Annotated in this window: 208 protein-coding genes and 3 pseudogenes (2 of these 211 cut by a window edge); 116 read left to right on the forward strand and 95 right to left on the reverse strand. The window is 68.2% G+C overall.

Annotated elements, in window-relative coordinates:
• Positions 1-370, forward strand: the 3' portion of a protein-coding gene (locus HWX08_RS25245; RefSeq protein WP_069261016.1) for a LacI family DNA-binding transcriptional regulator. It extends 665 nt beyond the left edge of the window; the window shows 370 of its 1,035 coding nt (coding positions 666-1,035); the start codon falls outside the window, past its left edge; the stop codon is at positions 368-370.
• A gap of 135 nt (positions 371-505) precedes the next feature.
• Here the strand turns inward: HWX08_RS25245 and HWX08_RS25250 are convergent, their stop codons facing one another.
• Complete coding sequence (locus HWX08_RS25250) at positions 506-2,611, reverse strand: TonB-dependent siderophore receptor (protein ID WP_174921011.1); 2,106 nt, start codon at positions 2,609-2,611, stop codon at positions 506-508.
• Between the two features lie 374 nt (positions 2,612-2,985).
• Here HWX08_RS25250 and HWX08_RS25255 point away from each other — a divergent pair, with 374 nt between their 5' ends.
• Complete coding sequence (locus tag HWX08_RS25255; protein ID WP_174921010.1) at positions 2,986-3,462, forward strand: OsmC family protein; 477 nt, start codon at positions 2,986-2,988, stop codon at positions 3,460-3,462.
• 28 nt (positions 3,463-3,490) lie between these two features.
• Complete coding sequence (locus tag HWX08_RS25260) at positions 3,491-4,135, forward strand: glutathione S-transferase family protein (protein ID WP_069261013.1); 645 nt, start codon at positions 3,491-3,493, stop codon at positions 4,133-4,135.
• A 135-nt stretch (positions 4,136-4,270) separates the two neighbouring features.
• On the opposite strand, the gene HWX08_RS25265 is transcribed toward HWX08_RS25260, so the two are convergent.
• Positions 4,271-5,221, reverse strand: a complete 951-nt coding sequence (locus HWX08_RS25265) for a LysR substrate-binding domain-containing protein (protein WP_069261012.1) — start codon at positions 5,219-5,221, stop codon at positions 4,271-4,273.
• A 114-nt stretch (positions 5,222-5,335) separates the two neighbouring features.
• Here HWX08_RS25265 and HWX08_RS25270 point away from each other — a divergent pair, with 114 nt between their 5' ends.
• From HWX08_RS25270 to HWX08_RS25335, 14 genes are all read left to right on the forward strand, one after another.
• On the forward strand, positions 5,336-7,087 hold the full coding sequence (locus tag HWX08_RS25270) for an IlvD/Edd family dehydratase (RefSeq protein WP_174921009.1): 1,752 nt from the start codon (positions 5,336-5,338) through the stop codon (positions 7,085-7,087).
• A 112-nt stretch (positions 7,088-7,199) separates the two neighbouring features.
• The gene (locus tag HWX08_RS25275) at positions 7,200-8,129 is read left to right on the forward strand and encodes a dihydrodipicolinate synthase family protein (RefSeq protein ID WP_174921008.1); all 930 of its coding nucleotides are present in this window, start codon (positions 7,200-7,202) and stop codon (positions 8,127-8,129) included.
• 36 nt (positions 8,130-8,165) lie between these two features.
• Positions 8,166-9,095, forward strand: a complete 930-nt coding sequence (locus HWX08_RS25280; RefSeq protein WP_069261009.1) for a Gfo/Idh/MocA family protein — start codon at positions 8,166-8,168, stop codon at positions 9,093-9,095.
• Between the two features lie 80 nt (positions 9,096-9,175).
• On the forward strand, positions 9,176-10,180 hold the full coding sequence (locus HWX08_RS25285; protein WP_069261008.1) for an arabinose ABC transporter substrate-binding protein: 1,005 nt from the start codon (positions 9,176-9,178) through the stop codon (positions 10,178-10,180).
• Positions 10,181-10,201: 21 nt separating this feature from the next.
• Positions 10,202-11,764 carry an L-arabinose ABC transporter ATP-binding protein AraG gene (gene araG, locus HWX08_RS25290; RefSeq protein WP_174921007.1) on the forward strand — a complete coding sequence of 521 codons (1,563 nt, stop codon included), beginning with the start codon at positions 10,202-10,204 and terminating at the stop codon, positions 11,762-11,764.
• 32 nt (positions 11,765-11,796) lie between these two features.
• Positions 11,797-12,816: an L-arabinose ABC transporter permease AraH gene (gene araH, locus HWX08_RS25295; RefSeq protein WP_069261006.1), complete on the forward strand. Its 1,020-nt coding sequence runs from the start codon at positions 11,797-11,799 to the stop codon at positions 12,814-12,816.
• A 50-nt stretch (positions 12,817-12,866) separates the two neighbouring features.
• Positions 12,867-13,766 carry an SMP-30/gluconolactonase/LRE family protein gene (locus HWX08_RS25300; protein ID WP_174921006.1) on the forward strand — a complete coding sequence of 300 codons (900 nt, stop codon included), beginning with the start codon at positions 12,867-12,869 and terminating at the stop codon, positions 13,764-13,766.
• A 171-nt stretch (positions 13,767-13,937) separates the two neighbouring features.
• Positions 13,938-14,477 carry a MarR family winged helix-turn-helix transcriptional regulator gene (locus tag HWX08_RS25305; protein WP_174921005.1) on the forward strand — a complete coding sequence of 180 codons (540 nt, stop codon included), beginning with the start codon at positions 13,938-13,940 and terminating at the stop codon, positions 14,475-14,477.
• Positions 14,478-14,696: 219 nt separating this feature from the next.
• Positions 14,697-15,527 (forward strand): p-hydroxycinnamoyl CoA hydratase/lyase, encoded by an 831-nt coding sequence (locus HWX08_RS25310; protein ID WP_069261003.1) that lies wholly within the window; start codon positions 14,697-14,699, stop codon positions 15,525-15,527.
• 36 nt (positions 15,528-15,563) lie between these two features.
• Positions 15,564-17,012 carry an aldehyde dehydrogenase gene (locus HWX08_RS25315; protein WP_174921004.1) on the forward strand — a complete coding sequence of 483 codons (1,449 nt, stop codon included), beginning with the start codon at positions 15,564-15,566 and terminating at the stop codon, positions 17,010-17,012.
• The gene (locus HWX08_RS25320) at positions 17,009-18,910 is read left to right on the forward strand and encodes a feruloyl-CoA synthase (RefSeq protein WP_174921003.1); all 1,902 of its coding nucleotides are present in this window, start codon (positions 17,009-17,011) and stop codon (positions 18,908-18,910) included. The genes HWX08_RS25315 and HWX08_RS25320 overlap by 4 nt, the downstream gene beginning before the upstream one ends.
• 188 nt (positions 18,911-19,098) lie before the next feature.
• Positions 19,099-20,304 carry a 3-(3-hydroxy-phenyl)propionate transporter MhpT gene (gene mhpT, locus HWX08_RS25325; protein WP_069261000.1) on the forward strand — a complete coding sequence of 402 codons (1,206 nt, stop codon included), beginning with the start codon at positions 19,099-19,101 and terminating at the stop codon, positions 20,302-20,304.
• 66 nt (positions 20,305-20,370) lie between these two features.
• A complete protein-coding gene (locus HWX08_RS25330) occupies positions 20,371-21,519 on the forward strand; it encodes a porin (RefSeq protein WP_107311091.1) in 1,149 nt (382 codons plus the stop codon).
• Positions 21,520-21,552: 33 nt separating this feature from the next.
• Positions 21,553-23,277: a tannase/feruloyl esterase family alpha/beta hydrolase gene (locus HWX08_RS25335; protein WP_174921002.1), complete on the forward strand. Its 1,725-nt coding sequence runs from the start codon at positions 21,553-21,555 to the stop codon at positions 23,275-23,277.
• A gap of 70 nt (positions 23,278-23,347) precedes the next feature.
• Here HWX08_RS25335 and HWX08_RS25340 read toward each other — a convergent pair whose 3' ends face one another.
• On the reverse strand, positions 23,348-23,824 hold the full coding sequence (locus HWX08_RS25340; RefSeq protein ID WP_174921001.1) for an Lrp/AsnC family transcriptional regulator: 477 nt from the start codon (positions 23,822-23,824) through the stop codon (positions 23,348-23,350).
• A 177-nt stretch (positions 23,825-24,001) separates the two neighbouring features.
• Here HWX08_RS25340 and HWX08_RS25345 point away from each other — a divergent pair, with 177 nt between their 5' ends.
• Together HWX08_RS25345 and HWX08_RS25350 are read left to right on the forward strand one after the other, a co-directional pair.
• Positions 24,002-25,234, forward strand: coding sequence for a diaminopropionate ammonia-lyase (locus tag HWX08_RS25345; protein WP_174921000.1), 1,233 nt, complete (start codon positions 24,002-24,004; stop codon positions 25,232-25,234).
• 29 nt (positions 25,235-25,263) lie between these two features.
• Positions 25,264-26,448, forward strand: a complete 1,185-nt coding sequence (locus tag HWX08_RS25350; protein ID WP_174921027.1) for a M20 aminoacylase family protein — start codon at positions 25,264-25,266, stop codon at positions 26,446-26,448.
• Positions 26,449-26,566: 118 nt separating this feature from the next.
• Here HWX08_RS25350 and HWX08_RS25355 read toward each other — a convergent pair whose 3' ends face one another.
• The 3 genes from HWX08_RS25355 to HWX08_RS25365 all read right to left on the reverse strand — a co-directional run bounded on the left by HWX08_RS25355 (position 26,567) and on the right by HWX08_RS25365 (position 29,837).
• Positions 26,567-27,925, reverse strand: coding sequence for an aspartate aminotransferase family protein (locus tag HWX08_RS25355; RefSeq protein WP_174920999.1), 1,359 nt, complete (start codon positions 27,923-27,925; stop codon positions 26,567-26,569).
• A 297-nt stretch (positions 27,926-28,222) separates the two neighbouring features.
• Positions 28,223-28,732, reverse strand: a complete 510-nt coding sequence (locus tag HWX08_RS25360) for a GNAT family N-acetyltransferase (protein WP_174920998.1) — start codon at positions 28,730-28,732, stop codon at positions 28,223-28,225.
• A 445-nt stretch (positions 28,733-29,177) separates the two neighbouring features.
• A complete protein-coding gene (locus HWX08_RS25365; protein ID WP_174920997.1) occupies positions 29,178-29,837 on the reverse strand; it encodes an outer membrane lipoprotein in 660 nt (219 codons plus the stop codon).
• Between the two features lie 440 nt (positions 29,838-30,277).
• Here HWX08_RS25365 and HWX08_RS25370 point away from each other — a divergent pair, with 440 nt between their 5' ends.
• The 3 genes from HWX08_RS25370 to HWX08_RS25380 all read left to right on the forward strand — a co-directional run bounded on the left by HWX08_RS25370 (position 30,278) and on the right by HWX08_RS25380 (position 33,305).
• Entirely contained in the window at positions 30,278-31,477 is a 1,200-nt protein-coding gene (locus HWX08_RS25370) for an amidohydrolase family protein (protein ID WP_174920996.1), read from the forward strand.
• A gap of 90 nt (positions 31,478-31,567) precedes the next feature.
• Complete coding sequence (locus HWX08_RS25375; protein WP_174920995.1) at positions 31,568-32,752, forward strand: amidohydrolase family protein; 1,185 nt, start codon at positions 31,568-31,570, stop codon at positions 32,750-32,752.
• Positions 32,753-32,831: 79 nt separating this feature from the next.
• Positions 32,832-33,305: a nuclear transport factor 2 family protein gene (locus HWX08_RS25380; protein ID WP_174920994.1), complete on the forward strand. Its 474-nt coding sequence runs from the start codon at positions 32,832-32,834 to the stop codon at positions 33,303-33,305.
• 57 nt (positions 33,306-33,362) lie between these two features.
• On the opposite strand, the gene HWX08_RS25385 is transcribed toward HWX08_RS25380, so the two are convergent.
• Positions 33,363-34,226: a LysR family transcriptional regulator gene (locus tag HWX08_RS25385; protein ID WP_174920993.1), complete on the reverse strand. Its 864-nt coding sequence runs from the start codon at positions 34,224-34,226 to the stop codon at positions 33,363-33,365.
• Between the two features lie 531 nt (positions 34,227-34,757).
• Between HWX08_RS25385 and HWX08_RS25390 the strand changes: the two genes are divergently transcribed.
• Positions 34,758-35,561 carry an ABC transporter substrate-binding protein gene (locus tag HWX08_RS25390; protein ID WP_174920992.1) on the forward strand — a complete coding sequence of 268 codons (804 nt, stop codon included), beginning with the start codon at positions 34,758-34,760 and terminating at the stop codon, positions 35,559-35,561.
• Between the two features lie 31 nt (positions 35,562-35,592).
• Positions 35,593-36,441: a phytanoyl-CoA dioxygenase family protein gene (locus HWX08_RS25395; RefSeq protein ID WP_069260987.1), complete on the forward strand. Its 849-nt coding sequence runs from the start codon at positions 35,593-35,595 to the stop codon at positions 36,439-36,441.
• A 76-nt stretch (positions 36,442-36,517) separates the two neighbouring features.
• Here HWX08_RS25395 and hutC read toward each other — a convergent pair whose 3' ends face one another.
• A complete protein-coding gene (hutC, locus tag HWX08_RS25400) occupies positions 36,518-37,255 on the reverse strand; it encodes a histidine utilization repressor (RefSeq protein ID WP_174920991.1) in 738 nt (245 codons plus the stop codon).
• Positions 37,256-37,286: 31 nt separating this feature from the next.
• Complete coding sequence (locus tag HWX08_RS25405; protein WP_069260985.1) at positions 37,287-37,829, reverse strand: helix-turn-helix domain-containing protein; 543 nt, start codon at positions 37,827-37,829, stop codon at positions 37,287-37,289.
• A 134-nt stretch (positions 37,830-37,963) separates the two neighbouring features.
• On the opposite strand from HWX08_RS25405, the gene HWX08_RS25410 reads away from it, so the two are divergent.
• Genes HWX08_RS25410 through HWX08_RS25420 form a run of 3 tightly spaced genes read left to right on the forward strand, consistent with a single transcriptional unit; the run spans position 37,964 to position 40,397 of the window.
• The gene (locus tag HWX08_RS25410; RefSeq protein WP_174920990.1) at positions 37,964-38,746 is read left to right on the forward strand and encodes an aldolase; all 783 of its coding nucleotides are present in this window, start codon (positions 37,964-37,966) and stop codon (positions 38,744-38,746) included.
• 50 nt (positions 38,747-38,796) lie between these two features.
• Complete coding sequence (locus HWX08_RS25415; RefSeq protein WP_174920989.1) at positions 38,797-39,693, forward strand: dihydrodipicolinate synthase family protein; 897 nt, start codon at positions 38,797-38,799, stop codon at positions 39,691-39,693.
• Positions 39,690-40,397 (forward strand): MOSC domain-containing protein, encoded by a 708-nt coding sequence (locus HWX08_RS25420; RefSeq protein WP_174920988.1) that lies wholly within the window; start codon positions 39,690-39,692, stop codon positions 40,395-40,397. Before HWX08_RS25415 ends, HWX08_RS25420 begins: the two co-directional genes overlap by 4 nt.
• A 29-nt stretch (positions 40,398-40,426) precedes the next feature.
• On the opposite strand, the gene HWX08_RS25425 is transcribed toward HWX08_RS25420, so the two are convergent.
• Positions 40,427-41,191 (reverse strand): SDR family oxidoreductase, encoded by a 765-nt coding sequence (locus HWX08_RS25425; protein WP_174920987.1) that lies wholly within the window; start codon positions 41,189-41,191, stop codon positions 40,427-40,429.
• A 399-nt stretch (positions 41,192-41,590) separates the two neighbouring features.
• Here HWX08_RS25425 and HWX08_RS25430 point away from each other — a divergent pair, with 399 nt between their 5' ends.
• Positions 41,591-42,298 (forward strand): YceH family protein, encoded by a 708-nt coding sequence (locus HWX08_RS25430; protein ID WP_174920986.1) that lies wholly within the window; start codon positions 41,591-41,593, stop codon positions 42,296-42,298.
• 90 nt (positions 42,299-42,388) lie between these two features.
• Here HWX08_RS25430 and HWX08_RS25435 read toward each other — a convergent pair whose 3' ends face one another.
• A complete protein-coding gene (locus HWX08_RS25435; protein WP_244122727.1) occupies positions 42,389-42,913 on the reverse strand; it encodes a hypothetical protein in 525 nt (174 codons plus the stop codon).
• 169 nt (positions 42,914-43,082) lie between these two features.
• Between HWX08_RS25435 and HWX08_RS25440 the strand changes: the two genes are divergently transcribed.
• The 3 genes from HWX08_RS25440 (at position 43,083) to HWX08_RS25450 (ending at position 46,512) form a co-directional block, all read left to right on the forward strand.
• Positions 43,083-44,399 (forward strand): lipase family protein, encoded by a 1,317-nt coding sequence (locus tag HWX08_RS25440; protein ID WP_069260978.1) that lies wholly within the window; start codon positions 43,083-43,085, stop codon positions 44,397-44,399.
• Between the two features lie 180 nt (positions 44,400-44,579).
• Positions 44,580-45,704 (forward strand): 3-deoxy-7-phosphoheptulonate synthase, encoded by a 1,125-nt coding sequence (locus tag HWX08_RS25445; RefSeq protein WP_107311071.1) that lies wholly within the window; start codon positions 44,580-44,582, stop codon positions 45,702-45,704.
• A gap of 379 nt (positions 45,705-46,083) precedes the next feature.
• Positions 46,084-46,512, forward strand: a complete 429-nt coding sequence (locus HWX08_RS25450) for a PRC-barrel domain-containing protein (protein ID WP_069260976.1) — start codon at positions 46,084-46,086, stop codon at positions 46,510-46,512.
• A gap of 67 nt (positions 46,513-46,579) precedes the next feature.
• Here the strand turns inward: HWX08_RS25450 and HWX08_RS25455 are convergent, their stop codons facing one another.
• The 7 genes from HWX08_RS25455 to dapF all read right to left on the reverse strand — a co-directional run bounded on the left by HWX08_RS25455 (position 46,580) and on the right by dapF (position 52,038).
• Positions 46,580-47,095 carry an Ohr family peroxiredoxin gene (locus tag HWX08_RS25455; protein WP_069260975.1) on the reverse strand — a complete coding sequence of 172 codons (516 nt, stop codon included), beginning with the start codon at positions 47,093-47,095 and terminating at the stop codon, positions 46,580-46,582.
• Between the two features lie 25 nt (positions 47,096-47,120).
• Complete coding sequence (locus HWX08_RS25460) at positions 47,121-47,876, reverse strand: SDR family oxidoreductase (RefSeq protein ID WP_069260974.1); 756 nt, start codon at positions 47,874-47,876, stop codon at positions 47,121-47,123.
• A 202-nt stretch (positions 47,877-48,078) separates the two neighbouring features.
• The gene (locus HWX08_RS25465) at positions 48,079-49,083 is read right to left on the reverse strand and encodes a LysR family transcriptional regulator (RefSeq protein WP_069260973.1); all 1,005 of its coding nucleotides are present in this window, start codon (positions 49,081-49,083) and stop codon (positions 48,079-48,081) included.
• Between the two features lie 109 nt (positions 49,084-49,192).
• Positions 49,193-49,597 (reverse strand): cupin domain-containing protein, encoded by a 405-nt coding sequence (locus tag HWX08_RS25470; protein ID WP_069260972.1) that lies wholly within the window; start codon positions 49,595-49,597, stop codon positions 49,193-49,195.
• A 64-nt stretch (positions 49,598-49,661) separates the two neighbouring features.
• A complete protein-coding gene (locus tag HWX08_RS25475; protein WP_069260971.1) occupies positions 49,662-50,141 on the reverse strand; it encodes a carboxymuconolactone decarboxylase family protein in 480 nt (159 codons plus the stop codon).
• Between the two features lie 203 nt (positions 50,142-50,344).
• Positions 50,345-51,232, reverse strand: coding sequence for an RNA polymerase sigma-70 factor (locus tag HWX08_RS25480; RefSeq protein WP_069260970.1), 888 nt, complete (start codon positions 51,230-51,232; stop codon positions 50,345-50,347).
• Positions 51,229-52,038, reverse strand: a complete 810-nt coding sequence (gene dapF, locus HWX08_RS25485; RefSeq protein ID WP_174920985.1) for a diaminopimelate epimerase — start codon at positions 52,036-52,038, stop codon at positions 51,229-51,231. Before dapF ends, HWX08_RS25480 begins: the two co-directional genes overlap by 4 nt.
• Positions 52,039-52,362: 324 nt before the next feature.
• Here dapF and HWX08_RS25490 point away from each other — a divergent pair, with 324 nt between their 5' ends.
• From HWX08_RS25490 to trhA, 4 genes are all read left to right on the forward strand, one after another.
• On the forward strand, positions 52,363-53,853 hold the full coding sequence (locus tag HWX08_RS25490) for an alanine/glycine:cation symporter family protein (protein WP_174920984.1): 1,491 nt from the start codon (positions 52,363-52,365) through the stop codon (positions 53,851-53,853).
• A gap of 349 nt (positions 53,854-54,202) precedes the next feature.
• A complete protein-coding gene (locus tag HWX08_RS25495) occupies positions 54,203-56,281 on the forward strand; it encodes a carbon starvation CstA family protein (protein ID WP_107310129.1) in 2,079 nt (692 codons plus the stop codon).
• A 12-nt stretch (positions 56,282-56,293) separates the two neighbouring features.
• Positions 56,294-56,500 carry a YbdD/YjiX family protein gene (locus HWX08_RS25500; RefSeq protein WP_014900797.1) on the forward strand — a complete coding sequence of 69 codons (207 nt, stop codon included), beginning with the start codon at positions 56,294-56,296 and terminating at the stop codon, positions 56,498-56,500.
• A 197-nt stretch (positions 56,501-56,697) separates the two neighbouring features.
• A complete protein-coding gene (gene trhA / locus HWX08_RS25505; RefSeq protein ID WP_107310131.1) occupies positions 56,698-57,318 on the forward strand; it encodes a PAQR family membrane homeostasis protein TrhA in 621 nt (206 codons plus the stop codon).
• Positions 57,319-57,427: 109 nt separating this feature from the next.
• Here trhA and HWX08_RS25510 read toward each other — a convergent pair whose 3' ends face one another.
• Positions 57,428-57,859 (reverse strand): nuclear transport factor 2 family protein, encoded by a 432-nt coding sequence (locus HWX08_RS25510; RefSeq protein WP_174920983.1) that lies wholly within the window; start codon positions 57,857-57,859, stop codon positions 57,428-57,430.
• 118 nt (positions 57,860-57,977) lie between these two features.
• Positions 57,978-58,331: a DOPA 4,5-dioxygenase family protein gene (locus tag HWX08_RS25515; RefSeq protein ID WP_174920982.1), complete on the reverse strand. Its 354-nt coding sequence runs from the start codon at positions 58,329-58,331 to the stop codon at positions 57,978-57,980.
• A 490-nt stretch (positions 58,332-58,821) separates the two neighbouring features.
• On the opposite strand from HWX08_RS25515, the gene HWX08_RS25520 reads away from it, so the two are divergent.
• Positions 58,822-59,199: a hypothetical protein gene (locus HWX08_RS25520; RefSeq protein WP_174920981.1), complete on the forward strand. Its 378-nt coding sequence runs from the start codon at positions 58,822-58,824 to the stop codon at positions 59,197-59,199.
• Between the two features lie 223 nt (positions 59,200-59,422).
• Positions 59,423-59,911, forward strand: coding sequence for a hypothetical protein (locus tag HWX08_RS25525; protein ID WP_174920980.1), 489 nt, complete (start codon positions 59,423-59,425; stop codon positions 59,909-59,911).
• Positions 59,912-60,128: 217 nt separating this feature from the next.
• Here the strand turns inward: HWX08_RS25525 and hpnH are convergent, their stop codons facing one another.
• Together hpnH and ispH are read right to left on the reverse strand one after the other, a co-directional pair.
• Entirely contained in the window at positions 60,129-61,289 is a 1,161-nt protein-coding gene (gene hpnH, locus HWX08_RS25530) for an adenosyl-hopene transferase HpnH (protein WP_107310137.1), read from the reverse strand.
• 12 nt (positions 61,290-61,301) lie between these two features.
• The gene (gene ispH / locus HWX08_RS25535) at positions 61,302-62,243 is read right to left on the reverse strand and encodes a 4-hydroxy-3-methylbut-2-enyl diphosphate reductase (protein ID WP_107310138.1); all 942 of its coding nucleotides are present in this window, start codon (positions 62,241-62,243) and stop codon (positions 61,302-61,304) included.
• A gap of 401 nt (positions 62,244-62,644) precedes the next feature.
• On the opposite strand from ispH, the gene HWX08_RS25540 reads away from it, so the two are divergent.
• The gene (locus tag HWX08_RS25540) at positions 62,645-63,832 is read left to right on the forward strand and encodes a glycosyltransferase (RefSeq protein WP_174920979.1); all 1,188 of its coding nucleotides are present in this window, start codon (positions 62,645-62,647) and stop codon (positions 63,830-63,832) included.
• Positions 63,833-63,933: 101 nt separating this feature from the next.
• Here HWX08_RS25540 and HWX08_RS25545 read toward each other — a convergent pair whose 3' ends face one another.
• Positions 63,934-65,358 (reverse strand): phage tail protein, encoded by a 1,425-nt coding sequence (locus tag HWX08_RS25545; protein ID WP_174920978.1) that lies wholly within the window; start codon positions 65,356-65,358, stop codon positions 63,934-63,936.
• A gap of 108 nt (positions 65,359-65,466) precedes the next feature.
• Entirely contained in the window at positions 65,467-66,474 is a 1,008-nt protein-coding gene (hpnA, locus tag HWX08_RS25550; protein ID WP_174920977.1) for a hopanoid-associated sugar epimerase, read from the reverse strand.
• A gap of 174 nt (positions 66,475-66,648) precedes the next feature.
• Between hpnA and HWX08_RS25555 the strand changes: the two genes are divergently transcribed.
• The 3 genes from HWX08_RS25555 (at position 66,649) to HWX08_RS25565 (ending at position 69,396) form a co-directional block, all read left to right on the forward strand.
• Positions 66,649-66,945, forward strand: a complete 297-nt coding sequence (locus HWX08_RS25555; RefSeq protein ID WP_027781702.1) for an acylphosphatase — start codon at positions 66,649-66,651, stop codon at positions 66,943-66,945.
• A gap of 16 nt (positions 66,946-66,961) precedes the next feature.
• Entirely contained in the window at positions 66,962-67,861 is a 900-nt protein-coding gene (rarD, locus tag HWX08_RS25560; protein WP_069260947.1) for an EamA family transporter RarD, read from the forward strand.
• 413 nt (positions 67,862-68,274) lie between these two features.
• Positions 68,275-69,396, forward strand: coding sequence for an OpgC domain-containing protein (locus HWX08_RS25565; protein ID WP_107313394.1), 1,122 nt, complete (start codon positions 68,275-68,277; stop codon positions 69,394-69,396).
• A gap of 46 nt (positions 69,397-69,442) precedes the next feature.
• Here the strand turns inward: HWX08_RS25565 and HWX08_RS25570 are convergent, their stop codons facing one another.
• Together HWX08_RS25570 and HWX08_RS25575 are read right to left on the reverse strand one after the other, a co-directional pair.
• Positions 69,443-69,649 (reverse strand): hypothetical protein, encoded by a 207-nt coding sequence (locus HWX08_RS25570; protein WP_069260945.1) that lies wholly within the window; start codon positions 69,647-69,649, stop codon positions 69,443-69,445.
• A 120-nt stretch (positions 69,650-69,769) separates the two neighbouring features.
• The gene (locus tag HWX08_RS25575; protein ID WP_069260944.1) at positions 69,770-71,290 is read right to left on the reverse strand and encodes a peptide MFS transporter; all 1,521 of its coding nucleotides are present in this window, start codon (positions 71,288-71,290) and stop codon (positions 69,770-69,772) included.
• A 499-nt stretch (positions 71,291-71,789) separates the two neighbouring features.
• Between HWX08_RS25575 and HWX08_RS25580 the strand changes: the two genes are divergently transcribed.
• The 7 genes from HWX08_RS25580 (at position 71,790) to HWX08_RS25610 (ending at position 79,664) form a co-directional block, all read left to right on the forward strand.
• Positions 71,790-72,371 (forward strand): cupin domain-containing protein, encoded by a 582-nt coding sequence (locus HWX08_RS25580; RefSeq protein WP_021162455.1) that lies wholly within the window; start codon positions 71,790-71,792, stop codon positions 72,369-72,371.
• A gap of 179 nt (positions 72,372-72,550) precedes the next feature.
• Positions 72,551-74,161, forward strand: a complete 1,611-nt coding sequence (locus tag HWX08_RS25585) for a peptide ABC transporter substrate-binding protein (protein WP_174920976.1) — start codon at positions 72,551-72,553, stop codon at positions 74,159-74,161.
• A gap of 11 nt (positions 74,162-74,172) precedes the next feature.
• Positions 74,173-75,111: an ABC transporter permease subunit gene (locus tag HWX08_RS25590; protein ID WP_107313385.1), complete on the forward strand. Its 939-nt coding sequence runs from the start codon at positions 74,173-74,175 to the stop codon at positions 75,109-75,111.
• A 13-nt stretch (positions 75,112-75,124) separates the two neighbouring features.
• The gene (locus HWX08_RS25595) at positions 75,125-76,027 is read left to right on the forward strand and encodes an ABC transporter permease (protein ID WP_069260941.1); all 903 of its coding nucleotides are present in this window, start codon (positions 75,125-75,127) and stop codon (positions 76,025-76,027) included.
• Positions 76,028-76,029: 2 nt separating this feature from the next.
• Positions 76,030-77,022, forward strand: coding sequence for an ABC transporter ATP-binding protein (locus HWX08_RS25600; RefSeq protein WP_069260940.1), 993 nt, complete (start codon positions 76,030-76,032; stop codon positions 77,020-77,022).
• Positions 77,019-78,038: an ABC transporter ATP-binding protein gene (locus tag HWX08_RS25605; RefSeq protein WP_069260939.1), complete on the forward strand. Its 1,020-nt coding sequence runs from the start codon at positions 77,019-77,021 to the stop codon at positions 78,036-78,038. The genes HWX08_RS25600 and HWX08_RS25605 overlap by 4 nt, the downstream gene beginning before the upstream one ends.
• A 165-nt stretch (positions 78,039-78,203) precedes the next feature.
• A complete protein-coding gene (locus HWX08_RS25610; RefSeq protein ID WP_069261256.1) occupies positions 78,204-79,664 on the forward strand; it encodes an OprD family porin in 1,461 nt (486 codons plus the stop codon).
• 54 nt (positions 79,665-79,718) lie between these two features.
• On the opposite strand, the gene HWX08_RS25615 is transcribed toward HWX08_RS25610, so the two are convergent.
• From HWX08_RS25615 to HWX08_RS25625, 3 genes are all read right to left on the reverse strand, one after another.
• Positions 79,719-80,714: a DedA family protein/thiosulfate sulfurtransferase GlpE gene (locus HWX08_RS25615; protein ID WP_069260938.1), complete on the reverse strand. Its 996-nt coding sequence runs from the start codon at positions 80,712-80,714 to the stop codon at positions 79,719-79,721.
• 154 nt (positions 80,715-80,868) lie between these two features.
• Positions 80,869-81,138 (reverse strand): hypothetical protein, encoded by a 270-nt coding sequence (locus HWX08_RS25620; protein ID WP_011353737.1) that lies wholly within the window; start codon positions 81,136-81,138, stop codon positions 80,869-80,871.
• Positions 81,139-81,449: 311 nt separating this feature from the next.
• Entirely contained in the window at positions 81,450-83,798 is a 2,349-nt protein-coding gene (locus HWX08_RS25625; RefSeq protein WP_174920975.1) for a phosphocholine-specific phospholipase C, read from the reverse strand.
• A gap of 578 nt (positions 83,799-84,376) precedes the next feature.
• Between HWX08_RS25625 and HWX08_RS25630 the strand changes: the two genes are divergently transcribed.
• Both HWX08_RS25630 and HWX08_RS25635 read left to right on the forward strand, forming a co-directional pair.
• Positions 84,377-84,877, forward strand: coding sequence for a GNAT family N-acetyltransferase (locus tag HWX08_RS25630; RefSeq protein WP_174920974.1), 501 nt, complete (start codon positions 84,377-84,379; stop codon positions 84,875-84,877).
• A 271-nt stretch (positions 84,878-85,148) separates the two neighbouring features.
• Positions 85,149-86,744, forward strand: coding sequence for a thioredoxin family protein (locus HWX08_RS25635; RefSeq protein ID WP_174920973.1), 1,596 nt, complete (start codon positions 85,149-85,151; stop codon positions 86,742-86,744).
• Positions 86,745-86,783: 39 nt separating this feature from the next.
• Here HWX08_RS25635 and HWX08_RS25640 read toward each other — a convergent pair whose 3' ends face one another.
• Entirely contained in the window at positions 86,784-87,035 is a 252-nt protein-coding gene (locus HWX08_RS25640) for a DUF4148 domain-containing protein (RefSeq protein ID WP_069261255.1), read from the reverse strand.
• A 98-nt stretch (positions 87,036-87,133) separates the two neighbouring features.
• On the opposite strand from HWX08_RS25640, the gene HWX08_RS34790 reads away from it, so the two are divergent.
• A complete protein-coding gene (locus tag HWX08_RS34790; protein WP_174920972.1) occupies positions 87,134-87,388 on the forward strand; it encodes a 3D domain-containing protein in 255 nt (84 codons plus the stop codon).
• 169 nt (positions 87,389-87,557) lie between these two features.
• Here HWX08_RS34790 and HWX08_RS25650 read toward each other — a convergent pair whose 3' ends face one another.
• Complete coding sequence (locus tag HWX08_RS25650; protein ID WP_174920971.1) at positions 87,558-88,961, reverse strand: GntP family permease; 1,404 nt, start codon at positions 88,959-88,961, stop codon at positions 87,558-87,560.
• Positions 88,962-89,277: 316 nt separating this feature from the next.
• Here HWX08_RS25650 and HWX08_RS25655 point away from each other — a divergent pair, with 316 nt between their 5' ends.
• The 5 genes from HWX08_RS25655 (at position 89,278) to HWX08_RS25675 (ending at position 95,035) form a co-directional block, all read left to right on the forward strand.
• On the forward strand, positions 89,278-90,756 hold the full coding sequence (locus HWX08_RS25655) for a sigma-54 interaction domain-containing protein (RefSeq protein WP_069260933.1): 1,479 nt from the start codon (positions 89,278-89,280) through the stop codon (positions 90,754-90,756).
• A 54-nt stretch (positions 90,757-90,810) separates the two neighbouring features.
• Complete coding sequence (locus tag HWX08_RS25660; protein WP_174920970.1) at positions 90,811-91,338, forward strand: BON domain-containing protein; 528 nt, start codon at positions 90,811-90,813, stop codon at positions 91,336-91,338.
• A 61-nt stretch (positions 91,339-91,399) separates the two neighbouring features.
• Positions 91,400-91,672: a hypothetical protein gene (locus HWX08_RS25665; protein WP_076606039.1), complete on the forward strand. Its 273-nt coding sequence runs from the start codon at positions 91,400-91,402 to the stop codon at positions 91,670-91,672.
• A 102-nt stretch (positions 91,673-91,774) separates the two neighbouring features.
• Positions 91,775-92,074 carry an H-NS histone family protein gene (locus HWX08_RS25670; RefSeq protein WP_069260931.1) on the forward strand — a complete coding sequence of 100 codons (300 nt, stop codon included), beginning with the start codon at positions 91,775-91,777 and terminating at the stop codon, positions 92,072-92,074.
• Positions 92,075-92,677: 603 nt separating this feature from the next.
• Positions 92,678-95,035: a GNAT family N-acetyltransferase gene (locus HWX08_RS25675; protein WP_174920969.1), complete on the forward strand. Its 2,358-nt coding sequence runs from the start codon at positions 92,678-92,680 to the stop codon at positions 95,033-95,035.
• Positions 95,036-95,689: 654 nt separating this feature from the next.
• Here HWX08_RS25675 and HWX08_RS25680 read toward each other — a convergent pair.
• A complete protein-coding gene (locus HWX08_RS25680) occupies positions 95,690-96,241 on the reverse strand; it encodes a hypothetical protein (protein ID WP_069260929.1) in 552 nt (183 codons plus the stop codon).
• A gap of 173 nt (positions 96,242-96,414) precedes the next feature.
• A complete protein-coding gene (locus HWX08_RS25685) occupies positions 96,415-97,236 on the reverse strand; it encodes an IclR family transcriptional regulator (protein ID WP_069260928.1) in 822 nt (273 codons plus the stop codon).
• A gap of 663 nt (positions 97,237-97,899) precedes the next feature.
• On the opposite strand from HWX08_RS25685, the gene HWX08_RS25690 reads away from it, so the two are divergent.
• On the forward strand, positions 97,900-98,748 hold the full coding sequence (locus HWX08_RS25690; RefSeq protein ID WP_107313390.1) for an ureidoglycolate lyase: 849 nt from the start codon (positions 97,900-97,902) through the stop codon (positions 98,746-98,748).
• A gap of 111 nt (positions 98,749-98,859) precedes the next feature.
• On the opposite strand, the gene HWX08_RS25695 is transcribed toward HWX08_RS25690, so the two are convergent.
• Positions 98,860-99,243 (reverse strand): VOC family protein, encoded by a 384-nt coding sequence (locus HWX08_RS25695; protein ID WP_069260926.1) that lies wholly within the window; start codon positions 99,241-99,243, stop codon positions 98,860-98,862.
• Positions 99,244-99,343: 100 nt separating this feature from the next.
• Here HWX08_RS25695 and HWX08_RS25700 point away from each other — a divergent pair, with 100 nt between their 5' ends.
• Complete coding sequence (locus HWX08_RS25700) at positions 99,344-99,988, forward strand: CGNR zinc finger domain-containing protein (RefSeq protein WP_069260925.1); 645 nt, start codon at positions 99,344-99,346, stop codon at positions 99,986-99,988.
• 46 nt (positions 99,989-100,034) lie between these two features.
• Here HWX08_RS25700 and prpR read toward each other — a convergent pair whose 3' ends face one another.
• Positions 100,035-102,017 carry a propionate catabolism operon regulatory protein PrpR gene (gene prpR, locus HWX08_RS25705; RefSeq protein WP_174920968.1) on the reverse strand — a complete coding sequence of 661 codons (1,983 nt, stop codon included), beginning with the start codon at positions 102,015-102,017 and terminating at the stop codon, positions 100,035-100,037.
• Between the two features lie 171 nt (positions 102,018-102,188).
• Between prpR and prpB the strand changes: the two genes are divergently transcribed.
• The 4 genes from prpB (at position 102,189) to prpF (ending at position 108,235) form a co-directional block, all read left to right on the forward strand.
• Positions 102,189-103,082: a methylisocitrate lyase gene (prpB, locus tag HWX08_RS25710; protein WP_069260923.1), complete on the forward strand. Its 894-nt coding sequence runs from the start codon at positions 102,189-102,191 to the stop codon at positions 103,080-103,082.
• Between the two features lie 86 nt (positions 103,083-103,168).
• Entirely contained in the window at positions 103,169-104,341 is a 1,173-nt protein-coding gene (prpC, locus tag HWX08_RS25715) for a bifunctional 2-methylcitrate synthase/citrate synthase (RefSeq protein ID WP_027790338.1), read from the forward strand.
• 82 nt (positions 104,342-104,423) lie between these two features.
• The gene (gene acnD / locus HWX08_RS25720) at positions 104,424-107,018 is read left to right on the forward strand and encodes a Fe/S-dependent 2-methylisocitrate dehydratase AcnD (RefSeq protein ID WP_174920967.1); all 2,595 of its coding nucleotides are present in this window, start codon (positions 104,424-104,426) and stop codon (positions 107,016-107,018) included.
• Positions 107,019-107,044: 26 nt separating this feature from the next.
• On the forward strand, positions 107,045-108,235 hold the full coding sequence (gene prpF, locus HWX08_RS25725; RefSeq protein WP_069260921.1) for a 2-methylaconitate cis-trans isomerase PrpF: 1,191 nt from the start codon (positions 107,045-107,047) through the stop codon (positions 108,233-108,235).
• A 58-nt stretch (positions 108,236-108,293) separates the two neighbouring features.
• On the opposite strand, the gene HWX08_RS25730 is transcribed toward prpF, so the two are convergent.
• The 7 genes from HWX08_RS25730 to HWX08_RS25760 form a co-directional block, all read right to left on the reverse strand.
• Positions 108,294-109,232: an alpha/beta hydrolase gene (locus tag HWX08_RS25730; protein ID WP_174920966.1), complete on the reverse strand. Its 939-nt coding sequence runs from the start codon at positions 109,230-109,232 to the stop codon at positions 108,294-108,296.
• 33 nt (positions 109,233-109,265) lie between these two features.
• Positions 109,266-110,420 (reverse strand): acyl-CoA dehydrogenase family protein, encoded by a 1,155-nt coding sequence (locus HWX08_RS25735; RefSeq protein WP_059680269.1) that lies wholly within the window; start codon positions 110,418-110,420, stop codon positions 109,266-109,268.
• A gap of 38 nt (positions 110,421-110,458) precedes the next feature.
• Positions 110,459-111,781, reverse strand: a complete 1,323-nt coding sequence (locus HWX08_RS25740; protein WP_174920965.1) for an MFS transporter — start codon at positions 111,779-111,781, stop codon at positions 110,459-110,461.
• A gap of 10 nt (positions 111,782-111,791) precedes the next feature.
• The gene (locus HWX08_RS25745) at positions 111,792-112,847 is read right to left on the reverse strand and encodes a porin (protein WP_174920964.1); all 1,056 of its coding nucleotides are present in this window, start codon (positions 112,845-112,847) and stop codon (positions 111,792-111,794) included.
• A gap of 83 nt (positions 112,848-112,930) precedes the next feature.
• A complete protein-coding gene (locus HWX08_RS25750) occupies positions 112,931-113,731 on the reverse strand; it encodes an enoyl-CoA hydratase/isomerase family protein (RefSeq protein ID WP_174920962.1) in 801 nt (266 codons plus the stop codon).
• Positions 113,728-114,948 carry a CaiB/BaiF CoA transferase family protein gene (locus HWX08_RS25755; protein ID WP_059680272.1) on the reverse strand — a complete coding sequence of 407 codons (1,221 nt, stop codon included), beginning with the start codon at positions 114,946-114,948 and terminating at the stop codon, positions 113,728-113,730. The genes HWX08_RS25750 and HWX08_RS25755 overlap by 4 nt, the downstream gene beginning before the upstream one ends.
• Positions 114,949-115,012: 64 nt before the next feature.
• Positions 115,013-115,795, reverse strand: a complete 783-nt coding sequence (locus tag HWX08_RS25760) for a crotonase/enoyl-CoA hydratase family protein (protein WP_174920960.1) — start codon at positions 115,793-115,795, stop codon at positions 115,013-115,015.
• Positions 115,796-115,930: 135 nt separating this feature from the next.
• Here HWX08_RS25760 and HWX08_RS25765 point away from each other — a divergent pair, with 135 nt between their 5' ends.
• The 3 genes from HWX08_RS25765 to HWX08_RS25775 all read left to right on the forward strand — a co-directional run bounded on the left by HWX08_RS25765 (position 115,931) and on the right by HWX08_RS25775 (position 118,184).
• Positions 115,931-116,695, forward strand: a complete 765-nt coding sequence (locus HWX08_RS25765; protein WP_059680274.1) for an IclR family transcriptional regulator — start codon at positions 115,931-115,933, stop codon at positions 116,693-116,695.
• Positions 116,696-116,787: 92 nt separating this feature from the next.
• Positions 116,788-117,840 (forward strand): CaiB/BaiF CoA transferase family protein, encoded by a 1,053-nt coding sequence (locus HWX08_RS25770; protein ID WP_069260915.1) that lies wholly within the window; start codon positions 116,788-116,790, stop codon positions 117,838-117,840.
• A 146-nt stretch (positions 117,841-117,986) separates the two neighbouring features.
• Positions 117,987-118,184, forward strand: a complete 198-nt coding sequence (locus HWX08_RS25775; protein WP_174920959.1) for a type II toxin-antitoxin system Phd/YefM family antitoxin — start codon at positions 117,987-117,989, stop codon at positions 118,182-118,184.
• A gap of 63 nt (positions 118,185-118,247) precedes the next feature.
• Here HWX08_RS25775 and HWX08_RS25780 read toward each other — a convergent pair whose 3' ends face one another.
• Positions 118,248-118,691 (reverse strand): PaaI family thioesterase, encoded by a 444-nt coding sequence (locus tag HWX08_RS25780; protein ID WP_047902232.1) that lies wholly within the window; start codon positions 118,689-118,691, stop codon positions 118,248-118,250.
• Between the two features lie 283 nt (positions 118,692-118,974).
• Here HWX08_RS25780 and HWX08_RS25785 point away from each other — a divergent pair, with 283 nt between their 5' ends.
• Entirely contained in the window at positions 118,975-120,594 is a 1,620-nt protein-coding gene (locus tag HWX08_RS25785; protein WP_069260914.1) for a methyl-accepting chemotaxis protein, read from the forward strand.
• Here HWX08_RS25785 and HWX08_RS25790 read toward each other — a convergent pair.
• A complete protein-coding gene (locus HWX08_RS25790; RefSeq protein ID WP_174920958.1) occupies positions 120,567-121,676 on the reverse strand; it encodes an AGE family epimerase/isomerase in 1,110 nt (369 codons plus the stop codon). The two genes, HWX08_RS25785 and HWX08_RS25790, sit on opposite strands and share 28 nt — an antisense overlap.
• A gap of 114 nt (positions 121,677-121,790) precedes the next feature.
• Between HWX08_RS25790 and HWX08_RS25795 the strand changes: the two genes are divergently transcribed.
• From HWX08_RS25795 to HWX08_RS25810, 4 genes are all read left to right on the forward strand, one after another.
• On the forward strand, positions 121,791-122,489 hold the full coding sequence (locus HWX08_RS25795) for an MgtC/SapB family protein (RefSeq protein WP_174920957.1): 699 nt from the start codon (positions 121,791-121,793) through the stop codon (positions 122,487-122,489).
• Between the two features lie 92 nt (positions 122,490-122,581).
• Positions 122,582-123,985: a flagellar hook-length control protein FliK gene (locus HWX08_RS34795; protein WP_175869756.1), complete on the forward strand. Its 1,404-nt coding sequence runs from the start codon at positions 122,582-122,584 to the stop codon at positions 123,983-123,985.
• Positions 123,986-124,160: 175 nt separating this feature from the next.
• Positions 124,161-124,316 (forward strand): hypothetical protein, encoded by a 156-nt coding sequence (locus HWX08_RS25805; protein ID WP_006481665.1) that lies wholly within the window; start codon positions 124,161-124,163, stop codon positions 124,314-124,316.
• Positions 124,317-124,489: 173 nt separating this feature from the next.
• On the forward strand, positions 124,490-124,969 hold the full coding sequence (locus HWX08_RS25810; RefSeq protein ID WP_174920955.1) for a GNAT family N-acetyltransferase: 480 nt from the start codon (positions 124,490-124,492) through the stop codon (positions 124,967-124,969).
• 140 nt (positions 124,970-125,109) lie between these two features.
• Here HWX08_RS25810 and HWX08_RS25815 read toward each other — a convergent pair whose 3' ends face one another.
• Positions 125,110-127,941, reverse strand: a complete 2,832-nt coding sequence (locus tag HWX08_RS25815; RefSeq protein WP_174920954.1) for a heavy metal translocating P-type ATPase — start codon at positions 127,939-127,941, stop codon at positions 125,110-125,112.
• 214 nt (positions 127,942-128,155) lie between these two features.
• Positions 128,156-128,479 (reverse strand): type II toxin-antitoxin system HicB family antitoxin, encoded by a 324-nt coding sequence (locus HWX08_RS25820; RefSeq protein WP_174920953.1) that lies wholly within the window; start codon positions 128,477-128,479, stop codon positions 128,156-128,158.
• A gap of 354 nt (positions 128,480-128,833) precedes the next feature.
• Here HWX08_RS25820 and HWX08_RS25825 point away from each other — a divergent pair, with 354 nt between their 5' ends.
• Complete coding sequence (locus HWX08_RS25825; RefSeq protein ID WP_174920952.1) at positions 128,834-130,270, forward strand: DUF1254 domain-containing protein; 1,437 nt, start codon at positions 128,834-128,836, stop codon at positions 130,268-130,270.
• 148 nt (positions 130,271-130,418) lie between these two features.
• Positions 130,419-134,222, forward strand: a complete 3,804-nt coding sequence (locus HWX08_RS25830) for a DUF748 domain-containing protein (RefSeq protein ID WP_174920951.1) — start codon at positions 130,419-130,421, stop codon at positions 134,220-134,222.
• Positions 134,223-134,278: 56 nt separating this feature from the next.
• On the opposite strand, the gene HWX08_RS25835 is transcribed toward HWX08_RS25830, so the two are convergent.
• Positions 134,279-134,503, reverse strand: a complete 225-nt coding sequence (locus tag HWX08_RS25835; protein WP_027790361.1) for a hypothetical protein — start codon at positions 134,501-134,503, stop codon at positions 134,279-134,281.
• Positions 134,504-134,796: 293 nt separating this feature from the next.
• Here HWX08_RS25835 and HWX08_RS25840 point away from each other — a divergent pair, with 293 nt between their 5' ends.
• Positions 134,797-136,470 carry an alkaline phosphatase family protein gene (locus HWX08_RS25840; protein ID WP_418219868.1) on the forward strand — a complete coding sequence of 558 codons (1,674 nt, stop codon included), beginning with the start codon at positions 134,797-134,799 and terminating at the stop codon, positions 136,468-136,470.
• 89 nt (positions 136,471-136,559) lie between these two features.
• Here the strand turns inward: HWX08_RS25840 and HWX08_RS25845 are convergent, their stop codons facing one another.
• A complete protein-coding gene (locus HWX08_RS25845) occupies positions 136,560-137,708 on the reverse strand; it encodes a hypothetical protein (RefSeq protein WP_174920950.1) in 1,149 nt (382 codons plus the stop codon).
• A 155-nt stretch (positions 137,709-137,863) separates the two neighbouring features.
• Here HWX08_RS25845 and HWX08_RS25850 point away from each other — a divergent pair, with 155 nt between their 5' ends.
• Positions 137,864-138,058: a YqaE/Pmp3 family membrane protein gene (locus HWX08_RS25850; protein ID WP_069260904.1), complete on the forward strand. Its 195-nt coding sequence runs from the start codon at positions 137,864-137,866 to the stop codon at positions 138,056-138,058.
• An 87-nt stretch (positions 138,059-138,145) separates the two neighbouring features.
• Here the strand turns inward: HWX08_RS25850 and HWX08_RS25855 are convergent, their stop codons facing one another.
• Genes HWX08_RS25855 through HWX08_RS25865 form a run of 3 tightly spaced genes read right to left on the reverse strand, consistent with a single transcriptional unit; the run spans position 138,146 to position 140,756 of the window.
• Positions 138,146-138,325, reverse strand: a complete 180-nt coding sequence (locus tag HWX08_RS25855) for a hypothetical protein (RefSeq protein WP_069260903.1) — start codon at positions 138,323-138,325, stop codon at positions 138,146-138,148.
• A complete protein-coding gene (gene cydB, locus HWX08_RS25860) occupies positions 138,297-139,304 on the reverse strand; it encodes a cytochrome d ubiquinol oxidase subunit II (RefSeq protein WP_069260902.1) in 1,008 nt (335 codons plus the stop codon). Before cydB ends, HWX08_RS25855 begins: the two co-directional genes overlap by 29 nt.
• Before the next feature lie 30 nt (positions 139,305-139,334).
• Positions 139,335-140,756, reverse strand: coding sequence for a cytochrome ubiquinol oxidase subunit I (locus HWX08_RS25865; RefSeq protein ID WP_174920949.1), 1,422 nt, complete (start codon positions 140,754-140,756; stop codon positions 139,335-139,337).
• A 499-nt stretch (positions 140,757-141,255) separates the two neighbouring features.
• Between HWX08_RS25865 and HWX08_RS25870 the strand changes: the two genes are divergently transcribed.
• The 3 genes from HWX08_RS25870 to ltaE all read left to right on the forward strand — a co-directional run bounded on the left by HWX08_RS25870 (position 141,256) and on the right by ltaE (position 143,361).
• Positions 141,256-141,582 carry a hypothetical protein gene (locus HWX08_RS25870; RefSeq protein WP_107314283.1) on the forward strand — a complete coding sequence of 109 codons (327 nt, stop codon included), beginning with the start codon at positions 141,256-141,258 and terminating at the stop codon, positions 141,580-141,582.
• Positions 141,583-141,595: 13 nt separating this feature from the next.
• A complete protein-coding gene (locus HWX08_RS25875) occupies positions 141,596-142,180 on the forward strand; it encodes a YMGG-like glycine zipper-containing protein (protein WP_175807026.1) in 585 nt (194 codons plus the stop codon).
• A gap of 167 nt (positions 142,181-142,347) precedes the next feature.
• A complete protein-coding gene (ltaE, locus tag HWX08_RS25880; RefSeq protein ID WP_174922986.1) occupies positions 142,348-143,361 on the forward strand; it encodes a low-specificity L-threonine aldolase in 1,014 nt (337 codons plus the stop codon).
• Positions 143,362-143,475: 114 nt separating this feature from the next.
• Here ltaE and HWX08_RS25885 read toward each other — a convergent pair whose 3' ends face one another.
• On the reverse strand, positions 143,476-143,688 hold the full coding sequence (locus HWX08_RS25885; protein ID WP_174922987.1) for a DUF1059 domain-containing protein: 213 nt from the start codon (positions 143,686-143,688) through the stop codon (positions 143,476-143,478).
• 180 nt (positions 143,689-143,868) lie between these two features.
• Entirely contained in the window at positions 143,869-144,774 is a 906-nt protein-coding gene (locus HWX08_RS25890) for an HTH-type transcriptional regulator ArgP (protein ID WP_174922988.1), read from the reverse strand.
• Between the two features lie 279 nt (positions 144,775-145,053).
• On the opposite strand from HWX08_RS25890, the gene HWX08_RS25895 reads away from it, so the two are divergent.
• The 3 genes from HWX08_RS25895 to HWX08_RS25905 all read left to right on the forward strand — a co-directional run bounded on the left by HWX08_RS25895 (position 145,054) and on the right by HWX08_RS25905 (position 147,727).
• The gene (locus HWX08_RS25895) at positions 145,054-145,707 is read left to right on the forward strand and encodes a peroxiredoxin (RefSeq protein ID WP_069261251.1); all 654 of its coding nucleotides are present in this window, start codon (positions 145,054-145,056) and stop codon (positions 145,705-145,707) included.
• Between the two features lie 158 nt (positions 145,708-145,865).
• A complete protein-coding gene (locus tag HWX08_RS25900; protein ID WP_174922989.1) occupies positions 145,866-146,936 on the forward strand; it encodes a rhodanese-like domain-containing protein in 1,071 nt (356 codons plus the stop codon).
• Positions 146,937-147,067: 131 nt separating this feature from the next.
• Entirely contained in the window at positions 147,068-147,727 is a 660-nt protein-coding gene (locus HWX08_RS25905) for a glutathione S-transferase family protein (protein WP_069260894.1), read from the forward strand.
• Between the two features lie 99 nt (positions 147,728-147,826).
• Here HWX08_RS25905 and HWX08_RS25910 read toward each other — a convergent pair whose 3' ends face one another.
• Positions 147,827-148,519, reverse strand: coding sequence for a phosphatase PAP2 family protein (locus HWX08_RS25910; RefSeq protein ID WP_174922990.1), 693 nt, complete (start codon positions 148,517-148,519; stop codon positions 147,827-147,829).
• A 424-nt stretch (positions 148,520-148,943) separates the two neighbouring features.
• Positions 148,944-150,176: an MFS transporter gene (locus HWX08_RS25915; protein ID WP_174922991.1), complete on the reverse strand. Its 1,233-nt coding sequence runs from the start codon at positions 150,174-150,176 to the stop codon at positions 148,944-148,946.
• 101 nt (positions 150,177-150,277) lie between these two features.
• On the opposite strand from HWX08_RS25915, the gene HWX08_RS25920 reads away from it, so the two are divergent.
• Positions 150,278-151,261, forward strand: coding sequence for a LysR family transcriptional regulator (locus tag HWX08_RS25920; protein ID WP_174922992.1), 984 nt, complete (start codon positions 150,278-150,280; stop codon positions 151,259-151,261).
• 63 nt (positions 151,262-151,324) lie between these two features.
• Here the strand turns inward: HWX08_RS25920 and HWX08_RS25925 are convergent, their stop codons facing one another.
• The gene (locus tag HWX08_RS25925) at positions 151,325-151,963 is read right to left on the reverse strand and encodes a 2-hydroxychromene-2-carboxylate isomerase (protein WP_069260891.1); all 639 of its coding nucleotides are present in this window, start codon (positions 151,961-151,963) and stop codon (positions 151,325-151,327) included.
• Positions 151,964-152,059: 96 nt separating this feature from the next.
• Here HWX08_RS25925 and HWX08_RS25930 point away from each other — a divergent pair.
• Positions 152,060-152,293, forward strand: a pseudogene (locus HWX08_RS25930) (amidohydrolase family protein); the annotation flags it as partial.
• A gap of 15 nt (positions 152,294-152,308) precedes the next feature.
• Here HWX08_RS25930 and HWX08_RS25935 read toward each other — a convergent pair.
• From HWX08_RS25935 to HWX08_RS25945, 3 genes are all read right to left on the reverse strand, one after another.
• Positions 152,309-152,785: an SRPBCC family protein gene (locus tag HWX08_RS25935; protein WP_174922993.1), complete on the reverse strand. Its 477-nt coding sequence runs from the start codon at positions 152,783-152,785 to the stop codon at positions 152,309-152,311.
• Between the two features lie 119 nt (positions 152,786-152,904).
• A complete protein-coding gene (locus HWX08_RS25940) occupies positions 152,905-153,390 on the reverse strand; it encodes an SRPBCC family protein (RefSeq protein ID WP_069260889.1) in 486 nt (161 codons plus the stop codon).
• Positions 153,362-153,727 carry an ArsR/SmtB family transcription factor gene (locus tag HWX08_RS25945; protein WP_174922994.1) on the reverse strand — a complete coding sequence of 122 codons (366 nt, stop codon included), beginning with the start codon at positions 153,725-153,727 and terminating at the stop codon, positions 153,362-153,364. Before HWX08_RS25945 ends, HWX08_RS25940 begins: the two co-directional genes overlap by 29 nt.
• 210 nt (positions 153,728-153,937) lie before the next feature.
• Between HWX08_RS25945 and HWX08_RS25950 the strand changes: the two genes are divergently transcribed.
• The 3 genes from HWX08_RS25950 to HWX08_RS25960 all read left to right on the forward strand — a co-directional run bounded on the left by HWX08_RS25950 (position 153,938) and on the right by HWX08_RS25960 (position 156,148).
• On the forward strand, positions 153,938-154,468 hold the full coding sequence (locus tag HWX08_RS25950) for a GNAT family N-acetyltransferase (protein ID WP_174922995.1): 531 nt from the start codon (positions 153,938-153,940) through the stop codon (positions 154,466-154,468).
• Between the two features lie 11 nt (positions 154,469-154,479).
• The gene (locus HWX08_RS25955; protein ID WP_174922996.1) at positions 154,480-155,265 is read left to right on the forward strand and encodes a YhfC family intramembrane metalloprotease; all 786 of its coding nucleotides are present in this window, start codon (positions 154,480-154,482) and stop codon (positions 155,263-155,265) included.
• Between the two features lie 304 nt (positions 155,266-155,569).
• Positions 155,570-156,148 (forward strand): hypothetical protein, encoded by a 579-nt coding sequence (locus HWX08_RS25960; protein ID WP_174922997.1) that lies wholly within the window; start codon positions 155,570-155,572, stop codon positions 156,146-156,148.
• Positions 156,149-156,224: 76 nt separating this feature from the next.
• Here the strand turns inward: HWX08_RS25960 and HWX08_RS25965 are convergent, their stop codons facing one another.
• On the reverse strand, positions 156,225-156,809 hold the full coding sequence (locus HWX08_RS25965; RefSeq protein WP_174922998.1) for a TetR/AcrR family transcriptional regulator: 585 nt from the start codon (positions 156,807-156,809) through the stop codon (positions 156,225-156,227).
• 342 nt (positions 156,810-157,151) lie between these two features.
• Here HWX08_RS25965 and HWX08_RS25970 point away from each other — a divergent pair, with 342 nt between their 5' ends.
• The gene (locus tag HWX08_RS25970) at positions 157,152-157,856 is read left to right on the forward strand and encodes an SDR family oxidoreductase (RefSeq protein ID WP_174922999.1); all 705 of its coding nucleotides are present in this window, start codon (positions 157,152-157,154) and stop codon (positions 157,854-157,856) included.
• Between the two features lie 64 nt (positions 157,857-157,920).
• On the opposite strand, the gene fabV is transcribed toward HWX08_RS25970, so the two are convergent.
• Entirely contained in the window at positions 157,921-159,126 is a 1,206-nt protein-coding gene (gene fabV / locus HWX08_RS25975) for an enoyl-ACP reductase FabV (RefSeq protein WP_069260883.1), read from the reverse strand.
• 148 nt (positions 159,127-159,274) lie between these two features.
• Between fabV and HWX08_RS25980 the strand changes: the two genes are divergently transcribed.
• From HWX08_RS25980 to HWX08_RS26005, 6 genes are all read left to right on the forward strand, one after another.
• Positions 159,275-159,808 carry a GbsR/MarR family transcriptional regulator gene (locus tag HWX08_RS25980; RefSeq protein WP_011548968.1) on the forward strand — a complete coding sequence of 178 codons (534 nt, stop codon included), beginning with the start codon at positions 159,275-159,277 and terminating at the stop codon, positions 159,806-159,808.
• Positions 159,809-159,896: 88 nt separating this feature from the next.
• Entirely contained in the window at positions 159,897-161,204 is a 1,308-nt protein-coding gene (locus tag HWX08_RS25985; protein ID WP_174923000.1) for an SDR family oxidoreductase, read from the forward strand.
• Positions 161,201-161,671: a DUF2269 family protein gene (locus HWX08_RS25990; RefSeq protein ID WP_069260882.1), complete on the forward strand. Its 471-nt coding sequence runs from the start codon at positions 161,201-161,203 to the stop codon at positions 161,669-161,671. The genes HWX08_RS25985 and HWX08_RS25990 overlap by 4 nt, the downstream gene beginning before the upstream one ends.
• A 101-nt stretch (positions 161,672-161,772) precedes the next feature.
• Positions 161,773-162,639, forward strand: a complete 867-nt coding sequence (locus HWX08_RS25995; protein ID WP_174923001.1) for a thiol-disulfide oxidoreductase DCC family protein — start codon at positions 161,773-161,775, stop codon at positions 162,637-162,639.
• The gene (locus HWX08_RS26000; protein WP_174923002.1) at positions 162,636-164,135 is read left to right on the forward strand and encodes a TIGR01777 family oxidoreductase; all 1,500 of its coding nucleotides are present in this window, start codon (positions 162,636-162,638) and stop codon (positions 164,133-164,135) included. The genes HWX08_RS25995 and HWX08_RS26000 overlap by 4 nt, the downstream gene beginning before the upstream one ends.
• Positions 164,136-164,207: 72 nt before the next feature.
• Positions 164,208-164,831, forward strand: a complete 624-nt coding sequence (locus HWX08_RS26005; RefSeq protein WP_069260879.1) for a glutathione S-transferase family protein — start codon at positions 164,208-164,210, stop codon at positions 164,829-164,831.
• Positions 164,832-164,920: 89 nt separating this feature from the next.
• Here the strand turns inward: HWX08_RS26005 and HWX08_RS26010 are convergent, their stop codons facing one another.
• Positions 164,921-166,351, reverse strand: a complete 1,431-nt coding sequence (locus tag HWX08_RS26010; protein WP_174923003.1) for a serine hydrolase domain-containing protein — start codon at positions 166,349-166,351, stop codon at positions 164,921-164,923.
• Between the two features lie 262 nt (positions 166,352-166,613).
• Here HWX08_RS26010 and HWX08_RS26015 point away from each other — a divergent pair, with 262 nt between their 5' ends.
• The 6 genes from HWX08_RS26015 (at position 166,614) to HWX08_RS26040 (ending at position 170,807) form a co-directional block, all read left to right on the forward strand.
• Positions 166,614-167,033, forward strand: a complete 420-nt coding sequence (locus HWX08_RS26015; RefSeq protein WP_059238668.1) for an HIT family protein — start codon at positions 166,614-166,616, stop codon at positions 167,031-167,033.
• A 259-nt stretch (positions 167,034-167,292) separates the two neighbouring features.
• Complete coding sequence (locus tag HWX08_RS26020; RefSeq protein ID WP_162836114.1) at positions 167,293-167,457, forward strand: hypothetical protein; 165 nt, start codon at positions 167,293-167,295, stop codon at positions 167,455-167,457.
• Between the two features lie 165 nt (positions 167,458-167,622).
• The gene (locus HWX08_RS26025; RefSeq protein ID WP_174923004.1) at positions 167,623-168,282 is read left to right on the forward strand and encodes a methyltransferase family protein; all 660 of its coding nucleotides are present in this window, start codon (positions 167,623-167,625) and stop codon (positions 168,280-168,282) included.
• Positions 168,283-168,661: 379 nt separating this feature from the next.
• Positions 168,662-169,096, forward strand: coding sequence for a hypothetical protein (locus tag HWX08_RS26030; protein ID WP_069260876.1), 435 nt, complete (start codon positions 168,662-168,664; stop codon positions 169,094-169,096).
• A 313-nt stretch (positions 169,097-169,409) separates the two neighbouring features.
• Positions 169,410-169,805 (forward strand): hypothetical protein, encoded by a 396-nt coding sequence (locus HWX08_RS26035; RefSeq protein ID WP_174921644.1) that lies wholly within the window; start codon positions 169,410-169,412, stop codon positions 169,803-169,805.
• A gap of 165 nt (positions 169,806-169,970) precedes the next feature.
• Positions 169,971-170,807, forward strand: a complete 837-nt coding sequence (locus HWX08_RS26040; protein ID WP_039349877.1) for a bifunctional allantoicase/(S)-ureidoglycine aminohydrolase — start codon at positions 169,971-169,973, stop codon at positions 170,805-170,807.
• A gap of 385 nt (positions 170,808-171,192) precedes the next feature.
• On the opposite strand, the gene HWX08_RS26045 is transcribed toward HWX08_RS26040, so the two are convergent.
• Complete coding sequence (locus HWX08_RS26045; protein WP_174921643.1) at positions 171,193-171,690, reverse strand: hypothetical protein; 498 nt, start codon at positions 171,688-171,690, stop codon at positions 171,193-171,195.
• 73 nt (positions 171,691-171,763) lie between these two features.
• Here HWX08_RS26045 and HWX08_RS26050 point away from each other — a divergent pair, with 73 nt between their 5' ends.
• On the forward strand, positions 171,764-172,660 hold the full coding sequence (locus HWX08_RS26050; RefSeq protein WP_069260874.1) for a helix-turn-helix transcriptional regulator: 897 nt from the start codon (positions 171,764-171,766) through the stop codon (positions 172,658-172,660).
• Between the two features lie 317 nt (positions 172,661-172,977).
• Here HWX08_RS26050 and HWX08_RS26055 read toward each other — a convergent pair whose 3' ends face one another.
• Positions 172,978-173,781, reverse strand: coding sequence for an aminoglycoside phosphotransferase family protein (locus HWX08_RS26055; protein WP_174921642.1), 804 nt, complete (start codon positions 173,779-173,781; stop codon positions 172,978-172,980).
• A 238-nt stretch (positions 173,782-174,019) separates the two neighbouring features.
• Here HWX08_RS26055 and HWX08_RS26060 point away from each other — a divergent pair, with 238 nt between their 5' ends.
• Together HWX08_RS26060 and HWX08_RS26065 are read left to right on the forward strand one after the other, a co-directional pair.
• Positions 174,020-176,143: a penicillin-binding protein 1A gene (locus tag HWX08_RS26060; RefSeq protein ID WP_174921641.1), complete on the forward strand. Its 2,124-nt coding sequence runs from the start codon at positions 174,020-174,022 to the stop codon at positions 176,141-176,143.
• An 8-nt stretch (positions 176,144-176,151) separates the two neighbouring features.
• Positions 176,152-176,763, forward strand: a complete 612-nt coding sequence (locus HWX08_RS26065) for a trimeric intracellular cation channel family protein (protein ID WP_107314479.1) — start codon at positions 176,152-176,154, stop codon at positions 176,761-176,763.
• Positions 176,764-176,784: 21 nt separating this feature from the next.
• Here HWX08_RS26065 and HWX08_RS26070 read toward each other — a convergent pair whose 3' ends face one another.
• The 10 genes from HWX08_RS26070 to HWX08_RS26115 all read right to left on the reverse strand — a co-directional run bounded on the left by HWX08_RS26070 (position 176,785) and on the right by HWX08_RS26115 (position 186,369).
• Entirely contained in the window at positions 176,785-177,168 is a 384-nt protein-coding gene (locus HWX08_RS26070; protein WP_174921640.1) for a VOC family protein, read from the reverse strand.
• 122 nt (positions 177,169-177,290) lie between these two features.
• The gene (locus HWX08_RS26075) at positions 177,291-178,121 is read right to left on the reverse strand and encodes a heme ABC transporter ATP-binding protein (protein ID WP_069260869.1); all 831 of its coding nucleotides are present in this window, start codon (positions 178,119-178,121) and stop codon (positions 177,291-177,293) included.
• A gap of 19 nt (positions 178,122-178,140) precedes the next feature.
• Positions 178,141-179,229, reverse strand: a complete 1,089-nt coding sequence (locus tag HWX08_RS26080; protein WP_174921639.1) for a FecCD family ABC transporter permease — start codon at positions 179,227-179,229, stop codon at positions 178,141-178,143.
• Positions 179,230-179,244: 15 nt separating this feature from the next.
• A complete protein-coding gene (locus HWX08_RS26085; RefSeq protein ID WP_174921647.1) occupies positions 179,245-180,117 on the reverse strand; it encodes a heme/hemin ABC transporter substrate-binding protein in 873 nt (290 codons plus the stop codon).
• Between the two features lie 32 nt (positions 180,118-180,149).
• Positions 180,150-181,241 carry a hemin-degrading factor gene (locus HWX08_RS26090; RefSeq protein WP_174921638.1) on the reverse strand — a complete coding sequence of 364 codons (1,092 nt, stop codon included), beginning with the start codon at positions 181,239-181,241 and terminating at the stop codon, positions 180,150-180,152.
• 49 nt (positions 181,242-181,290) lie between these two features.
• The gene (locus HWX08_RS26095) at positions 181,291-183,558 is read right to left on the reverse strand and encodes a TonB-dependent hemoglobin/transferrin/lactoferrin family receptor (RefSeq protein WP_174921637.1); all 2,268 of its coding nucleotides are present in this window, start codon (positions 183,556-183,558) and stop codon (positions 181,291-181,293) included.
• 237 nt (positions 183,559-183,795) lie between these two features.
• A complete protein-coding gene (locus tag HWX08_RS26100) occupies positions 183,796-184,023 on the reverse strand; it encodes a hypothetical protein (protein WP_174921636.1) in 228 nt (75 codons plus the stop codon).
• A gap of 213 nt (positions 184,024-184,236) precedes the next feature.
• Positions 184,237-184,620, reverse strand: a complete 384-nt coding sequence (locus HWX08_RS26105) for a DUF6232 family protein (RefSeq protein ID WP_069261247.1) — start codon at positions 184,618-184,620, stop codon at positions 184,237-184,239.
• Between the two features lie 124 nt (positions 184,621-184,744).
• Positions 184,745-185,005 carry a DUF2866 domain-containing protein gene (locus tag HWX08_RS26110; protein ID WP_011353838.1) on the reverse strand — a complete coding sequence of 87 codons (261 nt, stop codon included), beginning with the start codon at positions 185,003-185,005 and terminating at the stop codon, positions 184,745-184,747.
• A gap of 206 nt (positions 185,006-185,211) precedes the next feature.
• On the reverse strand, positions 185,212-186,369 hold the full coding sequence (locus HWX08_RS26115; protein WP_069260863.1) for a porin: 1,158 nt from the start codon (positions 186,367-186,369) through the stop codon (positions 185,212-185,214).
• 363 nt (positions 186,370-186,732) lie between these two features.
• Between HWX08_RS26115 and HWX08_RS26120 the strand changes: the two genes are divergently transcribed.
• A complete protein-coding gene (locus HWX08_RS26120; protein ID WP_174921635.1) occupies positions 186,733-187,539 on the forward strand; it encodes a MetQ/NlpA family ABC transporter substrate-binding protein in 807 nt (268 codons plus the stop codon).
• A 141-nt stretch (positions 187,540-187,680) separates the two neighbouring features.
• Here HWX08_RS26120 and HWX08_RS26125 read toward each other — a convergent pair whose 3' ends face one another.
• The 4 genes from HWX08_RS26125 to HWX08_RS26140 all read right to left on the reverse strand — a co-directional run bounded on the left by HWX08_RS26125 (position 187,681) and on the right by HWX08_RS26140 (position 192,048).
• Positions 187,681-188,796: a succinylglutamate desuccinylase/aspartoacylase family protein gene (locus HWX08_RS26125; protein WP_174921634.1), complete on the reverse strand. Its 1,116-nt coding sequence runs from the start codon at positions 188,794-188,796 to the stop codon at positions 187,681-187,683.
• Positions 188,797-189,022: 226 nt separating this feature from the next.
• Positions 189,023-189,805, reverse strand: coding sequence for an ABC transporter substrate-binding protein (locus HWX08_RS26130; RefSeq protein WP_069260860.1), 783 nt, complete (start codon positions 189,803-189,805; stop codon positions 189,023-189,025).
• Between the two features lie 226 nt (positions 189,806-190,031).
• Positions 190,032-190,952, reverse strand: a complete 921-nt coding sequence (locus HWX08_RS26135; RefSeq protein ID WP_174921633.1) for a LysR family transcriptional regulator — start codon at positions 190,950-190,952, stop codon at positions 190,032-190,034.
• Between the two features lie 148 nt (positions 190,953-191,100).
• Positions 191,101-192,048, reverse strand: coding sequence for a GlxA family transcriptional regulator (locus HWX08_RS26140; RefSeq protein ID WP_069260858.1), 948 nt, complete (start codon positions 192,046-192,048; stop codon positions 191,101-191,103).
• Between the two features lie 106 nt (positions 192,049-192,154).
• On the opposite strand from HWX08_RS26140, the gene HWX08_RS26145 reads away from it, so the two are divergent.
• Positions 192,155-192,463 carry a DUF3817 domain-containing protein gene (locus HWX08_RS26145; RefSeq protein WP_069260857.1) on the forward strand — a complete coding sequence of 103 codons (309 nt, stop codon included), beginning with the start codon at positions 192,155-192,157 and terminating at the stop codon, positions 192,461-192,463.
• Complete coding sequence (locus tag HWX08_RS26150) at positions 192,460-192,861, forward strand: CopD family protein (protein WP_174921646.1); 402 nt, start codon at positions 192,460-192,462, stop codon at positions 192,859-192,861. The genes HWX08_RS26145 and HWX08_RS26150 overlap by 4 nt, the downstream gene beginning before the upstream one ends.
• A gap of 26 nt (positions 192,862-192,887) precedes the next feature.
• On the opposite strand, the gene HWX08_RS26155 is transcribed toward HWX08_RS26150, so the two are convergent.
• From HWX08_RS26155 to HWX08_RS26180, 5 genes are all read right to left on the reverse strand, one after another.
• Positions 192,888-193,481 carry a hypothetical protein gene (locus HWX08_RS26155; RefSeq protein ID WP_174921632.1) on the reverse strand — a complete coding sequence of 198 codons (594 nt, stop codon included), beginning with the start codon at positions 193,479-193,481 and terminating at the stop codon, positions 192,888-192,890.
• 203 nt (positions 193,482-193,684) lie between these two features.
• Positions 193,685-195,073, reverse strand: coding sequence for an NCS2 family permease (locus tag HWX08_RS26160; RefSeq protein WP_069260855.1), 1,389 nt, complete (start codon positions 195,071-195,073; stop codon positions 193,685-193,687).
• Between the two features lie 842 nt (positions 195,074-195,915).
• Positions 195,916-197,031 (reverse strand): alkene reductase, encoded by a 1,116-nt coding sequence (locus tag HWX08_RS26170; protein ID WP_174921631.1) that lies wholly within the window; start codon positions 197,029-197,031, stop codon positions 195,916-195,918.
• Between the two features lie 69 nt (positions 197,032-197,100).
• Positions 197,101-197,907, reverse strand: a complete 807-nt coding sequence (dkgB, locus tag HWX08_RS26175) for a 2,5-didehydrogluconate reductase DkgB (RefSeq protein ID WP_174921630.1) — start codon at positions 197,905-197,907, stop codon at positions 197,101-197,103.
• A gap of 133 nt (positions 197,908-198,040) precedes the next feature.
• Entirely contained in the window at positions 198,041-199,000 is a 960-nt protein-coding gene (locus HWX08_RS26180) for a TIGR03571 family LLM class oxidoreductase (protein WP_174921629.1), read from the reverse strand.
• A gap of 222 nt (positions 199,001-199,222) precedes the next feature.
• Here HWX08_RS26180 and HWX08_RS26185 point away from each other — a divergent pair, with 222 nt between their 5' ends.
• Complete coding sequence (locus HWX08_RS26185; RefSeq protein WP_069260851.1) at positions 199,223-200,167, forward strand: LysR family transcriptional regulator; 945 nt, start codon at positions 199,223-199,225, stop codon at positions 200,165-200,167.
• A gap of 88 nt (positions 200,168-200,255) precedes the next feature.
• Here the strand turns inward: HWX08_RS26185 and zwf are convergent, their stop codons facing one another.
• Complete coding sequence (zwf, locus tag HWX08_RS26190) at positions 200,256-201,731, reverse strand: glucose-6-phosphate dehydrogenase (protein WP_069260850.1); 1,476 nt, start codon at positions 201,729-201,731, stop codon at positions 200,256-200,258.
• Positions 201,732-201,931: 200 nt separating this feature from the next.
• On the opposite strand from zwf, the gene HWX08_RS26195 reads away from it, so the two are divergent.
• Both HWX08_RS26195 and HWX08_RS26200 read left to right on the forward strand, forming a co-directional pair.
• Positions 201,932-202,510 (forward strand): TetR family transcriptional regulator, encoded by a 579-nt coding sequence (locus tag HWX08_RS26195; RefSeq protein WP_174921628.1) that lies wholly within the window; start codon positions 201,932-201,934, stop codon positions 202,508-202,510.
• 174 nt (positions 202,511-202,684) lie between these two features.
• Positions 202,685-203,560: an SDR family NAD(P)-dependent oxidoreductase gene (locus tag HWX08_RS26200; RefSeq protein ID WP_069260848.1), complete on the forward strand. Its 876-nt coding sequence runs from the start codon at positions 202,685-202,687 to the stop codon at positions 203,558-203,560.
• Positions 203,561-203,740: 180 nt separating this feature from the next.
• Here HWX08_RS26200 and HWX08_RS26205 read toward each other — a convergent pair whose 3' ends face one another.
• The 3 genes from HWX08_RS26205 to acuR all read right to left on the reverse strand — a co-directional run bounded on the left by HWX08_RS26205 (position 203,741) and on the right by acuR (position 206,072).
• Positions 203,741-204,319, reverse strand: coding sequence for a peroxidase-related enzyme (locus HWX08_RS26205; RefSeq protein WP_174921627.1), 579 nt, complete (start codon positions 204,317-204,319; stop codon positions 203,741-203,743).
• Positions 204,320-204,404: 85 nt separating this feature from the next.
• Positions 204,405-205,388, reverse strand: a complete 984-nt coding sequence (gene acuI, locus HWX08_RS26210; protein WP_174921626.1) for an acrylyl-CoA reductase (NADPH) — start codon at positions 205,386-205,388, stop codon at positions 204,405-204,407.
• A gap of 45 nt (positions 205,389-205,433) precedes the next feature.
• Positions 205,434-206,072: an acrylate utilization transcriptional regulator AcuR gene (acuR, locus tag HWX08_RS26215; RefSeq protein WP_174921625.1), complete on the reverse strand. Its 639-nt coding sequence runs from the start codon at positions 206,070-206,072 to the stop codon at positions 205,434-205,436.
• 219 nt (positions 206,073-206,291) lie between these two features.
• Between acuR and HWX08_RS26220 the strand changes: the two genes are divergently transcribed.
• The gene (locus HWX08_RS26220) at positions 206,292-207,482 is read left to right on the forward strand and encodes a M20 aminoacylase family protein (RefSeq protein WP_174921624.1); all 1,191 of its coding nucleotides are present in this window, start codon (positions 206,292-206,294) and stop codon (positions 207,480-207,482) included.
• 58 nt (positions 207,483-207,540) lie between these two features.
• The gene (locus HWX08_RS26225) at positions 207,541-208,872 is read left to right on the forward strand and encodes an MFS transporter (protein ID WP_069260844.1); all 1,332 of its coding nucleotides are present in this window, start codon (positions 207,541-207,543) and stop codon (positions 208,870-208,872) included.
• A gap of 57 nt (positions 208,873-208,929) precedes the next feature.
• On the opposite strand, the gene HWX08_RS26230 is transcribed toward HWX08_RS26225, so the two are convergent.
• Positions 208,930-209,850, reverse strand: a complete 921-nt coding sequence (locus tag HWX08_RS26230) for a LysR family transcriptional regulator (protein ID WP_069260843.1) — start codon at positions 209,848-209,850, stop codon at positions 208,930-208,932.
• A 135-nt stretch (positions 209,851-209,985) separates the two neighbouring features.
• Here HWX08_RS26230 and HWX08_RS26235 point away from each other — a divergent pair, with 135 nt between their 5' ends.
• The 4 genes and pseudogenes from HWX08_RS26235 (at position 209,986) to HWX08_RS26250 (ending at position 214,200) form a co-directional block, all read left to right on the forward strand.
• On the forward strand, positions 209,986-210,759 hold the full coding sequence (locus HWX08_RS26235) for a transporter substrate-binding domain-containing protein (RefSeq protein WP_069260842.1): 774 nt from the start codon (positions 209,986-209,988) through the stop codon (positions 210,757-210,759).
• Positions 210,760-210,823: 64 nt separating this feature from the next.
• A complete protein-coding gene (locus HWX08_RS26240) occupies positions 210,824-211,939 on the forward strand; it encodes a succinylglutamate desuccinylase/aspartoacylase family protein (protein WP_069260841.1) in 1,116 nt (371 codons plus the stop codon).
• Positions 211,940-212,341: 402 nt separating this feature from the next.
• Positions 212,342-213,094: pseudogene (locus HWX08_RS26245) on the forward strand (PDDEXK nuclease domain-containing protein); the annotation flags it as partial.
• Between the two features lie 35 nt (positions 213,095-213,129).
• On the forward strand, positions 213,130-214,200 hold the full coding sequence (locus HWX08_RS26250; RefSeq protein ID WP_174921623.1) for a PDDEXK nuclease domain-containing protein: 1,071 nt from the start codon (positions 213,130-213,132) through the stop codon (positions 214,198-214,200).
• Positions 214,201-214,220: 20 nt separating this feature from the next.
• Here HWX08_RS26250 and HWX08_RS26255 read toward each other — a convergent pair whose 3' ends face one another.
• Positions 214,221-215,006, reverse strand: coding sequence for an IclR family transcriptional regulator (locus HWX08_RS26255; protein WP_174921622.1), 786 nt, complete (start codon positions 215,004-215,006; stop codon positions 214,221-214,223).
• 226 nt (positions 215,007-215,232) lie between these two features.
• Here HWX08_RS26255 and pcaF point away from each other — a divergent pair, with 226 nt between their 5' ends.
• On the forward strand, positions 215,233-216,435 hold the full coding sequence (gene pcaF / locus HWX08_RS26260) for a 3-oxoadipyl-CoA thiolase (RefSeq protein ID WP_069260839.1): 1,203 nt from the start codon (positions 215,233-215,235) through the stop codon (positions 216,433-216,435).
• A gap of 127 nt (positions 216,436-216,562) precedes the next feature.
• On the opposite strand, the gene HWX08_RS26265 is transcribed toward pcaF, so the two are convergent.
• From HWX08_RS26265 to HWX08_RS26275, 3 genes and pseudogenes are all read right to left on the reverse strand, one after another.
• The gene (locus HWX08_RS26265) at positions 216,563-217,042 is read right to left on the reverse strand and encodes a 2-thiouracil desulfurase family protein (RefSeq protein WP_157126900.1); all 480 of its coding nucleotides are present in this window, start codon (positions 217,040-217,042) and stop codon (positions 216,563-216,565) included.
• Between the two features lie 139 nt (positions 217,043-217,181).
• The gene (locus HWX08_RS26270; RefSeq protein WP_069260837.1) at positions 217,182-217,742 is read right to left on the reverse strand and encodes a GNAT family N-acetyltransferase; all 561 of its coding nucleotides are present in this window, start codon (positions 217,740-217,742) and stop codon (positions 217,182-217,184) included.
• Positions 217,743-217,786: 44 nt separating this feature from the next.
• Positions 217,787-217,897 (reverse strand): annotated as a pseudogene (locus HWX08_RS26275) (SAM-dependent methyltransferase); the annotation flags it as partial.
• Between the two features lie 324 nt (positions 217,898-218,221).
• Between HWX08_RS26275 and HWX08_RS26280 the strand changes: the two are divergent.
• On the forward strand, positions 218,222-219,766 hold the full coding sequence (locus HWX08_RS26280; protein WP_069260836.1) for a methyl-accepting chemotaxis protein: 1,545 nt from the start codon (positions 218,222-218,224) through the stop codon (positions 219,764-219,766).
• Positions 219,767-219,835: 69 nt separating this feature from the next.
• On the opposite strand, the gene HWX08_RS26285 is transcribed toward HWX08_RS26280, so the two are convergent.
• From HWX08_RS26285 to HWX08_RS26295, 3 genes are all read right to left on the reverse strand, one after another.
• The gene (locus tag HWX08_RS26285; RefSeq protein ID WP_174921621.1) at positions 219,836-220,783 is read right to left on the reverse strand and encodes an LAPAL motif-containing putative phage structural protein; all 948 of its coding nucleotides are present in this window, start codon (positions 220,781-220,783) and stop codon (positions 219,836-219,838) included.
• A 400-nt stretch (positions 220,784-221,183) separates the two neighbouring features.
• Positions 221,184-222,653, reverse strand: a complete 1,470-nt coding sequence (gene gabD / locus HWX08_RS26290; protein ID WP_059665218.1) for an NADP-dependent succinate-semialdehyde dehydrogenase — start codon at positions 222,651-222,653, stop codon at positions 221,184-221,186.
• Between the two features lie 93 nt (positions 222,654-222,746).
• A complete protein-coding gene (locus HWX08_RS26295) occupies positions 222,747-224,036 on the reverse strand; it encodes a 4-aminobutyrate--2-oxoglutarate transaminase (protein ID WP_174921620.1) in 1,290 nt (429 codons plus the stop codon).
• Between the two features lie 120 nt (positions 224,037-224,156).
• On the opposite strand from HWX08_RS26295, the gene pdxR reads away from it, so the two are divergent.
• Positions 224,157-225,552 carry the 5' portion of a MocR-like pyridoxine biosynthesis transcription factor PdxR gene (pdxR, locus tag HWX08_RS26300; protein WP_174921619.1) on the forward strand. It continues 116 nt past the right edge of the window, so 1,396 of the gene's 1,512 nt are visible here — the first part of the coding sequence; it begins with the start codon at positions 224,157-224,159; its stop codon lies beyond the right edge, outside the window.

Consider the following 225,552-nt stretch of genomic DNA (forward strand, 5'->3'; position numbering starts at 1 on the left):
CGAAGGCGGCGGGCGCGCGGCGGGGCAGCTGCTCGATGCGCACCCGCGGTTGACCGCGCTCGTCGCGACCAACGACCTGCCGGCGATCGGCGCGATGCATGCGGCGGCCGATCGCGGCCGGCGTGTGCCGGACGATCTGTCGATCGTCGGGATTACCGACATTCATCTGGCGAGCGACACGCGGCCCACGCTGACAACGGTTGCGATCCCGACCGCCGAGGCCGCCGGCCTCGCGGTCGAACTGCTCAATACGTTGCGCGAGGCGGGTGGCCGGATCGACGATGCGTCGCGCGTGCGGATCGCGTCGTTGCCGCGACTGGTGGTGCGCGGTACGACGGCGGCGGTGTCCGGGCGACGCTCCGCCCTCTAGCGAGGGTCGACGTGCGCGGCATTGGCACGTTGCGGGCAATCGGTGGACATGCCCGTGACGTCTGCGGCGTGACTGCTTTTCGCGCACCGCACGCATGGTTTGCGTCCGGCGCGCGATGCACGTCGGCCTGCCGTTCTAGAACGAGTACGCGACGGATGCGAACAGGCTGCGCGGCGCGCCCGGCGTGACCCACAGGTTGTTGTACGAGCTGACGTAGGTCGTGCGATTGAACAGGTTGTTCAGCACGACCGATGCGCGCAGATGCTTGTTGACCTGCACGTAGCCGTTGAGCTGCACGGTCGCGTAAGCGGGCAGGTCGAAGCCGTCCTGCGTGTTCGCGGTGTTGCCCGCGCGGCGTCCGACGTAGATCACGCCCGCGCCCGCGCCGGCCTTGTCGACGAGCGGCAGCGCGGTTTCGTACATCAGCAGCGCGCTGCCGCTCAGCCGCGGAATGTCGACGAGGCGTGCGCCGGGCGTCAGCACGCTGTCGTGCGTGACCTGGGCATCGACGTACGCAAGATTGACGATGCCGCGCAACCCATGGCCCAGTTCGCCGTTCCATTCGAATTCGACGCCGCGGCTGCGTACTTCGCCGGCCGCACGCGAGAACCCGGCATTCGCCGGATCGGCGGTCAGCACGTTGCGCTTGTTCACGTAGAACGCGGCAACGGTCGCGAGCGAGCGCGTGCCGGCCCATTTCACGCCGGCCTCGTAGCCGTGCCCCTTCTCCGGATCGAACGCTTGGCCGTTCACGTCGGCGCCGTTGTTCGGCCGGAACGAATACGCGGTGTTCGCGTAGAGCGACAGCGCGGGGCTGGCTTCGTACACGATGCCGAGCCGCGGGCTCAGCGCCGTTTGCAGCTGGGTCGTCGTTACACCCTTCAGGCGATTTTCGACCGACTGGTGAAAGCGGTCCCAGCGCAGCCCGGCGAGCACTTTCCAGTGCGGCCCGAACGCGAGCGTGTCCTGCGCGTACAGGCCCTGGCCGTCGTTGCGCTCGAGCAGGTTCGTCGCGGTGCGCGGCACGGGCGCCGGCTGGCCATAAACCGGATCGAAGATGTCGATCGCATACGGCGCGGCGGCCGTCGGCGTCGAGCGCGCGACGAACTGGTCGTAGTTGAAGCGATAGGCGTCGACGCCCATCACGAACGTGTGGCCGATGCCAGCGGTGCGGGCCTTGCCGGCCACCTCGACGCGCCCTTGCACGTCGTTCGAATGAAACGCGACCTGCCGGTAGCGGCGCCAGAGCGTGCGCCCGTCCGGCTGCAGCGCGAACGCTTCGGACGAGCGGCCGGACAGGTCGGTGTCGCGCTGCGCAAAGCCGGCGTTGACCGACCAGTCGGCATTGAAGCGATGTTCGAGCGTGAACTGGTGGCCCGAGTTGCGCACGTCGTAGTCGCCGTCGCGCGGCTCGCCGAGGAAGCGCGATGCCGGAATCGCGCCGAGCTGCCCGTTCACCGCGACCACGCCGCGATCGAGCGGCGCGCGCTGGCGGACGGTCTCGAATTCATAGTGCAGCGTCGTGTCCGCGCCGATGTCCCACGTGAACGACGGCGCGAACAGGTAGCGCTTGCTCGACACCGTGTCGCGGAAGCTGCCGTTGTCCTCGTTCATCGCGATGACGCGGTACGCGAGCGACTTCGTGACGGGGCCGGTCGAATCGAGCGTCTGGCGCCATGCGCCGTAGCTGCCGGCCGACACACCGACGGTGGTCGCGCGTGCGAACTGCGGCTGCTTCGTCGTGTAGCTGATGAGTCCGCCGGGATCGCCGCGGCCGTACAGCGCGGACGCCGGCCCCTTGAGCACTTCCATGCGCTCGAGCGTGGCGGTGTCGCGCGGCACGCTGATGCCGCGATTCCACGAGAAACCGTTGACGAGGTAGTCGGTGCCGGACGTGTTGCCGTCGCCGGCGAAGCCGCGCACCGCGTAGTTGTCCCACAGCCCGCCGAAGTTGTTTTGCCGCGCGACGCCGGCGACCCAGTCGTACAGGTCTGCGCCGCGTGTGGCGGCCACGGTCTGGATCAGTTTCCTGTCGACGCTGCTGACCGCGAACGGAATCTCCATCACGTCCGTCTCGGTGCGCGTCGCGCTCGTCGATTCCGGCGCGCGAAACGGCGCCGTCGTGCGCTGCCCGGAGACTTCGATCGCGGGCAGCGACGGTTCCTGAGCCTCGGCGGCGCTCAGGCCGGTCGTGCCGACGACGATGGCCATCGGTGCGGCCGCCCAGTTCTTCCTGCTCATACCCCGTCCTTTGAAGTGATCTGCGTACGGGCAGGGCCGATGACCGCGTGCCGACGTCTATGTTCCAAACAGTTCATTTGCGCGCCGAAATCTAATGCAAATGAGATTTATTTGCAATCGTAAGTTAACCGTGTTGCGGGGAGCGGGGAAGGGGCCGGCCGATCCGGTGGCTTGCCGCGTGATGGCGGCCGGCAATGCGCGAGCGCGCTCGGCTGCCGGCCGGCCTCGGTTGCGTTCGACGACCCGCATCACGATGCGTCGGGCCGGATCGGGATGCGCGACCGTCATCGCGTGGACGCCGCGGACATTGCGTTCGCGCCGGGCATTCCGGTGACACAATGGCGGCCTCATATCCGATTGCAGAGGGGAGCGAGATGGCGCATGGCGAACACAAGTACCGCGTGGCAGTCGAGTGGACCGGCAACCGCGGCACCGGCACGTCGGGGTATCGCGAGTACGATCGCGATCACGTGATCCGCGCCGGTTCGAAGCCGGACATTCCGGGTTCGTCGGACGCGGCGTTTCGCGGCGACGCGGCGCGCTGGAATCCGGAAGACCTGCTGCTCGCGTCGGCAGCCGCGTGTCACAAGCTCTGGTATCTGCATCTGTGTTCCGATGCGGGCATCCGCGTGCTCGCCTATGTCGACAATGCGGAAGGCACGATGGTCGACAGCGCCGAGCCGGGCCGCTTCACCGAAATCGTGCTGCGCCCGCACGTGACGATCCAGGCCGGCGACGATCGCGAGCGGGCGGAGCATCTGCATCACGACGCACACGCGAAGTGCTACATCGCGAACTCGGTCAACTTTCCGATTCGCTGCGAACCCGTGATCGCGTTCGCCGCGGCCTGAGACCGACGACAGCGAAACGGAGACGACGATGAAGCTCTTCTACTACCCCGGCAATGCCAGCATGGCGCCGCACTTCGTGCTCGAAGAAATCGGCAAGCCGTTCGAACTCGAATTCGTCGATCGCACGCACGATCGGCACAAGTCGCCCGACTACCTCGCGCTCAATCCGAACGGCCTCATCCCGGTTTTGGTGGACGGCGACCTCGTGCTGTACGAAGCCGCCGCGATCTGCCTGCATCTCGCCGATACGCATCCCGGGCAGCGGCTTGCGCCCGAGCCCGGCACGCCGGAACGCGCGCAGCTCTACAAATGGCTGATGTGGCTCACCAACACGCTGCAGGCGACGCTGATCGCGTATTTCTATCCGGAGCGCTGGGTCGACGTGGGCAACGCGGCGGGCGCCGCCCAAGTGAAGGCGCACGCGGAGGCGAAGATCGCCGCGCTGCTGGATCAGCTCGAACGCCAGCTCGAAACGAGCGGCGGCCCGTGGCTGCTCGGCGCGCATTACACGGTGCTCGATCCGTATGCGCTGATGCTGTGCCGCTGGACGCGCGGCTTTGCCGAGCCGGCGCGGCAACGTCCGGTACTCGGCGGCTATCTGCAGCGGGTGCTCGCGCGAGCGGCGATCCAGCGGGCGTTGCAGACCGAGGGGATCGCGCCGCCCTGGGTGTAATGCGTGACGACGGCGGGCAGTACGTCACGCATCACGCATCATGCGTCACGTGGTGCGCGGTGCGGTGCGCAGCCTGCCGGGCCACGCGGAAACGGCCGCGGCCATGACGTCGCGTATTCGAGGCCGGCGTCAGCCTCACAGCGCGACGCCGTACACCTGCCGCGCAGCCGCCCGAATCGCATCGGCCATCACCGCGACGGCCGGCGAATGCAGCCGGTCGGTGCGCGTGATGAGCCCGAAATCGTCCATCCGGCAATCCATCTCCAGCGGCAGCACCGACACGATGCCATGGCGCGCGTAGTACCGCGCGACGTCCTCCGCGAGCACCGCGACCATGTCGCTCTGCTCGATCAGCTGCGTGATGAACAGTAGCGCGGCCGTCTCCACGAGGTTCGCGGGCGGTGCGAGGCTCGCGCGCTGGAACACGAGTTCGAAGCGATGCCGCAGCACGCTGCCGGCCGGCGGCACGACCCACGCGGCGCGTTGCACGTCGGCGAGCGACAGCGGCGCCTGCGCGAGCAGCGGGTGGCCGGGTCGCACGACGGCGGCCACCGATTCGCCGGTCAGCGGCTCGTAGCGCAGGCGCAGCTTGTCGTGTTCGGCGGAGAGCCGGCCGAGCACGATGTCGATCTTGTCCTGCGCCAGATGTTCGAGCAGCACGTTGCTGGTGTCGATCTCGACCGACACGTGCAGCCCCGCATGCGTGCCCTTCACCGCCGCGACGGCCGGCGGCACGAGCCGCAGCCCCGGCGACGTGATCGCGCCCACCGCCACGTGGCCGAGATGACCGGCCTTCAGCGCGGCCAGTTCCTCGTGCGCCTGGTCGAGACTGCCGAGCGCCGCGCGCGCATGGCGGATCAGCGCGTCGCCGTACAGCGTCGGCCGCATCCCGCGCGGCAGGCGCTCGAACAGCACCGCGCCGATCGATTCCTCGAGTTCGCGCAGCAGCTTCGACGCGGCCGGCTGCGTCATGTTCAGCGCGGCCGCCGCGCGATGAATGCTGCCTTCGTCGGCGAGCGCGACGATCAGCAGGAGCTGGCGCGTCTTCAGGCGGCCGCGATTTCCCCACGGGCTGGCTTCGGGCATCGTACGGGTTTATATCGATATCGGAATCGATATCGTAATCGCCAAAAACGTCATTAGCCAGTTATCAAAATTCTGCCTAGACTGCGCCGGTATCCCGTCACCACAGGACTGACGATGTCGGCAACAAAACCCAGGCTGCGCTCCGCCCAATGGTTCGGCACGAACGACAAGAACGGCTTCATGTACCGGAGCTGGATGAAGAACCAGGGCATCCCCGATCACGAATTCGACGGCCGGCCGATCATCGGCATCTGCAATACGTGGTCCGAACTGACGCCGTGCAACGCGCACTTCCGCAAGCTCGCCGAGCACGTGAAGCGCGGGATCTTCGAAGCGGGCGGCTTCCCGGTCGAGTTCCCGGTGTTCTCGAACGGCGAATCGAACCTGCGGCCGTCGGCGATGCTCACGCGCAACCTCGCGTCGATGGACGTGGAGGAAGCGATCCGCGGCAATCCGATCGACGCGGTCGTGCTGCTCGCCGGCTGCGACAAGACGACGCCCGCGCTGCTGATGGGCGCGGCGAGCTGCGACGTGCCGGCGATCGTCGTGTCGGGCGGCCCGATGCTGAACGGCAAGCTGGAGGGCAAGAACATCGGCTCCGGCACGGCCGTGTGGCAGCTGCACGAAGCGCTGAAGGCCGGCGAGATCGACCTGCATCACTTCCTGTCGGCCGAAGCCGGGATGTCGCGCTCGGCCGGCACCTGCAACACGATGGGCACCGCGTCGACGATGGCGTGCATGGCCGAGGCGCTCGGCGTCGCGCTGCCGCACAACGCGGCGATCCCGGCCGTCGATTCGCGGCGCTACGTGCTCGCGCACATGTCGGGCATCCGCATCGTCGAGATGGCGCTCGAAGGGCTCGTGCTGTCGAAGGTCCTGACGCGCGCGGCGTTCGAGAACGCGATCCGCACGAATGCTGCGATCGGCGGCTCGACGAACGCTGTGATTCATCTGAAGGCGATCGCCGGCCGCATCGGCGTGCCGCTCGAACTGGAAGACTGGATGCGGATCGGCCGCGACACGCCGACGATCGTCGACCTGATGCCGTCGGGGCGTTTCCTGATGGAAGAGTTCTATTACGCGGGCGGGCTGCCGGCCGTGCTGCGCCGGCTCGGCGAGGGCGGGCTGCTGCCGCATCCGGATGCGCTGACGGTGAACGGCAAGTCGCTGTGGGACAACGTGCGCGAAGCGCCGAACTACGACGACGAGGTGATCCGCCCGCTCGACCGGCCGCTGATCGCGGACGGCGGCATCTGCATCCTGCGCGGCAATCTCGCGCCGCGCGGCGCGGTGCTGAAGCCGTCGGCGGCGAGCCCCGAGCTGCTCAAGCATCGCGGCCGCGCGGTCGTGTTCGAGAACCTCGAGCACTACAAGGCGACGATCAACGACGAAGCGCTCGACGTCGACGCCAGCTCGGTGCTCGTGCTGAAGAACTGCGGGCCGCGCGGCTATCCGGGCATGGCCGAGGTCGGCAACATGGGGTTGCCGCCGAAGCTGCTGCGCCAGGGCGTGAAGGACATGGTGCGGATTTCGGATGCGCGGATGAGCGGCACCGCGTACGGCACGGTCGTGCTGCACGTCGCGCCGGAAGCGGCTGCCGGCGGCCCGCTCGCGGCCGTGCGCAACGGCGACTGGATCGAACTCGACTGCGAGGCCGGGACGCTGCATCTCGACATCACGGATGAAGAATTGCAGCGCCGCCTGCTGGACGTCGATCCGGCCGCGGCGCCGGGCGTGGCCGGCCAGCTCGGCAAGGGCGGCTATGCGCGGCTGTACATCGATCACGTGCTGCAGGCCGACGAGGGGTGCGACCTCGACTTCCTGGTCGGCACCCGCGGCGCGGACGTGCCGAGCCATTCGCATTGAGCGGCGCGCGGCGCGACGCGCGCCGCCGGTCGCGGGCTGCCGGCCCGCGCAACGCCTAAACCGTAACCGCATGACGGCCGGCCGTCGCCGAGGCCGAAGCAGGACGCGAAACATGACATCGAGCAGCGCGCCGCGCCATCGCGGCATCTTCCCCGTCGTCCCGACGACGTTTACCGACACCGGCGAGCTCGACCTCGCGAGCCAGAAACGCGCGGTCGATTTCATGATCGACGCGGGTTCCGACGGGCTGTGCATCCTCGCGAATTTCTCCGAGCAGTTCGCGATCGCCGACGACGAACGCGACGTGCTCACGCGCACGATCCTCGAACACGTCGCGGGCCGCGTGCCGGTGATCGTCACGACGTCGCACTACAGCACGCAGGTGTGCGCGGCGCGCAGCCTGCGCGCGCAACAGCTCGGCGCGGCCATGGTGATGGCGATGCCGCCGTATCACGGCGCGACGTTCCGCGTGCCGGAAGCGCAGATCTACGAGTTCTATGCGCGGGTGTCCGACGCGATCGCGATCCCGATCATGATCCAGGATGCGCCGGCGAGCGGCACCGCGCTGTCTGCCGCGTTCCTCGCGCGGATGGCGCGCGAGATCGAACAGGTCGCGTACTTCAAGATCGAGACGCCGGGCGCGGCGAACAAGCTGCGCGAGCTGATCCGGCTCGGCGGCGATGCGATCGAGGGGCCGTGGGACGGCGAAGAGGCGATCACGCTGCTCGCCGACCTGCATGCGGGCGCGACCGGCGCGATGACGGGCGGCGGGTTTCCGGACGGCATCCGCCCGATCCTCGACGCGTGGCGCGAAGGGCGCCACGACGACGCGTACGCGCGCTATCAGGCGTGGCTGCCGCTGATCAACCACGAGAACCGCCAGTCCGGGATCCTCACCGCGAAGGCGCTGATGCGCGCAGGCGGCGTGATCGCGTGCGAGCGGCCGCGGCATCCGATGCCGGAACTGCACCCGGACACGCGCGCGGAACTGCTCGCGATCGCGCGCCGGCTCGATCCGCTCGTGCTGCGCTGGGCGCACTGAGCGATCACCGAATGCTACGCGAAGGAGACAGGCACGATGAGTGATCCGATTTCGCTGGGGGTCGTCGGGATCGGCAAGATCGCGCGCGACCAGCATCTGCCGGCGATTGCCGCCGAACCGGGCTTCGCGCTGACCGCGTGCGCGAGCCGGCACGCGGAAGTCAACGGCGTGCGCAACTATCCGGACCTGCGCGCGCTGCTGGCCGCCGAGCCCGAACTCGACGCCGTGTCGCTGTGCGCGCCGCCGCAGGTGCGCTATGCGCAGGCGCGCGCCGCGCTCGAAGCCGGCAAGCACGTGATGCTCGAGAAGCCGCCGGGCGCGACGCTCGGCGAGGTGGCCGCGCTGGAGGCGCTGGCGCGCGAGCGCGGCCTCACGCTGTTCGCGACCTGGCATTCACGCTGCGCGAGCGCGGTCGAACCCGCGCGCGCGTGGCTCGCGACCCGCACGATCCGCGCGGTGCAGGTGCGCTGGAAGGAGGACGTGCGGCGCTGGCATCCGGGGCAGCAGTGGATCTGGGAGCCGGGCGGCCTCGGCGTGTTCGATCCGGGCATCAACGCGCTGTCGATCGTCACGCGGATCCTGCCGCGCGAACTGGTATTGCGGGAGGCGACGCTCTACGTGCCGAGCGACGCGCAGATGCCGATCGCGGCCGACCTCGATTGTGCCGATACGGATGGCGTGCCGGTGCGCGCGGAATTCGACTGGCGGCACGGCCCCGTCGAGCAGTGGGAGATCGCGGTCGACACGGCCGACGGCGTGCTCGCGATCAGCCGCGGCGGCGCGCAACTGGCGATCGCGGGCGAGCCGGTCGAGATCGGGCCCGAACGCGAGTATCCGGCGCTGTATGCGCATTTCCACGCGTTGATCGCGCGTGGCGAAAGCGACGTCGACGTACGGCCGTTGCGGCTCGTCGCCGACGCGTTCCTGTTCGGGCGGCGCGTCGGGACCGACGCGTTCGGCCGCTGAAAACGCGCCGGCGCGCGCCACCGCGAGCGCGACCCGGCACGACGCAAGTTGAAGACCCAAGCCAATACAAGGAGACACCCATGAACCGCACGATTCGCCGACACACCCTGCGCGCGCTGCTGGCCGCGCTTTGCATCGCACCGCTCGGCATGCAGGGCGCCGCGCGCGCCGACGCGCCGCTGAAGATCGGCTTCCTGGTGAAGATGCCCGAGCAGGCATGGTTCATCAACGAGCAGAACGCGGCGTCCGCGCTCGGCCAGAAGGAGAATTTCTCGGTCGTGAAGATCGGCACGCCCGACGGCGAGAAGGTGCTGGCCGCGATCGACAACCTCGGCTCGCAGGGCGCGCAGGGCTTCGTGATCTGCGCGCCGGACGTGCGCCTCGGCCCGGCGATCGCCGCACGCGCGAAGCGCTACAACATGAAGTTCGTGACGGTCGACGACCAGCTCGTCGATTCGACCGGCAAGCCGCTGCCGAACGTGCCGCACCTCGGGATGTCGGCGACCAAGATCGGCAACCAGGTCGGGCAGGCGATCGCTGACGAGATGAAGCGGCGCGGCTGGAAGCCTGAAGAAGTCGGCGCGCTGCGGATCACGAACTACGAACTGCCGACCGCGAAGCTGCGCACCGACGGCGCGACGCAGGCGCTGCTCGCGAACGGCTTCCGCAAGGAGAACATCTTCGACGCGCCGCAGAAGACGACCGACGACGAAGGCGGCTTCAGCGCGGCCGCGCCCGTGCTCGCGCGCCATCCGAACGTGAAGAAGTGGGTGGTCTACGCGCTGAACGAGGAAACCGTGCTCGGCGCGGTACGCGCGACCGAGCAGCTGCACATTCCGGCGGCCGACGTGATCGGCGTCGGCATCAACGGCGCGGGCGAAGCGTTCGCCGAATTCCAGAAGAAGGAGCCGACCGGCTTCTACGGGACGATCGCGGTCAGCTCGACGAACCACGGCAAGGACAGCACGCAGAATCTCGTCGACTGGATCCGCAACGGCAAGACGCCGCCGGCCGACACGCAGACGAGCGGCAAGCTGATGACGCGCGCGAACTGGCAGGCCGTGCGCGCCGAACTCGGCATCTGAGCGGCGCGAGGCGAGAACGCGATGACGATGCAGACGACGATGGCCGCGCCGGGCAACGACCACGCGGCGCAAGCCGGCGCCGCGGCGGCGCCGCCCGGCGGCCCGCTGCTCGCGCTCGACGGCATCACGGTGACGTTCCCGGGCGTGCGCGCGCTCGACGCCGTGTCGCTGTCGGTGCGCGCGGGCGAAGTGCATGGCCTGATGGGCGAGAACGGCGCGGGCAAATCGACGCTGCTGAAGGTGCTGTCCGGCGTGAACCAGCCGCAGGCCGGCACGCTGACGCTGAACGGCACCGTGCAGCGCTTCGCGTCGACGCGCGCGGCGCTCGAGGCCGGCATCGCGATCATCTACCAGGAGCTGCATCTGGTGCCCGAGCTGACGGTCGCGGAAAACCTGATGCTCGGGCAACTGCCGAGCCGGCTCGGCGTGGTCGACGAACGCGCGCTCGCCGCGCGCGCGCTCGATGCGCTGGAGCGGCTCGGCGAGCACATCGATCCGGGCATTCCGGTGAAGTATCTGTCGATCGGCCAGCGCCAGATGATCGAGATCGGCAAGGCGCTGATGCGCGACGCGCGCGTGATCGCGTTCGACGAGCCGACGAGTTCGCTGTCGGCGCGCGAGACCACGCAGCTGTTCCGGATTATCCGCGCGCTGCGCGCGGAAGGCCGCGCGATCATCTACGTCACGCACCGGATGGAAGAAGTGTACGAATTGTGCGACCGCGTGACCGTGTTCCGCGACGGCCGTCGCATCGACACGTTCGACGCCGTCGCCGATCTCGACCGCGACCGGCTGATCGGCTGCATGGTCGGCCGCTCGATCGAGGACGTGTACGGCTACCGGCCGCGCACGCCCGGTGACGTGCTGATCGAGGCGAAAGGGCTGGCGGGGCCCGGGTTGTCCGAGCCCGTGTCGTTCAATGCGCGGCGCGGCGAAATCGTCGGCTTCTTCGGGCTCGTCGGCGCGGGCCGCTCGGAACTGATGAAGCTGCTGTACGGCGCCGAGCGCCCGAGCGCGGGGCACGTCGAGCTGAACGGCACGCGGGTGGCATTCGGCAGCCCGCGCGACGCGGTGCGCGCGGGCCTCGCGCTGTGCCCGGAGGACCGCAAACAGGAAGGCATCGTCGCGATCGCGTCGGTGGCCGACAACCTGAACATCAGCGCGCGCCGCCATTTCAGCCCGGCGCGCATGCTGCTCGACGGGCGGCGCGAGCGCGAACTCGCGCAGCGCTACATCGAACGGCTCGCGATCAAGACCCGCGACGGCGACACGCCGATCGGCGCGCTGTCCGGCGGCAACCAGCAGAAGGTCGTGCTCGCGCGCTGGCTGGCCGAGCGCATCGACGTGTTCCTGATGGACGAGCCCACGCGCGGCATCGACGTCGGCGCGCGCGCGGAAATCTACAACCTGTTCTACGAACTCGCGGAAGCGGGCCGAACGGTGATCCTCGTGTCGAGCGATCTCGCCGAAGTGATCGGCGTGTCGGACCGGATCATCGTGATGAAGGAAGGGCGGATCGCGGGCGAGGTCGCGAAGGCGCACGCGACGCCCGACGCGCTGATCAAACTCGCGCTGCCGCGCTAGCGCCCCGCAACGATCAACCGGATGCAAACGAAATGAGCCAGGCAATGCAACCCCAACGCACTTCCCCGTCCCCCGATGCCGCCGCCGTGCCCGCACGCGCGCGCGGCGGCGTGTGGCAGCTGATCAACCGCTCCGGCATCGTGATGGTGTTTCTCGTGCTGTTCGCGACGCTGTCGCTGACGGTGCCGGACTTCCTCACGTCGCGCAACATCCAGGGCCTGCTGCTGTCGGTCACGCTGATCGGTTCGATCGCGGTGACGATGATGTTCGTGCTCGCGCTCGGTGAAGTCGACCTGTCGGTCGCGTCGATCGTCGCGTTCTCGGGCGTGGTGGCGTCGACGCTGATCACCGCGACGCACAGCGTCGTGCTCGGCATCGCGGGCGGCGTGCTCGCCGGCGGCGCGGTCGGGCTCGTCAACGGCGTGCTGATCGCGCGCTGGCGGATCAATTCGCTGATCGTCACGCTCGCGATGATGGAAGTCGTGCGCGGGCTCGCGTTCATCACGTCGAACGGCGACGCGGTGATGATCTCCGAGGAACGCTTCTTCGATCTCGGCGGCGGGTCGTTCCTCGGCATCTCGTATCCGATCTGGAGCAACATCGTCGGCTTCGTCGTGTTCGGCTTCCTGCTGCGCAAGACGGTGTTCGGCAAGAACGTGCTGGCCGTCGGCGGCAACGGCGAGGCCGCGCTGCTCGCGGGGCTGCCGGTGATGCGCATCAAGATCACCGTGTTCGTGCTGCAGGGGCTCGTGACGGGTTTTGCCGGCGTGATGCTCGCGTCGCGGATGAGCCTCGGCGATCCGAAGACGTCGGTCGGCCTCGAACTCGGCGTGATCTCCGCGTGCGTGCTCGGCGGCGTGTCGCTGACGGGTGGCGTCGCGACGATCTCCGGCGTGCTGGTCGGCGTGCTGATCATGGGCTCCGTCCAGGACGCGATGAGCCTGCTGAACGTGCCGACCTTTTACCAATATCTGATACGCGGCGGAATTCTGTTGCTCGCGGTGCTGTTCGACCAGTATCGTCGCAACCAGCGGCGCGCGATGAAGATCTGACGAACGCGCGGCTGCCCGCGAACGCGACAGATCAGATATCGGGAGACGGCATGCAACAGACTCATCCGGCCGCCGCGGCGACGCTGCTGGCCGACAGCCGCAACACGCTCGGCGAAGGCGCGACGTGGTGCGACAGGACGCACGCGCTGTACTGGGTGGACATCGAAGGCGCGCAACTGTGGCGCTGCCGCGCGGACGGCTCCGACCTGACGCCGTGGACGATGCCCGAACGGCTCGCGTGCTTCGCGCTGACCGGCGATCCGGACGTGCTGCTCGTCGGGCTCGCGACGCATCTTGCGTTCTTCGACCTGCGCAGCGGTGCGTTCACGCGGATCGTCGACGTCGAGCCCGAGCGGCCGACGCGGCTGAACGACGGGCGCTGCGATCCGTTCGGCGCATTCGTGTTCGGGATGAAGGATGAGGGCAGCGAGCCGCCGCAAGCGGTCGGCGGCTTCTACCGGCTCGATGCCGACCTCACGCTGGAGCGGCTCGCGTTGCCGCCGGCGGCGATCGCGAACAGCATCGCGTTTTCGCCGGACGGCGCGAAGATGACTTTCTGCGACTCGCTCGTGCGCGAAATCTTCGTGTGCGATTACAGCCGCGCCGGTGTCGCCAACATACGGTCGTTCGCACGGCTGACCGATGCGGACGGCGACCCGGACGGCTCGACGATGGATCGCGACGGCGGGCTGTGGAACGCGCAGTGGGGTGGACGGCGGGTCGTGCGCTACGGCCCGGACGGCGTCGAGACGGAACGCATTGCGGTGCCCACCGCGCAGCCGAGCTGCACGGCGCTCGACGGCGAAGGCCGGCTGTACGTGACGAGTGCCCGCGTGGGGTTGAGCGACGATGCGCTCGCCGGCGACCCGCATGCGGGCGGCGTGTTCGTCGCGCAGACGCGGCACGCGGGGCTGCCGACCGCGCGGTTCGCGGGTAAGCCGCGTGGCTGATCGCGCACGGGATGCCGTTCATGGGAAGCCGCTGACGCAGCGGGCGTCGCGGCCGGGCCGGCAATCCGTCGCGCGTGCGTGAGCGCGCAGCGGCGCGTTTGCGTTCCGGGAACCCCCGTTCGCCGCCTGACGTGCTGGTAAGATGGCCCGCAATTCCATCCCGCCCGCACCATGAGTTCCGCACCGACCAAATCCGCGAGTCCGAAGGCACCCGCGAAGACCCCGGCGAAGCCCTCCGCGAAGCCCACCACGAAGCCCGCGCCCCGCGCCGCAGGCGAAAAGCCGAAGGCGCGCGTGCAGCAGCGCCTGACCTACGTGATCGGCGGTCTGGACCGCCTGCTGCGCCGCCACATGACCGACGCGCTCGCTCCGCTCGGCATCACGCTCGCGCAATACACGGCGCTGTCGGTGCTCGAGGCGCGCGGCGCGTCGTCGAACGCGCAACTGGCCGAGCGCTCGTGGATCACGCCGCAATCGGCGAACGAAGTGATGAGCGTGATGGCCGCCCGCGGTTTCGTCACGCGCGAAGCCGACCCGTCGCACGGCCGCATCATCCTGCTGACGCTGACCGACGAGGGCGCCGCGATGCTGCGTGAATGCGAAGCCGTCCTGCGCCCGCTCGAGACGCGCATGCTCGGCGACATCTCCGCCGACGCCGTCGCGGACGTGCAGCGCGCGCTCGAACTGTTCTCGCGCAACCTGCGCGGCTGACCCGTTCCGGACCTTTCATCGCGCGGGCCCGCGCGGCCCGCGTTCGCGTGGCCGGTCGCCTGACCGTTCCCCGATTCCCTTGTTTCCGCCGCTTTCCGATCCGGGTTTACACCGGCGCTCATGCCGCTTGCAATATCAGGTAGCCTGATATTAAATGAAGCCGTCCGCAGCAGGAATGCTGCGCACCGAATCGCACAGGAACGAACGACAGGAAACGATATGAGCAAGTACGACAACCGCTGGCAGACCGTTGAACTGAAGGTGGAGGCCGGCATCGCGTGGGTCACGCTGAACCGCCCGGACAAGCGCAATGCGATGAGCCCGACGCTCAACCAGGAGATGCTGCAGGTCCTCGACGCGGTCGAGTTCGACGACGAGGCGAAGGTGCTCGTCCTCACCGGCGCGGGCGCCGCGTGGACGGCCGGCATGGATCTGAAGGAATACTTCCGCGAGATCGACGGCGGCTCCGACGCGCTGCAGGAAAAAGTGCGCCGCGACGCATCGGAATGGCAGTGGCGCCGCCTGCGGATGTACAACAAGCCGACGATCGCGATGGTGAACGGCTGGTGCTTCGGCGGCGGGTTCTCGCCGCTCGTCGCGTGCGATCTCGCGATCGCGGCCGACGAAGCGGTGTTCGGGCTGTCGGAGATCAACTGGGGCATCCCGCCGGGCAACCTCGTCAGCAAGGCGATGGCGGACACGGTCGGGCACCGCCGCGCGCTGCACTACATCATGACCGGCGACACGTTCACCGGCGTGGAAGCCGCCGAGATGGGCCTCGTGAACAGCAGCGTGCCGCTCGCCGGGCTGCGCGACGCGACGATCGCGCTCGCCGCGCGGCTGATGGACAAGAACCCGGTCGTGCTGCGCGCGGCGAAGCACGGCTTCAAGCGCTCGCGCGAACTCACGTGGGAGCAGTGCGAGGATTACCTGTACGCAAAGCTCGACCAGGCGCAACTGCGCGATCCGGAGCGGGGCCGCGAGCAGGGGCTGAAGCAGTTCCTCGACGACAAGACGATCAAGCCGGGCCTGCAAGCCTACAAGCGCTGACGCAACCGGACGAGATATCGCATGGCAGGAGACAACATGACCGACAGACGGATGCTGATCGCCGGCGAGTGGTGCGCGGCCCGCGACGGGCGCACCTTCGACCGGCTCAACCCGGCGACCGGCGCGCTCGCGTCGCGCGCGCCGGCCGCCGGCCCCGACGACGCCGACGCGGCGATCGACGCCGCGCACCGCGCGTTTCCCGCATGGTCGGCGCTCGCGCCGACCGAGCGCCGCCGGCTGCTGCTGAAGGCGGCCGACCTGATGGACGCGCGCATCGAGGCGTTCATCGCGGCCGGCGTGGCCGAAACCGGCGCGACGCCCGGCTGGATCGGCTTCAACGTGACGCTCGCGGCGAACATGCTGCGCGAGGCCGCATCGATGACGACGCAGATCGCCGGCGACGTGATCCCGTCCGACGTGCCCGGCAATCTCGCGCTCGCGATGCGCGTGCCGTGTGGCGTCGTGCTCGGCATCGCGCCGTGGAACGCGCCGGTGATCCTCGGCACGCGTGCGCTGGCCATGCCGCTCGCGTGCGGCAACACGGTCGTGCTGAAGGCGTCCGAGGCGTGCCCCGGCGTGCATGCGCTGATCGGCGCGGTGCTGGACGAAGCGGGGCTCGGCGCGGGCGTGGTCAACGTGATCACGCACGCGGCGGCCGACGCGCCCGCACTCGTCGAGCGGCTGATCGCCCATCCGCACGTGAAGCGCATCAACTTCACCGGGTCGACGCACGTCGGGCGCATCATCGCGCGCCACGCGGCGGCTCACCTGAAACCGGTGCTGCTCGAACTCGGCGGCAAGGCGCCCGTGCTCGTGCTGGACGATGCCGATCTCGACGCTGCCGTCGACGCGATCGCGTTCGGCGCGTTCTTCAACCAGGGGCAGATCTGCATGTCGACCGAGCGCGTGATCGCCGCGCGGCCGATTGCCGATGCGCTCGTCGAACGCGTCGCCGCGAAGGCGCGCACGCTGGTCGCGGGCGATCCGCTGGCCGGCCATCCGCTCGGCACGATGGTCGATGCGGCGGCAGCCGCGCGCGCGGCGTCGCTCGTCGAGGACGCGCGTGCGCATGGCGCGCAACTGCCGCTCGGCTGTCGCGTCGAAGGCGCGACGATGCAGCCGGCGATCGTCGATGGCGTAACGCGCGACATGCGGCTGTATCGCGAGGAATCGTTCGCGCCGGTCGTCGCGATCCTGCGCGCGGACAGCGACGACGAAGCGGTCGCGCTCGCGAACGACAGCGAGTTCGGGCTGTCGGCGAGCGTGTTCAGCCGCGACATTGCGCGGGCGATGGCGGTCGCGCGCCGGATCGAATCGGGGATCTGCCACATCAACGGGCCGACCGTGCACGACGAAGCGCAGATGCCGTTCGGCGGCACGAAGGCGAGCGGCTACGGCCGCTTCGGCAGCCGTGCGTCGATCGCCGAATTCACCGAGCTGCGCTGGATCACCGTGCAGACCACGCCGCGGCACTACCCGATATGAGCGAACCGACGATGAACGATGCGACGCTCACAGGCGGGCCGGCGAACGACACGGGCGGCGTGCGCTATCGCGCGGCGGCCGTCGCCGTAGGCGCGGCCGAGATTCGTCGCGCGGAAAACGGCGCGTGGTACCTGCGCTCGCGCGAACCGCTCGGCGACTACCCGACGCGCGTGACCGACTGCCTCGTGCGCGGGGCGCAAGCGCATCCCGATCGCGTGCTGGCCGCGCGGCGCGGCGCCGACGGCCGCTGGATCGAGATCACGTACGCGCAGATGCTCGAACGCGCGCGCGCGCTCGGCCAGGGTCTCGTCGATCTCGGGCTGTCGGCCGAGCGTCCGCTCGCGGTGCTGTCCGGCAACGATCTCGAGCATCTGCAACTGATGTTCGCGGCGATGCTGGCCGGCGTGCCGTACTCGCCGATCTCGCCCGCGTATTCGCTCGTGTCGACCGACTACGGCAAGCTGCGTCACACGCTCGGCGTGCTGCGGCCGGGTGCCGTGTTCGTCGCCGAACGCGCGCCGTTTGCGCGTGCGCTCGACGCGACGCTGCCGGCCGACGCGGCGTTGATCGTCGCAAGCGATGCCGATGCTGATGCCGACGGCCGCGCGGTGCCGCTGTCGCGTCTGCTCGCCACCGTCCCGCGCACGATCGACGCGATCCACGCGGCGGTCGGCCCCGATCATCTCGCGAAGATCCTGTTCACGTCCGGCTCGACGAAGCAGCCGAAGGCCGTGCCGACCACGCACCGGATGCTGTGCAGCAACCAGCAGATGCTGCGCCAGACGATGCCGGAGCTCACGCGCGAACCGCCGGTGCTGGTCGACTGGCTGCCGTGGAATCACACGTTCGGCGGCAGTCACAACCTCGGCATCGCGCTGTACAACGGCGGCACGCTGTATATCGACGATGGCCGTCCGATGCCCGGCCGCTTCGACGAAACCGTGCGCAACCTGCGCGAGATCGCGCCGACGATCTACTTCAACGTACCGAAAGGCTGGGAAGAACTGACGGCCGCGCTCGAACGCGATGCCGTGCTGCGCGACACGTTCTTCTCGCGCGTGAAGCTGTATTTCTTCGGCGGCGCGGGGCTGTCGCAAGCCGCGTGGGACCGGCTCGACCGCGTGACCGAAGCGCATTGCGGCGAGCGTATCCGGATCATGGCCGGCCTCGGGATGACGGAGGCGTCGCCGTCGTGCCTGTTCACGACCGGGCCGCTGATGCGCGCCGGCTATATCGGGCTGCCCGCGCCCGGCTGCGACGCGAAGCTCGTGCCGTGCGGCGGCAAGCACGAACTGCGCTTCAAGGGGCCGAACGTGATGCGCGGCTACTGGCACGCGGACGTCGATCCGCGCGACGTGTTCGACGACGAAGGGTATTACCGCAGCGGCGACGCGGGCGTCTTTGCCGACCCGGAGCGGCCGGAGCTCGGGCTGCTGTTCGACGGGCGGCTGACCGAGGATTTCAAGCTGAGCAGCGGCACGTTCGTCAGCGTCGGGCCGTTGCGCGCGAACGCGGTGTCGAGCGGCGCACCGTACGTGCAGGACGTGGTCGTCACCGGGATCAATCGCGACGACATCGGGCTGCTGGTGTTTCCGCGCATCGACGCGTGCCGCGCGTTGGCGGGGCTTGCCGCCGATGCGTCGGTGACCGACGTGCTGCGCGCGCCGGCCGTGCGCGCGGCGTTCGCGGGCTGGCTTGCCGCGCTGAACCGCCACGCGAGCGGCGGTTCAACGTTCGTCGCGCGCATCCGGCTGATCGACACGCCGCCGTCGCTCGACCTCGGCGAAGTGACCGACAAGGGTTCGCTGAACCAGGCGGCCGTGCAGCGGCATCGCGCGGCGACGATCGACGCGATGTACGACCCGGCGCGGCGCGATCCCGACGTGATTTACGCGTAACGCACGCATAACGACCGGCCGGCCATGCGACCGGCCGGCATTTTTGCGGCCAATGAATCAGGCTGCCTGATAACGGCGGCCGTTCATGAGACTGCTCGCGCGCTCGTCCGCTACTGACCGGCGGCGGCGCGCGGCGGTCGTTGCAAGGCCGACCGACTACAAGACAAGACATCGGATCTGGAGACAGCATGAACACTTACGTTGCGGAAAAACCCACGGTCGCGACCACGCTCGCGCTGTGTTTCGCGATCGCACTTCTCGAAGGGCTCGACCTGCAGTCGGTCGGCGTCGCCGCGCCGCGGATGGCGCGCGAATTCGGGCTGTCCGTGTCGCAGATGGGCATCGCGTTCAGCGCGGGCACCTTCGGGCTGCTGCCGGGCGCGATGCTCGGCGGCTGGCTCGCCGACCGGGTCGGCCGCAAGCGGGTGCTGATCGCGTCGGTCTGCCTGTTCGGGCTGCTGTCGATTGCGACCGCGCAGGTGTCGAGCTTCGCGATGCTGGTCGTGGTGCGCGCGCTGACCGGCCTCGGGCTCGGCGGTGCGATGCCGAACCTGATCGCGCTGTCGTCCGAATCCGTCGACGCACGCTCGCGCGGCAGCGCGGTGGCGGTGATGTACTGCGGCATTCCGTTCGGCGGGATGATCGCGGCGCTGATCGGCGTGCTGCTGGCCGGCGATACCGAATGGCGGCACATCTTCTACGTCGGCGGCGTCGGGCCGCTGCTGCTCGCGCCGCTGCTGCTCGCCCTGCTGCCGGAATCGCGCGCGTTCCTCGACGTCAGCGCGTCGGGCTCCGCACGTCCGGGCGTCGTCCACACGCTGTTCGGCGGCGCACGCACGGGCACCACGCTCGCGCTGTGGCTCAGCTACTTCTGCACGCTGATCGTGCTGTATTTCCTGCTCAACTGGCTGCCGTCGCTGATGGCGGCGAAGGGGCTCGCGCGCAGCCAGGCCGGGATCGTGCAGATCTTCTTCAACATCGGCAGCGGCCTCGGCGTGCTCGGCATCGGCATGGCGATGGACCGGATGAAGACGTCGCGGGTCGTCGTCGGGATGTATGCGGGGATCGTGCTGTCGCTTGCCGCGCTGGCGGTCGCGCCGGGGCTCGTCTGGCTGTCCGTCGCGGCATTCGCGGCGGGGATGTTCGTCGTCGGCGGCCAGTCGGTGCTGTATGCGCTTGCCGCGATGTACTACCCGACCGCGATGCGCGGTACCGGCGTCGGCTCCGCGGTGGCCGTCGGCCGGCTCGGCTCCGTCGTCGGGCCGCTCGCGGCCGCGACGCTGCTGGCCGCCGGGCGCAGCGCGCCGATGGTGATCGGCGCGAGCATTCCCGTCACGCTGGTCGCGGCCGTCGCCGCGCTGCTGCTGATTCGCCGCCCGCAGGCCGGCGACTGAGGTTTCGTTTTTTTCAATGCGCGCCGTCAGAGCGCGCCACTCACCAAGGTCTGGAGACGCAACGCAATGAAAACGAAGACAAGGAACGGCCTGCTGGCCGCCGGCGCGTGCTGCGCGCTCGCCGCCCCGGGCGCGCACGCGCAGTCGAGCGTGACGCTGTACGGGATCATCGACACGGGCGTCGAATTCGTGTCGCACGCGAATGCGGCGGGCGACCACGTGGTGCGCATGCCGGGCGTGACGGGCGAACTGCCGTCGCGCTGGGGGCTGCGCGGCACCGAGGATCTCGGCGGCGGCTACCAGGCGGTGTTCACGCTCGAAAGCGGCTTCAACGTGCGCGGCGGCGATCTCGGCCAGGGCGGCCGGCTGTTCGGGCGGCAGGCGTTCGTCGGGCTGAAGGGCGGCTTCGGCACGCTCGCGTTCGGCCGCCAGTACACGATGACCTATCTCGCGCTGCAGGGCGCGGACATCATCGGCCCCGACATCTACGGGCTCGGCTCGTTCGACGCATACGTGCCGAACGGTCGCGCGGACAACGCGGTGACCTACCTCGGCACGTATCGCGGCGTGACGCTCGGCGCCGCGTATTCGTTCGGCCGCGACGGTGCGGGCACCGGCAATTCGCCGGGGCAGGGCACGTGCGCGGGGCAGGTGCCCGGCGACGCGGTGCAATGCCGCAACTGGTCGGTGATGCTCAAGTACGACAGCGCGTATTTCGGTGCGGCGGCGTCGTACGAGGAGCAGCGCGGCGGCACCGGCGCGGCCGCGAATTTCTTCGATGGCGTGGCGCCCGTCCCGTTCACGAGCAGCGGCGGCAAGGACGCGCGCACGCACGTGAGCGCGTATGCGCAGGCGGCCGGCGCGAAGATCGGCGCGGGCTGGATCGGCCGGCGCGTGTCGACCGGTTCGCCGGCCGCGGCCGGTGCGCATTCGGACCTGTTCTTCGTCGGCGCGTCGTATGCGGTGAAGCCGGACTTCATCGTCGACGGCGAAGGCTACCGGATCGTCAACAGCGCGCACGACACGCGCGCGACGATGGCCACGCTGCGCGCGACCTATCTGCTGACCAAGCGCACGGCCGTCTATGCGCAGTCGTCGTATCTGTGGAATAGCGCGCATGCGCGTTACGCGGTCAGCGGCGGCGGGCCCGGCACGACGCCCGGCGAAGGGATGGGGCAGCTCGGCGCGATGGTCGGCGTGCGGCACATGTTCTGATTCACCGGCGTGACGAACCGAACGGGAGTTAACTTGAACAGGAAATCTGCATTCCTCTGTATCGCGCCGCTGTCCGCCGCCGCGATGCTCGCCGGTTGCGGCGGCGACGATTCCGTGAATTCCGCGCCGACGCACCTGAGCGCCGCGACACCGGCCGCGATGGCGCAGACGTGCGACGCGCTTGCCGCGAAGCTCGCGTATGCGAACACGTCGTTCACGTCGGTGACGACCGCGGCCGCCGGCGCGCTCACGGTGGCCGGCAAACCGATCGCCGAGCATTGCGTGATCGACGGGAAGATGAACGAGCGCGTGAGCGCGGTGGACGGCAAGACCTACGCGATCGGCTTCGAAATGCGCTTGCCGAAAGCGTGGAACGGCCGCTTCTTCTACCAGGCGAACGGCGGGCTCGACGGCAACGTCGTGACCGCGACCGGCGAGATCGGCGGCGGCGGGCCGCTGACCGATGCGCTGAACCAGGGCTTCGCGGTGATCAGCTCGGATTCGGGGCACAGCGCCGCGCAGAACCCGCTGTTCGGCCTCGATCCGCAGGCTCGGATCGACTACGGCTACGGCGCGGTCGACGCGCTCACGCCGATGGCCAAGCAGGTGATCCGGCTCGCGTACGGCAAGGCGCCCGACCGCAGCTATTTCGGCGGCTGCTCGAACGGCGGCCGTCACGCGATGGTCACGGCGGTGCGCAACCCGGCCGACTACGACGGGATCATCGCGGGCGATCCGGGCTTTCATCTGCCGAAGGCGGCGGTCGGCGAGATGTACGGCGCGCAGCAGTTCGCGAAGATCGCGTCGGCGACCGGATCGAACGGGCTGCCGGATATCCGCAGCGGCTTCACCGATGCGGAGCGGCAGTTCGTCGGCGCGAAGATCCTCGAGAAATGCGATGCGCTCGACGGCGCGGCCGACGGGATGGTGCAGGACGTCGCAGCGTGCCAGGCGCACTTCAGCGTCGATGCCGACATCCCGACCTGCGCGAACGGCGCGCGCACGGGCGCGTGCCTGACGCCAGCGCAGAAGAGCGCACTGGAAAACGTGTTCACGGGCGCACGCAACAGCGCGGGCACGGCGCTCTACGCGGGCTTTCCGTACGATCCGGGCATCGCCGGCAGCGGCTGGGCCGCGTGGAAGCAGTCGAATTCGATCACGCTCGATCCGGTCGCGATGGCGTTCACGTTCATGTCGCCGCCGAAAACCGCGGCGGTGCTCGCGAACGTGCCCGGCTTCGCGCTCGGTTTCGACATGGACAACGATGCGCCGGCCATTTTCGCGACGAGCGGCGTGTACACGCAATCCGCGTGGTCGTTCATGACGCCGCCCGACGAGACGAACCTGTCCGCGCTGAAGTCGCGCGGCGCGAAGCTGCTCGTCTATCACGGCACGGGCGACCCGGTGTTCTCGTTCGACGACACGCGCGACTGGTATGCGCGGGTCGCGCAGGCGAACGGCGGCGATGCGTCGGATTTCGCGCGCTTCTATCCGGTACCGGGGATGAACCACTGCGCGGGCGGGCCGGCGGCCGACCAGTTCGACCTGCTGACGCCGCTCGTCGCGTGGGTCGAGCAGGGGCAGGCGCCGGGGGCGGTGGTGGCCGCCGCGCGCGATGCGACGAATGCGGTGCCGAATGCGGACGTGCCCGCGTCGTGGGGCGCCGGGCGTACGCGGCCGCTGTGCCCGTATCCGCAGGTGGCCCGCTACAACGGCTCCGGCGACGTGAATTCGGCGGCGAGCTTCAGTTGCCGCTGACGTAGCCGTCGATGGGAGGCGGCCGGCGTGCGTCCTGCATGCCGGCTGCCCCATGTGTGCAACCGCTCACTTACTCGCCCGGTTCGACCGGCACCTCGAGCCCGACCTTCACGCGGCTCATGCTCACCAGCGTCTTGAACCGCTTCACGTTGTTGTTCGCGAAGAACAGCTCGCGCGTGAGCGCGTTGTACTGATCCATGTTGCGCACGGCGAGGATCAGCACGAAATCCCATTCCCCCGTCACGTAGTAGCACTGCTGGATCTGCGGGCAGCGCTCGAAGCTGCGCTTCATCGCGTCGAGCTGGTCGATCTGCTCGCTTTCGACCTCGACGTTGACGACGATCGTCAGCGGATGGTCGACCTTGTCCGGCGCGATGACGGCCGTGTAACGCTCGATCACGCCTTCGTCCGCGAGACGCTTCAGGCGCCGGTTCACGGCCGCGGTCGACAGGTTGACGCGCGCGCCGAGTTCGCTTTGCGGCGTCTGCGCGTCGCGCTGGATGGCCATCAGCAGCTTGCGATCGTACGCATCGAGAGGGATCGTCATGATGGTGCGTGAAGCCTGGAAAGAATGAGAAATTTTTGCGTCTGAGCGGCCGATTTGGCGATTTTGTTGACCGGCGTGCGCAATATTATTTCTCAACCGACGGCGAGCGCAACTCGCGCATGCCCGATCCCCATCCACCCGACGGCCCCTGGGCCGTCCCGATCCGGAGCTTTCCGCGTGCTGATTGCCAACCCGCGTGCGTCGCGCACCGCCTACCCGAACGCGCTGCGCCGCGTCATGAACATCGCGTCCGCCGAAGAAAGCGGCGCATGGCTGTCGCACTGGCCGCTCGTCGGCCACGCGCGCACGCCGCTGCGCGCGCTGCCCGATCTCGCCGCACGGCTCGGCGTCGCGAGCGTGAGCGTAAAGGACGAGTCGTGCCGCTCGCCGCTCGGCAGCTTCAAGGCGCTCGGCGCGCCGATCGCGCTGGTGCGGCTCGTGAAGCGGTTGCGCCGCACACAGGATCTCGATCCGCAAGGGCTCGTCACCGGCCGCTACGCGGCGGAGCTGGCCGACCTGACGGTGATCAGCGCGACCGACGGCAACCACGGCCGCGCACTGGCGGCCGCCGCGCGGGCGATCGGCTGCGGGTGCGTAATCGTGCTGCACGCGAACGTCGACGCCGAGCGCGAACGCGCGATCTCGGCGTACGGCGCGCGGATCGTGCGCATCGCGGGCAATTACGACGAGTCGGTCGTCTGCGCGGCGCAGCTTGCGCAGGCGAACGGCTGGTACGTCGTGTCGGATACGTCGTACGACGGCTACGAAGCGATTCCGCGCGACGTGATGCAGGGTTACGGCGTGATCGCTGCCGAAGCGGTCGCGCAGGCGGCGCGGGACGACGGGCGGCCGTTCACGCACGTGCTGCTGCAGGGCGGGGTGGGCGGCCTCGCCGCGGGCGTCGCGAGCCATCTGTGGGAGCGCGACGGCGTGCAGCGGCCGCGCTTCATCGTCGTCGAGCCGCGCCAGGCCGATTGCCTGTACCAGAGCGCACTGGCGGGGCGCGCGACGAAGGCGAGCGGCAGCGTCGATTCGGTGATGGCCGGGCTGGCGTGCGGCGAGGCGTCGCCGCTCGCGTGGGATTTCCTCGAGATGTGCGTCGACGACTTCATGCTGATCGACGACGCAGACGCGGTGCGCGCGATGCGCGGCCTCGCGGCCGGCAGCGAACGCGACGTGCCGATTGTCGCCGGCGAATCGGGCGCGGCCGGCATCGCGGGGCTCGATGTGCTGATGCGCGATCCGGCGCTGGCGCGACAGGTCGGGCTCGATGCGCATGCGCGCGTGCTGGCGATCAACACCGAAGGGGCGACGGCGCCGTCCGTCTACCGCGACTGCGTTGGCGAAACGGCCGACGCGGTGCTCGCACGGCAGTGCGCATGGCTGGACCGCGTGGCGGTCGCGGCCTGAACGACATGATGATCGACGAGGCGAACGCAATGGACGCAATGGACGCAACCGAAGAAAGCACGCTGCAGGGGCAACTTAAGGCCTGGCGTCGCCATCTGCACCAGTATCCGGAGACGGGTTTCGAAGAGGTGAACACGTCGGACTACGTCGCGCACATCCTGACGACGCTCGGGCTCGACGTGCATCGCGGGATCGGCGGCACGGGGCTCGTCGCGAACCTGACGGCCGGCACCGGCAAGCGCGCAATCGGCATCCGCGCGGACATGGATGCGCTGAACATCGCCGAGCACGCGCCGGGCCGCGAACACGCGTCGCGCACGCCCGGCAAGATGCATGCGTGCGGGCACGACGGCCACATGTCGATGGTGCTCGGCGCCGCGCGGCTGCTGGCCGAGCGCAAGGATTTCGACGGCACGGTGCGCTTCATTTTCCAGCCGGCGGAAGAGCATGGTCGCGGCGCGAAGGCGATGATGGCCGACGGGTTGTTCGAGCGCTTTCCGGTGGACGCGATCTTCGGCGCGCACAACATGCCGGGCATGCTCGCGGGGACGTTCACGACGCGCGCGGGCGGCATCATGGCGAGCGAGGACAACTTCGTGATCCGAATCGATGGACGCGGCACGCATGCGGCACGTCCGCACATGGGCATCGATCCGATCGTGATCGGCGCGCAGGTCGTGCTCGCGCTGCAGACGATCGTGTCGCGCAATCTCGATCCGGGCCAGCAGGCGGTGATCTCGTGCACGGAGTTCATCACCGACGGGTTGCGCAACGTGCTGCCGTCGACCGTGACGATCAAGGGCGACACGCGCAGCTATTCGCGCGACGTGCAGGCGCTGCTGGCCACGCGGATGCGCGAGATCAGCGAAGGGATCTGCCGCGCGCACGGCGCGAGCTGCGCGTTCGAGTACACGCACGAGTTCGCGCCGACGGTGAATTCGCCGGAATGGGTCGACACGGCCGTGCAGGCGGCCGCGCAGGTCGCGGGCGCGGACGCGGTGAACGCCGACGTGCAGCCGATGATGATCTCGGAGGATTTCGGCGCGTTCCTGCAGGCGGTGCCCGGCAATTTCATGTTCATCGGCAACGGTGAAGCGGCCGGCCGCGGCGGCGTGCCGCTCCACAACGCGGGCTACGATTTCAACGACGAGATCCTGCAGGTCGGCGCGCGGTATTTCGCGGAAGTGGCGCGGCGGGCGTTGAAGGCGGCGTAGCGCGGCGCCGCACGATACGCATGTGACGGGAAACGGCTCGCCGTGCGGCGGGCCGTTTCATCGTCAGGCGGCACGCGCGATGCCAAAGGTCGCGCATCGCGCCGCGAAGGTCACCGCATCACATCAGCTCGCCGAGACACGCGCCGAACTGCGCGACGAGCCGGTCGACATCGTCGGCCGTCGTCTGCGGGCACACGAGCATCATGTTGTGGAACGGCGTGATGAGCACGCCGCGATTCAGCAGGTACAGGTGCACGACGTGTTCGAGTTCGCTGTCGAGCTGCGCGCCGGCGAGCGTTCCGTTGCGCGGCGGCACCGGCGCGAACTGAAATTCGGTGCGCGCGCCGATGCGCGTCACGCACCACGGCAGCCGGTGTTGCGCGATCGCCTGTTCGAGCCCCGACGCCAGCCGCGCGGCGAGTTCGAACATGTGCGCATAGGCCGCGTCGGTCGCGACTTCGGCGAGCGTCGCGCGCATCGCATGCATCGCGAGCATGTTCGCGGTGAGCGTCGTGCCGATCCCCGAATGGCCGGGCGGCGCGTTCAGCTTCGCCTGCTTCGCGCGTTCCGCGAATTCGGCGCTGAACCCGTACACCGCGCACGGCACGCCGCCCGCGATCGGCTTGCCGACCACCAGCATGTCCGGTTCGAGACCGTGCGCGACTGCATAGCCGCCCGGGCCGCTGCTGATCGTGTGCGTCTCGTCGATCACGAGCAGCGTGCCGTAGCGGCGCGTCAGTTCGCGCGCGGCGTCCCAGAAGCCCGGATCGGGCAGCACCATCCCGATGTTCGTCATCGCGGGCTCGGCGAGCACGCACGCGACGTCGCCGGCTTGCAGCGCCGCTTCGAGCGCGGGCAGGTCGTTGAATTCGACGACGCGCGTATTCGCGAGCAGGTCGTACGACTGCCCGAGCAGGCTGTCGCGCTGCACCGGGCGACCGTCGACGAGATCGACGAACACGTCGTCGACCGTGCCGTGATAGCAGCCGTTGAACACGACGATCGTGTTGCGGCCGGTGGCCGCGCGCGCCCAGCGCAGCACGAAGCGGTTCGCGTCGCTCGCGCTCAGCGCGAACTGCCAGACCGGCAGCCTGAAGCGGCGTGCGAGTTCGCGCGACACCCACGCGGCATCTTCGCTCGGCAGCATCGTCGTGTAGCCGCGCGTGGCCTGTTCGACGAGCGCACGCGCGACGGGCTCGGGCGCATGGCCGAACATCGCGCCGGTGTCGCCGAGGCAGAAGTCCACGTAGCGGTGGCCGTCGACGTCGGTGAACGTCGCGCCGCGCGCTTCCTTCACGACCAGCGAGAACGGCGTCGACCAGTCCTGCATCCAGTGCAACGGCACGCCGAACAGCAAGTGCTCGGACGCTTCCGCGGACAGCGCGCGGGAGACCGGCATGGCTTCGATGAATGCGTGGCGCTCGCGATCGAACAGCGCGCGGGCGCGGGTGAGGTCGACTCCGTGACGGGAAGGCAAAGGCAGCTCCTGGGCTGTGAAGGTACGGAAACGATAGCGCGGGCGCCGGGGGGATGAACAGGGGGCGGAATTACGGAGGCAGGTTGACGGTGGCGCGGCCGCTTGGCGCGAGGCCGAGGCGTCGGTATTTTTTCTAAAAGTTTCTGCGCATAAACCGGCGAGGGTGGGCCACGCCGGTTTTATTGCATGGAAAGTTGGTGGGCGCTCACATCCATGGCGTCGGATCCGGTGCGGACGAAGCGGGCCCGGGGGCACGCCCGGCTGCGTGTCACGATGCCCGTTCGCCGCCGTCTCGCGTTACGCCAGCGTCTTGACCATGTGGTGCTCGTCGTAGAAGCGGCCGTTGACGAACATCGAGCACGGTTCCGTGCCGAACCGCACGAACCCCTGCGACGCATACAGCCGCTCCGCGGTGGCGTTGACCTCGTTCACGCACAGCATCAGCTGCTTGCAGCCCCACGCCTGCGCCGCGTGCGCGGTCGCGTTTTCCAGCAGCGTTTGCGCGATGCCCTGCCCGCGATACGCGGGATCGACGAACACGCCCCAGATCGTCGCCTTGTGCGCGATCTTCACGCGCGCATCGCGGCGCACGCCGGTGATGCCGACGAGCGTATCGCCGTCGAACGCGCCGAACACCGCGCGCTCGTGGTTCGGCGTGATGCGCGTCGCGAATTCGTCGACGGGCACCTGCGATTCTTCTTCGAGCGTCGGCAGGAAAGAGGTGGGTGCGGTGTCGACCGCACGCAGGCGAACGGTCTGGAAGCGGGCGGCGTCGGCCGCATCGAGCAGGCGGGTCGTGATCGTCATCGGGGGCGTTCAGGTTGGAGGTCGTGCATGCCGGCGCGGGCCGTTGCGGCCGCGGGATGCATCGTCCTTATCGTAATAGGAATCCGGATGTCGCGTGGCGTCGTGTGGCGCGGGCACGGGCGGCCTTTCAGATCGCGTCGCGCGGGCACCGCGCATCGCCGTCGACGTAGCGGCGTTCGCGGCGTCTGCAGATGGCTGCGGGGTCGACGCGCGTCGGGCTCGGTGTCGAGCGCATGTGACGCCGATGCGTTGTGACGCGGTTATCGGGGCGGGCGGTGGAGGGGGGGCCGTGCGAGGGAGCGCCGGAGGCGGCGCGTCATGTGCGCCGGGCCGGCACGCCGGATGAAGATGACATGAAGCAGGCGCGCGGTCGCGTCGAACCCGTGCTCGACGTCAAGCGGCGCGCAACGATGCGCCCGATCAGGTCAGGCGCACCGCATCGAACTCAATACCGCGACAGCTGATTGCCGTTGATCTGCACGCGATCGCCCGGCCGCAGGTTGCCCGGCGACTGCACGTCGAACGAGCGCATTGTGCCGTCGCTGACCTGCACGTCGATCCGGTAGCTGCTCGGGCCTTGCGCGGCGCCCATCTGCTGACCGATCTGGTTGCCGGCCACCGCGCCGCCGAGCGCGCCGATCACGGTCGCCGCGTCGCGGCCGTGGCCGCGGCCGAACTGGTTGCCCACCAGGCCGCCGACCAGCGCGCCGACGACGGTGCCGGCCACGCCCGACGGGCCGACCGAGCCGTTGACCGGCTGGATGTTCGAGACCGTGCCGTACTGCGTGCCGTAGCCGTTGCCGTACTGGTTGCCGTATTGCTGCTGATTCCCGTACTGGTCATACGGCTGCTGCGAGCCGTACGGCTGCGGGTTGCCGTACTGGTCGTACGGCGGCTGCGTCTGGTTCGGATACGGCTGTTGCTGCTGCACGTAGCCCGGTTGCGAATACGCGGGCTGCGCGTAGCCGGGCGTCGCGTATTGCTGCTGCGGATAACCCGGCTGCGCGCCGTAGTAACCCGGCGCGACGCAGGCGGTCAGCGGCAGCGCCGCGACGGCGACGAGCGAGGCGAACAGAACGGTCTTCGTGGAAGGCATGCGCATCATGGTGTTTCCTGCATCGGCAACGGGTTCGCCGACGAATGCCGGGACGGGTGGCGAACTCGGCGTGAGTATAAGGAATGGCCGCAAGCGCGTCCGGTGCGGCCGGGTAACAACGTGTAAAGTCTGTTGCCGCGTAAATCGCCGTCCGGCGGGGCGTGGAAGCGGCGCTCGGCGAAGGTGCGAGACGGCCTTTGGGCGTGCCCGTTGCGGTGATCCCGATGCCGTTTGGCCATCCGCTTTTCCGCGGCCTTCATCGCGATCCAGCCCCGTCGTCATGCCGCGCATCGCGAAATCGAATGCGCGGCATCGCGACATTTAATTGGCCTCGGGCAGCGGCGTCCGATATCGTGGCCGCAGTCCCTTCCAACGGTCGCGCCGTGCCGGCCGCGGTGCCTTCCTCTGTCCGCGCCGGCGTCGCGCAGCGACCGCCCCCATTCCGAGCCATGACCGAACGTATCTTCATCAATGCCGTCGACGCCGGCGGCCAGCCAATCAACCTCGTCGTTCGCGACGGCCGCTTTGCCGCGATCGGCGCTGATTGCACCGCTACGCCCGGCGCGGAAACGATCGACCTCGACGGCCGCGTCGTGCTGCCCGGCTTCGTCGACGGTCACATCCACCTCGACAAGAGCTTCGTCGGCGATCGCTGGGTGCCGCACGAACCGGTCGGCACGCTGCGCGAGCGGCTCGCGGTCGAGAAGCGCCAGCTCGCGGCCGCGCCGCCGATCGTCGAGCGCGCGAATGCGCTGATCGCGCAGGCCGCCGCGTTCGGCACGGTCGCGATGCGCAGCCACGTCGACGTCGATGCGACGACCGGCCTGTCGAACCTGCAGGCCGTGATGGCCGCGCGCGAGCAATGGCGCGGGATCGTCGATATCGAACTCGTCGCGTTCCCGCAGGCGGGCGTCGTGTCGTGCCCCGGCACCGCCGAAGTCCTCGATGCGGCCGTGCGCGAAGGCGCGGATGTGGTGGGCGGGATCGACCCGACGACGCTCGACGGCGATGCGCACGGCCAGCTCGACATCGTGTTCGGCATCGCGGAAAAGCGCGGCGCGAAGATCGACATCCACCTGCACGAGCCGGGCGAAACGGGCATCGCGCAGTTGCTGCGGATCGCGGCGCGCACGCGCGCGGCCGGGCTCGGCGGCCGCGTGAACGTGAGCCATGCGTACGCGCTCGGCCAGGTCGGCGAGGCCGACGTGCAGCGCACCGCGGCGGCACTGGCCGAAGCCGGCGTGTCGATCCTGACGAATGCGCCGGGCGACTGCGCGTTTCCGCCGGTGCAGGCGCTGCGCGACGCGGGCGTGCACGTGTTCGCGGGCAACGACAACATCCGCGACGCGTGGTGGCCGTACGGCAACGGCGACATGCTGCAACGCGCGATGATGGTCGGCTACCGGTCGGGCTTCTACACCGACGAAGCGCTCGGTATCGCGCTGGACATGGCGACGTATGCCGGTGCGCGCGTAATCGGCAAGGACAACTATGGAATCGCGGTCGGCTGCGACGCGACGTTCGTCGCGGTGCGTGCGCCGAATGCGGCGGCGGCCGTCGCGGGCGTGCCGGCCGAGCGCTGGGTGTTCCGCTGCGGCGAAAGCGATACGGGCGCGCCGTTCGCGCCCGCGCTGCGCTTCACGCGCTGACCGCGCCGGGGCGCGGCACCTGCGCCGCGCCTCTTCGACCGGACCGCACCAATTGCACTAGCCGCACTGACCGACCCCACCGGAACCGACATGACGAACCTGCTGATCCGCAACGTCCGCCCGAGCGCCGACGCCGCGCTCGACATCCTGATCGAAGGCGATCGCATCGCGCGCATCGGCCCGTCGCTCGATGCGCCTGCCGGCTGCGCGATCGAGGACGGCGCGCTCGCGCTCGCGCTGCCCGGTCTCGTCGAAGGCCATACGCACCTCGACAAGACGCACTGGGGCATGCCGTGGTATCGCAACCAGGTCGGGCCGCGCCTCGTCGACCGGATCGAGAACGAACGCCACTATCGCGCGACGAGCGGGCACGACGCCGGCGTCGCGTCGCTCGCGCTGGCGCGCGCTTTCCTCGCGGCCGGCACCACACGCATCCGCACGCACGTCGACATCGATACCGAAGCCGGGCTGCGGCATCTGCACGGCGTGCTCGCGACGCGCGAGACGCTGCGCGGGCAGGTCGAGATCCAGATCGTCGCGTTTCCGCAGTCGGGCATGCTCAAGCGCCCCGGCACGGATGCGCTGCTGTCCGACGCGCTGGCTGCCGGCGCCGATCTGCTCGGCGGGCTCGACCCGTGCGCGATCGAAGGCGATCCGGTCGAGGCGGTGGACGTGCTGTTCGCGATCGCCGCGCGCCACGGCCGTGGGCTCGACCTGCATCTGCACGAGCGCGGCTCGATGGGCGCGTACTCGCTCGACCTGATCCTGCAGCGTACGGCCACGCACGCGATGCAGGGCAAGGTGACGATCAGCCACGGCTTCTGTCTCGGCGATATCGCCGAACGCGAGCGCGATGCGCTGCTCGCGCGGATGGCCGAGCTCGGCGTCGGGCTCGTCACGACCGCGCCGGCCGCGGTGCCGGTGCCGTCGGTGGCCGCATGCCGCGCGGCGGGCGTGACGGTCATCGGCGGCAACGACGGCGTGCGCGACACGTGGACGCCGTACGGGTCGCCCGACATGCTCGAACGCGCGATGCTGATCGGCATGCGCAACGATTTCCGCCGCGACGATGCGCTCGAAGTCGCGCTCGACTGCGTGACGCACGGCGCGGCGCGCGGGTGCGGCTTCGACGGCTACGGGCTGCAGCCCGGTTGCCGCGCGGACGTCGTACTCGTCGATGCGTTGACATTCGCCGAGGCCGTCGTCGCGCGGCCGGTGCGGCGGCTCGTCGTGTCGTCCGGAAAGATCGTCGCGCGCAACGGTGCGCTGGTCTGAGTGAAGCCGCGAGTGCGGCCCGAGCGCCGTGCCGCGCCGGTATGATCCGGTTTTAAGCCGGACTTCCCGGGAGACGACGATGCGACGCACGACAGCGGCACGGGCCGCACGATGGATGGCGGCGGCCCTGTTCGCCGTGAGCGCCGCGCAGGCGGTGGCGGCCGGGCCGACGGGCGCGCGGCAGGAAGCGAACCGGCGCACGGTGCTCGCGTTCTACGAAAAAGGGTTGAACGACAAGGATGCTGACGCCGCGCTCGCGTATGTCGGCGACCGCTACGTGCAGCACAACCCGAACGCGGCCGACGGCCGCGACGGCTTCCGCAAGTTCGTCGCGTTCCTGCGCGACAAATATCCGCAGTCGCACAGCGAGATCAAACGCGCGTTCGTCGACGGCGACTACGTGATCCTGCACGTGCACGCGGTGCGCGAACCCGGCACGCGCGGCAGCGCGATCATCGACATCTTCAAGCTCGAGAACGGCAAGATCGTCGAGCACTGGGACGTCAATCAGCCGGTGCCCGAGCAGGCCGCGAACGCAAACACGATGTTCTGACGGGGTCGGGCGCGCGAGCGCGTCGCGGCGGCCTTCGCGTTGCCGCTGCCGGCCTGCTTACCGCTCCTCGTGCTCGAGCATCGTCGCGAGCACCTTCGTCAGTTCGCTGACCATCGGGTCGGCCGTCGGACGGTGCAGTATCGCGATGTCCATGTGCTCGATCGGCGCGAAACCCTGCTTCGCGGTCAGCACGACGTGCTCGTCCGTCACCACGCGCGCCGGCAGCACGCTGATGCCGAGCCCGTCCGCGACCGCGGCCTGGATGCCGCTCAGGCTCGACGTCGTGAAGCTGATCCGCCAGCGGCGGCCGCGCTCCTCGATCGCCTTGATCATGTCGTCGCGATAGAGCCCGCGCGGCGGGAAGACGACGATCGGCACCGGGTCGAGATCGATCGACGGATGCTTCGCGCTGTCGATCCAGCGCAGCTGCTCGGGCCAGCGCACCACGGCCTCACGGCTGTCGCGCCGCTGCTTGATCAGCACGAGGTCGAGTTCGCCGCGGTCGTACGCGGCGCTGATGTCGCGGCTCAGCCCGCACGTCACTTCGAGCTTCACCTGCGGATGCGCGCGCTTGAATGCCGCGAGCGCATGCGTCGTACGGCCCGCCGCGAAATCGTCGGGCACGCCGAGCCGGATCGTCAGCGCGACCGTCGCTCCCGACAGCGCTTCGAGCATCTCGTCGTTTAGCGCGATCATGCGCCGCGCATAGCTGAGCACCGTCACGCCCGCGTCGGTCGGCCGCACGTCGCGCGTGCCGCGGTCGAGCAGGCGGTGCCCGGCGATTTCCTCGAGCCGGCGCACCTTCTGGCTGACCGTCGACTGCGTCGAATGCAGGCGCGCCGACGCGGTCGTGAAGCTGCCGCAATCGGCGACCATCACGAGCGCGCGCAGCAGGTCGAGGTCGAACAGGGGTCTATTCATTTCTGCACTTCTGTGGATTCGCGCATTTCATTTCCAAATGCGTGCGACGACTTTTAACATGGCCGGACACGGCGGGCAATCGCGGTTTCGACGGACCTGGTGCGGCGGCGCGGGGGCGCCTGACGCACATCTTCAGATGAATTTTCGTCCTCGGAGAATGCCATCGTGGCGTGCGCTGGACGAGACCGTGCCGGGACGACCGGTATAGACACCGTAATCTCACCTCTCTCCGGAAAAGCACGCGCCGTTGCGGGTATGCATCGCGCAGGGTAAACACCCTAAGAATGCGAGGAAATCCCCGCCAGACGGTCACGTTGCAGGCGCTACTGCACTCTCCTTTCCCGATTCGAACCTGCATTCCGCCCCACCCTCCGTTTCCCCGCTTGCGCTCGAAAATTGAGCGGTCTAGACTGCATCGCAGTTTCATCGAAGTCCCTGTCTTTCGCGCCCCGCGCCTGCCGCTCCGGCGCAATCGCACCCACCGGACGCCGGCGCCTGCCCGCCGCGCGTCGAGACTTTCAAGGACCCGTCATGAACCGCTCTGCAACGCTTTTCGTCACCGCGCTGGCGTTCGCGCCGCTCGTATCGTTCGCGCAGGACACGTCGACGATCCGCTGGGGCATCGATCCCACCTATCCGCCGTTCGAGGCGAAGCAGCCCGACGGCTCGCTCGCCGGCTTCGACATCGACCTGCGCAACGCGATCTGCGAGCACCTGCGCGCGAAATGCGTGTGGGTCGAGCAGGGCTTCGACGGGATGATCCCGGCGCTGCGCGCGCGCAAGTTCGACGTGATCATGTCCGCGATGACGGCCACCGACGAACGGCTCAAGCAGATCGATTTCTCGAACAAGCTGTATGCGTCGCCGGGCGCGCTCGTCGCGCCGGTCGGCTCGAAGCTGCTGCCCACCGCCGCGTCGCTCGCGGGCAAGCGCATCGGGATCGACCAGGGCACGACGCAGGAGGCGTACGCGAAGGCCGAATGGGCGACCAAGGGCGTGACGATCGTCTCGTACCAGAACCAGGACCAGGTGTATCAGGATCTCGTCAACGGCCGCCTCGACGCGACCTTCCAGGACAAGACGCAGGCCGGCTACTCGTTCCTGAAGACGCCGCGCGGCAAGGGCTACGCGTTCGCGGGCCCCGACGTGACCGACGTGCGGATCACGGGCTACGGCGTCGCGATGGGCGTGCGCAAGGGCGATGCCGACATGAAGAAGCGGCTGAACGACGCGATCGCCGCGATCCGCGCGAACGGCACGTATCAGAAGATCGCCGCGAAATACTTCGATTTCGATATCTACGGCGCGAAGCAGCAACTGACTTCGGCACCGTGACTCCGTCACGCATTCAATCGACAGGCACACCATGACGAGTATCCAGGATCGCGTCGCGCAAGCCGTGACGCCCGAACTGATCGCCGCGTTCCGAGACGAAGGCGCGGTCTGCATCAAGGGCATTTTTTCGCCCGACGAAGTCGCCGCGCTGCGCGCCGGCATCGATGCGAACCTCGCGCAGCCGAGCGTGCGCGCGAAAGTCGCGAGCCGGCCCGACGATCCGGGCTGGTTCTTCGAGGACTTCTGCAACTGGCAGCACAACGACGCATATCGCGACTTCATCGTGCGCTCGCCGGCGCCGTCGGTGGCCGCCGCGCTGATGGGCACCGAAAGCGTGCGGCTGCATCACGACCACCTGCTCGTGAAGGAGCCCGGCACGCGGCAGCGCACGCCGTGGCATCAGGACCAGCCGTACTACAACATCGAAGGCGACGACAACGTCAGCATGTGGATTCCGGTCGATCCGGTGCCGCTCGAATCGACGCTGGAATTCGTCGCGGGCTCGCATCGCGGGCCGTGGCTGATGCCGCGCACGTTCATGGACAAGGAAGCGAAGTGGTTCCCGGAAGGCAGCCTCGCGGACCTGCCCGACATCGAGGCCGACCGCGCGGCGTTTCCGATCCGCCGCTGGGCGCTCGAACCCGGCGACATGGTGTGCTTCCGGATGCTGACGCTGCACGCGTCGGGCGGCACGCAGAACCGCCGCCGCGCGTTCTCGATCCGCTTCGTCGGCGACGACATCCGTCACGCGCCGCGCCGCTGGAAGACGTCGCCCGAGTTCCCCGGGCTCGCCGAGCAACTGCCCGACGGCGCGCCGCTCGATCATCCGCTGTTTCCGGTCGTGTGGTCGCGCGGCGCGGGGCAGGCCGGCGCGATCTGAGCAGGGTCGATACATAACACGGCGGCCGTTTCATCGCGAAACGGCCGCCGTGCTCGTTGGTACGGACGATGAAGGCTCAGGTGGGATGGCGCCCGGCGCCCGGCTTGAAGCGCGAGCCGAGCCGGTAGCGGTTGCCCGGATGCAGGAAATGCACGAACGTGACGGGCAACCCGTTCGTCCAGGTGCGACGCGTGAGCGTGAGACACGGCTCGTCGGCGCGCATGTCGAGCAGCCGCGCCTGTTCGCCGGTCGGCAGCGACGCATCGACCACGTGCTCGATCTCCAGTTCGTAGTGCGACACGTTGTTGTACAGGTACTCCGACGGCGGCTCGGTCTGGAAATCCTGGTCGATGAAGCCGGGCGCGGCGGCCGGGTTCACGTAGCGATCCTCGAGCTGGATCGGGCGGCCGTTTTCCTCGTGCACGCACACCACGTGAAAGATCGGTGTGTTGACCGGCAGGCCGAACGCGGCCGCGACGTCGAACGACGCGGGCTCGCTTGCCCGGCTCAGCACGCGGCAGCGATATTCGTGCCCGCGCGCGCGGATTTCGTCGCGGATGTGCGCGATCATCAGCAGGTTCGACTGCGGCTTCTCCTCGGCGACGAAGGTGCCGACGCCCGCGATGCGCTTGAGCACGCCTTCCTCGGTCAGCTCGCGCAGCGCGCGGTTGACCGTCATGCGCGCGACGCCGAACTGCGCGGCGAGATCGAGCTCGGACGGAATGCGGTCCCCGGGGCGCCAGGCGCCGGATTCGACGTTCCGGCGAACGAGCGTCTTGATCTGCTGGAACGGTGCGGTGGCCTTCGTGACCATCGGGGAATCCTTGCGCGAAGAGGTGACGATGCTAGTCGTCGTGACTGACGACGACCAGGATCTCCGCCTGCGCGGTGCCGAGGCTGCGCGTGCGGTGCGGGATGAGTGCGTTGAAATAGACCGAATCGCCCGCCTTGAGTTGCACGGTCTCGTTCGGAAATTCGATCTCGACGCGCCCCTTGTGCACGAACAGGAATTCCTCGCCTTCGTGCTCGCGGAACGTCGATGCGACGAATTCGTGCGGCGGATGCACGACGAACGGCAGCATCTTCTTCGGCGCGACGCCGGCCGCGATGCTTTCGAAGCGGTGCGCGCGGCTGTCGGCCGCCGCGCCCATCGCCGTGCGTTCGCCGGCGCGCGTGACCGTGATCAGCTCGCGGTTGTGACTTTCGGAGAACAGTTGCTCGACATCGACGTTCAACGCCTTCGACAGCTTCAGCGCGACCGCGATCGACGGCACGCTCAGGCCGCGCTCGACTTTCGACAGGTAGCTCTTGGTGAGACCCGTCTCGTCGGCCAGCACGTCGAGCGTCCAGCCCTTCTGTTTTCTGAGCAGCTTCAGGCGAATCGTCATGGGGCGCCAGGTGTCCTTCGAAAAACCGATTGTAACGCATGACACAACGTGTCCTATGGTGTATCGTGTGTCGCGTGGTGCCGGGAAAACAGCTGCGGACGGCGCGGCAGGCCGGCGCCATTCGGGAGGCGAACATGGCGGAAACGCTGAAGTTGACGAAGGAAGCGCTGGTCGCGCTGGCGGAGCGGCGGCTTGAAAACGAAGTGGGCGACAGCGGCTGGTCCGCGCGGCAGAAGCTCGCGCTCACGTGCCGGATCCTGTTCGACGCCGGCCACGATTCCGGGCTCGCCGGGCAGATCACGTGCCGCGGGGGCGACGCCGGCACCTACTACACGCAGCGGCTCGGGCTCGGGTTCGACGAAATCTCCGCCGCGAACCTGCTGCGCGTGAACGAGGATCTCGACGTCGTCGACGGCGACGGCATTCCGAATCCGGCCAACCGGTTCCATACGTGGATCTACCGCGAGCGCCCGGACGTGAACTGCATCATCCATACGCATCCGGCGCACGTCGCGGCGCTGTCGATGCTCGAGCAGCCGCTCGTCGTGTCGCACATGGATACCTGTCCGCTGTACGACGACTGCGCGTTCCTGAAGGACTGGCCCGGCGTGCCGGTCGGCAACGAGGAGGGCGAGATCATCTCGAAGGCGCTCGGCAGCAAGCGCGCGATCCTGCTGGCGCATCACGGCCAGCTCGTGGTCGGCAAGACGATCGAGGAAGCCTGTCTGCTCGCGCTGCTGATCGAGCGGGCCGCGAAGCTGCAATTGCTCGCGATGTCGGCCGGCGAGATCCGGCCGGTGCCGCCGACGCTGGCGCGCGAAGCGCACGACTGGATCTCGAAGCCGAAGCGCGATGCGGTGACGTTCGACTACTACGCGCGCCGTGCATTGCGCACGCATCGGGATTGCGTCGCGTGAGCGGCCGATTCGTTGCCGAGCCATGTATTCATCATTGAGGAATCCCTATCGTGTCCATCCTGCTGAAAGGCATCATTGCCTACCCCGTTACGCCGTTTTCCGTCGACGGTAGCGTCGACCTGAAAACGCTCGATGCGCTGATCGAGCGCCTGCTTGCCGACGGCGTCCATGCGATCGCGCCGCTGGGCAGTACCGGCGAGAGCGCGTACCTGTCCGACGCCGAATGGGAGGCGGTCGCCGCCGCGTCGATTCGCGCGGTGCGCCGGCGCGTGCCGACCGTCGTCGGCATTTCCGATCTCACCACGGCGGGCGCGGTGCGCCGCGCCCGCTTCGCCGAACAGGCCGGCGCCGATGCGGTGATGGTGCTGCCGGTGTCGTACTGGAAGCTCGGCAACGACGAAATCGTTGCGCACTATCGCGCGATCGGCGACGCCATCGGCATCCCGATCATGCTGTACAACAACCCGGCGACGAGCGGCGTCGACATGTCGCCTGAGCTGATCGCCGCGATCTGCCGGAGCGTCGACAACGTGACGATGGTGAAGGAGAGCACCGGCGACATCGGCCGGATGCACCGGCTCGCGCAGTTGAGCGACGGCGCGATCCCGTTCTACAACGGCAGCAACCCGATGGCGCTCGCCGCGCTCGCGGCAGGCGCCACCGGATGGTGCACGGCCGCGCCGAACCTGAACGCGGCGTTGCCGCTTGCGCTGTTCGACGCGATGCGTGCGGGCGACCTCGCGCGTGCGAGGTCGGTCTTTCATGCGCAACTGCCGCTGCTGCAGTTCATCGTCAGCGGCGGGCTGCCGGTGACCGTGAAGGCCGGGCTGCGTTTGCGCGGCTTCGATGCCGGCGAACCGAGGAAGCCGCTGATGCCGCTCGGCGACGCGCGCACGCGTGAACTCGAACGCCTGCTCGCGGCGCTGCCCGACGGTGTGACGACATGAGCGATCCGGCACGCGCGGCAATCTCGGCCGTCATCGGCGCGGTGCGGGTCGGCAAGTGCAGGCCGCTGGCCGGCACGCCGCACGCGAGCGCGATCGACAAGCAGCCGGTCGGCGCGCGTCTGTGGCTGGGCACGCACGGCTTGGCCGGCGACGAGCAGGCCGATGCGCGGCATCACGGCGGCCCCGACAAGGCGGTCCACCACTATGCGCACGATCACTATGCGTGGTGGGCCGCGCAGATCGGCGCGCGCGACGTGCTCACGCAACCGGGCGCGTTCGGCGAGAACCTGTCGACGCACGGGATGACCGAAGACGACGTATGTCTCGGCGACGTGTTCACGCTGGGTGGCGCGGTGCTTCAGGTGTCGCAGTCGCGGCAGCCGTGCTGGAAGCTGAATGCGCGTTTCGAGCATCCGCGGATGGCCGCGCTCGTGCAGCAAAGCGGCCGGACCGGCTGGTATTACCGCGTGCTGCAGGAGGGGTGGGTCGCGCCGGGCGACGTGCTGGCGCTGCACGAGCGTTGCTGTCCGCAATGGCCGCTGTCGACCGTGCTCGACGTGCTGTACCGGCGCACGCTCGACATGGCCGCGCTCGATGCGCTGTGCGACCTGCCGGTCCTGCCGCCCGGGTGGCGCAAGATGCTCGACAAGCGCCGCATGGAGCGGCAGGTCGAAGACTGGACGAAGCGGCTCGACGGGCGTTGACGGGTGGCGTGGCCACGCGGCCGGGCGACTCAGTGGCCCGGCAACTCCCGCACGTCGGCGGTCGGCACCGAGCCGAACGCGTCGCTCAGCGCATAGCCGATCAGGTGTCGCGCGGCGGCTTCGGGCGTCGCGAGCGCGCCGCTCGACTTCAACTGGTCGAATTTCTCGCGCATCGGGAAGTTGTCTTCGCTGGTCGAGCGGATCGTCGCCTGCATGCCGGTGTCGACGACGCCCGGCGCGACGCTGCAGATCCGCAGCGCGCCGTTCGCATCGAGCGCGACCGCGCGCGCATGGTGATCGAGCGCGGCCTTGGTCGCGCAGTACACGCTCCAGCCCGAATACGCGTTGCGCGCCGCGCCGCTCGACACGTGCAGGATCCGGCATTCGGTCGTGGCCGATGCTGACTGCACGAGCGCGGCCGACAGCATCAGCGGCGCCGCGACGTTCACGCCGACCGCGCGCGCGACGATCGACGGATCCTGCGCGGCGAGGGGGCCGATCGGGTCGACGATACCCGCGTTGTTGAACAGCAGCACGATCGACGCGCCGTCGACGAAGCGGCGCAGCGTATCGCCGGCCAGCCAGGCCGCGACGGCCGGCGGGTCCGACAGGTCGAGTTCGATTTCGGCGAAGCGGTCACCGGCCTGCGACGCGAGCGACGGGTGACGGCTGCGCGACACGCCGAGCACGGCGACGCCTTCCAGCAGCAGTTGTTCGGCGAGCGACGCGCCGAGGCCGCGCGTGTGTCCGGTGACGATGGCGCGCACGTGCGGTGCGGAAGAGGATGCGGTCATGGCGGTGAACGGGTCGAAAGGGTGAACGGATGAGCGGTGTCGACGCGCGGTGCGCCTGCGTGGCGGCATCGCGTGCGGAATGGGCGATGCGTGGTGCGGTGTGAGGGCGGTCGCGCGGCGCCGCGGACGTCGGGGTAACGGATATCGTAGCGCCCGCCTGCGCGTCGCGCAAACGCCGCCATGCGTAAGGTGCCGGCAGTCGCGGCGTGGCGGCACGCATTGCCGTGCGGCACGGACCTGCCGATACCTTGGACGAAAGCCGGCTGCGGCCAATACGCGCGTCGGCGCGACAGGCAGCGCCGGGCCGCGTGACGCAAGCTATCATATGGCTCGCCCGTGCGCGATGCCGCGCGGGCCGCGACCGTTTCCCTTCACCTGCTGCACGCTGCGACGCCACTCATGACCACCACGCCGGATACGCCCACGCCTCGCGCCCTTCGCGAACTCACGCCCCTCGAGGCCCGCATTCTCGGCGTGCTCGTCGAGAAACAGCACACGGTGCCGGACACCTATCCGCTGTCGCTGAATGCGCTGACCGCGGGCTGCAACCAGAAAACCGCGCGTTCGCCGGTGATGAACGTCAGCGAGGATGAAGTCACGACCGCGCTCGACGGGTTGAAGCACCTGAGCCTCGTGATGGAAGGCAGCAGCAGCCGCGTGCCGCGTTTCGAGCACAACATGAACCGCGTGCTCGGCATCCCGAGCCAGGCGATCGCGCTGCTGACGATCCTGCTGCTGCGCGGCCCGCAGACGGCGGCCGAGCTGCGCCTGAACAGCGCGCGCCTGCACGGTTTCGCGGATATCTCGTCGGTCGAGGCATTCCTCGACGAACTCGCGGCGCGCGCGCAGCCGCTCGTCGTCCGGTTGCCGCGTGCGCCGGGGGCGCGCGAGAACCGCTGGATGCACCTGATGTGCGGCGAAGTGAACATGGCCGACTTCGCGAGCGCCGATGCCGGCGGCGCGGATTCCGTGCCGCCTTCCGAATTCGAAGCGCTGAAGGCCGAACAAAAGCGTCTCGCCGATGAAGTGGCGCGGCTGAATGCGCTGGTTCTGCGGATGGCCGGCGAGCTGGGCATCGACGTCGACGCGCCAGGCGACGCGTCCTGACATAAGCGGCTGCGGTGCGTGTGCATTGTCCGGCCCCGCCACCACGCGGGCTGGCCGGCGCGCGATGCGGATACCGCACGCACCGCCGCGTTACTTCAGCTTGACCCCCGGTACCAGGTAGCGCGAACCGCCCGGCTTCAGAACCGGCGCGAGCGCCTCAAACGACGCATCGAGCTGCGGCCCGAGACGCGCGCCCATCGCGTGCCCGATGCCGGAGACGCTGAACGACAGCTTGCCGGGCACATCGAACTCGAACGCCAGATACTGCGGGAATACGTCGGCGCATGCGATCGAATCGCCGTCGCCATCCGTCGGGTGAGCGACGGATTCGGCCTTGTCACGCAGCCGCGTGATGAAGCTCACCAGTGCGGGGCTCGTTTCCGGATCGCCATCCTTGCCTGCCGTAGTCGCGTCGATCACGCGATTCCAGTCGAGATACGTGCCGCGCAGCAGATCGGAGACGGTCATCGCGGCGTGTCGGTTGGGCGGCGAACAATCGGTCGCGACAGGCGGCGCCCGGCGCGGCCAACACCCCGCCTCGCGCGGCATCGGATTTAGGCGTTTACCTTCAAACAGCGGAAAACACCCATCGAGGGCGGGTTCGTTGTGCTTCAATGAATCTGGTTTGTACTCCTACTAAAATTACGGATTCAGAACAGGCCGGATCATTCATTCACAGGAGACAGTCGATGGCTTTGAAACGGTTTTGAAGCGCCACACGCGATGGTCTGCAACACCGCCGAACTTCCTTCGATGAAAGCAGGTTATCCCAGGGGCTCCCACCATGTCCTCCAGACGTTTCATGATGGCCGCGGCGGCCGTTTCCGCCGCGCTGGCCGTCGCCGCGCCGCCGGCCACTGCCGCCGCGCCGACCGTGTCCGACCCGTTCTACACGTACACCGGCACCACGCCGCTGGCATCGATTCCACCGGGCACCGTGCTCAAGACGCGCAACGTCACCTATCACGTGGCCGGCATCCCGACCGCGCTGACCGCGCAGCAGTTGCTGTATCGCACCAATAACGCGCTGAACCAGCCGGTCGTCAACGTGACGTCGGTGATCCGGAGCCAGGTCAGCAACGGCCGCGCGATCTCGTACCAGTCGGCCTACGATTCGCTGAACCCGTACGACGAGCCGTCGCAGGTGATCGCCGGCGACCGCGACGTCACGAAGGTCATCAACGTCGGCACGTTGCTCTACAGCGCGGAATCGATTCCGCTGTCGACGCTGCTGCTGCTCGGCTACAACGTGATCGTGCCCGATACGGAAGGCCAGACGTCCGACTTCGCGGCCGGCCCCGAGTACGGGATGACCACGCTCGATTCGATCCGCGCGGCGCTCAACACGCCGTCGACCGGCCTCAATCCGTCGAGCAAGGTCGCGATGATCGGCTATTCCGGCGGCGCGATCGCGACAAACTGGGCCGCGCAGCTCGCGCCGAGCTATGCGCCCGAGATCAACCGGCAGCTCGTCGGCGCGGCGGAAGGCGGCGTGCTGGTCGATCCCGCGCACAACCTGCGCTACGTCGACGGCAGCATCGTGTGGGGCGGCGTGGCCGCGGCCGCGCTGGCCGGCCTGTCGCGCGGCTACGGCTTCGACCTGACGCCGTATCTCAGCGATACCGGCATGGCCGTGTTCAAGGACATCCAGAGCCAGTCGCTCGCGTACATCCTGCCGAAGTACACGGGGCTGCATTGGGGCACGCTGTTCAAGCCGCAGTACGCGAACGACATCAACAGCATTCCGGTGTACGTGACGTACGCGAACAAGGTGAATGCCGGGCTGGCCCCGTCGCCGACGATCCCGATGTTCATCGGCCAGGGCACGGCCGGCGCGCTCGACGGCACCTTCGGCAGCCAGGTGGGCGACGGCGTGATGCTCGCGTACGACGTGCGCGCGCTCGCGCAGAAGTTCTGCGCGAGCGGCACGCCGGTCACGTACAACGAGTATCCGCTCGAGCATGCGGGCGCGATCGTGCCGTGGGTGGCCGGCATGTTGCCGTGGCTCTACGACCGCTTCAACGGGAAAGCCGCGCCGAGCAATTGCTGGCTCACGTCGCTGCTGCCGAGCAATTCGCTGGCGCCCGAGACGCTGCACTAGCCGCGCCGCAACGCCGCGCAGGGCCGGGCGACCCGTCACGGGTCGCCTTTTTTCGTTCCGGGATCGACCGCGAACGCACGAGCGCGGCCTTCACCGCTCCCGCTCTCCCGCCGCCCCCGTCCCGCCCGAGTGCCATAATCGAGCCTGCCCGTCATTCCAAAAGTCCCCCGGAGAATCACCATGCAGAACCTCGACAATCCTTCCCACGATCGCGAGGTAGGCAGCGCCGACGCGACGCAGGACACCACGCGCATCGACGACGTCCGCATCGGCGCGGTGCGTCCGCTGATTTCGCCGGCGCTGCTGCTGGACGAACTGCCGGTGCCGGCCGCCACGCAGACGCTCGTCGAGGACACGCGCCGCGCGATCGGCGACATCCTGCACGGCCGCGACGACCGGCTGCTGCTCGTCGTCGGCCCGTGCTCGATCCACGATCACGACCAGGCGCTCGACTACGCGCGCCGCCTGAAGGCGACCGCCGATGCGCTGAAGGACGACCTGCTGATCACGATGCGCGTGTACTTCGAGAAGCCGCGCACGACGGTCGGCTGGAAGGGCTACATCAACGATCCGCGCCTCGACGGAAGTTTCCGCATCAACGAAGGGCTGCGCGCCGCGCGGCAACTGCTGCTCGACATCAACGCGCTGGGCCTGCCGGCGTCGACCGAATTTCTCGACCTGCTGAGCCCGCAGTACATCGCCGACCTGATCGCGTGGGGCGCGATCGGCGCGCGCACGACCGAGAGCCAGAGCCATCGCCAGCTCGCGTCGGGCCTGAGCTGCCCGATCGGCTTCAAGAACGGCACCGACGGCGGCGTACAGGTCGCATCCGATGCGATCGTCGCCGCGGCCGCGAGCCATGCGTTCATGGGGATGACGAAGATGGGGATGGCCGCGATCTTCGAGACACGCGGCAACGACGACGCGCACGTGATCCTGCGCGGCGGCAAGAACGGCCCGAACTACGACGCCGAACACGTCGAGGCGAGCTGCGCGGTGCTGCGCAAGGCCGGGCTGCGCGAGCAGGTGATGGTCGACTGCTCGCACGCGAACTCGAACAAGTCGCACGATCGTCAGGTCGACGTCGCGCAGGATCTCGCGCGGCAACTGTCGCAGGGCGAGCAACGGATCGTCGGCGTGATGGTGGAGAGCCATCTCGAGGCCGGACGTCAGGACCTGAAGCCGGGCGTGCCGCTGAAGTACGGCGTATCGATCACCGATGCGTGCCTGAGCTGGGCGCAGACGGAACCCGTGCTCGACGTGCTGGCCGACGCCGTGCGGCAACGGCGCGCGCGCAACGCGTGACGCGTGGTGCGATGGGCTGCCGACGACGCATCACCGGCCCCGCAACGATGTCGCAATGATCGAGCGGCTTCGCGACGAAGTCAGCCGGGATTATTCCGGCACGCTGACCATTGCGAACGATCTGGACGAGATCGCCGTCTGACGGGCGGGTTCGCCACGAGCGGAAGGCCCACATGCCGACAGGCCGGCCGGTCGTCGCTGCGTCCGATCGCCGCTGGCCGGCTGGGGCCGGTGCGGCTACCATGGCGTGGTATCGCGCGGCAGGCCGCTGCGCGTGCACTCATCGGCGGCGCGGCCGGCCGCCGGTCCGCGGGCGAAGCGCGATGCATGCGTCGCTTCGCTCGCGGAATCCACAACAACCGAACCGGAGTGCAACACCATGACGTTCCACAAGACCCTCCTCGCAGCAACCATCCTCGCATCGAGCGTCAGCGCGCACGCGCAGATCGCCGGTGCGCAGCCGATCAGCGTGACCGTCGAGCAATCGCAGGCGCTGCTCGAAGGCTGGAGCGTGAAGAAGAGCGTGCTCGGCAAGTCCGTGTACAACGACGAGAACCAGAAGGTCGGCACCGTGCGCGACCTGATCGTCGCGCCGGACGGCTCGGTGTCGGCGGCGATCGTGTCGGCCGGCGGCTTCCTCGGCGTGGCCGCGCACGACGTCGCGGTGCCGATCGCGTCGCTCGACGTGCGCAACGGCAACATCTACCTGCCGGGCGCGACGAAGGACGCGCTGAAGGCGACGCCCGCGTTCCAGTACGCGAAGGTGCCGTCGCCGCCGAAGCCGAAGAAGCTCGACGACAAGCACTGAGCAGGCGCGTAGCACCCATCGGCCGGCGCGGCCCGGCGCATCACGCGCCGGGCCGCGCCGTCTGCGTTCAACCGCTCGACGTCTCGTCCGGCGGCGCGAGCGCCACGACGTGGCTGATGCCTTCGTGCGCCATCTTCGTGTAAGGGCTGAAGCGCTCCGTATGGCGGACGAGTTCTTCCGCCACCGTGCGCTCGACGCCCGGCAGCCGCACGCGAATGTTCGCGCTCAGCATGAACAGCCCGTCCACCGGATCGCGGCAGAAGTCGACCGACGCGCTGACCGACGCGCCGTCGATCGACACGCCGGCTCGCGCGGCGAGCAGGCTCAGCGCGCCGTGAAAGCACGCCGCATAGCTCGCGGCAAACAACTGTTCCGGGTTCGGGCCGTCGCCCGGGCCGCCGAGCGCGCGCGGCAGGCGCAGCGCCACATCGAGGCGGCCGTCGTCGGAACGCGCGACGCCCGACGCGCGGCCGTGCTCCGCCGCGCCGCCCGTGACGGTCACCGTCGTCGAATAGAGCGTGCGCGGCTCCCGTCCGCGATAAGGGTCGAGCAGCGAGAGCGGCGGCGGGCGAAGCGGCGTCATGGCGTACGGGATCCTGCTGGGCGGCTCAGCGCGCGGGCTGGCTGTTGCGAAACCACGCGTCGAACGTCGTCGTGCCGAGGCGGGCGCCCGGCCCGGGCACGAGCGTGTCGTCCTGCAGCATCGCGCCGAAGTAATCGGCATCCGCGTCCTTGACCACCGTGCGCGGATCGTGCGTGACCTGCAGGAAATGTTCGACCAGATCGGCGATCCGCACACGATCGGGGCCGCCGATTTCGGCGATGCCGTTGCGCGGCGCGGCGAGTGCGACATCGGTGACGGCGGCAGCGACGTCGTCCGACGCGATCGGCTGGAAGAACGCGGTGGTCTGGCGCGTGGTGTCGCCTTCGGTGCTCGCCTGCGCGATCGCACCGACGAATTCGAAGAACTGCGTCGAGCGCACGATCGTGTACGGCACGCCCGCCGCGCGGATCAGGTCTTCCTGGATGAGCTTGCCGCGGAAATACGCGCTTTGCTGCAGGCGGTCGGTGCCGACCACCGACAGCGCGACGTGATGGCGCACGCCGGCCGCACGCTCCGCGGCGAACAGGTTGCGTCCCGACGTCTCGAAGAAGGCCTTCACGGCCGCTTCCTCGAACGACGGCGAGTTCGCGAGATCGACCACGACGTCCGCGCCCGCGAGCGCGTCGGCCAGCCCCGCGCCGGTGATCGTGTCGACGCCGGTCGACGGCGCCGCCGCAACGGCTTCGTGACCGCGCGCGATCAGGTTCCTGACGACTTTGCTGCCGATGAGGCCGGTACCACCTATCACGACGATTTTCACGAATGTTCTCCTTGTAGGGGCGCGATTAGCGCGCCCCCTGAATCTGTCGAAGCCGGCACGCGCCGCGCTGGCGCGACGCTGCCGGCACGTTGCCGAAGGGCGCGCGCGACGATGAGCGCGCCGTCGACCCGCCCGTATCGTAGGCACGCGCCACGTAACCCGGAAGGGCCCCGCAGGCCCTCATGATGTTGCATCGAATGCATCAATCGACTGCCTCCAGCGGCGCCATCGACGTCATCGTCGTCAGGCACAGCAGGTCGCGCGCCCGCGTCTGGTCGATCATGTAGTCGATGAACACGCGGATGCGCGTCGGCAGATGCTTGCGGCTCAGGTAGCACAGATAGTGTCCGCCGTCGTCCGGTGCGTGCTGGCCGAGGCAGCTCACCAGTTGCCCGTCGGCAAGCAGGTCGCACACCTGGTACGCGGGCAGTTGCGCGATGCCGAGCCCGTCGAGCGCGGCGCGCACGACCAGGTCCATGTCGTTGAACGTGTGATGTGCGGCGAGCTGGCGCTGCTGCGCGAGCCCGTCGACCTTGAATTCCCATTCGGTCACGCGGCCCGACGCCGTGCGCAGGTTGATGCAGCGGTGCTGCGCCAGCTCGTCCACGTGACGCGGCAGGCCGTACCGGTGCGCGTACGACGGCGACGCGCAGACGATCATCTGCATTGGAATCAATCGGCGCGCGACGATCGCGCTGTCCTCCATGCGGCCGTCGCGAAACGCGACGTCGATGCGGTCGGCGGAGAAATCGGCCGGCCGGTCGTTCAGCAGCAGCTCCAGCGTGATGTCCGGATACTGCGCGTGGAAATCGCGCAGCAGCGGCGCGATGATCTTGCGGCCGAAGCCGGGCGTCGAGCCGATCCGCAGATGGCCGCTCGGCGGGCCGCTGCGCAGCTCGCGCATGTCCTCGAGCGCCTGCGCCAGATGTTCGATGCCCGGCCGGCAGTTTTCGTAGAAGAGCTCGCCTTCGCGCGTCAGCGACATGCTGCGCGTCGTGCGCTGGAACAGGCGCGCGTCGAGCCGGTCCTCGAGCCGTTGCACGTGGCGGCTGACCGACGAGCGGCCGACGCCGAGGCGATCGGCCGCGCGGGCGAAGCTGCCCTCGGTGACGACGGCCAGGAAGGTGACCACACCTGCGTAGCAGGTCGAGAAGCCGCGCGCAAATGGATCGTCGGCATCGGGGCGGCGAATGGAAGTGTCTGACATGGGCGCTGGATTCGTGGTGTCCATATGCGACTAGACGTTTCAGCGCTACTGCCTGTGACACCGTCCGCCGCATTTTTAAAAAAACGGGACGCGGCGGGGTGCAGGCCGGTTATTTTTCCGGCACGAACACGGGCGCTCCCTTGTCCTTCAACAGCAGCACGATGAACTTCGCGGGTTTCGTGCTGCTCGCGTTGCGTCCGACCGTGTGCAGGTCGTCCGGGCCTTCGTAGAAGGTCTGGCCCGGCTTCAGCGTGACGGGCTCGCCGCCCTTCACCTGCATCACGATCGAGCCCTCCACGACATAGACGAACGCGTCGGCGTGGTGACGATGGACGGGGTCGACCGCGCCGGGCGGGTATTCGACCGAGATCATCTCGGCTTCCTTGCCCGGGTACGCGTCGAGCGGCTTCGTCATCAGCGGCGTGACGATGGCGGAAGGCGCCGCGTGGACGGCGCCGGCGTGGGCGGCCGCGGCGACGAGCGCGGCCGCGACGACAGGTTTGAAGCGAATCATCGGATGGATTCCAGTGAGGCGGCCGGCGGGCAGCAGGCGGCGATGGAGGGCGGCTGCCGGCGCGTCAGGCGAGGTTCGCCTTGTCGAGACCGTAGACCTTGTCGGCCGAACCCGGCACGGTGCGGAACGCGACGTTCGCGCGGTTCCAGCCGTTGATCGCCATCACTTCGAACGTCAGATCCGACAATTCCTTTTCGGAGAACTGGCCGCGTACGCGATCGTAGATGTCGTCCGGCACGCCGTGCTCGGGCAGTTTCGTCAGCACTTCGGTCCACGCGAGCGCGGCCCGCTCGCGCGGCGAGAACAGCGTCGACTCGCGCCACGCCGCGAGATGGTGCAGGCGCAACTCGCGCTCGCCGTGCAGGCGCGCCTCCTTCACGTGCATGTCGAGGCAGAATGCGCAGCCGTTGATCTGCGACGCGCGCGCGGACACGAGATCGCGGATCGATTCCTCGATCGCGCTGGTGCGCAGCAGGTTGCTGAGTTCGAGGAACTGCCGGAACAGCTCCGGCGATTGATGCATGTAGTTGAGACGTTGCGTCATGATTTCTCCTGGCGACGAAGAGGCGAGCCCGCGCTCGGCGGGTGTCGTGGGGCGGCAGGGCGCCGCGCGAAATCATCTTAGGAGCGCGCGGCGGCGCGCGGTAGCCACGCAAAGGGACGCATCATGTTGCGCGCGCTGCACCAATGCCGCATCGGGCGGCACACGGTGCGCGCGTCGGGCTTCAGGCCGCCGATCGTCAGGCGTCAGCCGGCATCGCACGCGGCTGCGATGCGCGCGAGCTTGTCCGGGTTGCGCTGCACGAGAATCCGGACGATGCGCGCGCCGTCCGTCTCGAACGCCATCGCCGATTCGAGTTGCCCGGCGATGAAGCGCAGCATCGCCCATTCGTCGTTCAGCACGACCGGGCGCATTTCGACGCCGTCGCCGCAGCGCAGCCACGTCGCGTAGAACAGTTGTGCAATGCGGCGACCGCCGACCATCGGTTTCGGGAAACTCTGGACCTTGCCGCCGCCGTCGCCGATCAGCATCGCGTCTTCGGCGAGCAGCGCCTGGATCGACGGGAAATCGCCTTGCGCGAGCGCGTGCGAAAAGGTCTGCAGCAGTCGCCGGTGCGTTTCGCGCGGCACCACATGGCGCGGCCGGTCGTCGTCGCGCAGCTGGGCCTTCGCGCGGCTGACGAGTTGCCGGCACGCGGCTTCGGATTTGCCGATCGCGTCGGCGATCTCGTCGTAGTCGGCATCGAACACTTCGCGCAGCAGGAACGCGGCGCGCGCTTCCGGCGTCAGGCGTTCGAGCAGCAGCAGGTACGCGACCGAGACGTCGTTCGCGCGCTCCGTCATCTCCTCGGGCGTCGCCGGCGATTCGCCGAGCTCGGGCTCGGGCAGCCAGATGCCCGTGTAGTGCTCGCGCCGGATCTTCGCCGCGCGCAGGCGGTCGATCGACGTCCGGGTCGTGACCGCGACGAGCCATGCCTCGCTGTTCTCGATGCCGTCGCGCGCCGCTTCGTGCCAGCGGAGCCACACGTCCTGCACGATGTCTTCGGCGTCCGCGACCGAGCCGAGCATCCGGTACGCGATCTTCTGCAGGCGCGGGCGCAGCGCGCGGAAAGTCTGTGCGTCGTCGGTCGTCACAGCCACACCCCGCTGAAGCCGAACGTCACGGGCCCGGTCAGGAACGCGCTGCCGGCGCCGTCCCAGCGCACCGTGACGTCGCCGCCGTCGCACTCGACCCGCACGGCCGCGTCGAGCAGCCCGCGCCGGATGCCGTTGACCACCGCGCCGCACGCACACGATCCGGAGCCGAGCGGCACGCCGCCGCCGCGCTCCCAGATGCGCAGGCGAATATGCGTGCGATCGATGACCTGGACGAAATGCACATTGGTTTTCTGCGGAAACAGCGGATGCGTTTCGATGGCCGGGCCGAGCGCCGCGACATCGATCGTGCGCAGATCGTCGACGAAGAACGTGCAATGCGGATTGCCCATGCTGCACGCGGCCGGCGCGCCGGGCAGCGGCAGCGCGAGCGTGTCGAGCGCGTCGGCGACCGGCACGTCCCGCCAGCCGGTGAGCGGCGTGCCCATCCCGACGGTGATCAGGCCGTCGGTGTCGCCCGAACACACGAGATAGCCGCGCGGCGTGCGCAGCACGAGCGACGTCATGCCGGTTTCCTGCATCAGCTTCCACGCGACGCCGCGCGTGGCGCTGCCGCACGTGTCGAGCGCCGAGCCGTCGGCGTTCCAGAACGCGACGCGGGCCGCCGCGTCGTCGCAGTCCGACACGACCGCGAGCTGGTTGAAGCCGATGCCGCCACGCCGGTCGCCCATGCGCCGTACCAGCGCGCGGTCGATGCGGTGCGCGCGATCGTGATCCTGGCCGCGCAGGTCGACGATGACGAAGTCATCGCCGTTCGCGTTCATCTTCTGAAATCCGATCGGCATGGCAATTCCGGTGGGAGGCAGGCGAACACTGTACGGTGCGCGCGGCCGGGGATCAATGCCGTTCGCGCGCGGGGCCATGCGGCGCCGGGAGATGCGACGCGCCCGGCGCACGGCGCGCAGCCCGCTTGCCGATCACGTCGTTGCCACGCCGCCCGGGTTCGTCACGCGCCGCTTGGGGGACACCCCAATGACGAAGCATATCGTAAGGTGTGTAATATAAATGAAAGTTAAATTCGGATCTGTCTGTAGTCGTGACGCCCGCGCGCCCGCGTAACGGATCCGGCTCTCCGCCACGCGCCATTCTCGCCTTCAATAGAACACCCTATGGAACAACTCGTCGATTCGCTCAACGGTGTCATCTGGAGCCCCGCGCTCATCTTTCTCTGCCTTGCCGCGGGGCTGTACTTTTCGCTGCGCACGCGCTTCGCGCAGGTTCGCCATTTCGTCGAGATGCTGCGCCTGATGCGCGGCAGCAAGGCTTCGGCGGAGGGCGTGTCGTCGTTCCAGGCGCTGGCGATGTCGCTGTCGGGGCGCGTCGGCACCGGCAACATCGCGGGCGTCGCGACGGCCATCACGTTCGGTGGCCCCGGGGCGATGTTCTGGATGTGGCTCGTCGCGTTCCTCGGCGCGAGCACCGCGTTCGTCGAATCGACGCTGTCGCAGATCTACAAGGTGCGGCGCGAAGGGCAGTATCGCGGCGGCCCCGCGTATTACATCGAGAAGGGGCTCGGCATCCGCTGGTATGCGGTGGCGTTCGCGATTGCCACCGTGCTCGCGTGCGGGCTGCTGCTCCCGGGCGTGCAGGCGAACGGGATCTCGTCCGCGATCGAGAATTCGTTCGGCATCGCGAAGCCCGTCACGGGCGCGGTGCTCGTGCTGCTGCTTGGGCTCATCATCTTCGGCGGCGTGAAGCGGATCGCGCGCGTCGCGGAAATCGTCGTGCCGTTCATGGCGCTCGGCTACATCCTGATCGCGTGCGTCGTGATCGCGCTCGACATCGAGCGCCTGCCGGGTGTCGTCAAGCTGGTGTTCGAAAGCGCGTTCGGCTTCGAGGCCGGCTTCGGCGCGGTGCTCGGCATGGCGATCCAGTGGGGCGTGAAGCGCGGCGTCTATTCGAACGAAGCGGGGCAGGGCACCGGCCCGCACGCGTCGGCTGCCGCCGAAGTGACGCACCCGGCGCAGCAGGGGCTCGTGCAGGCGTTCTCCGTCTACGTCGATACGCTGTTCGTCTGCTCGGCGACGGGCTTCATGATCCTGATCACCGGCGCGTACAACGTGGTCGCGCCGGGCGGCCGCGCGCTGTTCTCGGGCGCGGCCGGCATCGAGGCCGGCCCCGGTTATACGCAGATGGCCGTCGAGTCGGTGCTGCCGGGCTTCGGCGCGGCGTTCGTCGCGATGGCGCTGTTCTTCTTCGCGTTCACCACGATCCTCGCGTACTACTACATCGCGGAAACCAACGTGGCGTACCTGAGCCGCGCGCGCAGCAGCGCCGCCGGCACGTTCGTGCTGCGCGCGGTGATCCTGCTCGCGACGCTGTACGGTGCGGTGAAGAGCGCGAGCGTCGCGTGGGCGCTGGGCGACATCGGCGTCGGGTTGATGGCGTGGCTCAACATCGTCGCGATCCTGCTGCTGCAGAAACCGGCGCTCAAGGCGCTGCGCGACTACGAAGCGCAGAAGCGCGCGGGACGCGAGCCGGCGTTCGATCCGGCCGCGCTCGGCATCGCGAACGCGACGTTCTGGGAGAAGCCGGCGGCGGCCAGCGGCGCGCGCGACAGCCGGGCAGAGCCGGTCGTGGTGGCCGAGCGGCAGTCGTAGCAACGCCTCCCGTGGCGGTGCGCCGTCTGCGAGGACGGCGGCGCGCATTGCGGGAATCCTGCGGTTCACTCCAGCGGCCGGCACTTCTGTTGCCGGCCGTTTTGCATCGTGCTGCGCCGGGCAGGCCGGCGCGATTCCCGACGCTTCCCCCGAACGTTGCGCGCACATCTACGTAATTCTACGTAGATGTGCATACGTAGTTGTCCGCTTGTAAGCTGCCCCCGTCGCACGGAATACTACGGCCCATCGCCGCGGCCTTTGCGAGACCGTGGCACGACGCATCGACGTCACGCGTGTGCGGTGCCTTCGCCGCATGCCATCTAAAACATATTGGAGACCAGGAGACGCCATGAATCGGGCTTCCAGTACCCTGCTCTGGATTGCGGTCGCGCTGCTCGGCGCGTTCGCGTTCGGCACGATCGCACTCGCACACGGCGAGCGCGTCAGTGCCCTCTGGATCGTGATCGCCGCAGTCTGCGTGTATCTGATCGCGTATCGCTTCTACAGCCGTTTCATCGCCAGCAAGGTCATGCAGCTCGACGGGCTGCGGATGACGCCGGCCGTCAAGTACAACGACGGCCTCGACTACGTGCCGACCAACAAGTACGTGCTGTTCGGCCATCACTTCGCCGCGATCGCCGGCGCCGGCCCGCTCGTCGGGCCCGTGCTCGCCGCGCAGATGGGCTACACGCCCGGCATGCTGTGGATCCTGGCCGGCGTCGTGTTCGCCGGCGCGGTGCAGGACTTCATCGTGCTGTTCATCTCGACGCGCCGCGACGGCCGCTCGCTCGGCGACCTCGTGAAGATGGAGCTCGGCACCGTGCCCGGCGTGATCGCGCTGTTCGGCGCGTTCCTGATCATGGTGATCATCCTCGCGGTGCTCGCGCTGATCGTCGTGAAGGCGCTGACCAATTCGCCGTGGGGCACGTTCACCGTCGCCGCGACGATTCCGATCGCGCTGTTCATGGGCGTCTATACGCGCTACATCCGCCCGGGCCGCATCGGCGAAGTGTCGATCATCGGCTTCGTGCTGCTGATGGCGTCGATCGCGTTCGGCCAGCACGTGCACGATTCGCCGACGCTCGCCGCGTGGTTCACGTTCACCGGCACGCAGCTCACGTGGATCCTGATCGGCTACGGCTTCGTCGCATCGGTGCTGCCGGTGTGGCTGCTGCTCGCGCCGCGCGACTACCTGTCGACGTTCCTGAAGATCGGCACGATCCTCGGCCTCGCGATCGGCATCCTGGTCGTCGCGCCGGAGCTGAAGATGCCCGCGCTGACGAAGTTCGTCGACGGCACGGGCCCGGTGTGGTCGGGCAACCTGTTCCCGTTCCTGTTCATCACGATCGCATGCGGTGCGGTGTCGGGCTTCCACGCGCTGATCTCGTCGGGCACGACGCCGAAGCTGATCGACAACGAAACCAACGCGCGCTTCATCGGCTACGGCGCGATGCTGATGGAATCGTTCGTCGCGATCATGGCGCTGGTCGCCGCGTGCGTGATCGAACCGGGCATCTACTTCGCGATGAACGCGCCGGCCGCCGTGCTCGGCTCGACGCCGGAAGCGGTGGCCAATACCGTCACGCAGTGGGGATTCGTGCTGACGCCCGACATGCTCACGCAGACCGCGAAGGCCGTCGGCGAAACGACGATCATCGCGCGCGCGGGCGGCGCGCCGACGCTGGCCGTCGGCATGGCGCACATCCTGCACCAGGTGATCGGCGGCGAAGCGATGATGGCGTTCTGGTATCACTTCGCGATCCTGTTCGAAGCGCTGTTCATCCTGACCGCCGTCGACGCCGGCACGCGCGCGGGCCGCTTCATGCTGCAGGACCTGCTCGGCACGTTCCACCCGGCGCTCAAGCGCACCGAGTCGCTGCCCGCGAACCTGGTCGCCACCGCGCTGTGCGTGGCTGCGTGGGGCTACTTCCTGTATCAAGGCGTGGTCGATCCGCTCGGCGGCATCAACACGCTGTGGCCGCTGTTCGGCATCTCGAACCAGATGCTCGCCGCGATCGCGCTGGTGCTCGGCACCGTCGTGCTGTTCAAGATGAAGCGCGAGCGCTACGCATGGGTGACGATCGTGCCGACCGCGTGGCTGCTGATCTGCACGCTGACCGCCGGCTGGCAGAAGATTTTCGACGCGAACCCGAAGGTCAGCTTCCTCGCGCACGCCGCGAAGCTGCAGGCCGCAGTGGACGAAGGCAAGGTGCTCGCGCCGGCGAAGTCGATCGCGCAGATGAAGCGGATCATCTTCAACGACTACATCGATGCGGCGCTGGCCGGGCTGTTCATCTTCGTCGTCGTGAGCATCGCGGTGTACGGCGTGATCGCCGTGCTGCGCGCGCGCCGCGAGTCGAAGCCGACCGTGCGCGAGACGCCGTACGAGCCGATGCCGGCCGCGCAGGCGCTCGGCAGCGGCCGATAACCGGAGGCCGCGATGTTCAGCGATCTCGGCAGCGACCTGCGCAGCGCGGGGCGTTACCTCGGGCAGGCGTTGCGGCTGATGGTCGGCTTGCCCGACTACGACACCTACGTCGCGCACATGCGCGAGACCCATCCGGACCGCGAGCCGATGACGTACGAGGCATTCTTCCGCGAGCGTCAGAATGCGCGGTACGGGTCGGGGGCGGGAAAGTGTTGCTGAACCCGTTCGTCGAAATGAACTGACGATTCGGGCCTGTCATCGAAACAGAAGCGCCGCGACGGATGTCGCGGCGTTTTTTTTCGTGGGCGGGCCGGCGGTGCGCGTCGCCGTTTGCCCGGGCGCAGCACGGCGAATGCCGGCCGCCGGTATCATAGGGGCTTCTTTTTTTCCCCGATGGACCCGCAGGAGAACACGTCGTGCATGTCGGTGAGCGTTTCAACAGCATTTCCCATCTCGTCGGCGCGGTGCTGTCGGTGGCGGGTCTCGTGGCGCTCGTGACGATGGGCGCGCTCGAAGGCGATCCGTACAAGGTCGTGAGCTTCAGCGTGTACGGCGCGATGCTGATCCTGCTCTATGCGATTTCGACGCTGTACCACAGCGTGCGCAATCCGCGCCTGAAAGCGATCCTGCAGAAGTGCGACCACGCGGCGATCTACCTGCTGATCGCCGGCAGCTACACGCCGTTCACGCTGGTGACGCTGCGCGGCCCGTGGGGCTGGTCGCTGTTCGGCGTGAGCTGGGGGCTGGCCGTGTTCGGCATCGTGCAGGAGCTGACGCTCGGCCGGCGCACGCGCCTGCTGTCGATGATCCTGTACGTGGCGATGGGCTGGCTCGCGCTCGTCGCGGTGCGCCCGCTGCTTCATGCGCTGCCGCCGGTCGGCACTGCATGGCTCGTGGCCGGCGGCCTGATCTACAGCGCCGGGATCTACTTCTTCATCAACGACGAACGCATTCGCCACGGGCACGGCATCTGGCATCTGTTCGTGCTGGCCGGCAGCCTGTGCCAGTTCGTCAGTGTCGCGATGTACGTCGCGTAAGCGGAATGCCGCGTCGAGCCGGTGACGACGCGCAACGGGCGCGTGTGCCGGCGAGTGCGCGATCGACGCGCAGCGCTTGGCGTCGACGCGGCCCGTTCGCCGGCGGCCGTCACGTGCGCTCGGGTGCCGGCGCGGCGGCCCGCAGCGCGAGAAAACCGACCCAGCCCCAGTACACGCGATGATGCGCGATCAGCCCGTCGCGCAGATCCATCACTTCGACGAGATCGACCTGGTCGCCGTCCGGCGTGGCGCGCGGATATTCCCACGTGAGCTGGCGGCCGTTCGAGAAGAACAGCCCGGTGCGATACCAGCGCCCGAGCCGGCTGCCGGGGTTACGCAGGCCGGCCGCGAAGAACGCGCCGATCGCGGCCTTGCCGTGCAGCACGCCGGAGCCGTGGTCGGGCAGCGTGGCGACGATCAGCGGCGTTTCGAGCACCGCATCGTCGGCATACAGCGCCATCAGCGCGTCGACGTCGTGCGCGACGACGGATGCGTGCCAGTTTTCGTAAATGTGCCGGACGTCGGCGTCGGCGTGTGTCATGGCGGGTTCCGGAAGTGTCGATAACGGAACCCACTGTATCGGCGCGACGCCGCGAGACGTTTCACGCCGGCCCGAAACGTGGATGCGGATCGGGTCGAAGGCGGCCGCGCATCGGCCCTTATCCGGCCAGCGCGTCGAGATTCAGCACGTACGACTTGCCGATCCATACCGCGCAGTCGCGATGGTCGCGCAGGTCGTCGCCGGTATTCGGATGCAGGAAGATGTCGAGCGCGCCGTGGTTCAGCACAAGCCACGGCACGATGGCGTCGAAGCGCGCGGCTTCGAACGCGATCTGGTACGACCAGGCCGGATGCGGGCCGACGAGGCGCTCGTGAAAGCGGCCGAGTTCGACGACCGCGCCGAACCGTTCGTCGACGACCTGGCGAAACGCCCAGGCCGCGTCGCGGCTGGCCGCATCGAAATAGACGTGCGCGTGCCAACTGTGGATGGCGGTGGTGTCGGGGGCAACCATGACGAGACTCGAAAAAATGGGAATGCATGAGGCGCCGTGCGCAACGGCCGATGCGTGATTATCGCGCGTCCTCGCTGCGCGCGTCGTGTCGCTATCCGGCAATCCGGGCACGTCGGTTTGTGCTGAATCACGGAATCGTTCGTTAAGACAAAACCCGAAATCGAGGTGTGCGCACGCGCGATATCGCGCCGCAAGCGTTGCCGGCAGGTACGCCGGCTGCGATCGCGCCGGCAACACGTCATTTCGGAAAATGCAAAAACGCGGTGTGCGCTGCCGCGGATCGCCCGAATCCACGCGATCAGCGCGTTGAAAGAAATAAGGAAATTCCGGTTCGAAGGGATGCGCGCGCGACTCGGTTTGCGCACCGAAATGCGAAGCCGAAAATATCAATTGCGGAATCGGCTATTCAAGCGCAACGCGGCGCGACCTACGATGGTTTCAACGCATCGTCGAACCCGATCGATGCGGGGACAACCATCTGGAGGCCACCATGCGATCCCTCGTTCCCGTTGCCGTACTTTCCTGCGCGCTCGCTGCGCTGCCCGCTGTCGGCTTTGCGCAGCCGGTCGCGCCAGACGGCGCACCGAATGCCGCACTGTCGAGCTGGTCGGCCGCGCGTGCCGAAACCGACGCGCAATTGATGCAGATGACGCGCGCCGGTTATCGCGCGACGTCGGCCGGCAATCAGAACTATCCGCTCGCGATGCAGCGCGCACTCGAACGTGTCCGTAATCCGGTGCCGGACCGCTCGCGCGAAGAGCGGGCCGCAATGGAGGCACGCGCCGCGCGCGACGCGCAGGGCGGCCATCCGGTCAAGGCGTTCTTCGTGAAGACCGCGTACTACCTGAAGGGCGAGAACACGTTCTGATACAGGAGACGAACATGGCTTGCACGATCCGATCTGCCGGCGTCGTGCGCACGTCGGCGCTGCGCCGGCGGCCGGCCGCGCACGCGACGCAGCGGCACGGCGAGGGGCACGGCGCGCTGCGTCGTGCGAAGCACCGGCGGAATGCGCATCGTGCCGCCGTTGCGTGCCGCGTCGCATCGCCGGCTTTCGCGTCGAACGACGCGCCCGCCAACGGGAGCCCATCATGAAGCACACCCGGAAGAACCGTCGCCGCGTGCCGCTGACCCGCGAGTGGCTGCTGCCGCTGCCGCCCGTGCATGCACGCGACATCTCGCTGAAATGCCACATGGCGCTCGTCGCGCTGCGTGGCGGGCATGGCAACGAGGCGCTGTTGATGCGGTTGCGCACGAGCGTCTACCTCGTGTTCCTGGCGCTCGACGATGCGGTGTGCGCGGACGCGGACATCGACCTGTGCGTGGACGCGGAGCGTGTGCTCGATGCGGGCGTCGCGCGGGCGGCGCAGGGCGGCACATGGACGCTGCGCGACGACGAATGCGCGGTACTCGAGCAGGTACTCGCGGCGAACGACACGTGCGTCGCGACGCTCACGCGGCATCGGCTCGCCGAGCTGTGGGAGCACGTGTGCCTGTTCGCGTCGAGCGGCCAGCCGGCGCTCGTCGCGGGCGCGGCGCAGAAGATGCGCACGCATGCGGCCGAATCGCTGGCCGCGTAGCGCCGCACCGGTTTCGCAGGGAGGATGGAGGAGACAGGGCCGGTTGCGACACGCGCTGCTTCGGCGAGGGCGCGGCCGTCGCGGCCAGACGGTGAGCGCCGAACGCCGAACGCGGCGCAACACCGCGGCCCAAAACAAAAAGCGCCACGGAGCGGACTCCGTGGCGCTTCATCTTTTGTCGCCGGCGCGAAGGCATGGCCCCCGCGCGGCGAAACGCTCAGGCTGCGGCTGCGGGCTTCGCCGGCTTTTGCAGCTTGCCCTTGCCGGCGCGCTGGATTTCCTCGAGCTTGATCTCGACGTGACGCGAGAACACGTACTCGGCCGGACGCTGCTTGTCGATCGGGATGTCCGGTGCGAACGGGCCGTCCGTCTTGATGCCCTTGCGGCTCACGGCGAACGCCTTCAGCGGATGCGCCATCGTGTCCATCACGGCGGTCGCTTCGAAGCCGCAGTGGACCATGCAGTCCGCGCACTTCTCGTAGTTGCCCACGCCGTAGTTGTCCCAGTTCGTGTCTTCCATCAGTTCCTTGAAGGTCTTCACGTAACCTTCGCCGACCAGATAGCACGGCTTCTGCCAGCCGAACACCGTACGCGCCGGGTTGCCCCACGGCGTGCACTTGTACGTCTGGTTGCCGGCCAGGAAGTCGAGGAACAGCGACGACTGGCTGAACGACCAGCGCTTGCCGCCTTCGCCGCGCTTCAGGATCTCGCGGAACAGGTTCTTCGTCTTGTCGCGGTTCAGGAAGTGCTGCTGATCCGGTGCGCGCTCGTACGCATAGCCCGGCGACACGGTGATGCCGTCGACGCCGATCGGCTTGAGCGTGTCGAAGAACTTCGCGACGCGCTCGGGGACCGCATCGTTGAACAGCGTGCAGTTGATGTTCACGCGGAAGCCGCGGCGCTTCGCTTCCTTGATCGCCGCGACCGCCTTGTCGTACACGCCTTCCTGCGACACCGAGTGGTCGTGCATCTGCGCGTCGCCGTCGAGGTGGACCGACCAGACGAAGTACGGGCTCGGCTGGTAGTCGTCCATCTTCTTTTCCATCAGCAGCGCGTTCGTGCAGAGGTAGACGAACTTCTTGCGCTTCATGATGCCGCGGACGATTTCCGGCATTTCCTTGTGCAGCAGCGGCTCGCCGCCCGCGATCGACACGATCGGTGCGCCGCACTCGTCGACCGCTTCCAGGCATTCCTGGACGGACAGACGCTGGTTCAGGATGGGGTCCGGGTAATCGATCTTGCCGCAGCCGTTGCACGCGAGGTTGCAGCGGAACAGCGGCTCAAGCATCAGCGCGAGCGGATAGCGTTTGTTGCCGGACAGGTGTTGGCGCGTGATGTACGCGCCGACGCGGACTTGCTGGAGCAGCGGAATAGACAAGAGATGTCCTCCTTAAACTTCGCGGGCGACAGCTTGCGTGAGCTTCGCCGGCAACTTGAATTCGACTTTTTCCTCGCGGCCCGCCATCGTCGTGACGTCGACGGGCCCCAGCGCGCGCAACGCGCCGATTACATCTTCGACCATTTCCTCGGGCGCGGACGCCCCGGCGGTCAGGCCCACGGTCTGCGCATTCGCGAACCATTCGGCCTTGATTTCCGATCCGTCGGCGACGAGATAGCTCGGCACACCGCTTTCGGTGCCGATCTCGCGCAGGCGGTTCGAGTTCGAGCTGTTCGTCGCACCGACCACGAGCAGCACGTCGACCTGTTCGCTCAGCTCGCGCACGGCGGCCTGGCGATTTTGCGTCGCGTAGCAGATGTCGCGCGTGTCCGGGCCGACGAGGTCGGTGAACCGGCGCTGCAGCGCTTCGATGATGCCGCGCGTATCGTCGACCGACAGCGTGGTCTGCGTAATGTACGCGACCGGCGTGTCGACGGGCAGCGTCAGCGTATCGACTTCCGCTTCGCTCTGCACGAGGATCACCTCGGCCGGAATCTGGCCGATCGTCCCCTCGACTTCCGGGTGGCCCGCGTGGCCGATCAGGATCAGCCGGCGGCCCGCCGCGACGTACTGACGGCCCTGCACGTGCACTTTCGTGACGAGCGGGCAGGTGGCGTCGAGCACGTCGAGCCCGCGCGTTTGCGCGTCGTGCTCGACCGTCTGGGCGACACCGTGCGCGCTGAAGATCGCGACAGCGCCGTGCGGCACCTCGTCGAGTTCCTCAACGAATCGTGCCCCTTTATTACGCAGATTTTCGACGACATGCCGGTTATGCACGATCTCATGACGCACATAGACCGGCGCACCGTGCTGTTGCAGCGCGCGATCGACGATCTCGATCGCACGGACAACCCCCGCACAAAAGCCGCGGGGCTGGGCAAGGATGACTCGCATAGGTGAGCGAACTCCGACGACAGACGCCGGGGTTCGAGGAGCTGGCACGGCTCGCTCGCCCCGGCTTGATGTTATGAAGGCAGGAACGAACCGGCCGGCCAGGCCCCGGAACCCCGAATTAATCGCGCATTTTAACCCTATCGGGAAGTCCGTGCTCTGGTGCCGTATCCGGCGTGTTGCATTTGCGGCAGAGCCGCGTCGGCGCTGGCGCGCGCGGAACCCAGTAAACTACGCGGTTTGGCGGGCGGCCGCTCCGGCCGCCCGGCGTCGCGCTCATTTCAAGGCCATTCGATGACCGTCGGTTCTTACGCGTATTGCCCGGCCGCTCGTGCGGTTTCAGGCGTTTTGTTCCAGACCCCCATTCACTTTGCCGACATCGGCGCCCGGCAGGAGGCGTGCCGATGATGCTGGTCCTCGCATTCCTGGTGTCCGGCCTGTCACTGATGATCTGGATCGTGCTGCTCGTCGCGCGCGGCGGCTTCTGGCGCGCGGTGCCCGCGCGGCCGCTGCCGCCCGACGCGCGCGGCGCGGCGGCCGAGGCCGGCTGGCCGGCCGTCGTCGCGGTCGTGCCGGCGCGCAACGAGGCCGACGTGATCGCCCGGGCGGCGACTTCGCTGCTCGAGCAGGATTACCCGGGTCACTTCCATCTGATCATCGTCGACGACCACAGCGACGACGGCACCGCCGACGCGGCCCGCGCGGCCGCGCTCGCGATCAACCGCGCCGACCGGCTGACGGTGCTGGCCGCGAAGCCGCTGCCGGCCGGCTGGTCGGGCAAGGTGTGGGCGCAGTCGCAGGGGATCGCCGCGGTGCGGACGCTCGGCCTGCCGGCCGACTACCTGCTGCTGACGGATGCCGACATCGGCCATCCGGGCGACGCCGTCGCGCAGCTCGTCACGCGCGCGCAGGCCGAGCACCGCGATCTCGTGTCGCTGATGGTGCGGCTGCGCTGCGATTCGTTCTGGGAAAAGGCGCTGATTCCGGCGTTCGTGTTCTTCTTCGCGAAGCTCTATCCGTTCTCGTGGATCAACAACCCGCGCAACCGCACGGCCGGCGCCGCCGGCGGCTGCATGCTCGTGAAGCGCACGGCGCTCGAGGAAGCGGGCGGCATCGAGTCGATCCGCGGCGCGCTGATCGACGACTGCAGCCTCGCCGCGCAGATCAAGCATCGCGGCGAAGGCCGTCATCCGATCCGGCTCGACCTGGCCGATCGCAGCGTGTCGCTGCGCCCGTACGACAGCTGGCGCGACATCTGGAACATGATCGCGCGCACCGCGTTCACGCAGCTGCACTATTCGCCGCTGCTGCTGGCCGGCACGCTGCTCGGGATGACGATCATCTACCTCGTGCCGCCCGTCGCGGCGCTCGCGTACGGCGCGCGCGCATGGCCTGCGTGGCTCGCGTGGGCGTCGATGTGCGCCGCGTATGCGCCGATGCTGCGCTACTACCGCCGCTCGCCGCTGTGGGCGCCGGCGCTGCCGCTCGTCGCGCTGTTCTACGTGGGCGCGACGTTCGCGTCCGCGTGGCGCTACTGGCGCGGCAAGGGCGGCCAGTGGAAGGCGCGCGTGCAGGCGCCGGTGGATCGCTGAGGATTGCGCGGGAGGCGAGCCTCCCGACAGCCGGAAAGCAGACAGCCCGATCGGGGAACCGGTCGGGCTGTCTCGTTTTCGGCGGTGGGACTTGCCGGTCCTTAACGCTGGGTCAGCATCATGTACATCTGGATCACGACGTCCGGCGAGAACGTGAACGGCACCCAGCCGTAGCCCGTGTGGCGGGCGACCAGCAGGCGGTCGCCGTTCGACTGCTTCTGCACGGCCATCATCGGGTTCTTCGTCGTCACGAAGCGCCAGCCGGCCGGGATGCCGGGCGGCGGCTCCGGCTGCATCGACGCGCGCGCGTGCGCGAGTTCCTCGATCAGCTGGCCCAGTTGCTCCGGATGCAGCGTGATCGACTCGCCGTTGATGGTCAGCGTGAGTTCGTTCTGCGACGGACGCGCCACGTGCAGCGTCGATTTGTCGGCCGGGGCCGGCGCGGGGGTGACGACTTCGGCATCGCCTTCAACCGGCGTTTCGGCTGGCGCCGTCGCGACGATCGCCGTTTCGACGGCGGCCGTCGCGGGCGCGATCACGGCCGGTTCCGCGGCCGGCGTATCGGCCGGCGCAGGTTCGACGACTTCGGCCGCAATGGCCGGCGCGGCAACCGCGCTCGTCGCGGCTTCGCTGACGACGGCCTCGACCAGCGCCTCCGCGTCGGCGATGGCCTTCGCGTGGTGCTGCGCAGCCGCTTCGGCCTGCGCGATCGCTTCGGTGTGGCGTTGCGTGATGGCCTCGGCCTGCGCGGCGGCCTCGGCGTGGCGTTGCGCGGCCGCCTCGGCTCGGGCGATCGCCTCGGTATGGCGTTGCGCGATGGCTTCGGCCTCGGCGGTGGCGTCGGCATGACGCTGCGCGGCGGCCTGCGTTTCCGCGATCGCCTGCGTGTGCTGCTGCGCGAGCGCTTCGGCCTGGGCGATCGCTTCGGTGTGGCGCCGCGCGGCGGCTTCGGCTTCGGCGATGGCGGCCGCATGACGCTGCGTGGCCGCTTCGGCTTCGGCGGTCGCCTCCGCGTGACGCTTCGCGGCGGCCTCGGCTTCGATCGTCGCGGCCGCATGGCGCTGCGCAGCCGCTTCGGCTGCGGTGGCGGCCGCATGATGACGTTGCGCGGCGGCTTCGGCTTCGGCGATCGCGGCCGCATGGCGCTGCGACGCGGCTTCCGCATCCGCGTGACGCTGCGCGAGCGCTTCGGTCAGCGCGGTGGCTTCCGCGTGGCGCTGCACGGCGGCTTCGGCTTGTGCGGCGGCGTCGGTATGGCGCTGGGCGGCGGCTTCGGCCGCGGCGGTCGCGCTGGCATGGCGCTGCTGCGCGGCTTCGGCCTCGGCGGCGGCGGCCGTGTGGCGCTGCGCGGCGGCCTGCGCTTCGATTTCCGCGGCAGCGTGACGTTCCGCCGCCGCCTGGGCTTCCGCTGCCGCGGCGCGCGCGAAGGCTTCCGCGCTGCGGGCCGCCTGCTGCGCGGCGTGGTGATCGTGGAGGAGCTGATCGACGCCCACGGTGAGCGAAGCGATCTGATCGTTCAGGTTCATGCGTGTCTTCTCTGCGTAAGACCCGCGATTTTACCCGCTGCACCGGTGCCGGGCCGAGCGGCACGTGTAACAAAGTGCGCAAAGCGGCGTGCCGCGTGCCGCCTTGTGTTATTTCAGGTAGCCCGCGGAGCCGAACCAGTCGAGCGCATCGCGCAGCCCTTCGCGGTACGGGCGCGCACGGTAGCCGAGCTCGCGCTCGGCCTTCGCGGACGTGAAATACATCTTGTTCTTCGACATCCGCAGCCCGTCCACGGTGACGAACGGCTCCTTCTTCGTGAACTTCGCGACCGCTTCGGCGCCGACCGCGAGCGGGTAGAGCGGCCAGCGCGGCAGCGCGATCGTCGGCGCCTTGCGGTTCGTCATCTGCGCGATGTCGGCGAGCATCTGCTGCAGCGGCAGGTTCTCCCCGCCGAGGATGTAGCGCTCGCCGATCCGGCCGTGCTCCAGCGCGAGGAAGTGGCCGTGCGCGACGTCGTCGACGTGCACGAGGTTCAGGCCGGTATCGACGAACGCGGGAATCTTGCCGAGCGCGGCCTCGACGATGATGCGGCCGGTCGGCGTCGGCTTCACGTCGCGTGGGCCGATCGGCGTCGACGGATTGACGATCACGGCCGGCAGCCCTTCGTCGGCGATCATCCGTTCGACCGCGCGTTCCGCGAGCACCTTGCTGCGCTTGTACACGCCGATCGCCTGCTCGGCCGTGAGTGGCCGGTTTTCGTCGGACGGATCGCCGGCGCTCGTCACCTTCAGCGTCGCGACGCTGCTCGTATAGACGATCCGCTCGACGCCTTCCGCGCGCGCCGCGCGCATCGTCGCGACCGCGCCCTCGAGGTTCGCGCGCTCGATCTCGTCGGGATCGGGCGCCCACAGCCGGTAGTCGGCGGCCACGTGCAGCAGGTAGCGCACGCCGCGCAGCGCGGCGCGCATCGACGCCTCGTCGCGCATGTCGCCGGTGACGATCTCGGCGTCGAGATCCGCCACGTTCGTGCGCGGGCTGGTCGGGCGCACGAGCACGCGCACCGCATAGCCTTTCTGCTGCGCGATGCGCGCGACGGCCGAGCCGACGAAACCGGACGCGCCGGTGACGAGAACGAGATCGCGGGAGGTATCAGTCATGCGTTTCCTTCGGAGCCGCGCGGGCGGCGCGGCGGTTGAGCGTCGGCGAGATTGTACGTGGTCGGCGCGCGCGGCGACGCCGCGCCATGACGGATCTGCACCGGCCCCGGCCCGTGTGCGAAGCGGCCGACGCGACTACAATGCCGGGCTTGAATGCAACCGGAGGGCGACGCGATGAGCCGCAATGAACTGGACGAACGGATCGAGACCTACTACGTGCGGGTGCGCGGCGTCGTGCAGGGCGTCGGCTTCCGTCATGCGACGGTGCGCGAAGCGCATGCGCTGAAGCTGCGCGGCTGGGTCGCGAATCTCGAAGACGGCACCGTCGAGGCGATGATCCAGGGCCCCGGCGCGCAGATCGACCGGATGCTCGCGTGGCTGCGCCACGGGCCGCCGGCCGCGCGCGTGACCGAGGTGACGTTCGAGGAACGCCGGACCGAAAGGCGCTTCGAGCGCTTCCAGCAGCAGTAAGCGGCGCGCGACGATCATGACGGGGTATCCGGAGGCCGGACGCGGCCTCGTGCTGTCGGTGGCGGCGTCGATGCTGTTCGCGCTGATGTCCGCGTACGCGAAACTGCTTGCGCCGCTCACGGGGCTCGACATCTTCGCGTGGCGCGTGTTATGGACCGCGCCGGGCGCGCTCGCACTGATCGCGCTGCGCGGCCGCCGGCCGATGCTCGTCGATCTGCTGCGCCGGAGCGTGCGCGACGGGCGTCTGCTGATTGCGCTACCGGTGAGCGCCGCGCTGCTCGGCGTGCAGTTGTGGCTGTTCCTGTGGGCGCCGCTGCACGGGCGCATGCTCGAAGTGTCGCTCGGCTATTTCCTGCTGCCGCTGACGATGGTGCTCGTCGGCCGCTTCTACTATCGCGAACGGCTCGATCCGCTGCAATGGGCGGCGGTCGCGTGCGCCGCGCTCGGCGTCGCGCACGAAGTGTGGGCGACCCGCGCGTTCGCGTGGCCGACGCTCGTCGTCGCGCTCGGCTATCCGCCGTATTTCGTGCTGCGCCGGCGCATCAACGCCGATTCGCTCGCCGCGTTCGCGGTCGAGATCGCGCTGCTGTGCCCGATCGCGTTCGCGATGGTCGCGACGAGCACGACGCGCGTGGCCGACCATCCGGTGCTGTGGGCCGTGCTGCTGCCGGGGCTCGGCGTGCTCAGCACGCTTGCGCTCGCGAGCTACCTGAAGGCGAGCCGAATGCTGCCGATGGCGCTGTTCGGGATTCTCGGCTACGTCGAGCCGGTGCTGCTCGTCGCGGTGTCGCTGCTGCTGCTCGGCGAGACGCTGAGCGTCGCGAAGCTCGCGACGTACGGGCCGATCTGGGTCGCCGTCGCGCTGACCGCGTGGCACAGCGCGCTGCTGATGCGGCGCCTGCCCGCGCGCGGATGAGCGCCGGTCGCGTCGCGGCGGCTGCCTGCAGCGTGTCGTGTCGTGTCGCGTCTCGTCGCGGCTCGCAAAACAGCCGCCCGCAGTGGTCGAACACGTCGTTGCTGACCGCAAACTGGCGTCGCGCTGACATGAGTCTGGCGACGCTGCCTGCTTTGTCCCGCAAGGCTCGCGCGTGTAATCGAACAGAAGATTCGGTTGCACTTTGTTACTTAGGGTCTCCCCCGATCGGCCATTAGACTGGCCTGACCGACTTCCCTTCGTATGCAGCCTTTTTCGATGAACGGTCATCTCCGTGCGCGGCCGGCCGCGTCGGCGCGATGCGGGCATACGCGTATCGCCGCCGATTCCGCTCGCCTTCTCTTTCCCGATCCCTTCCGCGGTGCATGCCGCATCGCCGTCGTGCGGGTGCGCTCATGGCGTTGAGCGTGCCGCCCGCCCCGGTTCAGCCGTCGCGCGGCGGCCGCCTGATCGAAGTCGATTTCTTCCGCGGCATCGTGCTGCTGATGATCGTCGTCGATCACATCGGCGCGAGCGTGCTGTCGCGCGTCACGCTGCACGCGTTCGCGCTGTGCGACGCGGCCGAAGTCTTCGTCTTTCTCGGCGGCTTCGCGACCGCGAGCGCCTATGGCGCGATCGCCGAACGGCACGGCGCGCGCGCCGCGCAAAAGCGCTTCGTGCGGCGCGCGATGCAGATCTACCGCGCGTTTCTCGCGACGTCGACGCTGATGCTCGTCGTGTCGGCCGTGCTCGACCACTACGGAATCGACGCGCCGAACCTCGCGCTCGACGACGTCAGCGTGATGCTCGCGTCGCCGCTCACGGGCGCCGCCGAGTTGCTGACCTTCCAGCGCCAGCCGTATCTCGCATCGGTGCTGCCGATGTACGTGCTGTTCGCGCTCGCGTCGCCGGTGCTCGTGCCGTTCGCGCGCCGGCATCCGTGGCTGCTCGTCGCGCTGAGCATCGTGTCGTGGGCCGCGGCGGGCTGGCTCGGCCCCGAGTTGCTCGATACCGACGGATTCCGCTGGAGTTTCAATCCGTTCGCGTGGCAGCTGATGTTCGTCGCCGGCGTGCTCGCGCGCTGCCAGCCGTTCTACCGGCGCATTGCGCTCGGGCGGTGGGGCGCCGCGGCGACGGGCGTCGCGTGCGCGGTCGTGCTCGGCTGCGCGAGCTACAAGCTGTTCTCGGGGCTGCCGCTGCCAGAAGGCGTGTTCAAGCGCGATCTCGCGCTGCCGCGCGTCGTGAGCTTCGCGGCCGTGGCGTGGCTGATGGCCGATTGCGTGCGCCTGGGCTGGATCGCGCGGATCGCGCAGGCGGTGCGGCCCGTCGTGGCCGTGGGCCAGCGCGGGCTGATCTGCTTCGTCGCGGGCGCGGCGATTTCGCTCGTCATCGATTCGCTGCTGCATCCCGTTGCGCGCAGCGCGGATCTGCGGCACGTCGGCGTTGGCCTCGCGGCCGATGCATGCGCGCTCGGGCTGATGATGGTCGTGGCCGGTTCGGGAACGTGGTTTGCGCGGTGGCGCGGCGCGGCCGCGTGAGCGCGGCGGCAGTCGGCGCAGGCGGCACGGTGCGTGCCGCACGGCGTCAGTGAGGTGAGTCGATACGGGAGCGGGGCACGGCGGGGGTGTCGTCGGATTCGGCGTCGTCGCGTTCGTCCGGCGCCGGATCGTCGCGTTCCGCGAGGACCGCGTCGGCTTCGGCCGCGGCCCGGGCGGCGCGTATCGCGGTGCAGCGCTGCGCGTGCCGGATGTCCGACAGTATCCGCAGCAGCCGCGTCGTTCTGTTTTTCATGGGTTTCTCCCGCCAGTGCGCGCCGAGCGAAGCGCAGGCGCGTCCTGCAACCAGTGTAGGACGCGTTCGCGTAACCGGCGGGAGAATGTGGCGTGCATGCCGCACGCCGAGGGATAGCCCTTACTGCGCGCCGGCGACGGCCTGCGCCTGCAGCGCTTCTTCGCGGCGCTCTTCCGTGCAGCGCTGATGCTGGCGGGACAGGCGGTTCATCAGCGGCAGCAGCAGCAGCGCGAGCAGCATGCCGATCGCCGCGAGCCAGCCGAGCTTCTCGAACAGCGACAGGTAGAGCGGCAGCGATTCGGTGGGCGGCAGTTCGTGCGACGGCATCTGCGCGAAGTTCGCGACGACGCTGCCCAGATACTGCGACACGCCCGTCGCGACGAAGTACGCGCCCATCATGAAGCCGCTCATGCGCGCCGGCACGTAGCGGGCGATCATAGCGAGGCCGAGGCCGCTCACCAGCAGTTCGCCGAGCGAGTAGAGGCCGTAGCCCCACACCATGAACCACGACGACACGCGGCCGTCGATCGCATAGCGGCCGCTGATCGTGAACACCAGGTAGCCGGCGGCCACCGCGCCGAAGCCGAGTGCGTACTTCGCGGCGACCGGCAGGTCACGGCCGCCTTTCGCGACCGCGTTGTACACCCACACGAGCACCGGGCTCAGCAGCATGATCCAGATCGGGTTCAGCGCCTGGAACTGCGCGGCGCTCCACGTGAACAGCGTCGTGCCGAACAGCATGAAGCGCGGATCGACGTTGCGCAGCGCGAACAGCGTCAGCGACGTCGACATCTGCACGTAGAAGATGAAGAACAGGATCACCTGGCCGATCAGCACGAGCGCCGCGATCAGGCCCGCGCGCTCCGAGCGCTCCGACTTCGCGATCATGTACGCGAAGATCGCGAGGATCGCGAACGCGGCCGTCCACACGCTGGCGACGGCGAGCTGCTTGTGCTGCAGCACGTACAGCGTGATCAGCGCGAGCCCGATGCCGCCCAGCGTGACCGCGCCGAGGCGCTTCCAGCGAATCGGCTGGTCGTCCGGCTGCGAGCCGACGTGCGCGAGCGTGCGGTGCATCAGCATGAAGTTGAGGATCGCGAGCAGCATGCCGCCGCAGCAGACCGCGAACGCGGTGTGCCAGCCCCAGTGGTCCTTGATCCACGGCGTCGCGAGCATCGACACCGTCGAGCCGATGTTGACCGCCATGTAATAGATCGTGAACGCGCTGTCGATGCGTGCGTCGTCGCCTTCGTAGATGCGGCGCACGAGGTTCGCCGCGTTCGCCTTGAACAGGCCGTTGCCGACGACGATCACGCCGAGCGACGCATACATGTACGTCAGGTGATCGTTCGGTACCGCGAGCATCAGGTAGCCGGCGCACAGCACGGACGCGCCGATGATCATCGTGCGGCGGGCGCCGAGCACCTTGTCGCCGATCCAGCCGCCGATCGACGGCGCGGCGTAGACGAGTGCGGTGAACGCACCCCAGGTCAGGTTCGCGTGGCTGTCGGTGAAACCGAGCCGGTCGACCATGAAGAGGACCAGAAGCGCGGCCATGCCGTAGTAGCCGAAACGCTCCCACATTTCGATGAGGAAGACCGTCGTGAACGATCGGGTTTGTGAAACAGGTGGTTGCATCATCAATCTCGTTTTGAAACGGACGGCACGGATCGCGCGTCGTCTTGGGTCGAACTGGCGCCGGTGCACAATGCGCCGGGTAGGCTTTGCGCTGGCGATGGAACAGTCGGGCGGTTAGCCCGGGCCGGAATCGGACACCGTCTGGTATGGCGGCGAAGGACCCCGACCGGCGCGCGCATGGTAACGGCTGCCGGTCCGGTGCGTCAGGTATCTGCCACTTAGGGAAACTCCTAATATGGCAGTAGCTTTCAGGATTATTCGTCTCATCATCTAGTTGTAAGCTTTTGCGCAGGCTATCCGAAGATTCCCGGAGAGCCGCTTGCAGCTTGCCTGTGAAGCCGGCGAGTCTGGCAAGATAGCGCGTCGTTTCGCTCGCTTCGTGTCCCGTTTAGTGCACCGGGCTCAACACCGAAGACGTGTACGAACCCGAAGACTAAGCTATATCGTTCTAACTTAGTTATTTTCCATCAAACATTTTTTGACGACCACTTTTCGGCCTGCTATGGTTCCCCCCACTGAAAACTCGCGGTCCGCAGACGCTGCCGCCGCGCTGGGCAGCAAGATTCGCGCGTTGCGCCAACGACTGAAGCGCACGCTCGACGACACCGCTACAGCCGCGGGTATTTCGAAGCCGTTTCTGTCTCAAGTCGAACGCGGGCTCGCGTCGCCGTCGCTGACGTCGCTGGCCGGTATCGCGCACGCGCTCGGTGTGACGGTGCAGTACTTCGTGGATACGCCGAGCGAGGAACGCTCGGTTTGCCGCGGCGAGCAGTTGCGCTTCTTCGGGTTTGCCGATTCGGCGAACCTGTTCGCGAGGCTGACGAACGTATCCGAAGGGCGCCAGCTGGAGGCGATCCTCGTGAGGATGCCGCCGGGGCAGAAGCGGTCGGAGGTGACGACCCATGCAGGAGAGGAGTTCCTGTATGTGATTGAAGGGGAAGTGTCGCTGACGCTGGAAGGCAAGACGTTCGTCCTGCAGGCCGGCGACAGTTCGCACTATCAGTCGACGGTCCCGCACAGCTGGGTCAACACCGCGAAGATCGAGTCGGTGGTGGTCTGGGTGGGTACGCCGAGACTGTTCTAACGCACAGGTATTCCTTCGTTTCGAAGACGGAATGCCTGTCGAAAGAAACGTAAGGAATACTAAGATGCAATACGAGAATCACGGGCCTCCTCAATCGCTGCGCCCGTCAGCGCCTTACGCGTAATCCGCGGCATCCGCCGCGCGACGCTCACCGAACAACCCTTCTCAAGACTGCCACGATGAAATCCTTGCATGCCATGTCGGCCGTGCTGGCCGCGCTCGCCCTGACGCCTGCCGCCCACGCCGTTACCGTTCCGTCGAACGTCGCGCTCGCTCCCCAACAGGACCTGACGCGCCAGGTGCCCGCCGAAGTCGAGTCGCTCGACCCCGCGCACATCGAATCGTGGACCGGCAACACGATCGGCCTCGACCTGTTCGAAGGGCTGGCACGCATCGATGCAGCCGGCCAGGTCGTGCCGGGCGTCGCGCTGTCGTGGGAACGCAAGACGCCGACGACGTGGATCTTCAAGCTGCGCCACGACGCGAAGTGGAGCAACGGCCAGCCGGTGACGGCCGCCGATTTCGTCTATTCGTGGCAGCGCCTCGTCGATCCGAAGACGGGCTCGAAATACACGATCCTCGTCGAGTTCGTGAAGAACTCGAAAGACATCATCGCGGGCAAGGCCGCGCCTTCGACGCTCGGCGTGCGCGCCGTCGACCCGTACACGCTGGAAGTGTCGACCGACGCGCCCGTCGCGTTCTTCCCCGAGCTGACCGCGATGGCGCCGCTCGTGCCGGTGAACAAGGACGTCGTCGCGAAGTTCGGCGACGCGTGGACGCGCCCGGGCAACATGGTGAGCAACGGCGCATACCAGCTCGTCGACTGGCAGCCGAACAACCGCATCGTCGTGACGAAGGACGCGAAATACTGGAACGCGTCGAAGGTCGTGATCAACAAGGTCACGTTCCTGCCGATCGAAAGCGACGAGACCGCGATGCGCATGTACCAGGCCGGCCAGATCGACTACAGCTACTCGATCCCGTCGGGCATCTTCCAGCAGGTCAGCAAGCAGTTCGGCGGCGAACTGCGCCCGGGCCTGCAGCTCGCGACGTACTACTACTACCTGAACAACAGCGACCCGGCGCTGAAGGACAAGCGCGTGCGCCAGGCGCTGTCGATGGTGATCGATCGCGACGTGCTGACGCAGCGGCTCACGCAGGCCGGCGAGAAGCCGATGTACGGCCTGATGCCGAACGGCACGAAGGGCGTGCAGCCGTTCACGCCGGAATGGGCGTCGTGGCCGATGGCCAAGCGCGTCGAGACCGCGAAGAACCTGCTGAAGCAGGCCGGCTACTCGGACGCGAAGCCGTTGTCGTTCACGCTGACGTACAACACCAACGACCTGCACAAGAAGGTCGCGCTGTTCACCGCATCGGAATGGCGCACGAAGCTCGGCATCACCACGAAGCTCGAGAACGTCGAGTTCAAGGTGCTGATGAAGCAGCGTCATGACGGCAAGGTGCAGATCGCGCGCGACGGCTGGTTCGCCGACTACAACGACGCGATGACCTTCTTCGACCTGATCCGCTGCGGCAGCTCGCAGAACACCGTCGGCTACTGCAACAAGCAGGTCGACACGTTCGTCGACGACGGCAACCAGAAGCTCGACGACAAGGCGCGCACCGCGCTGCTCACGCAGGCGCACGACACCGCGATGAACGACACGCCGATGGTGCCGCTGTTCCAGTATTCGGCCGACCGTCTGGTGAAGCCGTATGTGGGCGGCTACTCGCTGAAGAACGTGATCGACATGCGTGCTTCGCAGGACATGTACCTGATCAAGCACTGAGCGGAGCGATCATGCTGGCCTACGCACTGAGGCGCACGTTGTGGGCGGTGCCGACGATCCTCGCGGTCGTCACCGTCTGCTACCTGCTCCTGCATTTCACGCCCGGCGGCCCGTTCGATACGGAAAAGCAGCTGTCCGCGGCCACGCTCGCGAACCTGAACGCGAAGTATCACCTCGACGAGCCGCTGTGGAAGCAGTACCTGCTGTACCTGAACGCGCTGCTGCACGGCGATCTTGGCCCGTCGTTCCGCTACGTCGACTGGTCCGTGAACGATCTCGTGAGGAAGGCGCTCCCCGTGAGCCTCGGCGTGGGCGGCGTGTCGATCCCGATCTCGATCGTGTGCGGCGTGCTGCTCGGCACCGTCGCGGCCGTGCGCCGCGACAGCTTCATCGACCGCTTCGTGATGCTGATCGGCAACTTCGGCAACGTGATCCCGCCGTTCGTGCTCGGCCCCGTGCTCGTGTGGATCTTCGCGATCCTGCTGAAGACGTCGTCCGGCAACGGCTGGCTGCCGGCGGGCGGCTGGGGCGACGGTGGCTGGCAGTACCGGCTGCTGCCGATCGTGCTGCTGACCTTCATCAACATGTCGTTGCTCGCACGCGTGATGCGCGGCTCGATGATCGAGACGCTGTCGAGCAACTACATCCGCACCGCGCGCGCGAAGGGCCTGCCGGGCTCGACGATCGTGCTGCGCCACGCGTTGAAGCCCGCTCTGATGCCGGTCGTGTCGCTGTTCGGCACGGTCTGCATCACGTCGATCACGGCGGCCGTCGTCACCGAGTCGGTGTTCGCGCTGCCGGGCCTCGGGCAGCTCGTCGTGAACGGCGCCATCAACCGCGACTACACGCTGGTGCTCGGCCTCGTCGTGCTGACCACCGTCTGCGCCGTGCTGTTCAACCTGCTGGTCGACCTCGCTTACGCGTGGCTCGATCCGCGCATCCGTTATTGAGCGAGGCACAGCGATGACTCCGACTACTCCCGTCGTCGGCCTGCCCGTGCAGACCGACTCGCCGCCGCGTTCGCGCTCGCCGCTCGCGCTCGCGATGGCGCGCTTCCTTCACAACCGTGCGGCCGTGTTCAGCCTCGTGCTGCTCGCGCTGATCACGCTCGCGTGCTTCGTCGGCCCGTGGCTGCTCGCGGCCGATCCCGCCGCGAGCGACTGGGGCGCCATCAGCCTGCCGCCGACCTGGGCGAACCAGCACTGGCTCGGCACCGACGAACTCGGCCGCGACCTGCTCGTGCGCACGCTGATCGGCGGGCGCGTGTCGATCGAGGTCGGCCTGCTCGGCACGCTCGTGTCGGGCCTGTTCGGCGTCGTGTGGGGCGCGACCGCGGGCTTCGCGGGCGGCCGCGTCGACTCCGTGATGATGCGCATCGTCGACATGATGTACGCGATCCCGTACCTGCTGATCGCGATCCTGATGATGACCCTGTTCGGCCGCTCGTTCATGCTGGTCGTGCTGACCATCAGCGCGTTCTCGTGGATCGACATGGCGCGCGTCGTGCGCGGCCAGACGCTGTCGCTGCGCAGCCGCGAGTTCGTCGATGCGGCGCGCGCGATCGGCGTGTCGCCGGCGACGATCGTGCGGCGCCACATCGTGCCGAACCTGCTCGGCGTGGTCGTCGTGTACGCGACGGTCTCGGTGCCGAACATCGTGCTGACCGAATCGGTGCTGTCGTTCCTCGGCCTCGGCGTGCAGGAACCGATGACGAGCTGGGGCGTGCTGATCCAGGACGGCGCGCAGAAACTGGAATCGATGCCGTGGCTGCTGCTGGCCCCGGCCGTCATGCTGTGCGTGACGCTCTACTGCGTGAACTTCGTCGGCGACGGCCTGCGTGACGCGCTCGACCCGAAGGATCGCTGAAGATGGCCGCATTACTCGAAGTAGACAACCTGGGCGTGCGCTTCACGCGCAAGGACGCGCCGCCCGTCGACGCCGTGAGCGGCGTGTCGTTCTCGCTCGAAGCGGGCAAGACGCTCGGCATCGTCGGCGAATCGGGCTCGGGCAAGAGCCAGACCGTGATGGCGATGCTCGGCCTGCTGGCCGGTAACGGCGCGACGAGCGGCGCCGCGCGCTATCGCGGCGACGACCTGCTCGCGATGGATGCGCGCGCGTTGAACAAGGTGCGCGGCGACCGGATCGCGATGATCTTCCAGGATCCGATGACGTCGCTCAATCCGTTCCTGACGATCGAGCGGCAGATGACCGAAACGCTGCAGCTGCATCGCAAGCTGTCGCGCAAGGAAGCGACGAAGCGCGCGATCGAGGCGCTCGAATCGGTGCGCATTCCCGACGCGGCGCGCCGCATCCGCATGTATCCGCACGAGTTCTCGGGCGGCATGCGCCAGCGCGTGATGATCGCGATGGCGCTGCTGTCCGAGCCGGAAATCCTGATCGCCGACGAGCCGACCACCGCGCTCGACGTGACCGTGCAGGCGCAGATCATCGACCTGCTGCGCGAGCTGAACCGCGAGCGCGGCACCGCGATCGTGCTGATCACGCACGACATGGGCGTGGTCGCCGGCCTCGCGGACGACGTGATGGTCATGTATGCGGGCCGCACCGTCGAATACGCGCCGGCCGATACGATCTTCGCGGCGCCGTCGCATCCGTACACGATCGGCCTGCTCAACGCGCTGCCGCGCCTGACCGACGCGGACGATGCGCCGCTCGTCGCGATTCCCGGCAATCCGCCGATGCCCGGCACCGCGCCGGCCGGCTGCGCGTTCGCGAAGCGCTGCACGTACGCGGAGGAGCGCTGCGGCGCGGCGCGCCCCGCGCTCGAAACCTATGGCGCCGTGGGCGCGGTGCGCGCGTGCCACCGGCCCGTGGCCGATCTGACGGGAGGTCTGCGATGAGCGTCGATGAACGCCGCCATGCCGGCGCGACGGACGACACGCTGCTGTCCGTCGACGGTCTGAAAGTGCATTTCCGCGTGCCGCTCGGCGGCTATCCGTGGTCGCCGAAGGGTACGCTGCGCGCCGTCGACGGCGTGTCGTTCGACGTGAAGCGCGGCGAGACGGTCGGGCTCGTCGGCGAGTCGGGCTGCGGGAAGTCGACGCTTGCGCGCGCGCTGATCGGCCTCGTGCCGATGACGGCCGGCACCGTGAAATGGCGCGGCCAGACCGTGGAGCCCGATCACCTGCGCGGCACCGCGATGCGGCGCGAAGTGCAGATGATCTTCCAGGACCCGCTCGCGTCGCTCGATCCGCGCATGACGATCGAACAGGTCGTCGCGGAGCCGCTCGTCACGCACCAGGCCGGCCTCGGCCGCACCGAGGTGCGCCGCCGCGTGATCGCGATGCTCGAGCGCGTCGGCCTGAACGCGCATCACCTGCTGCGCTATCCGCACGAATTCTCCGGCGGGCAATGCCAGCGCGTCGGAATTGCACGCGCGCTGATCAGCGAGCCGAAGCTCGTGATCTGCGACGAACCCGTATCGGCGCTCGACGTGTCGATCCAGGCACAGATCGTGAACCTGCTGCGCGACCTGCAGCGCGATCTGTCGTTGTCCTATCTGTTCGTCGCACACGATCTGGCGGTGGTGAAGGCGATCAGCCAGCGGGTGCTCGTGATGTATCTCGGCCGCGTGATGGAGTTCGGCACGCGGCATGACGTGTACGGCGTGCCGCAGCACCCGTACACGAAGGCGCTGCTCGATGCGGCGCCGACGCCGGAGCCGGCGCGCGAGCGTGCTCGCCGACCGATGCTGCTGGCGGGCGAGATGCCCTCGCCGCTGAACCCGCCGTCCGGCTGTGCGTTCCGCACGCGCTGTCCGGTCGCGATCGATGCGTGCGCGCAGGACGTGCCGCTGCCGGAAGTTCGGCAGGGGTCGGCCGCGCGTGTCGCGTGCATCCGCGCGGGTGTGGCGTGAGGTGAAGTGACGCAGCAAACATAACCAGGGCAGGTCAACAGGGGTAGGTGCGGCGCGAACGATCTTCGCGCCGCGGATACAGGCGCGTCCTTAACCGGGCGCGCCGGGGGGCCGGGCGCGGATCGCAACCGGCGTGGACGATATCAACACAAGACGAGAATGACGATGAGAAAACAGAAGACGATCGGGACGGCATCGAAAATGCTGCTTGCATGGGGGCTGCCGGCGCTTGCCGGCGTCTCGCTGACGGGCGTCGCGCACGCCGACGACGCGGCCCCCGCACCGTTGACGGTCGCGCAGGCCGCGCCCGGCACGACCGTTGCGCAGGCAACGACCCCGAACGCCATTGTCAACGCCGAAGCAACGCAGGCCGTTACGCCGCCCGACGAGCCGTCGGCGCAGTCGAAGTCGAAGGGCTTCATTGCCGACAGCCATCTCGACTTCCTGTTCCGCAACTATGCGGACGTGCTCGACAACAAGGGCGGCCCGCATCGTCACGCGTGGGTCCAGGGCGCGATGGCGAACTTCGAGTCGGGCTACACGACGGGCCTGATCGGGATCGGTTTCGACGCGTCGCTGTATGCGGCGCTGAAACTCGACGGCGGTCAGGGCGCCGGCAGCATGGTGCACATCGCGAAAGGCGGCGGTGGCGGCAACCAGCTCGCATGGGCCTATCCCGGCATCTACGACGTGAAGGCGCGCATCTCGAACACGGTGGTCAAGTACGGTCTGCAGGCCGTCGACAACCCGTTCATGGAGCAGCACGACAACCGTGCGCTGCCGCCGACGTTCCTCGGTGCGACCCTCGTCAGCAATGAATTCAAGAACGTGATGCTCGAGGCCGGCAGCTTCACGAAGACCGACGCGCGCGGTCACACGACGCTCACCAACCTGACCACGCAATACGGCGGCACGCGCATCAACCGCCTGTCGTACGTCGGCGGCACGTGGGACTACTCGCCGAACGGCGAAGTCGCGCTGTACGCGAACCAGGCCGACGACGTGTGGCACCAGTACTACGCGTCGGTGAAGCACAGCATCGGCAGCCCGCAGACGATCAAGTGGACCGGCTTCGGCAACGTCTACTCGACGCACGACACGGGCGATGCGCTGCAAGGCAAGATCAACAACAACGCGTACAGCCTGTCGGTGGCCGCGCAGCACGGCCCGCACGAGCTGCTGCTCGGCTTCCAGCAGGTGCTCGGCGACCAGTTCTTCGACTACCTGAACGAAACGAACGGCATCTTCCTGACCAACTCGATGGACGTCGACTACAACGCGCCGCACGAAAAGTCGCTGCAGCTGCGTTACACGTTCTACGGCAAGGAAGCGGGCCTGCCGGGCTTCAAGGCGATGGTCTGGGGCGTGACGGGCTGGGGCGCGGACGGCAGCGCGGGCGCGGCGAACGACCCGAGCAAGTCGAGCATCTACTGGAGCAACGGCGCGCCGGTGCAGGGCCGTCACCACGAGTTCGGCTTCATCCCGTCGTACACGTTCCAGAGCGGCAAGCTGAAGGACACGAAGGTCACGTTCATCGCGATGTGGCACGCCGGTTCGGCGCACTACTCGGATGCGACGAACACCGAGTACCGCCTGGTCGTGAACCTGCCGCTGCACGCGTTCTGATCGCAGGGGGCGCATGCGCCCCCGCCTCGCACGGCCGGCCTTCGATCCACGCGATCAGGCCGGCTTGTGCAGCCCCGCGACGGGATCGTTCGCAGCGGGCATCTCTTCCACCAGCGCCGTGAGCTGGCGGCCTGTATCGCGCCATGCGTCGAGGCCGCCGCGCAGTGCGAGCGCATCGGTGAAGCCGGCGTCGAGCAGGCGCTTCGCCATCAGCGCCGCCGTCACTTCGTTCGGGCACGAGCAGTACACGACGAACTTCTGCGTGAACGGATAGCGCGACACGATGTCGCCGATCTGGCGCTCGTCCGCGAACTGCGCGCCGGGAATCGTGAACGGGTCGAGCTTGCGATGTTCGGGCGAGCGGACGTCGAGGACCACCGGCGCGGCCGTCGCACGCAGCATCGTGTCGAGTTCGTCGACGCCGATCCGCGCGCTCGCGAGCTGGCGGATCAGTGCGCGGCGGCGCATCCAGCGGAACGCCGCGTACACCGCCAGCACCGCGACGGCCGCGAGCAGCGCGACGCGGCCGAGCTGGCCCGCACCGGCGAACAGCCAGTCGATCTGGCGATAGAACAGCACGCCGACTACCAGCCCGACGATCGTCCACAGCGCGGCGCCGAGCGCATCGTAGCCGACGAACGTGCGATAGCGCGTGCCGAACGCGCCGGCCATCGGCACCGACACGAGCGACAGCCCCGGAATGAAGCGCGCGACGGCGAGCACGCGCACGCCGTAGCGGCCGAAGAAGGTTTCGGTTTTTTTCACGCAGCTGTCACGCGACAGCGACAGCCGGCAGATCGTCTTCAGCGTCGCGCCGCCGTAGCGCCGGCCGGCGAGGTACCACACGGTGTCGCCGATCAGGGCGCCGAGCACCGACAGTGCGACCACCGTGACCAGTTGCGAGCCGATCATCGCCGGATGCATCGCGGACATCGCGCCGAACAGCACGAGCGTCGGCATCGCGGGCACCGGCAGCCCGATGGCCGCAGCGAGCACGTTGGCGAAGACGAGAAGCGGCCCGTATTGGGCGACGAGGTCGCGGAGGAGCATGACGGCTGGCCGAAAAAGGAACGCGCGCGGAAAGCACGCAGATGGGCCGATTATCGGCCTTTTTCAAGTCGGCGGCGGGAATTGCGCAAAGCGCCTGACGGCGGCAGGGGCATGTCGGTGAGCCGGCGATCTACGTGCGGCTCACCGTTCGGAATCACGAAGAGGTGCGGGCCAGCGACGCGGCGCCGTGGTTTTCGCCGGGCAGCTCGGCGCCGTGCGAGCGGATCGCCGCGATCAGTTCGGCCGGCGTGATCTCGTAGCGGACTTCGCGGTGGATGCCGGGCTTGCGTTCGTCGATCTCGATCAGCAGCACGCTCTTGCCGTCGCCGGTTGCCTCGAGGCGAAGCGAGCGCAGTTCGCGGCCGTCGGCCGGGTCGTGTTCGGTGAGCAGGGTCATTGCCCCGGATGAGCCGGTAGTGCGCATCGAACCTATCCTCGTGTCGTGGATGCCGTAGTGGCGAAGATGTCTTGGTTGAAAACAGCTTGACGCAGTTTAACGCGAACGGGCCGCGGTTCGGCGCATTTTCGTGAGCCGAAATGAGGGCTGAACCGTGGATCCCTCTGATGTTTGAGCCGCGCGGGGCGGCCGTTTCAGCCGGATCGGGCGCCGGCGCGGCGGGTGTCCGAGCGCCGGTCGCGGACGGCCGGTCGCGGACGGCCGGTTGCGGACGGCCGGTTGCGGACGGCCGGGCGCGTGCGGCGACACGCGGCGCAACGCGTGTCGCCGCGGCGGCATCAGAAGCGGTCGGCGAGTCCCATCGCCGGGTCGCTGACCGAGTGGCGGCCGGTTTCGACACGGCCGGCGACGCGGCGCGAGAAGCTCGCGTCACTGTCCGCGGTGACGATGAAGTCGTACCAGTGGCCGGTGGAGTCGAGCTGCCAGTGCAGCTCGGCCTGGTCGCCCGCGCGCACCGTGACGGTCCACGTGGTACCGGTGCCGTGGTCGCGATCCGGGCCGTGCCCGTGGCCGTTGCCGTCGTCGCCGTGACCGCGATCGTCGTGTGCGCCGCGTCCGGACAGCGGCCCGTAGACCTGGTTCGACTTCACGGTGAAGCGCACCGTGCCGCCGCCGCGGTTGCGCAGCCGCAGGTGGAGGTTGCCGCTCGCGCCCGCGTAGCCGACGCGAATTTCCGGATGCGGCGCGCGTGCGCCGGCCAGGCGGCTCAGGTCGCCGGTGAAGCGGCGGTGATAGCCGTTCGGCCCCAGTACCCACAGGTCATATTTACCGCTGTCGTCGGTGCGTGCGGCCCAGTCGCCGTGCAGCGTCTTGCCCGGTTCGACCACGTAGCGTCGCGGCAGGCGGTCGAGGTGCAACTTGTCGTAGACGTGAAACACGGCGGCGGTGCGGCCCGTGTTCGCGAACTTCAGCGTGAGCGTGCCGGTGCCGGCATCGGCACGGGCGCTCGCGTGCAGCTCGTAAGGCAGCGCGCGCGACGGGCGCACGCCGGCGGCCTGCGCGGGCAGCGCGGGCGCGGCCGGCGGCACGATCTTCGGTGCGGCCTGCTGCGCGGCGCTCAATGCGTCGACCTGGCTCTTCGTCGTATGGCCCGCGAGCGTCGGCAGCGGCTCGTGGTTCGGCGAGCGGAAGTTGAACGCGCTCGTCAGGTCGCCGCACACCGCGCGGCGGTACGCGCTGATCTGCGGCTCGGCTACGCCGAAGCGCTTTTCGAGGAAGAGCAGCGTCGACGTATGGTCGAACACCTGCGAATTGACCCAGCCGCCGCGGCTCCACGGCGACACGACCCACATCGGCACGCGCGGGCCCGGGCCGTACGGACGGCCGTCGATCGCCGGCTGGCTCGACGTGGCCGGCGTGAAGTCGTGGTACTCGACCGCGACGTCGGCGTCCCGCAGCGTGTGGCCGCCCGCGAGCGTGCCGTCGGCGTTGCGCGACGGCACGGCCGGCGACGGCATGTGGTCGAAGAAGCCGTCGTTCTCGTCGTAGTTGACCAGCAGCACGGTCTTGCTCCACACGTCCGGGTTCGCCGTCAGCGCATCGAGCACGGCTTGCACGTACCAGCCGCCCTGCGCGGGGCTCGACGGCCCCGGATGTTCGCTGTACGCGGACGGCGGAATGATCCACGACACCTCGGGCAGTTTGCCGTTGCGGATGTCGTCTCGGAACGATTCGAGGAAGCCGTACGGCATCGTGTTGCCGAACCCTTTCGCCAGCGGGCTCAGCGGATCGTCGATTGCCGGATCGTAGAACGCGCCGGCGGCCGTCACCGGCTGCGTGATGTCCGTCGACGCGACGTACGCCGGCCGGCGCGCGGGCGGCATCTGCTCGATCGCCGCGCGCCAGTGGCGAAAGCTCATCATCTCGTTGCAGCCGAAGTTGTCGATCAGGCTCTGGTAGACCTTCCAGTTCACGCCGGCCTGCTGCAGCCGGTCCGCATAGGTGGTCCAGGTCCAGCCCTGGCTCGACGGGCCGATGTCGTTGCCGCCGTTGAACTGGTTGTTCAGCGCGGCGATCTTCACGCGGCTGCCGTCGGCCGGGCTGAGCCCGTTCGGGCCGTTGGTGCCGCTCCAGTAGAACAGGCGGTTCGCGATCGTGCCCGTGTGCATCCCGCAGTGGTAGTGGTCGCACAGCGTGAACGCATCGGCGAGCGCGCGCTGGAACGGCACTTCGGCCGCGTCGTAATAGCCCATCGACAGCGGCGTCTTCGCGTCGGGCCAGCGATTCATCCGGCCGTGGTCCCACGCGGCCTGCGCATCGGCCCACGTGTGCGGCGTGCCGCCCGCGCGCTGCGCGTTGCCCTGGCTCGCGTCGAGGTGATACGGCGTGACCGTGGCGGCGGCCGCCGCCTTCGTGTACGTCTGGTAGAACACGTTGCGGCCGTTCGGCGACGGCACCGCGAAGCGGTCGCCATAGCCGCGCACGCCCTTGAACGTGCCGAAATAGCTGTCGAATGCGCGGTTCTCCATCATCAGCAGCACGACGTGCTTCACGTCCTTGATGGTCCCCGTTTCGTGAAACGCGGGAATCGCGAGCGCGCGGCGGATGCTCGGCGGAAACGCGGACAGCGCGGCGGCGGCGAGGCCGGAAGTGGCGGTCTGCTGGAGGAACTTGCGGCGTGACGTCATGGCGTTCGGGTCCTGTGATGATGGGAGCGTTCGTGATTGCGTGTGGCGGTGCCCGTGCGTCGCCCCCCGGGACGATTCGCGTTGCGTGTGCGTTCGAGTGCATCGGCCGCGCGTGGCCGCGCGTGGCGGCGGTGCGCGCATCGCGCGACGCGGGGTGTCGCGCGGATGCTTCGGCCGTCGTCGCGATCCCGCACGCCGCGCGCTCGTGATGCGCGGGGCAGGACGTCGGCACACGCGGGCCCGGCGCATGCCGGGTCGGGCGGCGCCCAGTCTAGGGAGGCGACGTGACGTCGACGTGATGAAGAAATGACACCGCATGTCGTGCGCGTGACGTTGTGTGCGCAACGATATGGCGGGACGCGACATGTGGCGAAAGCGGGTAAGAAGTTACCGGTTCGGGGCCGTGGGGCGGGCAGATTTTTCCTGTTCGTGGCGACGCGTGATCGCCTGTCGTTGCGGGTGCAACGGCATCGCGTGACGACCATGTTTCAAATGCGTGAAATCGGATAAGCTCGACGGATTGCTGCGCACGGGCGCAGCCCGCGCCGCTGGCGCGACTTTCCGGAACCGGCCCACCCATGACCGACATCACGATCCGGCACAGCGAGACGCACGACGTCGACGCGATCCGGCAGATCGCCGCGCATCCCGCGGTGTACGCGAATACGTTGCAGCTCCCGTTTCCGTCGCTGGAGAAATGGCAGAAGCGGCTCGCAGGCATACGCGAGCACGGTGTGAGCCTCGTCGCCGAAATCGAAGGCGTGGTGGTCGGCCATCTCGGCCTGCACCCCGAACAGAATCCGCGCCGGCGTCATGCGGCAGGGCTCGGCATGATGGTCGACGCGGCGCATCACGGGCGCGGCGTCGGCAGCCGGCTGCTCGCGGCCGCGATCGATCTTGCGGAAAACTGGCTGAACGTCACGCGTCTCGAGCTGACCGTGTACGCCGACAATCGTACGGCGATCGCGCTCTACGAAAAGCACGGGTTCCGGATCGAAGGCGAATCACCCGGCTATGCGTTGCGCGACGGCGTGTACGCGTCCGTGTATCACATGGCGCGGATCAAGGCGGCGCAGTGAAGGCCCGCCCGACGCGTATCCGGCACCCCGCCGGCCGCGCTGCCGCGCGTCATATTCATTCAAGAATTCGTTCGTTTTCTGCCGGTCGTGCGCGTCGTATCGTTGAACGATTTGCCGGTCGCTTCGGCCGGCTTGCGCTTTTCCGCAACGATGCCGTGCGACGTTGCAGGCCCGCAGGCTTCATCGTCATCGCTTCATGGCTCGCGCTTCACGGCCATCGCTTCTCACGCGACATCTTCCCGCAACCGTCTCTTTCAACGGACCCGCTTCGATGAAAACCGCTCTCCGGAATCTGACTGCCGCCTGCCTGCTCGCCGCCACGGGTGCGGCGCTTGCCGCTGCCACGCCTACCGGCGCGCCGGTGGCGAGCGCATCGTCCGACGGCGCGCACCTGCCGCCCGGCATCGCGTGGCAGCACGGCGACGTCGATGCCGCCTTCGCGCTCGCGAAGCGCACCGGCAAACCGCTGCTGCTCTACTGGGGCGCGGTGTGGTGCCCGTCGTGCAACCAGGTGAAGTCGACGATCTTCAGCCAGCAGGCATTCAAGACGCGCTCGTCGTTCTTCGTGCCCGTGTATCTCGACGGCGATACCGAAAGCGCGCAGAAGCTCGGCGAGCGTTTCAAGGTGCACGGCTATCCGACGATGATCCTGTTCCGTCCCGACGGCACCGAAGTGACGCGGCTGCCGGGCGAAGCCGATCTCGATCGCTACATGCAGGCGCTGTCGCTCGGGATGACGGCCGCACATCCGGTGCGACAGACGCTCGCGACCGCGCTGAAGAACGGCGCGGCGTTGACGCCGGACGAATGGCGCCTGCTGGCCGACTACTCGTGGGATACCGACGGCGAGCTGCCGGTGCCGGCCGATCGGGTCGCCGAGACGCTGCAGTCGCTGTCGCAACGCGCACGGGCGGCCGGTGCGAAGGCCGAAGCGGCGCGCTTCGCGCTGAAGGCGGCGGTGGTCGCGGCGTCCGACGATCCGGCGCAGGCCGGCGCGCTCGACAAGGCGGCGCTTGGCGATTCGCTGCGCACGGTGCTGCAGGCTCCGGCCTTGTCGCGGGCCAATTCGGACGTGCTGGTCGCGGCGCCTGCGCGTGTGGTCGCGTATCTCGGCGGCGACGACGCGCAGCGCGGGAAATTGCGTGGCGCATACGACGCGGCGCTCGCGCGCCTGTCGACCGACACCACGCTGTCGTCGATCGACCGGCTGATGGCGCTGCACGGCCGCGTGCTGCTCGCGCGCGGCGATGCAAGCAAGGGTGCGCCGCCGGCCGCGCCGGCGCTGGCCGATACCGCGCGCAAGCAGATCGCCGCGTCGGTGCAGGGCGCCGCGAATGCATACGAGCGGCAGGCGCTCGTCAGCGAAGGCGCGGACACGCTGACCGACGCGGGGCTGTACGACGAGTCGGATGCGTTGCTGAAGGCCGAGTTGCCGCGTTCGTCGACGCCGTACTACTTCATGTCCGGGCTGGCCGCGAATGCGAAGGCGCGCGGCGACAAGGCCGCGGCGCTCGACTGGTATCGCAAGGCGTACGACGCGGCGAGCGGGCCGGCGACGAAGCTGCGCTGGGGCGCGACCTATTTTGCGAATGCGGTCCAACTGGCGCCGGACGATTCGGCGCGCATCGAAGGGATCGCCGCGAGCGTGCTCGCGCAGGCCGACAAGACGCGGGACGCGTTCTACGGCGCGAACCTGCGCGCGTTGACCAAGGTCGTCACGCAGTTGAACCGCTGGCGCGCCGGCGGTGCGCACGATGCGTCGGTCAGGTCGGTCGTGAAGCAGTTCGACGGCGTATGCGGAAAGCTGCCCGCGGGCGATCCGCAGGCAGCGGCATGCGCGAAGCTGATCCAGCCCGTGAAGGCGTAACGGCGCGCGGATGCGTCGCCGCGCGGGCCGGACGAACGATTACCGGCCCGACTCCGACGACGCGCCGCGCTCGCTGCCGTATCCGGCATCGTGCTGGCGGGCGATCTTCGCTTCGGCGGAAACGATGCTCGCCGGATAGAACCAGTCGCTCGACTGGAAGCCGGCCTGCTTGAGCGCCTTCACTTCGGCGTGAACCTGCGCGCGCGTGAGCGGCGGGTTCGACTGCGCGTGCGCGGCGAGCGGGGCCGACACGGCCAGGGCGATGGCAACGGCTGGGATCAGATGCTTCATGATCGGGACCTCCACGATTCCGGTGAGTCGCGGCGCTTCGTTCGTCAAAGCGCCGGGCGACGTTGGAACCAGTGTAGGCCGCGGCGCGCGCGCGAAAAATGCGATCGCTCCCAACGCAGTGTTTTGCTGCGGGCAACAATGGGGGGGCGGGATGCGCTTCGGACGGCATTCGCGCCACGACGGCGCTTGCGCCGTGGTGCGACCGGACGCCGACCGACGCCGATACGGGTGGCGGAATCAAAGGCAAGCACATCGATATCTTCCGCGGATTCGGCGATACCGCGCGGAAGGAGGCCTGTCGCGTGACGGCCGGGAACGGCACCGTTTTCGTGTCGGCCAGGGCCGGATCGTAGAGGGGCCGGATTGTGCCGATGAGGCGGGGCCTCTCGTGCGACGGCCCGGGCGGGAGCGTAGGCGAAGGGTGGCCGCCTCGGTGGCGGCTTCGCGGGCCGGTTTCGCGAAGGTCGACCGGGCGTGCCCGATCGACCTTCATGCACGGGGCGGCGAAGCCGCCGTCGCGTGTTACACGAGCCCTGTCGTGTAGTACACGGCGATCACGAAGAACACCGCGAGCGTCTTGATGATCGTGACCGCGAAGATGTCGCGATACGACTCGCGGTGCGTGAGGCCCGTGACCGCGAGCAGCGTGATCACCGCGCCGTTGTGCGGCAGCGTGTCCATGCCGCCGCTCGCCATCGCGACGACCCGGTGCAGCACGTCCAGCGGGATATTCGCGGCCTGCGCGCCCTTGATGAACAGGTCCGACATCGCGGCGAGCGCGATGCTCATGCCGCCCGACGCCGAGCCCGTGATACCGGCGAGCGAGCTGACCGACACGGCCGCGTTGACGAGCGGGTTCGGAATGCTCTTCAGTGCATCGCTGACGACGAGGAAGCCCGGCAGCGCGGCGATCACGCCGCCGAAGCCGTATTCCGACGCGGTGTTCATCGCGGCGAGCAGCGCACCGGCCACGGCGGCTTTCGAACCGTTGGCGAAACGGCCGCTCACGCGCTTGAAGGCAGTCAGGATGACCAGCACGATGCCGAGCAGCAGCGCGGCCTCGACCGACCAGATCGCGACGACGGTCTTGATCGACGTCGTGACCGGTGCGTGCACGCCCGGCAGCACTTCCGGCGCGACCGTGTACGACGCGGCGCCGTACCACTGCGGAATCAGCTTCGTGAACGCGAAGTTCGACACGCCGACGAGGATCAGCGGCAGGATCGCGAGCGCCGGACTCGGCAGCGACTTCGCCTCGACGCGCTCCGGCTCGTTGACGAGCGACGTGCCGTAGCCTTCGCCCTTCGCCATCGCCGACCGGCGGCGCCATTCCAGATACGTGAGGCCGACGACGATGATGAACAGCGAGCCGATCGTGCCGAGCACGGGTGCGGCCCACGCGGTCGTCTTGAAGAACGTGGTCGGGATGATGTTCTGGATCTGCGGCGTGCCGGGCAGCGAATCCATCGTGAACGAGAATGCGCCGAGCGCGATCGCGCCGGGCATCAACCGTTTCGGAATGTTGCTCTGGCGATAGAGTTCGGCCGCGAACGGATAGACCGCGAACACCACGACGAACAGCGACACGCCGCCATAGGTGAGCAGCGCGCACACCGCGACGATCACCGCATTCGCGCGCGAGCGGCCGATGTAGCGGATCGCCGCGTGGACGATCGATTCGGAGAATCCGGAGAGTTCGATCACCTTGCCGAACACGGCGCCGAGCATGAACACCGGGAAATACAGTTTGACGAAGCCGACCATCTTCTCCATGAAGATGCCGGAGAAGACCGGGGCGACGGCGGCGGGTTCGGTCAGGAGCACCGCGCCGAGCGCGGCGATCGGCGCGAACAGGATCACGCTGTAGCCGCGATACGCGGCAAACATCAGGAACGCCAGCGCGGCGAGGACGATCACGAAAGACAAGGGAGTCTCCTAATGGCTTTGGTTGTTGTTCGATCGCGCGATGCGCCGCGGACCGGCTCAGGTTCGTGCAGGTTTCGTGCCATCGGCCGGATTGCACCGCCGGACGCGGGTCCGCCGGAGACCGGCGGGCCCGCGCCGGTCGTTGTCTGACGATTCTACATAAAACGTCTCCATCCGGAGACGAAATGGTCGTCCGGCCAGCTCGTGGAATCAGGCAGGGCTTTCCCGGACAACGCATTGCGGCGTGTCTCCAGAATGAGATAATTCGTCTCGTTCCGGAGACATCCGGTCGAACATACACGGAGACGAAGACACGATGATGAACGACTGGGCCCGCCTGCCCGTCAACTACGGTGACGTGTTGCGGCGCGCCGCCGAGTCGCTGTTCCGGACCTTCGAGGATTCGAGCGCGGGCACGGTGGTCGTCGATCGCGATGCGCGCGTCGTGTGGATGAACGAGCGGTACGCGGCGCGCTTCGGGTTCGCCGACCCGCAGCAGGCCGTCGGCCTCGACTGCGAGACCGTGATCCCGAACAGCCTGTTGCGCGAGGTCGTGTCGACCGGGCAGCCGATCCTGCTCGACATCATGGAGACGGGCCGCGAGCCGCTCGTCGTCACCCGGCTGCCGCTGAAGGACGAAGCGGGCGAGACGGTCGGCGCGATCGGCTTCGCGCTGTTCGACCAGTTGAAGACGCTCACGCCGATCATTTCCCGCTACGCGCAGCTTCAGCAGCAGCTGATCGCGACGCAGCGTTCGCTCGCGCAGGCGCGCCGCGCGAAATACACGTTCGCGAGCTTCGTCGGCACGAGCGCCGCGAGCCTCGAGACCAAGCGCCAGGGGCGTCGTGCGTCGCAGGTCGATTCGCCGGTGCTGTTGCTCGGCGAGACGGGCACCGGCAAGGAACTGCTCGCGCATGCGATCCACGCGGCGTCGGCGCGCGCGCTGCAGCCGCTCGTGACTGTCAACGTCGCCGCGATTCCCGACACGCTGCTCGAAACCGAATTCTTCGGCGCGGCGCCCGGTGCGTATACGGGCGCCGACCGCAAGGGGCGCGTCGGCAAGTTCGAGCTGGCCGATCGCGGCACGCTGTTTCTCGACGAGATCGGCGACATGCCGCTGCCGCTGCAGGGCAAGCTGCTGCGCGTGCTGCAGGACAAGGAGTTCGAGCCGGTCGGCTCGAACCGGATCGTGCGCGCGGACGTCCGGATCATCGCCGCCACGAGCGCCGACCTGCCGGCGCTGGTCGAGGCCGGGCGCTTTCGCGCGGATCTCTATTACCGGCTGAACGTGCTGACGATCCACGCGCCGCCGCTGCGCGAGCGCGCGTCCGACATCGCGGCGCTCGTCTACGCGACGCTCGAGGAGCTGGCCGCGCAGCACGGGCGCGCCGCCCATTGCGAGCTGACCGACGATGCGCTGCGGATGCTGTGTGCGTATCCGTGGCCGGGCAACGTGCGCGAGTTGCGCAACACGCTCGAACGCGCGTTGATGCTGTCGGACCGGTCGGTGATCGATGCGCATGCGCTCGCGCCGTTCCTCGGACCGGTGCGCGTAGCGACGGACGGCGCCGCACCGGCGCAGCGGGCGGCCGTGTCGCCGGTCGAGCGACGCGCGGGCGACGAGCCCGCCGCGCCGGCCGCGTCGTATGCCGATGCATTGGCGGCGTGGGAGCGCCAGTTCCTGACCGATGCGCTGGCGGCTTGCGACGGCAAGGTGGTGGAAGCGGCCGCGCGCATCGGGATCGGCCGCGCGACGCTGTACAAGAAGCTCGCGGCGCTGGGCATCGACCGCTAGGCCGAACGGCGAAAGCGGTTTGGACGGACGTGACGCATCGAACAGGAGATCACGATGAAACGGATCGGCATCGCAGGGTGGCTGACGATGTTGCTGGCAACCTCCGCGCTTGCGCAGGCCGGCGACGCCGACGCGCCCGAGGCGCGGCGCAACTGGTACAACGATCCGTTCATCGCGCTGTCGCAGGGCCTGGCCGAATGTCCGTTGCCGCTCGGCCCGTGGATGACCCGCGCCGAGATGACCGACGACGCGCATTACCGCGCCGAGCGCGGCACCACCTGCTGGCTCGCGCACCGCTGCACGAAGCCGAATTCGTATATGTATGACGCACCGATCGCCGCTGCGGCGAAGGCGCACTTCGCCGGCTCCGACCGACTGCGTGGCACGAGCCTGTGGATCACCGTGCAGCGGCGTTTCATTTACGTCGAAGGGTGCGCCGATCAGGCGTTCGATCGGCACGCGTTGCAACGCGAACTCGAGGCGCTTCCGGACGTCGAGCAGGTTTTCGTTCGCATCACCGACGATCCGCACAGGAGCTTGCCGTACAAGGCGCGCGGGCAGCCCGGCCGCACGCCGAACTGACGGTGAAAGGGCCGCACATGGCATACTCGCGACATTCCAAAAAAGGTTGACGGGAAGAACAATGAAACACATGCTTGCGTCGGTCTGTCGGCGGCCTCGGGCGGCCGTCGTGTTGGCTCTGGTTGCAGGACTCGGCGGGTGCGGCGGCAGCGCGCCGCTGTTCACTTCGGACGGACGTCCGACTACCCAGGTGCAATGCACCGGCAGCGACTGGAGCAATTGCACGGACAATGCCCGCGCGATCTGCAACGGGGATTTCGACGTGCTTCAGCAATCGAGCGATGACGCCACGCGAAATCTTCTCTTCGCGTGCAAGAAGAAAAGCGGTTATTGATCCCGAGATAACGGGCCGACGAGACCACGTTCGGGCGCAGCGCTTTTCTGTTGGCTGAGAGTCATCTATCTTCACGAATAACACTCACGGAGCCCCGTCCCCATGGCGACCTACAGGCAACTGACCGCGCAGCTCGAACGGCTTCAGCAGAAGATCGACAAGGAACGTGAAAAGGCGATTGCCGATGCGATCGCCGACATCCGCGCGAAAATCGACGAATACGACATTACGCCGGAAGAGCTCGGGTTTCGTTCGACACGCGCGGCCGGTGCCGGCGCGAAGCCGAAGCGGACGTTGCCGCCGAAATACCGGAACCCGAAGACGGGCGAAACCTGGAGCGGCCGCGGGCGATCGCCGACCTGGCTCGGCAAGAATCGCGCACGTTTTCTGATCAAGGACTGACTCCCGAAAAACCTCACCTTTCGCGTGCGGACTGACGGTGCGAACGGCCATGCGGCCATCGCACCGTTTTGTTTTTGGGCATTCGCGGCGTGATTCCCGATGACGCAGCGAACGGCGAAGCCGCGAAATGAACGGATGCCGTTGCGCGAATTCGCTGCGATTCGGCCGCATATCGCGGCGAATTCCCGTATACAAGCGTGTCATCGCGCAGCACGGATGCATCGGCCTGCGCGATTCTCGCGGTGCACGCGTGCCGCGAATTCCGATCACCTTTCGCGCGTTTGCGCGTGACGCCGTGCAAATCCCGAAGATACTCACCATGGCTCCTGTAAATCCTCACCTTTGACGAAGTGGACGCAGCGTCGCGCCGCATGACGGCACCGCGGTCGCCGGGCGAATGCGCGGCGCGATGCGCGGCGATGGCTTCCGTGTTCGTGTCGCGTGCTCATGGTGCGGGCGTTGACGCGTGTCGAACAGTCGGCCGTTCGGCATATAGGCAGCCGCATGCGCTTCGCCTATGCTTGGAGTTCGCGTCGATCGGCGCATCGCACCGTCCGTGCCGCATGCCGATCGGGTCGTCTTTCGTTACCGCAGGGAGCCGATGTGACCGTTCGCCATCTCGATGCGTTGTTCCAGCCCAGGTCCGTTGCGATCGTCGGCGCGTCGTCGCGCGCGGGCAGTATCGGCGCGATGGTGTGGTCGCGCGTGCTCGACGGTGCGTTCGAGGGGCCCGTGTGGCCCGTCAATCCGAAATATCGCGACCTGCACGGGCATGCGGTCGTTGCCGATGTCGACCGGCTGCCCGCGCCGCCGTCGGTCGCCGTGATCTGCACGCCGCCCGCGACGTGGGCCGGCATCGTGCGCAAGCTCGGCGAGCTCGGCACGCGCGTGGCGGTGATCGTCGGCGAAGCGCGCACGGATGCCGATCGCGCGGCGCTCGATCGCACGCTGAAGGCGGCGAAGCCGTTCGTGCTCCGTATCGTCGGGCCCGGCAGCCTCGGTGTGCTGTCGCCCGCGCGGCATGCGCATTTCGGTGCGCCGGCCTATACGGCGCGCTCGGGCGGCGTCGCTTGGGTGTCGCAATCGAATGCGCTGACGAACGCGGTGCTCGGCTGGGCCGGTGCGCGGGGCCTCGGCTTTTCGCATGTCGTCGCGCTCGGCAGCGAGTCCGACGTCGACGCGGGCGATGTCCTCGACTATCTCGCGAGCGATCCCGGCACGCGCGCGATCCTGCTCGAACTCGATACCGTGCGCGCCGCACGCAAGTTCATGTCCGCCGCGCGCGCGGCCGCGCGCAACAAGCCGGTGCTCGCATTGCGCACGGGGCGTGCGGATCCCGGCGACGCGCTCTATACGGCGGCGTTCCAGCGCGCGGGGATGGTGCGTGTCGACGCGCTCGACGATCTGCTCGACGAAATCGAGACGCTCGGGGTCGGCCGCGTCACCGCGCGCGGCGCGGCCACGCTCGTGACGAGCGATGCGGGCGTCGCGAAGCTCGCGGTCGATGCGGTGTCCGAGGTGCGCGACGTGCTGACCGGCTGGTCGCCCGCGGCCACGGCGGCCGTGTCGGCCGCGCTGCCGCATCTCGCATCGCCCGTCAATCCGCTGACGCTGGGCGACGATGCGCGCCCCGAGCATTTTGCCGCCGCGATCAAGGCGCTTGCGCCGTTCCCGCAAACGGGCACGCTGTTCGTCGTCCATTCGACGTCCCACAGCGCGCCGGCCGACGCGGTCGCGCGCACGCTGATCGAAGCGCGGCAGTACGCGCATCGCGGCATCCTCGCGTGTTTCTTCGGCGCGGTCGACGCGGCGACGCGCGATGCGCTGCACGCGAACGGCATTCCCGTGCACACCACGCCGCAGCGGCTCGCGCGCGCGTATGCGCGTCTCGTCGACTACAACCTCGGGCGGCAACTGCTGATGCAGACGCCGGAGGGCACGCCGCCGCAGCCGGCCGAGTGCGTGGCCTCCGCACAGGCCGACGCGCGCCGGATGGTCGAAGCCGGCCGGCATGAGCTGACCGGCGAAGCCGCGCTGCGCTGGCTGTCCCATTTCGGCCTGCAGGGTGAGGAGGCCGTCGAGCCTGCCGGCACGAAAGTCGTCGATATCACGGTCGACATGTACGACGATTCGAACTTCGGCCCGGTGTTTCGCTATGCGGTGCCGCCGGCGGACGGCGTGTCGGCGCCGTTCGTCGTCTATGGCCTGCCGCCGCTGAACACCGTGCTTGCCCGCGCGGTGATGGAGCGCTCGCCGTATGCGCGCAGCACGCCGATCGAGCCGACGCTCGACGCGGTGACGGCGCTGTCGCAGGCCGTCTGCGACGTGCGCGAAGTGGTGGCGATGTCGGTCACGCTGCGCGTGCTGTCCGACCGCGCATGCGTGATCGCGTCGCGCATCACGCTGGCCGCGGGGCGCAGCCGGCTCGCGATCATGCCGTATCCGCGCCACCTCGAGCAGACGCTCGAGTGGCGCGGCGAGACGGTGACGATCCGCCCGATCCGCCCGGAAGACGAGGCCGCGCACAACGAACTGCTCGGCGCGATGACGCCGGACGATCTGCGGATGCGTTTCTTCGGCGCGGTGCGCAGCTTCGATCATTCGCAGGTCGCGCGCATGACGCAGATCGACTACGACCGCGAGATGGCCTTCATCGTGTCGTTCACCGACGTGTCGGGGCGTGACCACACGCTCGCGGTGGTGCGCGCGGTGGCCGATCCCGACAACGAGACGGCGGAATTCGCGATCGCGGTGCGGCCCGATCAGAAGGGCAAGGGGCTGGGCCGGCTGCTGATGACGCGGATCATCGACTACGCGCGCTCGCGTGGAACGGCGTGGATGATCGGCGAGGCGCTGCGCGAGAACACGGCGATGATCTCGCTGGCGAAGGCGTGCGGTTTTGCGGTGGCGACGACGGAGGAGCCCGGTGTCGTGGGCTTCAGGATGAAGCTGCAGCCGTAGCGTCGTCCAACGGCTCGACGCGCGAAGACGTTGCGTGCGGTCGACGTCCACGGGTTCGCGGTGCGCGGCGGACGTCGCAATTCAGGAATGCAGAGTATTCGAACGGGTCTCGCGAGCGCAGCCGCCGCGAACGAATGGCTACCTGTTCGCTACGAAAAATCGACGCGCGAAAGGCTCGGCGACACGCATGCCGATTGCGGCGATGCCACTCCCGCGCGGTGGTTTCCGGCCAGGTGCCCGCACGCATTGACCGTCGCATTGCGCCGTCGAAAATTCGACCCTGCCCAAAGGGTGAGGCTTTTCGGGAGCCGCCGGTGAGCTTCTCCAGGAGGGGAGGGGTGAGACGATACGGGAGCGCTTGGTGAGCCTTCCCGGGAATAGGCGGTGAGCACTTGCGGGAAGCGTGGGTGAGCCTTTCCGGGGGCGTATCGGTGAGGGTCTGCGGGACGTGTCGGTGAGGACTTCCGGGATGCCCGGGTGAGCGTTTCCGGGAGCATCGGTGAGCTTTTTCGGGAGCGGTGGGTGAGCGCTTGCGGGATGCAAAGGTGAGGCTTTTCGGGAGCATGCGAACGCACGCTTCCCGCAAGCGCAACGCCGGCCGGGGCCGGCGTCACGCAAGGAGCGGGCACGCATGAACCGTGCCCGCGGGAACGATCAGGCAGCGAGTTTCGACGCCGCGTCGTTCACCTGCTCGCGCGAAATCGCGAGTTCCTCGAGGTGGGGGTCGGCATAGACGGCGCCGGTTTCGCGCTCGAGGCGGGCGATCGTCAGTGCGCAGCGCGCGATGTCTTTCGGCATCGCGATGAAGCGCTTGATCGATTCGCCGGACGTGAACGCTTCGAACAGCGCGCCGCGCACGTCGTCCGGAAGCGTCTTGGTCCACTGATACGGCTTGCCGTTGAACGTGATCGACGGCGGCAGCGTGCGTTCCTTCTTGGTCGCCGTGATGAGCCCATAGGTGCGGGCCGCGTCGCCGATCTGCTCGGGCGAGAAAAGCTCGTCGGGCGTGATGTCGAACTGCTCGATGTAGTTCTCGATCGCCTGCATTGCGGCGGCACGATCGTCGCGCTTCTTCTGCGCGCGCGCGACGATATCGCGCAGCTCGTCCGCCTCTTCGGGGGTGATCGTGAAGCTTGCCTGCTTCTGCTGAAGTTCGGAGAAACGCTGGAATTCTTGATCGTTCAGAAGTTTGGCCATGACATCCATCGGACACGACGGCCGCGACAACCGGCCGCCGTAGTTTTTGAGAGGGCCGCTATTTTAGCGTAGCGCCGCGCACGCACGATACCGCACCGTGCGCCGCGTCGCGCGCAAGGGTGGCGCGCGACCGGGGCCGACGCGATTGCGCGGTACCCGGTGCGCGTTGCCGAGCCGGCGTGTCAGCAGGTTTCGGTGCGGCACATCGACAGATGGGCGGCCGTGTCGCGCAGCCCTTCGACCACCGCGTCGACGGACGGCGCCATGTGCGCATCGATCCGGCGCATGTACGGGCACGTCAGCACCGCGATCGCATGGCCCGACGGCCCGAGGAGCGGCACGGACACGTCGGTCACGCCGTAGGCCTGGCGGCTGTCCTGACGCAGATAGCCGGCCTGCCGGATGGACTGGCACGCATACGCGAGTTCCTGCTCGTTCAACGGCGCCTCGCCCTTGACCTTGCGGTGCTCGGCGAGCATGCACGCGCGCTGCTCGGCGCTCTGGAACGACAGCATCACGCGGCCCGATGCCGTATCGGCGAGCCCGACGTGCGAGCCGAGCCGGACCGATACGCCCCACGGGCCGGGCCCGTCGACCTGCGCGATCACGAGCAGGTTGCCGCGATCGTAGACGGCCAGGTGGCACGACTGCTCGGAGGCGTCGGCGAAACGCTGCATCGGCGGCAGCGCCTCGGCGATCAGCCGGCTCATCGGCGGATGCCGGTGCGCGAGCGAGAACAGTTTGAGGCTGAGCGTATAGCGGTCGCCGCCGGTCGAGCGCATCACGTAGCGGCGCGCGACGAGGCGTTCGAGCATCCGGTAGATCTCGCTCGCGTTGCGGCCGAGTTCCTTCGTGATTTCAGTGCGGGTGAGCCCTTCTTTCTGCTCCGACAGGAGTTCGAGAATGTCGAGACCCTTGTCGAGCGCGGGCGCGCGATAGCGGTCGATTGCGCCCATCGATTCCCGTGCGTCGCAGCCGGGAAGGAGGTCGTTGGTTGGTTGCATTGTCGATGTGAGGTTGGGGATGACTGTCGATCGATGGCGACGCACGCTGGCCGATTCTGGAACATGCTTGTGTCGAGCCCGCATGTGGCGACGAACGCCATCCGGTCGAGCTTAACAACAAACATTTGGTGTGCAATGCAGCGTTTTTTTACCGATCGTTACCACACAAGAACGGATCGATTCCTTTTTGGGATGACAGGGAAGCCCCGAATACCCAGTATTCATGACAGGTGGCACCGGTTCAAGGTGTTCGAAAGGAAACCGGGTGGCGTCATTGCCCGCGATGCTGCGCCGCAGCGTCCACGGGCGCACCAATAGTCGGTATCCGTCGCGGGCCATTTCACCGCGCGCGGCCGATGGTACAAAGGCTGGCGGGCCAGCGACGGTGCGGCCGCGCATGCCGCCGGCCGGTACGGGCCGGACCATGTCGCGGGTGCCGGGCCGTCGTCGCCGATGCGCAGACCGGCGGCCGCCCGTTCGATGTGCGCCGTACTTCCGTACGGCGCCACGATCGCTGCGCCCGCGCGAGCCTCGCGCGTCGAACGGTGTGCCGGATGCGGCGCCGACGCGCGCAATCGACGATCGACAATCAGTCCGGTGCGCGGCCGCGAAAGGCCGCGTCGGCCGGTAATCTGTCCCATTCGACAACAGAGGTTGAGCACGATGAAACTGCTTCGCTATGGCCCGTCCGGCCAGGAAAAGCCCGGTATTCTCGACGCGGACGGCCGGATTCGCGACCTGTCCGCGCATGTGCCGGATCTGTCCGGCGACGCGCTGTCCGACGCCGGTCTCGCGCGGCTGCGCGCGATCGATCCGGCCACGCTGCCGCTCGTGTCGGGCGAGCCGCGCATCGGCGCGTGCGTCGGGCAGGTCGGCAAGTTCATCGGCATCGGCCTGAACTACGCCGATCACGCGGCCGAAGCCGGCATGCCGGTGCCGAAGGAACCGGTCGTGTTCGGCAAGTGGACGAGTTCGATCTGCGGGCCGAACGACGGCATCGACATCCCGAAAGGGTCGGTCAAGACCGACTGGGAGGTCGAACTGGGCGTCGTGATCGGCGCGACCTGCAAGGACGTCGACGAAGCGCGCGCGCTCGATTACGTCGCAGGCTACTGCGTCGTCAACGACGTGTCCGAGCGCGAATGGCAGATCGAGCGCGGCGGCCAGTGGGACAAGGGCAAGGGCTTCGACACGTTCGGCCCGATCGGTCCGTGGCTCGTCACGCGTGACGAGGTGCCCGATCCGCAGCGTCTCGACCTGTGGCTCGAAATCGACGGCCACCGCTATCAGAACGGCAACACGCGCACGATGGTGTTCACCGTCGCGCAGTTGATCGCCTATCTGTCGAGCTGCATGACCCTGCAGCCGGGCGACGTGATCACGACCGGCACGCCGCCGGGTGTCGGCATGGGCGTCAAGCCGTCGCCGGTATTCCTGAAGGCCGGCCAGACGGTGCGCCTCGGTGTCGAGGGGCTCGGCGAGCAACTGCAGCGCACGCGCGACGCGCGATAGCCGCGCACCCGGCGATCCCGCGAACGGGCGCCGGATACCCGCGATTCAACGGCAAAGGCCCGATTCCGCGTCGCGCGGAATCGGGCCTTTGGCATGGGTGCGCAGTCTTGATCAGACGACGTTGTCGAGTTCGCAATGCGCTTCCAGCCGATACCCGTCGGGATCGACGACGAACGCCGCGTAGTAGCCGGGGCCATAGTGTTCGCGCTTGCCGGGGCCACCGTTGTCCTGGCCGCCGTGCTCGAGCGCGGCGCGGTAGAACGCGTCGACTTCGACAGGCGACGCGGCCTTGAACGACAGGTGCAGCCCCGAATCGGGATCGGCGGCGATGGGGCGAGCCGCATGCTGCAACCACAGCTCCGGCTCGGTTGAGCCGTATCCGATGGCGTCGTCGTCGCTGTACAGCCGCTTGTAGCCGAGCGCGCCGAGGGTGCTGTCGTAGAAAGCCCGGCTGCGGCCGATGTGTGCAACGCCGAAAGAAAGGTGATCGATCATTGGGTTGGCTCCTTGGACTGACAGGGGATTCAGTGCAGCGTCGTTGTTTTAACCACCATGCCGGTTATGTTAGGAAGCGCCTTCGGGCTTGTCAACCGGCATGGTGGTTAGATACGATCCGGGCATGAGCGATACGCAACCTTCCGTCACGATGGACGGCCTGATTCCGGCGCCGCCCGATACCCTGAGCATCGATTTCGCGAACACGCTGTACTGGCGCGGCTGCGAGTCGCCGACGGAAACCTTCGGCACGATGGACGACCTGCTGGCATGGTGCCGGGAGCAGGCCGGCGTGCCGGCCGGCTTCGCGCAAGCGTGCTGCGCGCGCGGCGAAGCGGAGGACGAGCCGACGATGCTGGCGCGCGCGCTCGCGTTGCGCGAGGCGCTGTACCGGCTCTTTCATGCGCAGGCCGAACAGCGCGAGCCGCACGCCGACGATCTCGCGCTGCTCGGCGGTTTCCTGGCGGAAGCGGCGCCGCGCGTCGCGCTGGTGCGCATCGACGGCGGCTATGCGTGGCGGATCGGGGATCGCGGCGCGACGGTGGCCGGGCTGCTGAGCCCCGTCCTGTGGTCGGCGATCGACCTGCTCGGCGGCGTGCGGCTCGCGAAGGTCAAGCGTTGCGCGAACGACGAATGCCAGTGGCTGTTCATCGACGACAGCAAGAACGGCAGCCGTCGCTGGTGCTCGATGTCGTCGTGCGGCAACCGCGCGAAGGCGTACCGCCACTATCACAAGGCCGATTGACGCCAGGCCGACAGGCGGCCGGCTCGTTCGCGACGCGCGGCCGCCCCTACTTCGCCGACAACTTCCGCCACAGCGTCGTCTTGCTGATGCCGAGCATCGCGCATGCGCGGTCGCGGTCGCCGCCGCACGCGTCGAGTACCGCGCGGATCTCGTCGGCTTCCGCGCGACGGCGGCGCGCGTGCAGCGTGCGCGCATCGTCGTCGTCGGTCGCGTCGGGCGGCGCCGCGAACAGCTCGGGCGCGATCGCCTGCAGCGCGTCGGGAGCGAGCGTCGCGCATGCGGCGGCGGAATCGCTTTCATCGGCGTCCTCGGCGAGTTCCACCGCGATCCGCTCGATCACGTTCTGCAGTTCGCGCACGTTGCCGGGCCACCGGTAGCGCGCGAGCGCGGCCTGCGTCGCGCCGAGCACGCGCGTCGCGTCGGCGGCGTCGCGCAGGCGTTCGGCGAGACGCGGCTCGCGTCGCGCGGCCTGCACGAGCAGCGTGGCCGCGAGCGCCGGGATGTCGGCCGCGCGCTCGCGCAGCGGCGGCAGGCCGACGTTCAGGATGTTGAGCCGGTAGTAGAGATCCGCGCGGAACGTGCCGGCCTCGACGGCCGCGAGCAGCGGCCGGTGCGTCGCGGCGATCACGCGCACGTCGATGCGGATCGGCTCGGTCGAGCCGAGGCGGATCACCTCGCGCTCCTGCAGCACGCGCAGCAGCCGGCTCTGCAGCGACGGCGGCATCTCGCCGATCTCGTCGAGAAACAGCGTCCCGCGGTGCGCGGCTTCGAACAGGCCGGTCTTGCCGCCGCGTCGCGCACCGGTGAACGCGCCTTCCTCGTAGCCGAACAGCTCGCTTTCGAGCAGCGCTTCCGGAAACGCGCCGCAGTTGACCGCGACGAACGGATAGCTGCGCCGCGCGGACAGCCCGTGCAGGCTCTGCGCGATCATCTCCTTGCCGGTGCCGCTTTCGCCGAGCACGAGCACGGTCGCGTCGGATTTCGCGTAGCGGCGCACGAGGTCGCGCACGCGCGCCATCGGCGTCGATGCGCCGATCACGTCGTCGAGCGCATAGCGCGCCGCGAACTGCTGCGTGGTCGGCTGCGAACGCAGCGCACGGTCGAGCCGTTCGACCGCGCGAGATTCCTGGAACGTCAGCACGCTGCCCGAGGTGACGCCGCGATCGACGAGCGGCCCGCGATGCACGACGTAGCGCACGCCGCGCACGGTCGCGAGCGCGTCGCCGTCCTCGCCGCGCAGCGTACGCAGCTCGGGCCGCAGGTCGACGAGCGCGCGGCCGACCGCCGCCGCGGGTTCGACCCCGAGCGCCGACGCAAGCCGCTCGTTGATCGCCTCGACACGGCCGTGCGCGTCGAGCGCGACCACGCCGTCGCGCAGATGCTGGAGCAGCGTGTCGAGCCGCTGGCGCCGGAACGCCTCGGCATGCGTCGCGTACGCGACTTCGAGCGCCGTCTCGACCGCCTTGCGCACCGACGCGTGCGAATACAGGAACACCGCGCCCATGCCGGCGCTCGCGGCGAGATCGGTGACGAGGCCGGGGCCGACGATCGTCTCGATGCCGCGGTCGTGCAGGTCGTGCACGCAGGCTTCCGCTTCCTGCGCGGACTGATATGACGCAAACTGCACGTCGAGGCCGTAGGCGGCGACGAAGCGGCGCACTTCGGGCGGCGTCTCGCCGGCGCTGACGAGTGCGATCCGCGACGCGTCGCGCCGGGCGCGCGCGAGCGCCTGCATCACGTCGAAGCCGGTCGGCGACACGACCACCACCGGCACCTGCGCACGCGTTTTCAGGAAGCCGCCGTTCGAGCCGGCCGCGACGATCACGTCGGGCCGCGCGGTGCCGGCCTCGGCGATCGCGCTGAGCGCATCCTCATAGGCGCGCGTGACGATGCGCACGTCCGCGCGTTCGTCGAATTCGCCGGCGATCTCGCGAAACAGGTCGCGCAGGCGGCTGATGCCCATCGCCCAGATGCGCGGGCGCACCGTGCGGTCGGCCGGGCCGACGGGCTTGGTCGAGGAGAGGTCCATGACGGCCGATTATGCGCGCGCGATTTCATTTTTGAAACATGAAATTGCCAAATTGAAATCACCGGGCGCCGCATCGCCCGTGCCGGTTGCTTAAGAATCAGGGGGTTAGCGACGTTTCGCGACCTGGCCCGGTCCTTGCTGTAAATCGGGCATTCCATCAGGAGGCCGTTCATGAGCAATACGCATCTTCAGAGCGCCGGCGCGAAATTCCGCGCGGCAGTCGCGGCGGAACAACCGCTGCAGGTGGTCGGCGCGATCACCGCGTACGCGGCCAAGATGGCGCAGGCCGTCGGTTTCAAGGCCGTCTACCTGTCGGGTGGCGGCGTGGCCGCGAACTCGCTGGGCATTCCCGACCTCGGCATCAGCACGATGGAAGACGTGCTGATCGACGCGAACCGGATCACCAACGCGACCGACCTGCCGCTGCTCGTCGACATCGACACGGGCTGGGGCGGCGCGTTCAATATCGCGCGCACGGTGCGTTCGTTCATCAAGGCCGGCGTCGCGGCCGTGCACCTGGAAGACCAGGTCGGTCAGAAGCGCTGCGGCCACCGTCCGGGCAAGGAAGTCGTGCCGACCGAGGAAATGGTCGATCGCGTGAAGGCCGCGGTCGATGCGCGTACCGACGACCAGTTCGTGATCATGGCGCGTACCGACGCCGCCGCGGCCGAAGGGATCGACGCGGCGATCGAGCGTGCGGTGGCCTACGTCGAAGCCGGCGCGGACATGATCTTCCCGGAAGCGATGAAGTCGCTCGACGACTACCGCCGCTTCAAGGCGGCCGTGAAGGTGCCGATTCTCGCGAACCTCACCGAATTCGGCTCGACGCCGCTGTTCACGCTCGACGAACTGCGCGAGGCGAACGTCGACATCGCGCTGTACTGCTGCGGCGCGTATCGCGCGATGAACAAGGCCGCGCTGAACTTCTACGAAACGCTGCGCCGCGACGGCACGCAGAAGGCGGCCGTGCCGACGATGCAGACGCGCGCCGAGCTGTACGACTACCTCGGCTATCACGAATACGAGCGCAAGCTCGACGAGCTGTTCGCGCAGGGCAAGAAGTAACGCGCCCGCATGGGGCCGCACCAGGCGCTGAAGCGCCAAGGCCGGCCCATGACTAACACCCCCGATACACAGTGGAGAACGGAAACATGAGCGAGACGAAAGACGCAGCAGCACCGGCCGCCGCAGGCGCATTCAAGCCGAAGAAGTCGGTGGCGCTGTCGGGCGTGACCGCGGGCAACACGGCGCTGTGCACGGTCGGCAAGACCGGCAACGACCTGCACTATCGCGGCTACGACATTCTCGACGTCGCCGAATCGTGCGAATTCGAGGAAATCGCGCACCTGCTCGTGCACGGCACGCTGCCGAACCTGACCGAACTGGCCGCGTACAAGGCGAAGCTGCGCGCGCTGCGCGGGCTGCCGAACGCGCTGAAGGCGGCGCTCGAGCAGATCCCGGCGTCCGCGCATCCGATGGACGTGATGCGCACGGGCGTGTCGGTGCTCGGCACCGTGCTGCCGGAGAAGGACGACCACAACCTGCCGGGCGCGCGCGACATCGCCGACCGCCTGATGGCGTCGCTCGGCTCGATGCTGCTGTACTGGTATCACTTCTCGCACAACGGCAAGCGCATCGAGACGGAAACCGACGACGATTCGATCGGCGGCCACTTCCTGCACCTGCTGCACGGCAAGACGCCGTCGAAGTCGTGGGTCGAGGCGATGCACACGTCGCTGATCCTGTACGCGGAGCACGAGTTCAACGCGTCGACGTTCACCGGCCGCGTGATCGCGGGCACGGGCTCGGACATCTACTCGGCGATCACCGGCGCGATCGGCGCGCTGCGCGGGCCGAAGCACGGCGGCGCGAACGAAGTCGCGTATGAAATCCAGAGCCGCTACAGCTCGCCGGACGACGCCGAAGCCGACATCCGCCGCCGCGTCGAGAACAAGGAAGTCGTGATCGGCTTCGGCCACCCGGTCTACACGATCTCCGATCCGCGCAACAAGGTGATCAAGGGCGTCGCGCACAAGCTGTCGAAGGAAGCGGGCGACCTGAAGCTGTACAACATCGCCGAGCGCCTCGAATCGGTCATGTGGGAAGCGAAGAAGATGTTCCCGAACCTCGACTGGTTCAGCGCGGTGTCGTATCACATGATGGGCGTGCCGACCGCGATGTTCACGCCGCTGTTCGTGATCTCGCGTACGTCGGGCTGGAGCGCGCACATCATCGAGCAGCGCATCGACAACAAGATCATCCGGCCGAGCGCGAACTACACCGGTCCGGAAGACCTGCAGTTCGTGCCGATCGAGAAGCGTTGAAACGCCCGCCGCGCGCGCCGGCGCCCGTGATGCGGGCAGCCGGCGCGCGCGCTACGTGTTACCCCGAATTCCGCCCCACATCATGAATACCGCCTACCGCAAACCCTTGCCCGGCACGTCGCTGGACTATTTCGACGCGCGCGCCGCGGTCGAAGCGATCGCGCCCGGCGCCTACGACACGCTGCCGTACACGTCGCGCGTGCTCGCCGAAAACCTCGTGCGCCGCTGCGATCCGGCGATCCTCGCCGATTCGCTGAAGCAGATCGTCGAGCGCAAGCGCGAACGCGATTTCCCGTGGTTCCCGGCGCGCGTCGTGTGTCACGACATCCTCGGGCAGACCGCGCTCGTCGACCTCGCCGGCCTGCGCGACGCGATCGCCGACGGCGGCGGCGACCCGGCGAAGGTGAACCCGGTCGTGCCCGTGCAGCTGATCGTCGACCACTCGCTCGCCGTCGAATGCGGCGGCTTCGATCCGGACGCGTTCGCGAAGAACCGCGCGATCGAGGATCGCCGCAACGAGGATCGCTTCCACTTCATCGAGTGGACGAAGAAGGCGTTCGAGAACGTCGACGTGATCCCGCCGGGCAACGGCATCATGCACCAGATCAACCTGGAGAAGATGTCGCCGGTGATCCAGGCGCAGGACGGCGTCGCGTACCCGGACACCTGTGTCGGCACCGACAGCCACACGCCGCACGTCGACGCGCTCGGCGTGATCGCGATCGGTGTCGGCGGGCTCGAGGCGGAGAACGTGATGCTCGGCCGCGCATCGTGGATGCGCCTGCCCGACATCGTCGGCGTCGAGCTGACCGGCAAGCGCCAGCCCGGCATCACCGCGACCGACATCGTGCTCGCGCTGACCGAGTTCCTGCGCAAGGAAAAAGTGGTCGGCGCATATCTGGAATTCCGCGGTGAAGGCGCGGCGAGCCTGACGCTCGGCGATCGCGCGACGATCTCGAACATGGCGCCCGAATATGGCGCGACGGCCGCGATGTTCTTCATCGACGGCCAGACGACCGACTACCTGCGCCTCACCGGCCGCAGCGACGAACAGGTGAAGCTCGTCGAGACCTACGCGAAGACGGCCGGCCTGTGGGCCGACACGCTGAACGACGCGCAGTACGAGCGCACGCTGACGTTCGACCTGTCGAGCGTCGTGCGCAACATGGCCGGCCCGTCGAACCCGCACAAGCGGCTGCCGACGTCCGATCTCGCCGCGCGCGGGATCGCCGGCCAGTGGGAAGAGAAGGCGGGCGAGATGCCCGACGGCGCGGTGATCATCGCGGCGATCACGAGCTGCACGAACACCAGCAACCCGCGCAACGTGATTGCCGCCGCGTTGCTCGCGCGCAACGCGAACGCGCGCGGCCTGACGCGCAAGCCGTGGGTGAAGAGCTCGCTCGCGCCGGGATCGAAGGCGGTCGAACTGTATCTGGAAGAAGCGAAGCTGCTGCCCGAACTCGAAAAGCTCGGCTTCGGCATCGTCGCGTTCGCGTGCACGACCTGCAACGGGATGTCGGGCGCGCTCGACCCGAAGATCCAGCAGGAGATCGTCGATCGCGATTTGTACGCGACGGCCGTGCTGTCCGGCAACCGCAACTTCGACGGCCGCATTCACCCGTATGCGAAGCAGGCGTTCCTCGCGTCGCCGCCGCTCGTCGTCGCGTATGCGATCGCCGGCACGATCCGCTTCGACATCGAGAAAGACGTGCTCGGCCATGACCAGGACGGCAAGCCCGTCACGCTGAAGGACATCTGGCCGACCGACGACGAGATCGATGCGATCGTCGCGTCGAGCGTGAAGCCCGAGCAGTTCCGCAAGGTCTACGAGCCGATGTTCGCGCGCGCGGCCGACGCGGGCGAGCGTGCGGCGCCGCTGTACGACTGGCGCGCGCAGAGCACGTACATCCGCCGACCGCCGTACTGGGAAGGCGCGCTGGCCGGCGAGCGCACGCTCAAGGGCATGCGCCCGCTCGCGGTGCTCGGCGACAACATCACGACCGATCACCTGTCGCCGTCGAACGCGATCCTGCCGGATAGCGCGGCCGGCGAATACCTCGCGAAGATGGGCCTGCCGGAAGAAGACTTCAACTCGTACGCGACGCACCGGGGAGACCACCTGACCGCGCAGCGCGCGACCTTCGCGAACCCGACGCTGATCAACGAGATGGCGGTGGTGGACGGCGCGGTGAAGAAGGGCTCGCTCGCGCGCGTCGAGCCGGAAGGCAAGGTCATGCGGATGTGGGAAGCGATCGAGACGTACATGAATCGCAAGCAACCGCTGATCGTCGTGGCCGGCGCCGATTACGGCCAGGGCTCGTCGCGCGACTGGGCCGCGAAGGGCGTGCGGCTCGCGGGCGTCGAGGCGATCGCCGCCGAAGGCTTCGAGCGGATCCACCGCACGAACCTGATCGGGATGGGCGTGCTGCCGCTCGAGTTCAAGCCCGGCACGAACCGGACGACGCTCGGCATCGACGGCACCGAGACCTTCGACGTGATCGGCGAGCGCACGCCGCGCGCCGATCTCACGCTCGTGATTCACCGCAAGAACGGCGAGCGCGTCGAGGTGCCGATGACGTGCCGGCTCGATACGGCCGAGGAAGTGTCGATCTACGAAGCGGGCGGCGTGCTGCAGCGTTTCGCGCAGGACTTCCTCGAATCGTCGCAGGCGGCCTGATCGGGTCACACAGGGATAACGCACACATGGCTCACACTCCTCAAATCAGGATTCCCGCGACCTATATTCGCGGCGGCACCAGCAAGGGCGTGTTCTTCCGGCTGCAGGACCTGCCGGACGCCGCGCAGGTGCCGGGCGCCGCGCGCGATGCGCTGCTGCTGCGCGTGATCGGCAGCCCCGATCCGTACGGCAAGCAGATCGACGGGATGGGCGGCGCGACGTCGTCCACCAGCAAGACGGTGATCGTGTCGAAGAGCGCGCGGCCCGGTCACGACGTCGACTACCTGTTCGGCCAGGTCGCGATCGACAAGGCATTCGTCGACTGGACCGGCAACTGCGGCAACCTGTCGGCGGCGGTCGGCCCGTTCGCGATCAGCGGCGGGCTCGTCGATCCGGCGCGGGTGCCGCGCGACGGCGTCGCGACCGTGCGGATCTGGCAGGCGAACATCGGCAAGACGATCGTCGCGCACGTGCCGGTCACGAACGGTGCGGTGCAGGAGACGGGCGACTTCGAACTGGACGGCGTCACGTTCCCGGCCGCCGAAGTGCAGCTCGAGTTCATGGACCCGGCCGCCGAGGAGGAAGGCGCGGGCGGGTCGATGTTCCCGACCGGCAATCTCGTCGACGATCTCGCGGTGCCGGGCGTCGGCACGCTGAAGGCGACGATGATCAACGCGGGAATTCCGACGATCTTCGTCGAGGCGGAAGCGATCGGCTATACCGGCACCGAGCTGCAGGACGCGATCAACGGCGACGCGAAGGCGCTCGAGAAGTTCGAGACGATCCGCGCGCACGGCGCGCTGCGCATGGGCCTGATCGACACGCTCGACGAAATCGCGACGCGGCAGCACACGCCGAAGATCGCGTTCGTCGCGAAGCCGGCCGATTACGTCGCATCGAGCGGCAAGCGCGTGAATGCGGGTGACGTCGACCTGCTGGTGCGCGCGATGTCGATGGGCAAGCTGCACCACGCGATGATGGGAACGGCGGCGGTCGCGATCGGCACGGCCGCGGCGATCCCCGGCACGCTCGTCAACCTCGCGGCGGGCGGCGGCGAGCGCAACGCGGTGCGCTTCGGTCATCCGTCGGGCACGCTGCGCGTCGGCGCGGAGGCGCGGCTCGAGAACGGCGAGTGGACCGTTACCAAGGCGATCATGAGCCGCAGTGCGCGCGTGCTGATGGAAGGCTGGGTGAGGGTGCCGGGCGACGCGTTCTGAGCGTTGGCGGTTTCAGCAGTGCGGACGCGGGCGGCTTCGGCCGCCCGCGTCGTTTTCGTCATCCGCGCAGGAAGCGGCGCAGTGCATCGTGGCTGAGGCGGCGTGCGGCTTCGGACACGCGCGCACCGGGCACGATGTCGAAACCGTGCACGCCCCCGGGCAGCACGTGCAGTTCGGTCGGCACGCCCGCGCGCAGCAGGCGCTGCGCGTAGTCGAGATTTTCGTCAAGGAACAGGTCGAGCGAGCCGATCGACAGGAACGTGGGCGGCAGGCCGTCGAGCCGTGTCGCGCGTGCGGCGGCGGCATACGGCGACACGCCGTCGATGCCCGGCGCGTGACCGAGCAGCGAGGTCCAGCCGAACCGGTTGTTGGCCGCATGCCAGACAAACTCGCCGGCATGCGGATGCGGTGCGCGCGTGCAGGTGCGATCGTCGAGCATCGGATAGATCAGATGCTGGAACGCGAGCCGGTATTCGTTGCGGTCGCGGGCCAGCAACGCCAGTGCGGCGGCGAGCCCGCCGCCCGCGCTCTCGCCTGCCACGCCGATTCGCGATGCGTCGAGGCCGAGCGCATCGGCTTCGCGGAAGACCCACGCGAGCGCCGCGTAGCAGTCCTCGATCGCGCCGGGAAACACGGTTTCCGGCGCGAGGCGGTAATCGATCGAGATCAGTGCGCAGCCGAGCTGCGTCACGAGCGACCGGTGCACCGCTTCGAGATCCTTCGCCGCACCGCGCACGTAGCCGCCGCCGTGCATGTGGACGATCGCCGGGAGCGGGCGCGTGCCGGCCTCGGGCCGGTAGACGAGGACCGGCACGTCCGGTGCGCCGGCCGGGCCGGGCACCTGGCGGTGTTCGAGCGTGCTGCCGACGAGGTCGGGCGGCGGCAGCGGCAGCACGCGTTCGCGCGACTGCGCGAGGTTGTCGGCGCTGAGCGTGACGGTCGGCCAGATCCTGAGCAGCGGGCGGATTTCAGGATCGACGAGATGCAGGGTATTCAACGCGCGGCTCCATCGTGGAGTTGGGCTGCGCGGTCACAGTACGCTGCGTGCGACGACCCAACGGTGTACCTCGGAAGGGCCCTCGAAGATGCGCATCAAGCGCGCTTCGCTGGCCATCTGCTGCAACGGCATTTCCTTCGTCATGCCCATCGCGCCGAGCGTCTGCATCGCATGGTCGATGACGCTCGACGCCATTTCGGTCGCGAACACCTTGACCATCGAAATCTGCGTTCGCGCGTCCTGCCCGGCATCCACGCGTGCGGCCGCTTCGTAGGTCATCAGGCGGCACGCGTGGATTTGCGTCAGCGCATCGGCGACCCACCACTGGATCGCCTGCCGATCCGCGAGCGGCACGCCGAAGGTCGTGCGCTGTTTCGCATGGTCGCACAACATCGCGACCGCGCGCTCGGCGCGCCCGATGCACCACGCGGCCATCTCCAGCCGCCGGTTCGCGAGCCGTGCCTGCATCGGCGCGAACCCGGCGCCTTCCCGGCCCAGCAGTTGCGCGCCGGGAAGGCGACAGTCTTCCAGCACGATTTCGTACGTGGCCAGCCCGCCGATCATCGGAATCCGGCGTTCGATGACGAAGCCCGGCGTGTCGCGCTCGACGATGAACGCCGACATGCCGCCGCGCTTGCCCTTGCTGCGGTCGGTGAGCGCCATCACGATCGTCCAGTCGGCTTCGGGCGCATGGCTGATCCAGATCTTTCGACCGTTCAGCACCCAGCTGTCGCCGTCCCGCACGGCCGTCGTGGACAACGCGCCCGGGTCGGAGCCGGCACCCGGCTCGGAGATCGCCATCGCGGCGCGCGTTTCGCCGCGTGCGTACGGGTCGAGATAGCGCGCGCGCTGCGCGTCGTCGGCCACTTCGCACAGCATCCGCAGATTTGGCGAATCGGGCGGCAGGATGTACGGGGTGACGGTCGTGCCGATCGCTTCGTTCACGCCGACCATCGCGACGGCCGGCAGGTCGGCGCCGCCCGCGTCGGGCGGCGCGTCGAGCCCCCACAGGCCGAGCTGCCGGGAGCGTTCGTCGAGGTGCGCGCGTTCGTCGTCGAGCAGCCCGAAGCGCTGGCCGTCGGCCTCGCGCGCCATCACGGCCGCTTCGAGCGGAATCAGCTCGTCCTTCACGAAGCGTGCGACGAGGTCGCGGATCATCCGGTGATCGAGTTCGAGTTCGAAATTCATGAGAGTCGATGAGGGTGAGGAAGGAGATGGCGATGCGGTCAGCCCGCATCCTGACGATCCGCTGCGCCGCCGCGCAGCGTGCCGAGCAACGCGATGGCGCCGGCCGCGAGCAGCGCGGCGTTGAAATAGAGCCCGCCGCGCATCGATCCGGTGGCCGTGTTGAGCACGCCCATCAGGAACGGGCTCGCGAATCCGCCGATCGCGCCGGACATCGTGATCGCCGCGATCGCGACCGCCATCGCGCGCTTCGGCAACGCCAGCCCCGGCAGCACCCAGAACGCCGGTAGCGCGGCGGCGTGCGTGGCGACCGCGATGCACAGCGCGATCACCAGCTGCGGCGTGCCCGCGACGCTCGCGAGCCCGGCGAGCGCCGCTGCGCATGCGAGCATCGCGACCGCACCGTGCCCGCGCCATTCGCGCCGGCGTGCGGTGCGCCAGCCCATCCCGAGCATCCCGACGATGCCGCACAGGTAAGGCAGCGCGGACAGCAGCCCGATCTGCATCGCGCCATGCAGGCCGCCGCGATGCAGGATCACGGGCATCCAGAACACCAGCGCATAGCCGGCGGCCGCGATCGCGAAATTGGCCGCGCACAGCAGCCAGAAATCGCGGTGTGCGAGCAGCGGCCGCGCCGCGTGCGCGTTCGGCGTGCCGGCTTCGGCCTGCGTGTGCGCGGCGCGCAGCGCGGCCTTGTCGGCGTCCGACAGCCAGCGCGCGTCGTCCGGCCGGTCGTCGAGAAAGCGCAGTGCGACGAGGCCGAGCATGCTGCTCGGCAGCCCTTCGACGAGGAACAGCCATTGCCAGCCGCTCAGGCCGGCGGCGCCGTCGAAGTACGACAGAATCGCGCCCGACACGGGGCCGGCGATCAGCCCCGCGAGATACAACGCGGTCATGAAGAGCGCGAACGCTTTCGCGCGCTGCCGCGGCGGATACCACGCGCCGAGATAGAACAGGATGCCGGGGAAGAAACCGGCCTCGAACACGCCGAGCAGGAAGCGACACGCGTAGAACTGCGCGGGTGTCGTGACGAACATCGTCGCGGCCGAGCCGAGCCCCCACAGCACCATGATTCGCGCGATCGTCTTGCGTGCGCCGATTCGTGCAAGCAGCGCGTTGCTCGGAATCTCGAACGCCATGTAGCCGAGGAAGAAGATGCCCGCGCCGAGCCCGTAGACGGCGTCGGAGAAGTGCAGCTCGGCCGCCATCTGCGCGTGCGCGAAGCCGATGTTGATCCGGTCGATGAACGACAGCGTGTAGCAGAGGATCAGGAACGGCAGCAGCCGGCGCGAGATCCGGCGGTAGAGCGCCGGCGTCGCGCCTTCGTCGACGGCGGTCGGGTGGGTCGAAAGGGTCGGGGTCATGGGCACTCCGTCAGAAGCGGTGAACGATGCCGAGCGCGAACACCTGCTCGGTGCCGGCAGGCTGCGGCTGCAGGCCGACGACGATGGTGTTGCGGGCGTTGCCGCCGTTCTTCATGTACAGGTAGCGCGCGTACAGCGACGTGCGCTTCGACAGCGGATGGTCGTAGCCGATGCCGAGCGCGGTCGCGTCGTTCGCCGAGCCTTTCACGTCGCGGCGCACGACCGACACGAGCACGCGATCGAGCGCGCCGACGTCGATCGACGCGCCGGCGCTCGCGGTCGAGAAGGCGGGCAGGTTCGCCGCCGTGCCGACGCCGTACAGAAACGCGGCGTACAGCTTGACGTGCGCGAACGCGTAGTTGGCCGCGAACACGTAGTGGCGGGTGGTCGATGGCGAGACGAGGACGGGCGACAGGTTGCCGGCCGACGTGTCGCCCTGGAAGCCGGCGCCGACGTAGAGCCCGCCGATCCGGTACTGAAGCCCCGCGCCGTAGTTGCGCCCGGCCTGCGCGGACAGCGCGTTCGGCGTCGGGAAGCCATACGTGGCCATCACGCGCAGGCCGTTCCAGGCGGGGCTCAGATACGACACCGCCTGGTTGAAGCGCGGAATCGGCGGCGTCGTGTTGCTGGTGATCGTGTCCGTCGACGTCGCGAGCAGCGCGAGCGGCGACAGCCGTTCGTTGAGTCCGAACGGATCGCCGTCGTACACGACGTAGAACGCGGGTGTGTATTGCCGGCCGAGCCGGAGGTCGCCGTAGCGCGTGTTCTGCAGTGACACGTACGCCTGCCGGTAGAACAGCGTGCCGCCCTGGAACGAGCCGTCCGCCGGCGAGAAGCCGCTTTCCAGTACGAACTTCGTCGACGTGCCGCCGCCGAGATCCTCGACGCCCGTCAGACCGAAGCGGCTCGTCGACGAGCCGCCGCCGCTTTGGCGCGCGCTCGACAGGCTGCCGATGCGATCGAATTCGACGTAGCTGTCGACGATCCCGTACAGCGTGACCGACGACGCGTGCGCCGATGTGGCGCACAGCACGCATGCGCCGACCAGGAATGCTTTCCGTTGCATGAAGGTTGTCTCCGTTCCATGTCTTGTTCGCGCGCCCGCGTTCTGGGAGCGGTTGCGCGCTTTGTCGTCTTGCTGCGTCGTGCTCAGCGCCCCTTGAACACCGGCTTGCGTTTCTCGAGGAACGCGCGGGCGCCCTCGATCCGGTCCTCGCTCGCATAGACGTCGGGGCCGACGTCCAGCCGCAGCGCGGCGGCCACCGGCAGCCCCTGGCCGCGCGTCGCGGTTTCCTTGATGCGGCGGATCGTGAGCGGCGCGTTCGCGGCGATCGTCTGCGCCAGCTCGCGTACGGAGTCGTCGAGTGCGGCGCCGGGCACGACGCGGTTCAGCAAGCCGGCGCGCAGCGCGTCGTCGGCATCGAAGCGGCGGCCCGTGAACAGCAGCTCCATCGCGATCGCACGCGGCAGCATGCGCGGCAGCAGCACGCTCGCGAAGTTCGCGCCCATGCCGACGCGCGCTTCGGGCAGCGCGAAATACGCGTGATCGGCGGCGATCCGCAGGTCGCACGCGAGCGCGATCTCGCAGCCGCCGCCGACGGCGTAGCCGTTGACGGCCGCGATGGTCGGCTTGCGCAGCTCCAGGATCAGTTCGTGCACGTTGCGTGCGAGCCCGCGCATCGGCTGCATCCCGCGGATCTCGGGGTCGCCGAGATCGATGCCCGCGCTGAACGCGCGTTCGCCCGCGCCGCGGATCACGATGACGCGGATCGACGGGTCGTCGTCGAGCGTGACGAGCTCATCACACAACCGCCGGATCGACTCGGCCGACAGCGCGTTGGCGACGTGCGGACGATGGATCGTCAGCCATGCGATGCCGTTGTCGTCGTCGCGCAGGATCGACGGGGCGTCGTCGCCCGTCGGTGTGGAGAACGAGGCGGATGAGGTCATGACGCGCTCCCGGTGACGTCCGCACGCGTGTCGTGGAGTACGCCCGCTTGACGCAGCGCGTCCCGGCGCGCCGCGTCGATGCCGATCGCGTCGAGCACGGTGTCGGTGTCGGCGGCGAACGGCTGCGGCGGCCGTCGTATCGATCCGGGTGTGCGTGACAGCTTGGCGGGGATGCCCGCGCCGGTGTACGTGTCGGTGTCGACGAACATCGCGTTGCGCGCCGCCTGCGGGTGGCCGAACGCATCGGCCACGGTGTTCACCGGCCCCGTCGCGACGCCGGCGTGCATCAGCCGCTCGACGACCTCGTCCGCCTGCAGTTCGGCGGTCAGCTGGCCGAGCAGCGTGTCGAGCGCTTCGCGATGCGCGACGCGCTGCGCATTGGTCGCGAAGCGTGGATCGCGCGCCAGCTCGGGCACGCCGAGCGCGTCGACGAGCCGCGCGAACGTGCGGTTGTTGCCGGCGCCGGTCGCAACCGGCTTGTCCTTGCACGGATAGACGCCGTACGGCGCGATCGCGCCGTACACGTTGCCGGTCGCGACGGGCACGTCGCCGGTCGCCATCCAGCTCGTGCTGACCGGATGCAGCATCGACAGCGCGGTGCTGAACAGGTCGATGTCGACGTGCTGTCCGAGGCCGGAGCGCGTCCGCTCGACCAGCGCGATCAGGATGGTGGAGACGGCGCTCAGGCCGGCCGCGTAATCGACGACCGGAAACGGCACCTTGAGCGGCATGCCGCCCGGCTCGCCGTTGATCGACATGAAGCCGGCGAGGCCCTGCGCGACCGCGTCGTAGCCCGGAAACCGCGCGAGCGGGCCGTCGGTGCCGTAGCCGGAGATCGAGCAGTGGACGAGGCGCGGGAAGCGCTCGCGCAGGCAGTCTTCGTAGCCGATGCCCCAGCGCTCCAGCGTGCCCTGCTTGAAGTTGTCGATCAGCACGTCGGCCGTGTCGAGGAGGCGGAACAGCACGTCGCGCCCGCCGGGATGCGACAGGTCGAGTGCGAGATTGCGCTTGTTGCGGTTGAGTCCCCAGTAGTAACTGGAGATGCCGTTCGGCATCGCGGGGCCCCAGTCGCGCGTTTCGTCGCCCTGCGGCGGTTCGATCTTGATGACGTCCGCGCCGTGGTCGGCGAGGGTCTGCGCGCAGAACGGCCCCGCGTAGACGCGGCTCAGGTCCACCACGCGCACGCCTGCGAGGGCGCCTTCGTGACTGCTGCTCATGACGATGTTTCCTTCGATGTGGAGTTCGACGGGTCGCTATGCCCGCCTGCGATGCGTCGCGGATTCAACCGCGTGCGGCGAACAGCGCGTTCACCGCTTCGCGGTGTTCGGGCGTGGCGTGCGCGAACGCCTGGTACGACGCCGACAGGTCGAGCAGCGTGTCGAGGCTCGCGTGGCGGCTTTCTCGCAGCAGCCGCTTGGTCAGGCGCAGCGCGGTGCCCGAGTGACGGGCGATGCGGCCGGCCAGTTCATGTGCGTGCGCAAGGAGCGCGCCGTCGGGAACGACGCGGGACACGAGCCCGCAGCGCAGCGCCGCCTGCGCGTCCAGCGCGTCGCCGGTGAACGACATTTCCGCAGCGACGGCCGCGCCGACGATCTGCGGCAGGAACCACGCCCCACCGTCGCCGGGCACGAGGCCGAGGGCGATGAAGCTCTCGGCGAAGCGGGCGCGATCGGCGGCGATGCGGATGTCGCACATGCACGCGAGGTCGGTGCCGGCGCCGATGGCCGGGCCATTGACTGCCGCAATGGCCGGCACTTCGAGGCGCTGGAACGCGTGCGCGAGCCGCTGGATGCCGTGGCGATAGCGCGTGCGGATCGCGGCAAGGTCGTGCGGGTCCGATTCCATCAACGCGCGCATCGCCTTCACGTTGCCGCCCGACGAGAACGTCGTGCCGGCGCCCGTCAGCACCAGCACGCGGATCGATTCGTCGCGGTTCGCGTCGTCGCAGCATTCGGTCAGTGCGTCGATTGCATCGGAATCCGAAATGGCATTGCGTGTTTCCGGACGGTTCATCGTGACGGTCAGGATCGGTCCCTGCCGTTCACGGGTCAAAAAGGCTGTCATGGTGTCTCCGTGTGCTTTGTACCGCGGGACTTCACGCCGCGGGCCGAAGCCTAGTATCGTCACGATGGTTGGCGGCGGGAAATTCCGTTCCACATATGTGGAACGGGTCGCCCGGTGGCATGAGGAGACGGCGGGATGAGCGGAAACGTGGTCAAGAGCGCGGCGCGCGTGTTCGAGGTGCTGGAGCTGTTCAGCGCACTGCAGCGGCCGCTGAGCGTGCGCGAGATCGCCACGCGCTGCGGCTATCCGGGGTCGAGCGCGGCGGCGCTGCTGACCAGCATGAAGGCGCTCGGCTACCTCGCCTACGACGACGCAACCCATACGTATGCGCCCACGGCGCGGCTAGTCAATCTCGGCGAAGCGCTCGTCGATTCGACGGCGGGCAGCCGGCGGTACTGGCACGCCGTCGCAAAGCGGCTGGCGGTCCGCACGCGCGAGGCCGTCGTGATCGCGGTGCAGAGCGACCTGTACGTGCAGTACATCGATGCGGTCGAGGGTGCGCATACGCTTCCGATCCACTTCTACGCGCCGATCGGCACGCGTCGCGAGATCTGCATGTCGAGCCTCGGCTGGGCGCTGCTGAGCCTCCAGCCGGACAGCGCGATCCGCCGGCTCGTGTCGCGCAGCATCCGCCGGCTCGGCAAGTCGGGCCGGACGATCGACGAGGATGTTGTGCTCGACAAGGTCGAACAGACGCGCCGGTTCGGCTATTCCTATTCGGCGCATACGGTCACGCAGGGCGCCGCGATGATCTCGATGGTGATCGCGGACGCCTGGAACGGCCAGCCGCTCGCCATGGGCGTGGCCGGGCCGGCCGAGCGGATCGACGCGCAGCGCGAGGCGATCGTGCGCGCGATGCGGCAGGTGCTGGCCGGCCAGGGGCCGCACGCCGCGGGTTAGCCTGTCGCGGCCGGCGCGCGCAGGCATTCACATAGAATCAGAATCGGAAGGTTTCGTTGCCCCTCTCCCGGCTGCATTTCAGCGAGGTCGCCATGTCATTGAACACGCCGCTTTCCGGCATCCACATCGTCGAATTCGAAGGCCTCGGCCCCGGCCCGCTCGCGGGCTGGATGCTCGCCGGAATGGGCGCGCGGATCACGCTGATCGCGCGCCCGTCCGGCCGCACGAGCGCGCCGGATGCGCTGCGGGCCCGCGACGGCGACCTGCTGCGCGAAGGCAAGACGATCGTCGAACTCGACCTGAAGGCGCCCGCCGGCCGCGAAGCCGCGCTCGACCTGATCGCGCAGGCCGACGCGCTGATCGAGGGGCTGCGGCCGGGCGTGATGGAGCGGCTCGGCCTCGGGCCCGACGATTGCGCGCGCCGCAACCCGAAGCTCGTGTACGGACGGATGACCGGCTGGGGCCAGCATGGCCCGCTCGCGGCCGCGGCCGGGCACGACCTGAACTACGTCGCGTTGACGGGGCTGCTGTCGCTATCGGCGCCGAACGACGGCCGGCCGGGGTTGCCGCCGACCGTCGTCGGCGACGCAGGCGGCGCGCTCGGGCTCGCGTTCGGGATCGTCTGCGCGCTGTTCGACGTGCGCGGCGGCGGGGCGGGGCGCGTGGTCGACGGCGCGATTGTCGACATCGTGTCGATGCTCGGTTCGCTGGCATTGTGGGCGCGCGCGAACGGGCAACTCGACGGCGCGCAGCCGAGCCTCTTTCACGATGCGCCGTTCTACGACGTATATCGCTGCGCGGACGGGGAATGCGTGACGATCGGCGCGCTCGAGCCGCCGTTCTATGCGCTGCTGATCGAACGGCTCGGGCTCGCCGACGTCGATCCGGCGTCGCAATACGACCGCGCGCGCTGGCCCGCGCTGAAGGCGCGTTTCGCCGACGTGTTCGCGCAGCAGCCGTCCGCGCACTGGCGCGCGCTGCTCGAAGGCACCGACGCATGTTTCGCGCCGGTATTGAGCGTGGCCGACGCGGCGGCCCATCCGCACAACGCGGCGCGCGGGATCTACCGGACCGACGGGAACGGAAACGTGCGCGCGCGCGTGGCGCCGCGTTTCCTGCCGCTCACGGGCGGTGGGGCCGAGTAGGCGTGCCGGGCTTGACGGCTCGGGAGTGAATTCGGAATGGTTTGTATGGCACCTTGAATCGTACTAAATATGGTGCCAAATAAAGCACAATAGAAATTCAATCGAAACAGGAGCGGACATGCCCCACGGAGCTGAAGCGGAACCCGATGGGAACCGTTGCGGCGGGCGAGGGTTTCCCGGTCGCGATCCTGAATCACAACGAGCCTGCGTTCTATTGCATCCCGGCGAAGATCAAGCTCCGCGGTGTCGGCTATCGTCGCGTATACGAAGTGCGCGATGGGGAGGTCGTCGTACTGGTCGTCGCGAGCGCGATGCCGTCTATCATTGCTGTAATGAAACGCTAGCGCGATACGCGATACCCGTTGCGTGTTCGGCGTTCTCTCATCGACCTTGGGCCGGGCACCCGCTCAGGCCGTTTCCTCCGGCATATCCGGCACCTTGCCGTCGCCGACGCGGTTGATCGTGCCTTGCGCGATCGCGACGAGCCGCTCGTGATCGCCGTCGATGACGAACACATGACACTGGCAGGTCGCCTGATGCCGGCCCGCATAGACGAGCTTCGCGCGGGCTACCAGCGTGCCGTTCACGGCCGGCCGCAGGTAGTTGATCTTGTATTCGGCGGTGATCACACGCGGCCCGAGCACCAGCGCGCCGGCGAACGTCAGCGCGTTGTCGGCGAGATAGCTGATGACGCCGCCGTGCACGAAACCATGCTGCTGCCGCAGTTCATCGCGCACGTGCAGGCACAGCGACACTTCGTTGTCGCCGATATGCATCAGCTCCGTGCCCAGCAGCATGCTGAACGGTTGCGCGCGCAATGCGCCGCGCGCGTGGTCCGTGATGTCGGTCATCGACTTTCCTCGAAATACGTGCCCGCTTGCGCTGAACTCTAGGAAGGGGGATACGGATAAGCAAGGAAATTCGTCTGCATTTCGTGCAATTTTCAGCGCGATGCGACGCGATTATTGCGTCGAATGCCGTGGATTTCCCCGTTTGCGGGCCATTCGACGGCAATGCGCGGCAACGCGAACTTCGCCGCCGGCCGCACCTGAGCATCCGCACCTAAAGTCCGACGAAGAAATGCCGCTAATGCCGGGGCAATGCCTCATCGTCCGCTTTCCAGGAATCCCTCCCATGTTCGGAAAAATCAAGCTCGCGTCGGGTCTGCTCGGCGTGTTGACCGTGTTCTGCCTCTTTCTGTTCGCGATCGAGGCGCTCGGCTTCTGGGCGCTCAAGTCGACGCGCAGCGGTGTCGACGATCTGTCGAACATCGCGATCGCGCAGGTCGACGCGGCCAGCCAGGCGACCCAGCAACTGCTCGACGCGCGCATCAACCTGTCGCGCGCCGGCACGCGGATGGTGCGCGGCGGCCCGAAGCCGGAAGACATCATCCGCCACGCGGGCACGTCGCTCGCGGAAGCGGACAAGGCGTTCGCCACGCTGACGGCCGCGCAGCCGGTCGACGACGCCAACCGCGCGCGCGTCGCGGCGCTCGCCGAGCGCTATCGCGCGCTGCGCGGCGCGCTGGGCGAACTCGTGCAGTTCCTCGATGCCGACAACATCCAGGCATTCCTCGACCAGCCCACGCAGAGCATCCAGGACGCGTACATCGCCGAATTGCGGCGCTTCACCGACTACGGCGGCGCGTCGAGCCGCACGGCGCTCGGCACGATCGACGGCGGCATGCTGTGGTTCAAGTCGGTCGGCATCGTGCTGCTCGCGGCGATGCTCGTCGCGAGCGCGGCGATCTACGCGGCCGCGCGGCGCGCGGTCGTCGCGCCGCTGGAAGAAGCCGGCCGCCATTTCGAGCGGATCGCGCAGGGCCGGCTCGATGAAGCCGTGCGGGCGGGCGGCGTGTTCGAGATCGACCGGATGCTGCGCGGTCTCGCCGCGATGCAGGCGAGCATCGCGGACACCGTGCGCACGGTGCGCCACGCGTCCGACGCGATCCACCTCGGCGCAGGCGAGATCGCCGGCGGCAACGCCGACCTGTCGGCGCGCACCGGCACGCAGGCCGCGTCGCTCGAGGAGACGGCCGCGAGCATGGAGGAACTGACGGCGACCGTCCGGCAGAACACCGACAGCGCACGCGCGGCGAGCGCGCTGGCCGACGCGGCGCTCGAAGCGACGAGCCACGGCGGCGGCGTGGTCGACAGCGTGATCGACCGGATGCGCGGGATCGCGCAAAGCTCGGGGCGGATCGCGGAAATCATTTCGGTGATCGACGGCATCGCCTTCCAGACCAACATCCTCGCGCTGAACGCGGCCGTCGAAGCTGCCCGGGCCGGCGAACAGGGCCGCGGCTTCGCGGTGGTCGCGGGCGAAGTGCGCTCGCTCGCGCAGCGCAGCGCGCAATCGGCGAAGGAGATCAAGGCGTTGATCGAGGATTCGGTCGCGCAGATCAACGGCGGCGCGGAACTCGTCGAGCGCGCGGGCGAGGCGATGCGCACGGTGTCGACGTCGATCACGCGCGTCGTGCAGACGATGTCCGAGATCACGTCGGCGTCGGTCGAGCAGAGCGTCGGGATCGAGCAGGTGAATCAGGCCGTCACGCAGATGGATCAGCTCACGCAGCAGAACGCGGCGCTGGTCGAGGAGGTCGCGGCCGCGGCCGCGTCGTTGAACGACCAGACCGCACACTTGATGCAGGCCGTGTCGGTGTTCGAGCTGGGCGATGGCCGCACCGCGCGCGGAGAACGCGCGGCGCCGTCGTTCGCCGACGCGGGCTACGCGCCGGCCGGCAGCGCCGCGTAGGCGGTCGCGAGGTGGTAGGGCGTCGTCGACGGCATGTCGGCGCGCGACACCTGCCCGTCGGCCGTCTTGCACTCGAACCAGCCGCGCGGATGCAGGAAGCGCGCGGCGAAGCGTTCGATCTGCCGCGCGAGCGGCGCGGAGGCCGGCGTGCTGCCGTGAGTCGCGAGCGCGCGCAGGTATTCGGTCTGCGCCCAGATCCGCTGCGTCCCGTCGATGCACGCGCCTTGCGCGTCGAGCGACGCGCACACGCCGCCCGTCAGCGGATCGACGCCGTATTGCTCCGCGAACGCGAACGCGCGCGCCAGCGCGGCGCGGAGCCCGGTCTGCGCGAGCCGCGCACCAGCCGCATCGACCAGATAGAACCACTCGAACTGATGGCCGGGCTCGAAACGGTTGTCGGCCGCCCCGAGCGGCAGCTCCGCCACGCAGCCGGTCGCCGCGTCGACGAACGTGCGCTCGACGGCCTGCGCGGTGCGCATGAGCGCGTCGTCGAACGCCGCGTCGCCGAATGCATCGGCCGCCGCGAGCCATGCTTCGGTCAGGTGCATCAGTGGATTCTGTAGCGGCCCGCTGCCCGACGACGAGAAATCGGCGTGGCGCGCCGCATCGAGCAGCGCATCGCCCGGGCGCGGGGCGAAACGGTCCTGGATCAACGCAGCGGTTTCTTCGGCCGCCTGGCGCGCGGCGGCGTCGCCCGACGCCGCATACCACGCGGCGCACGCGAATACGATGAAGGCGTGCGTGTAGAGATCCTTGGTCGTGTCGAGCGGTGCCCCCCGGGCGTCGACGCTGTAGTGCCAGCCGCCGTGATGCCGGTCGCGAAAATGCCGGCCCAGCGCGTCGAACAGCGTGGCGGCATGCGCGGTGTCGCCGGCCTGGGCGAACACGAACAATTGCCGTGCGCAGGCCATTGCGCGATAACGGGTCACCGGCAGCGGTGCGTGGGTGGTCGGATCGACGGCTTCGAACGGCAACTGTAATGTATGGTCGAACCCTGAACCCCGCCAGATCGGCAAGACGACGTGCGCGAAATGGCGGCGCAACTGGGCGGCCTGGGCGGAAGCGGAGTCGGAAACGGACATGACGGGGTTGGGCGCTGGGTTCGAAACGTGTCGGCGCGGCCCGGAGGATCGGCGCGGCCGGGGCCAAGGATAAAACATTCCGCGCGGCCGGCACCAGAAAAGGAGAGAAATCGCATGCTGAACAACCTGGAACTCGTCATGCGGCTCGTGCTGGCGGCGGCGCTCGGCAGCGTCATCGGCTTCGAGCGCGAGCGCCTGTCGTGGGCCGCCGGCCTGCGCACGCACATGCTCGTCTGCGTCGGTTCGACGCTGATCATGATCGTGTCGGCGTTCGGGTTCGCCGACGTACTCGGCAGCAGCGACCACATCGTGCTCGACCCATCGCGGATCGCCGCGCAGGTCGTGTCGGGCATCGGCTTTCTCGGTGCGGGCTCGATCCTGCTGCGCGGCGAGATCGTGCGGGGGCTGACGACGGCCGCGAGCTTGTGGTCGGTCGCCGCGATCGGCCTCGCGGTGGGTGGCGGGCTCTACGTCGCGTCGATTTCGGCGACGATCATCATCCTGATCATCCTGGCCGGCATCAAGCCGCTGGAGCGGCGCTACTTCACGGTGCGCCAGCGGCGCCAGCTCGCGCTGACGGTCGTGAGCGGCACGCTGACGTTCGATTCGCTGCATGCGGCGCTCGGCCCTTCCAGTGCGCGCGTGAAGCAGTTCATCGTGCAGCGTGCCGACGATACGGGCGAGCACGACGAGGTGCGCATCGCGCTCGCGCGGGTGTCGACACTCGAATACCAGGCGATCTGCGACAAGCTGCGCGCGCTGAAGGGCGTCACGCGTTTCGAAGAAGGCAACGGGCTGTCGGGCGACGAATAGGCTGGATCGGCAACGGCGCATGCGACAATGGCCGACCACCGATTCCGTTCGACATCCGGTTCCGCGTTCGCGGGCCCTGCTATCCGATTTCCATGACCGAATCCGTTACCACGCCTCGCTCCCGTTCCCGTTCCACTCGTTCGTCGGCCCGTTCCCGCCAGCGCTCGGCGGCTGCCGCGGGCAGTACGTCCGCGAGGGCGACGGCGCGGTCCGGCAGTACGCCGGCCGGCGACGCGTCGCGGGACGAGCGCACGCTCGACCTGTTCGGCGATCCGGTGCTCGAGCCGGGCGAGCGCGCGTCGGTGGCGACGCGCGACGAAGCGGGCGCACAAGCCGATGCGTCGGTCGATGTCGCGGATGATGTGGCGTCCGGGCGGCAGCCCGCGCTGGACGGGTTCAGTGCGCCGGAGGGAGCGACCGTGGCGGAGCCTGCGGACGCAGCGGCAGGCGCCGTGACGCGCGAAGGTGCGACGGTCGCACATGGTGCTTCGTTGTATGAAGGCGGGGATGTCGCGAACGCCGATCTCGTGCCGGCTTCTGGCGGCATTGCGATCAAGGAGGCCGATGTTCCTTCGGCCGATGGTGCTGTGTCGAAGGCGCCCGACTCGCCCGAGGCTGGCGATGAAGTCGGGAAAGCTGTCATCGATGGCGCCGCAGCCAAATCCCACGATGCGCGATCTTCCGGTGCCGCCGTGAAGGAGCGTCGGGCGTCGTCGTCAGGCGGCAAACGCCGAACGCCTGCCGGTGCAAGCGACGCGAAGGCGGAGCAAGCGGCACCGGTTGTGTCGAGCGACGGCACGACACTGGAAGCGGCCGGAGCGGACGCGGTGCCGACGATTTCGCCGCAGACGTCGGCACAGCCGATCAAGCCGACAATTACCGCGAACACGTCGAACACGTCGAACACGTCGAACACGTCGAACACGTCGAACACGTCGAACACGTCGAACACGTCGAACACGTCGAACACCGCGAACACCGCGAACACCGCGAACACCGCGAACACCCAAGACGCTGTGCCCCAAGCCGGCGCCACCGCATCTCCTGTCACGCAGCCGCCACCGTCCGCTGCATCCTTTGTGACGAAGCCGTCGACCGAATGCGCGCCACCGCCCGCGCCGGCCTTCGATCCGGACATTCACCTGCGTCCGCTGACCGACCGGCTCGCCGCACTGCAGGCCGACGTGGACACCCTGACGCGCGCGGCCGATCGCGAGATGCGCCGCGTCAACCGCCTGCTGCTGGCGCTGGCCGTCGTCGCGCTGGCCGGGCTCGTCGCGCTGGTGATGCAGACGCGGCAGATCGCGCATCTGAAGCAGGACGTGGCCACGAAACAGCAGCGGATCGATCGCCTCGCGTCCGATCTGTCGACGCAGCAGGCCACGCTGATGACGCTCGAAGAGCACCACGAAGCGCTCTTGTCGCAAGTCGACCGGCTTCAGCGCAACGCGAATCGCGAGGCGGCCGTCGCGAAACGGGCTCGCCGCACGCGCTAAGCGTTTCGACCCTATCCTGGAAACCTGACGGAGCAAGGATCGCCGTTCCGCGGCGGCGATCGGCCGTCGCGCGCATGCGGCAAACTGATGCGGTGTGCTGGCAGAGTTCAGGGAAAACCCTTAGAATGGAGTCAATCTAAGGGAAAACCCTAGCCACATCTGTCAGGAGTCTCAAATGAGCTTCATCCTCGCCCTGCTGCAAAAGATCGACGACCTTTTCGTGTCCCCGCACCTGCCGCTCGACGCCGAATACTCGTACGCCGCGCGTCGTGCCGAAGCCGAGCGCGTGCGCCGTGCGCATCTGGTGCCGATCGTCCTGTACCGTCGCTGATTCGCTGATTCGCTGATTCGCTGATTCGCTGATTCGCTGATTCGCTGATTCGCTGATTCGCTATCAGCGCGGCGCCGCCGCACCTGGCCGGCCCGCTTTCCGCCGCCGCATCGCGCGCCGGCGCGACCGTCCCGCTACACTGGAAGTCCGATTCCGTTCACGGTGACCGGACCATGCTGCAGATGCGGCCGATGACGGCCAGCGAATTCCACGCGTACCGCACGCGAGCCATCGACGGCTACGCGCGCGACCTCGTCTCATCCGGACAAAATGCTGTCGAAGACGCGGCCAGCCGGGCGCGCGACTGTTTCGACACGCTGCTGCCGGACGGCCTGCGTACTTCCGGCCAGACCCTCGTCGTGCTCGTCGACGGCGCCAGCGGCGACGCGGTGGGCGACCTCTGGTACGCGATCGTGCCCGAAGGGCCGAACCGCACGTTGTTCATCTACGATCTCGACATCGCCCCGTCCCGGCGCCGCCAGGGCTGGGGCACGCGCGCGCTCGCCGCGCTCGACGCCGAGGCGCGCCGGTACGGCGTGACCGAGATCGGGCTGTCGGTGTTCAATCACAACGCGGCGGCCCGCGCACTGTATCGCGCATGCGGCTTCGTGCCGATCACGACGACCTTGATCAAGCCGGTCGTCGCGGACTGAATCTACCGCCGGTCACGCGTCGTCATGTGCCGTCGATTCGACTCGCCGCCCCCGGCCAACGCCGGCCAACGCCGGCCGACCTCGCGCCCCTTTCCGTTCGCCAGGCACCGCCCGGCCATCCGCCGGTCCCCCACCGCACATCAACGTGCGCGCCCCTTCCATCTCCGCAGCAGCAACGCGTTGGTCACGACGCTGACGCTGGAAAACGCCATCGCCGCGCCCGCGATCACCGGGTTCAGCCAGCCGAGCGCCGCGAGCGGCACGCCGACCAGGTTGTAGACGAACGCCCAGAACAGGTTCTGCTGGATCTTCCGGTACGTGCGCCGGGAGATGTCGATCGCATCGGCGACGAGCGCCGGGTCGCCGCGCATCAGCGTGATGCCGGCCGTGTGCATCGCGACGTCGGTGCCGGTCGCCATCGCGATGCCGACGTCCGCCGCGGCGAGCGCGGGCGCATCGTTGATCCCGTCGCCGACCATCGCGACGATCCCGCCGTGCGTGCGCTTCAACTCGGCGACGACACGCGCCTTGTCGTCGGGCAGCACCTGCGCATGCACCTCGGCGATCCCGAGCGATGCCGCGACGGCCGCCGCGCTGCCGCGGTTGTCGCCCGTCACGAGCACGCTCGCGACGCCGCGCGCCGACAGTGCCGCGATCGCATCGCGCGCGCCCGGCTTCACGGTGTCGCCGAACGCGATCAGGGCAAGCAGCGCGCGCGGCGCATCGGCGCGCATCAGCCACGAGATCGTGTTGCCCGCGCGTTCGAGCTCCGCCGCGCGCGCATCGAGCGCGGGCGGCACCGCGATGCCGAGTTCGTCGCGCCAGCGCGTGCTGCCGAGCGCGAGCCGCTGTCCGTCGACGCGGGCTTCCACGCCGCGTCCGGCCACCGCGCGTGCATCGGCCGCGACGACGGGCGGCGCCGCATCGCCGCGCTCGGCCGTGCCGGCGTCGTACGCGGCGACCACGGCGCGCGCGAGCGGATGGTCGCTCTGGCGCTGCACCGCCGCCGCGAGCGCAAGCGCTTCGTCATGCGGCACGCCGACGGCTTCGAACGCGGTCACGGACGGCTTGCCTTCGGTCAGCGTGCCGGTCTTGTCGAACGCGATCACGGTGGCGCGCTGCGCGAGTTCGAGCGCCTGCGCATCCTTGATCAGCACGCCGTGCCGGGCCGCGACACCGGTGCCGGCCATGATCGCGGCGGGCGTCGCGAGGCCGAGCGCGCACGGGCACGCGATGACGAGCACCGCGACCGCGTTGAGGATCGCGGTTTCCGCCCCGGCGCCGGCGATCAGCCAGCCGACCAGCGTCAGCGCGGCGATGCCGAGGATCGCGGGCACGAACACCTCGCTCACGCGATCGACGAGCCGCTGGATCGGCGCCTTCTCGGCCTGCGCGGATTCGACGAGGCGGATGATGCGCGCGAGCGTCGTCTCCGCGCCGATCGCGGTGGTCTCGACGACGAGCGCGCCTTCGCCGTTGATCGAGCCGGCCGTGACGGGGTCGCCGTCGTCCTTCGGCACGGGCAGGCTTTCGCCGGTGATCAGCGATTCGTCGATGTGCGAGCGGCCCGACACGATCCGGCCGTCGACGGGCACACGCTCGCCGGGACGGACGCTGACACGCGTGCCGACGCGCACCTGCGCCAGCGGCACGTCGCGCTCGACGCCGTGCTCAACGACGCGCGCGCGGTCGGGACGCAGCGCATTCAGCGCGCGGATCGCGTCGGTCGTCTGGCGCTTCGCGCGCGATTCGAGCCATTTGCCGAAGCGCACCAGCGTGACGATGACGGCCGACGCCTCGAAATACAGATGGCCCGGATGCGCGGGGTCGCGCAGCAGCATCCACAGGCTCAGCCCGTACGCGGCCGACGTGCCGAGCGCGACGAGCAGGTCCATGTTGCCGGCGCGCGCCTTCACCGCATGCCAGGCGGCGCGATAGAAGCGCGCGCCGAAACCGAACTGGACGATCGAGGCGAGCACGAGCTGGAGCCAGCCGGGCAGCATCAGGTCGATGCCGAACGGCGCGACGAGCATCGGGGCGACGAGCGGCGCGCTCAGCACGGCGGCGCCGATCACGAGGTTGCGTTCGCGCATGGCGTCGCGGCGCTTGCGGGCGTCGGGGTCCTGCGCGGGGCCGGCCGGCGGCGCGTCGGTGCCGGCCGTGGCGCCTGCCGACGGCGCGGCGGCAAGGGACGCGCGGTAGCCGGCGGTGGTGACGGCCGCGATCAACGCGGCGGCGTCGAGCGCGCCGGCGCCATGCACCGAAGCGCGCTCGGTCGCGAGGTTGACGGAAGCGCGGGCGACGCCCGGCACGGCGGCCAGCGCTTTCTCGACGCGGCCGGCGCAGGACGCGCAGGTCATCCCGCCGATGTCGAGTTCGAAATCGGCGGAGGTGGTGGAGACAACCGGCGGGATCGCCGTGCCGACGACCGGCGTCGCGCCATAGCCGGCTTGTTGCACGGCTTCGGCGAGCCGAGCGGCACTCACGTCGGGCGCGGCGTCGACGGTGGCGCGCTCGGTCGCGAGATTGACCGACGCACGCGTGACGCCCGGCACCTTCGCGAGCGCCTTCTCGACGCGCGACACGCACGATGCACAGGTCATCCCGTCGATGTCGAGTTCGACGGTGCGATCGGCTGGAAGCGGGAGGCGGGTAGCGGAAGCGGCTGCGGCTGTCGGCACGGGTGACGCTTCGACGGGATGGGCATGCGCGGCAGCGGCGGTTTCGATCCCCGGCGCGCGCACGGCGGCGCGATAGCCGGCTGCGCCGACGGCCTCGACGAGTTGCGCGGCTTCGACCGGGTCCTGCGCAGTCACCGTCGCCGTGTGCGTGTCGAGGTCGACCGTCGCGTCGACGACGCCCGGCACCCCGGCCAGCGCCCGTTGCACGCGGCCCGTGCAGCCGCCGCAATGCATGCCGTCGACGCTCAGCGCGATCGTGTGCAGGGCTGCGGAGGCAAGTGGTTCAGTCATGTCGGATTCCCTGAATGCGCGGCGCATGCCGCGAATGATTCCAGTATCAACATTCCCATGATGGTAAGGTCAAGCGGCGCATGCCGATTCGAAGCGAGGCGGGCGGATCGGCCCGAGTCGGTCGCCGTTCACAGGGTGCCACGGTGCGGAAAAAGCGAACGCCCGGCTTTCGGGAGGAAAGCCGGGCGTCACGTGCTGGCGCACGATCGCGTGATCAGGCGCAGAGCTTGGCGCTGGCGAGACGGTTCAGGCTGACGCCTTGTTCGGCGGCCTGGATCACCAGCGCGCGGTGGGTTTGCGGCGGGATGCGGACTTTGAATTCGGCGCTGTAAGTTCGGTCGGCGATCGGCTCGGGCACCTTTTCGCCATTCGCGGTCATGTCGCGCACGACATCGGCAACGAGCCGGCGGATGCCGGCCAGCGCGCCTTCCGGCGTTGCGTCGAGCCACGAAAGAGACGGGAATTCCGCGCACAGGCCGACGTGCTCCCCGTCCTCCGGGGACCACGTTACGCGGTACGTAAAGTGGTCTTGGGTCATGATGTCCGTCCCTTCAGTCGGTCGATCGCGTCGAGAACCTGCCGTATCGGATAGCCCTTGGCTTTCCCGCGGTCGAACAGATCCGAAGCACGAGACGATCGCTTCGATGCCTCCCCCATTTACCCGACCCTCCGACGCACGGTTTCGGGCCCGCGCGCCCCCGCGATTACGCGCGACCCGCTATTCGGCATATTGGGGGATGCCCGTAGGCGCTATGATACCGGCCTGACATCAGCGCCCGGCGTTGTGCACCGTCGCGAAACGGTGAGCCGGGCAGGCTGGGGTGCCTTGCTTTCGCCATTCGAGCGTCGAACAAGGCGTTGACTGAAAAGAACGATATTCGGCCAGTAATCGATGATTGAAAACCAGCAGGAATCAATTTCTCTGCGGCGCGTGTGCGCGTCGCTGGCCATTGCGGCGGCGCTTGCGGGATGCGCGTCGCAACCGGACGCCATCCAGCGGAAAACCGGCTGGATGCGCGCGGAAGTCGCCGACTCCTATATCTATGCGTATCCGCTCGTGCTGATGGACGTCGCGAAGGAAGCGGCGACGGGTGGCGACGGCGCGCAACCGGGTCAGGCGCCGCTCAACACGCTGCGCCACGCGCAGGCGCTGCCGCCCGTCGGCGCGGTCAATCCGCCGCTGCCGGGCGTCGACACGCTCGACTCGACCGGCTGGCTCGACGTCGCCGCCGAACCCGTGATCGTCACGTTGCCCGACACGCGCGGCCGCTACTGGGACGCACGTGCGCTCGACATGTGGACCAACGTGCTGTGGTCGTCGTCGAGTGTGGCCGCGCGCGGTGCCCGTACCGGCGCGCGATCGCAAACGATTGCCTTCGTCGCGAAGGACTGGCAGGGCGCGCTGCCGAAGGGCGTGGTCCGGGTCGACGTCCCGTCGGCCAATGCGTGGCTCGAAGTCAGGCTGCAGACGAGCGGCGGGCGCGACCTCACGAACGTGAAGAAACTGCAGCGGGCGATCCGCGTGGTGCCGCTGTCCGTCTACACCGGCGCCGAACGCGGCGCGTCGGTCGCGGTGCATGCGGGCAGTGCGCCGTCCGAAGCGGTGGGCGGCGGCACGCCGGCCGAGCAGGTGGCCGCGCTCGATCCGAAGGCGTTCTTCGCGCGCTTCGCGCAGGCGCTGCAGGACAACCCGGCACCGGCCGACGATGCGCATGCGCAGGAATCGCTCGCCGACATCGGCGTGTCGGCCGGCTACCCGGTGCTGTGGACGGGCGACCGCCTCGCGGCGGCGACGGCCGGCGTCGCCGAGGCGCGCGCGCGGCTCGCGACACCGCCGTCGAACCTGCTGAACGCGAACGGCTGGAGCTGGATCGGCGATACGGCGGGCAAGTACGGCCAGGACTACACGCTGCGCGCGTACGCGGCCTACACGCAGTTCGGCACCGCGACGCGCGACGACGAAACGCTCGCGGTCGTGCGCGTCGACAGCGACGGCCATCCGCTGAACGGCGCGAACCGCTACGTGCTGCATTTCGCGCCGGGCGCGCTGCCGCCGGTGCGCGCGTTCTGGACGCTGACGCCCTATACGACGAACGGCGCACTGCCCGACGTCGGGTCGGCGCGCCGCTCGCTCGGCGATCGCGACCGGCTGCGCCGCAATCACGACGGCTCGATCGACATCGTCGTGTCGGCGTCGCCGGGCGGCACGCACGCGGCCAACTGGTTGCCGGCGCCGCGCGCCGATTTCGCACTCGCGCTGCGCCTGTACGCGCCGAAGCCGCAGGCGAGCGACGGGACGTGGATGCCGCCCGTCGTCGTCCGGAAATGAACGGATGATCGTCGGCGCTGTCCGACCGGCGGGCGCGACCGCGCCCGACCCCCGTACCGTCACCTCCTGAGCCTATACTTTCGGGATAGCGTGCGCGGCCGCCCGGTGCTCCGGTGCGGCCCGGCATCCCATCCCGAGGCATTCAAGCATGGCAAGCGCAGACAAAGAAACCGTACCCTCGACCCTCCATGCCCTCGGTGGCGTTGCACGTTCGCGCCGGACCCGGCGCATCGGCATCGGCCTGCTGATCTTCGTCGTTTTATTCGGACTGCTCGGATTCTTCGCGGCGCCGCCGCTGATCCGCCATGTCGCCGAACAGCAGTTGAGCAAGCAGCTCGACCGCCCCGCGACGATCCAGCGCATCGCGCTGAACCCGTACACGCTGAACCTCGAAGCCGACGGCGTTCATCTCGGCGAAAAAGGCGGCCAGGGCGACTTCATCGACATCGCGAAGCTCGTCGTGCGGCCGTCGTGGTCGTCGCTGTTTCGCGGCGCGCCGATCGTCAATGAAGTCCGCCTCGATTCGCCGCGCTTTCATGTGGTTCGCCTCGACGCACAGCGCTTCAACTTCACCGACCTGATCGAGAAGTTCTCCACGCCGTCGCCCAAACCGGAGAGCAAGCCGACGCAGTTCTCGGTGTCGAACATCCAGGTCAACAACGGCCGGATCGATTTCGACGATCGCCTGCTGAACGAAAAGCACGTCGTCGACAACTGGACGCTCGGCATTCCGTACATCGCGACGCTGGCCTCGAAGACCGACATCTTCGTCGAGCCGAAGCTGCGCGCGCGCTTCGACGGCAGCCCGATCGCGATCGACGGCAAGACCAAGCCGTTCGCGCAATCGCGCGAATCGGAAATCGCGCTGAAATTCGACGGCCTCGACGTGCCGAAGCTGATTTCATACGTGCCGGCGAAGCTGCCGGTGGCGGTGACGAGCGGCCTGCTGAGCAGCGACCTCACGGTCAACTTCGTGATGAGCGGCGAGACGCCCGCGCTGCGCGTATCGGGCACCGTCGACCTGAAGGACGCGAAGCTGACGGACCGCGCGTCCGCGCCGCTGTTCGCCGCGCGCGGCGTGCACGTCGCGGCGGCCAGCCTCGAGCCGCTGCGCAACGCGATGCACTTCGACGAGATCCGGATCGACCAGCCGGTGGTCGACCTGTCGCGCGACAAGCAGGGCGTGCTGAACGTCGAGAAGCTCGCCGCGCAGCCGGCCGCCGCGCCGAAGGCCGCCGACGGCAAGCCCGCGGCGTCGGGCGCCGCGGCGGCTTCCGCCGCTGCCGAAGCGGCCGCCAGCGGCGCGAAGGCTGAAGCCGGCGCGAAGGAGGCGCCGCCGCTCGACCTGACGATCCGCCATTTCGCGATCGACGGCGGCACGGTCAACGTCGACGACCGCGTGCCGGCGACACCGACCGCGCTGTCGCTCACGAAGCTCGCCGCGACGCTCGACGGCTTCTCGATGCAGGGCAAGGCGCCCGCGAAATACACGCTGTCGACGTCGCTGTCGCGCGGCGGCGACGTGAAGGCCGAAGGCGCATTCAATCTCGCGGGGAAGCAGGCCGGCGGCAAGCTGACGGTCGCCGCGCTCGCGCTGCCGGCGCTGCAGCCGTATCTCGGCGAGGCCACGCGTGCGCGCGTGCTTGACGGCACGCTCGGCGCCACCGTCAACGCGAAGGCCGACTGGGGCAAGACGCCGCTCGCCGCGCAGGTCGCCGACAGCACGGTCAGCCTGAAGTCGCTGAAGATCGCGACACCCGACGCGAAGGCGCCCGCGATCGTGCTGCCCGACGCGAACGCGAAGATCGCGAAGGTCGACGTTGCCGCGCGCACCGCGGAGATCGCGAGCGTCGACGTCAGCGGTCTCGCGCTCGACGTGCAGCGCCTGAAGGACGGCAAGATCGACCTCGCGGCGCTGGCCGAGCCGGCGCAGGCGTCGGTGCCGAAGCGCACGGTCGCGCGCAAGGCGCAGGCCGCCGCGCCGTCGTGGCATTACCGGATCGACGCGCTGAACGTGAAGGACTCGTCCGCGAACTTCACCGACCTGTCGACGCCGCGCCCGGTGAAGCTGGCGATCAAGCCGCTGGACCTGTCGGTGCAGAAGATCAGCGACGACATGACGAAGCCGCTGCCGGTGCAGCTGAAGGCGACGCTGAACCGCAAGGGTTCGCTGAACGTGACGGGCGACGTGACCGCGCAGCCGCTGAAGCTCGGGCTGAAGATCAACGGCAACCGGCTCGACGCGGCCGCGTTCGAGCCGTACTTCGGCAGTGCGCTGAACGCGACGATCGCGAGCGCGCTGCTCAACGCGCAGGGCAACCTGACGTTCGCGCAGGTGAAGGACGCGCCGCGCGCGACTTATCGCGGCGACGTCGCGCTCGTCGACGTCCGGATGCTCGACAAGGCAACCTCCGACCCGTTCGCGGGCTGGCGCTCGCTCGCGCTGACCAACCTGAAGGCGAACTACGACGAGAAGGGCACCGACGTCGACGCCGCGCGCGTGACGTTCTCGAACTTCTACGGCCGCGTGCTGCTCGACGCGCAGGGGCGCCTGAACCTGAATGACGTGGTCGCGAAGGAATCGGGCCCCGCCCAGTCGCTCACGCGTGATGCGAGCAAGGGCGAGCCGGTGCCGCTGTCGCCGGGCATGACGCCGCCGGCTGCCGCGCAGGCCGCGTCGGCCGCGGCCGCGCAGCAGGCGTCCGCGCCGGCGGCCGCATCGGCGACGGTGGTCGTGAAGGCCGCACCGCCGCCGCAGCACCCGGTGCGGATGCATTTCGGCGAGTTGCTGCTGCAGAACGGCCGCGTCACGTACACCGACAACTTCATCAAGCCGAACTACACGGCGAACCTCGTCGCGATCAAGGGCACGGTCGGCGCGTTCGGCACGGATTCGACCACGTCCGCGCCGGTCGACGTCGCCGCGAACCTCGCGGGCAACGGGCCGATCTCGATCAAGGGTTCGGTGAATCCGCTGATCGAGAAGCCGGCGCTCGACCTCACCGCGACCGCGCACGACATCGAGCTGACCAACCTGACGCCGTACTCGGCGAAGTACGCGGGCTATCCGATCACGAAGGGCAAGCTCAACGTCGATCTGCATTACGCGCTCGCGAACGACCAGTTGAAGGCGAACAACCACATCTTCATCGACCAGCTCACGTTCGGCGATCGCGTCGAGAACGACACGGCGACCAAGCTGCCGGTGAAGCTCGCGATTTCGCTGCTGAAGAACACGCGCGGCCAGATCGACGTGAACCTGCCGGTGTCGGGCTCGCTGTCGAATCCGGAGTTCAGCGTCGGCGGGCTGATCTGGCGGGCGGTGCTGAACCTGATCGCGAAGGCCGTCACGTCGCCGTTCTCGCTGCTCGCGCATGCGTTCGGCAGCGGCGGCGAGGATCTCGGCTACGTCGAGTTCGCGCCGGGCTCGTACCGGCTCGACGACGCGCAGCAGAAGAAGCTCGACACGGTCGTGAAGATGCTGACCGAGAAGCCGTCGATCCGTCTCGACCTGATCGGCCGCGTCGACCCGGCGAAGGACACGTCGGGGCTCGGCGACGCGTACGTCGACCGGCTCGTGCGCCAGCAGAAGCTGAAGGACGTGATCGGGCAGGGCGAGAGCGTCGACCCGATGTCGGTGAAGGTCGAACCGGCCGAGTACAGCAAGTACCTGACGCGCGCGTACAAGGCCGCCGACTTCAAGAAGCCGCGCAACCTGATCGGCCTGCAGAAGACGCTGCCCGACGCCGACATGAAGAAGGCGCTCGCCGAACATGCGCCGGCCGACGACAACGCGCTGCGTGCGCTCGCGCAGCAGCGCGCGCAGGCCGTGCGCCAGTATCTCGACGGGAAGATCGATTCGAGCCGCGTGTTCGTCGTCGCGCCGAAGCTCGATGCGAAGGGCATCGAGGACAAGGGCGCGACGACCCGCGTCGACTTCGGCCTGCAGTAAGCGGGCCATCCGCCGCCGCGTCCGTTCATCCGTTCGGGCGCGGCGGCGCGCAGCCTTCAGCGCGCGGCGATCGCCGGTTCCTCGCGCTTGCCCAGTTCCTTCTTCGCGGCCAGCGGCAGACGCGCGTCGTCCCACTGCGCCAGCCATTCGACTTCCTTCGCCGTGAATACCTGTCCGTAGTTGCGCAACGCGTACTGCAACGCGTCGACGACGTGATGGCGAATGATTTCGGGGGTGCGTGCATCGTCCAGCACGAACCGGAGGGCTTCCAGGGTCGACATACTCGTGCTCCGGGTCAGGGAAAACCCTTTATCACACGCCAATAGTCGCGCGCCAAGCCGGAAAAAAATCGTGTGGCCGCGGCGCCGCACCCGTTCCGGCCGATGCACCGCGGCGGTGCCCGCAACCGGCGGCGCGCGTCGCATTGCGACTGCTTCGTGTCACTTGCGATTGGTTACGTTTGACAGAAAACGGAAAGCTCCGCTTCATCCGACCGCCGCACGATCCGGCGATAGTCTGCGCGCCTGATGGCAAGTCACGCAGTTCAACGTCAATCGATGAAGGTGGGGTGATCATGTCTTTCCTTGGTAAGCAGCGCAGGTGGGTGGCGATGGTGGCGGGCGCGGCGGCGCTCGCAGGCGCGGCTGCGCACGCGGCGCAGCAGGACGGCAGCAGTCGGGGCGACGAGCGCGGCCATGCGAGCCGCGTCGTGAAGCACGTGCTGCTGATCAGCATCGACGGCCTGCACGAGCAGGATCTCGCGCGCTGCATCGGCGCGAACACGTGCCCGAACATCGCGGTGCTCGCGCAGAGCGGCGTGACGTACGCGAATGCCTATACGCCTGGCCTGTCGGATTCGTTTCCGGGGCTCGCCGCGCTCGTGACGGGCGGCTCGCCGAAGACGGCCGGCCTGTTCTACGACGTGTCGTACGACCGCAACCTGTACGCGCCGGGCGACACGAGCTGCACGGGCAAGCAGGGCTGGAACGTCGTGTTCGACGAGACGACCGGCATCGATGCCGAGAACGGCGGCGCGCTCGTCCACCTGAACGGCGGCGGCGCATTCAACCCGCAGGCGATCCCGAACGCGAAGGTCGACGGCAAGTGCGTGCCGGTCTATCCGCACAACTACGTGAAGACCAACACTGTGTTCGAGGCCGTGAAGGCCGGCATCCCGAACGCGACGACCGCATGGGCCGACAAGCACGCATGGGGCTACGACTGGCTGAACGGGCCGTCGGGCACCGGCGTCGACGATCTCGCGCGCACCGAGATCAACTCGATCGATCCGGCGACGAAAACGGACTACACGGACGTCTATTCGCACACCGCGCAGTTCGACAACCTGCACGTGCAGGCGCTGATCAACCAGATCAACGGCCGCGACTCGACGGGCACGAAGCGCGCACCGGTGCCGACGCTGTTCGGCGCCGACTTCCAGACGCTGAGCGTCGCGCAGAAGGCGGTGGTGACGAAGGGCGGCGGTTACCTGGATGCGAACTTCACGCCGAACGGGCAGGTCGCGAACGCGATCACGTACGTCGACAACGCGATCGGCCACATCGTCGCGGCGCTCAAGCAGGCGAACCTGTATTCGTCGACGGCCGTGATCGTCACGTCGAAGCATGGCCAGTCGCCGACCGATCACACGAAGCTCGTGAAGAACGGCGACACGCTGACCAAGCTGCTCGAAGCGAACGATTACATCGACCCGAACGGCAATTTCGGCCAGAACAACACGAAGACGGGTAACCTGAACGACGGCTCCGGCCTCGTCGGCACGGGCTTCGTGCAGACCGACGACGTCGGCCTGATCTGGCTGCGCGACCGCAACCAGCGCACGGCCGTCGTACAGACGCTGAAGGCGAACCTGGGCTGCAACGCGCCGGGGATCTGCGCGGACGGCGCGCAGGCGTCGATCCTGTACGGCGCGGCGCTCGCCGAGCGCTTCGGCGACCCGGCCAACGGCCGCACGCCGGACATCATCGTCCAGCCGAATCCGGGTGTGATCTACACGTCGAGCACGAAGAAGGACGAGGAGCACGGCGGCAACGCACCGGACGACAGCCACCTCGGCCTGCTCGTGTCGTATCCGGGCCTGCATCGCGCACGCACGGTGACCGACACGGTCGGCACGAAGCAGGTCGCGCCGACGATCCTCGCGCTGCTCGGCGCGAATCCGCGCCTGCTGCATGCGGTGGTGGCGGAGAATACCGGCGTGCTGCCGGGGCTCGGCATCGATCGCTGAGCGACGCGACGCCGCAGCACGACCCGCCGCCGGCCGCGCGGCGGGCCGCTCGTGCGCCGGGCGAGGGGGCTGTGAGGTGCTGTCCGCGCTTACTTCGCGAACAGCACCGGCATCATTTGCAACGCGCAGTCGTGCATGCGTTTGCCGATCGCCTGCGCGTCCGGCTCGTCCCGCGCCATGAGCGAATCGCCCGCGCGCTTCATCGCCGCGTAGCTGCCGCGCATCGCCGCATACAACGGAATCGGCGACGTGGCGCCGGGGCTCGGCCCGTCGAAATAGCCGGTTGCGGCGAGTTCGCCCAGGTAGTAGGTGTACAGCGCGCCGACGTGGTTCGCCTGCAGCCAGGCCATCAGCTGGATGCGCCGGTAGACCGACACGAGATCGTCTTTCGGGCGCGCGCCGAGCGCGACGAAGATCTGCAGTCGCGCGAGCCAGTTGCCTTTGCGCGCGGCCTCGACGAGCGCCGTCCACTGCGCGGGTGTCGTCGAGCCCGGCTCGCGCAGGCTGCGCATGTAGTCGATCACGGCCTGCTGGTCGGGTGCCGGGCCGATCTGGTCGGGCGACCTGCACACGAAGCGGGATACATCGATGTCGGCGTCACCGAGATGGTCGAGCTCGTGCTTGATCTTGCCGTACACGTCGTCGAGCTGCTTCTGGACGTCGTCCCTCGACCATTCGGCCGGCAGTGGGCCCAGCCACGCGAGTTCGTCATCATGGGCAGCCGCGGCCGCGCGGTAGCGGGCGAGCGCGGCATCGCGGCGCCGGGTGGCGGCGGCCTGCTCGTTGCGCGCGTCGTCGGCCATGCGCTGCGCGACCAGGTTGACGGCGTCGTTCAGCTTCGCGCAGCGGGCGAACGCGTCGTCGCGGTACGTCCAGCACGCGGTGTCGACCGTATAGATCCAGCGGGTGTTGACGGTCTCCAGCACATAGTGCGTCTCGCCTGCCTGCCGTGCGACGGCGGCGCGTCCCTTGTCATCGGTCACGCCCTCGGCCAGCGTCTTGCCGTTGCGCGTGGTCCAGCTGTAGGGCTCGTTACTCAGCGGTATTTCGCTGCCGCTGTCGCGGGTCAGGTCGATCGCGTAGCGCGTTGTCGGCTTCGTCTCCGCGTGCGCGACGCCGACGGCGGCGAAGGTGGCGCAGGCGGCGAGCGCGACCGCAGCGCAGCGATGCCAGGTTTTGTTCGGGTGCGTGATGACGGGCCGCCGGGTGCGGCCGCCGGGTGACGACGGGGTGTTCATTGCCCTCTTTCTCCGTTGTTGTTGTGGTCGGCTTCGTTTGACGACGCGCGAGTGTAGCAGGCACGCAGCGCGCGACGGACGGCTTGAATTCCGCCGCATGCGCCGGCATATTCGCCACGCATCACCCGTTCAACGACACACCGAGAGGTCGGTTCATGCGCCTTCTGCTTGCCCTGCTGCTGCCGTGGTTCCAGTTCTTCACGATCGGCCGGCCGATCGCCGGGATCATCTGCCTGATCCTGCAGATCACGATCATCGGCTGGCTGCCGGCCGCGATCTGGTCGGTGTATGCGCTGAGTCAGTACAAGACGGACCGGAAGATCGACGCCGCGCTGCGCGAGCGTCGCTAGACGGGAGGGGGCGGCGGATTCGGCGGAACCGGCCGACGATGTGAAAACGGCCGCCCGATCGTCGTTCGATCGAAGCGGCCGCTTTGCCTACTTCACCGCAAACAGCGTCAGGTTCATGAAGATCTTGAACGCATAGCCGAGCGTGACGGCGCCGATCACGCCGCCCGCCCACAGGACGACGAACCACATCCAGCCGCGCATCCGCGACCGTGGCGCGGCGGCGGGGCGCGCGGCGGAATCAGTGGTGGTAGTAATGCTGGTCTTCATGGCGCACCTTGCCTCGGAATACCCAGTAACCCATCGTCGTGTAGGCGATGATGATCGGGAGGATAACCGCTGCGCCGACCAGCGTGAAGGTCTGGCTGGAACGCGGTGCCGCGGCCTCCCAGATCGTCATCGTCTGAGGAATCGCATACGGGAACAGCGTGACGAGCAGGCCGACGTAGCCGAGCAGCACGAGCGCCAGCGCGAGCACGAACGGCGTCATGTCGTGGCGGGCGCGCACCGCGCGCCGCATCCATACCGCACATCCGGCGACCAGGAACGGCACCGGCAGCAGGCGCCAGAACAGCCCCGAATCGAACCAGCGCTGCGCGATGGCCGGGTCCTGCAGCGGCGTCCACAGGCTGACGACCGCGATGAAGCCGAGCAGCACGACGGTCAGCGGCCACACGACGCGATGCAGGCGTCGCTGCAGGTCGCCTTCGGTCTTCGCGACCAGCCAGCAGCAGCCGAGCAGCGCGTAGGTGACGATCAGGCCGAGGCCCGTCAGCAGGCTGAACGGCGTGAGCCAGTCGAACGCGTCGCCCGCGAACACGCCGTCCTTCACGTTGATGCCCTGCAGGAACGCGCCGAGCGCGATGCCCTGGAACAGCGTCGCGCCGGCCGAGCCGCCGATGAACGCGAGGTCCCACAGGTGCTTCGTGCGCCGCGCCTTCGCGCGGATCTCGAACGATACGCCGCGGAAGATCAGGCAGACCAGCATGAAGATCAGCGGCAGGTACAGCGCCGACAGCACGGTCGAATAGACGATCGGGAACACCGCGAACAGCCCGGCGCCGCCGAGCACGAGCCACGTCTCGTTGCCGTCCCACACGGGCGCGACGGTGTTCATCATCAGGTCGCGCTCCTTCTCGTCCGGGAAGAACGGGAAGACGATGCCGATGCCGAGGTCGAAGCCGTCGAGCACGACGTACATGAAGAGCCCCAATGCGATGATCGCGGCCCAGATTACGGTGACGTCCATAGGTTTTCTCGTGTGCGGAAAGGGTGGGGCTCAGACGGTCTCGAGCGGCTCGTCGACGGCCGACAGCGGGCGGCGCGCGGTGTGATCGGGGCGCGTGTCGGGCAGGTCGTGCGTCGCGTCGTGCTGCACGTCGGGCAGCGTGGGGCCGGCCTTCATCAGCTTCAGCATGTAGTACACGCCGGTGCCGAACACGAGGAAGTACACGATCACGAACGTCATCATCGACAGGCTGACCTGCTGCACCGACAGCGGCGACACGGCCTGCGCGGTGCGCATCACGCCATACACGACCCACGGCTGGCGGCCCGCTTCGGTCGTGACCCAGCCCGCGAGCAGCGACACGAAGCCGGTCGGGCCCATCACGAGCGCGAAGCGCTGGAACGCCTTCGATTCATACAGGCGCCCGCGGCGGCGCAGGAACCATGCGAGCGCGGCGAGGCCGATCATCGCGAAGCCGAGGCCGACCATGATCCGGAAGCTCCAGAACACGACCGTCGAGTTCGGGCGGTCTTCCGGCGGGAATTCCTTCAGCCCGCGGATCTCGCCGTCCCAGCTGTGCGTGAGGATCAGGCTGCCGAGATGCGGCACCTTCACCGCGTAGCGGGTGGTTTCGGCCTGCATGTCCGGAATGCCGAACAGGTTCAGCGGCGTGCCGCCCTTCTCGGTTTCCCACAGCCCTTCGATCGCGGCGATCTTCGCGGGCTGGTGCTTCAGCGTGTTGATCCCGTGCTGGTCGCCGATCACGGCCTGCAGCGGCGCGAGCACGAGCAGCAGCCACAGCGCCATCGAGAACATCTTCTTCACGCCCTTGTCGCGGCGGCCCTTCAGCAGATGCCATGCGCCGGTCGCGGCCACCACCAGCGCGGCGACGATGAACGCGGCGATCGCCATGTGGAACAGGCGGTACGGGAACGACGGGTTGAAGATGATCGCGAACCAGTCGGTCGGCACGACGCGGCCGTCGACGATCTCGAAGCCCTGCGGCGTCTGCATCCAGCTGTTCGACGCGAGAATCCAGAACGTCGAGATCAGCGTGCCGATCGCGACCATCAGCGTCGCGCCGAAGTGCGCGCGCGGGCTCACGCGGTTCCAGCCGAACAGCATGATGCCGAGGAAGCCGGCCTCGAGGAAGAACGCGGTCATGACCTCGTACATCAGCAGCGGCCCGGTGACGGCGCCGGCGAAGCTCGAGAAGCCCGACCAGTTCGTGCCGAACTGGTAGCTCATCACGACGCCGGAGACGACACCCATCCCGAACGCGACCGCGAAGATCTTCGACCAGAACAGGCAGAGGGTTTTGTAGTACTGCTTGCCGGTTTTCAGCCAGCGATATTCGAGCACGGCGATGAAGCTGGCGAGGCCGATGCTCAGCGCCGGAAAGACGATGTGAAAGGAGACGGTGAACGCGAATTGCAGGCGGGCCAGATCGAGGGCCGAAAGAGCGGTGTCCATACCAGTTGACCGAGGCTGACGATACCCGCCGACGGGTGCCGGCGGCCCCCGGCGGACGGGCGTCGGGGTTGGCTGGAGTATGTGCCGCGATGTTGCACCGCGAAATGCGCCAACTCGTCGCAGATGTCCAGCCCGCCGCGGCCGATCTCGGGATAAATCGTTGATTTGTATCAAGAAGGCGGCTTGCGGCGCGCGCGGCCGCGACGCGGCGGTCTGACGCACGTGCGTCAATATGGCGCGTCGCGTCATCGGAACGGTTCGGTGCGGCCGCGAACGTCGCGTGCTGCCGGGCGTCGCGGCGCGCGCGCGGTCGAACCGTTGCCGTGCGTTATCGCGTAACGCATGCGCTCGCGCCGACGGGGCCGGCAGATGGGGTCTGTCACAGAGGTAACGCCGCGCAACATTCGCCAACGCGCCCGTAATGGAAGCCGGATCGTGTGCGGCGTAGCGTTCCGTATGTCGGGTTCGCATCGACGAACCGCCAGCCGGAGAACGTGACGTGAATGGATTGAAGCTCGCACTGGGCGCGGTGGCCGCAGTGGCGATCGCGACGGGCGGCGTGGCGCATGCCGCCCGGGTCGGCGTCTATGTCGGCGCCGGCTACCCGTATTACTACCCCGTCGTCCCCGCGCCTTACTACTACCCGCCGCCCGTCGTCGCGGTGCCCGTCGATCCGGGGCCCGCGCCCGAGTACGTCGAGAAGGGACAGCCGCAGGACGAAGGCGACGCGAACCTCTGGTACTACTGCGACGCGTCGAAGCATTACTACCCGTATGTGAAGACCTGCAAGTCGGGCTGGCGATCGGTGCCGGCGCGGCCGCAGTGACGGAGGCGCGACGATGAAATCCGTATTTCGAACCCTGCGCGTGCCGGCCGCGCTGGCGCTGGCCGGCCTGCTCGGCGCGTGTGCATACATGCCGACGGGCCCGAGCGTGATGGCGCTGCCCGGCACCGGCAAGTCGTTCGACCAGTTTCGCGCCGACGATGCGAACTGCCGTCAATATGCGTTCGAGCAATCGGGCGGCGTGAGCGCGGGCCAGGCGTCGACCGCGAGCGCGGTCGGCAGCGCGGCGGTCGGCACCGCGCTCGGCGCGGCGGCCGGCGCGGCGTTCAACGGCGGTACGGGCGCGGCCGTCGGCGCGGGCGCCGGGCTGCTCGCGGGCAGCGTGGTAGGCGCCGGCGCGGCGCAAGGCTCGGCCTACGACATTCAGCGCCGCTACGACTACGGCTACCTGCAATGCATGTACGCGAGCGGCAACCGCGTGCCGGTGCCGGGCGGGATGAGCGGCGGCGGTGGCGGCGGGTACGGCGGGTACGGCGGGTACGGCGGGTACGGCGGAGGCGGAGGCGGATATGGCGGCGCACCGCGCGCGGCGCCGCCGATGCCGCCGGCGGGCGTTCAGCCGCCGCCGCCGCGCTACTGACGGCGGCCGGGGCGGCCCGGCCGGCGACCTGCCGCACGGCGTGCCGGTACGTGGTGCGCGTAGCGACCGGCGGTACACATGCGCCGCGTGAATTGCGTACACTCTGAGTCTCGTTTCGGCAGGGCCGGGCGCATCGGTTCCGGTCCGCGTTAACCCAGGACTCAGCGATGATCGATTTACGCAGCGATACCGTGACACGTCCGAGCCAGGCAATGCTGGCCGCGATGACTGCCGCCGAAGTCGGCGACGACGTATGGGGTGACGACCCGACCGTGCTGCGCCTGCAGGCGGTGATGGCCGAGCGGGCCGGCAAGGAAGCGGGCCTGTTCTTCCCGAGCGGCACGCAGAGTAACCTCTCCGCACTGATGGCCCATTGCGAACGCGGCGACGAGTACATCGTCGGCCAGCTCGCGCACACCTACAAGTACGAAGGCGGCGGCGCGGCCGTGCTGGGCAGCATCCAGCCGCAGCCGATCGAAAATGCGCCCGACGGCACGCTGCCGATCGCGAAGATCGCCGCGGCGATCAAGCCGATCGACAATCACTTTGCGCGCACGCGCCTGCTCGCGCTCGAAAACACGATCGGCGGCCAGGTTCTGCCGGAAAGCTACGTCCAGGAAGCCACCGCGTTCGCGCGCAGCCGCGGTTTGTCCCTGCATCTCGACGGCGCGCGCGTGTGCAACGCGGCCGTCGCGTCGGGCCGTCCGATCGCCGAGCTGTGCGCGCCGTTCGACACCGTATCGATCTGCTTCTCGAAAGGGCTCGGCGCGCCGGTCGGCTCGGTGCTGGTCGGCAGCCATGCGCTGATCGAGCGCGCGCAGCGCTGGCGCAAGGTGCTCGGCGGCGCGATGCGGCAGTCGGGCATTCTCGCCGCCGCGTGCCTGTATGCGCTCGACCACAACGTCGAGCGGCTCGCCGACGATCACGCGAATGCCGCGCATCTCGCCGAAGGTCTCGCGCGCATCGACGCGGTGAAGGTGCTGTCGCATGCGACGAACATGGTGTTCGCGCAATTCCCCGAAGCCGATTGCGCGCCGCTCGATGCGTGGCTCAAGGCGCGCGGAATCCTCACGCAGATGCTGTACGCATCGCGTTTCGTCACGCACTGCGACGTATCGCGCGCGGACATCGACACCTTTATCGACGCGGTCCGCGCGTATTTCGCGCAGCGCCGCGCGTAACGCGAATGCGCCGGCCGGCGGGGGACGCCGGCGCGATAGGGCGCGAAGCAGGATGCGCAGAGGCGACGGGAGCGACGTGGCAACCCGTCTGTCGGGTTCGGGCGAACCGGCGGATTACGCCTGGCCCGGTGCGTCGGCGGGCGGCGTGCCGTCGTGGAACAGCGTTTTCAGTTGCGTGCGCAGTTCGGTGCTGTCGGCGTGCTGGTGCACGAGCACCGCATGCTGCACGGCGGCCTCCAGCAGTTCGTCGTCGGAGTCGGCGGAAATCGCGACGGAGCAGTGCGTCGCGCTGGGAAACTCGCGGCAGTCGATATAGCGGCGAGACATGATGTTCTCCTGGCAGAAAAGGGAACGGCCGGATGGGCGTGATCGGCCACGCAGCGCGTTCGCGGGGCCGATGGAAAAAGTATAGGCCGCGCGGCGGGGAGGCTCGCCGCGATGTGGCCCGACGCGCGCAGCGCGTATCAGGGATTGCGCACCACGCCGGCGAAGTCGATCACACCTGCATCACGGCAGCGGCGCGAGCAGCCGGCGCGCCGCTTCGACGACCCGCTCGGACAAGGACGCCATCGTCGGCGTCTGCACGGTCCACGCGTGCCAGTACAGCGTGACGTCGGTCGGATGCGCGGGCGCGAGATCGACGAGCCCTTGCGTGTCGAGCGGCGCGGTGCCGATCAGCGGCTCCGGCACCATCGCATAGCCGAGCCCGTGCCGCACCGCCGCGAAATGCGAATGGGTGCCCGGTACGTAGTGGCACGGGTAGGCGCCGTCGGGCAACCCGAACTTTTCCTTCAGGAACGACGACTGCAGCGTATCGCGCCGCGAATACGCGACGACGGGGGCGTGGCGCGCGCTCGTGCGGTTCAGCCCGCGCGGGAACCAGCGCACCGCGAACGCGGCGGCCGCGAGCAGCCGGTAGCGCATCGTGCCGAGCGGTGTCGCGAGGCAGCCGCGCATCGGCTTCGGCTCGGTCGTCACGCAGCCGACCGCCATCCCGCTTTCGAGCAGCGCGAACGTATGGTCCTGATCCTCGACGATCAACTCGAACAGGATGCGCTCGCCCGCGAGCACCGATGTCAGCGCCGGCAGAAACCAGGTACCGAGGCTGTCGGAATTGAGCGCGATCGTGACCGAGATCGGCGATTCGCGTTCGGCCGCGAGCGTGCTTTGCAGGTCGGCCCGCAGCAGCGCGACGCGGCGCAGGTGCTGCAGCACGCGCTGCCCGGCCACCGTCGGGCGGCACGGCCGCGTGCGCAGCACGAGCGGCGTGCCGAGGCTCGCCTCCAGCGCGCGGACCCGCTGCGTGACGGCAGAGGCGGTCACGTGCAGGCGCACGGCCGCCTGCTCGAAGCTGCCCGTGTCGGCGACGGCCAGCAGCGCGGCGGCCTGCTTCGGATCGATCGTCATCGACATGCCGGTGCAATTCCTGTGAACGTAAGACGAGAACAGCCGGTAGTGTAAGGCAGTGCGTTCGGGCGGCCGGGTGCGGCGCATCGTCGTGCCGCCGCGCATGCGTCGCCGGAATCGGCCCGGGCCGTCCGCATGCCGGTGGCGCGCGCATTTTGAACTAGGCTATATGAACGCGCGGAACCCGGCATGCGCGATGCCGGCGCCTTCGCGCGCGGACGATTGCGCGTCACACGCAAGCCGCGGCGCGGGCGTCGTGACGATGTCCCTTTCAAGGAGACGAACATGACGATTCGACTGGGCGAGGACGCGCCCGATTTCACCGCGGAGACCACCGAGGGAACGATCCGCTTTCACGAATGGATCGGCGACCACTGGGCGATCCTGTTTTCCCATCCGAAGGATTTCACGCCGGTGTGCACGACCGAACTCGGCTACATGGCCGGACTCAAGCCGGAATTCGACAAACGCAACACGAAGATCATCGGGCTGTCGATCGATCCGGTCAGCGATCACCGCAAGTGGGTGGCGGATATCGCCGAAACGCAGGGGCACGCGGTCAACTATCCGCTGATCGGCGACGACGAACTGAAGGTCGCGAAGCTGTACGACATGATTCATCCGAATGCGAGCGGCGGCCCGCGCACGGCGGTCGACAACGCGACCGTGCGCTCGGTGTTCGTCATCGGGCCGGACAAGAAGGTCAAGGCGATGCTCGTCTATCCGATGAGTGCGGGACGCAATTTCGACGAGGTGCTGCGCCTGCTCGACGCGCTGCAGCTCAATGCGCGGCACACGGTGGCGACGCCGGTCAACTGGAAGCCCGGCGACGATGTCATCATTCCGACGTCGGTGTCGGACGATGCGGCGAAGCAGAAGTATCCGCAGGGCTTCCGGACGCTGAAGCCGTACCTGCGCTATGTGAAGCAGCCGGGCTGACGCGCCGCGTCGGCGCGATGCCGGCCATGCAGGACCAGGACGGGCGGCCCGCGCGCGACTGCAGCGGCGCGGGCCCGACAATCCGTACCCGACGCGCGCGACACGCGCGTCAGACACGCATCACCCAAGCATCACCCCGCCGACGGAGCGACCTCGCGATGATCTTCCGGCAACTCTTCGACCCGCAATCGTCGACGTACACGTACCTGCTTGCCGACCGTGCGTCGGGCGAAGCGCTGCTGATCGATCCCGTGTTCGAGCAGGTACGCCGCGACGCGGCGCTGCTCGACGAACTCGGGCTGCGGCTCGTCGCGACCGTCGACACGCACGTGCATGCCGATCACGTGACGGGCGCATGGCTGCTGAAACAGCGCACCGGCAGCACGATCGCGATCTCGGCCGCGAGCGGCGCGCAAGGCGCCGATCGCTACCTGAACGACGGCGACCGCTGCGCGTTCGGCACGCGCTACCTGAGCGTGCGCGCGACGCCCGGCCATACGGGCGGCTGCATCAGCCTCGTGCTCGACGACGAATCGATGGCGTTCACCGGCGATTGCCTGCTGATCCGCGGCACGGGCCGCACCGACTTCCAGCAGGGCGACCCGCGCGCGCTGTACCGCGCGGTGCACGGCCGGCTCTTCACGCTGCCGGCCGGGTGCCTGCTGTATCCGGCGCACGACTATCGCGGGCTCACGGTGACGAGCGTCGGCGAGGAGCGGCGCTTCAATCCGCGCTTGGGCGGCGATCTGAGCGAAGACGATTTCGCGGGCTACATGCGCAACCTCGGGCTCGCGCACCCGCGGCAGATCGACGTCGCGGTGCCGGCGAACCTGCAGTGCGGCGTCGCCGCGAACGCGCCCGACGCGCAGGCGGCACCCGACTGGGCGCCGCTCGTCTATACGTTCGCCGGATTCTGGGAAATCGATCCGCAGTGGCTTGAGGATCATCTGTCGGCGGTCCAGGTCGTCGACGTGCGCGAGCCCGACGAATTCACGGGCCCGCTCGGGCATCTGCCCGGCGCGACGCCGATTCCGCTCGGCGAACTGGCCGCGCGTGCCGGCGAGATCGCGCGCGACCGGCCGGTCGTGACCGTGTGCCGCGCCGGCGGCCGATCCGCACAGGCGACCGTGATTCTGCTGAAGGCCGGCTTCGACACGGTCGCGAATCTCGGCGGCGGGATGCTGCGCTGGCGCGCCGAAGGGCGCGTCGTGCAGGACGGCCGGTCGTAACGCGCCGGGCCGGCCCGAGCGCACAAAAAAATTCCGGATCGCTGTCGAAACGGCCGCGCGCCGTTCGTCGTACTGGTATCCGATCACGTGGCGCCGCATCATGCGGTGCCGAAACCCCGGGAGACCGCACGATGCTGCCGATGTTATACGCCCATCCCTTTTCGTCTTACTGCCAGAAGGTGCTGACCGCGCTGTACGAGAACGGCACGCCGTTCGAGTATCGCGTGCTCGCGCACGACGATCCGAAGCCGATGCAGGAACTGACCGCGCTGTGGCCGCTGAAGCGCTTTCCGGTGCTCGTCGACCGCGGCCGCACGGTGGTCGAGGCGTCGATCATCATCGAGTATCTCGGCCTGCATCATCCGGGCCCCGTGCGCCTGCTGCCCGACGATCCGCGCGCGGCGCTCGAGGTGCGGTTGATGGATCGCTTCTTCGACAACTACGTGTCGACGCCACAGCAGAAGGTCGTGCACGACGCGCTGCGGCCGGCTGCCGAGCGCGATGCGCGCGGTGTCGCCGATGCGCGCGCGATGCTGGAGACGTCGTATGCGTGGCTGGACAAGACGATGGCCGATCGCGAATGGGCGGCCGGCGACCACTTCAGCCTCGCCGACTGCGGCGCGGCGCCGTTCCTGTTCTACGCGGACTGGACGCACCGGATCGATCCGAAGTTCGGGAACGTGTTGGCGTACCGCAAGCGTCTGCTGGCGCGGCCGTCGTTCGCGCGCGCGGTCGACGAGGCACGGCCGTATCGTTCGTTCTTTCCGCTGGGTGCGCCCGATCGCGACTGACGGGCGCGGCCGTCGCACGGCGTGCCGCTGCCGCGCATGGCCGGCAGCGCGCGCCGGGGCGACGGAACGATAGCAGCGGCAGCATCGCGCGGGCGTCCGTCACATCGTGTGCGTGGCCGACTGCGCGAGCGTCAGCAGTTCGTCGAACTGCGTGATCAACTCGAAACACAGCAGGAACGCGAGCGTATAGGCGGGCGCGGGGAAGCGCCGGATCATCTCCAGCACCTGAGGCGCAAAGCGCGACCGGATCGCGTCGCGCGTCATCAGCCATGCGATCGCGATGCCGATCGCGGCGCCGGCGATCAGGTCGGTCGGGTAGTGAAAGCCGAGATACGCGCGCGGCAGGCAGATGAACACGACCGAATACAGCAGCGCGACGATGCCGACGCGGCGCGCGATGATGAAGATGCCGGTGGCGATCGCCATCCACAGCATCGCGTGATCGCTCGGAAACGAACTCCATGCCTGCAGGGTCGCCGCGCGCAATCCGGCCGACGGGAAGTGCAGGTGCAGGTCGGGGTTGTAGATCGGCCGCACGCGGAACGGCAGCACCTGCGCCAGCACGCGGCCGACAGCGAGCGCGACGAGCCCGCTCGCGACGGTGGCGACCACCAGCTCGCGTTGCCGCTCGCGATTCGGGCCTGGCTGGAACCACAGCCAGCACAGCACCGGAACGAGCACGAAGCCCTTGAACGTGTAGAGGCCCGCGATCACGCGGATCGCATGATTCATCAACGGGCCGAACGTCATGTGAGTGAGAAAGATCTGGATCGTGGTGTCGAAATCGTTCATGTCCTGTGCGACCCGTGCGGACGCGCAGCGCATGACATGCGGTCGGCTGGATCGGAAAGCGCGCTCGCACGGAGCGCAACGGGGGGCAAGTATGTCACCCGTTATTTCGAAGAAAATGCGAAAAAATACCGGGATTCCCCTGATGAAGCGGGCCAGCATCGCGGGGCCGGATGGGAGCGCGCCGTGCGGTGCACCACGGTCGAATCGTCCGACGTTTGTGTGCGGGCTGGTCCGGCCGTCAGAAAAATATTTGGGTGAACTGGACGATTCGGCAGGCTGCAACGGAACTTGCGCCGCATGAATGATTGCCGTGCCGACGCGGCGTGAATCTGCCGCGCGGCGCAGCACCGTGCGCACCGATCAAAAATAAAAAAAGCGGGCAAGCCTCGTGGGCTTGCCCGCCAGCGTCACGCGATGCCCGATTTCAGTTGCGCCACATCCGCACGGCGAGCGCGCCCAGCGACGTCGCGACGGCCAGCGCGGTCACCGCATTCCAGCCCAGTTGCGCGAGCAACGCACTGCCGATCGCGGCGCCGGCTGCCATCCCGATGAACATGCCGACGAACAGCACCGCGTTGAGGCGGCTGCGCGACGCGGGATCGATCCGGTAGACGATCGATTGGTGCGCGATCAGCGTGGCCTGTACACCGAGATCGAAGCCGATCGTCGCGAGTGCGAGCAGGACGAGCTGCGCATGCGGCGACATCAGCGGCGCGGCGGCCATCGACGCGAACGACACCGTCGCGATGCCGATACCGATGCGCGTGACGCGCTCGGGGCCGTGATGGTCGGCCAGGCGCCCGGCGATCGGCGCGGCCAGCGCGCCGGCTGCGCCTGCGAGGCCGAACGCGCCGGCGGCTGCGCTGCCGAGATGGAACGGCGCGCCGTGCAGCATCACCGCGAGCGTCGACCAGAACGCACTGAATCCGATGGCCAGCAGCCCCTGTGCGAGCGCGGCGCGGCGCAGCGCGGGATGGCGGCGCCACAGTTCGCCGAGCGACCCGATCAGCGCGCGGTACGACAGCTGCGTGGTGGGCTCGAAGCGCGGCAGCCCGCGTGCGGCCACGACGCCGATGGCGGCGACGCTGACGGCCGCGAGCGCGAACATCGCGCGCCAGCCGGCCGTTTCGGCGACGAACCCGGCCACGACCCGCGACAGCAGGATGCCGAGCAGCAGCCCCGTCATCACAGTGCCGACGATGCGGCCGCGATGCGCATCGTGCGCGAGCGTCGCGGCGGCCGGCACGACGTCCTGCGCCATCGTCGCGGCGAGGCCGATCGCGAAGCTCGCCGCGAGCAGCAGCCCGAGCGACGGCGCGATCGCAGCGAGCAGCAGCGCGACGACCAGCATCGCGGCCTTGGTCACGATCACGCGGCGGCGATCGAAGCGGTCGCCGAGCGGCGCGAGCAGCAGGATGCCGAGCGCATAGCCGAGCTGCGTGAGCGTCGGCACGAAGCCGATCGCGCGCGCCGATGCGCCGAGATCGGGCCCGAGCGCGCCGAGCATCGGCTGCGAGTAGTAGAGCGGCGCGACGCCGAGGCCGGCGGCGGCCGCGAGCAGCAGCACGAGCCGGCGATCGGGCATCGAATGGGCGGCCGGGTGAGCCGGGGCGTGAGCGGCGCGAGGCGCGGCGTCGAGTCGAGACGGAGTGGACATGGCGTGCATCCTGGGTTGGATCGAGGAATGGACGCGAGTGTGGCGGCTGGCGGCCGGCGACGGTAGTGCCGCCTTGCGCAGATTTGTTATACGCTTGGCGAATGACCGAAAAATTGCCTGTCTCTCCCGCTGTTGGCGGATCTGCGCGCGTTCAGGCGGTGCCGGTGGACGGCGCCGGCTATCGTTTCGAGCTGATGGAAACCTTCGTACGCATAGTCGAGGCCGGCAGCCTGTCGGCCGCGGCCGCGCAACTGAACACCACGCAGCCGACGATCAGCCGGCGGCTGCAGGCGCTCGAACGCTCGCTCGGCATGCGGCTGCTGCAGCGGACCACGCACACGATGCGGCTGACCGTCGACGGCGAGCGCTGCTTCAAGCGCGCGAAGGAGCTGCTGGCGAGCTGGGCGGCGTTCGAGGCCGATCTGCGCGGCGCGCAGGAGGAGCCCGACGGGCTGCTGCGCGTCGCGGTGCCGCACGCGTTCGGCCAGGAGCGCTTCGTCGAGCCGCTCGCGCGGTTCCTGCGCGACTATCCGCGCGTGTCGGTCGAATGGCTGCTGCAGGACGAGGTGCGGGATTTCGTCGGCAGCGGCATCGATTGCGCGATCCAGGTGGGCGAGCCGACCGATCCGGCCGTCGTCGCGATCCGGCTGTCGAAGGTGCCGCGTTTCGTGGTCGCGGCGCCGTCCGTGCTGAACGGCGCCGACGCGCCGGCCGACCCCGACGCGCTGGCCGCGTTGCCGTGGCTCGCGCTGCGCACGTACTACCGCACCGAGCTGGCGCTCACGCATTCGGTCACCGGCGAGACGCGGCGCATTGCGATCCGCCCGCGCATCACGACCGCGAACCTGTATGCGCTGCGCAGTGCGGCGCTGCTGGGCGTGGGCGCGTGCGTCGGGTCGTCATGGATGCTGGCCGATCACCTCGCGCGCGGCGAGCTGGTCCACCTCGCGCCCGAGTGGCAGGCCGCGCCGCTGCCCGTCTACCTGACCTATCCGCACGCGCAGTTCTATCCGTCGCGGCTCGTGCGGTTCGCCGCGATGATGCGCGAGGCCGTGCCGCGGCTCGTCGAAGGGCGCGACGTCTGACACGGGATGCGCGATGCGCCGCGCGCCGCGCCGCGCGCCGCGCGGCTGCGGCGCCCTCTGCCGTCAACCGCGCCGGATCCCTTCGGGCAGTGTGCTGATGCGGCGCACCTCGGGCGACTCGAGCCACGCGCGCGATGTCGCGCAGTCGGCGAACATGTCGGTCGCATCCTCGCCCCAGAACAGGTCGCCGTCGAGTTCGAAGGTCGGCACGCCGAATACGCCGTGTGCGATCGCGTCGTCGGTGTTCGCGCGCAGCGCGTCCTTCACCGGCTGGGCTTCGACGGCCGTCACGCCTTCCGCAAAGCCGACGGCTTCGCACAGCGCGGCGAAGCCTTCCGGCGTCGACACGTCGTGGCCGTCGCGCCAGATATGCCGGAAGATCCGCCGAATCGCGTCGGGCGAATTGCCCATCGCGATCGCGAGGCGCAGCGGCCTGATCGGATTGAACGGGTGCGCGGGCGGCATCCGGAACGGAATGCCGAGCTTGTCCGCGCGATATTGCGCGTGGCGATAGGTGAACACGCGTTTCGCGGCGATCTCGGCCGGCGCTTTCTGGCCCCAGTGCGCGAGCAGCGCGCCGAGCACGATGGGCTTCGGCTCGAACGCGGCGGCGGCCGGCAACCGGTCGAATTGTTCCTGCTGCAAATAGGCGAACGGCGAAACGAAATCGAAATACCAGGTGGCGGTGCGCGCGGCGTTCATGGTGGTTGCCCTCAAGCGTGTCCGGTTGGCGGTTGCATGCGCGCGGCATGCCGGCAGGCGGCGCGCGATGCATGCATCGGCGGCTAGTGTCGCACGCGACCGTCGTTTTCCATGCAGTTCGCCAGCGCGGGGAAACCGTGGATGACGACCTGCATCGACGCGTTCGGCCCCGGACGCCGCATGTTCGAGAGCAATTTCCCGGTCGACAAGGGCTCGTATTCGTTCGTGAACGGCTGGAACGCGTTCAAGCGGCTGACCGCGCAGGCGAGCGCGGACGAGCGCGACGCGCTGTTCCGCGGCACGGTCACGCGCGCGTACCGGCTCGGCTGACGCGCGTGCGCGGCGTCACCCGGCCTCCACCAGCGCCGCGAGCCGCGCCAGCGCCATCTGCCAGCCGGTCTCGTTGTCGGTGGCCGGCACACCCGGCGGCACTCCGTCGTGCACCGCCTCGACGCGCGTGCCGCCTGCCTCGTCGGACAGCGTGATCGTGATCGTCATTGCGCCGCGCAGCATCGGATCGTCGGTTTCGAACACGTCGATTTCGACGATCCGCTCGTCGGGCACGAGCGTCACGAAGCGGCCGTGATAGGTGTCGGTGTGCGCGGTGGTCTTGCCGGCGCCGTCCGACGGTTCGTCGTAGCTCAGCGACACGCGCAGCGCGCCGCCTTCGCGTGCGTCGTAGGCGTGGACGCGGCACGTCATGCCGTCGGGCACCTTCCATTGTTCGACCGCGTGCGGGTCGAGCAGCGCACGGTAGACGCGCCCGCGCGGGGCGTTCAGGTGCCGGCTGACCCGGGTCGAATGTGTGTGCGTGTGCAACATGTTGCCTCCCGCGGTGCGCGCACGACGGTGCACGCCGGCGGCCGGCATGTCGTCATGCTTCCTTCAGGAATCCTAGGCGCGCACGACGCGGCATGCAATGACCGCGCACCCGGCCGCGCTCAGCGCAGCGTGGCCGCGAAGGCGTCGAGCTGCGTGATGCAGGTGTTCCAGCCCTCGAAAAAACCGAGTGCTTCGTGACGTTCGCGGGTGGCGGCGTCCGGATGCATCACGCGCGCTTCGTAGCGGCTGCCGGCATCGTCGTCGGCCATCGTGATGATCGCCGTGAAACCCATCCACGGCGCCTGCGGCCGCCAGCCGCCCGCGAGCATCGACGTGAACACGATGCGCGATTCCGGCACGATTTCGAGGAAGCAGCCGGGATTGTCGCTGGTACCGCCATCGGGGCCGCGCATGAACGTGTGGAAGGCGCCGCCCGGGCGCAGGTCGAACGCGCGTACTTCGGTGGTCCACGGTTTCGGGCACCACCATTCCTTCAGCAGTTCGGGGTCGGTCCACGCACGCCACAGCGCGTGGCGCGGCGCGTGCAGCGTGCGCGTGATGACGAGATCGCGGGCTTCAGCGGGTTCGACGGGGTTGGCTGACATCTTGCTCCTCCTGGTGACGGCGTTCGACGAATTCGACCAGACGGTCGGATCGCGCTTCCCACAGCGCGCGCTGCGCGGCGAGCCATGCTTCGGCTTCGGTCAGCCGGCTGCCGACCAGCGTGCAGGTGCGCGAGCGGCCGGTTTTGCGGGTCTGCACGAGGCCGCTGCGTTCGAGCACCGCGACGTGCTTCATGAACGACGGCAGCGCCATGTCGAACGGCGCGGCCAGCGCGGAGACGGTCTGCTCGCCTTGGCCGAGCGCGCTGACGATCGCGCAGCGCGTCGGATCGGCGAGTGCGTGGAAGACGTCGCTGATGCCGGGTTGAAAGTTAGCCATGCGGCTAAGTATAGGGAAAGCGAACGGCGATGCAACGGAAATTTTCGTCGCGTAGGATGATGGGGCGGTAACACGCGCCGACCGGGTGCGGCGTTGCCGCGCGCCTGCCGCCGTTGCGCGAGCCGCGGTGGCGTCCGGTGTTCCTTCCGATCCGGACGCATGCCGAATTCGCGCGGGCGGCCTACCTGACTACTGGATACCGGAGATGGCATGACCGAACCCGTTACCGTGCGTCGCGTCGACGCCGGGGAAGCGGCGACCTGCATCGATGCGCTGGCCGACGTGCTGATCGATTGCGTCGAGGGCGGTGCGTCCGTCAGCTTCATGTTGCCGATCGAGCGGGCGACCGCCGTCGCGTTCTGGACGAAGGTCGCCGACGGCATCGCAAGCGGCGAGCGCATTTTGCTCGTTGCCGAGGACGCGGCCGGCCGGATCGTCGGCACCGTGCAGGTCGTCACCGCGCAGCCCGAGAACCAGCCGCATCGCGCGGACATCTCGAAGATGCTCGTGTCGCGCCACGCGCGCCGGCAGGGCATTGCCGCGCGGCTGATGGCGGCCGCCGACGCGGCCGCGCGCGAGGCCGGCAAGACCGTGCTGGTGCTCGACACCGTGACGGGCGGCGACGCCGAGCGGCTGTACGAGCGGGCCGGCTGGCAGCGCGTGGGTGTCGTGCCGAACTATGCGCTGATGCCCGACGGCACGCCCTGCGCGACGACGTATTTCCACAAGCAACTCGCGTAGCCGGGCGCGTCATGCATCGCGTTGCGCCGGTGCTCGTGTGGGTCACGCTCGCGACCGGCCTCGTCGCGCTGCTCGCGCCTGCGTGGCTCGCGACCGCGTGGCGGCGCCGCACGCAGGTGCCGTGGCGCGTGTTCTTCTACGGAATGCTGACCTTCTTCGTGTTCCAGCCGGTATTGCGCATGTCCTGGCAGATTCCGCTGTACCGCTGGCTCGCGCACGACCCACGCTGGCACTTGCCGATGCTCGTGTTCGCGGCGTTGACGGCCGGGCTCTTCGAGGAATGCGGACGCTGGGTTGCCTTCCGCTATCTGCTGCCGAAGCGGCATGACGCGCCGACGGCCGTGATGCTCGGGCTCGGGCACGGCGGGCTGGAGGCGATGCTGCTGGTCGGCGTCGGGTTTCTCGCGCTCGGTACGGGCTATCTGCTCGCCCACGCGGGCGTCGTGATACCCGAGGGCGCGCAGTCGCTGATCGGCGCGCAGTTCGCGGGCATGACGCTCGCGTCACCGTTTCTCGCGCTGTGCGAGCGCGCGAGCGCGATGGCCGTGCACGTCGCGCTGTCGCTGATCGTGCTGCAGGCGTTCGTCCGAGGCACGAAGCGGTGGCTCGCGTATGCGATCGCATTCCACTTCCTGTTCGACCTTGCTGCCGTGCTGCTGACGCGGTATTGGCACGTCAATACCGTGCTGGTCGAGGTGCTCCTGTTCGTGTGCGGTGTCGCGCTTCTGTGGCTGGGCCTGCGCTGGAGCCGCCGCGAAGCGGGTGCCGGCGGTGCGCGCAATGAGCGCGCCACGTGAACGGGACGGCCGGCGTCAGCGTCGCGGGGCCGGGTTCGGCACGCGGAGGGGCGAACGGCCGTGGCGGGCGGGTAGAGGGCAAGATTGCGGTGCGCCCGCTGATCCGACCAATAGGTTATTCAGGCGATATTGAGTCGCAAAAACGCTTTACGCATGCGGCTCGCGAGCGCGCGAGGGCAAGCGCCCGAATGGCTTCGTCGTTGCGCGAATGCCGGACGGTAACCGCGCCCGGGCCGGGAAGGAAGCCGGTCCGATATATTCATGCAGGAAGACCCCCGCAGAACGCCCCGGAATCGTCGCCTCGATGAAACGCTCCCATGTCGCTTTCGCCCTCACGGGCCTGCTCGTCGCGCTGCCGATCGTCGCGTATGCGCTCGTCAAGCCGCTGCGCGTCGTCGCGCCCGCGCTGCTTCCCGGCGTGTCGTGTCCGAGCGCCGACATCTGCACGGACGACGCCGCGAAGCTCGGCGACGCGCGGCAACTCTATCGCGACGGCTATGCGCGCGCGGCGGCGGCCGTCGGTGCTTTTCAGGAGGCGCCGCGCGTGGTGTTCTGCTCGACGCGCGCATGCGCGGATGCATTCGGCCTCGGCCAACGCGCGGCGCTGACGCTCGGGAATTTCGGCGTGGTCGTCGCGCCGCGCGGCTGGCTGACCTACTTTCCCGCGCACGAACTGATCCATCACCGCCAGGCGGAAGTGCTCGGCAACCTGGCCGTCGCAACGAAGCCGCGCTGGCTGATCGAAGGGATGGCGTATTCGCTCAGCGGCGATCCGCGCCATCCGCTCGCGCAGCCGTTCGACGCGTGGCGCGCGCGTTTCGACGCGTGGCAGGCGACGCTGGGCGGGCAGCCGCTGTGGGAGGCCGCGCGGGCGGTCGAATAGCGCGGCGGCGCGCGGACGGGGCGGCCGCGCGCGCCGGGGCGCGATCGCGCGATTGCGTGGTCGCGCGGTGACGCCTTTACGCCCGCTCGCCCCGATCGTCGCGTTCGACGACGAGCGTGTCCCGCCCCGCTGCGAGGATTTCGTCGGCCAGCGCGGGATCGGTGCCGGCGATCGCGCGCGACAGCACGAGCGCGCCGACCATCTGGCTGAAGACGGCGATCGCATCGCGACGCGTCTGCGCCGGCGTCGCGCCTTCCACGGTCATCATCTGCGCCAGCCGATCGAGATACGTGGCGAGGCCGCGCGTATAGCACGAGCGTGCCGCATCGGTCAGTCGCGGCGCATCGCCCGCGAAACCTGACAGCGGGCAGCCGGCCTCGACGTTGTCGCGATGCGCGGCCGACAGGTATAGCGCCACCTGCGCGTCGAGACTGCCGGCGTTCGGCGAATCCGCGCGGTCCTGCATGGCCTTTTCCATCACCTCGGAGACTAGCGCGTCCTTCGACTTGAAGTGGTTGTAGAAGCCGCCCTGCGTGAAGCCGGCCTCCTTCATCAACTCCGTGAGCCCCACCGCGTCGACGCCGCGCACGCGGAACAGCCGCTCGGCGGCCGCGACGATCGCGCTCCGGTTCTCGGCAGCCTGCTGTCTTGAAACGCCCATCGATCCCTCCCTGATTTTGCCGATCGCGTCGATTGAAAAACACAATGGCGTTCACCATTGACATGCGCGGACGGCGAGAACACAATGCACCGCAAAGACGATGGTGATCGACATTGACATATCGAGTGTAGCCGACTTGGCGGAGGACGCAAAGCCGCGGCGGCAACGGCGGATGGCGATCGGTCGGGGTCTTTGGCGCCGCAGGTCGCGGGCAGCGGGCTGCTCGCCGTCTGCCGGCAGCGGCGCCACGGTTCGGTACGCAAGGGCAGCCTGGTTTTTCACCGGATCTCACGCGCGCGGCGAGCCGGCGCGCATGCGATTCATCATGCGAAAGGAATGAACATGAAGATCGAAGGTGCAGTCGTTTTCATCACCGGCGCGAACCGCGGGCTCGGGCTCGAATTCGCGAAGCAGGCGCTCGCGAGAGGGGCGCGCAAGGTCTATGCGGCGGCGCGCGATCCGGCCACCGTGACGCTGCCGGGCGTCGTGCCGGTGAAGCTCGACGTGACCGATCCGTCGGCCGTCGCCGCGGCGGCCGACGCGGCGCGCGACGTCACGCTGCTGATCAACAACGCGGGCATCGCACGGCTCGGCAGCCTCGTGGACGAAGGCGCGCCCGACGCATTGCGCGCTCACTTCGAAACCAACGTGTTCGGGATGCTGTCGATGTCGCGCGCATTCGCAGGCACCCTCGCCGGCCACGGCGGCGGCGCGATCCTGAACATCCTGTCGGTCGCGAGCTGGGTGAACCGGCCGATCCTGTCGGGCTACGGCGTGTCGAAATCGGCCGCGTGGGCGCTGACCAACGGGCTGCGCCATTCGCTGCGCGAGCAGCGCACGCAGGTCGTCGGGCTGCACGCCGGCTTCATCGACACCGACCTGACGGCCGGCCTCGACGTGCCGAAGGCGACGCCGGCCGACGTCGTGAGCCAGGCGTACGACGCGATCGAAGCGGGAGAGGAGGAAGTGTCGACCGACGCGTTCACGCGGGAGGTGAAGGCCGCGCTGTCGTCGGGCGTCTATCTGGAGGAACCGGCGCCGCGTTGATGCCGCCGGGAACGGGCGTCCGCCGCCCGCCGCATGCGCAGCGCGCACGCGGCGGGCCGGGCCGTCAGGCCGTCGTGGTGTCGATGACGCCCGGGATCTTCACGTCCGGGTTCACGTCCGCGTCGTAGTCGACGCCGGCGATCTCGAAGCCGAACAGGCGCAGGAAGTCGGTCTTGTAGCCGGCGAAGTCGGTCATCTCGTACAGGTTGTCGTTCGTGACGTGATCCCACATCGCGACGACCTTCTGCTGGACCTGCGGGTCGAGTTCCTTGTAGTCCGCGCGCAGACGGCCTTCTTCGTCGACGTGCGGCGTCGCGCCGTACAGGCTGTCCTTGAAGAGCCCGTAGACCTGCTCGATGCAGCCTTCGTGCGTCCCGCCTTCCTTCATCACCTTGAACAGCAGCGACAGGTACAGCGGCATCATCGGGATCGCCGAGCTCGCCTGCGTGACGACGGCCTTCAGCACCGACACGCGCGCGTCGCCGCCATGCGCGGCCAGCTTGTCGCGAATCGACAGCACCTTCTTGTCGAGATCCTTCTTCGCTTCGCCGATCGTCCCGTTCCAGTAGATGTCGTGCGTGATCTGCTCGCCGAGATACGTGAACGCGGTGGTCTTCGCGCCGTCGGCCAGCACGCCGGCTTCGGCGAGCGCGTCGATCCACATCTGCCAGTCCTCGCCCCCCATCACCGTGACCGTGCCGTCGATCTCTTCCTGCGTCGCCGCATCGAGCGACACTTCGCGGATCACTTCCTTGTCGGTGTCGAGGCCGCGGAACGTGACCGACTTGCCGATCGGCTTGAGCGTCGAGCTGACGGTTTCGCCCGTCGTCGGGAGCGTGCGGCGCGGTGCCGCGAGGCTGTAGACCACGAGATCGACCTTGCCGAGATCCTGCTTGATGGTGTCGATCGTGACCTGCTTCACGTGGTCGGAGAACGCGTCGCCATTGATGCTGCGCGCATAGCGACCCTTTTCCTTCGCGAACTTCTCGAACGCGGCACTGTTGTACCAGCCGGCCGTGCCCGGCTTCGTTTCGCTGCCCGCGCGCTCGAAGAACACGCCGAGCGTGTCGGCGTCCGAGCCGAAGGCGGCCGAGATCCGGGCGGCGAGGCCGTAGCCGGTCGACGCGCCGATCACGAGCACCTTTTTCGGGCCGTTGGCGATCGGGCCGTGCGAAGTCACGTAGTCGATCTGTTCCTTGACGTTGGCTTCGCAGCCGACCGGATGAGTCGTCACGCAGATGAAGCCACGCACGCGCGGTTTGATGATCATGGAAACCTCTAGTCAGAAAGGCGGAGACGGCCTGAAATCGGAAAAATCCCGCGCATTGTAATGGAAGCGGGCGGGCGCGGCCGGAACCCGGCGGTCTCCGGTTATTTCTCTCTTGACAGAAATAACTGAAATGAATAAATTTCCCGACATGGAACTCACACCGATTGCCGAACGATTCATTCTCCACTGGGGCGAAATGGGCTCGCGGTGGGGCGTCAACCGCACCGTCTCGCAGATTCACGCGCTGCTCTATCTGGCCGGCCGGCCGGTCGCGGCCGACGAGATCGCCGAGACGCTCAACGTCGCGCGCTCCAACGTCAGCACCAGCCTGAAGGAGCTGCAGGCGTGGCGGCTGGCGAAGGTCGTGCACGTGCTGGGCGACCGCCGCGACCACTTCGAGACGTCGACCGACATCTGGGAGCTGTTCAAGCTGATCGTCGAAGGGCGGCGTCAGCGCGAGATCGAGCCGACGCTCACGGTGCTGCGCGACTGCCTGACGAGCCCGGAGATCGCGAACGAGAGCCGCGAGACCGAGCAGCGCATTCGCGACACGCTGCAGTTCGTCGAGACGCTCACGACCTGGTCGGACGAGATGCTGCGGCTCAAGCCCGATACGCTGATGAAGGCGCTCGGCATCGGCGCGAAGATCAGCCAGACGGTCAGGCGCAAGCCGTCGAAGTAAGCGGGACGCGCAGTGCGGGCAGACAGCCCGCTTTTTTCGGGGTTTTTATTTCTGTCTGTACAGAAATAACTGTAAATAGAGGATGAAAATGAACACCGCCTTGTCGCCGACCCGCCTGCCTGGCCGCACCGGCGCGCGCAGCATGACCGTCCTCGTGTGCGGCGCGAACGGCTTCATCGGACGCGCGCTGTGCGCGCGGCTCGAAGCCGACGGGCATCGCGTGCTGCGCGGCGTGCGTCACGCCGAGGGCCCGCGCGACGTCGCGATCGACTTCGCGAAGGACGTCGATCCCGACGTGTGGCTCGCGCGGCTCGCGGGCGTCGACGTCGTGATCAATGCGGTCGGCATCCTCGCCGACCGGCGCGGCGCGACGCTCGACGCCGTGCATCGCGCCGCGCCGTGCGCGCTCTTCACCGCGTGCTGCCGCGTCGGCGTGCGGCGCGTGATCCAGATCTCGGCGCTCGGCGTCGAGCGCGGCGATACGCGCTACTTCGCCAGCAAGCACGCCGCCGACAGCTTCCTGCAGACGCTGCCGATCGACTTCCGGATCGTGCGGCCCGCGCTCGTCTACGGCACGGACGGCGCGTCCGCGCGGTTGTTCCGGATGCTCGCGAGCCTGCCCGTGCACGTGCTGCCGGCGGGCGGCCAGCAGCGGCTGCGCCCCGTGCACGTCGACGATCTCGCCGAAGTCGTCGCGCGCTGCGTCGATGCGCGGGCGGCCGGCCGCCCGGTGATCGAGGTCGTCGGCCGCGACGAAGTCGAATACCGCGAGATGCTGGCCCGCTACCGCGCCGCGCTGGGGTTTGTGCCGGCCGCCCGCGTGACGCTCGCGGGCACGCTGGCCGGCGCGGCGGCCGCGCTGCTCGGTATGTTGCCGGGCGCGATGTTCACGCGCGACACGTGGGCCATGCTGCGCGGCGGGAACACCGGCGATCCGGCCGCCGTCACGGCGATGCTCGGCCGCGCGCCGCGCGGGATCGACGGCTTCATCGGCGCGCAGGCCGCCGCGCTGCGTCACGAGGCGCTCGCGATGTGGCGCGGCCCGCTGCTGCGCGGCGCGCTCGCGATCGTGTGGATCTGGACGGCCATCGCCAGCGCGTTCATCCATCCGCTGCACGCGAGCCTCGCGCTGCTCGCGCCCGCGCACCTGACCGGGCTGCCTGCGCTGATCGCGCTGTATGCGGCCAGCGCGCTGGACTTCGCGTTCGGCATCGCGACCGTCGCCGCGCCGTCGCGCCGCCTGTGGGTCGCGCAAGCGGTGCTGATCGTCGCGTATTCGGCGGTCATCGCGGTCACGATGCCCGGCCTGCTCGCCGAACCGTTCGGCCCCGTGCTCAAGAACGTCCCGATTCTCGCGATCCTGTTGATCCTTTTTTCAGAAGAAGAACGCACATGAACACCTATCTCGTCGTCAAGGCGCTTCACATCCTGTCCTCGGTGCTGCTGGTCGGCACGGGGTTCGGCACCGCGTTCTACCTGTTCTTCGCGAACCGCACGCGCTCGGTGCCCGCGATCGCGGCCGTGTCGCGGCTCGTGGTGCGCGCGGACTGGTGGTTCACGACGCCGGCCGTGATCTTTCAACCGGCGTCCGGGCTCTGGCTCGCGCATACGGCCGGCTGGCCGTGGCATACGCCGTGGCTCGTCGCGTCGGTCGTGCTGTATGCGATCGCCGGTGCATGCTGGCTGCCGGTGGTATGGCTGCAGATCGAACTGGCCGCGATGGCGAAGCGCGCGCACGCGAACGGCGCTGCCGCGCTGCCGCAGCGGTACTGGCGCTATGCGAAGCGCTGGGAGTTGCTCGGCTATCCGGCGTTCTTCGCGATGCTGAGCGTCTACTTCCTGATGGTGCTCAAGCCGATGTGAGCGCGCCGCCGCCGCGCGGGAGCGGCGAGGCGGCGATGCGGTGTTCGAGCGGGCAGTCGTTCGATTCATGATGCATGCGACAACAAGAAGGAGTGCGAATCATGAGTTCAAGGGAACTGGTGCTGTACTTCGACGGACGATGTCCGTTATGCGTGGCGCAGATCAAGCGTCTCAAGGTGCGCGACGCACAACAGCGGCTGGCGTTCGTCGATATCGCCGAGCCGGGCTTCGATCCCGCGCCGCTGGGTATCGACCTGCCCGCGCTGAACCGCGAGATGCACGCGCGCCTGCCCGACGGGCGCATGCTGACCGGCGTGGACGGCATCCTGGCCGCCCATGCGCTGACCGGGCGCCGCTGGCTCGCCCGTCTGCTTCGCGTGCCGGTCGTGCGTGACGCACTTGCGCCGCTGTATCGATGCGTCGCGCGCAACCGCCACGCCGTTTCGCGCCGGCTCGGCTATCGGATCGAAGCGCCGTGCGACGAGGTGGCGTGCGGTAGCGGCCGTGCCGCCGAAACCACGGCGGATCATCCGTCGGGAGACGCGGCGCGCCGCATCGTGGTTGCGTGGATGTATGGCGCCGCGATCGCGCACCTGCTCGTCGGCGTGGTCGTGCCATGGGTTGCCGGTGCGCGCTGGCTCGACGCGTATCACCGCGTCGTCGAGCTGCATTTCTGGGCGGGAACGGCACCCGGCGCCGCGCGCGCCCAGCAGATCTGGTGGATGTCGCTGATCGGCGCGACGGTGCAATGCGCGGCGGTCTGGATGCTGGCGCTCGTCCATCTCGGCAGCCGGCTGCGCCGCCGCGAAGTGTGGGGATGGCTGCTGGCCGGCCTGCTGATCTGGGCGCCGCAGGACCTGCTGCTTTCGATGCAGGCCCATGTGGCGGGCCACGTGGCGATCGACGCGGCGGCACTCGTCGCGATGGTGCCGCCGCTCGTCTGGCTGTGGAGGAGGGACACCGAATGAACACCTTGCCTGCTTTCGACTGGGCGCTCAACCTGCTGATCGTGCAGGGCGCGATGGGTGCAATCGATACGCTCTATCACCACGAACTCACGCAGGATCTGCCGCACAGCCCGCGCGCGCGGCTCGAGCTGGCGATTCACGCGGTGCGTTCCGTGCTTTACGGTTTCGTGTTCGCATCGATCGCGCACGTCGCGTTTCACGGGGCATGGGTCGTGGCCGTCGCGGCGGTGGTGGTCGTCGAGGTCGGGCTGACGTTGTGGGATTTCGTCGTCGAGGACCGGAGCCGCAAGTTGCCGGCGACCGAGCGCGTGCTGCACACGCTGCTGGCCGTCAACGGCGGCGCGCTGTTCGGGATGATCGCGATGCAACTGGCCGCGTGGGCGCACGAGCCGACCGCGCTGCAGATGCTCGATCCCGGCTGGCGCGGCTGGGTGTTGAGCCTGTTTGCCGTTGGCGTGGCGGTATCGGGTATCCGCGACGGGATCGCGGCCTGCCGGATCGCCTGTCGCGCGCCGGCTGCCAATCCGTTCGCGGGACAGCCGCCGGGGAACGTGTTCGTGACCGGCGGGACCGGCTTCATCGGCGAAACGCTCGTGAACCAGCTGCTCGATGCGGGTCATGCGGTCACGTTGCTGGCGCGCGATCCGCTGCGCGCGGCCTACCTGTTTCGCGGCCGCGTGCGCAGCGTGACGTCCGTCGAACAGCTGCGGCCGCACGAGCGTTTCGACACGGTCATCAATCTCGCGGGTGCGCCGGTGCTGGGCGCGCGCTGGAGCAAGCGCCGCCAGGCGTTGCTGCTCGCCAGCCGGGTCGGTGTCACGGAATCGCTGATGCGCTGGGTCGAGACCGCCGAGGTCAAGCCGCGCACGTGGATTCAGGCTTCGGCGATCGGCTACTACGGTGTGCGTCCCGCCGACGAGCGGCTCGACGAGCGCAGCAGCGCGGGCACCGGCTTCATGTCGGCGCTGTGTCGGCAGTGGGAGCAGTCCGCGCAACCGCTGGAGCGTCACGGCGTGCGCACGGTCGTGCTGAGGCTGGGCGTCGTGTTCGGCCCCGGCGGCGCGTTGCGCCCGATGCTGCTGCCGCATTACTTCGGGATGGGCGGCCGATTCGGCGACGGCGCGCAGGTGATGAGCTGGATCCACCGCGACGACGTGCTGCGCATCGTCGCACGTGCGATTGGGCACCCGGACATGCGCGGCGTCTACAACGCGGTCGCACCCGCGCCGCTGACGCAGCGCGAATTCGTGCAGGTCGTGTCGAAGGTGCTGCGGCGTCCGGCCTGGCTGCACGTGCCGGCCGCGCCGTTGCGCGTTGCGCTGGGCGAGATGGCCGGGCTGCTGGTGGACGGGCAGCGGGTGATGCCGGCGCGGCTGCATCAGGACGGATTCATGTTCCGGTTCCCGACGGCCGAATACGCGCTGCGTGACCTGACGAATCGGCCGCACGCGGATTTTCCGCGCACGGCCTGTCGTTTGCCCCGAGGTCGTGTATAAATTCGGCGTGACCGCGTTCGGGACGTGTCGTGCGTCCCGGGCGCTCCGCATCCGACCTCACAAGGAGACAGCATGCTGCGCATCCTCGGCAAGATTCCTTCCATCAACGTCCGCAAGGTGCTGTGGCTGTGCACCGAACTGAACCTGCCGTTCGAACAGGAAGACTGGGGCGCGGGCTTTCGCACGACCAACGATCCGGCCTATCTCGCGCTGAATCCGAACGGGCTCGTGCCGGTCATCAAGGACGACGATTTCGTGCTCTGGGAGTCGAACACGATCATCCGCTACCTCGCGAACCGCTATGGCGGCGACGCGCTCTATCCGGCCGAGCCGCACGCGCGCGCGCGGGTCGATCAATGGATCGACTGGCAGGGCGCCGACCTGAACCGCTCATGGGTCGGCGCGTTCCTCGGCCTCGTGCGCAAATCGCCCGATCATCAGGATCCGGCCGGCATCGCGCAGTCGATCGCGGGCTGGACGAAGCACATGCAGGTGCTGAATGCGCACCTCGAAGCGACCGGTGCATACGTGGCCGGCAACCGCTTCACGCTCGCGGACATTCCGATCGGCCTGTCGGTGAACCGCTGGTTCGGCACGCCGTTCGAGCATCCGGATTTCCCGGCGGTGTCGCGCTATATCGAGCGACTCGCGACGCGCGAAGGCTTCCAGAAGTACGCCGGCAGCGCGAACCCGTGATGCGTGCCGGATGATGCATGACGCGGCGGCGCGGCAAGCCCCGCCGCGTCATGGCCGGCATCGAGAGCCCGCGAGCCCGATGTCGGCGTTCACGCGCCGGGCGCCGGCACCGCGTCGAGCACGCGCGCGAGAAACGCCTCGTGATTCCACGCGGATTCCGGCCGCGACAGCCCGAGCCGCACGACCACCAGTTGACGGCTCGGCACCACGCTCACGAACTGGCCTTCATGGCCGACCGCATGAAACGCGTCGGCCGGCATCGCGACCGCATGCGGATCGCGATCGTTGAACGGTTCCGGCACCTTGACCCACAGCTGCGCGCCGTACTCCTGGCGCGACGATTGCGGCGTCGGCCGCGTCAGGTAGCGCACCCAGCCTTCCGGCAGCAGGCGCTGCCCGTCCCACACGCCGTCCTGCAGCAGCAACTGCCCGAAGCGCGCCCAGTCGCGTGCACTTGCGTACAGGTACGACGGACTGACGAGCGTGCCGGACGCATCGGGCTCGAACACCGCGCTGCGCATCCCGAGCGGCGCGAACAGCGCGCGGCGCGGAAACGCAAGATAGTCGGCCTCGCTGCCGCCCAGCGCTTCGCGCATCACGCGCGCGACGATCGCACTCGTGCCGCTCGAGTATGCCCACTGCGTGCCGGGTGTCGCGGCGAGCGGCTTCGCGGACGCGAAGCGCGCGGTATCAGGGTGCGCATACAGCATCAACACGACGTCGGACAGCGGGTCGTCGTAGTCTTCGTTGAATTGCAGGCCGCTCGTCATCCGCAGCAGCTCGTCGAGCGTGATCGCCGCGCGCGGATCGCCGTTGCCGCGCCATTCGGGCAGCAGCGCGGACGCATCGGGCGTCAGCTTGTGCTGCGCGACGAGCGCGCCGACCAGCGCGGCCGTCACGGTCTTCGTCATCGACCAGCCGGGCAGCGGCATGTCGGCCGTGAAGCCGGGCGCGTAGCGCTCGGCGATCACCTGGCCGCGCCACATCACGACCACCGCGCGCGTGCGCCGCGGCCGTGCCGGATCGGGCTCGTCGAACGCGCTATCGAGTGCGGTCTGCAGCTTCTGCGCGTCAATGCCGGCGGGCGGCACGGCCGGCGCAGGTTGCGCGGGCGGCGAATCGGCAAACGGCGGCAACGCGGCGGGCAAACCGGCCGGGAGTGCGACCGCGGCCGCGGCAGAGCCGGGCGACTGCCCGATCGCGAGCGTGCAGCCGAGCCCGGGACGGAAGTCGGCTTCGCGCTCGGCGAAGCCTGCGAACGTCGCCGTCGCACGATGATGGTCGGGATCGATCGACGGGCGCACCAGTTTCAGCAGCGGATGCACGCCGGCCATGATGTCGACGTCGATCACGGACGTCGCCGGGCGGCCCGATACGTACACGCCCGAACACAGCGCCTTCGCCGCATAGCCGGTCGCGATCGGCGCGAGCCGGGACAGCATGTAGCCCGTATAGCCGATCGCGGCGACGGCCGCGAGCGCGACGCCGCGCAGGATCAGCTTCTTGAAGGGGATCGTCATGCGCGAGCGTCCTCGGTGGTATGCCGGCAGGCAGCGATCAGGCAGTGTCGCAGGTTCCGGCGATGCGTTGCAATCGCGGCGGCGTGACGCGCGAGGGCGGCCCGGCAGCGGCCGGTGCGCGACGCGTCGTGCATTCCGCGTTCCGCGTAACGATTCGGCCACCATCGCACGGTGAACGAGTTGGCATCGGTCCCGCCGTCGGCCGATAATCGTCCGGCATCGCTTGCCCACTCTCCCAGTCCAACCGTTATCGGAAAACGCCATGTCCTACGACAACAACAACCCGTTCGCCAAAATCCTGCGCGGCGAACTGCCGTGCGTGAAGGTCGCGGAAGACGACGCGACCCTCGCGATCATGGACCTCATGCCGCAGGCCGACGGCCACGTGCTCGTGATTCCGAAGGAGCCGGCCGCGCAGATCTTCGAGCTGTCCGGCGACGCCGCCGCGGCAGGCATCCGCATGACGCAGCGCGTCGCCGCAGCGGTGCGCGCGGCGCTCGAGCCGGACGGCGTGTTCATCGGCCAGTTCAACGGCGCGGCAGCCGGCCAGACCGTTCCGCACGTGCACTTCCACGTGATCCCGCGCTGGGAAGGCGCCGAGTTGCGCATGCATGCGCGCGAGATCGCCGATGCGGCGACGCTCGAAACGCTCGCGCAGCGCATTCGCGCGCGCTTCGTGTAACGCGCCGGTCGCGGGCGGCGTGGTCCGATTACGCACGCCGCAACGGTCGGCCGCCGCGCCGTCGACTGTTTCAGCGGTCATGCGAGGTAACACGTGTAACCGCCGGCGAAACTCGGCCCGGCCCACCCGGCGCTAGACTCGGCGCATTGTTTCATCGAGCGACAGGAAGGGCGAATCGCCTCTTCGTGCCGGCCGCCGCAGCCCGCGGCGGCGCGGCTTTCGCGAGGTGCCATTCGACTTTCGCGCCGGGAATCGAGCCATGTCCAGACTTCTCATCACGCTTGCCCTGATCGGCGGCCTGTCCGGCTGCTACGTCGCGCCGCCGTACGGCTACGCGCCAGCGCCGGCCTACTACGGCTATGCGCCGGCGTATTACGCGCCGCCCGTCAGCGTCGGGATCGGCGGCAACTTCCGCATCCGCTGATCCGGCACCGCGCGCATCGGGCGCTGGCCACATCGGGCCGGCGCGCCGCGTTGCGCCGGACGTTCATCGCGGATTCGCTCGCCGCATGACGGCGGTGGGCGGCGCAGCGTGCGCGCGGTTCCTATACTTCACAGGAAAACGCATTCCGCGTCCGGTGAGGCAGTCATGACAGTCACCCGCAAGGTCGCCGTCCTGTCGGGCATTTCCACGCTTGTCTATCTGGGGCTCGCCGTGCTCGGCAGCGGCGGGTTCGCGGCGTTCTTTTCGCATCCGCCGCTGACCGTCCTCGTCGTCGCGACGTTCGCGATGGCCGTCGCCGCGATGTTCACCGAAGGCAACCTGAGCAGCGGCGAGCGCGAGAACCGCGACAACCGCTGGGTGCTCGCCGCGTTTGCAGTGAGCGGCTTCCTGCTCGCTTACCTGCCCGCGCTGACCGACCGGCTCGATGTCTGGACCTTCGGCGGCGACGCGGTGCGCTGGACCGGCGTCGCGCTGTACGTCGCGGGCGGCGTGCTGCGCATCTGGCCCGTATTCGTGCTCGGCAAGCGCTTCAGCGGGCTCGTTGCGATCCAGCCGGGCCATACGCTCGCGACCGACGGCATCTATCGGCGCATCCGCAATCCGAGCTATCTCGGCCTGATCGTCAATTCGGTCGGCTGGGCGCTCGCGTTCCGCTCGGGCGTCGGCCTGCTGCTGGTCGTGCTGACGATGGTGCCGCTCGTCGCGCGCATCCGCTCCGAGGAAGTGCTGCTGCGTGCGCAATTCGGCGCCGAATACGACGCATATTGCGCGCGGACCTGGCGGCTGCTCCCCGGCATGTACTGACCCTTTCGTTTGTTTCCCGCTCGTTGCTGTCGCGGCTCGCCCACGATCCGTTCCCGATGTGTTGCCACGTGTGTCGCAAACGGGAGACGCCGCGCCCGGCCGCCTCTCTGTCCGGCCCAGCCTGACCATCGTCGAAGCCAATACCGGCGCGGGTTTGCGGGCATTCCGGTGCCTGGGTTCGAGCTTGCGTATTCGTAAACAACTTGTTACCAGAATGTCGACAGCAAGGATGCGGGACCGGTGCTATTCTTCGCCGCAAGCTCAATGAAATGAATTGGTCCGCGGTTCGGCACAATGCCTTATCCGACGTCGATCGATTCAGATCGTCGTACCGAGCGGACCTTCAATAACCAGATTGCGAACAAGGAAGAATACGGGAATGTGGAAGAAAATCGCCCCCGCTCTCGTCGTCGCCGCGCTGACCGGCACGACTGCTCTGCCGGCTCTGGCAGGTGACATGAACAACGCGCTTGGCGGCGCGCTCGGCGGGGTAGCCGGCGCAGCGGTCGGCGGTGCGCTCGGCGGCAGCACGGGCTCGGTGATCGGCGGCGCCATCGGCGGCGGCGCGGGCGGCGCGGTGACGTCGAACCGTCGCGAGCGCACCGGTGCCATCATCGGCGGCGCGCTCGGCGGCGGTGCGGGTACCGCGGCCGGCAACGCGATGGGCGGCCGCACGGGCGGCCTGCTGGGTGCGGCCGTCGGCGGCGGCGCCGGCGCGGCGCTCGGCGGCAACATGTCGCGCAGCTCGTACGAGCGCGACCACGGCGGCGGCTATCGCCACCGCAAGCATCGCCACCATCGCGACTGGGACTGATCGCCGCGGGCGCGGCACGGTGCGCGAATGGCGCACCGGCGCGCCGACGGCGTCGGTACCCGACGCGAAATTCGGCCCGGCGGCCTGCCGGGCCGCCATCGCCGGCCAGACCGGCGATTTTTTCGGCTTCGACAGCCACTGCCGGATGCCCGGATCGACGGGCCGGCACGTTTCCCGCCTCGCTGTATTTCTCCGTTTTCCGACTCCATCCTCCATCGTCACTCGCGACCGAATGCGTCCACGTAGGTCGATCTCATGCGCGTTCCACGTTCGATGTTCGTTGGCCCGGTTCGGCCCGGCCGGACGGCGGCACATGATCGACGGGGTGCGGCTTGCTGCCGTGCGCGATGCGTCGCTCGCCAATTCGTATCACCGGACGTATCGCGACGACCCGCATGGCCGCAGCTTCTCGCCGGCACGCGTCGAGCGTTCCGGAACGCATATGCATTGCCCGTGCCGTCAGGATTTCCCTGATAGCCAGGCCAACGTGCCGGGCTTCCTTACCGCCTGTCGCGGCTGCCCGATGGTAGTGGGAAATCGAATGGAATCCATCGCAACATTTAATTGGTCGATTGCGAACCACTTCGCTATCGTCGGCGATGCTCGCGTACGGTATCGCACCGTGCCGCTGGCCGCGCCTCGCCGCATGGATCGCGAGCGCCACGGCCCGGTCGCCGGCCCCACCACCATGGGCCGCCGCGTCCGCTGAACCGGACGAACCCGTCGCGAAGCCTGGCCGACCGAACGAAGGCGCGTGCGCCTTCAAGCCACCCCGGCAACGATATCCCGCCGCCGCATGCGTGCCTCACGCGCGTGCATGCCGCCCGATGCCGTTGGCGCCCGGGGCCGGACCAACCCATTGCCTGGATGCACTATGTCTAAGACAACGTATTACGCGCCGCATGGCGGCCACCCGCCGCAGACCGATCTGCTGACGGATCGCGCGATGTTCACCGAGGCGTACGCGGTGATCCCGAAGGGTGTGATGCGCGACATCGTCACGAGCTGGCTGCCGTTCTGGACGAACACGCGCCTGTGGGTGATCGCTCGCCCGCTGTCGGGTTTCGCCGAAACCTTCTCGCAGTACATCGTCGAAGTGAACCCGGGCGGCGGCAGCGACAAGCCCGAGCAGGACAAGAACGCCGAAGCCGTGCTGTTCGTCGTCGAAGGCGAAGCCGAGCTGACGCTGCAGGGCACGAAGCACGTGCTGAAGCCGGGCGGCTATGCGTTCATTCCGCCGGGCGCGGACTGGACGCTGCACAACGTCAGCGATGCCGCGGTGCGTTTCCACTGGGTACGCAAGCACTACCAGGCCGTCGACGGCATTCCGCTGCCGGAAGCGTTCGTGACCAACGAGCAGGACGTCGAGCCGATCCCGATGCCGGGCACCAACGGCGCATGGGTGACGACGCGCTTCGTCGACATGAGCGACATGCGTCACGACATGCACGTGAACATCGTGACGTTCGAGCCGGGCGGCGTGATTCCGTTCGCCGAAACGCACGTGATGGAGCACGGGCTGTACGTGCTCGAAGGCAAGGCGGTGTATCGGCTGAATCAGGACTGGGTCGAGGTGGAGGCGGGCGACTTCATGTGGCTGCGCGCATTCTGCCCGCAGGCATGCTATTCGGGTGGGCCTGGGCGCTTCCGTTACCTGCTTTACAAAGACGTGAACCGTCACATGAACCTGTTGCTGAATCCGGCGCGATAAGCGTCGTTCGAGCAGTTGGATGTGAGAAAGCCCGCCGGCGAATGTCGGCGGGATTTTTTTTGGACTATTCGTGGGTCGATGGGGGTGTCGCTTGCCGACCGAGGCTGTGTGCAAGCACGTTACTCGGCGTCGGCGGGCGCAGATCCGTGCCGCATTTTGCGAAACGAGCAAGAGGTAGCCTCACTTGACCTCGACTGTCTTCGCGTGCGTGCGGCTTGCCATGAAGCGCACACGACGCGATTCGATGGTGCGGTCTGCTTTCGATACCGTGTGCCAGCTTCGATCAGTCCACCGATGTCAGATCAATATCGAGCAGTTATAATTCGGAGTACATATCTAGTGCTGCATTCGCACAGCAACGGAAGCGTCGCTTCTCACCCCTTCTCTAGATTTTCACCGAACGGCTATCCTGCGGTTTCCTGCGAAGATAAAGCGCTTGAGCGATCAGCCCCAGAACGAGCGCGACGAGGAGCGCGGCTTGGGCACCGAGAAGCAGTGGCGACTTCGGATCGCTGACCAGCGGATGTCCGTCGGGCACACGCTTCAGTATTTCGGTAACCGTGGGAACCATCAGCACGAACGCCGTCAACGTCAGACAGAAGGTTTCCAGGTAGAGACCGGCTCGACCGGGCAGCGGCAGATACGCAACGCCATATCCAGCCAGTAGCAGCACGACGGCCCCGACGCCGATGACGTAGCCGATACCTTGATGCGCTATGGCGAACACGGTCAGAGAACCAATCAACATGGTGACGAAGTACACTCTCCCGGCAACGGACCGCGGAACGATCCTGCCGTAACGCGCGAACATGTACACGGCCATGGGGATCGCGGGTAGACTGCCGAGAGTGTGTATCCAGCCGAGCGGCGAAATTCCAAACATGGTTCCAGTCCTTTGCTTGCGTGATTTCGTTGGTTGTCGACGCTTACTTTAGGCTCACGAAACCCGAATTGACATGACTGAACCTGGGAAAAACTTGACCATTTTTCCGGATCGGGCGCTTGCTGGTCTGGCCAACGGCGATCTCCTGTCTCAGGTTCTTGCACGTATGCGCATGACAGGCGACCGCGTCTTTACGTCGATGCTGCAGCCATTCGCGCAGTTGGACATGTCCGCGCGGGCGGCGCACGCGTACGCAGTCATGGAAGGCGTGGTGCAAATTGCCGACGATGAGGCAGACACTTCCGAGATTCGAGCCGGCGAGCTGCTCCTGTTGCCGCGCGGCCCCGACGGCCTGCGCATTTCCGCCCTGGACCAACCGGCGAACGTCGTCGTCTGCCACTTCTGGTTTGATCCGGCGAGCCAGCCGGAACTGCTTCTGACGTTACCCGTCATGATCCACCTTCGCCAGCCGGAGACATTCGACTGGCTGCCGCACATCATGCAGTTTCTTCTGCATGAAGCGGACAATGACGACGCGGGATCGGCGTTGATGGTCTCCCGCATGATCGATCTCGTGGTGGTGCGTGCGCTGCGTGCCTGGGTTCATCACGGTCATGCATCGAACTGGTTAGGCGGATTGGCAGACAAGCGCATTGCCCGCGCCTTGAAGGCAATCCATGAGCAGTCGCCACGTAGTTTGACAATCGATAGTCTCGCTTCCGTCGCGGGCATGTCCCGCTCCAACTTTTGCGAACGTTTCAATGCGCTCGTCGGCAAGTCTCCGCTGCGTTACCGCAACGAATGGCGCCTGAGCGTCGCCCGGGACATGCTGACCAAAGGTGACGCGCGCGTAGGCGACGTTGGAAGGTCGGTTGGTTACGAGTCGGAGGCCGCTTTCAGTCGTGCGTACAAGGCCTACTTCGGCCATGCACCTCGAGAAGCGAAGCCCTCTGTCACGCCCGCTGAATGACGGCGCTGCCCACGACGCGATGCGGTCGCTTCGCGCCGTCGAGCTGCCTGCAAAAAAATTTCGCTGGCGCGTCATTTTCATGCCGCTCCGGTCATTGCGAGACTTTCGCGAGCCGAATAGCGGGCTCATCAGCCAGCTAGTTGTAGCGCGACTCGATCCTCCTTCCCGAGCCGCTTGATCGTGGCGATCCCCGATACGCGGATCGCCACCCATCCAGGATTCGTTGTCGAGCGCCACGAACCGGCCGATAGCCGTCGGTCATCCTCGCGTTACTTGGAAGTTTGCAACGAACTTGTTTTCACGGGCGACGCGTACTGCTACAGGCCGAGCGCAGTCGCCGCCAGCGTCGCGACCTGCAGCCGCGTATCGGGCAGCAGCCCGTCTTCGATCAGCCACACCGCCGACAATCCCGACCACGCGAGAATCCACTGCAGCAGCCGGCGGCGGTCGAGCTGCGCCGCGTCGGCCACGATCGTGACACGTCGTTCGAAGCGCACCGGATCGACCGCAATATCATGCGTCGGATTGCAGAACAGGTTCGCGTAGTCGAACGCACGCTCGCCGCGCAACCCCTTCGGATCGATCGCCCGCCATCCGCGTTCGCCGAAGTTGAGAATGTTGCCGTGATGAATGTCGCCGTGCAGGACGACTTCGTCGCCCTCCGGCGCGGCGAGCAATTGGCGTGCGACCGTCGCGGAGCGGCGCAGCACGTCGCTGCCTGAGGCGTCCGACAACAGTGAATTGAACCAGTCGTGCAGCGGCACGACCTCCGGCGGCTCCGTCGGCGCCGGCGCACGATACGCATGCAGTCGCGCGACGACATCACACGCAATGCGCATCGCATCGTCGTCGTGCCCCGATGCCGAAAAGCCGGCCAGCGTCGGCGCCGGCTGCGCCCGTTCGAGCAGGATCGCGTCGCCGTCGCGCTGCCACACCTGCGCGGTGCCGTGCCCGTTCCACCACGCGATCAACGCATTGCCACGCCGCTCTTCGTCGCAGGTCGCGACCTTCAACATCGCGGGCCGGCCCTGCCAGACGACCGGCAACAGGCCGCCGCTCGCGGTCAGGATCGGGCCGCCGTCGGAAACGAGGCCCCACAGGCCGAGGTATCGATCGAACATCACACGATGCTACCGCCGAACCGGCCCGCGTGCAGCGGGGTTTGCCCAACGGTGCGTCACGCGGCCGCAGGTACGACATGAACGGCCGCAACGCGCTTTCCTAAATAAAATTTAGCCTGCCAAACTTTGGCTAAAGAATGTTCCGGTTTCGCGCCATCCCTTCGACAATGCGCGCCTTTCGTGACCGCTCGGTGCCGCTCACGCACCCGTCGTCACAGCATCGAAGAAGGAGCCCGACATGACCGACCACCCCGCATCCCCTCCGCCGCCGGCCGCGCCGCCGCCGCGCCGCCGCCGAGTGTGGCGCACGCTCGCGGGCGCGCTGCTCGGCCTGACGCTCGCGTGCGCGGGCATCGGCGCGTGGACGATCCAGCGGATCTGGACGCAGTTGCCGTCCGTCGAGCACCTCGCCGTCTATCGTCCCGCGCTGCCGCTGCGGATCTTTTCGCGCGACGGCGATCTGCTGGCCGAATACGGTGTCGAGCGGCGCGAGTTCGTGCCGCTCGAACGCATCCCGCCGCTGATGCGGCAGGCGCTGCTCGCGGCCGAGGACGCGAAGTTCTACCAGCACGGCGCGGTCGATTTCGCCGGCCTCGCGCGCGCGACGTTCGCGAACGTCGTGACCGGGCAGCCGGGGCAGGGCGGCAGCACGATCACGATGCAGGTCGCGCGCAACTTCTACCTGACGCGCGACAAGGTGCTGAGCCGCAAGCTCGCCGAGATCCTGATGGCGACCAAGCTCGAACGCGAATACAGCAAGGACAAGCTGCTCGAGCTGTACATGAACGAAATCTATCTGGGCGAGCGCGCGTACGGTTTCGCAGCGGCCGCGAACGTGTATTTCGGCAAACCGCTCGACGCGCTGAGCGCGGGCGAGGCGGCCGTGCTCGCGGGGCTGCCGAAGGCGCCGTCCGCGTTCAACCCGGTCGTCAATCCGGCACGCGCGACCGCGCGGCGCAACTACGTACTCGGCCGCATGCATGCGCTCGGCCAGCTCGACGATGCCGCGTATCGCGCGGCGGTCGATGCGCCGATCGCGCTGGCGACCACGCCGCCGCCCGGGATCATCGCGGCGCCGTACGTCGCCGAGCGCGCGCGCCGGATGATGGTCGAGCGCTTTCACGACGACGCCTACACGCTCGGCCTCGACGTGACGACGACGATTTCGATGCGCGACCAGCGTGCGGCCGAGGCGTCGCTCGAACGTACGCTGAGCCGCCAGTCGCGCGCGAAGCGCGATGCGCGCAACGGGCTCGAAGGCGCGCTGGTGTCGCTCGACGCGGCAACGGGCGACATGCTCGCGCTCGTCGGCGGCGCGGATTTCAACCGCAACGTGTTCGACCATGCGCTGCAGGCGTATCGCCAGCCCGGGTCGAGCTTCAAGCCGTTCGTCTATTCGGCGGCGCTGGAAAAGGGCTACTTCCCGGGCGTGCTCGTCGACGATACGCAGCGCACGCTCACCCATGCGGAAACCGGCGCGCGGTCGTGGCGCCCGCGCAATTTCGCCAACAACTACGAGGGGTTCATCCCGGTTCGGCGCGGGCTCGTGCGCTCGAAGAACCTCGTCGCGGTCAGCTTGATGCAGGCCACCGACGCGCGCTATGTGCAGCAGCACGCGGTGCACTTCGGCTTCGACGCGCAGCGCAATCCGGCGTCGCTGCCGCTCGCGCTCGGCGCGGGGGCCGTGACGCCGCTCGAACTGGCGAGCGCGTACAGCGTATTCGCGAACCGCGGTACGCGGATGGAGCCGCGCCTGATCCTGTCGGTGAAGCAGCGTCACGGCGGCGCGATGTACGAGGCGACGGCGCCGGCCGGCGAGCGCGTCGTGTCGGCCCGCAACGCGTTCGTGATGGACAGCATGCTGCGCGACGTCGTGAAGTCCGGTACCGCGCGCGGTGCGCTCGCGCTGCGCCGCGACGACGCGGCCGGCAAGACGGGCACGTCGAACGGATCGAAGGACGTGTGGTTCGCCGGCTATTCGTCGGGCATCGTCGCGGTCGCGTGGCTCGGCTATGACACGCCGCATCCGATGGGGCGCGCGACCGGCGCGACGCTGGCGCTGCCGGTCTGGCTCGACTACATGAAGACGGCCGTCGACGGGCGTACGCCGGTCGAGGCAACGCCGCCGCAGGACGTCGCGCTCGTCGACGGCGACTTCGTGTACGCCGAATACACGCGCGGCACGTGCACGGCCGACGTGCCGTCGTATATTCGCAGCCGCTTCGCGTGCGGCGGCGCGGCGACGGCGACCGATGCGCCCGCCGCGCCGGCCGACAACGGCAGGCCGGCCGAGCCGATGCCCGCCGCGGTCGATGCGGCCGAGCGCGAGCGCGTACTCGACCTGTTCCGGACGGATGACTGACGCGCGCCATGCATACGCTCTATCTGATTGCGATCGTCGCGGAAGCGATGTCGGGGGCGCTGATGGGCATGCGTCGCGGGATGGACCGCTTCGGCCTCGCGCTCGTCGGCGCGGTGACGGCGCTCGGCGGCGGCACCGTGCGCGACGTGCTGCTCGGCCACTATCCGCTCGGCTGGATCGCGCATCCCGAATACCTGGTGATCACGCTCGTCGCGGCGACCGTCGCGTCGTGGGTCGCACGGCATGTCGCGCGGATGAAGGCGCTGTTCGTCACCGTCGATGCGATCGGCCTCGCGGCGTTTACGATCATCGGCTGCGACATCGGCGCGTCGACGGGCACCGCGCCGATCATCGTCGTGCTGGCCGGCGCGATCACGGGCGTCTGCGGCGGGATGCTGCGCGACCTGCTGTGCAACGAGATGCCGCTGATCTTGCGCGAGGAACTGTACGCGAGCGTCGCGTTCGTCACGGGCGCGCTCTACGTCGGGATGCAGTATCTCGGCATCGATGCGGCCGTCGCGACGGTCGTCGCGCTGGCGTGCGGCTTCTCGATGCGGATGCTCGCCGTGCGGCTCGGATGGAAGATGCGGACCTTCGGCGCGGCCGACCTCGAGCATTGAGCGCTCGCGCCGCGCGGGCAGTCAATCCCGCTGCATGACCTGAAAGACGTTGCCTTCCGGATCGATGCCGTCGTACATCCGGTACGGGAAGCCGTCGTAGCGCTTGAGATCGCGCACGGTCACGCCGTCGCGCGCGAGCCGGGCCCGATGCGCGTCGATATCGGCGTCGATCGCGAACACGAGCTTCACGTTGCTCGTGTGTGCCGTCGTGCTCGCGGAAGCGGGGGCGTGGCGGGATGCCGGGCCGGCGCGATGCAGCGCCAGTTCGATCGCGCCGGCGTCGAGCACGACCCATTCGCCGTCGATTTCCTCGATGACGGGAAGATCGAAGTAGCGGCGATAGAACGCCTTCAGCAACGCGGCTTCCCGGACGTACAGGAGGATGCGGGTCATCGGAAGCGGCACGTGAATCCCCTGGAGCGGAATGCGCGAAGTGCGAATGACGGGATGTAAAAACCGTTGCTATCGAGCAGGCAGGAGCAGGCAGGACGTCGAGCGACGCATCGCTCATGCGTCACGCGCCCGCGCTACGCAGGCACCATCACCGGCGGCGCACCGTCGCCGGTATCGACCATCTTTACCGCGAAGCCGTAGCACTGCGCGATATGGGCGGGCGTCATCACGTCGCGCGGCCTGCCGTGCGCGACGATCGTGCCGTCGGCGAGCATCGCGATCGTATCCGCGTGCCGGGCGGCGAGATTCGGATCGTGGACGATCGCGAGCACGCCGAGCTGCCATTCGCGCGCGACCGCGCGCACGGTGTCGAGCAGACGATGCTGGTGCGCGAGGTCGAGCGCGGCGGTGGGCTCGTCGAGCAGCAGATAGCGCGGGCCGTTGTCCGGTGCATCGTCGTCCGGCCACAGCTGCGCGAGCACACGGGCGAACTGCACACGGGCGAGTTCGCCGCCCGACAGCGTCGTCACGTCGCGGCCGACGAGCGCATCGGCGCCCGCGCGTTCGAGCGCGCGCCACGCGATGTCGCGATCGCGGTGCGCGATCACGTGCCGCGCACCGCTGCGCCGCGCGTGCGGATAGCGGCCGAGCAGCACGATTTCGTCGACGCTGAACGGGAACGCCGGCTGCGCGGCCTGCGGCAGCACCGCGCGCAGGCAGGCGAGCCGCGGCGCGTCGATGCGCGCGAGCGGTTCGCCGTTCAGCGTGACGTCGCCGCTCATGCGCACGCCGTTCGGCGCGCCGCCGCCGGTCAGTTCGCCGGCGAACGTCTTCAGCAGCGTGCTCTTGCCCGCGCCGTTGCGGCCGAGCAGCGCGGTCACGCGGCCCGGTTCGATCGACAGCGTCAGGTTGCGCAGGATCGTAGTGTGTCGGCGGGCGACGTCGAGGTGATGAGCGGTCAGCATGGTCGTCGTGACGAAAAGGTTAGCCGCCGAGTGCGCCGCGGCTCTTCCACAGCAGCGCGAGGAAAAACGGCGCGCCGAGCAGCGCGGTCAGCACGCCGAGCGGAATCTCGGCGGGCGCAGCAACAGTACGCGCGGCGAGATCGGCGGCAAGCGTCAGCAGCGCGCCGAGCAGCGCGGCGCCGGGCAGCACGATGCGCTGGTCGGGGCCGCACGCGAGGCGCACGCAGTGCGGCGCCACGAGCCCGATGAAGCCGATGATGCCCGCGCACGACACGAGCGCACCGACCGCGAGCGCGACCGCGACGAGCACGCGCCGCTTCAGTCGCTGCACGGGCACGCCGAGATGCAGCGCCTCGGTTTCGCCGAGCTGCAACGCATTCAGCGCGTCGCGTTCGCGCGCGAGCAGCACGCAGCCGATCGCGACACACGGCGCGACGGCCGCCAGCGCGGACCATTGCGCGCCGCCGAGACTGCCGAGGCTCCAGAAGGTCAGCGAGCGCAACTGCGCGTCGTCGGCGACGAACGTGAGCAGCCCGATCGCCGCGCCGACCAGCGCGTTGATCGCGATGCCGGCGAGCAGCAGCAGCGGCAGCGCGAGCCGGCCGCGTGACGCGGCAAGCCGGTAGACGAGCGCCGCGACCGCGAGCGCGCCGCCGAATGCGGCGACGGGCAATGCGGCCGCGCTCACGTGCGCGGCAAAGAGCGCGGGGCCGAGCACGATCGTCGTCGTTGCGCCGAGCGCGGCGCCGCTCGACACGCCGACGAGCCCCGGATCGGCGAGCGGATTGCGGAACAGCGCCTGCATCGCGGCGCCGGTCGCGCCGAAGCCGCCGCCCACCAGCAACGCGAGCGCGACGCGCGGCGCGCGAATATCGAACAGCACCGCGCGCGCCTGCTGCGCGGCCGCGTCGCCGGTCAGCGCGGCCCACGCTTGCGCGAGCGGAATGCGGTACGCGCCGACGCACAGCGCGGCGACGGACATCGCGCCGACGAGCACGGCGAGCGCGGCCAGCGCGAACGGGGCGAGGCGGCGCGACGTGCCGATGCGCGAGGCGCCGGAGCGCGACGCGGACGACGGTGCGGGAAAAGGCGAGGCGTGAGCGGGCATCGGGGTGGTCCGGAATCAGGCGAGCGCATCCGACAGGCGTCGGTGCAGGGTCGTGACGGCGAGCGGCAGGCGCGGGCCGAAGCCGAGCAGGAACAATGCGTCGAGCGATACGACGCGCTGCGCGCGGCCGGCCGGCGTCGCGCCGAAGCCGGGCGTGGACAGCAGCGCGGCGCGGCCGCCGACGGCCGCGAGCCCCTCGTCGGAGATCAGCACGACGTCGGGCGCGGCGGCTGCCAGCGCTTCGGTCGTCAGCGGCTTGTAGTGATCGAAACCCTGCATCGCGTTGCGCGCGCCCGCGTAGCGGATCATCGCGTCGGCGGCCGTGCGCTGGCCGGCGACAAGAGCCTGGTTGCCGGTGTGGTTCAGCACGAACAGCACGCGCGGCGGCTGCGCGCCGTCGGGCGCGCGGGCGGCGACTGCGTCGCGCGCGGCCTGCCAGTCGCGGTCGAAGCGCTGCAGCAGCGCAGCGCCCGCATCGCGCATGTCGAGCGCCTGCGCGACGCCGGTGATCTTCGCGCGCACCGATTCGACGTCGTGGCGCTCGTCGAACGTCGTCACCGCGACGCCGGCGCGCTTGACCTGCGCGATCGCAGTGGGCGGGCCGGCTTCCGCCGACGCGAGCACGAGATCGGGCCGCAACGACAACAGCCCCTCGGCCGACAGCGCGCGCTGGTAGCCGACTTTCGGCAGCCGCTTCGCGGCGTCGGGGTACGTGCAGGTCGTATCCGCGCCGACGAGCCGGTAGCGCGGCGTCTCGGCACCGCCGAGCGCGAACGCGGTTTCGGCAAGCGCGCCGCCGATCACGACCACGCGTTTCGGCGCTGCCTGCGCGAGCACGCTACCGGGCAGCGCGCCCGCGAGCGCGCCGGCCGCCGCGCCCGCCAGCATCGCGCGGCGGCGCGGATCGAACGATCGCGCGCTCACCGTGCGCCTCCGCGTGCGGCGGCCGGCAGCGTCGCGACGAGCGCGCGCCAGTCGTCGCGCTCGACCTTGCCGGGCTTGCGCTCGCCGAACAGCAGCGCGACGTGGTCGCCCTGCCGGTCAAACAGTTCGAGCGACGTGACGATGCCGTCGCTGGTCGGCTTCTTCACGACCCACGCGGCGGCGATGAGATCCTCGCGCACGTGCAGGTTGAAGCCCGGATCGAGCACGTTGATCCACGCACCGACCTCGCGCACGTTCGCGACGGGGCCCGTATGGATCTGGATCATCCCCGCGTTGCCGACGAACACCATGATCGGCTGGCCGCTCTGCGCAGCCTGTTCGAGCACGTGACGCAGCGCACGCGCGGTTTCGACCGGATACGCATACTGCGGATCGGCGAGCCGCAGCGCCTGCATGCGGCTCACGCCGAAGCGCCGGGTGATGCCGAAGAACTGATGCGTGTCGGTCATGGCGTCCCACGCGGCGCGAAAGCCCGCGACGTCGATCTCGGTATCGGCGCGCTCGGGCGTTTTCGGCGCGGCGGGCGCGATCTCGAGGCCCGGCTCCTGCGACGGCGCGCGCCAGCGTTCGACGAACGCGTCGTACGCGGCGTGGTCGCTGTGCGCGCGCAGATAGACCTTGTGGATCGCGTGGCCCTGTGCGTCGAAGAACTGCAGGCTCTTCAGCGGGCCGTGCGCGGTTTCGTCGCGCACCGCGAACGCCGACACCCAGTGCCGATAGAAGATGCGCAGGTCGATATCGCCGAGCGCGAGGCCGACGGGGCCGTCGTGGCTCATCTGCGCATATTCGCCGTCCTTTTCGTGAACGGCCGTGTCGTTGCGCGTCAGCGCCATCACGCGGCCGAGGCGCGGCATTTCCTCGAACATCGCCGGAAAGCGCGCGTCGAGGCGCACGACATGCTCGCCGACGAACGCGGCGAGCGCTTCGCCTTCGCTGACGCCGAGCGCCTGCGCGACGTCGCGGTTGCGCAGCTGGCGCTCGGTCTTGAGCTTGATGAACGCGTCGCGCAATGCGGCGGCTGCGCGGGCCGGCGTGGCCGGTTGACCGGGAAGGGCGGATTGCATCATGTCGGACTCCTTCAAGAATCGGTTGGGGTGGTTGCGCGGGCGACGCGCATCAGAAATCCACTTTCATGCTGACGGCGACCGTGCGGCCGGGCGACGAATACGCATCGAGCACCTGCGAATCGGCCGCGATGCCGCGCACGTCCGACCAGTTCCAGTATCTGCGGTCGAACAGGTTGCGGATGCCGATCGTCGCGCTCACGTGCTTGTTGAAGCGGTAGCCGCCGCGCAGGTCGACGACGAACGAGGACGGCGGCGTGAAGCACGCCTTGTTCGAACAGTCCGACTTGTCGACGTCCTTGTCGCGCTTCGAGGCCTGGAACAGCAGGTCGGTCTGCACGAACCAGCGTTCGCCCGGCTCGTAGCGCACGCCGAACACGGCCGAGAACGGGTTGACGGTGTTCAGCGGCTGGCTCGCGGCGCCGTCGTTCTGCGTCGAGCCCTTCGTGAACGCCATCGCCGTCTTCAGTGTGATGCCGTTGGGCATCACCCATTCGGCGCGGCCTTCGAGACCGTGGATGCGCGCGTCGGCGAAGTTCACGTACTGGAACACGAACGGGTCGACCGGCCGGCCGCTGCCGGCGATCGTCGTGCGCGAGATGAAGTTGCGATAGCGACCGGTGAACGCCGCCGCGCTGTAGCGCACGACGCCGTAGCCGGTGCCGGCCTTGCCGCGCAGGCCGGCTTCGAACGTGTCGCTGGTTTCTGGCTTCAGGTTCGGATTGCCGATCGACGTGTAGCCGTACACGGGGTTCGAGAAGCTGCTGTTCACCTGGTCCGGCGTCGGCGCACGGAAGCCGTGCGCGTACTGCACGTACGGAATGACCGCGGGCGTGATCTCGTAGAGCACGGCGACGCGCGGCGACAGTTCGTTCGCGCTCGTCGACACGGCCTTGCCGGTGAACAGCGGATCGTTTTCGGTCGGGCTCAGCCGGTACGTGTCGAAGCGCAGGCCCGGCGCGACGAGCAGGCGGCCGTAGCCGATCTGGTCCTGGACGAACGCGCCGAACAGCGTGTAGTCGGTGTCGGGGAACGCCTTGTTCGGGAACGCCTCGCCGACGCCCGGCACCGTGCCGTCGCGCAGGTTCGTCACGCGCGACACGCTGCCGTCGACGCCGTACAGCAGCTTGTGCGCGAACGGGTCGGTGGAGAAGCCGCTTTCGGCGAACGCGGAGCCGCCGAACGTGCGCTCCTTGTACTGGTTGTCTCGCGAACGCGAGGCGGCTCTGCCGCGCGTCTCGAACGCGTACTGGTCCTGCTTCGCGTCCTGGTAGTAGAACTGCACGTGTGCGGTCTGGAACCAGCGGAACGCGTCGTCGCGGAAGTCGTAGTCGACGCTGAAGCGGTTGCGTTCGAGCCGGTCGTAGGTCGTGAGGCCGAGCGTGGTCGGCGGGCTGATCGCCGACAGCACGTCGGTGCTCACGCGGCGCTGCACCGTTTCGGCGGTGAACCTGATCGTGTCGCGCGTGGTCGGCGTCAGCACGAGCTTGCCGAGCAGCGATTCCGAATAGACGTCCTGCGGGTTCGACGTGGTGCGCAGCGTGCTCGCCGAGTTGTTGCCGCCGCGCGTGTCGACCTCGTGGCCGCGCCGGCCGTCGGCGATGATCATCCCCTGGACGCGATCGTTGCCGCCCGCGGCCGACACGGTCGCGCCGATGCTGCGGTCGGTCGAGTCGTAGCTCGGCCGGAACGAGAAGTAGGTGGACTTGCCGTAGATCGACAGCAGGTCGCGCGGATCCTTCGTGATGAAGTTCACCGCGCCGGTCAGGCCATCGCTGCCGTAGAGCGCCGAGGCCGGCCCGCGCAGGATCTCGATGCGCTTGAGCGTATCGAGATCGGCGTAGTCGCCGCGCCCCGCTTCGAGCGGGCCGAATGAAAACGCGTTCGGCAGGCGGATGCCGTCTTCCATCAGCAGCACGCGATTGCCTTCGAGGCCGCGGATGTTGATGCTCGAATCGCCGTCGCGGCCGCCGCCGAGCGCGGCGCTGCCGGGCCGGTACGCGGTGCGGCGCACCGTGACGCCCGGCTCGTAGCGCAGCGCGTCCTTGATGTTGGTGGCCTGCTGTTCTTCGAGATCCTCGTCGGTGATCACCGACACGGACGCCGCCGTGCGGCTCGCGGCCGTGGCGGTGCGGTTGGCCGTGACGGTCACGGGGTCGAGCAGCGCCGCATCGGCGCGCGTGGACGCGGTGACGATAAGGCGGGAAGGCGGGGTGACGCGTTGCGGCGTCGAATCGGCGTGAGCCGGGGCGGCGGACAGGCCGAACGCGCCGAACAGTGCGGCACAGATCGGCCGCCGCGCCAGCGTATAGCAATGCACAGGTGGTCTCCCGTTGAAGATGACAAGCCCGAAGGCTGGCTGGGTGACGCGTTCACCTGGCTGGCCCGCCCGCGCACGAAAACGGCGGGCGGCGATTTGAAAGGCAACTGATAACTTTACCAGTGTAAATGAGAATTATTATCAATACAAGGATGCGAAGCGGCTCGTGCGGGCGAGCGCTCGCGGGCGCGGCTCCGGCGAGCCGCGGCGGGATATACGGGAAAAACGCGGGCCGGGCTACGCGAGCGCTTCGATGCGGATCAGCAGGTTGCGCGCATGCGCGATGAACGCATCGTGCGTCGCGCGATCGCCGTGGCCGTCGAGGCCGGCCTCTTCGGCGAACTTGATCTGATCGGTGTAGAGATCGACGAGCGCGCGGCGCGTGTCAGGGGGAAGCGCGCGGATCATCGACACGATCAGCAGTTCCTGCGCGCGAAGCGTGCCGGACAGCGTCTGGACGTTCATGCTGGCCTCCTCGGACGATGCGGCGCCACGCCGCTCTTTCCATACTAGGCGGTCGACGTACGCTGCGCAGGGATGATGCGGGGGAGGCAGAGAGGGAACGTGATCCGGCGAGGCAGGCGGCGATGCCGTTGCCGCGTCAAGCAATGCATCGCGGCGCGGGCGGGCACAGCGAACCGCGCGTGGAGTATCGAAGCGTGCAGGGGCCGAACGGAATCAGCCGGTCGTCGTTGCGGCCCGTGCATCGCGCACGACCTGCGCGACGCGTTCGACGAATTCGACATCGACGCTCGACAGCGCTTCGCGCTTGCCGTCGGGCATCTCGACCATCAGGCGATAGGTGACGTCCTGCGTGGTCCACGCGAGATAGCCGACGACGGCGAGCATCACGCCGACGACGATCGCGGCGCTCGACGAAGCAATGCCGCCCGCGACGGCGGCGGCCACGCCGATCAGCGAGATCAGCGACGGCACGAGACGGTTCTTCGGAATCTTGACGACATCGACCTGGCGGATGTCGCGCAGCGCGAATACTTGCCCCGCGACCGACAGGCCGTTGCGCGTGATCATCACGCCGCGTTCGTTGAATGCGTTTTCCATCGTGTGTTGCGTGGACGAAAACGCGAAGCGTAGCAGGTTTCGCTGCTGCATCAAACGAGACCGACTGCCGCACGAAGCGTGCGGCGCGGGCGGAAGGCGGGAAGCGGGTGGCGCGGGAATGCGTTCAGAACTGCAGCCGGCCGTCGCCGTAAAGCCGGCCCGGCACGTGCGACGCGACGACTTCGGCGATCTCTTCGTCGGTCGATTCGGCCGGCACGATCTGGCGCCGCGCGGGTGCATCGAGATGCATCGTCCATTCGACGAGACGATACGGCCGCCCCCACGGGCGCTGCATTTCGACCGATACGCGGCAGCTCTGGACCGGCATCGAGTGTTGGCACGTGAGAATCGCGTGCAGATGGCTGAAAACGGTATCTTCGATCATCATGGCCTCCGATTCTCTCTTCCGGGCAATCGATGGCGGCGCCGTCGGCATTTAAAAAAAAAGCCGCCGATGCTCAGGCGGCCAACAGGGGGGGTGAGAGCATCCTCTCAGCCCAGAATTAAGCGAAACTTAAAAGCACATAAAAAAGCGCCCCGCATGGAGCGGGGCGCTTCTTGCCGTCGTGATCCGCGAGTTAAGCGGATGCTTTAGAACTTGTGACGGATACCGATACGTGCGGCGATCTGGTTCTTCGAACCGGTACCCGACGTGTTGAAGTAGCTCGTGCTCGAGCCGATCTGCGCTTGCACGCCCTTGCCCGAAGCCTGCTGGTACACGACCAGGCCGTACACGTCCGTACGCTTGCTGAGTGCGTAGTCGGCGATACCGTTGACCTGGTTCCAGTGCCACGAGTTGCCGTTCTGCGTCGCGTTCGTGTACGTGTAGCCGACGCCGCCCGACAGCGCCGGGGTGAACGCGTACTTCGCGCCTGCTTCGTACGCGTTGTAGAACGTGCCGCCCGCGCCCGAAACGGTCGAGAACTGCGTACGCGTCCACAGCAGCCATGCCGTTGCCGGGCCCCAGACGTAGCGGCCGCCCACGCCGTACGTGCGCAGGTCGCGCACGTTGCCCGTGCTCAGGTTCGCGATCGTCGTCGAGAATGCCGGCGTCGACTGGCTCGGGAAGCGGATGTCCGTGTAAGCGGCGCCGAGCGAGAACGGGCCGTTCGCGTAGTTCAGGCCGAAGCTGTAGGCGCGCGACGAGCCTGCCGTCGTCGTCGTGCCCGTCGTCGTCGCGGGTGCGCCGGCGAAGTCCGTCGAGTTCGAGAAGCCGTACAACGCGCCGAACGTGAAGCCCGAGTAGTTCGCGCTCTGGAACTTCACCGCGTTGTTGATGCGGCTCGACGTGAGCTGGTCGATGTCGTTCACGTGGTACGCGTAGTTACCCGCGACCGTGTTGCCGCCCGTCGAGTAGTTCGAGCCGAGGATGTCGGTCGAGAACGAATACTGGCGGCCGAACGTGACCGTGCCGTATTGCGACTGGCTCAGGCCGACGTAAGCCTGGCGACCGAAGATCGCGCCGCCCTGACCGATCGTGCCGTTACCGCTGTTGAAGCCGTTTTCGAGCACGAAGATCGCCTTCAGGCCGCCGCCGAGGTCTTCGGTGCCGCGCAGGCCCCAACGGCTGCCCTGGGCGACGCCGTCGTCGTACTTGAACAGCTTGCCCGTGCCGCCGTTGGCGGTCTTGCTGTGGTTCACGTAGCTGATACCGGCATCGATGACGCCGTACAGCGTGACGCTGCTTTGTGCGTGTGCCGTGCCGGCCGTTGCTGCCAGGGCGGCGATGGTCAACAGTTTCTTGTTCAAAGGATTCTCCGAGCGAATGAATGGCGTGTCCAGTTGCGGTTCCGGCGCTCTCTACGGGCGCTTTCACGGACCGGCGGCAACTTTATCGAGGGGCCACGTAATGAATATGACAGCGACTGTCATATGAAGAATGTGTGGCGCCGATACGACATTGGGCCTGCTTGCCTACGGAACGTGCGCCTGTCCGTTCCCTGTGCAAGCAGGCCCTGAATTCTGCCCGGTTGCGTTGCCGGGAGTTATACCGAATTCGGCTGAGAATCGATCCGTATCGGGAATATGCACATGAAATAAGCTTGGTTGGCGGCGTTCCGGCCCCGTGCCACGATCCGTGCTCCAACAAACGACACGGGACGAGAGGACACCATGCGACGTTCATTCCTGACCGGCCTCGGCGCCCTTGCCGCGGCGCTGGCCTTCGCGGCGCCCGGCGCGCACGCCGACCCCCAAACGCTGAAGATCGGCACGATGAGCGGGCCGGACGCGCAGATCTGGACCGAGGTGACGAAGGTCGCCGCGCGCAACGGTCTCGCGATCAAGGTCATCGAATTCAACGACTACGTGCAGCCGAACGCGGCGCTCGATTCCGGCGATCTCGACGCGAACGGCTTCCAGCACCAGCCGTTCCTCGACAGCCAGATCAAGCAACGCGGCTACAAGATCGTCAACGTCGGGCTCACGTACACGGCGCCAATGGGCTTCTATTCGAAGAAGCTCAAGTCGCTGAAGGACCTGCCGACGGGTGCGAAGGTCGGGATCCAGAACGATCCGTCGAACGGCAACCGCGCGCTGCTGCTGTTGCAGAAATACGGCGTGATCAAGCTGAAGGCGGGCGCCGGCACGAACGGCGCGAACGCGACGCCGCTCGACGTCGTCGAGAACCCGAAGAAGATCAAGATCGTCGAGCTCGACGCCGCGCAACTGCCGCGTGCGCTGCCCGATCTGGATGCCGCGTCGATCAACACCGACTACGCGGTGAAGGCCGGGCTCACGCCGGTGAAGGATGCGATCGCGATCGAGGATCTGCGCGGGCCGTACGCGAACCTGATCGCGGTACGCGCGCAGGACAAGGACAAGCCGTGGGTGAAGAAGCTCGTCGCGGCCTATGAATCGGACGACGTGCGCAAGTTCATCGATCAGAAGTTCGGCGGCGCGATCGTGCCGGCGTTCTGAACGTCTTCCCGAAGCGGCCCGCCGATTGCCGGCTAGCCGCCAAGCAACGATCCGGAAAGCAAATCGCCCGCGCAAGCGGGCGATTTCGTTGGGGCGCGCGGGTTTGCAAGCGCGGCGCGACCCGGCGCGCGGGCCGGCCGTTCAGGCCGACAGCAGCGAGCCCGTGCGGATCGCGGTCGCGCCGGCGATCCGGGCGACTTCCATGCCGGCCGTCGCGAAGCGCACGATCTGGCGCGCGTACAGCACGCCCGACACGCTGCTCTTCAGCGTGACGACGCGATCGGTCAGCGGATCGACGATGTCGGCCACGGCCTGGCCGGCCTCGATCATCACGCCCACCGGCGTACGGAACACGATCACGCCCGACACGGGCGCGACGAGCGGATCGGTGCCCGCGAGCGGCGTGGCCGGATGCGCGAGCGGCGGCAGCGGCGCAGGCGTGCCGTCGACGATGCCTCGCTCGGTCAGGTATTCGACGATCGCCTGCGCATCCTTTTCGGCGAATTCGTACGACACGTCGCGCTCGCTGCGCAGTTCGACCGTGACGGAAATCGCGCCGTTCGGGATCGGGAAGCGGTCGCCGAAGCGGTTGCGCAGATCCGACCAGCAGAAGCTGTGGATCTCGTCGAACGGATTGCCGACCGAATTCAGCGCGAGCAGCGACGCCTGCGCGTCGAGATAGCGCGCGAGCGGCTCGACGTCGGGCCACAGATCGGGATTCGTGTAGAGGTGCATCACCGCATCGCTGTCGCAGTGCAGGTCGAGCACGATATCGGCGTCGAACGACAGCTTCTGCAGCGCGAGGCGCTGCGAGTCGAGTTCGGTGCGCGGCATCTGCTCGTCGAGCGCTTCGCGCATCGCGGTGCGTACGGCGACGAGGTTGTGCTGCGCGTCGTGCGTGAGGCGGCTTTCGACGCGCGGCAGCACGAGCGCCGCGAGATCGTAGAAATTGCGGTTGAAGTTCTGCATCGAGCCGAGCTCGAAGCGGCCGAGATGATCGCCGAACACGTGCTGCGACAGGCCGATCGGGTTCGGCACGGGCACGATGACGATTTCGCCGCGCAGCTTGCCGGCCGTCTCGAGCGCGGCGATCTTGCGACGCAGCAGGGTGGCGACCAGCATGCCGGGCAGCTCGTCCGCGTGCAGCGACGACTGGATGTAGACCTTCTTGCCACCGCGCGGGCCGTAGTGAAAGCTCGTGATGTGGCGCTCGGTACCGACGGCGGGGGAAATCAGCGGATGGGTCTGCGTTTGCATGATGGGGGAGTGCGGCGCAGCCGCGAATGATCCGGTGTGCGTGGAGGATCGATTGTACGTTGCCTTCCTCGCCGCCATCAAACCGGCGCCAGAACGTGCAGAATTTCGTTGAGAATCATTAGCTTGGCGCGGAAAAAATAATGCTTCCGGCGGCGCGCGCGCAAAAAAAACGGGCGCCTCGCGGCGCCCGTTCGGGGGGAGGCGGGGCGGGTGCCCGCCTCGCGGATTACTTGCCGTACACGTCGAAATCGAAGTATTTCTTCGCGATCTTGTCGTACGTGCCGTCCTTGCGCATGCCGGCGATCGCGCCGTCGATCTTCGCCTTCAGGTCGGTGTCTTCCTTGCGCAGACCGATACCGGCGCCGTTGCCGAGCGTCTTCGGATCGTCGATGTCCTTGCCGGCGAAATCGAAGTTCGCGCCGCGCGGGGTCTTCAGGAAGCCGATCTCGGCCTGCACCGCGTCCTGCAGCGCGCCGTCCAGACGGCCGGAGATCAGGTCGGCGTAGACCTGGTCCTGGTTCTGGTAAGGCACGACGTTCACGCCCTTCGACGCCCAGTACGTCTTCGCATAGGTTTCCTGGATCGTGCCCTGCTCGACGCCGACCGACTTGCCCTTCAGCGATTCGGCCGTCGGCATCAGGCCGGCGCCCTTCTTCGTGACGAGGCGCGTCGGCGTGTTGAACAGCTTCGCGGAGAACGCGATCTGTTCCTGACGCGCCGGCGTCATCGACATCGACGACAGCACGCCGTCGAACTTGCGGGCCTTCAGGGCCGGAATCATCCCGTCGAAGTCGTTTTCGATCCACACGCACTTCGCGTTCATGCGGCGGCAGATTTCGTTGCCGAGGTCGACGTCGAAACCGACAACCTTGCCGTCAGCGCCTTTCGATTCGAAAGGCGGGTAGCTTGCGTCGACGCCGAACCGCACGGTCGTCCAGTCCTTCGCGTACGCGCTGCCGGCCGATACGGCGAGCAGGGCCACGGTCACAGCCGCAAGAATCTTTTTCACTCGGTGACTCCTCGTTTTGTTCGATGGGTGCGCGGTTGTGCCGCGCCGTAAGCCTTCGGCCCGGCGCGGCTTCGCGTCGGGCTGTCCGTTTCGCCCACCCGATGCGGGCGCGCGACGTGCGCAAGATTATCAAGACAAAATACCGGCAGGGCGCCTAGGACAAGCCCCGATACCGGGCCCGGCGGCGGCGCGCAACGGGCGCCACCGTTTCACACACAGGAACGATTCAACCGAGCGTTTCGTTGACTGCACGCCGCAGGCACGTGACGAACTGCGTGACGGCGGGCGTCGGCAGCAGATCGCGCCGCGCGATGATCGACAGGTCGAAGCGCGGCATGCTTTCGTCGAGGTCGGCCGTGCGGATGCCGAGCGGCGCGACCACCGCGGCGAGCGGGCGCGTGAAGCAGCCGATCACGTCCGAGCGCGCGACGAGCCCGAGCGTCACCGCGAACGACATCGGCGAGCGCAGCAAACGTTTGGGCAGCGGCAGCCCGTGCGCCTCGAACATTCCGACCATCACACTGTGCGGAAACTGCTCGGCGCCGACGGTGACGATCCACTCGGCATCGAGCAATTCCTCTAACCGGCGTGCACGCGCGAGCGGATGACCTTCACGCATCACGACCGTGAATTCGGTCGACAGCAGCGGCGATTGCGTGAAATCGCGATCGAGCGCGGGCACATGGTGCATCGCAGCGATGTCGAGCGTGCCGTTGCGCAACTGCGCGAGGGCGTCGGGCACCGTCACTTCCTCGAGATGCAGGCTCACGTTCGGCATCGACTGGCGGAAGGCCGTCACCGCGCGCGGCAGGGCGGTCAGCGCGATCGACGGCATCGTGCCGACCGCGACGCGCCCCGACATCTCGCCTTTCACGTGCTCGACGGCCTCGACCGTGCGGCGGATGTCGCCGAGCAGTTGCTCGGCGCGCGGCAGCAGCGCCTGGCCGCATGCGGTCAGCTCGACGCCGCGCACGCTGCGCGCGAGCAGTTCCGCGTTGAGCGCCGTTTCGAGTTCGCGGATCGTATGCGTGATCGCGGGCTGCGTGACGCCGAGTTCGCGCGCGGCGGCGCGCAGGCTCTTGTGATGCGCGGCGGAGACGAACGCCTGGAGCTGCGCAATGTTCAGGGGATTGCGGATGCGGGTCATCGGTCGGGTCCGGTTGGCGCGATACGGTGGCGGGCGGCGGGGTGGGGCGGCATTCTGTAGCGATCCTGACGGTTGCGTGCGCAGGGTTGTGCGCCGCTGCGTGGACGTATCGCGAGCCGGCGCGCGGTGGCCGGCGACGAGGCGATCGTCACGAGCCGGACCGTGCGCGGAAGGTGTGACGATACCGCTGCGGCGACGTACCGACGATACGCGCGAAACGCTCGCGAAACGCGGTGACCGAGCCGAAGCCGGCCTCCGTCGCGACACGCTCGATCGACAGCTCCGTGACCTCCAGCAACTGCTGCGCATGCCTGACGCGCGCGGTCTGCAGCCATTGCCGCGGCGACGTGCCCGTCTGCTCGTGGAAGCGCCGCGTCAGCGTGCGCACGCTCGTCGATGCGCGGCGGGCCATCGCGTCGAGCGTGAGCGGCTTGCGCAGGTTGGCCTGCAGCCAGTCCATCAGGTCCTGCAGGCCGTCGCTGCCGCCCGGCCATTCCGGTGCGATGAACTGCGCCTGCCCGCCTTCGCGGACGCGCGGCGCCACCGCGCAGCGGGCGGCGTCGACGGCGACCGCCGCACCGTAGTCGGCCTGGATCATGTGCAGGCACAGATCGAGGCCGGCCGCCGCGCCGGCCGACGTCAGTATCTGCCCGTTGTCGACGAACAGCACGTTCGGATCGACCGTCACGCGCGGATGGCGGCGCGCGAGTTCGGCGGCCGCGAGCCAGTGCGTGGTTGCGCGCAGGCCGTCGAGCAGCCCGGCTTCCGCGAGCACGAACGCGCCGGTGCAGATCGACGCGATCCGGCAGCCGCGCGCGGCCGCCGTGCGCAATGCGGCCGTCACGTGGCGCGACGTGGGCGCGAGCGGCACCGACGTGCCGGGAACGACGATCGTATCGGCGTCGGCGAACGCATCGAGGCGAAACGGAGGCCGCAATTCGAACAGGTCGCCCGCGACCCGCGCGTGTTCGCTGCACACGCGCACGCGATACGGCTGCGCGACGTCGGGCGAACGCACGCGTGCGAACGTGTCGCATGCCATGCCCAGATCGAACGGGACGACATCGGGCAGGGCGAGAACGGCGACCGTATGCATGGCGTTCGGCGGCTTGGCCAGAATCCGTTGAAAGATGTCATTTTAGCCAATGGTCCGGAACGGCACCACACGCGACAATCGCAGCCGACCCGACTGGAGGCTGCCGATGCAACAAGACGATCGCGATGCGCTGCGGAACCTGCAATACCTGTCGTTGCTGGAGGCGACCACGCTCGTCGTGCTCGTGTGCGTCGCCGTGCCGCTCAAGCACCTGGCCGGCTATCCGGCCGCGGTATCGATCATGGGGCCGGTGCACGGCATCGCGTTCGCGATGTACGTGTGGGCGGTCGTCGGCACCGCGTCGAGCGGGCTGTGGCGCAAGGCCGAAGTCGCGCGGCTCGTGCTGGCGGCCGTCGTGCCGTTCGTCGGCCTGACGAGCGCCGGATGGATCGCGCGCAGGCGGCACGCGCGATGATCTACCTCTGGATCAAGGCCGTTCACGTCGCGGCCGTCGTCACGTTCGTCGGCGGCCTGTTGATGCTGGCCGTCGGCGTGCGTATCGCGAACCTCGCCGTGCATCGCGCGGTGCGTCGCTGGGATCGCACGGTGACGGCGCCCGCGCTCGCGCTCGTCTGGATCGCGGGCATCGCGCTTGCGCTGAACGGTCACTGGTTCGGCGCGGCGTGGCTGTCGGTGAAGTTCGTGGTGGTGGCCGCGCTGTCGGTGCTGCACGGGTTGCTGGCCGGCACGCTGCGGCGCATGGAACGCGACGATCTCGTCGTCGTGCCGGCGTCGTGGCTCGAGTACGCGGCGGGTGCGGTCGTGGCCGCGACGGCGATCGTCGTCGGGCTGGTCGTGATCAAGCCGTTTTGATGCGCTGGCCGGCGCGAGCCGGGTTGTTAGGCGAGCGCTGTCTCCACCGCCGCGAGCGTGCGGCGCCGAATCCAGCCGCTCGCCATCCGGATCGCGAGCCAGTACGGGATGAACAGCAGCCGCGTGCGGGCGTTCGGGCAATGCACGAAGGTTTCGGTGCGCAGCAGGTGCGCCCCCGACGCGAGCCCGACCACCTCGAAGCGCAGCACCAGCTTCGCGTCGCGCGGATCGTCGTGTCGTACGAAGGCCGCCGCGTCGTCGATCGTCAGCACGCCGAGGTCCGGGCGCCAGAAGCGGCCGACGAGGCCGAGCGACAGCGACCGGTCGTCGCGCTGCAGCGGCGTGAACGCATGGAGGCCGAAGCGCTCGCGTGCGCCGCGCGTGGCGCCATGGCGCAGCGATGCGGCGACGGCCGCGGGGAATTCGCGAACGTTGAGCAGCGCATCGACGACCGGGTCCGTGCGCATGTCGAGCGCGGCGACCGTGTCGAGGATGCGTGCCGGGGCGGCGTCGATCGGCTTCGATTCATGCACTTCGTGGAAGCCGAACGACGGGATGAACGGCGGCTTGCGCGCCGAGGTCCGCGTGCCCGATTCGGAGACGATGCCGAGCGCGTTCATGGGGGCTCCTGAAGGCAACGTGCGATCGTAGCACCGGCGGCGGATGCGCGCGGCGGCGTTTGTACGACGGGCGCCGCTTCGACAAAAAAAGCCTGGAAACTTGCGTTCCCAGGCCTGGAGACCATCAACGATGATGGTGGAGGAGACGATGTCGTCCCGATGCGCGCCGTCCTTCTGCCGGCGACGTCGCGCACGATTCGTTCTCAGATCGCCCAGCCGCCGAGATAGAACGTGACGAGCACGGCCGCGATGAGCACGGTGCCGACGTTGAGCTTGCGGAATTCGCCGCTGGCGACGCGGCCGATCACGAGCGTCGAGAAGCCGAGCATGATGCCGGTCACGATGTTCGCGGTCAGCACGATGAACACCGCGCAGACGAGGCCCGACATCGCGTCGACCATGTCGTCCATGTGCAGCTTGCTCACGCTGCCGAGCATCAGCAGCCCGACGTACATCAGCGCCGGTGCGGTCGCGTACGACGGCACGAGGCCCGCGAGCGGCGAGAAGAACATCACGACGAGGAACAGCAGGCCGACCACGGCGGCCGCGAGGCCCGTCTTCGCGCCGGCGGCCACGCCGACGCTCGACTCGATGTAGGCTGCCGCCGGCGCGCCGCCGAGGAAGCCGGAGAAGATCGAGCTGATCGAATCGGCGGTCAGCGCGCGGCCGCCGTTGATGATGCGGCCGTTCTCGTCGAGCTGGCCGGCCTGGCCGGCGACCGCGCGAATCGTGCCGGTCGCGTCGAACACGGCCGTCATCACCAGCGCGAGCACGCTCGGCAGCACGGCCATCGACAGCGCGCCCTTGATGTCCATCGCGCCGATCAGCGACGCATGGCCCGGTGCGCTCAGCGACGGCAGCGCGAAGATGCCGTGATACTTCACGCCCGGATCGAAGATCAGGCCGAACACCGAGATCGCGATCACGACGAGCAGGATGCCGCCCGGCACGCGACGTTTTTCGAGGCCGAAGATCGCCGCGAGGCCGACGACCGACATGATGACCGGGAAGGCGGTGATCTGGCCGAGCGAGACCGGCAGGCCGGCGCCCGGATTCTTGATCACGAGGCCGACGTCGTTCGACGCGATCAGCAGCAGGAACAGGCCGATGCCGATCCCGGTGCCGTGCGCGACGCCCGCGGGCAGGTTGCGCAGGATCCACGAACGCACGCCCGTGACCGAAATGCCGGTGAACACGAGGCCCATCAGGAACACGGCGCCGAGCGCGACGGTTGGATGCAGCCCCTTGCCGAGCACGAGGCCGAACGCGGTGAACGCGGTCAGCGAGATCGCGCAGCCGATCGCGATCGGCAGCTTCGCCCACAGGCCCATCAGCAGCGAACCGAACGCGGTCGTCAGGCACACCGCGACGAACACGGCGCTCGTGTCGAAGCCGGCCTTGCCGAACATGCCGGGCACGACGAACACGGAATAGACCATCGCGAGGAAGGTGGTGATGCCGGCGACGATCTCGGTGCGCTGCGTGCTGCCGCGCGACGAAATGCCGAAATACCGGTCGATGACTCCCTTGGTGCCAAAGTCAGTTTCTTCCGCGCCGACGCCGACCGTCGGCTGCACCGGGGTATCACTCATGAGCTTGCTCCTTTATCAGCATGCTGAAACGGTCTGTAGCGAACCGTCGTCAGGGTGTCTCGTATCTAGTTGGGATTGTTCGGCAACGTCGGGGGACGAATGACGCGTGATCCGTGTCGTTACGGGCGAATCGAAGCGATCGCGAGGGTGTCGCGTCGTGCGACGCGTTGTGGTGTCGACCCCGTCACGTGTGCTTTGCCGTAGCGAAGGTTAGGCGAACCGCCCATCACGTCCCATTGGGGGAAGAGCATGCAGCGCATGTCTGAACGCTTATATCGGCGTGCAACGGGGCTTCGTCGCGAGGACACACGTGTATACGCCTAGTTGGAATCCGTTAAGGCGATTATTTGAATGCGGGGTCGACGGGGCGGGGGCAAGCGGGTGGTGCATCCGGAATTACAAAATACTTTCATCGCGACCGTGCAGGCCTGTGAAAACGGGAGCCGGTGACGGGAGGCGTTGCGGCGCACAACCTGCATTCGGACGAGACCGCCGTCGGGCGGGTGCGATTCTCGTCGTCGCGCCGGCCTCGATTGTGCACGAGATGGTCGAGACAGGCGCTGAACATGTCGGCCATCGCGTTCGCATGTGCGTCGGTTTCGCCGTATGTGCGCTCGTTTTGCGAAAACGCGTTGCCGGCTGCGGCGAGCGGGGTCGCGATCAGGTCGCATGCGGGCGCATGCGCGGCGTCGAAGCAGCGGATGCCGCTTTCCCATGCCGCGCCGCCCCGGGCCAGCGGTTCATCGTGCGGAATATCCCGCTACAGGTTGCCCAGCAGCGCGGTGCTGAAACGCGCCCGGGAACGGCGCGTGACGCTCATGCGCCGTGTCGGGCAAGCCGGCTCAGGCCGCGGCCTGCGCGAGCGTCGGGTAGTCGGTCAGGCCGCGCTCGCCGCCGCCGAACAGCGTATTGCGGTCGTGTGCTGCGAGCGCCGCGCCGGTGCGCAGGCGCTCGGGCAGGTCGGGGTTCGCGACGAACGGGCGGCCGAACGCGACGAGGTCGGCCCAGCCGGCGGCGATCGCGTCGCGCGCGCGCTCGGCGGTGTACGCGCCGGCATAGATCAGCACGCCCGGGAACGCGGCGCGCAGTCGCTGCTTGAACTCGACCGGCATCAACGGTGCGTCGTCCCAGTCGGCTTCCGCGATGTGCAGGTAGCCGACGCCGAGTTCGCCGAGCAGTGTCGCGGCGGCGAGATAGGTCGTTTCCGGATCGTCGTCGACGCAGCCGTTCAGCGTCGTCAGCGGCGCGAGGCGGATGCCGACGCGCGAGGCGTCGCCGGTGCCTTCGATCAGCGCCTGCGCGACTTCGCGCAGGAAGCGCAGCCGGTTTTCGAGCGAGCCGCCGTACGCGTCGGTGCGCGTGTTCGCATTCGAGTCGATGAACTGGTTCACGAGATAGCCGTTCGCGCCGTGCAGCTCGACGCCGTCGAAGCCGGCGTCGATCGCGTGGCGTGCGGCGGCGCGGTACTGGTCGACGATCTCGCGGATTTCGTCGATCGTCAGCGCGCGCGGCTCGGACGCCTGCACGAAGCCCGGCGTGCTGCCGTCTTCGCCGGCGACGAACACGTTCACGCCTTGCGCCTGCAGCGGCGACGACGACACCGGCTGCCGGCCGCCGAGCAGGCTCGTGTGGCTCAGCCGGCCGACGTGCCACAGCTGCGCGAAGATCCGGCCGTGCGCGGCATGCACGGCGTCGGTCACCTTGCGCCAGCCGGCGACCTGCGACGGCGTATGAATGCCGGGCGTCCACGCGTAGCCCTTGCCGAGCGGCGCGATGTACGTGCCTTCGCTGACGATCAGGCCGGCGCTCGCGCGCTGCGCGTAATACACGGCCATCAGTTCATTGGCTTCGTCGCCGGGCTGGCTGGCGCGCGAGCGCGTCATCGGCGGCATCACGATGCGGTTCGACAGCGTCAGCGCGCCGAGTCGCAGCGGTTGGAAAAGCGGGTCATGGGTCATGATGAAGTCCTGTCGGTGCCGCGGTTTTCGGGCCGCGGCGAATCGGATGGAAAAGAGCGCGCGGTGCGCTTAGTCCCACGTCGGCGCGAGGCCGGCCGGGTCGACTTCGCGGCCGTTGCGTTCGAGCGCGGCGATCTGCGCCATGTCTTCGTCGGTCAGGCGCAGCGTCTGCGCGAGCAGGTTGCTCGCGAGGTTCTCGCGCTTCGTCGACGACGGAATCACCGAGTAGCCGAGCTGCAACGCCCACGCGAGCGCGACCTGGGCGGGCGTCGCGTCGTGACGCCGTGCGATCGCGCCGATCACCGGATCGCCGAGCACCTTGCCGTATGCGAGCGTCATGTACGACGTCACGTGGATGCCTTCAGCGTTCAGGAATTCGACGAGCTTGCGGTTCTGCAGGTACGGGCTCAGCTCGATCTGGTTCGTCGCGATCGCGTCCTTGCCGACGGCCGCGATCGCCTGCTTCGTCAGTGCGATGTTGAAGTTCGAGATGCCGATCCGGCGCGTGAGGCCCTGCGCCTGTGCATCGGCGAGCGCGGTCATGAACGTGTCGAGCGCGACGCCGTTGTCGGGGGCCGGCCAGTGGATCAGCGTCAGGTCGACATAGTCGGTGCGCAGCTTGCGCAGGCTTTCTTCGAGGCTCGGCACGAGCTTGTCCGGCGCGTAGTTGTCGACCCAGATCTTGGTCGTGACGAACAGGTCGTCGCGGCGCATGCCCGACGCGGCGATCGCTGCGCCGACTTCGGCTTCGTTGCCGTAGATCTGCGCGGTGTCGATCGCGCGGTAACCGACTTCGAGGCCGTTGCGGACCGAGTCGATCACGGTCTGGCCTTGCAGGCGGAACGTACCGAGGCCGAAGGCGGGAATCGTGCTCATCACATGCTCCTGGAAAGGTGAAACGGGTTCGATAGGGAAGTCATTCTGGCGTTTTCGATTCGTGAAATAAACGCCGTTTCCGGTCAAAAATATTTGATCTGAAATCAAGTATCGGAAGCGGCTTCGGCGGGGGCTACGCGGCGTGCGTCCGTGCGTTTGCGTCGGCGTGGAACACCGGCAGTACGTCCGCGGCGATCTCGGCCAGCGTCTCGTCGAGCGGGCGACGGTTGCGGCGCAGATGCAGGCCGATATGACGCACGCCCGCGTCGCGCATCGCCGCCAGTTCTTCGGTCAGCGCGACGCGTCCCGCGCGCGCGCCGAAGCGGTGCCGCTGCAGCGGCGCGTGCGGATCGTCCGCGAGGTCGAGGTGGATGAAGCTCACGTACGGCTTGTCGCCGGCCACCGCGCGCCAGTTCGCGGCGCGCTGCGCGTGGTCGGCCGGCGTGCCCGGATACGCGAGGCAGCCGTCCATGTGCTCGCTGATCCATGCGGGCGTTTGCTGCGCAAGCCCCGCGACGAGCAGCGGCAGCGGCGAGCGGACGGCGGGCAGCACGTCGAGGCCGGTCGGCAGGTGCCCGCGCGCGCCGTCGCGCAGCAGCGCGATCTGGTCGCGGAAGTTCGCGCCGCGCGATGCGAAGTCGCGGCCGAACAGCGGATATTCGACCGGCCGGTCGCCGCTCGCGACGCCGAGCAGCAGGCGGCCGCCGCTCAGTTCCTGGATCGTCGCCGCCGATTTCAGCGTCAGCAGCGGCTCGCGCAGCGGCAGCACGACGGCCGCCGTGCCGAGCAGGATGTCGCGCGTGATGCCGGCGAGGTAGCCGAGGTACGAGAAGGTCTCGAACACCTGCGCGGCGTCGCCGAACGACGGGTCGTACACCGGCACGTCGCGCACCCAGAGCGCGCGGAAGCCGAGCGTGTCGGCCAGTTGCGCGAGCGTCGCGTGAGAGGCGAGATCGGGCACGCCGGGGCGGCGGCCGTCATGCTGGCGCTTCGCGTCGCCGGCCGGCGACCAGTCGTTGTCGAGCGGCAGTTCGAGGCCGATGCTGAAGCCGCCGTCGGCGAGTTTGTCGAGGGCGGCAAGTGAAGTGGACATGGTCGGGCTCCGTTCAGATCGCGCGCAGGCTGCGTTCGAGCCGGTGGAAGTCGAATTCGGTGATACCGAGGGCAAATGCGCCGATCGTCGGCGCAAGCAGGGCGGGTGGCATGACGGGTGCTCCGGGTCCGATGAGGATGGAGCGCAGTGTGCCGCCTTTACTTTTGCTGAAAAACGCGTCTATAAACCAAATTGTTTTGACTTGAGATCAAGAATCACGCGATGAAGATCACGCTCGACGAACTCCAGGCCTTTGCCGCCGTGGTCGATTCCGGTTCGATCACCGCGGCCGCGCAGCAGCTCGACCTCACGGTATCGGCGACGAGCCGCACGCTCGGGCGGCTCGAGGAGAAGCTGAAGACCACGCTGCTGCGCCGGACCACGCGCCGGCTCGAACTGACGGAGGAAGGGCGCGCATTCCTGCAGGACGCGCGCGCGATCATCGAATCGGTCGAGACGGCGGAGGAGCAGATGCTGGCGCGGCGCGAAATGCCGTCGGGGCGGCTGCGCGTGGACGCCGCGACGCCGTTCATGCTGCACGTGATCGTGCCGCTCGTGCGCGGCTATCGCGAGCGCTTTCCCCAGGTCGAACTGGAGCTGAACAGCAACGAGGGCATCATCGATTTGCTGGAGCGGCGTACCGACGTCGCGTTCCGGATCGGCCGGCTGAAGGATTCGACGCTGCACAGCCGGCGCATCGGCAGCAGCCGGATTCGGATGCTCGCGAGCCCCGCGTATGTGGCGGCGCACGGCCAGCCGCGCAAGGTGGAGGATCTGGGCCGGCACACGCTGCTCGGCTTCACGCAGCCCGAATCGCTGAACGTGTGGCCGATCCTCGGCACCGACGGCGAACCGTGCCGCATCGAGCCGGATATCCGGTCGTCCAGCGGCGAGACGCTTCGGCAACTCGCGCTCGACGGCGCGGGCGTGGTCTGCCTGTCGGATTTCATGACCGCGCAGGATCGCGAGGCCGGGCGGCTCGTGCAGGTGCTCGCGCGCCAGACGCTCGAGGTCGAGCAGCCGATCCATGCGGTGTACTACCGCAATACCGCGATCTCGTCGCGGATCGCGTCGTTCGTCGACTATCTGATCGACGCGCTGGGCGGTAGTGGCGGCGGTGAGGCGCCGGGACGGCGCAAGGCTGCGGCGTGGATGGCGCCGCGGTAGGCGGCACGGGCGACGCGGCGGGCCGCGCTCCCGTTTGACTCAGCGCGCGATCCGGCGTGCCGACCGCCGGATCGCCGTCGTGCGACGGTTACGCCTCTTCGGCCCACGACATCCCGTCGCGCGCGAGCAGCGCCGACGAAGCCGCGGGCCCGAACGTGCCGGCCGTGTACAGGCGCGGCCGGTCGCCGAGCTGCTTCCAGCCGTCGAGGATCGGCTCGACCCACGACCAGGCGGCTTCGAGCTCGTCGCGGCGCATGAAGTGCGTGAGGCGGCCGCGGATCACGTCGATCAGCAAACGCTCGTACGCTTCCGCGCGCCGCTCCGGAATCGCCTGCTGCAGATCGAGGTTCAGGCTCACCGGCACCATGTTCATCCCGCTGCCCGGTTCCTTCGCGAGCATCTGCAACTGGATCGACTCTTCCGGCTGGAGCTGGATCACGAGGCGGTTGCTGTAGTGGCGCGGGCCGGTCGGGATGATCGAGAACGGCATGTCCGCGAACTCGATCACGATTTCCGACTGGCGGCGCTGCAGCCGCTTGCCGGTGCGCAGGAAGAACGGCACGTTCGCCCAGCGCCAGTTGTTGATGTGCGCGCGCAGCGCGACGAAGGTTTCCGCGCGGCTGTCCGCCGGCACGTTGTCTTCCTCGAGATAGCCCTTGACCGGCTGGCCGTCGACCGCGCCGGCCGTGTACTGGCCGCGTACCGTGTCGCGCGCGACGTCCGACAGCGCCATCGGCCGCAGCGAGCGCAGCACCTTCAGCTTCTCGTCGCGCACCGCGTCCGGGTCGAGCGACACGGGCGGCTCCATCGCGACGATGCACAGCAATTGCAGCAGGTGGTTCTGCACCATGTCACGCAGCGCGCCGGTATGGTCGTAGAAGCCCGCGCGGCTGCCGACGCCCACCGTCTCCGCCACCGTGATCTGCACGCTGCGGATGCTCGGCGCCTGCCACAGCGGCCCGAAGATCGGGTTGCCGAAGCGCAGCACCATCAGGTTCTGCACGGTTTCCTTGCCGAGATAGTGATCGATCCGATAGATCTGCGATTCCTCGAAGTGCTTGCCGACCGCATCGTTGATCGCCTGCGCGGACGCGAGATCGTGGCCGAGCGGCTTTTCGAGGACGACGCGCGAGTGCCTGTCGACGAGATGCGCGGCCGACAGGTTGTCGCAGATGGTGGTGAACAGCTCCGGCGACGTCGACAGGTAGAACACGCGGATCGCGTCGCCGCGCGCGGCTTCGGCGAGGCGCAGGTAGTCGTCCGGCACGTTCACGTCGATCAGCACGTACTTGAAGAGGTCGAGGAAGCGGCTCCATGCCGCGGCGTCGAACGCCTTTTCGTCGATGAACGGGCGCGACTGCTCGTCCATGAACTTGCGATAGCCGTCGATGCCCCAGTCGCGGCGGCCGACCGCGATGATGCGCGTCTCGGGCGGAAGATTGCAGTGCAGGTGCGCCATGTACAGCGCGGGCAACAGCTTGCGGGCGGCGAGGTCGCCGCCGCCGCCGAAGATGATCATGTCGACGGGCCGGTCGGACGCGGTCTGGGTAGGCTGATTCGTCATGGGAAGTTCGCGGTGTGAAACGGTGAACGTGAAACGAACGTCGAAGCACCGGGCGCCGATACGTGAACGCACCAGTACGTGAAAACGCTAATAGTGCACGGTTTTGACGAATTGTGGAGCGGTTCCCCCGGTTGTAACAGGGCTTGCAATCGCATCGTCGCGTCATTATGATTGAGCGCTCACTCATTAAAGGAGCCGACGTGGCCCGACCGCGCAGTCCCGACAAGCACGAAGCCATCCTCGCCGCGGCTGCCCGCGCGCTCGCGGAGGACGGCGCGACCGCGACGACCGCGCGCATCGCGCGGCTCGCCGGCGTGGCGGAAGGCACGGTGTTCACGTACTTCGAGACCAAGGATGCGTTGCTGAACGCGCTGTATCTGAGCCTGAAGGCCGGGATGCGCGAAGCGATGATGGCCGGGTTTCCGGAACACGCGCCGGTCGAGCAGGCCGTGCGGCATGCGTGGAACGGTTATGTGTCGTGGGGCGTTGCGGATCCGGACGGGCGGCGCGCGCTGCAGCAACTCAACGTGAGCGGGCGCATCGACGACGCGCATCGCGCGGCCGGCGCCGAAGGCTTCGGCGGCATCAATGTGCTGCTGCGCGAGCTGGTCGCCGCGTCGGGCGCGCTGAAACCCGACGAAGCGTATGCGTTCTGCGCAGCGTTGTTTACGTCGATCGCGGAAACGGCGATGGAGTCGATCGCGCGCGATCCGGCGCGGGCCGACGCGTATCGCGAAGCCGGGTTTCGCGCGTTGTGGGCCGTGTTGCACGCGGTGTAAGGCAAGGGTTGCCGTCGAGGCGGCGTGGGCGGTTTCACGTTCACGCGCCGCGGCGATGACGGGCGGCGGGTTTCAGGCAGGGCGATGGCGGTCATGAACGACCGGCACGTCGTCGTTATTAATGAGTGAGTAATCATTCATTTTTGTGGTTTCACCACGATCAAGGAGTGGAAAATGTCGAAAGTCTGGCTGGTAACAGGGGCCGCGCGCGGCCTGGGGCGAGCGATTTCGGAAGCCGTGCTGGCGGCGGGCGACCGGCTGGTGGCCGGCGCACGCGATACCGCGCGGCTGGCCGATCTGGCCGAGCGTTACGGCGACCGTCTGCTGCCGGTCGCGCTCGACGTCACCGATGAAGCGGCGGCCGCACAGGCCGTCGCGGCGGCACGCGACGCGTTCGGCCGCATCGACGTGCTGGTGAACAACGCGGGGTACGGTCATACCGTGCCGTTCGAGCAGATGGGCGCCGATGATTTCCGCGACCAGATCGAAACGAACCTGTTCGGCGTGATCAACCTGACGCGGGCGGTGCTGCCGACAATGCGCGCGCAGCGTGCGGGGCACATCTTCCAGGTGTCGTCGGTGGGCGGACGCTCGTCGACGGCGGGCCTGTCCGCGTATCAGGCCGCGAAGTGGGCGGTCGGCGGGTTCAGCGACGTGCTGTCGAAGGAAGTCGCGCCGTTCGGCGTGCGTGTCTGCACGCTCGAACCGGGCGGAATGCGCACCGACTGGGCCGCGCAGGCGAAGCGCGGCATCGACGATTTGCTGCCCGACTATCAACCGTCGGTCGGGAAGATTCTCGACCTGCTCGGTGCGTACGGCGGCCACGAAGTCGGCGATCCGGCGCGAATCGCGGCGCTGATCGTCGAGTTGTCGCGCCGTGACGATGTGCCGATGCGTTTGCTGCTCGGCGGCGACGCGCTGTTCGTGTGCGAGCAGGCGGAGAAGCAGCGCGCGGAAGAGGCCGCGCGGTGGCGCGACACGTCGCTGTCGACGCAGTTTCCGGATGCGAAGCTGCCGGACGGGCTCGAGGCGCTGAAGGGGCTGGAGTGAGCGCTGACATTGGCGCTGCGGCCTGGTGTGCGTGAGTAACTGACCGATGCCGGCGCGGGTACCTGTGCGCCGACATCGGCCGGCCGTGCCGAGGCGATCGACGGGCGCTGTCGTGACGTCAATCGGTGCGCGCGACGAGTCGCCGCATCCCCCGTCCGTGCCGCCGAACGGTGAAGGTGCTCAACGCCCCAGCGCGTAGAACTCCGCATTCGGCCGCATGTTCGTCACGTTCGCGATGCGGTTGGACATGCCGAAGAATGCCGAGATCGCCATGATGTCCCACACGTCTTCTTCGACGAACCCATGCGACTTGAGCGCGTCGAAATCCGCTTCGCCGACCTGATGCGCGGCCTGCGACACCTTCATCGCGAAGTCGAGCATCGCCTTCTGCCGGGCGGTGATGTCGGCCTTGCGATAGTTGGTCGCGACCTGGTCGGCGATCAACGGATCCTTCGCGCGAATGCGCAAGATCGCACCGTGCGCGATCACGCAGTACTGGCACTGGTTCACGCTGCTGGTGGCCACGACGATCATCTCGCGCTCGGCCTTGCTCAGGTTGCCCGGCTTGTCCATCAGCGCGTCGTGGTAAGCCATGAACGCGCGAAACTCGTCGGGGCGATGCGCGAGTGTCAGGAACACGTTCGGGATGAAGCCCGACTTTTCCTGAACGGCCGCGATGCGTTCGCGAATGTCGTCGGGCAAGTCGGCGAGCGCGGGCACGGGGAAGCGGCTGACGGGGGCGGTATGCGGGGCGGTCATGAGGTCTCCTGGATAACGTGGCGTGGGCGTGCTCGATGCGCGAGCCGCCGGCGTAAAAAAGATACGCCGGTGGTCGTCAGCGGCGTCACGCGTTGACGTCGACGACGATACGCCCGCGAACCTTGCCCTTGATCAATTCCCCGGCAAGCGGGATGACGTCACTCAGGCCGACCTGATGACCGATCGCGCCCAGCTTGTCGACGTCGAGATCGGACGCGAGCCGGCGCCACGCCTCCAGGCGGTCGGCGCGCGGGCACATGACGCTGTCGATCCCGACGAGCGTGACGCCGCGCAGGATGAACGGCATCACGGTCGCGGGGAAATCCATGCCGGCGGCCAGGCCGCAGGCCGTCACGACGCCGCGATAGCGCGTGGTCGCGCACACGTTGGCGAGCACGTGGCTGCCCGCCACGTCGACCGCGCCGGCCCAACGTTCCTTGCCCAGCGGCCGGCCGGGCTCGCTGAACTGCGACCGCTCCAGGATCTCCGCCGCGCCGAGCTGCCGCAGGTAGTCGGCATCGGCGGGGCGGCCCGTCACCGCGACGACGCGGTATCCGAGCTTCGCGAGGATCGCCGTGGCGACGCTGCCCACCCCGCCGGCCGCGCCGGTCACCACGATCTCGCCGTCGTCCGGGCGCACGCCGTGCCGCTCCAGCGCCATCACGCACAGCATCGCCGTGTAGCCTGCCGTGCCGATGGCCATCGCCTGTTGCGGCGAAAAGGCGGACGGCAGCGGCACCAGCCAGTCGCCGTCGACGCGGGCCTTCTGCGCGAGGCCGCCCCAGTGCGTTTCGCCGACGCCCCAGCCGTTGAGCACGACCTGGTCGCCGGGGCGATAGTCCGGGTGCGTGCTCGCTTCGACTTCGCCAACGAGATCGATGCCGGGCACCATCGGGAACGTGCGGACCACCGGGCTCTTGCCGGTGATCGCGAGCCCGTCCTTGTAGTTCAGCGTCGAATAGCCCACGCGTACCGTCACGTTGCCCGCAGGCAACTGCGCGTCGTCCAGCGTCTGGAGCCGGGCCTGCTGGCCGGTTTCATGCCTGTCGATCACGATGCCTTGAAACATGTGTTCTCCTTTTTAGACCGATCGTCTAGTTAATGGCAAAAAAATTCAGCGGCGCGGCAGCCCATTGAAGAAAAACTGCGCGAACAGCGTCAGTGGCCCGTCGCTGCGCTCCAGCTTCGCGCGCAGCACGGCGCCTTCCCAGCCGATCCAGAAGAATGCGGCCAACTCGGCGGGATTGGCCGAACCGGCCAGTTCGCCGGCTTGCTGCGCGGCGGCCAGGCATTCGGCGAGGCGGCGTTGCCAGTCCTCGAACGTAGTGCGCAGGCGTGCGCGGAAACTTTCGGGCAGCGCGCACATTTCCTGCCCGAGGTTGCCGATCAGGCAGCCGCGGCTGTAGGCGTAGCGGGCCATGGCGTCCCGGGCATCGTCGACGAACGCGTGCACGCGCTGCAGCGGCGAACGTGCCGGGTCGCTGAAATAACGGTCCAGCTTGCGCGCGAAGAAGTCGGCATAGTGGTCGATCAGTTCGAGACCGAACGCTTCCTTGCTGTCGAAGTAGTGATAGAAGGAGCCCTTGGGCACGCCGGCGCGACCGAGGATCTCGTCGAGCCCGCTGGCCGAAAAGCCTTTCTCGGTGAGCACTTCCAGCCCGGTGCGCAGCAGCATGTCCCGCGTGGCGACGAGGTCCTCGTGCTGTTTCGGTGGCCTGCCGCGACGGCGAGGCGGGTCGGTTCGAACGTCCATGTGCGAATAATAGACCGTTCGTCTCAAAAATCAACAGTCACGTGGCGAGCGCGTCCGACGAGGTCGATCCTTGTGCCTGATCCCCGTACAAACCCTGATTAAAAAACCTTATCGCGGTGAAAAATTCAGCATCTTATTGAACGGATATCGGCTCGCTATAGTGGCTCGCTTTCCCGCACGCACTCGCTGCGTGCGCAGACAAACGGCAGGAGCCCCTTGATGACCACCGATACCCGATTCACCGAAGTCGAGGATCTGATGCCCGCCGCCGGCGGGTTGCGCGAGATCCGTCACCACATCCATCACCACCCCGAACTGGCGTATGAAGAGCACGACACGGCCGCGCTCGTCGCCGAGAAGCTCGAACAGTGGGGCTGGCAGGTGACGCGCGGGGTCGGCAAGACGGGGGTGGTCGGCACGCTGCGCGTGGGCGACGGTACACGCAGCATTGGCATCCGCGCCGACATGGACGCATTGCGGATCGTCGAGGCGACCGGGCTGCCGTATGCGAGCGGCACGCACGGCAAGATGCACGCATGCGGCCACGACGGCCACACGACGATGCTGCTCGGCGCCGCGCAGCATCTCGCGAAGACCCGCAACTTCTCGGGCACCGTGCACCTGTACTTCCAGCCGGCGGAAGAGCATGGCGTGGACAGCGGCGCGAAGAAGATGATCGACGACGGCCTGTTCGAACGCTTCCCGTGCGACGCCGTGTTCGGCATGCACAACCATCCGGGCGCGGCGCCGGGCGTGTTTCTCACGCGGCGCGGCCCGTTCATGTCGGCGGGCGACAAGGCGATCATCACGATCGAAGGCGTCGGCGGCCATGCGGCGCGGCCGCACCTGACGGTCGACCCGGTGGTCGTCGCCGCGAGCATCGTGATGGCGCTGCAGACGATCGTCGCGCGCAACGTCGATCCGGCGCAGCCGGCGGTCGTCACCGTCGGCTCGATGCACGCGGGTACCGCGAACAACGTGATCCCGAACGGCGCGCGCCTCGAACTCAGCGTGCGCTCGTTCAGCCCCGACGTGCGCGCGCTGCTCAAGCGCCGCATCACCGAGCTGGCCGAAACGCAGGCCGCGAGCTACGGCGCGAGCGCGAACGTCGAGTACATCGAAGGCTACCCGGTCGTCGTCAATTCGGATGCCGAAACGGATTTCGCCGCGCAGGTGGCGCGCGAACTCGTCGGCGATGCGCACGTGGTCGAGCAGACCGACCTGCTGATGGGCAGCGAGGATTTCGCGTTCATGCTGCAGCAGCGGCCGGGCTCGTTCGTGCGGCTCGGCAACGGCGAAGGCGAGGACGGCTGCATGGTGCACAACCCGAAATACGACTTCAACGATCGCAACCTGCCGATCGGCGCGGCATTCTGGACGCGCCTCGTGGAGCGTTATCTGGGGCGGTGATTCCGGCGGCGGGACGCGCGGCCGGCGCTTCCGGCTGCATTGAGAGGACACGATAACGATGCAGAAAGACCATCTCGCACTGCGCCCCGCGTCGACGGCGGCCGCCGACACGCGCGCGCCCGGCGCGCCTGCCGTCACGAAACGCGGCGCGATTGCCGCGGCCGTGATCGGCAACTGGCTGGAGTTCTTCGATTTCACAGTGTACGGCTTCTTCGCGGTGCTGATCGGCAAGCTGTTCTTCCCGTCGAGCGACCCGACCACGTCGCTGCTGCTGTCGGTCGCGACGTTCGCCGCCGGCTTTTTCACGCGGCCGCTCGGCAGTGTCGTGCTCGGCGTCTATGCGGATCGCAAGGGGCGCAAGGCCGCGCTGAACCTGACGATCATGCTGATGGCGCTCGGCACGGGCCTGATCGCGATCGCACCGACCTATGCGCAGGTCGGCGTCGCCGCGCCGCTGCTCGTCGTGTTCGCCCGGCTGCTGCAGGGTTTCTCGCAGGGCGGCGAATTCGGCGCGGCGACGTCGACGCTGCTCGAACAGGGCGGCACGTCGCGCCGCGCGTTCCGCGCGAGCTGGCAGCTCGCGACGCAGGGCGGCGCCGCGCTGATGGGCTCGGGCTTCGCGGCGCTGCTGTCGAACACGATGACGAAGGACGCGCTCGAAGGCTGGGGCTGGCGGCTGCCGTTCCTCGTCGGCGTGCTGATCGCGCCGGTCGGGATGATCCTGCGCCGCCGGCTCGCGGACGATGCGCCCGGCGACCGCCATCACGGCATCGAACGCGGCGTGCTGCACGAACTCTTCTCGAAGCACACGCGCACGGTGCTGCTGCTGATGCTCACGGTGATGGGCGGCACGGTGTCGACCTACATCCTGACGTTCTACATGCCGACCTATGCGATCCACACGCTCGGCCTGCCGATGAAGCTGTCGATGTTCGTCGGTGTCGCGTCGGGCTGCGTGATGCTGGTCACGTGCCCGCTGTTCGGCTGGCTGTCGGACAAGCTGGGCAGCCGGCGCCTGCCGATCTTCGTCGGCCGCGGCGTGCTGGTCGCGCTGCTGTTCCCGGCGTTCTGGCTGATGAACCATCATCCGACGCTGTCGGTGATCCTGCCGCTGACCGCGCTGATGCTGCTGTTCTATTCGCTCGGCTCGGCGTCGGAAATGGCGCTGATGTGCGAATCGCTGCCGCGCCACGTGCGTGCGACGGGCATCTCGATCGCGTATGCGCTCGCGGTGACGATCTTCGGCGGCACCGCGCAGCTAATCGCGACCTGGCTCGTGAAGACGACCGGCAGCAAGCTCGCGCCGGCCGGCTACGTGGCCGCGTGCGTGGTGCTGTCGCTGATCGCGGTCGCGATGCTGCGCGAGACGGCGCGGGAGTCGATCGACTGACGCGCGATGCGGGGGGCGGCGCGGCCGCGTGGCCGCGTGCCCGCGTTGCCGGTGCATTTACCGCCCCCGCACCACCCTCAAATACGACGCGAGCATCGTCGCGAGTTCCTGCGCGGCCGGTGTGAGCGGCACGGCCGCGCGTTGCAGCAGGCAGATGTCCTGCGATTCGGCCTGTTCGCGCACGGGCACCTTCGCGAGCGCGCCGGCGAACGGCCCGTGCCGCGTGATGGCCTCCGTTTCGAGCGCGAGGGAATCGGTCTGCGTGACGATCTGCAGAGTCTCGAACATCCCTTCGACGGTGGCGAGGATCTTCGGCGGCGGCAAGCCGTGCACGTCGAAGTACGCGAGGAGCCGGTTGACCACCGGATCGGCGCTCAGGTTCGGCGAGCGCGTCGACACCCACGCGTAGTCGGCCAGCTCGGCGAGCGATTGCGCGTGCATCGCCGGATGCCCGTTGCGGCACACGACCACCGGCGCGGAAGCGCGCAGCGGCGTGACCGCGAGATCGGTCGTGTCGGTCTGCTTCGCGACCAGCGCGATCGCGAAATCCACCGCGCTTTCGCGCAGCCAGCCGACCATCATCCGCGACGTGCCGGTGCGCAGGTGCACGTCGACCTTGTCGAAGCGCGCGCGGAACGCGCTCAGCACGGGCGCGAACGCGTCGATCAGCGGCTCGGCCACGAGGCCGAGCGTGACGGTGCCTTCGTATGCGCCGCTCAACTGACGGATCTCGCGCTCGACCTGCTCGCATTCGCCGAGGATCGAACCGGAGCGCGCGAGCAGCCGCTGGCCGACGGCCGTCGGCACGATCCCGCGATTGGTGCGCGTGAAGAGCGTCGCGCCGAGCGTCGCCTCGAGGCTCTGCAGTTGCTGCGTGACGCCGCTTTGCGCGAGATCGAGCGCGCGCGCCGCGGCGCGCAGGCTGCCGTGCTCGACGACGGCCTGGAAGATGCGAAGCTGGGAGAGCGTGAACGCCATGGGCAGCGCGGGGCCGGTGATCGGAAATACCGATCATGATAAGGCAGTCGATGGTTCCGGCGGGGGCCCGTGCCGCCTACGATCGCAGGCAGTCCGGCCGATGCCGTTTGCTCCTCTTCCTGCCCTTCGTCGACCATGAAACGTTTCCTCGTCCCGCTCGTTTCCCTGTGCCTTGGCCTGGCGGCAACGTCCGCGCACGCGCTCGACGCGCACGTCGTGCGTCTCGGCATCGACCCGACCTATCCGCCGATGGATGCGAAGGCGCCCGACGGCAGCCTGAAGGGCTTCGACGTCGATCTCGGCAACGAGATCTGCCGCCGTGCGCAGTTGCGCTGCCAGTGGGTCGAGCTCGAATTCTCCGGGATGATTCCCGCGCTGCAGGCGCGCAAGATCGACGCGATCCTGTCGTCGATGGCGATCACCGAGAAGCGCGAGAAGCAGATCCTGTTCTCGTCGAAGCTGTTCCGCTTCAAGTCGCGGCTCGTCGCGCGGCCCGCGAGCCGGCTCGACAGTACGACGGCGTCGCTGGCCGGCAAGCGCGTCGGCGTGCAGTCGGGCACGCAGTTCGAATCGTGGGCGCTCGCGCACTGGGCGCCGGCCGGCGTCGGCGTGGTGCCGTACAAGAGCCAGGACGACGTGTTCGCCGATCTGGTGAACGGCCGGCTCGACGCGGCGCTGCTCGGCACGGTGGAAGCCGACTACGGGTTCCTGCGCCAGCCGCGCGGCAAGGGTTTCGCGTTCGTCGGCGCGCCGCTCGACATGGGCGATCGCGGTGTGGGCATCGGCATGCGGCAGTCCGATACGGCGCTCAAGGCATCGATCGACGGCGCGATCGCGTCGATGCTGAAGGACGGCACGTACGACCGGATCGCGAAGCAGTACTTCGATTTCAACCCGTACGGCGACTGAGCGCCGGGCCACGCCACGCCGCCGGTTCATCCGCTTCTTCGTTTTTACTCGTTCGAGATCATCGATGCAGATTCGCACCACGCCGCTCCTGTCGCCGTCGATCGGCACGCAGCGCACGCTGACGAGCTTTCATTTCGGGCCGGCCGACACCGGCCGCAAGATCTACCTGCAGGCCGCGCTGCACGCGGACGAGACGCCCGCGATGCTCGCGGCGTTCGTGCTGAAGCAGCGTCTCGGGCAGCTCGATGCCGAAGGGCGGCTCGCGGCCGAGATCGTGCTCGTGCCGGTCGCGAACCCGGTCGGCCTCAATCATCATCTGCTCGGGCAGTTCATCGGCCGCTTCGATCTCGCGAGCGGCCGCAACTTCAATCGCGGTTTCCTGCCGCTCGCGCAGATCGCCGCGCGTGCGCGCGATCGGCTCGGCGACGACGGCGAACGCAATCGCGCGATCGTGCGCGAATGCGTCGGCGCGGCGCTCGACGAGATCGCGCCTCGCACCGAATTCGATGCGCTACAGCTTGCGCTGCTGAAGCTGTCGCACGACGCCGATGTGGTGATCGACCTGCATTGCTCGCTCGAAGCGGTGATGCACGTGTACACGAGCGATACCGCGTGGCCCGAAGTCGAGCCGCTCGCGCGTTATCTCGGCTCGCAGGTATCGCTGCTCGCCGAGGATTCGGGCGGGCACGCGTTCGACGATGCGCATCATCTGCTGTGGTCGCAATTGCGGCAGCACTTGCCGGCAGGCACGCCGATGGCGGCGGGTACGGTGGCCGTGACGGTCGAATGCCGCGGCCAGCGCGACGTGACGTATGAATATGCGGAACGCGATGCCGATGCGCTCGTCGACTATCTCGTGTGGCGCGGCGCGGTGCGGGGCGAACGCGTGCCGCTGCCGCCGCTCGCCGCACCGGCCACGCCGCTTGCGGGCAGCGAGCAGTTCTACGCACCGGTGAGCGGAATACTCGTGCACCGCGCGGCGATCGGCGCGACGATCCGCGCCGGCGATCCGCTGTTCGACATCGTCGATCCGCTGACGGATGCGATCACGACGATCTCGAGCGGAACCGACGGCGTGTTCTACATGCGCCGCGCGATCCGCTTCGTGACGGCCGGTGCGCCGCTCGGCCGCGTGACGGGCACGGTGCCGGTGCGTACGGGGATGTTGCTCGGCGCGTGAGTGGGTGATGTCGGTCGGGCCTGCTGCGTGGTTTTGGTTTCGTCGAATCGACAGTGCTTGTGCGTGCTCATGCGTGACGCGGCGCGGGGTGCGCTTCGTGTTTCGTGTTTTGTGTTTCGTGAGAGAAACGTCGTGGATGCGCGATCTTCGCGATCGGCGCGTCGGTCACGCAGCGGCAGTTCGCGATCGTCGCGAGGATTCATCATCTGTTTTGAGCGGGGCGGCAGCTAGTTGCTGCCGACGGCTGGTGCTCAGCGTACGAGCGGCGCCGTGTTCCACCGGCTCGCAGTGCAGTTTCGTTCGTGTCAGATAGACCGGGCGTTGCCTCGTCACTAAATTGTGTTGCGCGGAGTTCACTCCGTGCTCCGCGGAGGTGACCGCATTGGCAACAGGACGTTTTCTATGACAACTGCGAAAAGCGCTGCCGTGCCGGCTGGCTATGCCGGCGTCCACAGTGACATTGTCGAATTGCTCGAGGCCGCGCGCCATACGGCGGCTCGCAAGGTCAATGCGCTGATGACGGCGAGTTATTGGGAAATCGGTCGTCGCATCGTGGAGGCCGAGCAACAGGGAAGGCGGCGTGCAGGATACGGCGAGCAGTTGATCGAGCGGCTGGCGAGCGATCTCACCGGACGGTTCGGCCGCGGATTCAGTCGCCAGAACTTGCAGCAGATGCGGTCGTTCTTCCTGACCTGGCCAATTTGCCAGACACCGTCTGGCGAATCTTCCCCGGCACCGCTGCACCCGAGGCGGCTCGACGAACTCGCGCAGTTTTTCACGCTGCCGTGGTCGGCCTATGTGCGGCTGCTGTCGGTCAAGGACGACCTGGCTCGCCGGTTCTACGAGGCCGAAGCCTTGCGTGGCGGACGGAGCGTGCGCCAGCTCGACAGGCAGATCGGCAGCCAGTTCTACGAACGCACGGCGCTGTCCAGGGACAAGGCCGCGATGCTGACCAAGGGCAACGTACGCAAGCCAGCGGACGTCGTCACGCCCGACGACGCGATCAAAGACCCTTTTGTTCTGGAGTTTCTGAATCTCAAGGACGAGTATTCGGAGTCCGACCTTGAAGGTGCGCTGATCGAGCGGCTGGAAGATCTTCTGATCGAGCTTGGCGACGGATTTACCTTTGTCGGGCGTCAGCGCCGGTTGCGTATCGTTGCGGGGCGCCGGCGCATCGAGGAGGCAACAGCATGACCCGACGCAAGGTTGCCGTTGCGTCGCCAGCCGCGGCGCAAACGCTGCTGGGTGACATCCGGGCATTGATCGACGCGGCGCGGCAGCGTACCGCTTCGGCGGTGAACAGCGAACTCACGATGCTCTATTGGCGCATCGGCCAACTCGTTCATACCCGGGTCCTGGCGGGAAAACGGGCCGACTATGGTGAAGAGGTGCTCCCGACGCTGGCCGCGCAGTTGACGAAAGAGTACGGCGGCAGCTTTGCCGTGAAGAATCTTCGTCGCATGGTGCAGTTTGCCGTCACGTTTCCGGACGAAGGGATTGTCGTATCGCTGATACGACAATTGAGCTGGACGCATTTCGTTGCGTTGGTGCCGCTCAAAGACCCACGTCAGCGCGACTACTACGCGCAGATGGCCAGTGTGGAACGCTGGAGCGTCAGGACGCTGCGCGAGCGTATCGACTCGATGTTGTACGAACGCACCGCACTCTCCCGGAAGCCGGATGCATTGATTGCAGAGGAACTGGCAACGATGCGGGATGCTCAACGCATGTCGCCCAGCCTGATCATGCGTGATCCATATATTCTCGATTTCCTCGGTCTGCGCGACACCTGGCAGGAAGGCGACCTGGAGACGGCGATCATTCGCGAAATGGAGTCCTTTCTGCTGGAGCTGGGTGCAGGCTTCACGTTCGTCGCCCGCCAGAAGCGCATCCAGATCGACGACGAGGATTTCCACCTCGATCTGCTGTTCTACAACCGGAAACTGCGGCGGCTGGTCGCGGTCGAGTTGAAAGTCGGCGAGTTCAAGGCCGCGTACAAGGGGCAGATGGAACTGTATCTGCGCTGGCTCGACAGGCACGAGCGAGAGGCGGATGAAGCACCGCCTCTTGGCATCATCCTCTGTACCGGAAAGAAATCAGAGCAGATCGAGCTGCTGGAACTGGACAAGTCCGGTATCCACGTTGCGGAGTACCTGACGGCATTGCCGCCGCGCGCAGTGCTGACGGACCGACTGCAACAAGCGATGCAACGCGCACGGTTGCAGGTCAGGCCGCGTAGCGCGGCCCGGAACGCATCCTGACGCGCCCGGGCGTTCGTCGTTTACCCCCGCCGCGCCACCAGCTCCGACACCGTCTGCGCGGCCTGCTGCAGCGGCCCGAGAAACTCCTTCACCATCTGCTTTGCGGTATGCCGCTGCGCGTTGCCGCTGATGTTCATCGCCGCGATGATCTGCCCGCGCCGGTTGCGGATCGGCGCGGACAGCGACATCAGGCCCACTTCGAGTTCCTGGTCGACCACGGCCCAGCCCTGCTGGCGCACCTGCGCGATCGTCGCCTTCAGCTCGCCCAGATCGGTGATCGTGCGCGGCGTATGCGCGCGGATGCCGCTTTGCGCGAGCGTCTCGTCGAGCGCGGCATCGTCGAGCGCGGACAGCAGCACACGGCCCATCGACGTGCAGTACGCGGGCAGCCGGCTGCCGATCGACAGATTGATCGTCATGATCTTGCGGGTCGGCACGCGCAGCACGTAGACGATCTCGGTGCGATCGAGCACGGCTGCCGAGCAGCTTTCATGGATCTGCTCGGACAATTGCTCCATCACGGGGTCGGCGAGATTCCAGAACGGCATCGACGTGAGATACGCGAAGCCGAGCTCGAGGATCTTCGGCGTGAGCCGGAACAGCCGGCCATCGGCCTCGACGTAGCCGAGCGTCTGCAGCGTGAGCAGGATCCGACGCGCGCCCGCGCGCGTGAGCCCGGTGGCCGACGCGACTTCGGTGAGCGTTTGCTCAGGGCGTGCCGCGTCGAACGCGCGGATCACCGCGAGGCCACGCGCGAACGACTGCACATAGGAGTCGCCCGGTTTCTGGATGTCTTCGGTTGTCATGAATGGTCGGATTGACGTGCAGCCGAGAAGATAGCGCATGGGGCCTGACACGCCAACCGTGCGGCGGACCGCGCGCTTGACAGGTCGTCCCCGCACTCCCTATGATGCGTTGAGCGTTCGATACACGATCTTATGTTCGTATATAGAACATTTAAGCGCATCCCGGCGGGCAATGCAAGGGGCGCGTTCACTCATTTCCCAGCTTTGCAAGAGACCGGAGACACCGATGACCGAAGCCTTTCTGTGTGATGCGATCCGTACCCCGATCGGCCGTTACGGCGGCGCGCTGTCCGGCGTGCGCGCCGACGACCTCGGCGCGGTGCCGCTCAAGGCGCTCGTCGAGCGCAACCGCGACGTCGACTGGACGGCGATCGACGACGTGATCTACGGCTGTGCGAACCAGGCCGGCGAAGACAACCGCAACGTCGCGCGCATGTCCGCGTTGCTCGCGGGGCTGCCGGAGGGCGTGCCGGGTTCGACGATCAACCGGCTGTGCGGGTCCGGGATGGATGCGGTCGGCGTGGCTGCGCGTGCGATCAAGTCGGGCGAAGCCGCGCTGATGGTCGCCGGCGGCGTCGAAAGCATGACGCGTGCGCCGTTCGTGATGGGCAAGGCCGCGAGCGCATTCGCGCGCCAGGCCGACATCTACGATACGACGATCGGCTGGCGCTTCGTCAATCCGCTGATGAAACAGCTGCATGGCGTCGACTCGATGCCGGAGACCGCCGAGAACGTCGCGGTCGACTACAACATCAGCCGCGCCGACCAGGACCTGTTCGCGCTGCGCAGCCAGCAGAAGGCCGCGCGTGCGCAGCAGGACGGCACGCTTGCCGAGGAAATCGTCGCGGTCACGATTGCGCAGAAGAAGGGCGATCCGCTCGTCGTGTCGCGCGACGAACATCCGCGCGAGACGTCGCTCGAAGCGCTGGCGAAGCTGAAGGGCGTCGTGCGTCCGGACGGCTCGGTGACGGCCGGCAACGCGTCGGGCGTGAACGACGGCGCCGCCGCGCTGCTGCTCGCGAACGAAGCATCGGCGAAGCGGTTCGGCCTGACGCCGCGCGCCCGCGTGCTCGGCATCGCGACGGCCGGCGTCGCGCCGCGCGTGATGGGCATCGGCCCCGCACCGGCCACGCAGAAGCTGCTCGCCCGGCTCGGGATGACGATCGACCAGTTCGACGTGATCGAACTGAACGAGGCGTTCGCGTCGCAAGGTCTCGCGGTGCTGCGCATGCTCGGCGTCGCCGACGACGATCCGCGCGTGAACCCGAACGGCGGCGCGATCGCGCTCGGCCACCCGCTCGGCGCATCGGGTGCGCGTCTCGTGACGACCGCGATGTATCAGTTGCATCGCACGAACGGCCGCTTCGCGCTGTGCACGATGTGCATCGGCGTCGGCCAGGGCATCGCGATCGCGATCGAACGGGTCTGATCCGCGTTCGATCCGTGTTTCGCGGCGAGGCGGCAACGGATGCGCCGCTTCGCCGCTTCGCCGCTTTACCGATTCGCTGTAGCCGAAACGACGTGCGGCACGAGGGTTCTCGTGCCGCGCTTCGTCGTTAACCGGCCTGCGACACCTGCTTGAGGCGCGCATCGAGCGCGTCGATTTCGGTGTCCGCGAACACTTCGATCCCATGCGCGCGCAGCAACGCCGCCGTGACACCGGCGCCGGCGTGCCGCCGGTTCTCGAAACTCCCGTCGTAAATGAACGTGCTGCCGCACGACGGACTGCCGTCGGCGAGGATCGCGAAGCGGCAATCGTGCGTGCGCGCGAGTGCCAGCGCGGTGTGCGCGCCGGCCACGAACGGCGTGGTCACGTCCGTTCCGTTCACGTCGACGATCCGCGCGACGCCGGACAGCACCTGCTGCCCCGATTCACCGCTGGCGATTTCGGCGGGCGGCCGCGGCACGCTGAAGCCACCGGCCAGTTCCGGACACACGGGCACGAGACGCCCTTCGCGCTGCCATCGTTCGAGCGCCTCGTGCGCGGCGGTTTTGGCCGAGCCGTTGTAACGAACCGGATGACCGACCACGCACATGCTGACGAGGATCTTCGGCAGCGGTTGCGGTTGCCCGTCGTTCTGCACGTTATGCAATGTCGCTCTCCGTGATTTCGCGATGGTCGATGACGGCTGCGGCAACGCGGGAAATTCCATGCTTTGCCCGCGTGCCGGTACGTCAGGCCGTCGGTCCTTCCAGATGGATGTCCTCGGGCTCGAGCGCATACAGCGCCGGGTCGGGCGATGTGCTGACCGTGAAGCCGAGCCGCAGGTAGAAGTCGATCGTGCGTTGCGACGGTGTCGCCGACACGTACAGGCGCGCGGCCCCCATCGCACGCGCCTGCTCCCGGGCCGCGCGGTAGAGTTGCTCGCCGAGCCCGCAGCCGCGCCAGTCGTGGCTCACGTGCAGGAACTTCAACTGCAGCATGTCGCGGTGCGGGCCGAGCGGCCGGCTGTCGACGACGACCGCCGCGACGAGCCGCGCGCCGTCGAACATGCCGAGGCACCAGCCGCCGCGATCGTGACAGTCGAGCAGGATCGGCGTGTAGTGGTCGGCTTCGCCGTCGGGCCAGCCCGCGACGTCGTAGAACTCGGGAACGAGATGCAGCGCGCCGTCGCGTAGCACGTACAGGTGCTCGATGATTTCGCGCCGGTCGATCGTCCACACGAGCGGCAGATCGTCGCGCGTGAGGAGGCGGGCAGACAGCGCGTCGCGCTCGGCGGCGGTGCGGCGCGTCATGCGGCCTCCCGATGCGCGGCGATCGCATCCCTCGGCGACAGACGCGTCGAGCCGCTCTTGCGGAAAAATGCGGCCCGATCGCCTTTATGGCTGTCATGCGCGACTGTCGCCGTATTCCGGGACAGCCGATTCAGGTCGTGCAATGCCTTTTTCATCGAATTCGAATGCCGGGTGAATGAAGCAGGATAGACGGAATCGTTGCGCCGGGTGCAATGGTCGACCGCATCGACCTGCGGCGCGGGTTCGCCGTGCAGCGTGGTGTGACGTGCGACTGAACGCGCGCGACGATTATTGCCGGATTATTTGATCGAAATCATGGTGGCCGTCGAATTGCATATTTTATGCGAGGAAAGGGTAAGGTTTTTCACCAATATGCCGACAGCAAGATAAAGACCGTCGTAAAGCGATAAACCGTTTTTCGGCTACTGAGCGTGAATTCAGCGCGGCGCGGACGACAGATCCGCCTTTCGGAGCCTTGCATGCGTAATAACCAGCCCGTTACCCAACAGGAATTCGATTTTCCCGACGACGTCACGCTGATGTCGACGACCGATGCCGACAGCGTCATCACGTATGCGAACACGACGTTCGCGCATGTGAGCGGCTTCACGAACGAGGAACTCGTCGGCCAGCCGCACAACGTAGTGCGCCACCCGGACATGCCGCGCGAAGCGTTCGCCGACATGTGGGCGACGCTCAGGCGCGGCGAGCCGTGGACCGCGCTCGTGAAGAACCGCCGCAGGAACGGCGATCACTACTGGGTGCGCGCGAACGCGATTCCGGTCATGCGCAACGGCGAGCCGCAAGGCTACATGTCGGTGCGCACGAAGGCGCCGCACGACGAGACCGAGGCCGCCGAGGTGCTGTATCGCGCGTTTCGCGAAGGCAAGGCCGGCCGGCGCCGGTTTCACAAGGGACTGGTGATCCGCACGGGGTGGCTGCGCGTTGCCTCGCTGTCGCAGACGATGTCGGTGCGTGCGCGCGTGCATTCGGCGCTGTGCGTGCTCGCGCCGGCGGTCGTTGGCGCGGGATGGGCATGCGGGCTTGCCGGCGGCGGGCTGGCGGCGTTTGCCGGCGTGACGGTCGGCGTAGCGGCGGCGGCGGGCCTGTGGCTCGATGCGCAGATCGTGCGTCCGCTGAAGCGGCTGCACGATCAGGCGCTGAACGTCGCGACCGGCGAAAGCCGGCGCGGCGTGCGGATGAACCGCGTTGACGAGATCGGCATGACGCTGCGCACGATCAACCAGCTCGGGCTGATGTTTCGCTGGCTCGTCGACGACGTCAGCGAACAGGTATTGAACGTGCAGCGCGCGAGCAACGAAATCGCGCAGGGCAACAACGACCTGAGCGCGCGCACCGAGCAGGCCGCGTCGAGCGTGCAGGAGACGGCCGCGTCGATGGCCGAGATGACGGCGACCGTCGACAGCAACGCGGAAACCGCGCTACAGGCGAACCGGCTCGCGATGTCGGCGAGCGAGGCGGCCGGGCGTGGCGGGCAGGCGGTGGGCGAGGTCGTCGCGACGATGAGCGACATCACCGCCAGCTCGCGCAAGATCGCCGACATCATCGGCGTGATCGACGGCATCGCATTCCAGACCAATATCCTTGCGCTGAACGCGGCGGTGGAAGCGGCGCGAGCAGGCGAACAGGGGCGCGGTTTCGCGGTGGTCGCGGGCGAGGTGCGGGCGCTCGCGCAGCGCAGCGCGAACGCGGCGAAGGAGATCAAGACGCTGATCGGCGCGAGCGTCGATCGCGTCGAGTCGGGCGCGCGGCGCGTGGACGAAGCAGGCAGGACGATGGAGGACATCGTCGCGCAGGTGAAGCGCGTGTCGGACCTGATCGCGGAGATCAGTTCGTCGACGGCCGAGCAGAGCACCGGCGTGTCGCAGGTGGATCAGGCGGTCGTGCACCTGGACAACATCACGCAGCAGAACGCGGCGCTCGTCGAGCAGAGCGCGGCCGCGTCGGAGAGCCTGAAGCAGCAGGCGACGCGGCTGGTGGATGCGGTGAACGTGTTTCGGTGATGGGGGGGTAACGTGGCGACGCGGGCATGACAGCACAGTGCGCTGGCCCGTGCGTCACGCCGATGGCGGTCAGATCAGCGCCGGCTGCAGCGGCGCGCGATGTTCGCGAACCTTGACGATGCGATATTCGTTACGCAGCCCTTCGTCGGTGACGATCTGCGTCTGGCGAAGATCGACGAGCAGTACGTCTCCCTTTCCGAAGCGCTCGCCGGCATCGACCTTCGCGAGAAACTGCTCGTCGTCCAGTGCGGCGAAGAATGCCGATGTGCCGTCGTGCACGCGCCACTTGTTGCCGTCCTTGAATACGACGGACTCGAGTTTCAGCATCTTGCGCGCGATCGAATCGGTGACCACTACGCCGGGATCGTCATTGCCCATGAACATATCGAGTTCATCGTTCTCGATCGCGAGTTCGATCGTTTCGTCGCGAACGATACCGAAGCTGTCGATGCCTTCACGTTCGAGCGGCGACAACACTTTTTGCAGGCTGATGCGGACCGTGCGGTTCTGGTAAAGCCGAAAGATGGCTTCGTCGATAACCACAGATTCCAGTTCCGAGATCCAGACCCGGGTGTGAACGCCCTCGGGCTCGGTACGATGCGGTTTGCGTCCGCGCAACGTGCGAACGAAGCCGATCAGGCCACCGTCTCCGACGATGCCGAGTGCGCCGAGGATCGCCAGCGCATTGCTGAACGCACCGGCGCTCGGCCCCGCGAACAGGTCACGGATCTGGCTCGCGAGCGACTGGACGAAGATCAGCTCGGAGTGAAACGACCCCGCCTTGAAGCTGCCCCTGACCTCGAGACGCACCTCGGTGTTCTCGCCATTGAGTTCCTTGTTGGCGGACGCGAAGAGGTCGGCAATGGCGATGAGTGCCGGCGCGAGGTCGCGCACGTCCATCCGGTGCTCGGCGAGCGCGGGCCCGTCGTAGACGACGTTGAACGGTTGGTGATTGCTCGTGCCGCCGGCGCTGCGTGGCGGCGGGAGCGATCGGCGATTGGAGGGGCTGACGATCATGAGGACGCTCTCGGGCTCGGCAGGGCGATGATGCACGTCGGGCGTCGGTGGAGCCTAGAGCGCATGCGACGAAGTGACCGAGGGGTGCTGTGCACGAGGCGTGCGTGAACCGGGCCGTCAGGTGAGGTGTTCATGAGCGGGCAAACAGGATCGGGGCGGAACGCTCAATCTAGCGGTTTGCCGGCGAACGAGAAATGAGACTTGAACGAAATCCGGACGGGTATGCCGTTCGGCAGAGGCTGGCTGTGCGATCGCCTCGACGGAGGCTGCCGACAGCGGGGGCACCGAGGTGACAAGAGATGACGCGGGCACAACGGAGAGGGACGCCGGCCCGCGTCGTGACCGCCCGGTTCCGGCCGGGCGGTCGGCGCCTGTCACGGACGCGACAGGCGTTGAACCGTCAGACGGCCAGGCAGAGGTACTTGATCACGACGTAGTCGTCGATGCCGTAGTGCGAGCCTTCGCGGCCGAGGCCCGACTGCTTCACGCCGCCGAACGGCGCGACTTCGTTAGAGATCAGGCCCGTGTTCACGCCGACCATCCCGTATTCGAGCGCTTCGGCGACCTTCCACACGCGGCCGATGTCGCGGCTGTAGAAGTACGCGGCCAGACCGAACTCGGTGTCGTTCGCGAGGCGGATCACTTCGTCGTCGCTGCCGAACTTGAACAGCGGCGCGAGCGGCCCGAACGTCTCTTCCTTCGCGACCTTCATCGCCGGCGTGACGCCGGTCAGCACGGTCGGCTCGAAGAAGCCGTGGCCCAGCGCGTGGCGCTTGCCGCCGGTCACGACGGTCGCGCCCTTCGCGAGCGCGTCCTCGATGTGCGCCTCGACCTTCAGCACCGCGGCTTCGTTGATCAGCGGGCCTTGCGTGACGCCCGGCTCAGTACCGCGGCCCACCTTCAGCTGGCCGACGGCCGCCGCGAGCTTCTGCGCGAACTGGTCGTACACGGCTTCATGCACGTAGAAGCGGTTCGTGCACACGCAGGTCTGGCCGCTGTTGCGATACTTCGACGCGATCGCGCCCTGCACGGCCGCGTCGAGGTCGGCATCGTCGAACACGATGAACGGCGCGTTCCCGCCGAGCTCCAGCGACACCTTCTTGACCGTTGCCGCGCACTGCGACATCAGCAGGCGGCCGACCGGCGTCGAGCCGGTGAACGACAGCTTGCGCACGATCGGGTTCGACGTCAGTTCGCCGCCGATCGCCTTCGGGTCGCCCGTGACGACGCTGAACACGCCGGCCGGCACGCCCGCGCGCTCGGCCAGCACGGCCATCGCGAGCGCGGAGAACGGCGTCGCCTCGGCCGGCTTCACGACGATCGGGCAGCCCGCCGCGAGCGCCGGGCCGACCTTGCGCGTGATCATCGCCGCCGGGAAGTTCCACGGCGTGATCGCCGCGCATACGCCGATCGCTTCCTTCGTCACGACGATGCGCTTGTCGCTCGCCGGCGTCGGAATCGTGTCGCCGTACACGCGCTTGCCTTCTTCCGCGAACCATTCGAGGAACGATGCGGCATAGCCGATTTCGCCCTTGGCTTCGGCCAGCGACTTGCCCTGCTCGGTGGTGAGGATCAGCGCGAGGTCGTCGGCGTTTTCCATCATCAGGTCGTGCCACTTGCGCAGGACGACCGCGCGCTCCTTCGCGGTCTTCTTGCGCCACGCGGGCCATGCGGCGTTCGCGGCTTCGATCGCGTGACGCGTCTCGGCGGCGCCCATCGCCGGCACCGTGCCGAGCAGGCCGCCCGTCGCCGGGTTGCGGACTTCGAACGTCTCGCCGTTCGTCGCGCCTTGCCATTCGCCGTTGACGTACGCCTGCTGGCGGAACAGCGACGGATCTTTCAGTGCCAGGGTTTCCTGAACAGTGCTCATATGAATCGCCTGCTTTGAAAAAGGACGGATGAAACGGCCGCCGCCGTCGTAAAGACGGCGGCGGCGCATTCACTGAATGAAGTCGACGAAAACTCAGGCCGGCACGCCGACCGTTTCCTTCAGCACTTCCTCGAGGATCACGAGTGCTTCGTCGAACACGGCTTGCGGGATCGTCAGCGGGAACAGGAAGCGCACGACGTTCGAGTACACGCCGCACACGAGCAGCAGCAGGCCGCGCTCGAGCGCACGAGCCTGCACGCGCTTCGTGAATTCGGCATCCGGCTCGCCCGAACCCGGCTTGAGGAACTCGACCGCGATCATCGCGCCCGGGCCGCGCACGTCGGCGATCTGCGGCACGTCGGCTTGCAGTGCGTTCAGCTTGGCCTTCAGCACGTCGCCGAGCTGCGTTGCGCGCTCGCACAGCTTCTCTTCGTCGATGATCTCGAGCACCGCGTGCGCCGATGCGATCGCCAGCGGGTTGCCGGCGTACGTGCCGCCGAGGCCGCCGGGCGCTGCCGCGTCCATCAGGTCGGCACGGCCGACGACGCCCGACAGCGGCATGCCGCCCGCCAGGCTCTTCGCCATCGTGATCAGGTCGGCCAGCACGTCGTAGTGCTGCATCGCGAACAGCTTGCCGGTACGCGCGAAGCCCGTTTGCACTTCGTCGGCGATCAGCAGGATGCCGTGCTCGTTACAGATCTTGCGCAGCGCGCGCACGAATTCGGCCGGCGCCGGGTTGAAGCCGCCTTCGCCCTGGACCGGTTCGAAGATGATCGCGGCGACGCGCTTCGGATCGATGTCGGCCTTGAACAGCATCTCGATCGCCTTGATCGAGTCGGCCGTCGTCACGCCGTGCACGGCGTTCGGGTACGGCGCGTGGAACACGTCGCCCGGGAACGGGCCGAAGTTCAGCTTGTACGGGGCGACCTTGCCGGTCAGCGCCATGCCCATCATCGTGCGGCCGTGGAAGCCGCCCGAGAAGGCGATCACGCCCGGACGGCCGGTGGCCGCCCGCGCGATCTTGATCGCGTTCTCGACGGCTTCGGCGCCGGTCGTGAAGAACGCCGTCTTCTTCGGGAAATCGCCCGGCGCGCGCTCGTTGATCTTCTCGGCCAGCTCGACGTACGACGCGTACGGGACGATCTGGTAAGCGGTGTGCGTGAAGTTGTTCAGCTGGTCCGCGATCGCCTTGACGATCTTCGGGTGGCGGTGGCCGGTGTTCAGCACCGCGATGCCGGCGGCGAAATCGATGAAGCGGCGGCCTTCGACATCCCACAGTTCCGCGTTCTCGGCGCGGGCAGCGTAGAAATCGCACATCACGCCGACGCCGCGCGGGGTAGCGGCGTTCTTGCGGGCCTGCAGGTCGGCATTCTTCACGGTCATCTCCTTGATGTTCTTTCCGGTGAGTAGAAAATCGGGCGCTTCGACAGCCCATGGAGGCGACTATAATCACATTTGGCTCTGGCAATCAGAGCCATTTCAATAAATATTCAGGAGCCAATCATGCGCGCGAGCGTGTTGTCGGACTGGCTCGCGCAGCGCCTCGTGCGCGGCGGCGAGCAGCCGATCTACCGGCAGCTTCACCGGCTGCTGCAACAGGCGATCCTGTCGCGCGAACTGCCGGCCGGCACGCGCGTGCCGTCGTCGCGCCTGCTGGCCGCCGAGCTCGGGATCGCGCGCAATACGGTCACGCAGGTTTACGAACAGCTTTCGCTCGAAGGCTACGTGAACTCGGCGACCGGCCGCGGCACGTTCGTCGCCGACAGCGCGCCGGACGAGATCGTCGGCGCACCGGCCGACGCGGCCGCCGACCACCCGGCGCTCGTGCCGCCGTCGGCGCGGCGGCTGTCCGCGCGCGGCACGCGGCTCGTCGAGGGCGCCGGCGTGTCGAAGCGCCAGGGCGGCGCGTTCATGCCGGGCGTGCCCGATGTGTCGCGATTTCCGGCGCGCGTGTGGACGCGGCTGCACAACAAATACTGGCGGCGCCTGCGTCCCGACCTGCTGACCTATGCGCCGGGCGGCGGCCTCGCGCTGCTGCGCGAGGCGCTGGCCGACTATCTGCGCACGTCGCGCTCGGTGCGCTGCACGCCCGAGCAGATCGTGATCACGACCGGCATCCACCAGTCGATCGACCTCGCGGTGCGGCTGCTGACCGATCCAGGCGATGCGATCTGGACCGAGGACCCGTGCTACTGGGGCGTGCGCAGCGTGCTGAACGTGTCGGGGCTGACCACGCGGCCGATTCCGGTCGACGATGAAGGGATCGCGCCGTCGGCCGCCGATCTCGCCGAACCGCCGAAGCTGATGCTCGTCACGCCGTCGCACCAGTATCCGCTCGGGATGGTGATGAGCCTCGCGCGGCGGCGGATGCTGCTCGAATACGCGCGCCAGCACGGCTGCTGGATCATCGAGGACGACTACGACAGCGAATTCCGCTACGGCAGCCGGCCGCTCGCGTCGCTGCAGGGGCTCGACACGGCCGGGCAGGTGATCTACGTCGGCAGTTTCGGCAAGACGCTGTTCCCGGGGCTGCGGGTCGGCTACCTGGTCGCGCCGGAGCCGCTCGCGGAAAGCTTCGCGACCGCGAGCGCCGAGCTGTATCGCGAAGGGCAGTTGCTGCAGCAGGCCGTGCTGGCCGAATTCATCGCGGAAGGGCACTTCGTGTCGCATATCCGCAAGATGCGCACGCTGTACGGGCAGCGCCGCGAGGTGCTGCTCGACGCGGTCGCGCAACGCTACGGCGACTCGCTGCACGCGCTCGGCAGCGATGCGGGGCTGCATCTGGTCACGCAGTTGCCGGAAGGCGTCGACGATCGCGCGGTCGCGCAGGCCGCGCTCGAACGCAATATCGTCGTGCGGCCGTTGTCGGGGTATTACGCGGACCGCGAACGTGCGGCGT

This window comes from Burkholderia metallica, from assembly GCF_902832845.1.
Classification (GTDB): Bacteria; Pseudomonadota; Gammaproteobacteria; order Burkholderiales; family Burkholderiaceae; genus Burkholderia; species Burkholderia metallica.

Excerpts from the sequence above, each read along its gene's own strand:
- HWX08_RS25250 (WP_174921011.1), bottom strand. The coding sequence starts at position 2,611 with ATGAGCAGGAAGAACTGGGCGGCCGCACCGATGGCCATCGTCGTCGGC.
- HWX08_RS25255 (WP_174921010.1), top strand. The coding sequence starts at position 2,986 with ATGGCGCATGGCGAACACAAGTACCGCGTGGCAGTCGAGTGGACCGGC.
- HWX08_RS25260 (WP_069261013.1), top strand. The coding sequence starts at position 3,491 with ATGAAGCTCTTCTACTACCCCGGCAATGCCAGCATGGCGCCGCACTTC.
- HWX08_RS25265 (WP_069261012.1), bottom strand. The coding sequence starts at position 5,221 with ATGCCCGAAGCCAGCCCGTGGGGAAATCGCGGCCGCCTGAAGACGCGC.
- HWX08_RS25270 (WP_174921009.1), top strand. The coding sequence starts at position 5,336 with ATGTCGGCAACAAAACCCAGGCTGCGCTCCGCCCAATGGTTCGGCACG.
- HWX08_RS25275 (WP_174921008.1), top strand. The coding sequence starts at position 7,200 with ATGACATCGAGCAGCGCGCCGCGCCATCGCGGCATCTTCCCCGTCGTC.
- HWX08_RS25280 (WP_069261009.1), top strand. The coding sequence starts at position 8,166 with ATGAGTGATCCGATTTCGCTGGGGGTCGTCGGGATCGGCAAGATCGCG.
- HWX08_RS25285 (WP_069261008.1), top strand. The coding sequence starts at position 9,176 with ATGAACCGCACGATTCGCCGACACACCCTGCGCGCGCTGCTGGCCGCG.
- araG (WP_174921007.1), top strand. The coding sequence starts at position 10,202 with ATGACGATGCAGACGACGATGGCCGCGCCGGGCAACGACCACGCGGCG.
- araH (WP_069261006.1), top strand. The coding sequence starts at position 11,797 with ATGAGCCAGGCAATGCAACCCCAACGCACTTCCCCGTCCCCCGATGCC.
- HWX08_RS25300 (WP_174921006.1), top strand. The coding sequence starts at position 12,867 with ATGCAACAGACTCATCCGGCCGCCGCGGCGACGCTGCTGGCCGACAGC.
- HWX08_RS25305 (WP_174921005.1), top strand. The coding sequence starts at position 13,938 with ATGAGTTCCGCACCGACCAAATCCGCGAGTCCGAAGGCACCCGCGAAG.
- HWX08_RS25310 (WP_069261003.1), top strand. The coding sequence starts at position 14,697 with ATGAGCAAGTACGACAACCGCTGGCAGACCGTTGAACTGAAGGTGGAG.
- HWX08_RS25315 (WP_174921004.1), top strand. The coding sequence starts at position 15,564 with ATGACCGACAGACGGATGCTGATCGCCGGCGAGTGGTGCGCGGCCCGC.
- HWX08_RS25320 (WP_174921003.1), top strand. The coding sequence starts at position 17,009 with ATGAGCGAACCGACGATGAACGATGCGACGCTCACAGGCGGGCCGGCG.
- mhpT (WP_069261000.1), top strand. The coding sequence starts at position 19,099 with ATGAACACTTACGTTGCGGAAAAACCCACGGTCGCGACCACGCTCGCG.
- HWX08_RS25330 (WP_107311091.1), top strand. The coding sequence starts at position 20,371 with ATGAAAACGAAGACAAGGAACGGCCTGCTGGCCGCCGGCGCGTGCTGC.
- HWX08_RS25340 (WP_174921001.1), bottom strand. The coding sequence starts at position 23,824 with ATGACGATCCCTCTCGATGCGTACGATCGCAAGCTGCTGATGGCCATC.
- HWX08_RS25350 (WP_174921027.1), top strand. The coding sequence starts at position 25,264 with ATGGACGCAATGGACGCAACCGAAGAAAGCACGCTGCAGGGGCAACTT.
- HWX08_RS25360 (WP_174920998.1), bottom strand. The coding sequence starts at position 28,732 with ATGACGATCACGACCCGCCTGCTCGATGCGGCCGACGCCGCCCGCTTC.
- HWX08_RS25365 (WP_174920997.1), bottom strand. The coding sequence starts at position 29,837 with ATGATGCGCATGCCTTCCACGAAGACCGTTCTGTTCGCCTCGCTCGTC.
- HWX08_RS25370 (WP_174920996.1), top strand. The coding sequence starts at position 30,278 with ATGACCGAACGTATCTTCATCAATGCCGTCGACGCCGGCGGCCAGCCA.
- HWX08_RS25375 (WP_174920995.1), top strand. The coding sequence starts at position 31,568 with ATGACGAACCTGCTGATCCGCAACGTCCGCCCGAGCGCCGACGCCGCG.
- HWX08_RS25380 (WP_174920994.1), top strand. The coding sequence starts at position 32,832 with ATGCGACGCACGACAGCGGCACGGGCCGCACGATGGATGGCGGCGGCC.
- HWX08_RS25385 (WP_174920993.1), bottom strand. The coding sequence starts at position 34,226 with ATGAATAGACCCCTGTTCGACCTCGACCTGCTGCGCGCGCTCGTGATG.
- HWX08_RS25390 (WP_174920992.1), top strand. The coding sequence starts at position 34,758 with ATGAACCGCTCTGCAACGCTTTTCGTCACCGCGCTGGCGTTCGCGCCG.
- HWX08_RS25395 (WP_069260987.1), top strand. The coding sequence starts at position 35,593 with ATGACGAGTATCCAGGATCGCGTCGCGCAAGCCGTGACGCCCGAACTG.
- hutC (WP_174920991.1), bottom strand. The coding sequence starts at position 37,255 with ATGGTCACGAAGGCCACCGCACCGTTCCAGCAGATCAAGACGCTCGTT.
- HWX08_RS25405 (WP_069260985.1), bottom strand. The coding sequence starts at position 37,829 with ATGACGATTCGCCTGAAGCTGCTCAGAAAACAGAAGGGCTGGACGCTC.
- HWX08_RS25410 (WP_174920990.1), top strand. The coding sequence starts at position 37,964 with ATGGCGGAAACGCTGAAGTTGACGAAGGAAGCGCTGGTCGCGCTGGCG.
- HWX08_RS25420 (WP_174920988.1), top strand. The coding sequence starts at position 39,690 with ATGAGCGATCCGGCACGCGCGGCAATCTCGGCCGTCATCGGCGCGGTG.
- HWX08_RS25425 (WP_174920987.1), bottom strand. The coding sequence starts at position 41,191 with ATGACCGCATCCTCTTCCGCACCGCACGTGCGCGCCATCGTCACCGGA.
- HWX08_RS25430 (WP_174920986.1), top strand. The coding sequence starts at position 41,591 with ATGACCACCACGCCGGATACGCCCACGCCTCGCGCCCTTCGCGAACTC.
- HWX08_RS25440 (WP_069260978.1), top strand. The coding sequence starts at position 43,083 with ATGTCCTCCAGACGTTTCATGATGGCCGCGGCGGCCGTTTCCGCCGCG.
- HWX08_RS25445 (WP_107311071.1), top strand. The coding sequence starts at position 44,580 with ATGCAGAACCTCGACAATCCTTCCCACGATCGCGAGGTAGGCAGCGCC.
- HWX08_RS25450 (WP_069260976.1), top strand. The coding sequence starts at position 46,084 with ATGACGTTCCACAAGACCCTCCTCGCAGCAACCATCCTCGCATCGAGC.
- HWX08_RS25455 (WP_069260975.1), bottom strand. The coding sequence starts at position 47,095 with ATGACGCCGCTTCGCCCGCCGCCGCTCTCGCTGCTCGACCCTTATCGC.
- HWX08_RS25465 (WP_069260973.1), bottom strand. The coding sequence starts at position 49,083 with ATGTCAGACACTTCCATTCGCCGCCCCGATGCCGACGATCCATTTGCG.
- HWX08_RS25470 (WP_069260972.1), bottom strand. The coding sequence starts at position 49,597 with ATGATTCGCTTCAAACCTGTCGTCGCGGCCGCGCTCGTCGCCGCGGCC.
- HWX08_RS25475 (WP_069260971.1), bottom strand. The coding sequence starts at position 50,141 with ATGACGCAACGTCTCAACTACATGCATCAATCGCCGGAGCTGTTCCGG.
- dapF (WP_174920985.1), bottom strand. The coding sequence starts at position 52,038 with ATGCCGATCGGATTTCAGAAGATGAACGCGAACGGCGATGACTTCGTC.
- HWX08_RS25490 (WP_174920984.1), top strand. The coding sequence starts at position 52,363 with ATGGAACAACTCGTCGATTCGCTCAACGGTGTCATCTGGAGCCCCGCG.
- HWX08_RS25495 (WP_107310129.1), top strand. The coding sequence starts at position 54,203 with ATGAATCGGGCTTCCAGTACCCTGCTCTGGATTGCGGTCGCGCTGCTC.
- HWX08_RS25500 (WP_014900797.1), top strand. The coding sequence starts at position 56,294 with ATGTTCAGCGATCTCGGCAGCGACCTGCGCAGCGCGGGGCGTTACCTC.
- HWX08_RS25510 (WP_174920983.1), bottom strand. The coding sequence starts at position 57,859 with ATGACACACGCCGACGCCGACGTCCGGCACATTTACGAAAACTGGCAC.
- HWX08_RS25515 (WP_174920982.1), bottom strand. The coding sequence starts at position 58,331 with ATGGTTGCCCCCGACACCACCGCCATCCACAGTTGGCACGCGCACGTC.
- HWX08_RS25520 (WP_174920981.1), top strand. The coding sequence starts at position 58,822 with ATGCGATCCCTCGTTCCCGTTGCCGTACTTTCCTGCGCGCTCGCTGCG.
- HWX08_RS25525 (WP_174920980.1), top strand. The coding sequence starts at position 59,423 with ATGAAGCACACCCGGAAGAACCGTCGCCGCGTGCCGCTGACCCGCGAG.
- ispH (WP_107310138.1), bottom strand. The coding sequence starts at position 62,243 with ATGCGAGTCATCCTTGCCCAGCCCCGCGGCTTTTGTGCGGGGGTTGTC.
- HWX08_RS25540 (WP_174920979.1), top strand. The coding sequence starts at position 62,645 with ATGATGCTGGTCCTCGCATTCCTGGTGTCCGGCCTGTCACTGATGATC.
- HWX08_RS25545 (WP_174920978.1), bottom strand. The coding sequence starts at position 65,358 with ATGAACCTGAACGATCAGATCGCTTCGCTCACCGTGGGCGTCGATCAG.
- hpnA (WP_174920977.1), bottom strand. The coding sequence starts at position 66,474 with ATGACTGATACCTCCCGCGATCTCGTTCTCGTCACCGGCGCGTCCGGT.
- HWX08_RS25555 (WP_027781702.1), top strand. The coding sequence starts at position 66,649 with ATGAGCCGCAATGAACTGGACGAACGGATCGAGACCTACTACGTGCGG.
- rarD (WP_069260947.1), top strand. The coding sequence starts at position 66,962 with ATGACGGGGTATCCGGAGGCCGGACGCGGCCTCGTGCTGTCGGTGGCG.
- HWX08_RS25565 (WP_107313394.1), top strand. The coding sequence starts at position 68,275 with ATGGCGTTGAGCGTGCCGCCCGCCCCGGTTCAGCCGTCGCGCGGCGGC.
- HWX08_RS25570 (WP_069260945.1), bottom strand. The coding sequence starts at position 69,649 with ATGAAAAACAGAACGACGCGGCTGCTGCGGATACTGTCGGACATCCGG.
- HWX08_RS25575 (WP_069260944.1), bottom strand. The coding sequence starts at position 71,290 with ATGATGCAACCACCTGTTTCACAAACCCGATCGTTCACGACGGTCTTC.
- HWX08_RS25580 (WP_021162455.1), top strand. The coding sequence starts at position 71,790 with ATGGTTCCCCCCACTGAAAACTCGCGGTCCGCAGACGCTGCCGCCGCG.
- HWX08_RS25585 (WP_174920976.1), top strand. The coding sequence starts at position 72,551 with ATGAAATCCTTGCATGCCATGTCGGCCGTGCTGGCCGCGCTCGCCCTG.
- HWX08_RS25590 (WP_107313385.1), top strand. The coding sequence starts at position 74,173 with ATGCTGGCCTACGCACTGAGGCGCACGTTGTGGGCGGTGCCGACGATC.
- HWX08_RS25595 (WP_069260941.1), top strand. The coding sequence starts at position 75,125 with ATGACTCCGACTACTCCCGTCGTCGGCCTGCCCGTGCAGACCGACTCG.
- HWX08_RS25600 (WP_069260940.1), top strand. The coding sequence starts at position 76,030 with ATGGCCGCATTACTCGAAGTAGACAACCTGGGCGTGCGCTTCACGCGC.
- HWX08_RS25605 (WP_069260939.1), top strand. The coding sequence starts at position 77,019 with ATGAGCGTCGATGAACGCCGCCATGCCGGCGCGACGGACGACACGCTG.
- HWX08_RS25610 (WP_069261256.1), top strand. The coding sequence starts at position 78,204 with ATGAGAAAACAGAAGACGATCGGGACGGCATCGAAAATGCTGCTTGCA.
- HWX08_RS25615 (WP_069260938.1), bottom strand. The coding sequence starts at position 80,714 with ATGCTCCTCCGCGACCTCGTCGCCCAATACGGGCCGCTTCTCGTCTTC.
- HWX08_RS25620 (WP_011353737.1), bottom strand. The coding sequence starts at position 81,138 with ATGCGCACTACCGGCTCATCCGGGGCAATGACCCTGCTCACCGAACAC.
- HWX08_RS25625 (WP_174920975.1), bottom strand. The coding sequence starts at position 83,798 with ATGACGTCACGCCGCAAGTTCCTCCAGCAGACCGCCACTTCCGGCCTC.
- HWX08_RS25630 (WP_174920974.1), top strand. The coding sequence starts at position 84,377 with ATGACCGACATCACGATCCGGCACAGCGAGACGCACGACGTCGACGCG.
- HWX08_RS25635 (WP_174920973.1), top strand. The coding sequence starts at position 85,149 with ATGAAAACCGCTCTCCGGAATCTGACTGCCGCCTGCCTGCTCGCCGCC.
- HWX08_RS25640 (WP_069261255.1), bottom strand. The coding sequence starts at position 87,035 with ATGAAGCATCTGATCCCAGCCGTTGCCATCGCCCTGGCCGTGTCGGCC.
- HWX08_RS34790 (WP_174920972.1), top strand. The coding sequence starts at position 87,134 with ATGCGATCGCTCCCAACGCAGTGTTTTGCTGCGGGCAACAATGGGGGG.
- HWX08_RS25655 (WP_069260933.1), top strand. The coding sequence starts at position 89,278 with ATGATGAACGACTGGGCCCGCCTGCCCGTCAACTACGGTGACGTGTTG.
- HWX08_RS25660 (WP_174920970.1), top strand. The coding sequence starts at position 90,811 with ATGAAACGGATCGGCATCGCAGGGTGGCTGACGATGTTGCTGGCAACC.
- HWX08_RS25665 (WP_076606039.1), top strand. The coding sequence starts at position 91,400 with ATGAAACACATGCTTGCGTCGGTCTGTCGGCGGCCTCGGGCGGCCGTC.
- HWX08_RS25670 (WP_069260931.1), top strand. The coding sequence starts at position 91,775 with ATGGCGACCTACAGGCAACTGACCGCGCAGCTCGAACGGCTTCAGCAG.
- HWX08_RS25680 (WP_069260929.1), bottom strand. The coding sequence starts at position 96,241 with ATGGATGTCATGGCCAAACTTCTGAACGATCAAGAATTCCAGCGTTTC.
- HWX08_RS25685 (WP_069260928.1), bottom strand. The coding sequence starts at position 97,236 with ATGCAACCAACCAACGACCTCCTTCCCGGCTGCGACGCACGGGAATCG.
- HWX08_RS25690 (WP_107313390.1), top strand. The coding sequence starts at position 97,900 with ATGAAACTGCTTCGCTATGGCCCGTCCGGCCAGGAAAAGCCCGGTATT.
- HWX08_RS25695 (WP_069260926.1), bottom strand. The coding sequence starts at position 99,243 with ATGATCGATCACCTTTCTTTCGGCGTTGCACACATCGGCCGCAGCCGG.
- HWX08_RS25700 (WP_069260925.1), top strand. The coding sequence starts at position 99,344 with ATGGTGGTTAGATACGATCCGGGCATGAGCGATACGCAACCTTCCGTC.
- prpR (WP_174920968.1), bottom strand. The coding sequence starts at position 102,017 with ATGGACCTCTCCTCGACCAAGCCCGTCGGCCCGGCCGACCGCACGGTG.
- prpB (WP_069260923.1), top strand. The coding sequence starts at position 102,189 with ATGAGCAATACGCATCTTCAGAGCGCCGGCGCGAAATTCCGCGCGGCA.
- prpC (WP_027790338.1), top strand. The coding sequence starts at position 103,169 with ATGAGCGAGACGAAAGACGCAGCAGCACCGGCCGCCGCAGGCGCATTC.
- acnD (WP_174920967.1), top strand. The coding sequence starts at position 104,424 with ATGAATACCGCCTACCGCAAACCCTTGCCCGGCACGTCGCTGGACTAT.
- prpF (WP_069260921.1), top strand. The coding sequence starts at position 107,045 with ATGGCTCACACTCCTCAAATCAGGATTCCCGCGACCTATATTCGCGGC.
- HWX08_RS25735 (WP_059680269.1), bottom strand. The coding sequence starts at position 110,420 with ATGAATTTCGAACTCGAACTCGATCACCGGATGATCCGCGACCTCGTC.
- HWX08_RS25740 (WP_174920965.1), bottom strand. The coding sequence starts at position 111,781 with ATGACCCCGACCCTTTCGACCCACCCGACCGCCGTCGACGAAGGCGCG.
- HWX08_RS25745 (WP_174920964.1), bottom strand. The coding sequence starts at position 112,847 with ATGCAACGGAAAGCATTCCTGGTCGGCGCATGCGTGCTGTGCGCCACA.
- HWX08_RS25750 (WP_174920962.1), bottom strand. The coding sequence starts at position 113,731 with ATGACCTCATCCGCCTCGTTCTCCACACCGACGGGCGACGACGCCCCG.
- HWX08_RS25755 (WP_059680272.1), bottom strand. The coding sequence starts at position 114,948 with ATGAGCAGCAGTCACGAAGGCGCCCTCGCAGGCGTGCGCGTGGTGGAC.
- HWX08_RS25760 (WP_174920960.1), bottom strand. The coding sequence starts at position 115,795 with ATGACAGCCTTTTTGACCCGTGAACGGCAGGGACCGATCCTGACCGTC.
- HWX08_RS25765 (WP_059680274.1), top strand. The coding sequence starts at position 115,931 with ATGAGCGGAAACGTGGTCAAGAGCGCGGCGCGCGTGTTCGAGGTGCTG.
- HWX08_RS25770 (WP_069260915.1), top strand. The coding sequence starts at position 116,788 with ATGTCATTGAACACGCCGCTTTCCGGCATCCACATCGTCGAATTCGAA.
- HWX08_RS25775 (WP_174920959.1), top strand. The coding sequence starts at position 117,987 with ATGGGAACCGTTGCGGCGGGCGAGGGTTTCCCGGTCGCGATCCTGAAT.
- HWX08_RS25780 (WP_047902232.1), bottom strand. The coding sequence starts at position 118,691 with ATGACCGACATCACGGACCACGCGCGCGGCGCATTGCGCGCGCAACCG.
- HWX08_RS25785 (WP_069260914.1), top strand. The coding sequence starts at position 118,975 with ATGTTCGGAAAAATCAAGCTCGCGTCGGGTCTGCTCGGCGTGTTGACC.
- HWX08_RS25790 (WP_174920958.1), bottom strand. The coding sequence starts at position 121,676 with ATGTCCGTTTCCGACTCCGCTTCCGCCCAGGCCGCCCAGTTGCGCCGC.
- HWX08_RS25795 (WP_174920957.1), top strand. The coding sequence starts at position 121,791 with ATGCTGAACAACCTGGAACTCGTCATGCGGCTCGTGCTGGCGGCGGCG.
- HWX08_RS34795 (WP_175869756.1), top strand. The coding sequence starts at position 122,582 with ATGACCGAATCCGTTACCACGCCTCGCTCCCGTTCCCGTTCCACTCGT.
- HWX08_RS25805 (WP_006481665.1), top strand. The coding sequence starts at position 124,161 with ATGAGCTTCATCCTCGCCCTGCTGCAAAAGATCGACGACCTTTTCGTG.
- HWX08_RS25810 (WP_174920955.1), top strand. The coding sequence starts at position 124,490 with ATGCTGCAGATGCGGCCGATGACGGCCAGCGAATTCCACGCGTACCGC.
- HWX08_RS25815 (WP_174920954.1), bottom strand. The coding sequence starts at position 127,941 with ATGACTGAACCACTTGCCTCCGCAGCCCTGCACACGATCGCGCTGAGC.
- HWX08_RS25820 (WP_174920953.1), bottom strand. The coding sequence starts at position 128,479 with ATGACCCAAGACCACTTTACGTACCGCGTAACGTGGTCCCCGGAGGAC.
- HWX08_RS25825 (WP_174920952.1), top strand. The coding sequence starts at position 128,834 with ATGATTGAAAACCAGCAGGAATCAATTTCTCTGCGGCGCGTGTGCGCG.
- HWX08_RS25830 (WP_174920951.1), top strand. The coding sequence starts at position 130,419 with ATGGCAAGCGCAGACAAAGAAACCGTACCCTCGACCCTCCATGCCCTC.
- HWX08_RS25835 (WP_027790361.1), bottom strand. The coding sequence starts at position 134,503 with ATGTCGACCCTGGAAGCCCTCCGGTTCGTGCTGGACGATGCACGCACC.
- HWX08_RS25840 (WP_418219868.1), top strand. The coding sequence starts at position 134,797 with ATGTCTTTCCTTGGTAAGCAGCGCAGGTGGGTGGCGATGGTGGCGGGC.
- HWX08_RS25845 (WP_174920950.1), bottom strand. The coding sequence starts at position 137,708 with ATGAACACCCCGTCGTCACCCGGCGGCCGCACCCGGCGGCCCGTCATC.
- HWX08_RS25850 (WP_069260904.1), top strand. The coding sequence starts at position 137,864 with ATGCGCCTTCTGCTTGCCCTGCTGCTGCCGTGGTTCCAGTTCTTCACG.
- HWX08_RS25855 (WP_069260903.1), bottom strand. The coding sequence starts at position 138,325 with ATGAAGACCAGCATTACTACCACCACTGATTCCGCCGCGCGCCCCGCC.
- cydB (WP_069260902.1), bottom strand. The coding sequence starts at position 139,304 with ATGGACGTCACCGTAATCTGGGCCGCGATCATCGCATTGGGGCTCTTC.
- HWX08_RS25865 (WP_174920949.1), bottom strand. The coding sequence starts at position 140,756 with ATGGACACCGCTCTTTCGGCCCTCGATCTGGCCCGCCTGCAATTCGCG.
- HWX08_RS25875 (WP_175807026.1), top strand. The coding sequence starts at position 141,596 with ATGAAATCCGTATTTCGAACCCTGCGCGTGCCGGCCGCGCTGGCGCTG.
- ltaE (WP_174922986.1), top strand. The coding sequence starts at position 142,348 with ATGATCGATTTACGCAGCGATACCGTGACACGTCCGAGCCAGGCAATG.
- HWX08_RS25885 (WP_174922987.1), bottom strand. The coding sequence starts at position 143,688 with ATGTCTCGCCGCTATATCGACTGCCGCGAGTTTCCCAGCGCGACGCAC.
- HWX08_RS25890 (WP_174922988.1), bottom strand. The coding sequence starts at position 144,774 with ATGTCGATGACGATCGATCCGAAGCAGGCCGCCGCGCTGCTGGCCGTC.
- HWX08_RS25895 (WP_069261251.1), top strand. The coding sequence starts at position 145,054 with ATGACGATTCGACTGGGCGAGGACGCGCCCGATTTCACCGCGGAGACC.
- HWX08_RS25900 (WP_174922989.1), top strand. The coding sequence starts at position 145,866 with ATGATCTTCCGGCAACTCTTCGACCCGCAATCGTCGACGTACACGTAC.
- HWX08_RS25905 (WP_069260894.1), top strand. The coding sequence starts at position 147,068 with ATGCTGCCGATGTTATACGCCCATCCCTTTTCGTCTTACTGCCAGAAG.
- HWX08_RS25910 (WP_174922990.1), bottom strand. The coding sequence starts at position 148,519 with ATGAACGATTTCGACACCACGATCCAGATCTTTCTCACTCACATGACG.
- HWX08_RS25915 (WP_174922991.1), bottom strand. The coding sequence starts at position 150,176 with ATGTCCACTCCGTCTCGACTCGACGCCGCGCCTCGCGCCGCTCACGCC.
- HWX08_RS25920 (WP_174922992.1), top strand. The coding sequence starts at position 150,278 with ATGACCGAAAAATTGCCTGTCTCTCCCGCTGTTGGCGGATCTGCGCGC.
- HWX08_RS25925 (WP_069260891.1), bottom strand. The coding sequence starts at position 151,963 with ATGAACGCCGCGCGCACCGCCACCTGGTATTTCGATTTCGTTTCGCCG.
- HWX08_RS25935 (WP_174922993.1), bottom strand. The coding sequence starts at position 152,785 with ATGTTGCACACGCACACACATTCGACCCGGGTCAGCCGGCACCTGAAC.
- HWX08_RS25940 (WP_069260889.1), bottom strand. The coding sequence starts at position 153,390 with ATGTCAGCCAACCCCGTCGAACCCGCTGAAGCCCGCGATCTCGTCATC.
- HWX08_RS25945 (WP_174922994.1), bottom strand. The coding sequence starts at position 153,727 with ATGGCTAACTTTCAACCCGGCATCAGCGACGTCTTCCACGCACTCGCC.
- HWX08_RS25950 (WP_174922995.1), top strand. The coding sequence starts at position 153,938 with ATGACCGAACCCGTTACCGTGCGTCGCGTCGACGCCGGGGAAGCGGCG.
- HWX08_RS25955 (WP_174922996.1), top strand. The coding sequence starts at position 154,480 with ATGCATCGCGTTGCGCCGGTGCTCGTGTGGGTCACGCTCGCGACCGGC.
- HWX08_RS25960 (WP_174922997.1), top strand. The coding sequence starts at position 155,570 with ATGAAACGCTCCCATGTCGCTTTCGCCCTCACGGGCCTGCTCGTCGCG.
- HWX08_RS25965 (WP_174922998.1), bottom strand. The coding sequence starts at position 156,809 with ATGGGCGTTTCAAGACAGCAGGCTGCCGAGAACCGGAGCGCGATCGTC.
- HWX08_RS25970 (WP_174922999.1), top strand. The coding sequence starts at position 157,152 with ATGAAGATCGAAGGTGCAGTCGTTTTCATCACCGGCGCGAACCGCGGG.
- fabV (WP_069260883.1), bottom strand. The coding sequence starts at position 159,126 with ATGATCATCAAACCGCGCGTGCGTGGCTTCATCTGCGTGACGACTCAT.
- HWX08_RS25980 (WP_011548968.1), top strand. The coding sequence starts at position 159,275 with ATGGAACTCACACCGATTGCCGAACGATTCATTCTCCACTGGGGCGAA.
- HWX08_RS25985 (WP_174923000.1), top strand. The coding sequence starts at position 159,897 with ATGAACACCGCCTTGTCGCCGACCCGCCTGCCTGGCCGCACCGGCGCG.
- HWX08_RS25990 (WP_069260882.1), top strand. The coding sequence starts at position 161,201 with ATGAACACCTATCTCGTCGTCAAGGCGCTTCACATCCTGTCCTCGGTG.
- HWX08_RS25995 (WP_174923001.1), top strand. The coding sequence starts at position 161,773 with ATGAGTTCAAGGGAACTGGTGCTGTACTTCGACGGACGATGTCCGTTA.
- HWX08_RS26000 (WP_174923002.1), top strand. The coding sequence starts at position 162,636 with ATGAACACCTTGCCTGCTTTCGACTGGGCGCTCAACCTGCTGATCGTG.
- HWX08_RS26005 (WP_069260879.1), top strand. The coding sequence starts at position 164,208 with ATGCTGCGCATCCTCGGCAAGATTCCTTCCATCAACGTCCGCAAGGTG.
- HWX08_RS26010 (WP_174923003.1), bottom strand. The coding sequence starts at position 166,351 with ATGACGATCCCCTTCAAGAAGCTGATCCTGCGCGGCGTCGCGCTCGCG.
- HWX08_RS26015 (WP_059238668.1), top strand. The coding sequence starts at position 166,614 with ATGTCCTACGACAACAACAACCCGTTCGCCAAAATCCTGCGCGGCGAA.
- HWX08_RS26020 (WP_162836114.1), top strand. The coding sequence starts at position 167,293 with ATGTCCAGACTTCTCATCACGCTTGCCCTGATCGGCGGCCTGTCCGGC.
- HWX08_RS26025 (WP_174923004.1), top strand. The coding sequence starts at position 167,623 with ATGACAGTCACCCGCAAGGTCGCCGTCCTGTCGGGCATTTCCACGCTT.
- HWX08_RS26030 (WP_069260876.1), top strand. The coding sequence starts at position 168,662 with ATGTGGAAGAAAATCGCCCCCGCTCTCGTCGTCGCCGCGCTGACCGGC.
- HWX08_RS26035 (WP_174921644.1), top strand. The coding sequence starts at position 169,410 with ATGATCGACGGGGTGCGGCTTGCTGCCGTGCGCGATGCGTCGCTCGCC.
- HWX08_RS26040 (WP_039349877.1), top strand. The coding sequence starts at position 169,971 with ATGTCTAAGACAACGTATTACGCGCCGCATGGCGGCCACCCGCCGCAG.
- HWX08_RS26045 (WP_174921643.1), bottom strand. The coding sequence starts at position 171,690 with ATGTTTGGAATTTCGCCGCTCGGCTGGATACACACTCTCGGCAGTCTA.
- HWX08_RS26050 (WP_069260874.1), top strand. The coding sequence starts at position 171,764 with ATGACTGAACCTGGGAAAAACTTGACCATTTTTCCGGATCGGGCGCTT.
- HWX08_RS26055 (WP_174921642.1), bottom strand. The coding sequence starts at position 173,781 with ATGTTCGATCGATACCTCGGCCTGTGGGGCCTCGTTTCCGACGGCGGC.
- HWX08_RS26060 (WP_174921641.1), top strand. The coding sequence starts at position 174,020 with ATGACCGACCACCCCGCATCCCCTCCGCCGCCGGCCGCGCCGCCGCCG.
- HWX08_RS26065 (WP_107314479.1), top strand. The coding sequence starts at position 176,152 with ATGCATACGCTCTATCTGATTGCGATCGTCGCGGAAGCGATGTCGGGG.
- HWX08_RS26075 (WP_069260869.1), bottom strand. The coding sequence starts at position 178,121 with ATGCTGACCGCTCATCACCTCGACGTCGCCCGCCGACACACTACGATC.
- HWX08_RS26080 (WP_174921639.1), bottom strand. The coding sequence starts at position 179,229 with ATGCCCGCTCACGCCTCGCCTTTTCCCGCACCGTCGTCCGCGTCGCGC.
- HWX08_RS26085 (WP_174921647.1), bottom strand. The coding sequence starts at position 180,117 with ATGCTGGCGGGCGCGGCGGCCGGCGCGCTCGCGGGCGCGCTGCCCGGT.
- HWX08_RS26090 (WP_174921638.1), bottom strand. The coding sequence starts at position 181,241 with ATGATGCAATCCGCCCTTCCCGGTCAACCGGCCACGCCGGCCCGCGCA.
- HWX08_RS26100 (WP_174921636.1), bottom strand. The coding sequence starts at position 184,023 with ATGAACGTCCAGACGCTGTCCGGCACGCTTCGCGCGCAGGAACTGCTG.
- HWX08_RS26105 (WP_069261247.1), bottom strand. The coding sequence starts at position 184,620 with ATGGAAAACGCATTCAACGAACGCGGCGTGATGATCACGCGCAACGGC.
- HWX08_RS26110 (WP_011353838.1), bottom strand. The coding sequence starts at position 185,005 with ATGATCGAAGATACCGTTTTCAGCCATCTGCACGCGATTCTCACGTGC.
- HWX08_RS26120 (WP_174921635.1), top strand. The coding sequence starts at position 186,733 with ATGCGACGTTCATTCCTGACCGGCCTCGGCGCCCTTGCCGCGGCGCTG.
- HWX08_RS26125 (WP_174921634.1), bottom strand. The coding sequence starts at position 188,796 with ATGCAAACGCAGACCCATCCGCTGATTTCCCCCGCCGTCGGTACCGAG.
- HWX08_RS26135 (WP_174921633.1), bottom strand. The coding sequence starts at position 190,952 with ATGACCCGCATCCGCAATCCCCTGAACATTGCGCAGCTCCAGGCGTTC.
- HWX08_RS26140 (WP_069260858.1), bottom strand. The coding sequence starts at position 192,048 with ATGCATACGGTCGCCGTTCTCGCCCTGCCCGATGTCGTCCCGTTCGAT.
- HWX08_RS26145 (WP_069260857.1), top strand. The coding sequence starts at position 192,155 with ATGCAACAAGACGATCGCGATGCGCTGCGGAACCTGCAATACCTGTCG.
- HWX08_RS26150 (WP_174921646.1), top strand. The coding sequence starts at position 192,460 with ATGATCTACCTCTGGATCAAGGCCGTTCACGTCGCGGCCGTCGTCACG.
- HWX08_RS26155 (WP_174921632.1), bottom strand. The coding sequence starts at position 193,481 with ATGAACGCGCTCGGCATCGTCTCCGAATCGGGCACGCGGACCTCGGCG.
- HWX08_RS26160 (WP_069260855.1), bottom strand. The coding sequence starts at position 195,073 with ATGAGTGATACCCCGGTGCAGCCGACGGTCGGCGTCGGCGCGGAAGAA.
- HWX08_RS26170 (WP_174921631.1), bottom strand. The coding sequence starts at position 197,031 with ATGACCCATGACCCGCTTTTCCAACCGCTGCGACTCGGCGCGCTGACG.
- dkgB (WP_174921630.1), bottom strand. The coding sequence starts at position 197,907 with ATGAGCACGATTCCCGCCTTCGGCCTCGGTACGTTCCGCCTGCAAGGC.
- HWX08_RS26180 (WP_174921629.1), bottom strand. The coding sequence starts at position 199,000 with ATGTCCACTTCACTTGCCGCCCTCGACAAACTCGCCGACGGCGGCTTC.
- HWX08_RS26185 (WP_069260851.1), top strand. The coding sequence starts at position 199,223 with ATGAAGATCACGCTCGACGAACTCCAGGCCTTTGCCGCCGTGGTCGAT.
- zwf (WP_069260850.1), bottom strand. The coding sequence starts at position 201,731 with ATGACGAATCAGCCTACCCAGACCGCGTCCGACCGGCCCGTCGACATG.
- HWX08_RS26200 (WP_069260848.1), top strand. The coding sequence starts at position 202,685 with ATGTCGAAAGTCTGGCTGGTAACAGGGGCCGCGCGCGGCCTGGGGCGA.
- HWX08_RS26205 (WP_174921627.1), bottom strand. The coding sequence starts at position 204,319 with ATGACCGCCCCGCATACCGCCCCCGTCAGCCGCTTCCCCGTGCCCGCG.
- acuI (WP_174921626.1), bottom strand. The coding sequence starts at position 205,388 with ATGTTTCAAGGCATCGTGATCGACAGGCATGAAACCGGCCAGCAGGCC.
- acuR (WP_174921625.1), bottom strand. The coding sequence starts at position 206,072 with ATGGACGTTCGAACCGACCCGCCTCGCCGTCGCGGCAGGCCACCGAAA.
- HWX08_RS26220 (WP_174921624.1), top strand. The coding sequence starts at position 206,292 with ATGACCACCGATACCCGATTCACCGAAGTCGAGGATCTGATGCCCGCC.
- HWX08_RS26225 (WP_069260844.1), top strand. The coding sequence starts at position 207,541 with ATGCAGAAAGACCATCTCGCACTGCGCCCCGCGTCGACGGCGGCCGCC.
- HWX08_RS26230 (WP_069260843.1), bottom strand. The coding sequence starts at position 209,850 with ATGGCGTTCACGCTCTCCCAGCTTCGCATCTTCCAGGCCGTCGTCGAG.
- HWX08_RS26235 (WP_069260842.1), top strand. The coding sequence starts at position 209,986 with ATGAAACGTTTCCTCGTCCCGCTCGTTTCCCTGTGCCTTGGCCTGGCG.
- HWX08_RS26240 (WP_069260841.1), top strand. The coding sequence starts at position 210,824 with ATGCAGATTCGCACCACGCCGCTCCTGTCGCCGTCGATCGGCACGCAG.
- HWX08_RS26250 (WP_174921623.1), top strand. The coding sequence starts at position 213,130 with ATGACCCGACGCAAGGTTGCCGTTGCGTCGCCAGCCGCGGCGCAAACG.
- HWX08_RS26255 (WP_174921622.1), bottom strand. The coding sequence starts at position 215,006 with ATGACAACCGAAGACATCCAGAAACCGGGCGACTCCTATGTGCAGTCG.
- pcaF (WP_069260839.1), top strand. The coding sequence starts at position 215,233 with ATGACCGAAGCCTTTCTGTGTGATGCGATCCGTACCCCGATCGGCCGT.
- HWX08_RS26265 (WP_157126900.1), bottom strand. The coding sequence starts at position 217,042 with ATGTGCGTGGTCGGTCATCCGGTTCGTTACAACGGCTCGGCCAAAACC.
- HWX08_RS26270 (WP_069260837.1), bottom strand. The coding sequence starts at position 217,742 with ATGACGCGCCGCACCGCCGCCGAGCGCGACGCGCTGTCTGCCCGCCTC.
- HWX08_RS26280 (WP_069260836.1), top strand. The coding sequence starts at position 218,222 with ATGCGTAATAACCAGCCCGTTACCCAACAGGAATTCGATTTTCCCGAC.
- HWX08_RS26285 (WP_174921621.1), bottom strand. The coding sequence starts at position 220,783 with ATGATCGTCAGCCCCTCCAATCGCCGATCGCTCCCGCCGCCACGCAGC.
- gabD (WP_059665218.1), bottom strand. The coding sequence starts at position 222,653 with ATGAGCACTGTTCAGGAAACCCTGGCACTGAAAGATCCGTCGCTGTTC.
- HWX08_RS26295 (WP_174921620.1), bottom strand. The coding sequence starts at position 224,036 with ATGACCGTGAAGAATGCCGACCTGCAGGCCCGCAAGAACGCCGCTACC.